The following is a 226657-nucleotide window of genomic DNA, read 5'->3' on the forward strand; positions in this document are numbered from 1 at the left end:
GCCGGCCGGAGGGGTCTGCGGGAAGCGGGACTTCACGTAGCGGTGAGACATGGCGGCCCAGAGCGCAGCAGTGGGGCCGATGCCCACCGAGCCGGTCGAGAAGTCGACCGTGTCGGGGTCCTTGCGGCGGCTCGGGTAGGACTGGAGGCCACCCTTGGCCCGCAGGGTGGTGAGGTACTTCGGGTCCAGGTCGCCCAGCAGGTGGTTGATCGCGTGCAGCGCCGGCGAGGCGTGCGGCTTCACCGAGACCCGGTCGTGACGGTCCAGCTCGGCGAACCAGAGCGAGACCATGATGTCGATCATCGAGGCGCTGGAGGCCTGGTGACCGCCGACCTTGACCCCGGAGGTGTTCTCCCGTCCGCGGTTGGCCTCGTTGATCATCGCCGACGAGAGCCACAGCACGCGCTGGGAGATCTCCCGGAGGACGGCAAGGTCGGCCGGCGTGGCGCCGGCCGTCACACCGGAGGCGGGCAGGTCAGGCGTCTCAACAGGGGGGTGGGCGTCCACGGACATGGGGGTCTCCGTCTCTCGGGCTGCAGCAGGGACAGGATCGAACGTTCCCCGACGGAACACAACTAAGTGGCGCGAAACACCGCCAGAAGGGCGCATTCCGCCCCCTTTCACGGCCGTTGGCGCACGGAACTCTCGCCCGGGTACTAGTTTCATGTCCATGCCAGTCGCCGAGCTCGATGCCACGGACCGCCAGATCCTCGACCTGCTCATCGAGGACGGACGGCGCAGCGTCCGTGAGATCGCCGACCTCGTGGGCCTCTCCCCCAGCCCGGTCCGCCGGCGCATCGAGCGGCTAGAGAACCAGGGCGTGATCGTGGGCTACACCGCGGTCGTCGACGAGAGCCGCCTGGGCAACACCTTCGAGGCCTTCGCCGAACTGCGCTTCGCCGGCAACACCGAGGTCTCCGAGATCACCGCGTCGGCCAAGGACATCCCCGAGGTGATCGCCATCTACACGGTGGCCGGCGACCCGGACGCCATCGTGCACTTCAAGGTCTCCAACCTGCGCCACCTGCACTCGCTCATCGACCTGATCCGCCGCGACGGTCACGTGATCGGCACCAAGACCCTGATGGTGCTCGACTCGTGGCAACGTGGGACTCCCTCGCCCTGACCGTCCCACGGTCTGACCGCCGGTCCGTCGGCGGTCCCCACTCCAACGGAGGCCGCCATGCCCGTACGCAGCGCCGGACTCCTGGTCCACCGCACCGGCGAGCAAGGACTCGAGGTGCTCCTCGTGCATCCCGGCGGCCCGTTCTGGGCGCGCAAGGATGCCGGGGTGTGGTCGATCCCGAAGGGCGAGTACCTCGAGGACGAGGAACCGCTCGCCGCGGCCCGTCGCGAGTTCGCCGAGGAGGTCGGCCAGCCTGCCCCCGCGGGTGACGTCGTCGACCTCGGTGCCCTCCGGCAGCCGAGCGGCAAGGTCGTGCAGGCGTACGCGGTCGAGGGCGACGTCGACCTGACCGACTTCCGCAGCAACACCTTCGAGCTCGAGTGGCCGCGGGGATCGGGCCGCGTCCAGCACTTCCCCGAGGTCGACCGTGCCGCCTGGGTCGGGGTGGAGCGCGCCCGTGAGCTGCTGCTCCGCGGGCAGGTCCCCTTCCTCGACGCCTTGGTGGAACGGATGCGCCCGGACCCGACCTGACGCCTGCGCGTGGCCAGAACCCATCGGGGTACCGGTCGGGGATGGTCGAGGACAGGCGTGAAGAGACGGCTGCGGAGCGGGCGGACCGCAACTGGACGGACCTCCTGCAGGAGGTCCGCGTCCTGCAGACCGGGGTGCAGCTGCTGAGCGGCTTCCTGCTCACCCTGCCGTTCATGCCGCGGTTCGACCGCCTCGACGACGTCCAGGTCGCTCTCTACCTCACCCTCGTCGTGCTGGCGGCGGCCACGACCCTCGTCCTCCTGGGCGCCGTGGCCCTGCACCGGCGCTTCTTCCAGGAACAGCGCAAGGAGTCCCTGGTCCAGGTCGGCCACCGGCTGGCGCAGGTGGCGCTCGCGCTGGGGGCGGCGCTCGCGCTCGGGGCGACCGTCTTCGTCCTCGACGTGGTGCTCACCCGCGCCGTCGCCGCCTGGGTGGGGGCGAGCATGGTCGCGATCGGGGTGGGCGCGTGGGCGCTCCTCACACACGCGGTCCTCACCGCGCCCGACTGATCCCTGTGCCGCAGACCGGTCGTCGGCTCACTCCTCGCCGTCGAGCAGCCGCAGCACGGCCAGCTCGAGGCGTCGGGAGCGCTCCTGGCCCTCCAGCTGCGCCCTGGCCACGGCGCGCTTCACGGTGCGTCCCTCGTCGTAGGCGTCGACCACGCGCGGGTCGACGTAGGAGGTCCGCGCCTGGGTGGGCGTGTTGCCCAGGAGGCTCGAGGCCTCCTCCCACGTGCGGGTCAGGGCCGCGCTCCGCTCCTTCTTGGTCGTCGCAGGCCCCTCGTCCCCCAGGACGGCGGCGGCGATGACGGTCGCGTGCCACGTCCTGAAGTCCTTGGCCGTGGCGTCGACGCCCGTGGTGCGGCGGATGTAGTCGTTGACGACCTCGGAGGTGAGCGGTGCCCACGTCGGCCCTGCACGGGAGACGAGGAGGCAGAGCCCTTCGTCGCGCCGTCGCCGCATCGTGCCGAGCGCCGCGACCAGGTCAGCGTCCGCGAGCTCGACGTGGTGCTCCACGCCGGACTTGCCGATGAAGTCGAAGTGCAGCACGCCCCGCTTCTGCCTGACGTGGCTGCGCTCGAGCGTGGTGAGCCCGAAGCTGCCGTACGTGTCGGCGTAGACGTCGTTGCCGACCCGGAAGCAGCCGAGGTCCAGGAGGCGGAAGGCGACGGCGCAGGCCCGGTCGGCCGGCATGCCGGAGAGCGCCAGGTCACGGGCGACCCGTCCGCGCGCACGGCCCAGGGCAGCGCCCAGCTCCTGGCAGCGCTCGAACTTCTCTGCGTCCTTCTTCTCCCGCCAGGCCGGGTGGTAGAGGTACTGGAGGCGTCCGGCGTCGTCGGTGCCGACGGCCTGGAGGTGGCCGCGGGGGTCGGGGCAGATCCACACGTCGGTCCACGCCGGCGGGATCGCCAGGTCACGGACACGCTGACGCTCCTCCTCCGGCAGCGGACGGCCGTCCTGGTCCAGCAGGGCGAAGCCCTTGCCGGCCCGACGTCGGGTCCACCCGGGGCTCTCCCGCGAGACGTGCCTCAGTCGCATCCGCCCACTCCTGTCGCTCGGCACGGGGGGCCCGGCGTCGTCGCCCGACCTCACCCGCTTGCTGCACACCGTTCCCACTGGCCGCCCCGCCGACACACCAGCCCTGCACGCAGCAGGCTGTGTCGCCGACGTGCCGGCCGGCGCGCGCACCATGCCGCGGGAGGGCTGGGTACCCTCACCACATGGCGTTGATCGTGACCGACACGCTCCGTCTCGGAGCGGTGGTCTGCCTCGTGCCCGCGGTCGCCCTCGACGGCGCCATCGGCGGAGCGCTGATGTTCCTCGTGCTCGGGGGCTGCATGGTCCCGCGGCTGCTGGGCACCTCGCTCACGGTCGACGCCCTGCACTGCACAGTCCTGCTCGTCGCCGCATGGGCGGCCCTCCTGGACTGGTACGTCGCCGTCCCGTGGCTCGACCTCGTCGTGCACGCGATGGCCACCGGTCTCCTCGCGGTCATGGTGTGGCACCTCCTCCACGACCTCGGGGTGCTGAGCCACGGCACCGGCGCCGTGGCGGTCCGGGTCGAGGCGCTGGCCGGCATCACCTCCATGGGCGCCCTGCTGGCCCTGCTCTGGGAGATCGGTGAGTGGCTCGGCCACACCTACCTCGACCCCGCGATCCAGGTCGGCTACGACGACACCGTCACCGACCTGCTCGCCGGGGTCGTGGGGGCCTTCCTGGCGGGCGTGGCGGCCCGACGCCACGTGGCTGTCGAGGCGCCCGCGTCGGTCGAGGCGGGCAGGTGAACCCCCGCCTGCCCACGCCCGACTCGCAGCGGGTCTCGGTGGTCATCCCGGTGCTGGACGACGCCGTCGAGCTGCGTGAGTGCCTGGCCCTGCTGGCCCGCCAGGAGACCCCTCCCCTCGAGGTGGTCGTGGTCGACAACGGCTGCTCCGACAACTCCGTCGAGGTGGCCCTGGCGGCCGGTGCCCGGGTCGTACGCGAGGAACGGCGCGGGATTCCACGCGCAGCCGCCGCCGGCTACGACGCCGCGCGCGGCGGGATCGTCGCCCGCCTCGACGCCGACTCCCGCCCCGCACCCGACTGGACGACCCGCCTCTCGAGAGCCATGGCCGACGAGACCGTCGACGCGGTCACCGGCCCGGGACGCTTCCACGACGTCGCCTGGCCCGTGCGCGCGCTCGCCGGACTGGTCTACCTCGGCGCCTACTACGCGCTCACCACGCTGGCGACGGCCAACACGCCTCTGTGGGGCTCCTCGATGGCGATCCGCCGCTCCTCGTGGCAACGGGTTCGCGACCAGGTCCACCTCGACGCCGACGTCCACGACGACATGGACCTCTCGTTCGCCCTCGGTCCACGCGCGACGATCCGGTACGTCCACGGCCTCGGGGTGGGGGTCTCCGGACGTTCCTTGGTGGGGCTCCCCCAGCTGCGCCGCCGGATGGACCGCGCCTTCACGACCCTGCGCCTCAACTGGGCCATCTCCCCGCCGTGGGAGCGCTGGCAGCGCAGGCTCAGCCCAGGGCGTGCAGGATCAACACCTGGGTGACGAAGAACCCGGTGACGAAGTTGAGCACCAGGAAGCGACGCCACCCGCGGTTCGCCCGCTCGCAGTCGGAGTCGCTGATCCCCAGGTAGGGGACGAGGTTGGCGGCGTACGGCAGCACCAGCACGGCCGTCAGCCAGCCCGGCCAGGGCACGGCGAGCAGGACGACACCGCCGAGCAGGTAGAGGACCAGCGCGACCCACGTGGTGGCACGGGCCCCCAGGACGGTGCCGATCGAGCCGATGCCGGCCTCGCGGTCGGCGCGGACGTCCTGCACGGCTCCGAACGCGTGCGACGCCATGCCCCACAGGAAGAACCCGCCCAGGGCTGCCCAGACGCCCAGGGGCCAGGAGGAGAAGTCCCCGAACGTGCCGCCCCGCTCGCCGGCGAGCACGAGGCCGTAGAGGGCGGGTGAGACGAAGTGGGTGCTGGAGGTGACCGAGTCGAGGAAGGGCCGCTCCTTGAAGCGCAGCACCGGGGCCGAGTAGGCGACGACCGCGACCAGGCTGAGTGCCAGCACGCTCGCTCCGGCCCACGAGCCGAGGGCCAGCAGGGCCAGCACGAAGGGCGTGCTGGAGCCGAGCGCGGCCAGGATGGTCGCGCGGTGCAGCCCACGGTCCAGGACGACGCCCTCGGCGCCGCCCTTGCGTGGGTTGCGCAGGTCGGACTCGTAGTCGAAGACGTCGTTGAGGCCGTACATCAACAGGTTGTAGGGCACCAGGAAGAAGAGGCAGCCGACCCAGAAGGCGACGTCGAGGCGGCCCCCAGCGACCAGGTAGGCGGCTCCGAACGGGAAGGCCGTGTTGACCCACGACAGCGGGCGCGAGGAACCGAGGACTGTGCCGATCCGCGAGCGCGTGCTCACCGCGGCTTCCGCTCGTCGCCGGCGAGCAGCAGGACCACCGCGGGCACCACCAGCACGGCCGCGACCGGCCACGCGAAGTCCTCCACCGGCGCCAGTCCGACGAACCAGCCGACGAGCCGGTCCTCGTCGAACCGGAAGAGGTCGGCGGCGATCATGACCGAGTCGAAGACCGCCGTGAGCACGACGAGCGAGGCCAGGGTGAGCCCGGTGGCCAGCCACCACCGACGACCGGGACGCCGCCACACCACCGCGACCAGCATCAACGGCACGCAGAGGGCGACGAAGACCGCCGCCAGACCGAGATAGGTCATCGGGACGCCTCCCGGTCGGTGTCCCGATGCGTCAGCACCCGGGTGAAGAGGCCGTGGAGGACCCCGGTGATGTAGCAGAGGAAGGTGATGAAGAAGAGCTCCTCCAGCGGGAGGTGCGGAGCCACGTCGACGCCGGACATCGCCGGCGAGGCGCCCTTGCTGTAGACGGCGATCTCGATGGCCACCAGGTCCCACGCCAGGAAGAGCACGAAGCCCACCACCACGGCGATGATCGCCACGCGCGGGCGGTCGAAGAGGAAGAGGCGCCACCGCCGGTCCACGAGACCCATGCACACCATCGACACCACGATGCTGGCCAGGTAGAGCCAACTCAACTCGCTGCCTCCTTCAGGATCGGCGCGGCCACCCGGCCGGTGGACGTGTCTCCCCGCAGCCGCTTGAGCACGAGCTCGGCGCTGATCAGGCACATCGGCAGGCCGATGCCGGGGATGGTGCTGGAGCCGGCGTAGAGCAGCCCGTCGACCTTGGTCGAGGCGTTGCCGGCGCGGAAGAAGGCGCTCTGCTTCAGCACGTGGCCCGGCCCGAGGGCACCCCCCGACCAGGCGTTGAGGTCGGCCGCGAAGTCGGCCGGTCCCACGGTGCGGCGCACCACGATCCGGTCGACGAGGTCGGGCATGCCGGCCCACTCGGCCATCTGGGCGATCGCCGCATCGGCGACCTGCTCGACCCGGGGGTCACCGGCGCCGTCGACGCCGCCATGCCCGAGGGTGACGTCCGCCGGCACCGGCACCAGCACGAAGAGGTTCTCGTGGCCCTCGGGAGCCACCGACGGATCGGTGGCCGACGGTCGGCAGACGTAGGCCGACGCCGGCTCCGGGACGCGTCGGGCGGTGAAGACGTCGTCGAAGTTCGCGGCCCAGTCACGGGTGAAGAACAACGTGTGGTGCGCCAGCTCCGGCAGCTCGCCGCGCACCCCGAGCAGCGCCAGGACCGCCCCCGGACCGGGGTCGCGCCGCGACCACCAGCTCTCGGGATAGGTCTGCAGCGGCGGAGGCAGCAGCTGCGTCTCCAGGTGGTGCAGGTCGCAGGCGCCGACCACGACGTCAGCCTCGACGACGTGCTCGTCGCCCGACGCGTCGCGGTGCCTCACGCCGCGTACGGTCGCCCGGGCGCCGCGGCGCGCCGGCGGGTCGGTGAGCACGGCCGTGACCTCGGCGTCGGTGTGCAGCACGGCACCCGCCTCGCGGGCCAGGTCGGCGACCGCGTCCACCAGGGTCGAGAAGCCGCCCTGGGGGTAGAGCACCCCATCGGCCAGGTCCATCCGGCTCATCAGGTGGTAGAGCGCCGGCACCCGGTCGGGCGAGGAGCCGAGGAAGACCGCCGGGTAACCCAGGACCTGACGGATCCGGGGATCGGTGAAGCGGGCCGCGACGAACGACTCCAGCGACCGCAGGAGGAGTGGGGCCAGACGCCTGCCCTTCAGCAGTACCTGGCGGCTGACGAGAGAGCTGAACTCCTCGAAGCTGGTGTAGAGGAAGTGGTCGACCGCCATGGCGTACGCCTCGTCGGCAGAGGCGAGGTAGTCCTCCAGGGCGCGGCCGGCCCCGGGCTCGAGTGCCTCGAAGCGGGCGACGTTCTCCGCCCGCGAGGCGCTCACCTCGAACGGCTCGGAGCGTCCCTCGAAGAGCACGCGGTAGCCGGGGTCCAGCAGACGCAGGTCGAGCTGCTCGGCAGCGCTGGTGCCCATCAGGGCGAAGAAGTGGTCGAAGACGTCGGGCATCAGGTACCACGACGGGCCGGTGTCGAAGCGGAATCCGTCGACGCTCCAGGACCCGGCCCGACCGCCCAGCTCCGAGCCGCGTTCGAGGAGCTGGACGCTCCAGCCGTCCTGGGCCAGGAGGGCGGCGGTCGCGAGTCCGGCGATGCCGCCACCGACCACGCAGACCGTGCCGCGGGCCGTCACGCGCCGCCCCTGGCCACGGCCCGAGCGATGATCTGGGCCTTGCGTGAGGCAGGCACCCGCACCCGTTGCTCACGGATCACCGACGGAGGGGTGCGTCGTAGACGCTGCGCCAACTCGGCGAAGAGGGCGTGGGCGGCGGCCACGGCCCTCCGACTGCTGACGGGCAGCTCTTGCACCGCCCTGGCGGCCACGGCCAGGTCGGCCTCGATGTCGTCGAGGAGCCGGTCGCGGTCGCGCGCGTCGAAGTGGGCGACGTCGAAGTCGGGGAAGTAGGAGCGCCCGAGGTCGTGATGGTCCTCGGCCAGGTCACGCAGGAAGTTGACCTTCTGGAAGGCAGCGCCCAGACGACGCGCACCGTGGCACAGCTGCTCGTAGCGCGCGGGCGGGTCGGGCTCGTCGACGACGAAGGCCCTCAGGCACATCAGGCCGACGACCTCGGCGGACCCGTAGACGTACTCGTCGAAGCTGGCCGCGTCGTGCTCGGCCCGCTCCAGGTCCATCCGCATCGAGGCGAAGAAGGGGTCCACGAGGTCCACGCCGATGCCGCAGTGACGGGCGGTCCGGGCGAACGCGTGGACGACGAGGTTGGCGCTGTGGCCGGTCCGCAGGGCGGCGTGGACGTCGTCGTGCATCACGGTCAGCAGCGCTGACTGGTGGGCGGCGTCACCGCCGGGCCGCGGGGCGTCGACGAGCTCGTCCGCCACCCTCACCATCGCGTAGACGTTGCGTACGTGGGGGCGGACGTCACCAGCCAGCAGGCGCGACGCCAGGCCGAACGACGTGGAGTAGCGCCGGATCACGAGGTCGGCGACGGCGTCCGCGACGGCGTCGTACATCTCGTAGGGGGCTGGCTCCTGCTTCATGCGACCTCCTGCGTCATGCGCGCTCCGCCGCTCGGGCGTGACCGGCCAACGTCTCCCACCCGCCGTTGGCCTCCATGGCCACTGCCTGCTCACGCATCCACGGGCTCAGCGCCCACGGCGAGACCCGGAGCGCCGAGAGGACGTCGTCGAGCGGCACCCACGCGTGCTCCATCACCTCGTCCGGGTGGGGGTCGACCTCACCCACCACCCGGGCTGCGACGACCGGACAGACCTCGTTCTCCACGACACCGCTGGCGTCCACCGCCCGGTAGGCGAAGTCGGGGACCAGCGGCACCACGTCGCTGATCGCGACCCGCAGCTCGCGCTGCGCGTGCCGGGCCAGCGCGTCGTCGAACGCCTCCCCGGGGCGCGGGTGGCCGCAGAAGGAGTTGGTCCACACGCCCGGCCACGAGCGCTTCGTCAGGGCACGGCGGGTCAGCAGCAGACGACCCGCCTCGTCGAGCAGCCAGCACGAGAACGCCAGGTGCAGAGGCGTGTCGGTGCCGTGGACGTCCTCACGTGGCGCCGTCCCGCACGGCTGCCCGGCGTCGTCCAGCAGGACGACCAGGTCGTCCGTCCCCTCGGAGGACGACTCAGGACCGGGTGGGAAGGGCTCGGAGGTCTTGCCTGGCACGGTTGTCTCCCGTACTCGGTGGAGTGGACGTCACAGGAGTGTGCCACGCCCCACCACGGACGCGCGACGACCGTCCGTGCGGCTGGTCTCGAGCCTCGGCCCGACGCACACTGGAGCCAGCACACGCGACAGCACGAGGAGGGAACCCATGTCCGAGCAGACGCCCGACCCCACGGTGACCAATCCCCTGGTGGACCCCACGCTCCCCGATCCGGAGGCTCCGGACCCCGAGGCACCGGCGCACCTCGATCCGGACGTGGAGACGCAGGCCCACACCGGCGACCTCGACCCGGAGGCCGTGGTCGACGAGACCGAGCAGCCCGACGTGGTCAGTGACGACCCGGAAGCGCCCGATCCCAACGCGGGCTGAGACCTCTCCCCTCTCCGACTACCAGCCGCCGCCGATCTGGCTGACCAGGTCGGCGGCGGTGGCGCGGTCATGGCCCGCTGCCAGCGCCAGCACCAACGCCAGGCGCGCCTTGGCGCCGTCGAGCCGGCCCACGCCGACGAGGCCCCGTGAGAGCAGGTCGATCTCGGCCCCCGGGTAGCCGTAGGTGCGGGAGAGGACCTCTCCGGCTCCGGTGCGCGAGGCCAGCAGCACCGGCGTGCGCTCGGCGAGGCGTGCCAGGACGGGCACCAGGGCCCGCGGCACGTGGCCGCCCCCGACGCCCTCCACGACGACGCCGTCGAACGACGCCGCCTCGACCGCCTCGAGGAGGTGGGCGTCCTCGCCCAGGCCCACGCGTACGAGCGCCACGCGCGGGAGCGTCGTTCCCGCGTTGAGCGACTTCACCGCGTCGAGCTCCCGCCAGGGCGCGGAGCGGACCGGTCGCGTCACGATGCCCACCCGGCCCTCACTCACCCAGCCCAACGGGCCCGCTCCCGGCGAGGTGAAGGCAGCGGGGTTGCTGGCGTGCGTCTTGCGCACGAGCCGGGCGGCGTGGATCTCGGCGTTGAGGCAGACCACGACCCCGAGGTCACGAGCCGCGTCGGAGGCCGCCACCTGCACCGCCGCGAGCAGGTTCGCCGGTCCGTCGGCGCCGGGGCTGTCGGGGGTACGCAGCGCGCCCGTGAAGACGACCGGCTCGGGGCGGTCCCACAGCAGGTCGACGACGAAGGCCGCCTCCTCGAGGGTGTCGGTGCCCTGGGTGACGACGACGCCCTGCGCGCCGGCCTCCACGGCAGCCTGCAACCGACCCACGAGGCCGACCAGGTCCCGGACCGTCACCTCGCACGACGGCACCTGGAGCACCTGGGTCGCGCGCACCTCGGCGACTCCTGCCAGCTGGGGCACGGAGGCCAGCAGGTCGTCGGCGCCGACGGCGGGGAGGGCTCCCTCCTCCTCATAGGCGGGCACGGAGGCGATGGTGCCGCCGAGGGCGAAGAGGTCGATCCTCGGGAGCGCCGTCACGGCGTCGCCCACGGTCGGTCGGTGCTGGTTCATCTGTTCCTCACTGTCGGGCTGCCCCTCGCAGCCCCTCACCCTCCCCCGGTGCCCCCACCACGTCAATCCGGCGGGCGCGGGGACGTGAACCTGCGTTCACATGTCCCTCGCCAACCGTCTCGCCTGCGCCTACGGTGACTCCATGAGACGGGACCACTGGAAGCGGCGCAACGACATGCTCGACCCGCACCGCGACTTCGTCGAGATCTACCGCAACGTCGTCATGCACGAGTTTCCCTGGGACATGGAGCAGGCGCTCAGCTTCGCGCTCTTCCGGACCTACGCGGTGCCCGGCATCGGCCGACTGCTCGCGGCGACGGGGGCCTTCACCGAGCAGACCCAGAAGCGTTACGACGACACCGTCCTGCTCCTCGAGCCGCCGACCCGGCTGGGATTCGACCACCCCGAGGCGCGGGCGGCGATCCGTCGGGTCAACCAGATGCACCGCTCCTACGACATCCCCCAGCACGAGCTCCGCTACGTGCTCAGCACCTTCGTGGTCGTCCCGAAGCGGTGGCTCGACCGCTACGGCAAGCGTCCACTGTCGCCCCACGAGGTGATCGCGTCGGTGGAGTACTACAGCGAGCTCGCCCGGCACATGGGCATCAGCGACGCGCCGGCCACGTACGCCGCCTTCGAGGAGCTGCTCGACGACTACGAGGCCGAGCACTTCGCCTACGACCCCGGCGGTCGCGCCGTGGCCGACTCGACCCTGGCCCTGATGGCCACCTTCCAGCCGAAGCCGGTGCAGCGCCTGATGGACACCTTCGGACGTTGCTTCATGGAGCCCGACCTGCTCGCGGCGTTCCGGTACGACGCCCCGCCCGGCCCCGTGGTCACCGCCGCTCGCGCCGGACTGCGCCTGCGCGGGCGAGCACTGCGCGCCTTCCCCGCCCGACGGCACCCGGTCACCGCCCAGGACAAGGCCCACATCCGCAGCTGTCCCGACGGTGCACCGGTCACCGAGCTCGGGACCTTCCCGGTGCCCGGCGAGGCGGGGTGCCCGGTGCGCCACGCCCCGGGCACGGGTCGAACCGGACCAGGCGTCACCGCGGCCGGATAGTGTCCTGAGCACGATCCCCGCAGGCGAGGTGCGTGACGATGGACAAGATCAGTGAGGCATGGGTCAAGCGGACCCTGGCCGACCGGCGGGCCGAGCACGCAGATGAGGTGGGGCGCTTCAACCTTGCGCTCTTCGGCAAGACCGGGGTCGGCAAGAGCACGCTGGTCAACGCCGTCTTCGGCAGCCAGGTGGCGGAGACCGGCGTGGGTCGGCCGGTCACCAAGGGGCACCACCTCTACCTGTACGCGGGTGACACCCTCGGCCTCTACGACACCCAGGGGCTCGAGCTGGGTCGCGACGACGAGACGCTCTTCAGGGAGGTCCGCGAGCTCGTCTCCTCGCTGCGACGCAAGCCGGTGCGGGAACAGATCCACGTCGCCTGGTACTGCGTCCGTGCCCGCGACGGACGCTTCGAGGACTCCGAGGCCCGCTTCGTCCAGCTCCTCAACGAGCTCGGCCTCCCCGTGGTCCTGGTCCTCACCCAGGTGCCGAGCCGCGACGGGCGTCCTGCGGCACGGGCCGAGGAGCTGGCGGAGCACATCCACCGTCTCGGCCTGAGGCTGGTCGGCGACCGGGTCTTCTTCACCATGGCCGAGGACGATGACTTCGACGGGCCGGCGCACGGCCTCCAGGAGGTGTTGGACGCGACCTTTCGCGTCACTCCCGATGCAGCCCGGGAGGCCCTCGCGAGTGCTCAGACGATCGACTTCGCGCTCAAGCGGAAGCAGGCCCGGACCTACGTGGCTGCCGCGACGAGCTCGGCGGCCGTGACGGCCGCGAGCCCGATCCCCTTCTCCGACGCGGCACTGCTGGTGCCGTTGCAGCTGGGCATGCTCGCCAAGATCGCCCACCTCTACGGCGTCTCGGTGGAGCGGTCGACCGCCCTGGCGCTCGCCTCCACAGCGGCGGCCACGACCGCCGGTCGCAGCGCCGCGGGCAACCTGCTCAAGTTCATCCCCGGCGCCAACGTCGCCGGGGGCGTCCTCAACGCCTCCGTCGCCTCGACGTTGACCCTGGCCATGGGCGAGGCCTGGATCCAGGTCTGCGACCTGATCGCGCGTGGCGCCGTACGTCCCGAGCTGCTGCGGGACACCACAGCGCTGCGGGAGCTGTTCATGACGGCCTTCAAGGAACAGGCGACCAAGGCCGTACGCCGCAGCGCGTGACACCACGACGCGCCGCAACCGGACGCATACCCAGTTTGATAGAGGGCATGTGCTATAGCGCACAGCGTCCCCAATATTGTGTAGGGCGGGTCGGCGATGCACTCTGGAAGCCAAGGCAGGAACACCTCTGCTGAAGTCCTCGTCGCAACTGGCGGGGCCACCCGGACCGCGCCGAAGCTCGACACGTCGCCGGGGTGACTCGAAACGCAAGGATCGAGTGGTGTCGAGCACGGCTGACCCAGCTGCACTGCCGCCCTTCGGGGGCGGCTCGGGGTGAAGGCGAGAGATCGCCCGGGCACGGCAAGCCCGAATCCGACAGGTCATCAGCCGTAGGCGCGTGCCGGAGACCCCACCCATGCGACAGAACATGTCGTTCTTCAGTGGTGCGCTCATCAGCACCCTCATCGCGGCGTCCTTCGCCGCTTCCCCCGCTCACGCGGCCTCGTCGGCACCCGCCGCGACCGCGACTCCCTCGATGACCTCGTCGACCACCACCACTGCGCCGACCACTGCGCCCACGACTGCGCCCACCACCCAGGCGCCGGCGAGCTCCACCACCAGCTCCACGAGCTCGGTCACGAACGTGGCCCACGTCATCAGCACCAAGAAGGCTGGAGCCAAGGCCAAGAAGAAGAAGGCCAGGAAGCGTGGTCTGCCGACGCGGCGTCGCGCCCTCCTCAAGGCGCGCAGCCGCACCGGGGCGCCCTACGTCTACGGCGGCAACGGTCCCCGGGCCTTCGACTGCTCGGGCCTGACCCGCTGGGCCTACGCGAAGGTGGGCAAGTACCTCCCCCGCACGTCCAGCGCGCAGGCCGGTGCCGTGAAGCGGATCCGGTCGCCCAAGCGCGGCGACCTGGTCTTCTTCCACAACCGCGGCCGCGTCTACCACGTGGGCCTGTACGCCGGCAAGAACCGCGTCTTCCACGCTTCGCGCCCCGGCAAGCCGGTCGGCCAGGAGCGCATCTGGACCTCGAGCGTCTTCTTCGGTCGCGCCTGAGCAGCCGGAGCAGCTCGCACCTCGGATCGAACCTGGAAGGGCACCCGCCACCCGGCGGGTGCCCTTCGTCGTCATCCGCTGAGCACGTGGCCCCATCGCCGAGCGTCAGGGTGCTCCTAGACTCACTGCCCGTGAATCCCGTGCTCAACATCTCCGCCTACCTGTTCACCCCGATCGACGACCGGGAGGCACTGCGTACGACGCTCCTGGGGCGGGCGGACGCTGCGGGCCTGAAGGGGACGATCCTGCTGGCGCCCGAGGGCATCAACCTGTTCCTCGCGGGAGACGCGACCGACCTGCGCGGCTTCCTGGACACGCTGCGTGAGGACGTACGCTTCGCCGCCCTCGAGGCGAAGGAGTCGTGGTCGCCCGCCCAGCCCTTCCGCAAGATGCTGGTGAAGCTGAAGAACGAGATCATCCGGATGGACCACCCCACCATCCGCCCGGCGACCGGCCGGGCGCCGGCCGTCGCACCCCGCACCCTGAAGCGGTGGCTCGACCAGGGCCACGACGACGACGGCCGCGAGGTCGTCCTGCTCGACACGCGCAACGCGTTCGAGGTCTCCTACGGCACCTTCGCTGGGGCGCTGGACTGGCGGATCGAGAAGTTCACCGAGTTCCCCAGCGCCGTGCGCGAGCACCGCGACGCCCTCGAAGGTCGCACCGTGGTCTCGTTCTGCACCGGCGGCATCCGCTGCGAGAAGGCGGCGATCTTCATGCAGGAGGAAGGACTCGACCGGGTGCTCCAGCTCGAGGGCGGCATCCTCCAGTACTTCGAGGACGTCGGCGGCGACCACTTCAACGGCGACTGCTTCGTCTTCGACGACCGGGAGGCGCTCACGCCGGGCCTCGAGGTCTGGGAGCAGGAGACACGCCGGGAGCCGCGTCGCTCCGCCCAGCCCGCCCCCGCCTGAGGCTGGGGCCTGATCCTGGCCGAGAGGCTGGGGCCCGCGGCTGGCCCGTGGCAGGCTGGATCCATGGGACGCGACGACCCGCGCTACATCCTCAGCGACGTCGAACGCGCGCAGAGCGAGCGACTGCGCCGGCGACGGCGCTGGTACTTCGCGTTGATGGGCACGTGCCTGCTGCTCATCGTGCTGGCGTGGAACCTCGTACGCCTGTGGTCCACCCAGGCCGCGGTCGGGATGTCCGTGGTCGCCGCACTCCTGCCACCGGTGGCCGTCATCATCGCCAACTGGGGCGAGGACCACTGACGGCCCGCACCCCTCAACCGTGCACCCCTCACTGGCGCGCGGAGGAGCTGGCTTCCGAGATGTGGTCGAGCACCTCGTCGGCCAGGGTCGCGGCCAACGACGCCGGCAGGTGGTGACCCATCCCCGGCATCTCGACGTGGCGGGCACCGGGGACGGCAGCGGCCGTGGCGCGACCCCCGCTCGGGTGCACGATGAGGTCGCGGTCGCCGTGGATCACCAAGGTCGGTGCGGTGATCCCGGCAAGCTCCCGGGTGCGGTTGCCGCTCGTCAGGATCGCCTGGATCTGACGGGCGACCCCTGCCGGTGAGGGTCCCGAGAGGCGGCGCCACGACAGTCGGGCGTGGGCCTCCTCCTCCTCGAGGTCGATCGGGTGGGCGCGTCCCGAGAGGTGGGCGGTGACAGCCAGGTGGCGGCTGACCCACTCATCCTCGGTGCGGGCGGCCGGCCGCAGCATCCCGCGCTTGGTCGACCACGCGGTCCCACCGACTCTGCGGGCACCCGTCGTGGAGTAGAGCGAGGTGAGGCTGCGCACCCGCGCCGGCTCTCGCGCGGCGACGATCTGGGCGATCATCCCGCCCATCGACCGACCGACCAGGTGGGCCGACTCGATCCCCAGATGGTCGAGCAGCGCCACGGTGTCGTCGGCCATGTCGTGCAGCGAGTAGGCCCCGGGCAACGGCTTGGCGGTGGCGAGCCGCCACAGCGACGGCGCCGGGGCGCTCACCCGGCTCGACCGACCGATGTCGCGGTTGTCGAACCGGACGACCCGGTGCCCGCGGTCCAGGAAGGGGGTCACCAACGAAGGCGTCCAGGCCGTCATGTCCTCCGACATCCCCGCCACCAGCACGACCGGCACGTCGTTGCCGTCACCGTCATCAGGGTCACCGTCATCAGCGCCGCCGTCGACACGGTGGCAGATCGTCATGCCCGTGGGCAGCTCGACCAGCCGCTCGGCGTCGTCGTCCCAGACGGCGTCCTGCCACGTCGGTGCCTTCATCCGACGACCTCCCCGGTCAGTGGCGTGGTCGTGGGCGGGAGGCCTCCCGTGGGAGCGAAGAACCGGAGGTGCTCGTCGACCACCGGGCCCTTGCTCAGCAACCGACGGTCGGCGTAGAAGTCCATCGGCACCGTCCACGGGGGCACGTCCCCCTGGCGCGGCAACGACGCCGCCGCCCGCCGCACGTAGCCGGCGTCGAAGTCCAGCGCCGAGCGCGCGTTGACGTCGACGTCCGGCTCCACGACGACGGCCTGCTGCCCGATGCGGTCCATGTGGTCCAAGAGCCTGGTGAACCAGTCACAGACCAGGCCGAGGCGCAGGGTCCACGACTGGTTGGTGTAGCCCATCGCGAAGACGAAGTTGGGCACGCCGGTCAGCATGGAGCTGCGGTACGTCATCCGTTCCGGCAGGTCCACTGCCTCCCCGTCGACGGACAGGTCGGCACCGCCCATCAGCTGGATCTCCAGCCCGGTCGCGGTGACGATCACGTCGGCGGGCAGCTCCGTGCCCGAGGCGAGCCGCACCCCGTCGGCGGTGAGGCGATCGATGCGGTCGGTCACCACCTCCGCGCGGCCGGAGCGCAGCGCCGCGAAGAAGAGGCCGTCGGGGTCGGCGCAGATGCGCTGGTCCCACGGGTCGTACGGCGGCTTGAAGTGGGTGTCGACGGGATAGCCGGCGGGCAGCGAGGCCATGTTGGCCCGACGGATCGCGCTGCGCAACAGGCCAGGTCGGATCCGGCTGAGGTTCCAGATCCACTGGCCGCGGGCGATGTTCTTGGCACGCACCAGCGCGTGGGCGCGCTCGGGGCCGAGCACCCTGCGCAGGGCCATCGCGATCCGGTCGCGTCGCGGCAACGGCATGACGTACGTCGGGGTGCGCTGGAGCATCGTGACGTGCGCGGCGCCCTGCTCCTGCGACGTCAGCGCCGGAACCAGGGTGACCGCCGTCGCTCCGCTGCCGATGACCACCACCCGGCGGCCCTGGACGTCGAGGTCGTCCGGGCCAGAACTGCGGGTGCACGACCGTGCCGGCGAAGTCGTCCGCACCCGCCAGGTCCGGCACGTGGCCACGGTCGTAGCGGTAGTAGCCGGCGGCGCTGAAGATCCAGCGGGCGCTCCACGTGACGGGCTGCCCGTCGACCTCCACGCGCACCGTCCAGCGCGCCGTGGTCGAGTCGAAGTCGGCGGCACGGACGTGGTGGCCGAAGCGGACGTGCGGCGCGAGGTCGTACTCCTGGACCACGTCGTGGAGGTAGTCGAGGATCCTGGGACCGTCAGCGATCACGTCGTCGTCGGTCCACGGCTTGAACGCGTAGCCGAAGGTGTGCAGGTCGGAGTCGGAGCGGATGCCGGGATAGCGGAAGAGGTCCCACGTCCCACCGATCCGATCGCGTGCCTCCAGGACGGCGAAGGAGGTCCCCGGCCGGTCGACGAGGAGGTGGCGGGCAGCACCGATCCCGGAGAGTCCCGCCCCGATCACCAGCACGTCGACCTCGCGGTCTCCGGCGGGCAGGGGTGTGGTCGGTGACGGCGTGTGGTGCTGATCCATGCTGCTCCTTCGGACGGCTCGCACGCACCTGGCGTGCCCTGCCCCCACTCTGGCAAGGACGCCGTCACACCACCAGTCCCGGTGGCGCCCCGATCACCTGGCCGGGACGGTCACACCCTCGACCTGCCTGGTCCGCGCCGGGTCGGTGATCGGCGTGATCCACGACTGGTGGGTCTGCGCGTTCTTGGTGATCGCCAGCAGGTCGTCCATGTGGGGCTCGAGGCCAGTGACCTTGTCCAGCGGCACACCGACGATCAGCTGGAAGCCCAGCCCCTTCCAGGCCTGCACGGCACGACCGGCGAACTCCGAGTCCGCCTTCACGAAGCCCTCGTCGAGGAAGACCGGCGCGAAGCGCGGCCGGGAGCGCATCTCGTCGCCGAGCCGGAACCGCAGCGCCGATCCCACGATGAAGGCGACGAGCTCCTGGCTCTCGCCACCACTCTTCTCCCCCAGCGTGCGGTAGGTCGCCAGCAGCTCACCGGTGGCGTGGTCGTAGCGCTCGGCGCTGATCTCCACGTGACGACGTACGTCGAGCAGCCGGTCGCGGTCCGAGGTGCCCTCGGAAGTGTCGCTGGGTCGGCGCAGCTGCTTCATGAAGCGGCTGAGGTCGGTGAAGCGCTTCTCGAGGTCTGCCTCGTCGAGCTCAGCGGTCCCACCACCGGCGAGCGTCCGCAGGTCCTTCATGAACGCCTGGACGTGGGCAGGAGCGAGTCGCCGCAAACGGATGCGCAGACGGTCGCCCTCGCCACCGAACTCCAGGCGCCGGAGGATGGCGTTGATCGGCTCGAGCCGATCCTCGATCTCCTCGATCGAGCTCGCCATCGCACCGACCAGCGGCACCAGGTCCTGCCCGCTCCACTCGGTCAGGCGACGGCGCCACTCCGAGCGACGGCCCGCGAGGCCGGTGCCCTTGATGTCACCGAGGATCCGCGCGTAGTCGGCGTAGGAGTCGGCGGTCGCACCGAGGTTGGGCGAGTCCCACTGGAGCTTGTACATGCGGAAGATCGCGGCCAGCTCCTCCTCCGCGCGGCGGCCCTCCGCCTCGGCCTCCCCCACCGCGGCGCGGAGCCGCTCGGAGAGCCGCTGGGAGTTCTCGGCGAACCGGTCGAGGTCGTCGGGGTCCGCCGGTGCGACGGCGGCCGCGAACTCCGCGGTGAGCGCGGCGTCCTGGGCGTCGTCGAGCACGGCCCGGCCACTGCGCTCGAGCGCTTCGAGGCGGTCCTTGACCATGTCCTCGGAGTCGACGAACTCGGCGTGGGCGTGCCCCAGCTCCTTCTGCCGGCGCTCGAGGTCGTAGCGGTCCTTGCGGGTCGCCTCCAGCTGGCTCTCGAGCTGTTCGATCTGCCCCTGGAGCGCCTGGAGCTGGTCGTCGGAGGTGAGGATCTCCTCGCGACGACGCTCGAGCTCGGCGATGCGACGCTCGCTGCCGGCGACGTCGAGGTCGTCGTAGCGGGCGGCGGCGATGGCCTCGTACGCGGTGCGGCGCAGCTCCAGCACGCTGGTACGGCGGTCGAGCTCGGCCACCTCCTCGTCGATGGCGACCAGCTGCGCCTCGAGGGCCTCGAGCTCGCCGTCGATGTCGGCGAGCGCGTCGTCGTTGGAGAAGCCGATGACGTTGCGCAGGTCGCCCAGGCCGTGGGCGCCGCGGCGTCCCTGACGGGTCTGCCCGGCCAGCGTCACCCGCAGCCCGTCGCCGGACAGGCCGTCAGGGCCCTCGACGCAGAGGGCGTTGCGCGACGGGTCGGAGACGTGCTCCTGGACCCAGCCGGAGAAGGGCGACTCCTTGAAGACCAGCTTGCCGGCGACCCGCTCGGGGTCCTGCGGACCGAGGTCGCCCAGATCGGTCTCGGCGCCCTCGAAGTGGATCCGGCCGCGCAGCTGCAGGCCGTCGATCGCGGAGGAGAACTCCTCGAGCCGGTCCAGCGGCACCAGCATGGTGCGGGCGGAGGATCCGAGCACGGTCTCGACCGCGAGCCGCCAACGCGACTCCTCGGGGGCGACGTCGATCAGCTCGGCGACGAACGGGAGCTCCTCCACCGGCAGACCACTGGCGCTGGCCACCTCGGCGCGCAGCTCGTGCATCCGGACCGGCATGCGTCCGGCCCGGCTCTCCATGGAGCCGCGCTCACGACGCAGCTCGCTCTGACGCACGTTGATCGGGTACCGCCGGTCACGGGCCGCGTCACGGGCGGTCTTGAGCTCGGCGTGGACGGACTCCCACCCCTCCAGCCAGGCACGGGCCCGGGACTGGAGCTCGGCGAAGTCGCTGGCGGAGTCGAGTGCCGGAGCGACCTCGATGCCCTCGACCGTGAGGTCGGCGCCAGCCTCCTGGGCCTCGGTGACCTGCACCAGGGGCAGGAGCCGCGACTGGAGGGTGGCGCGCCGGCCGAGCCGGTCCTGACGCACCACTGCTTCCTGCTCGACGGCCAGCGCCAGCGACTGGAGCGTCGAGCCTCCGGCCTGGCGGTGGGCCTCCTTGGCCGCCTCGAGGTCAGCGACCAACGAGGCCTCTCCCGAGGTCGCCGCGGCATAGGCGTCGGCGGTGGTCCTGCGCGCGTCGCGGTTCTCCGCGACCGCCTTCTCCAGCAGGCGCAGGTGGGTGCGCAGCAGCCAGGTGCGCAGCGGGGTGTCCCCACCCAGGGTCACCCCGAAGGCATCGAGCTCGGTGAGGCGGCGCGCGGCGTTGACCTTGCGCTCGTGCAGCGCGGTGATCGGCTCGAGCAGCGCGAGCTTGGCCTCCTCGGTCCGCATCGCCGAGTAGGAGGCGTCGAGGTCGTCGAAGTGGGCGATGGCGCGGTCCGCGGCGGCGTAGGTCGAGGGTCGCTCGAGGACCATCTCCTTGTAGAGCTCGTCGACGCTGCGCACCTGGTTGCCGGCCTGGATGCGGGCCAGCAGTCGCAGCGCCTTCGCGCCGTCGCTGTTGGCGCCGATGCCCAGGCGGGCGTGCAGCACCGCGGCGAACTCCGCGTAGGTCCGGTGCACCCGCACCCCCGGGAAGAGCTTCTTCAACGTGTTGGCGTGGAAGCGGTCGGGAACCGCAGCCTCCAGCGCCTCCAGGCCGAGCGCCTCCTCATGGGTCACCAGCTGCATCTGCACGTCGCTCGAGCGGGTGGCCCGACGCGGCACGTAGTAGGTGCGCAGCGCCGTGAAGCGCCCGCCCTGGTCGTTGACGAAGGTCATCGCCACCGCACCCCAGGTGTCGGTGCCACGGCCCCGCAGCAGCTTCTCGACAGGCCGACCGGTCCTGGGGTCGTCGACGACGTCGACGGCTCCCCGCAGGTAGGAGAGGAGGTTGCGCTGGCCGACGCTGCGAGCACGACCCGACACCGCATCGTTGGAGGCGCCGTTAAACTTCGTGTCCGACGGCATCATCAGCGCCGTGTAGGCGTCGAGCACGGTGCTCTTGCCGACGCCGGAGGCGCCGGAGATCATCGTCGTGTCACCACGCAACGGGATGCTGGTCAGGCCGCTGAAGCCACCCCAGTTGACCAGCTGCAGCAGTGCCGCACGCCACTGCATCGTGTCGTCGCTCGGGGTGGTGACGACCGAGGCGTCGAAGAGCCCGTCGGCGCCGACGGCCACGTCGCTGCTCATGCCCACTCCTCGTCGTCATGCCTGTTCTCGTCGCGCCGGTTCTCGTCATGCTCGGGGGCGCCCTCGCCGAAGAGGTCCTCCACCCGCGCTGGCCGTTCCTCGACGGAGTTCGCCCGGCGCAGCGCCTCGAGCAGCTCCGTCAGCAGCTCGAGCGGGAGCAACGGCTCCACGGCCTCACTGATCTCGTAGCGGTCGTCGCCGGCGGCACCGATCAGCAGCCCCGACTTCACGATGCTCAGCACCGCGTTGCGCGCGCGCTTCTCGTCGCCGGACTCATCGGTGGCGTGCAACGGCCGGAAGGAGGCCACGTGCTCGACGATGTCTTCGCGGTCGATGAAGACACGCGACTCCCCGCTCGCGTAGCCCGCCCGCAGCCGGTCGCGCAGGTGCACCAGCACCAACGTCTCCTCGCGCGACCACGGCACGTCGTGCAGCAGCGTCGGGAAGCGTCCGCCGGTCTCCGAGGAGGCCTGACGCTTCCACGCCACCTCCCGCTCCCGGTCGACCTGCAGGTCGAGGAAGAGGTCGTTGAGGCGCGAGCGCAGCAGCCGCTCGTCCTCCACGAGCACCTCCCACTCACGCGGGTGGGTGCGGGCACTGATGAAGCGGGCCTTGAGCAGGGTGACCAGCGTGCGGCGGCGGGTGAACTCCAACGTGCCCTCGTCGCCCTCGAAGAGGGAGACCGACGCCGTGTCGTGGGAGTCGTCGGTGCCAGTGCCCAGGTCGTCGCCCAGGTCGTCGGCCAGGTCACCGCCCAGGTCCTGCTCGAGGTCCTGTTCGAGGTCGCTCATGCGTGGCTCTCGCTCTCGTCGAGGTCGGGGTCGGGCAGGGGCAGTCGCGGCACCGTGAAGATCCGCCCCGTCCCGTCGTTGCGCAGGGCCGCATAGGTCTCGGTCTCGTCGGTGACGGTCCATCCGCGGTCCGCCGCCAGGTGCAGCAGCCCGAAGATCTCCACCGGCCGACGCAGCGAGGGTTCCAGGCTCTCGAAGAAGTCGCCCAGCGAGGCGGCGGGGGCGAGACCGGACAACGCCTCGTCGAGCCGACGTCGCAGGGTCCCCAGCTGCGGACCGCCCTGGGCCATCAGCGAGGAGAGCAGCACGGTCGGCGCATCGGGCACGGGGTCGCGTTCGATGCGCTCCGGCAGGACGTCGTCTGCCGGGTCGTAGAACTTCTCGCGCAGGTGGTCGATGGTGGCGCGCTGCGGCAGCATCGGCACGTCGTGGGTCGCGCGCGGCCCGGTCGTCGCCATCCAGGTGGCCATCTCGGCCTCCACCTGGCGCAGGGTCTGCTCGAGCTCACGGTCGCGCGCCGCGTCGTGGGAGACGATGTACTCCTTGAGCGTCGCGGTGACCCGCGAGCGCTGGGTGAGGACGCGGTCGAGCCCGTCGCGCACCAGCTTCACGGTGCCCCGGAGCTCGGCGCGGTCGACCTCACCGAGGATGCGGTCGGACAGAGGGTGTTCCAGCAGCGCTCCGAGGTCCTCGCGCAGCTGGGCGACGAGGGCATCGTCACGCAGGAGGGCGAAGGCCCCCTCGAAGGCCCGGCCCTCGTTCGTGGCGGTCATCAGGGCGTCGGCCCGTTCCAGGTAGGCGTCGATCACCTCGCCGGCAGGGCGGTCCTCGGCGCGGAAGGCGGCCAGGATCTCCGTCCTGATCTGGGCGAACCGCTCCTCGACGCGCGCGAAGTCGCTGGGCAGGGCGGAGACGAGGGAGAGCAGCTCGGTGAAGCCCTCGCTCATCCAGTCCTCGGTGGCCGAGACCATCTCGGCGCCGTCGACGAGACGGTCGCGCTCGGCCTGGAGGCGTGCGATCTCCTGGTTGAGGATGGTCACGCGCGTGGTGCGGTCGGGGTTGGCCTCGGAGTTGAAGCGCCGCACGGTGCCGAGGATGGTGGCGATCCTGTGCTCACTGAGGGTGGCGCGGTCACGGGTGAGGTTCTTGACGAGCTCGAGGGCCTGCTGCGCGTGCGAGGTGAGCGTGTAGACCTCGTTGCCCCGCTCGTCGAGCGAGCGGACCAGCCACTGTCCTCGCATCCACTTCTGGCACAGGTCGCGACCACTGCCGGTGGGCACCTCCGACTCTCCGGAGAGCGCGAGGGCGGCGAGGTGCTCCTCGACCTGGGTGTGGAGCCGAGCGGTGGGGATCGGGCGGTTGTCCCGGCCGAAGGCGGAGCGGAACAGGGTGATGACGACGGGAGCCTGACGCTGGTGGAGCAGCGTCAGCGTGGGTTGGTCGAAGGCGCCGTTGACCCTCGCCAGCTCCCCGGCGATCTCACTCATCTGCTTCCGTTGCCTCCTGACACGTGGCCACCTCGACCGACGCGCCGTGGGAAAGCATCCCAGAGGCGGGCGTCCAGCGCCGAAAAAGCGGGTGACCTCAGGCATTCTGCCTTCTGGGGCCCCGCCGCGGGCGTCCGGTGCACAGGCGGGTGGGGTGGCTCACCCTGTGCGCCGCGAGGCCCGTCGACGCCCGCGTCCTCGGCTACGATCGCCGCGTGCCTGACACGGTGCTCCTCCTGGGCCCCTCCCATCGACTCGAGACGCCGGGCTCCGGCCTGCGTGTGCAGACGTCTGGACGCCCGTGCTGACCCCTCCGGAGCGCCCCCGCCGCCTGCTGCTGGCCGTCGACGCCCCCTCGCTGCTGCATCGCAACCACCACGCCCGCGCCCACACCCGTCTGATGGACCGTTCGCACCGGCCGGCCTGGGCCCTGCACGGCATGCTGCGCCAGATCATCGAGGCGATCGACCGGTTCGCACCTGACGCGGTGATCTTCGGGCTCGACGACCGTGAGTCGTCGGTCCGGGCGTCGTTCTACCCCGACTACAAGGCAGGTCGCGCCGAGAAGGACGCCGAGCTCGTCGACCAGCTGGGACGCGCGGGCGCCCTCCTGGACGCCCTCGGCCTGGCGACCCTCACTCCCCCGGGCCTGGAGGCCGACGACGTCAACGCCTCGGCTGCCACGTGGGCCGTGCGCCACGACTGGGACTGCGTGATCGTGACCTCCGACCGTGACTCCTTCGCCCACATCAGCGACCACACCCGGGTGCTGAGGCTGATCAACGGCGGCATCCTCAACTCACCGTTGCTCACGCCCCAACGTCTGAAGCTGATGTACGGCGTGGCTGCCGAGCACTACCTCGAGTACGCCGCGTTGCGCGGCGACGCCTCGGACAACCTCCCCGGCGTGCCCGGGATCGGGGAGAAGACCGCTCCGATCCTGCTCGAGCTCATGGGGTCGATGGACGCGGTGTGGAGCGACGTCGAGCACTGCGACGGGCGTACGCTCCTCGCCGTCCTCGACGACTGGGCAGCCGAGACGGGCAACCGTCGGATCGGCCCGTCACTGGTGCGCCGCCTGAGCGCGCCGGGCGCCAGGGAGCGCTTCGAGTTCAACATGGCCGTGATGTCGGGCCAGGACGACCTCGACCTCGGCCTCACGCCCGACGTACCGGGCACGCCCGGCCTGCTGCCGTTGGACATCGCCCGCGTGGAGCACGTGGTCGGCCACCTCAACGTGCCGTCCACCACCGACCTCGCGGTGCGCGTGCTCACCGGACGGCCCGCCTCCACCCAGACCGTCTGACGGCTGGGCACTCAGCTCCAGTCGACGCTGAGGTACTGCGTCTCGGTGAAGGCCTCGAGCCCGTCGTGGCCACCCTCACGACCCAGGCCGCTGGTGCGGGTGCCGCCGAAGGGGGCTGCCGGGTCGGAGACGATGCCGCGGTTGATGCCGACCATCCCGATCTCGAACCGCTCGGCCATCCGCATCGCCTCCTGGAGGTCACCGGAGCAGATGTAGGACGCAAGCCCCATCTCGGAAGCGTTCGCCTGCGCGACCGCCTCGTCGACGTCGTCGAAGACCACCACGGGCGCCACCGGACCGAAGAGCTCGTGCTGGAGGATCTCGGCGTCGGTCGCGACCCCGGTGAGCAGGACCGGTGCCACGAAGTGCCCGGCGCCCTCGGGGACCTTGGCCCGTGCCGTGACCTCGGCGCCCGACGCCACGGCCGCCTCGACGCTCTCCCACAACCTCGCTGCTGCTGCGGCAGAGATCATCGGGCCGATCTCGGCGCCGCCGAGCCCCGTGCCCACCTCGAGCGCTTCGACGCGCGCACCGAAGCGCTCCACGAACTCGTCGTGGACGCTGCGGTGCACGTGGAACCGGTTGGCCGCCGTGCAGGCCTGGCCGCCGTTGCGGAACTTCGCGACCATGGCGGCCTCGACGGCCAGGTCGATGTCGGCGCTCGCGGTCACGACGAAGGGTGCGTTGCCCCCCAGCTCCATCGAGCAGTTGAGCACCCGCGCCGCGGCCTGCTCCAGCAGGAGCGACCCCACTCGGGTGGAACCCGGTGAAGGAGAGCTTGCGCACCGCAGGGTGCTCCAGCAGGGCCCCGACGCTGTCACCGGCCTGGTCGCTGGCGACGACGTTGACCACGCCGGTGGGCACGCCCGCCTCGAGCAGGAGCCCGGCCAGCGCCAACGCGGTGAGCGGCGTCTCGGAGGCTGGCTTGACCACGACCGTGCACCCGGCCGCCAGGGCGGGGGCGACCTTGCGGGTGATCATCGCGGCAGGGAAGTTCCACGGCGTGACGAGCACCGCCACCCCGACGGGGCGGCGCTGCACGAAGGAGCGCGCACCTCCAGCCGGCGCCACGGCGAGCAACCCCTCGTTGCGCACGGCCTCCTCGCCGTACCAACGGAAGAACTCCGCGGCGTACTTGACCTCGGCGCGCGCGTCGGCGAGCGACTTGCCGTTCTCCAGCACCATGAGGGTCGCGAAGTCGTCGGTCCGCTCGACCATGAGGTCGTACGCCCGGCGCAGGGCCTCCGCCCGCTCGCGCGGCGCCCGCGCAGCCCAGGCGGGCAGCGCCTCGGCGGCGGCGTCGGCGGCGTCGCGGGCATCCGCGACGGTCGCCCGGGAGACTGCCACCAAGGTCTCGGTGGTCGCAGGATCCTCGACCGCGAAGGTCTCCCGGCCCGAGCTCAGCCAACGCCCACCGATGAGGGAACCGGGGGCAGGCACGAGCTCGCTGATGATCTGGTCGGCAACCTGACGCGGCGATCCGTTCACGGTGAACCTCTTCTCTCGAGAGTGACCAACAACCCACTGGGGCGTGTTCTTCAACACTAGGCTCTGACCATGACGGCTCAAGCCCTGCCCATCACCGACGAACGCACGCGCTTCATCGCAGGGGTCCGCTCCCTCACCGATCCGGTCAAGGGCTCCACACGGCGTCGGGTCGCGACGGAGGCCATGTCCCTCTTCGCCCGCAAGGGCTACGGCGGCACCTCCATGCGCGAGATCGGCGCGGCCGTGGGCATGCAGGCCGCGAGCATCTACGGGCACTTCCCGCTCGGCAAGAAGCAGATTCTCATCGACGGCCTGCTCGACATCCTCGACGACTTCCTGGTCGTCGTCATCGAGCCCGTCGTCCCGGGCCGCTCACCGCACGACGAGTTCGTCGACCTGGTGACCCGACACGTGGGCTGGCGACTCGACAAGGGCGACATGTCGCTCGCCTGGGACGCCGCCTACTTCGGCCTCGGCATGTTGGAGGTCCTGGAGGACCGGCACATGACGGCCCTGGTGGAGGTGGTCGACCAGTACCGGACCTACATCACCTCGCTGGTCAGCCGTCTCGGCGACCCCGCCGAGGCCTCCGGCACCGCCCGGGCCGTGCTGGCACTGTGCGACACCTGCGACCGCTTGCGGACCCACCCCGAGGAGCCGCGCGACGAGGTCGTCGCGCGGGTCGTCACCCTGGCGCTGCGCTGCTGCGGCAGCTGACCCGCTCCACACGTCTGCCGACAGGTGCGTGGCCCGCACTGCCGGCAGACGTGCAGGGCAGTCACATCCGCCAGCAGGACGACGCCGCAGGCAGACCTGCGAAGCGCGCCTCCAGGAAGGCGTAGATCTCGGTCGCGTGGTTGAGCATGCCGCCCACGTGCAGCGGTGAGAGGTTGCTGCTCAGCCGGACCGTCGCGCCTCGGCTGCACCAGTCCTGCGTGAGCTGGGTGGCCACCCGGTGCGGCACGACGTCGTCGAGGCGGCTGTGGGTGACCAGCACCGGCGCGTTGGGCTTGATCCGACCGATGCGCTGGTCAGCGATCATCTGCTCGAAGGGCGCCCGGGTGATGAGCTCGTCCAGCCCGGCTCCGTCGGCCGTGTAGTCCGACGACCTGGTGAAGGCCGACCCGAGCAGGTCGAAGACGCAGTCGTCCGCGATCTTGGCGTACATCTCCTTGCCCTTGGCGTTGAGGTAGGGGTCCATGTCGATGCCGTAGCTCGACGTGAGGCCGGCGATGGCGAACCAGGTGAAGAGCGAGTAGAGGCTGCCGTCGATGGCGTCGGGCAGGGCCCGCAGGTCGGCCGGGACCGCGCTCGCCACGCTCCCCTTGACCTTCATGGTGGGGGCGTACGACCCGGCGAGCTCCGCGGCGGACGCGGCGCCCGCGCCACCCTGGGAGTAGCCGGCGAAGGCCACGGGGCTGTTCGCGGTCAGGCCGGTGCCGGGCATGCGTTGCGCCGTACGCACGATGTCGATCACCGCGCGCCCCTGGGAGACCCGGTCCATGTAGGTGTGCATCCCGGCGGTGCCGAGTCCCTCGTAGTCGGTCATCGCGACCGCGTAGCCGCGGGCGAGGAGACCGGCCATGAAGATCGACTCGTACTCGAACAGCTCACTGAAGACGCGCGAGGGGGCGCACGAGTCCCCGATGCCCTGCGTGCCGACGGCGTAGCCGATGACCGGCCTGGTGCCGGAGCCGACCCACTTCGCCTTGGGCACGAAGATCGAGCCGGAGACCGCGATCGGCTTTCCGGTCCGGTTGGTCGAGCGGTAGAGCACGCGGGTGGCGTCGAAGGCAACGGTGTGGGCGCCGGCAGGGTCGAGAAGCAGGTCGAGCTTCTCGCTGCGGATGAGGTCGCCGTTGGCGGCGGGCAGCGTGGCGGGGGCCTCGTAGAAGGCGGGCCGAGGTGGCTCTGCGTGAGCGCTGGGCGTGGCGGCCAGAGGCAGCACCGCCAGCACGGACGTGACCACGAGGACCGCCGCCGAACGGGCGTGACGAATGGGCTTCACCAGGGTTCTCCCTCCCGAGGTGAGAGCCTCCGAGCGGACTCTCACAGTGTTGCTGTCACCATGACAGTGATCCACGTCACACGCAAGAGGCTGCTCGGGCGCTCGCCCGGTCGGCCTTCGGCGGAACTCCACCACGATCCGGGGCGTTCTCCTCACGCATGACAGACTGGACGGCCACGGCAGGCCGTCCGCTGGACGATTGCCGTCTCACTCCCCCACCCCGATCCAGGAGAAGTTACATGTCCGTGAGCCCGCTCGTGTGGGGCCTGACCATCGTCGCCATCTTGGGACTTCTGGCGTTCGACTTCTTCTTCCACGTGCGCAAGGCGCACGTACCGACGCTGAAGGAGGCGGCCGTCTGGTCGGCCATCTACGTCGGCTTCGCCGTGCTGTTCGGCCTCGGTGTGCTGCTCTTCGGCGGCGGCCAGATGGGCTCGGAGTACTTCGCCGGCTACATCACCGAGAAGGCGCTCAGCGTCGACAACCTCTTCGTCTTCCTGATCATCATGGCGAGCTTCAAGGTGCCGCGTGAGGACCAGCAGAAGGTGCTGCTCTTCGGCATCGTCTTCGCGCTGATCGCGCGTACGGGCTTCATCCTCCTCGGCGCGGCGCTGATCAACCAGTTCGCCTGGGTCTTCTACATCTTCGGCCTGATCCTCCTGCTGACCGCGGGCAACCTGCTGAAGGGCGAGGACGAGGACGAGGAGGTCGACAACTTCGTCATCCGCCTGGCCAAGCGATTCCTGCACACCTCGGACCACTACGACGGCGACAAGCTCTTCACCATCGAGAACGGCAAGAAGGTCATGACGCCGATGCTCCTGGTCATGGTGGCCATCGGCGGCACGGACATCCTCTTCGCCCTGGACTCGATCCCTGCGATCTTCGGCCTCACCCAGAACACGTTCATCGTCTTCACCGCCACCGCGTTCTCCCTGATGGGCCTGCGCCAGCTCTTCTTCCTCATCGACGGACTGCTCGACCGCCTGATCTACCTCTCCTACGGCCTCTCCGCGATCCTCGCCTTCATCGGCGTGAAGCTGATCCTGCACGCGCTGCACGAGAACAACCTGCCCTTCATCAACGAGGGCGAGCACGTCAACGTCGTCGAGGTCAGCATCGGCCTCTCCCTGTCGGTCATCCTGGGCGTCCTGCTCATCACCGTCCTGGCGTCCCTGCTCAGCCCCGCCGGCAAGGCGCACGCCATCATCGCGAACGCCCGCCGCCACGCGCAGGCCTATCTCGACGCCGACTACACCAAGGACCCCAACGAGCGCGAGCGCCTGTACGCGGAGCTCATGGAGGCACGCGAGCAGCTCACCACCCTGCCGGAGAAGTACCGGGAGAAGGCACGCGAGGAGACCCCCCTGGTCGACCTCCTGCATCAGGTCAAGGAGAGCCACGACGCCGCCAGCCAGCGCGGCGAGGTCTCTCCGCCCACGAACCACACGTTCTGAGCCCTCCCGCTCCACGCCTCACGAGCGCCGGTCCCGTCACGGGGTCGGCGCTCGTTGCGTCCGGGTGTCGCGTCCGCGCTGCTGCGGCGCGGCCGAGTGCGTCAGGGCTCAGCCCCAGAAGATCCGGTCCACGACCGCGTGCGCGCGCCGCGTCGTCCTCAAGTAGTCGTTGACCATCCGGTCGGTGTCGTCCATGTCGTAGCCCATGAGGAAGGCCAGCGAAGCGCGCTCCTTCGCGTCCTGCGGGATGTGGTCGGTCGCATTGCCGCGTACGAGCGTGGCGGCGTTGCGCATGCGGCTGACCAGCCTCCAGGCGGTGCGCAGTGACTTCGCGTCCTCCGCCTCCACCAGGCTGGCCTCCACGCCGGCCTCGAGGGAGGGCAGGGTCGCGGGTTGGCGCAGCGCGGGCACTCGGCCCGCCCACTGCATCTGGATCAGCTGCACGGTCCACTCGATGTCGGCGAGACCGCCACGGCCCAGCTTGAAGTGCGTGTGGGGGTCCGCCCCCCGCGGGAGCCGTTCGTTGTCGACGCGCGCCTTGATCCGGCGCACCTCCAGGACGTCGTCCTCGTCAGCCCCCCTGGGCGGGTAGCGCAGCGGATCGACCAAGGCGGTGAAGCGCTTGCGCAGGTCGGGGTCTCCGATCACGGCGTCGGCGCGCAGCAGTGCCTGCGCCTCCCAGGTCGCCGACCACTTCGCGTAGTACGCGGCGTACGAGTCGAGGCTGCGCGTCAGGGCCCCTTGGCGCCCCTCCGGACGCAGGTCGGCGTCGATCTCGAGGGCCGGGTCGGTGCCGGGAGCGGCGAGGAGCGTACGGATGTCGTTGGCGACCGCGGCGGCGAACTGCGACGCCTCGTTCGGGTCGGCCCCGGGGACGACCTCGTGCACGAAGATCACGTCGGCGTCGCTGGCGTAGGAGAGCTCGTCGCCGCCGTAGCGGCCCATCGCCACGATCGCCATTCTGGCCGGGGGCTCGTCGAGGCCTCGGCGCGCGGTCTGGTCACGCAGCACGGCCTGCAGGGTCGCCTCCAGCGTGGCGTCGGTGAGGGCCGTGAGTGCGCGGCCAGCCTCCTCCACGTCGGTCTCGCCGAAGATCTCGCCGACGGCGATGCGCAGGAGCTCACGTCGGCGGATGCCGCGAACCGCACGCACGGCGTCGACCGCTTGGGGGTGACGCAGCGCCGTTGCCACCGCCTCGGCGGTGAGCGCCTCCTTGGTGAGCGGCGTGAGGTCGTCGCCGAGGATCTTGACCCCCTGCGGTTCCCGCTCGAGGAGCGCGCTGACGAAGCGTGAGGTGGAGAGCACCGTGGCCAACCGGTGGGCCACCTGCCCCTCGTCGCGCAGCTGGCGCAGGTACCAGTGGGAGTCACCGAGCGACTCGCTGAGCCGGCGGAAACCGAAGAGCCCCGCATCAGGATTGGGGGTCTCAGCGAACCACTCCAGCATCACCGGCAGCAGGGTGCGTTGGATGTTCGCGCTGCGTGACACCCCCGCGGTCAGGGCCTCGAGGTGTCGCAGCGCCGCGCGCGGATCGCCGTACCCCAGTGCCTTCAGGCGGTCCTCGGCCTGCGCGAGGGTCAGGCGGGCGTCAGGGCCGGGGATCCGGGCGACGGCCTCGAGCAGCGGGCGGTAGAAGAGCTTCTCGTGGAGCCGGCGGACCAGTCGGCGACGGCGCTGCCACTCCTCCTCCAACGTGGGTCCGGAGTCCCGGAAGAACCCCATGGCGCGGCCGAGCCGACGCAGTGACTCCTCGTCCTCCGGCACCACGTGGATGCGCCGCAGCTGGAAGAGCTGAAGGCGGTGCTCCAAGGTGCGGAGGAAGGTGTAGGCCTCGTGGAGCGCCTCGCCGTCAGCGCGACCGACGTAGCCGCCACGGGTCAACTCGAAGAGGCCGCTGAGCGTCGTCGGTGCCCGGACCGTCGGGTCGGCGCGCCCGTGCACCAGCTGGAGGAGCTGGACGGCGAACTCCACGTCGCGCAGACCTCCCACGCCCAGCTTGAGCTGACGCTTGGCCTCCTTGCTGGGGATGTGCTCCAGGACCCGTCGGCGCATCGCCCGCGCGGCCTGGACGAACCCGTCCCGCTCGGCGACCGTCCAGACCAGCGGGGCCACCATGTCGCAGAAGCGCTGGCCGAGCTCGACGTCGCCCGCGACCGGCCGCGCCTTGAGCAGAGCCTGGAACTCCCAGCTCTTGGCCCAGCGCTCGTAGTAGCTGTGGTGACTGGCGAGGGTGCGCACCAACGGCCCTTGGTTGCCCTCGGGACGAAGACCGGCGTCGACCGGCCAGATCGTGCCCTCACGCGTGTGGTCGGAGCAGACGCGCATCATCTGCGACGCGACCTGGGTGGCCACCCGGGTGGCGTGGTGCTCCTCGATCCCGTCGACCGGTTCGTGCACGAAGATGACGTCGACGTCGGAGACGTAGTTGAGCTCGTGGGCGCCGCACTTGCCCATGGCGATCACGCTGAGGCGTACGTCGTCGGCCTCCGCCCCCACCCAGGCACGGGCCACTGCCAGGGCCGCCTCGAGAGTGCCCGTGGCGAGGTCCGACAGCTCGGCAGCCGTGTCGTCCATCTGCTGCCCGTGCGCCAGGTCGCGCGCGGCCACGCGCAGCAGCAGTCGGCGGTACTCCACCCGCAGGGCGTCCACGGCCTCCGGGTGGGACAACGTGGCCACCGGCCACTGTGCTGTCGGGTCAGCCCCGACGCTGCGCAGCAGCTCGTCACGCAGGAACCATGCCGACGAGCGGGTGCACGCGAGGGTCGGGTCCTGGAGCTCACGCCAGTGGTGGGGATGACGGACCAGGTGCTCCCCCAGCGCCTGGCTGGCTCCCAACACGTGCACGAGCCGCGTGGTCGTGGCGGTGTCCGCCACGAGCGTGTCCACCAGCGCGGTGGAGTCGTCGAGCGCGGCCAGCAGGTCGAGCAGCGTACGCAGCGCCAGATCCGGGTCGGCCACCTTGGCCAGCGCCTCGAGCACCGCCTCACCCACCGGCCCGAGCTCGGCGAGGCCGGACCTGGCAGCGGCCAGGTTCTCGAACCCGGCCCTGACGAGCATCGTGGTGCTGGAAGGGGCAGCCATCAGTCGCGTTCCGTCACCCCACGTGGTGCGAGTACCCGTGGTCGTACGCAGGGTCCTGCGCGTCGAGGGTCCGGCGCTCGGGGCGGCGGATCAGGTGGCGGATGGCGGCGGTCAGCACGACGAAGAAGCTCAGGAAGGGCAACAGGCGGTCCCAGCCGGTCTCGCCACCCGGCCGCACGCCCACGAGGCCCACCTGTGCCGCATCCCAGGCGTAGACGGCCACCATGGCGGCGAGGGCGAAGAGCACGACGAGCGCGACGCGTTCCTTGCCGCTGGGGGGCCGCGGCACCATGGCGGGACTCGTCGGCCAGGGCACGGCGCAGATGGCGACGAGCAGCACACCGACGGAGATGGAGAGCCACGACATCTCCAACAGGTCCTGGGTGTCGACGGGGTGCAGCTTGGCGAAGAGCCACCCCGAGGCGAGCATCCCGAGCCCGGCGAAGGCGGTGCGTGCCCGCGTCGACGAGGTGGAGACGGGCAGCCACATCAGTGCGCTGATCGTGGAGATGAGCAGGATTGCCGCGACGATGATGGCCAGCGGAAGCGTGTACTCGTAGAACACGACGCCCTCAGCGGGGTCGCGCACGCCCGGGTCCAGGGCGACGAGCACCCACACGATGCCGCTCAGGAAGGACAGCCACAGCATCGGCTCCAGCACGACGCGGATCGGGCCGCTGACCCGCGTGGCATCGACACGGACGTTCTTGCCGATCTTCTTGGAGCGCTTCACCGAGACCGGTCGCTTGCGCTCGTCGAGGACTGGCCCGCGCGTCACCGGCGCCTCGTCGTCCGCGCGCCGGCGGGTCGCCCGACGTGCGCCGTCACGGCCCTGTGAGTTGTCCCTTCGCCCGGCCACGTCAGATCACCGGAAGCATCTGGTCGCGCTCGAACGCCGAGACCTCGCCGCGGTAGGCGTCCCACTCGGCGCGCTTGTTGCGCAGGAAGAAGTCGAAGACGTGCTCCCCGAGCGTCTCGGCCAGGAGCTCCGAGCTCTCGGCGATGTTGATCGCCTCGAAGAGCGTGCGCGGCAAGGACTGGATGCCCAGGCTGCGTCGCTCGCGCTCGGTGAGGGACCAGACGTCGTCCTCGGCCTCGCGCGGGAGCTCGTAGCCCTCCTCGATCCCCTTCATGCCGGCGGCGAGCGTCACGGCGAAGGCGAGGTAGGGGTTGCAGGCGGCGTCGAGCGAGCGCAGCTCGATGCGGGTCGACTGCCCCTTGCCGGGCTTGTACATCGGTACGCGGATCATCGCGGAGCGGTTGTTGTGGCCCCACGAGATGTACGTCGGTGCCTCGCCGCCGCCGATCAGGCGCTTGTAGGAGTTGACCCACTGGTTGGTCACGGCCGTGATCTCCGCGGCGTGCGTCAGGATGCCCGCGATGAAGTGGCGCCCCGTCGTCGAGAGCTGGTACTGCGACCCGGCCTCGAAGAACGCGTTGCGGTCGCCCTCGAAGAGCGAGAGGTGGGTGTGCATGCCCGACCCGGGGTGCTGCGTGAAGGGCTTGGGCATGAAGGAGGCCCAGACCCCCTGGCCCAGCGCCACCTCACGGATGACGGTGCGGAAGGTCATGATGTTGTCGGCCGTGGTCAGCGCGTCGGCGTAGCGCAGGTCGATCTCCTGCTGGCCCGGACCGGCCTCGTGGTGGCTGAACTCCACCGAGATGCCCATGGACTCGAGCATCGTGATCGCCTCACGGCGGAAGTCGGCACCCGACGACTGGGCGGTGTGGTCGAAGTAGCCGGAGCTGTCGACCGGGCGCGGCTCGACCCCGGCCTCGGGCGAGTCCTTGAAGAGGTAGAACTCGATCTCCGGGTGGGTGTAGAAGCTGAATCCCTTGTCGGCCGCCTTCGCGAGCGTGCGCTTGAGCACGTGGCGCGGGTCGGCGTACGACGGGCTGCCGTCCGGCATCATGATGTCGCAGAACATGCGGGCGGTCGACGGGCCCTCACCACGCCACGGCAGGATCTGGAACGTCGACGGGTCGGGCTTGGCGAGCATGTCCGACTCCTGCACGCGGGCGAAGCCCTCGATCGCGGAACCGTCGAAGCCGATGCCCTCGCCGAAGGCGCTCTCCAGCTCGGCCGGTGCGATCGCCACCGACTTGAGGAACCCGAGCACGTCGGTGAACCACAGCCGTACGAACCGGACGTCGCGCTCCTCAAGAGCGCGGAGAACGAAGTCTTCCTGCTTGCCCATGGAGGCAACTATGACGTACGCCGTGCACCATGGCGTGCAGTTCCCCCCAAACGCGCCTCACGCGTCGGGAATTCGTTCCATCTCCGCCAGCCACGCCGCGGGGCTCGCGTCCGACGGCATCCGCCAGTCGCCGCGCGGCGACATCGTCCCTCCCGCGCTCACCTTGGGTCCGTTGGGCAGCGCGCTGCGCTTGAACTGGGAGGCGAAGAAGCGACGGATGAAGACCTCGAGCCAGACCCGCACCTGCGTGAGGTCGTACGCGGGTCGCTCGTCGACCGGGAAGCCGGGCGGCCACTCCCCCTGCGACGCGTCGCGCCAGGCGTGCCATGCCAGGAAGGCGACCTTGCTGGGCCGCTGGCCGCGCCGCACCATGTGGAACAGCGTGAAGTCCTGCAGGTTGTAGGGGCCGACCGTGTCCTGGGTGGCCTGGGGCTTGACGCCCTCGACGTCGGGGATCAGCTCGGGAGTGATCTCCTGGGCCAGCACCGCACGGAGCACCTCGTTGGTCTCCTCCTCGAACTCCCCGTGGTCGGCGACCCAGCGGATCAGGTGCTGCACGAGGGTCTTGGGCACCCCGGCGTTGACGTTGTAGTGCGACATCTGGTCGCCCACCCCGTAGGTGCACCAGCCCAGTGCCAGCTCGGAGAGGTCGCCGGTGCCGACGACGAGGCCGCCGTTGTGGTTGGCCAGTCGGAAGAGGTAGTCGTAGCGCAGGCCCGCCTGGACGTTCTCGAAGGTGACGTCGTAGACCTCCTCACCCTCGGCGAACGGATGACGCATGTCGGCCAGCATCTGACGTGCGGCCGGACGGATGTCGATCTCCTCGAACGTGAGCCCGAGGCTCGTCGCCAGCCGGGTGGCCAGCGACTTGGAGGTGTCACCGGTCGCGAACCCCGGCAACGTGTAGGCGAGCACGTCGCTGCGCGGGCGCCCCAGCCGGTCCATCGCCTTGGCCGCGACGATCAGGGCGTGGGTGGAGTCGAGACCACCGCTCACGCCGATCACCGCCTTGGGCGTGCCGATCGACTGGATGCGCTTCTCCAGGCCGTTGACCTGGATGTTGTAGGCCTCGTAGCAGTCGAGGGCGAGCCGGTCGGGGTCGTTCGGCACGAACGGGAAGCGGTCGACCTTGCGTCGCAGCCCCAGGTCGCCGGAGGGGGCGTCGAGGGCGAACTCGATCGTGCGGAAGTCGTCGGGCCCGGTCCCGGTGCCGCGACGGTTGTCGTCGAAGGTGTTGAGCCGGAACCGCTCGTGGTTGATGCGGTCGACGTCGACGTCGGCGATCGTGCGCACCGCCTCCTGGGGAAAGCGCATGCCCTCGGCGAGCAGCTCGCCCACCTCGTAGATCATCGTCTGGCCGTCCCACGACAGGTCCGTGGTCGACTCGCCCTGACCGGCGGCGGCGTAGACGTACGCCGCGCAGCACCGCGCGCTGGCGCCGGCGACCAGGCGGCGCCGCTCCTCCGCGCGGGCGATCGTGATCGGGCTGCCGGAGAGGTTGGCCAGCACCGTGGCCCCCGCCAGCGCCGCCTCGGCGCTCGGCGGGATCGGCACCCACATGTCCTCGCAGATCTCCACGTGCAGGCGCAGCGCCGGAAGGTCGGTGGCGGTGAAGATCAGGTCCGGGCCGAACGGCACCTCGACCCCGTTGACCGTGATCCAGGCACCGCGCTGGTCGTCGCCGGGGGCGAAGTGGCGGCGCTCGTAGAACTCGCCGTACGTCGGCACGTGCGACTTCGGCGCGACGCCGAGGATCTCGCCGCGGTGGATCACCACGGCGCAGTTGTAGAGCCGACCCCGGTGACGCAGCGGGGCACCGACCACCACCAGCGGCAGCAGGTCGGCAGTCGCTCCGGTCAGCCGCTCGAGCTGGGCCTCGACGGCGTCCAGCAGGGTCTGCTGCAGGAAGAGGTCGTCGATGGCGTAGCCGCTCAACGCGAGCTCCGGGAAGATGGCCAGTCCCACGGCCTCGTCGTGGCAGGCCCGCACCTGCTCGATGATCGTGGTGGCGTTGGCCTCGGGGTCCGCCACGCTCACCGGGACGGTGCAGGCGGCGGTCCGGACGAAGCCGTGGGCATAGGCCGAGTAGAAGTCCACGGCGCGAGTCTAGGGCGCAGAGCGCCCGACGTGACCACCACCACAACCCCTCCGACGCGTGGCGGGGATACCGTGAACCCCGTCCGTGGACTCCACCAGGGAGCTGCGAGATGCCTCAGGAGAGACCCATGTCCGAAGAGACCGCCCCCTACGGTTCCGGCGCCGCCGCGTCGGCCACCGCACCCGTCCGCAAGGTGCGTACGCACCACCTGCGCGAGATGAAGGAGCGGGGCGAGCCGATCACGATGCTCACCTCGTACGACATGTACACCGCGCAGATCTTCGACGAGGCCGGCATTGACCTGCTGCTCGTGGGTGACAGCGCCTCCAACAACGTCTTCGGCAACGAGACCTCGCTGCCGGTGACCGTCGACGAGCTGCTCCCGCTGACCCGCGCCGTCGCACGCTCGACGAAGCGCGCGATGGTCGTGGGCGACCTGCCGTTCGGGTCGTACCAGGCCTCACCCGAACAGGGCTACCTGACTGCCGTGCGCTTCATGAAGGAGGGCGGCGCCCACTGCGTGAAGCTGGAGGGTGGCGCCGAGATGGCCCCGGTCATCCGCAAGTGCGTCGAGGGCGGCATCCCGGTGATCGCCCACATCGGCTTCACCCCGCAGTCCGAGCACGCGCTGGGCGGCTACCGCGTGCAGGGGCGAGGCGACGCTGCCGAGCGTGTCCTGGCCGATGCCCGGGCCGTGCAGGAGGCGGGCGCCTTCGCGGTCGTCATGGAGATGGTCCAGGCCGACGTCGCCGCTCAGGTCACCGCCGATCTGGCCATCCCCACGATCGGCATCGGCGGCGGCAACGGCTGCGACGGACAGGTGCTGGTGTGGACCGACGCGTTCGGCATCCGCACGGGCAAGATGCCGCGCTTCGTCAAGCAGTACGCCGACGTGCGCTCGGTCCTGCTCGACGGCGCGAAGGCCTACCGCGACGACGTGAAGGCCCGGACGTTCCCCGGCCCCGAGCACTCGTTCTGAGCCGGCGCCCGACCACTGGCCCGTGAGCACGGGCCAGGGGCGTCAGCCGCGCTCCTGGTCCTCGCTGCCGCGAGGGTCGTCGTCCTCACGGTCGTTCCACAGCGGGTCGTTGTCCCACGCCTCGTTGCGCTCCTCGACGCGGTCGAGCGCGCGTGAGGCGTCGGTCTGACTGGCGTAGGGACCGAGCCGGTCTGCGTTCTTGCAGCCCTCCCGAGGCTCCACCGTCTTGTGCTTGAGGCAGTACCAGTACTCCGGCTCCGTGTCGCTCATGCTCGCGAAACTACACTCCAACTCGTGAGTCCCGTAGTAGCTGCCGCCATCTCGCCGCGCCGTCGCGTCCCCACCTCCATCGAGCGCCCGGAGTACGTCGACAAGCCGGCACCCCAGCGCTTCGACGGACCGGAGGTCAAGGACGCCGAGACCATCGAGAAGATGCGGATCGCCGGACGCCTCGCGGCCCAGGCGCGTGAGCTGGTAGGGAGCCACGTCGCACCCGGCGTCACCACCGACGAGCTCGACCGGATCGGCCACGAGTTCCTCTGCGACCACGGCGCCTACCCCTCGACGCTGGGCTACCGCGGCTTCCCGAAGTCGCTGTGCAGCAGCGTCAACGAGGTCATCTGCCACGGCATCCCCGACTCCCGGGTGGTCGAGGACGGCGACATCGTCAACATCGACATCACCGCCTACCTCAACGGCGTGCACGGCGACACCAACGCCACCTTCCTCGCCGGCGACGTCGACGAGGAGTCGCGCCTGCTCGTGGAGCGGACCAAGGAGGCGTTGGACCGCGCGATCAAGGCGGTCAAGCCCGGACGACGGACCAACGTGATCGGACGCGTCATCGAGTCCTACGCCAAGCGCTTCGGCTACGGCGTCGTCCGCGACTTCACCGGCCACGGCATCGGCACGGCGTTCCACTCCGGCCTGGTGATCCCGCACTACGACCAGGACCACTACAACGACGTGATCGAGGTCGGCATGACCTTCACGATCGAGCCGATGCTCAACCTCGGCACGCACGAGTGGACGATGTGGCCGGACAACTGGACGGTCGTGACCCGCGACCTCAAGCGCAGCGCCCAGTTCGAGCACACCCTGCTGGTGACCGCTGACGGCGCCGAGGTGCTGACGAACCCCTGACGGGCTCCAACCCTGACTCGCATTCCTCACCGCCGTCGATGGAACCGTAGGTCGCCGTTGGCCATCCGGCTGGTGTCGTAGCCGGGGTCGTGGGCTCGGTGGTGATGGTGGGAGCAAAGAAGCGCAGCGTTGTCGAGATCGGTGGCGCCGCCCTCCGACCAGGGGACGAGGTGGTGGGCTTCGGACCAGGTGCCGGGGATGTCGCATCCCTCGGCCCGGCAGGTGGTGTCGCGCAGCAGGAGTGCGCGGCGTTGAGCTTTGGTGAAGAGTCGTGAGGCGCGGCCCAGGTCGAGCACTTCGGAGTCGGTGCCCAGGACGGCGGGGATGATCTTGGCGTTGCAGGCGAGGCGTCGGGCCTGGGTGGCGGTGAGGGTGTCGAACCCGTCGCCGGGGACTCCGTTGTCCAGGGTCGCGGTGCCGATGCCGTCGCGCAGCGCGTCCAGGGTGATCGTGACGGTCACGTTGGTGGCGTCGCCGCCGTGGATGGGCAGTCGCTTCGGGTCGAGGGCCTCGAGGAGCTGGCCGAAGGCTTCGGCGAGCCGCCGTGGGTGGTTGACGGCGGCGCGAAAGCGTCGCGCGCCCGCGCCGCCCGCGCCGCCCGCGCCGCCCGTGGCGTCGCCGTCGCCCGTGGACGCGCGTACGGCCCCGTCGGCCAACCGTGGGTTGGTGAAGGCGTGCAGGTAGGTCGCGAGGCGGGCTGCGACCGCATCCGGAATCACTCCGGAGATCCGGGTGAGTCCGTCGCCGGCCGCGCGCAGGCGCAGGCGTTGACGTTGGGCGGCGTACCGCTCGGCCTGCTCGAGGCGGCGGCGTTCGGCCTCCTCGAAGCGGTCGGGGTCGACCAGCTCGAGGATGCGGCGCCCCAGCACGGCCAGGTCCTTGGGGTCATGGTCCTCGGCCAGCCTCACCAGCTCGGCCTCCGCGCGGGCGAGGACGTCCTGGTCGACGTCGTCGGGCAGTTCCGCCATCGCGTGCGCGATCACCCGGGTCTGGGCCAGGTTGGTCCGTGCCTCGCGCAGTGCTGCGGCCAGGACCGGCAGGTCGCGGTCGAGCGCCTCGGCCAGCCGCAGGTCGGCGGCGGCGTCGCCGCGGCGTACGTGGCCGTGGTGGGCCAGCCAGGTCGCGATCGAGCGGAACCCTTCACCTTCGGCGACGTCACCGGCCGCAGCCATGACCCGCAGCCGCAGCTCGGCCACGCGCGACTCCGCGTCCGCCAGGGCGAGGAGTGCATCCGCCTTCTCGTTGGTGCGCATGAAGGTCGGGTTCACGTCGGCCACCGACTTCAGCGACGAGCTGATCGACGCCGCAACGGCGTTCACCGGATGCACGACCCCACCTCCTCTCACGACCACGACTCGGCACGCCACGTCTGTGGCGTCTGCTGGTCGTTGCTCCTGGAGGCCCGGGCCTGCCGGACGATCACGTCACCCTCGCAACTGGCCCCACCGTCTCCGGATGCCACCGCTGAGGCGGTGACCCGGTGCCCTGAGTGAGAACCTGCGACCACTCTATTCGAACACGCGTTCGACAGCCATCGCCCGAACTGGGGATCCGAGTGCGAGGTCCCACGACCGCTGGACGGGAAACGCTCGCCCCTCAGAACAGCACGGTGAAGAGCATCAGCTGCGTGACCAGGAATCCGGTCACGAAGTTGAGCCACAGGAAGCGTCGCCATCCCGCGTTGGCCCTCTCGCACTCCTCGTCGGTGAGCCCCAGGTAGGGAGCGACGTTGACGACGTACGGCAGCACGAGTGCGGCGGCCACCTTCCCCGGACCGGGCATCATCAGGAGCGCGGTGCCGGCGGCGAGGTAGCAGCAGAGCGCGAACCAGACCGTTGCCCTGGCCCCCAGCACCGTGCCCACGGACGCGATCCCACCCTCGCGGTCGGCGCGCACGTCCTGCACGGCGCCGAAGGCGTGCGACCCCATCCCCCACAGGAAGAACCCGACGAGGGTCGCGACCACGGCCCCGTCCCACGCGACCTCGGCTCCGCGACCGGCCGCCAGCGCCAGGCCGAACACGGCCGGGCTGACGAAGTGAGTGCTCGACGTGACCGAGTCGAGGAACGGACGCTCCTTGAAACGCAACCGCGGCGCCGAGTAGGCCACCACCGCGAAGAGGCTCACGGCCAGGACGAGCGCGGAGCTCACCGACCCCATCACGAGCAGTGCGGCCACGAAGGGCAGCGGTGTCAGCACGGCGGCCCAGAGGGTCGTACGGTGCACCGCGCGGTCGAGCACGACGCCCTCCACGCCTCCCTTGCGCGGGTTGCGCACGTCGGACTCGTGGTCGAAGACGTCGTTCACGCCGTACATGAGCAGGTTGTAGGGCACGAGGAAGAAGATCGCGCCCACCCAGAACGCGGCGTCCAGCCCACCGCCGACGAGCAGGTACGCCGCACCGAACGGGAAGGCGGTGTTGACCCACGAGAGGGGTCGCGACGACGCAACGACCGTACGCAGCCGGCTCAGCCCGCGAGGTTCCACCGGCGCCCCGAGCGAGAGGTCGACCACAGCGCTCATCGGGTTGCCCCTGCGGCGCCTGCGGTGTCGGACAGCGGCGTGGACAGCGGCGTGGACAGGGGCGCATCCACCATGCCGCCGACGCGATCACCGCGCAATCGCTTCAGCACCAGTTCGGCGCTGATCAGGCACATCGGGAGGCCGATCCCCGGCAGGGTGCTGGCGCCGGCGTAGAACAGGCCGTCGACCTTCTTCGAGACGTTGGCAGCCCGGAAGAAGGCGCTCTGCGAGAGGCGGTGGCCGGGGCCGAGCATGCTGCCCGACCAGGCATTCAGGTCCTGGGCGAAGTCACCCGGTCCGACCGTGCGGCGGACGACGATGCGCTCGGCCAGGTCGGGGATGCCGGCCCAGGCGGCGAGCTGCGCAATGGCTGCGTCGGCGACCTTCTCGACGCCCGCGTCGCCCTGGCCGTCGAGGCCGCCGCGGCCGAGCTCCACGTCGGCGGGCACCGGCACGAGCACGAACAGGTTCTCCGAGCCGTCAGGAGCCACCGAGGGGTCCGTCGCGCTGGGACGGCAGACGTAGGACGAGGCCGGGTCGGGAACGTACTTACCCTGGCCCCAGCGGTCGCCGAGCACGCCGTCGAAGTTCGTCTCCCAGTCCTCGGTGAAGAACATGGTGTGGTGGGCCAGCTCGGGCAGCTCGCCGGTGACGCCCAGGTAGACCAGCACCGCGCCGGGCCCGGGGTCGCGGCGTCGCCACCACGCCTCGGGGTAGGTCTGCAGGTCGGCGGGCAGGAGCTGCGTCTCGAGGTGGTGCAGGTCGGCGGCGCCCACGACGACGTCGGCGGCGATGCGCTGCTCGGTGCCGTCGGCGGCGCGGTAGGCGACGCCGCACACCTGGGCCCTGCGGCGGGACCAGGGCCGGGACCAGGGCTTCGGGCCGGTCAGCGGCGCGGTGTCGAGGGAGGTGACGGTCGCGCCGGTGCGGATGGTGACGCCGGCGGCGGTCGCGAGGGCGACGAGGGTGTCGACGAAGGCCGAGAAGCCGCCCTGCGGGTAGAGGACACCGTCGTCGAGGTCCATGCTGCTCATCAGGTGGTAGAGCGCAGGCACCCGGTCCGGCGAGCCACCCAGGAAGACGGCCGGGTAGCCGAGCACCTGCTGGAGGCGGCGATCGGTGAAGCGCGAGTCGACGTGCGACTTGAGGCTGCGCAGCAGCAGGGGCAGGAGCTGGGGCGCGCGGCGCAGGACGTCGGCATTCACCACGTCACCCAGGCGCTCGAAGCTGGTGTAGAGGAAGTGGCGCAGCGCCAGCTCGTAGGTCTCCCCTGCCCGGTCGAGGTAGCCGTCGAGACGGGCGCCGGCACCGGGCTCGTACGACTCGAAGACGGCCTTGTTGTCCTCGCGGGCCACCCGCGTCTCGAGCGGTCGCTCCTCGCCCTCGAAGTAGACCCGGTAGCCCGGGTCGAGGACCTCGAGGTCGAGCTGCTCGGCGGCGGAGGTGCCGAGCAGGCGGTAGAAGTGGTCGAAGACCTCGGGCATGAGGTACCACGACGGACCGGTGTCGAAGCGGAAACCGTCGTGGGCCCACGAGCCTGCCCGGCCCCCGAGCTCGTCGCGCTGCTCCAGCAGCTCGACCTCCCAGCCGTCGGCGGCCAGCAGCGCCGAGGTCGCCAGTCCGGCCACTCCCCCGCCGACCACGACGACTCGCCCGCGGGAGTCTCCCGGCCCGCTCATGCCGCACCCCGGGCCAGCACGAGGGCGACGAGCTGGGCCTTGCGCGGCGAGGGCACCCGCACCCGTCGGGTCCGGATCGAGGCCGGCGGCGTACGACGCAGGCGTGCGGCGAGCTCACCGAAGAGCGCGTGCGCTGCCCGCACTGCGCGACGGCTGCTGGCGGGCAGGTGCACGATGGCGCCTGCGGCGACGGCCAGGTCGGCGTCGATGTCGTCGAGCAGCCGGTCACGGGTGGCGGCGTCGAAGTGGTCGACGTCGAGGCCCGGGAAGTAGCTGCGGCCGAGGTGGTCGTGGTCGGCGGCCAGGTCGCGCAGGAAGTTGATCTTCTGGAAGGCCGCTCCCAGGCGCATGGCCCCGTGGCGCAGACGCTGGTACTGCGCCTGGGCGTCCGGCACCTCGAGCAGGAACGCGCGCAGGCACATCAGCCCGATCACCTCTGCGGAGCCGTGCACGTAGGCGGCGAAGCTGGCCTCGTCGTGCTCGACCCACTCGAGGTCCATCCGCATGGAGGCGAAGAAGGGGTCGATGAGCTCGGTGTCGATGCCGCAGGTGCGCGCCGTGCGGGCGAAGGCGTGGACCACGAGGTTGGCGCTGTGTCCAGTGGCCAGGGCCCGGCCCACCTCGGTGTGCAGCTCCGTGAGCAGCGCATCGCGACCGGCCACGTCGCCGTCGGGGCGGGGCGCGTCGACGATCTCGTCGGCGACTCGGACGAGGGCGTAGACGTTGCGCACGTGCGTACGCACCGGTGGCGCCAGCAGGCGCGAGGCCAGGCCGAACGAGGTCGAGTAGCGGCGGATCACCAGGTCGGCCGCGGCTTCGGCGACCTCGTCGTAGAGCTCGTGCGGCGGTGGCGCGGGGCGGCCGCGGCGCACCGCCATCTTCTCCGCGAGGCTCATGCAACACCCACCGTGGCTGCCTCCAGGGGCTCATCGGCGGGGGCCGGGGGCACGGTGGCTCCCGCGATGTCCCAGGTGGAGGTCAACGTGTCGACGATCGGGGCGGTCAGGTCGAGGGCCTCGGCGTGCCAACGGGCGATCCTCACGTGGCGGCCCATGAGCGTCTCCACGTGGTCGAAGGAGCCCGCCTCCATCAGCGCCCGGCGGATCTCGTCGGCCTCCTCGCGGGTGAGGTCGGGGTTGCCCAGGTGGGGCTCGACGCGCCACCAGTGCGAGGACGCGGCGGCGTGGACGACGAGGGGGGTGCGCTTGCCCTCGCGCAGGTCGCCGTCGGGGTCCTTGCCCACGATCGCGGGGTCACCGAAGGTGCCGAGGAGGTCGTCGCGCAGCTGGAAGGCGATGCCGAGCGAACGCCCCACGTCGGACACCTTCTCGAGGACGTCCTCGGGTGCGCCGGCGAGGATCGCGGCGGCCTTCATCGGCAGGACGAAGGAGTACGCAGCGGTCTTGAGCTCGGCGACAGCGATGGCGTCGTCCATCGTCGGGGCGGCGCCTCCGATGGCGAGCCGCACGTCGGAGAGCTCACCGACCGCGGAGTCGTGGAGCGTGGAGTCGAGCAGGTCGAGGAGGGCCGTGGTGACCTCCTGCGGGGCACCGCAGGTGGCGATGCCACGCACCGCGGCAGCCAGGGCGAGGTCACCGGTGAGGATGGCCCCGGCGCGGGCGTACACGGCGGAGTCTGACGTGGTCGAACCGCGGAACCAGCCGGGGATGCTGGTGTGACCGCGACGCTCGTCGTCGTTGTCGATGACGTCGTCGTGGATCACGAAGGCCGTGTGCAGGAGCTCGATGGCGGCAGCGACGCGCTCGCGCACAGTCCTGTCGACGGCCGGGGCGTCGGCCCAGCGGCCGCTCAGCTGGTCGTAGGTCGCGGCGAAGAGCCACGGGCGGAAACGCTTGCCTCCCTCGGTGCCCATGCGCAGGGCGATGCCCAGCATGGAGCGGTCGAGCGGGAGGCCGCCCAACCCGGGCGTCGGGGTCACCAGCGTGTCGATCTGTGCCTGCAGCGTCATGACGCAACTCCTCGGTCGTCGGTGGCGTGGTCCCGGATGAGGTCCCAGGCTCGGTGGTCAAGCTGTGCGGCCTGCTCCCGCAGCCACGGACTGAGGGCCCACGGTGCGGCGGCGAGAGCGGCTCGCAGTTCGTCGATTTCCACCCACCGGTGCTCCGCGACCTCGGAGGGATCGGGAGCCAGTGCTGCGGTGGTCCGTGCGAGGTGCACGGGGCAGAACTCGTTCTCCACCGTGCCGTTGGCGTCGACGGCGCGGTAGGAGAAGTCGGGAAGCAAAGGGGTCACGGCTTCGACCTCGACCCCGAGCTCGTGGAGACCACCGCGCGTGACGGCGCTCCCCATCGTCTCCCCCGGGCGCGGGTGGCCGCAGAACGAGTTGGTCCACACGCCGGGCCACGACCGCTTGGTCAGCGCGCGGCGAGTGAGGAGGAAACGGCCGTCCGGGCCCAGGAGCCAACAGGAGTAGGCGAGGTGCAGGGGCGTGTCGCGGCCGTGGACGCCCTCGCGGGGCGCGGTCCCGATCGGGCGGCGGGCCCCGTCGAGGAGGACCACGAGGTCAGCCCGGCCCTCCGCCGACGAGGCCAGCCGAGACGCCGTGTCGACGCTCCGCACGTGGTCAGCAGCACGTGGGCTCATCAGCATCTCGACTCCTCAGTTGGCGTTCATTCGCGGCCGTTGCCGCCTCACACTGAGGATGCTAGATTGTGTGTCGAAGGTCTGTCAAAGGTTTGACCAAGGTTTGAACAAGGTTTCTCCGGGACATCTGTCCCGAATCACTCTCGTCCCCACGGAGAGGCTCCCGCCCCGTTGTTCACGATCAAGCACGCCGCCCGCGCGGTCGGAGTGTCCGAGGCGACGCTCCGCGCTTGGGAGCGTCGTTACGGCATCGGCTCGCCCCTGCGCAGCCAAGCCGGTTACCGGCTCTACGACGACGCCGCGGTCCGGGCCCTCGAGACCATGAAGCACCTCGTCGACGAGGGCTGGCCGGTCAAGTCCGCCGCCGAGGAGACCCTGCGACGCCTCGCCCGCGACGAGGCGGACGACGCGGCTCCGCAGCACTTCTCCCCCGAGGAGTACGGCGACCTCGATGCGCTCGTCCCGCTGGCCAGGTCCTACGACGCCCCCGGCCTTGACGACCTGCTCGACGAGCGCTTCGCGAGCGCCTCGTTCGAGAGCGTCGTGGACGACTGGCTCCTGCCGGCACTCGGCCGACTGGGCGCCGCCTGGGAGGCGGGCGAGGTGAGCGTCGCCGGGGAGCACCTGGTCTCCCACGGCGTGACCCGGCGACTGTCGGTGGCCTACGAGGCAGCCGGCGACGCCCCGTTCGGCGCACAGGTCGCCATCGGCCTCCCGCCCGGGGCGCGCCACGACCTCGGCCTGCTCTGCTTCGCGACCGCCGCCCGTCGTGTCGGGCTCGCTCCGCGCTACCTGGGCAACGACGTGCCGACGGAGGACTGGATGCGGGCCATCTCCCCCGCCGGCGTGCGTGCCGTGGTGCTCTCCGCGCCGCTGCGCGAGGACCTGGAGGCTCTTCAAGCCGTGGTCGATGCCGTACGCCTGACCCGTCCCGACGTGCTGGTCGCCGTCGGCGGGGCGCACCAGGGCGACGCCCCGGCGTACTGCCTGCGCCTGGGGCACCGGATCGGCGACGCAGCGCAGGAGCTGGCCGTACGCCTGACCTGATGCCGCCGTTCGCGGGCAGCGGCCCGGCGGGCATAGACTCCCCCACGCGAACGGGCCGGCCGGGCGATCGCGTCATCCGAGGGAGACCGAGGATGCCGAGGAAAGTCCGGGCTCCACAGGGCAGGGTGGTGGGTAACACCCACCCGGGGTGACCCGCGGGACAGTGCCACAGAGAACAGACCGCCGCTCCTCGGAGCGGTAAGGGTGAAACGGTGGTGCAAGAGACCACCAGTGATCCAGGCGACTGGAGCAGCTAGGTAAACCCCACCCGGAGCAAGGTCAAGAAGCCACTCGCTCGCGAGTGGTGCGTGTACGTCCGAGGGCTGCCCGCCCGAGTACACGGGTAGACCGCAGGAGGCGTCAGGCAACTGGCGTCGTAGATGGATGGTCGCCCCCACGCAAGTGGGACAGAACCCGGCTTACAGGCCGGCCCGTTCGCTTCACCCCCTCTGACCTGTGGAAACGCTTTTCAGAGGGGCTTACTGTGCCCATACTGTGCCCACGATTTTCACTTTCGCCCGCCGCTGAGGGTTATGAACGATCGTCGGTAGGACGTCCTGCGCCGTCGTAGACGTCGAGGGAGCGCATCTCGGACACTGAAGCAGCCGATCATGAGACCATCACGGAGTGATCAGACTCGCCCCGGTGCGCAACGCTGCGGAGAGGGCGATCCGTGACGCCGGGCTGACCGGCTTCCTCTTGCTCGCGAGCGGCTTCGTGATTTTCCTCGTCGGGGCGATGTCGACCGACACCTGGCCTCTCATCGCTGGGGGCTTCGTGACCCTCCTCGGCGTACTAACCCTATTGCCCGTTCTCATCGCACAAGGGATTCGCCTGGAGCAGGCTCGCCGCGACACGGAGCGACAAGGAAGCACTCACGACGCCTAGCGCCCTCTGTCCCAGTAATGCGTGAAGGAGCGCAGGACCTGAACCCGGGTCGCGTCGTCCAGGACGCCAGCGAAGGGGGTGTTCTGACGCAGCTCACACGCTTCCGGCGTGGGCGAGAGGAGAGTGTCGAGCACGGCAGCCAATTCCTCGTCGAGGGTCCGCTCCCAAGTCCAAGTCTTCCCTGCTCAGAGGGCACTTCGGTGTTTCTACGCCCCGATCACGCCGCCGTGTCGTGAACGACCCGGGTTAAGTTTTGCCGAGGGTCGTTGACGCTATTCGATCGAGGGTCGTAGTTTGACAGTTGTTTGTTCAGTTCCGAGATAGCCGTCTGAAGTTGAGGATATCTTCCATGCATCCGATGGTCCGTCGAGCAGCCTTGCCTGGTGCCATGACCCTGGGTTTTGTTATGGGAGTGTTCGGGGGCGCACATGCGGTCACCGTATCTTCGGGATTTACTACATACTCATAGGGTGGAAACACCTACACTAATATTGCAGCCCTGAGGAACGACTCAGGGGCAGACTGGAACGGAAGCACCTTCCTGTGGAAGGACACGGGTGGCAATGCTGGGGCCGGCCGTCTCGGTGCCCGCGTACGCATATATTGGGACTCGGGCACACTTTGCCCAGATCTCCGTCTGGCGCTACAACGGGAGCGCCATGAGTGATTTCTCGAATAAGATGGTTACCAATTGCGGAGGTTACATATATTCGCACGGTCGAACGGCAGTGTGGGTGAACGATCAATATAAACTCACGGGAACAAAGCGTACCGTCAATCTTTCGAATTGAGGCCGAAATGAGGCTATCTTCAACGGGCTCAAGAGTTGCCGCCGCGACCTTTCTAGTTGCTGCCTGCGCCGCATCCGGTTACGTGCTGGGGAGGTCAGTTGCCCCTGACGCGGCATTGGCCGATTCCCGTAGCGCAGCCGAGTGCGTGCGCGTCGACCCGAAGCCTGAAACACCTTGGGCGACCAAGGATTTCCCTGTGAACGAGTGGGGCATGACGTACGGGTCCGACAGCGAAGCAAGCTCGCCAAGCGAGATGCCTGATCTCATTGCCGTGGTGTCCGATGACGGGCTAGGGGGCTTCCTTTTGAAGGCCGACCTTCTCGCGTTCGAACCTTCGAAATTCTCCTCCCCCGGAACAGGCTCTCGCGTGGCAGGATTCAGTCTTGTCGGACGGCCCGCCTGAGTTGACCGTCTACGACAAATCCGGTCGCAGGCAGATAGGGACGTTCACCCTAGCCTTGGGCGAAACGAGCGAGGGTGGCGCCAAGCCCTAGCCCCGGTGATTCATGAGGGTCGTGCCGCGTCGATCTCGGCATCCTCGGCTCCGCCGAGTTCGTGAGAACTGACCTCGGACATGCCGCAGGGCCGGCTGGCACTGCCGGACTGCGGTTCTCCGCGTCGTGTCTGTCGTGGGCGGACGGGCCGGATCAGGCGGGTTGTGGGACCGCGGCGATGTTGGCGAAGACCTCCACGACCGCGGCCGCCCAGGGCCACCTGACTCGTGCCACTTCTTGCTGATTCAGTGATCGGGCTGGTGTTTGTGCTGGTCAGCAGGTTGCGGGGGCGTGATTGACACACCCCGCTGGGCGGTAGCGTCGCTTTCGTGCGGAAGGTTCCGGGGCGGTCGGGGTCGACGAAGATGCAGATCGCCGAGCGTCCTGATGGCCGTGATCTCGTCCTCGAGCACCTACGCGGATCAGCACTCGGGGTCCGCAACCTGACCAACTACATCGCCAGATCATTGCTCGAGACCGGCGGATTCAGACCCCGGCTCCTACACCCTCGAATGGGATGAGCCGGTTTACTGTGCCCAAATTGTGCCCGCGATTTTCACTCGGCACAGCCGACGACCAACAACGAAATCACGTTCCCGCAGGTCAGACGGCATATGCCACTGGCGGCCATCGATGACTTTCACGCGAGGGGTCTCCCCGGCTTACAGGCCGGCCCGTTCGCTTCACCCCGCTGGGGCGGTCGCCACCTCCGACTGCCCCATCCGGTCGAGGAGCTCGCGGGCGAGCGCATCGTGCATGCCGGTGACCGTCAGGATCTGACGCGTCGCGTCCGTGCCCAATGACCCTTGACCGCGACACCATTCACCGTAGGGTCAGTGCGTCACTCGCCGTCGCAGGAAGGCCAGAATGCCGCGTCCCGACCTCACCGTCCTGGCCGTCCCCGCCTTCGTCGGGGCGATGGGCGCCGAGCTGTGGTGGCAGCGCACCCACCCGGCCGAGCCCGGCACCGTTCGAGCGGGGGACTACGAGCTCAACGACACCATCGCCAGCCTGACCATGGGGGTCGGCAGCCTCATCGCGCCCTTCGTCACGGGACCGATCCTGCGCCGCCTCTCCCCCGGCACGAGCAGGGCCGGCACTGCGCTGCTGGCCATCGGCGCCGCTGCAGGTCTGGCCACGACGGTGAGCGACGTGCTGCGCCGCCGTCGCGAGCACGGCGGCACTCTTCCCGAGGCCGGAACCCTCCCCGCGGACGAGCCCACCCCGGTGCTCGTCCGCTCGCGCGCGGAGGCCCTGGGTCTCCTGAGCTCCGGCTCAGCAGTCGCCGCAGTGGCCTCCACAGCCGTGGCAGCGGCGTCCTTGTGGGCCACGCAGACCTCAGCGACGCGCCTGGCGCAGCGGTCGGCGTTCCCCATGAAGAGCGGAGCTGCCACCTTCCTGTTCGCGATCGCCGGCTGGGACTTCATCTACTACTGGAACCACCGGCTGTCCCACGAGTCGCGTTGGCTGTGGGCCGTACACGTGGTCCACCACAGCAGTGAGCGCTACAACCTCTCGACCGCCCTGCGACAGCCGGTGGCCGAGGGGTGGTCCATGACGATCCCCTACGGGCTGCTCGCCCTCGCCGGCGTCCCTCCGAAGTACATCGAGGACGCACGGGCGATCAACCTGATCTACCAGTTCTGGATCCACACCGAGGTCGTGCGCTCCATCGGCTGGTTGGAGAAGGTCCTCAACACCCCGAGCCATCACCGTGCCCACCACGGCAGCCAGCGCCAGTACCTCGACATCAACCACGGCTCGATCCTCATCATCTGGGACAAGCTGTTCGGGACGTTCGAGCCTGAGGACGAGCGGGTGCGGTACGGCCTGACCCGCAACCTCGACTCCTTCAACCCAGTCACCATCGCCACCCACGAGTGGCGCGACATCGCGACGGACGTCGCGGCAGCACCGACGTGGCGCGATCGTTTCTCCTTCCTGCTGCGCGGACCGGGGTGGGCCCACGAGCGCCGGGCGCAGCTCGCTCCAACTGCCCGGACGGCACACGCCGCGGGCGTTGCCTAGACCCTCACCACGGTCACCGGTTCGGCGCTCCGGCAGTGCTGTCCCCGATCCCACCGGGCGCGCCCGGCTCGTGCACTAGGGTCGGCTCACCACGCGATCTTGGGGAGAGCCATGCACCACACCTCCGTCCGTCCTCACCGTGCTCGCGGGGGCGTCGTCGTCACAGTGGTTCTTGCGTTCTTCGCCTCCCTGCTGTCCGGAGGTCAGGCCACGGCTGCGCAGTCTCGCTCCGACGGCTTCACCGGCTATGCGTTCGACGCCCGGTGCGCTCCCACGCAGTCGCAGATGGACACCTGGCTGACCTCGTCGCCCTTCTGGGGCGTCGGCATCTACATCGGCGGCTCGATGATGTCCTGCCGCCCGACCGCGACCGACCCGGGGCAACCGCACCTCGACGCGGCGTGGGTCTCTCGCCAGCGCGCCAAGGGATGGCGCCTGCTCCCGATCTGGGTCGGGCCCCAGGCTTCCTGCGCCACGCGCTACGGCGACCGCATCGATCCGAACCCCGCAGGTTCGTACGCCGCGGCCGATGCGCGGGGACGTACCGAAGCAGCAGCCGCCGTGAGCCGCGCGCGTGAGCTGGGCCTTCCCACGAAGAGCACCCTCTGGTACGACCTCGAGGGCGGCTTCGACGTGACCGATGATGACTGCCGACGCTCGGCGCTGAGGTTCCTGAGCGGGTGGACACAGGCCGTGCGTCAGCTCGGCTTCCGCTCCGGCGTCTACTCCAGCGTCTCCGCCGGCATCCACGCCCTCGACAACGCCGACCACCTCTCCCCCGGCTCCTACGCGATGCCTGACCAGGTCTGGTACGCCTGGTACAACGGCCGCGCCGACGTGCACATCGACTCACGGTGGGTGCGCGCCAAGAGCTGGAAGGACCAGCGCGTCCACCAGTACCAGGCAGACACCAAGGCGTCCTACGGCGGCGTCGCCCTCATGATCGACCGCAACTTCATGCAGCTCGACGGCGGCTCGCAGCCTCCCCGCGTACGACTGTGCGGCGGCACCCGCCTCGACTTCCCCTCGTACCCCCGGTTCAAGAAGGGTGACCGCGGCAAGAAGGTCAAGGCCCTGCAGTGCCTGCTGAAGAAGAACGCCCGCTACCGCGGACGGCTCGACGCCAAGTTCGACGGCGACGTGGTGCGATCCGTGCGGTCCTTCCAGCGCAGGCACGGCCTCCGCGTCACCGGCCGGCCCGACGCCTCCACCTGGACCGCCCTCTTCGCCCAGGGATCGGCGCCGCTGCTGAAGGTCGGCTCGACCGGAGCGCCCGCGCTTCGTCTCCAGCGGTCGCTGCGGGCCGCCGGACACAAGGGCGTGAAGCCGACCGGCGTCATCACGGACCAAACCGCCAAGGCGGTGGCCCGCCACCAGAAGAAGCTGGGACTGGCCCCGAGCGGCGTGGTCACGGCCGACGTCTGGAAGGCGCTGAAGCGCGGCCGACGTGGAAGGTGACCACGATGGCTCTCACTGACCCTGGCGACGATCAGGCGGCCGACGAATTCAAGGGCCTGATCAGCGCTCGCGAGTCCTACTACTCCTCGATGGGCGATCGCTCGGTCGACCTCCCCGAGCCGCGCTCCAGCCGGGTGTACGCCCTGTACTCGCGCGAGATCGTGCACGTCCCCCTCGGGGCGACCGCGGGATCCCTGGTCATGCTGAGTGCACTCGACACCATCGGCGCCTGGGGAGTGCTGCCCGCCGCCGCCGCGGGATTGGCGATCCTGTTCACCGGGCAGCGGGCCAAGCTCGACCTGCGCGCTCCCGGAGCCCCGGCCTCCCTCCGTGCCGACGTCGCCCAGGCCCATGACGACTTTCGCGACGCCCTCTCCGCGCTCGGCTCCCCGCACACCCGGGTCGACGTCATCATGGCGGTGCGCTCGTTCGAGCCCCGTATGGACGAGGCCATGCGCACGCTGTTCGACCCCCACGCCGCGCCCGAGGCGGCGTCCGCAGCCACCGAGACGGTCCTGGCCGTCGGTTCACGGGCATGGGCACTGGCGAAGGTCGAGGAGCGTCGCACCCAGGTCGTCGAAGAGGCTGTCGCCTCCGGCATCGAGCCCCTCTCCGACGCCACTCTCGAGTCGTTGCCGCTCGACTTCACCGAGATCGACTCCGTCGGGGCCGACGTCTCCCGCGAGACCCTCGCCGTCGCCGCGGCCATGGACGTCGAGACCGGGCAGGTCTCCCTTCCTCAGGTCAAGTCGGACGACGGTGCGCTGCTCCCGCCCTCGCGCCCAGGGCACGCCCTCGACGAGGCGGGCGGGACCTCCGGAGCGTGACGGCGTACGCCACGCTCACTCCCGCGGCTCGTTGTCCCGGTCGCCCGCAGATCTGTCGATCGACGTGTGCCCGGGGGCTTGACGCACGTGGGACTTCACCGTCGCGGCGAGCACCGAACCAGCGGCACCGATGAAGACGAGGTCGAACACCATCTGCACCGCGACGAGGGCGCGTCCAGCCTGTCCGACGGCATGCACGTCGCCCAACCCGACCGTGGCGAGGACCTGGAGGGTGAAGTAGAGCGAGTCGGTGCGGGTCTCCAGGCCCGCCATCTGCCCGGGCCGCGCGGTCTCCAGGGCCAGGTAGCTCCAGGCGAAGACCGCCACCACCAGGAGCATGAGCGTCACCAGGGCTGGAACCCGGGCGCCATCGCCCCTGAGCTGGCGTCGTATCTGTCCGACGATCGCCCATGTCAGCACCCCGATTCCGGCGACAGTGCCCAACAGGGCCACTCCCACGCTGTCCTCGGTCCACCTCAGCGGCGCGGTGTAGTAGGCCAGCAGCACCCCCAGCGCGCCCGCGACCACCCTGACCCACGGCATGAAGGCATCGTCACCTCCCCGGCCCCCTCTGTCGAGTCCCCTGTGCCGAGTCCCCTTCCTCCGGCGACGCGTCGGCCACCGCCGCTCAACGACGCGGGCGAGCTGCGTTCGTACGCCGCGTGGGCGTCGCACTGCGCGGATCCTCCGGCCAGGAGTGCTTGGGGTAGCGCCCACGGAGGTCAGCTCGTACGCCCGGATAACCGTTGTCCCAGAAGGACTCCAGGTCCGCGGTGACGGCCGCCGGTCGCCGCGCGGGCGAGAGCAGGTGCAGCAGGAGCGGCACGCGGCCGTCCGCGAGCGTCGGCGCCGCCGTCCAGCCGAAGACCTCCTGCAACCGCACGGCCAGCACCGGCTGCTCGGCCGAGTAGTCGATCCGCACGCTCGAGCCGCTCGGCACCTCCACCCGCTCGGGTGCCAGCTCGTCGAGCCGGCCAGCCTGCGGCCACGGCAACAGCGCCCGCAACGCGGCGACGAGGTCGATGCGGCGCAGGTCCGCCGCCGAGCGGACCCGCGCCAGCTGCGGCCCCAGCCACTCGTGGAGGTTCTGCGTCAGTGCTTCGTCGCTCACGTCCGGCCACGGGTCACCGAGCGCACGGTGCAGGAAGTCGAGGCGTGCGCGCAGCGCCGTCGCTGCCTCCGACCAGTTCAGCAGACCGATCCCCTCGCTGCTCAGCGCCCGGGAGATCGCCTCGGTCACGGCCTGAGCGGGTGGATCACTGAGGGGGACGGAGCCGAGCTCGATCGCGCCCAGCAGCGTACGCCGGCGCGCCTGCACCCTGCCCCCGCTCCAGATGACCTCGTCGACCTCCCGCCACTGCGACCCTGCGGCCTCCAGCGCGAGGTCCTCGGTGAGTGGGGCCGCCGCCCTGATCCGGGCGTCACGTTGCCCCGGTCGTCGATCCGCGTCGCCCACGGCGAGCCACTCGACGCGGACCAGCCCTGGGTCGCGGGCGTCGAGGGCAGCGCCCGTCCCCGACGTCATCAGGTAGCTCGAGCTCCCGGGGCGCTTGCGAGCGATCCTGTCCGGGTGCGCCAGGGCCACCACCAACCCGACCGCCACGTCATCGGTGAGGCGGTGGCCAGCGTCGGCCACCGCTCCCCGGCCACCCGCGGCCTGCTTCGACGCGATGTCCTCCAGCCGCTTGACCTGACTGCGCCACGATCCCGAGTGCTGGCCGCCGCGCAGCGACCGCAACGCCGCCACCAGGTCGGCGCCGGGAGCGCGTACGTCCTCGCTCAGCATCGCGACCACCTCCGCCGCACGTCTGGCCCCGACGAGAGGCACCCCGTCGATGAGGGCCCGCGCCAGCCTCGGATCGGTCGGCACGCCAGCGATCACCCGGCCGCGCGCGGTGGCCCTGCCGTCCTCGGTCATCGCCCCCAGCTCGACGAGCACCTCCCGGGCGGAGGCCAGCGCGTGCGCCGGCGGCTGGTCGAGCAGCGCCAGGTCGGCCACGTCGTCACTCCCCCAGCACGCCACCTCCAGCGCGAAGGCGGTCAGGTCGGCGGTGGCGATCTCGGGCTCCGGGTGGGCGGCCAGGTGGGCGTGCTCGGCCTGCGACCAGCACCGCAGCACCGCGCCCGGCCCCAGACGTCCGGCGCGGCCCGCGCGTTGCTCGGCCGCCGCTCGGCTCACCGCGACGGTGACCAGCGACGCCAGACCGCGACGGTGGTCGGTCCGCGGCTCGCGGGAAAATCCGGCGTCCACCACGATGCGAACGCCCGGCACCGTCAGAGACGACTCCGCCACCGCGGTGGAGACGATGACTCGGCGACGCGGGCCCTCGGTGAGCGCGCGGTCCTGCTCGGCGCCGGAGAGACGTCCGTGCAGCGGGTGCACGTCCGCAGCCACGCCGGCCAGACGGCGTACGGTCGCGTCGACCTCCGCGACACCCGGCACGAAGACCAGCACGTCGCCCTCGTGCTCGGCGAGCCCGCGGCGTACGGTCGCGGCGACGTGGTCGTGGAAGGCAGGGGTGATCCCCCGGTCGTCGGTGCGGCGCAACCCCGCGGGCAGCGGGCACCAGACCGTCTGGACCGGGTGCAAAGCCCCGGGAACGTGGATGACCGGCGCCCCCTCGCCGTCCCCGGCGAGCAGCGTGGCCGTCCGCTCCGCCTCGATGGTGGCCGACATCGCCACCAGCGCCAGGTCGTCGCGCAGGTTGGCGCGGATGTCGATCAGCAGCGCCAGGGTCAGGTCGGCGTCGAGGTGGCGCTCGTGCACCTCGTCGAGCACGACGGCGCCCACACCGGCCAGCTCGGGGTCGTGCTGGATCCGCCGCAGCAGCAGGCCGGTCGTGACGACCTCGACGCGCGTACGCGGGCTGGTGCGCCGGTCGCCACGTACCGAGTAGCCGACGGTCTCCCCCACCGGTTCTCCCAGCAGGTGCGCCAGCCGTCGGGCGGCGGCGCGCGCCGCGATCCGGCTGGGCTGGGTGACGACGACCCGGCCCTCGACGACGCCGGCGACCGCGGGCGGCACCAGGGTCGTCTTGCCCGTACCGGGCGGCGCGTGGACCACCGCGACCCCGTGGCTGCGGAGCGCCTCGTCGAGGGCCGCGAGCCCCGCGGCGACCGGGAGGTCGGGCGGTGCGGCGAGCAGGCGGTGCAGCGGGTCGGACACCCCTGAAGTGTGCCTGACGCGGCCGGACCCAAGAGCCCTAGAGGTCAGTCCGGTGCTCCGGCGCGCCACCGGCCGTCTGAGAGTTCCCCGAAACCGGCCCGTTCGCGGCCCTTCCGCCTCGAGACCGGACGACGAGAACGACTGTCGCCGCAAGACCAGCGAGCACCAAGACTGGGACGGCGAGCATAATCAGGGTTATCACGAGTTCGGTGGGGCCCATCCCAATCACCATGCCGGTCATCTCTCCGAACCTCGTGGCGGCTCCTGCGCCGGGGCCGACGCCGAGTGTGAGTCACGCTCAGGTCGATCTTCTCAGACACAAGGCGCGCGCGGCACGAAACAACTCTCGAAGACTGAAGACTGAAGGCTGAGGGACGTTCCTGACGCCTCGCTGGCCGCTGCCATGTCGACCTCGACACCCCGACCGCGAGTTTCGTCGTCCCTCCCATCGGGCACATCCGGGTAGGACCAACGACCCTCAGCGAAGGAAATACATGTGCCGCGTGCTCGCCTACATCGGGTCGGAAATCCCGCTGGAGAATCTCCTGACCAAGCCGGAGAACAGCCTGATCAACCAGACGCTCGATCCTGAGCGTCACCCCCAGCTCCAGCTGGCCGGGTGGGGTTTCGGGGCGTGGAGCGAGCATCTGCTGGCGCCGGAGAAGCCCTTCCTCTACCACCGCCCCATGGCTGCCTTCTACGACGACAACGTCGAGGGGATCGTGCCGAGTCTCCAGGTGAGCACGATGCTCGCCCACGTGCGAGCAGCGGACTACAACGCGAAGGTGGTGCTCTCCGACGAGAACTGCCATCCCTTCTCCTACATGGGGACGCCGTGGATCGTCGCGCAGAACGGTGACGTTCCCAACTGGCAGATCCTTCAGCGTGAACTGCTGCAGCACTGCAAGGACGAGTACCTGGAGCAGATGGCCGGCAACACCGACACCGAGTTCCTGTACGTGCTCCTGCTGTCCCTGCTCGAGAGCGACAGCGACGAGGACGTGAAGCGCGCCTTCGAGGAGATGCTGCGGCTCATCGTGAAGGCGATGGAGGACCTCGATCTCCCGGCACTGGTCAAGCTGAAGATGGCCCTCGTCTCCCCGAACCGGATCGTCGGCATCAACGTCGGGACGGGGCACGACGGCCAGACCCAACCGGCCGGTGACTGGCGAGAGCTGCGCAAGTCCGCTCCGGGCACCGACGACTACGCCCTCGCCATGCTTCTGGAGCCGATGTACCTGCTCATGGGTCGCGACTTCCACACCGACAAGGCGGCGTACGAGTTCGAGGAGTGCAGCGAGGAGAAGGCGACGTCCGTCATCTTCGCCTCCGAGCCCTTGACCGACAACATCGACGAGTGGTCGACGTTGGAGTTCGGGGAGATCGTCTTTCTCGAGAAGGACGGCGAGACCATCACCAAGACCGTCGACACGCTGAAGGTGTGAGGCACATGAGCGACCACGAACACCCCTTCCTCTCGATGGTCGGAGGCTCGTCTCCCGAGGCGGCCGAGGGGCGGGCAACACTGTCGATGGACGTCGACGAGCGGCATCTCAACGCCGCCGGCACCGTCCACGGTGGCCTGCTCGCCACCTTGGTGGACACGACCATGGGCGCAGCCATCTTCAGCGCGGTGGAGGACGAGCTGCCCGCCACGAGCCAGCTCACGGTGACCTACCTCCGACCCGGCACGCCCGGTCCTCTCACGGTCACCGCCTCGGTGAGCAAGCGGGGAGACAGGCTGGCGATCTGCGAGGCGGAGGTCGAGCAGGAGGGGAAGTCGCTCGTGCACGCGCTGGCCACCTTCGCCCTGAAGGAGACCTGACCGGTCGCGCCTGAACACCTCACGGCCCATGGAATCTCTCGCCAGCCTGTGATTGCGTAGGTCAGAGGGGAGGCGGACCTCGTTGGCCGTCTCGACGGGAGGAGAGCAATGACGCACTACCTGTTGTCCGTCCACGGTCCGGCCGAGACGGGCGAGTTCGGCAGCTACGGCTCGCAGGAGGAGATGGAGGCGGCGCTCGCCACGACGGCCGTCTTCAACGAAAGGCTGCGCGCTGACGGCCACTGGGTCTACGCGGGCGGCCTCGAGTCCGCGGCGACCGCCACCGTCGTCGACGGCCGAGGCGAGACGCCGGTGATGTCCGATGGCCCCTACCTCGACAGCGGGGAGGTCATCGGCGGCTTCTGGGTGATCGACGTGCCTGACCTCGACGTGGCGCTCCGCCTGGCGGCCGAGGGCTCCAGGGCGTGCCGCGGCACGGTCGAGGTCCGCCAGTTCAGCGGCCCCAGCTGAAGCCACTGAGCGGAGGATCCCAGCCACTCGATGACTGGGATCCTCCGCTCGGGCGCGCCGCCACGTGTCAGTGGTTGACGCGCAGACCCAGCTGCTCGGCGGTCTCGCTCAGCGCCTCGGCGGCGCACTGCGGGTGCTCCGCCAGGCTGATGCCGTAGGTGCCGATGACCTTCTCCAGCGCCGGCGCCCACTCGTCCATGCGCTCGGGGAAGCAACGGTTGAGGACCTGGAGCATGATCGGCGCGGCGGTCGAGGCACCCGGGGAAGCGCCCAGGAGACCCGCGATCGAGCCGTCGGCCGCGGTCACGACCTCGGTGCCGAACTGGAGCACGCCGCCCCGACCGGGCACCTTCTTGATCACCTGGACACGCTGCCCGGCGGTGACCTTCTCCCAGTCCTCCGCGCGCGCCCCGGGGAAGTACTCCCGCAGCGCCCCGAGCTGGCGGTTCTTGGAGGCCAGGAGCTCCGAGATCAGGTACTTCACCAGGGGGAGGTTGCGGACGCCGACCTGCAGCATCGGGACGAGGTTGTGCAGCCGTACCGACTTGACCAGGTCGAAGAGCGAGCCGTTCTTGAGGAAGCGAGGGCTGAAGCCGGCGTACGGGCCGAACATGACGGCCGGCTTGCCGTTCACCATGCGGGTGTCGAGGTGCGGGACCGACATCGGGGGCGCACCGACGGCTGCCTTGCCGTAGACCTTCGCCTGGTGGCGCTCGACGACCTCGGGGGCGGTCGTACGCCAGAACTCGCCGGAGACGGGGAAGCCACCGAACCCGCGGGCCTCCTCGATGCCCGAGCGCTGCAGCAGCGTGAGCGCCTGGCCGCCCGCGCCCACGAAGACGAACGGGGCGGTGGCTGCGAACTTGCCCTGCTCGCCCTTGCCACGGACGAGCCAGCCCTCACCGTCACGCTTGATCGTGCGGACCTCAGCGCCGAGGTGGAGCGACACCGCCCCGGTGTCGACCAGACGGTTGATCATGTGGCGGGTGAGCGCACCGAAGTCGACATCGGTGCCGTCCAGCGAGCGAGTCGCGGCGACCGGCTGCTCCGGGTCACGGCCGGCCACGAGGAGGGGAGCCCACTCGCCGATCACGGCGGGGTCCTCGGTGTACTCCATGCCTGCAAAGAGCGGGTGACCGTGGAGAGCGTCGTAGCGCGCCTTGAGGTAGGCGACGTTGTCGGCGCCCCACACGAACGAGATGTGGGGAGTGGGGTGGATGAACGACTCCGGGTCCGGCAGGTGGCCGTTGGCGACGAGGAACGACCAGAGCTGACGGCTGACGAGGAACTGCTCGTTGACGTCGATGGCCTTCGACACGTCGACCGAGCCGTCGGGACGCTGCGGCGAGTAGTTCAGCTCGCAGAGGGCTGCATGTCCGGTGCCGGCGTTGTTCCAAGGGCCCGAGGACTCCTGGGCGAGCTCGTCCAGCCTCTCCACGAGGCCCATGCGCCAGGTCGGCTCGACCTGGTGCAGGAGCGTGGCAAGCGTGGCGGACATGATGCCGCCTCCCACCAAGATGACGTCGTAGTGGTCGACATTCCCCGGGGTCTTCACAAACTCTCCTGGACGGTGTATGCAGGCGCGAACGACTAACCGTGTCACCGGGTTGAAAAGGGCCGAGCGCCACCCCCCTCCCAGAACCCCGAAATTGCGTGCTGCATCACACTCGGGCCAGCCTTCAGGCGGCCGCGGATGCAGGCAAGCAGCCGTGGCCCGGGCCCATTCCTCAAGACTCCGAGGTCCCACCGACAGCCCCCGATACCTTAATTTGGGTATGTTGTGTGATACTGCCCACGCTGGACCGGACCTCGGTCCGGACCTGTCCCGCGCGAGCGGGGCACCAACGCGAGTTGATCCCGCATCTGGAGACAATTGAGCAAGCCGCGCACGACCTCCGCCCGTAGGACTCTGAATGCCTCGACAGGGCTGGGGGTTGCAGCCGCAGGACTCCTGGTCGTCGGGGCCGCCGTTGCCGCCATGACCCCCGCGTACGCCGCCGACGCCCCGATCGACCTCGGCACGGCCACGACCTTCTCCGCCCTCGCAGGCAGCACCGTGACCAACACGGGGCCGTCGAAGCTGAGCGACGACCTCGGACTGTCGCCGGGCTCGTCCATCACCGGGTTTCCCCCCGGCGCCTTCGGCGGCACACAACACATCTCTGACGGCGTCGCGAACACGGCCAAGGACGACCTGACGACCGCCTACAACGACGCCGCCGGCCGCCCCACCACGGCCGCAGTCACCGCCGATCTCGTCGGGCGGACGCTGACGTCGGGCGTCTACACGGGACCCACCCTGCACCTGACCGGTGCCTTGACGCTCGACGCGCAGGGCGACCCGAACGCGGTCTTCATCTTTCAGTCCGCCTCCACCCTGGTCACCGCTTCAGGGAGCAGGGTCGAGCTCATCAACGGCGCATCGGCCTGCAACGTCTTCTGGCAGGTCTCCAGCTCCGCCACCCTCGGCACGAGCAGTGACTTCACGGGGACGATCATGGCCCTCACGTCGATCACGCTGAACAACGACGCCGACGTCGATGGGCGCGTCCTTGCCCGCAATGGCGCTGTCACTCTGGACAACAACACGATCACCACGCCCAGCTGCGCAGGCGTGGTGACCCCGACGCCCACGCCGACCCCGTCGCCGACCTCGACGCCCACGCCGACCTCGACGCCCACGCCGACCTCGACGCCCACGCCGACCTCGACGCCGACCCCGACCTCGACCCCGACCCCGACCTCGACCCCGACCTCGACGCCGACCCCGACCTCGTCGCCGACCAGCGCTCCCTCGGGCACCCCGACCAGCGCTCCCTCGAGCACCCCGACCAGCGCTCCCTCGAGCACCCCGACCAGCGCTCCCTCGAGCACCCCGACCAGCGCTCCCTCGAGCACGCCGACCGCGCCCACCGACACGCCGACCGCGCCCACCGGCACGCCGACCGCGCCCACCGGCACGCCCTCCGTCCCCACCGACACGCCCTCCGTCCCCACCGGCACCCCCACGATCCCGGTTGGCCATCCGCACACGGGCCTCGGCGGCACACAACAGGGCGGCGGGGCATCGCGCATGCTGTTCATCCTCGCCGGACTCGCTGCTGCCGGTGCCGTCGCCGTTCCCACGCTGCGCAAGCGCACGACACGCAGACACTGACCGCATCTGATGCCCGGACCAGCAGGCAGTCACACCGGCGCGGCGCGCACGCCGCTGCGCCGGTGGGTCCTTCCCACCTGTCTCTTCGTGGTCACTCTCGCCCTGGCCACCGCGGGGATCCTCATCACGCAGGGCGACTCGACAGCAACGCCCGGCAAGGGCCCGGGCCAGGCCACCGTGGCTCCCACTTCCTCACCGACGCAGGCCGCCGACGAGGTGGACCTCAGCCGCAGCCCGGTCTCCATCAGCATCGCCGCCATCGACGTGGCCTCCGACCTGGTCCGTCTCGGACTGCAGTCGGACCGCACCGTCCAAGTACCCGAGGACGCTGACAAGGCCGGGTGGTACGAGCTCGGCGCAGCCCCCGGCCAGGTCGGGTCGGCCGTCATCCTCGGTCACGTGGACTCCAGCGATGGCCCAGCGGTCTTCCACCGACTCGGAGAACTCGCACCAGGCGCCCGCATCAGGGTGCGCATGGGAACCGGCGACGACGAAGTCTTCGCAGTGTCCCGCGTCGAGACGGTACGCAATGCCGATTTCCCGGCGGCCGAGGTCTACGCGTCCCATGGCCGCCCCACGTTGACTCTGGTCACGTGCGGCGGCGAGTACGACAGGGCCCGCGGCGGCTACCAGTCCAACGTCATCGTCTACAGCGAGCGCGTGGAGGCGCACCGCTGACCACCACCGCCTGCGCCCCGGCGAGCGCAGGCCCGTGGCCAGCGTTCCCGCGATCCAATGGTCAGGCGACCAAGTCGTCGATCTGGTTGATGGCCGTGGTCGAGCCTTCGACCACCCCCATGTCGAGGACCTTCTGCAGCGCTTCGGCGGAGGCGTAGGTGCCGACGTACGTGGCCCGCGTCCCACCGTCGTGCTCGACGAAGGAGAAGACGTTGGCGCTCTCGGGCAGGTCGGGGTTCTTGGTGAACTTCTCGTCGAGGGCGAATCCGTCGATGAGGGTGAAGCTGTGGGGCTCATCGACCTCCTGGACCTCCCAGTAGCCGTAGTACCGATCTCCCTCGGGGCCGGTCATGTAGTAGTTCATCCGGCCTCCGGGGGTCAGGTCATGGTCGACGAAGGTCGCCGGATAGGTCGGCGGACCCCAGACCCGCTCGAGCTGGCGGGGGTCGGCGTACACCTCCCAGATGCGCTTCGGCGGGGCGGCGAACTCGGCGACGATGGTGATGGTCCTTGCTCCGAGGTCGTGCGAGACGTCGGTGACGGGCATGGCGATCAGTCCTCCTGCGTGGGGCGCCGGGGCGGCGCCGACGAGTGGTCGAGCTCCGGCTCGGCGATGAGTTCGTCGATCCGGGAGATGCGGCCCCGCCAGAGGGACTCCAGCTCGGTGAGCATCTCGCCCACCGACCGCACCGCTGCCACGTCGCCGCTGGCCAGGGCCTCGCGCCCCTGCCGACGCTTGGTCAGCAGGCCGGCCCTCTCCAGTACGGCGACGTGCTTCTGCACCGCGGCGAAACTCATGTCGTAGGACGCCGCGAGCGCCGAGACGGAGTGCTCCCCCGCCAGCACCCGGCGCAGGATGTCGCGCCGCGTGCGGTCGGAGAGCGCGTGGAACCACGCGTCGGCGCGATCCTCTTCCGTCTCGTTCACGCCTCCAACCTACAACCGATCAGTTGTATGTCGTCAAGGGCCTGGGTGGTCGGGTCGGCCCGCGAAGCTCTCAGCAGCGCCGCAGACGCATCGCACGATTTGGGGAAATCGCTGTCGGCATCAGCGCCTGACCCGCCTGAAACGCCGTCCTGGGCCAGGGCAAGAACGCTCTTGATGTGTGGCGCGTCACTGGGCGGGTAGGGGATTGGTTCCCGCCACCGCAGGAGGAAATATGAGCAGCACCAACTTCGGCAGCACCAGTTCCACCACGGACGAGGCCAAGGCCCAGGCCAGCAACCTTGCCGGGACCAGCCGCGAGGAGGCGGCCAACGTCGCAGCCGAGGCCAAGGCCCAGGCACGCAACGTCCTCGACGACGCCCGGACCATGATCGACGGGCAGACCCGCTCGCAGCGCGACCGCCTGGTCGAGACTGCGCGGAGCGTCAGCGAGGACCTCGAGCAGATGGCCGAGTCCGGACCCGACGGCGTGGCCGGTGACGTCGCCCGTCAGGTCGCCGGCACGATCCGTTCGCTCGGCGAGCACCTCGACGGCCGCGAGCCCAGCGACCTCCTGGAGGACGTACGCGACTTCGCCCGCCGTCGGCCCGGCGTCTTCCTGCTCGGGGCGCTGGGAGCCGGCGTCGCCTTCGGGCGCCTGGCCCGCGGCGCCAAGGACGCGAAGAGCTCGTCGAGCGCCCAACCGGCCGGCTCCGCCCGGCCCACCTCGCTCACCGCACCGAGCGGCGCCACCCCGGCGTACGACGCCAGCCCGGCGCAGGGGTACGCGTCCAGCACCCCGGCCACACCCACCACGGGAGCCCCGACCCCCGGTCTGCGGACCTCGGGCGTGGGAGGTGGCACCGGCACGAGCACCGTCCTGCCTGACGAGGGTGGGACCACGCCTCATGGCGACCCGTTCGCGTCGGGTGAGCCCTCCGACACCCCGATCGGTGACGACACGGAGAGGAGACTCCCGTGAGCGACCTCGGTCCTGGGCTCAACGACCCGGGCGAGACCCGTTCGCTGGGTGCGATCGTCGGTGACATCTCTGCCGACCTGAGTGCCCTCGTCCGGCAGGAGATGGAGCTGGCCCGCACCGAGCTGAAGCAGGAGGCGCGACGCGTCGGCAAGGGAGCAGGGATGCTCGGCGGTGCAGGCATCGCCGGTCTCCTCACGCTCTTGTTCCTCTCCCTGGCGCTGGTCTACCTGCTCGACAACTGGATGCCCACGGAGCTCTCGGCGTTGATCGTCGGTCTCCTGTGGGCCGTCGTCGCGGCCGTGCTCGCCATGAGAGGTCGCAAGGAGATCCAGGAAGCAGACCCGCAGCTGCCCCAGACGCAGCAGAGCTTGAAGGAGGACGTCCAATGGGCGAAGGAACAGAAGAACTGAGGACCCCCGGCTCCACGACGCCGGAACTGAGCGACGAGGACCGTCGGGCAGCCGAGATCAACCGAGACATCGAGCGCACCCGCGCCAACCTCGGCCAGAACCTCGACGAGCTGGGCGACAAGATCAGCCCGAGCCAGGTCATGACGCGGCAGAAACAGGCCGCCAGGAACAGGTTGGTCGGGATGAAGGAGAGGGTCATGGGTTCGGCTTCCCAGGCGGGCAGCTCCGTCAGTGACTCCGCGTCGGGTGCGGCGCAGGGCGTCAGCGACACCGCCACCGGTGCCGTGCAGAGCGTCCAGGCGAAGGCCGAGGGCAACCCGCTCGCCGCTGGCGTGATCGCCTTCGGCGCCGGCATGCTCCTCTCGTCGCTCCTGCCGTCGACCCGTGTCGAGCAGAGGGTGGCCCAACAGGGTCTCGACGCGGCCAAGGAGCACGGCCAGCCGGTGGTGGACGAGGCGAAGTCGCTCGCGTCCGACATGGGTGCCCAGCTGAAGGAGACCGCAGCGACGGGAGCCGAGGAGGTGAGGACCTCGGCGCAGGAGTCCGCCCAGCACCTCAAGGACGAGGGGCGCGACTCCGCCCAGAAGGTCAAGGACCAGCAATCGAGCTGACGACGTCGGCCGCGCACGACGGCCCGCCTCCCGTACCTCGGGAGGTGGGCCGTTCGCCGCGCCCCACCCGAATCCCCCAGAACCCTCGTGACGTCGTCGCCGCCGAGTGGCACACTGCTGAGGTATGGCTCTGGCACGCACACGCTCCGTCGTCCTGGACTGCCCTGATCCTCGGGCACTCGCCGACTTCTACACCTCGCTGCTCGGAGGCGAGGTCATCTACGCCGAGGACGACTGGGTCACCGCCCAGATCGGCGGCTGGCGTATGGGATTCCAGCTGGCGGAAGACTTCGAGGCCCCCACCTGGCCCACCGGCGTACGCCCGCAACAGCTCCACCTCGACCTGACGGTGGACGACGTGGACGCGGTCGAGCCGGAGGTGCTCGCACTGGGGGCCACCAAGCACGCCGTCCAGCCGGGTGAGGATGCGGGCGACCCGTTCCGGGTCTACCTCGACCCCGTCGGCCACCCCTTCTGCCTCTGCTGGGACTGACAGGGAGGGCGCCGAGGCATCAGTCCTCGATCAGCGCCGTGCCCTCACGCCGCTTCGCCTCGAGGCCGTCGCGCATGACCCGGAGCACCTCGGGAGGGTGGCCGACCCAGTTGTTGATCTCGCCGATCACGCGCAGGGGCGACCGGGTCCTGAAGGATTGCGTCGGGTTGCCCGGAAACTTCTTGTCGGTGACGTTGGGGTCGTCCTCGAACTCGCCCGTGGGCTCGACCAGGTAGATGCGCCCCCGGCCCTCCCCCACGGCGAGCTCGGCCCCCCACGTCGCGGCGTCCAGGGTGGCGGTGAAGTAGACGTAGTTCATCGCCCGGCCCGCCTCGAAGTTCGACTCGCGGCCCGGTACCACCAAGTCACCGGTCGCCAGGTCGGCCTTCGTGCCGTGCAGGTAGACGCCCTCGGCGTAGGTCTCGAACGCCACCGGCTCCCGTGCTTCCCCCATGCCACCGAGCGTAGCGAGACGTCGGCGCGACGGCACTCCCCTCAGATCACGTGTCCGCCGTTGACCGTGATGCGCTGCCCCGTGAGGAAGCTGCCACCCTCCGAGAGCAGGTGCGCCACCGTCGCGGCAACGTCATCGGGGGTTCCCATGCGTCGCAGCGGCACCTCGGCTGCGTACGCGGTGGGGTCGACGCCGGCGTGCCGCTCGACGGGGATCCAGCCGGGCTGGACGAGATTGACCGTGATCCCATCGGGACCGAGCTCCTTCGCCCAGACCTTGGTCAACCCGATCTGGGCGCTCTTGGCGGCCACGTAGGCCGACATGTGCGGGGTCGCCCGGTCGGCGAGGTCGGAGCCGATCAGGACGATCCGACCGCCGCCTGCGGTCCGCATGCTCGGCAGGGCTGCCCGAACGAGCAGGGTGGGACTCTTGACGAAGAACTCGAGCTGGTCGAGATGGTCCCGCCAGGTCAGGTCGTCCAGGCTGATCTCGGGATGGGGTCCGGTGGCGTTGGCGACCACGGCCGTGACCGGACCCAGCGCATGTTCGACGTCAGCGACGAGGGCAGCGACACCCTCCTCACTGACGACGTCCGCCGCGAAGGACCCGGCGACGCCGCCCGCCTCCCGGATGCGACGCACGACGGATTCCGCGCCGTCACGTCCCCGGAGGTAGTTGACTGCGACCGGCCACCCGTCGGCAGCCAGCCGTTGGGCGATCGCGGCGCCGAGGCCGCGCGACGCACCGGTGACGACAGCGACGCCCGGGAGACCCATGCGGTCACCCTACGCACGTGGGTCGCCCGGGCGCGGGACGTCGTCAGAGCGTGATGACGGCCTCGTCGTGATCGAGGCGCGGAAGCCGGTCGAACCAGGCGTTCTCCGCCGGGTGGCCGATGTTGACCACGACGATGGACTTGAGGTGCGGCGGCAGCAGGTCGGCGTCGACGCCGACGGAGTCGAACCCGGTCATGGGGCCGGCGGCCAGTCCGGCAGCTCGTACGCCCACGATGAAGTAGCCGATCTGCAGGGTCGCGTTGAACCGCGCCGCCTGCTCGCGCGCTGCGTCGTCGGCGAAGAGGTCCTTGGCGCCCGGGAAGTGCGGGAAGGTGCGCGGCAGGGTCTCGTGGAAGTCGGTGTCGGCGGCGAGGATCGCCACCATCGGAGCCGACTCGGTCTTGTCGCGGTTGCTGCCGCTCATGTGCTTGAGCAGCTTCTGGCGCGCGTCGTCGCTGCGCACCAGCACCACGCGCAAGGGCTGGGTGTTCATCGCCGTGGGGGCGAACTTCACCAGGTCGTAGATGGCAGCGACCTGCTCCTCGGTCACCGGCTCGTCGGTGAAGGCGTTCGCCGAGCGAGCCTCACGGAAGAGCAGGTCCTGGGCATCGGGCTGGAGAGCGAGCAGATCAGTCATGACACTTTCAACGAACATACTCATGGCGCTGTTCCAGCCGACCCCGTGACCTCAGTCATGCCCGCCCACCACCGCGCTGAAGGTGGCCGCGAATGCCACCCCCACCGCCGGCGGTGGGACCCTTGCTTCCGTGATCACCGTCCGCCACCACGTCATCCCCGACGCCGAGCTGACGTGGCGCTTCTCGCGCTCGTCGGGCCCGGGCGGCCAGCACGTGAACACGACGGACACGAAGGTGCAGCTCTTCTTCGACCTCGCCGGCTCCGACGCCTTCCCCGACGACGTCAAGCAACGACTCCTCACCCGGCTGGGACCCGAGCTGGTCGTCGTCGCCCAGGAGCACCGGTCCCAGTACCTCAACCGTCGGGCCGCCGAGGAACGGTTGGCGCAGCGGCTGGAGGAAGCCTTGAAGCCACCTCCCCCGCGCCGGGTCCCGACCAAGCCGTCGAAGGGCGCCAAGCAACGGCGACTCAACCACAAGAAGCAGCGCGGGGCGACCAAACGGCTCCGCGGACGCCCACCGCTCGACTGAGCCCTGGTCGGCGACAGGTCACTGCCCGGTCGCCGCCTTCGCCCGCCGAGCCAGCTTGCCCGGCCACCAGATCCGGTCCCCCACGTCGAGGTTGATGGCGGTCACCAGCACCGAGCGGACGATCATCGTGTCCAGGATGACGCCAAGCGCCACGGCCACCCCGAGCTCGACCAGGAAGACGACGGGGATCGTGGACAGCACCAGGAAGGTCGCCGCCAGGACCAGTCCGGCGGAGGTGATCACCCCGCCCGTCGAGGCGAGGGCAACCAGCGACCCGGTGCGAGTCCCGTGCACCAGGGCCTCCTCGCGCACGCGCGTCATCAGGAAGATGTTGTAGTCGATCCCGAGCGCGACGAGGAAGACGAAGGCGAAGAGCGGGAACCCCGGATCAGACCCGGCGAATCCGAAGACGTACTCGAAGAGGATCACCGAGATGCCCATGGCGGCGCCGAACGACAGCACCACGGTGGCGACCAGGATGAGGGGCGACACCAAGGCTCGCAGCAGCACCATCAGGATGACCAGGACCATCGCCAGGATGCTCGGGATGATCACCCGGTTGTCCCGCGAGGACGCCTCCTGCGTGTCCAGGAAGAAGGCAGAGCCACCTCCGACGAGGGCGTCTGCGCCGTCGACGGCATGGGTCGCCTCACGCACCTCGCGCACCGCCGCGAACGACTCGGGGGCCGCCACGTCACTGTCGATGACCGCCTCCACCAGTGCCAGGTCACCGATCACGACCGGCTTCCCGGGCCGCTCGATCCCGTCGGCCTCGGCCATGGCCGCGCGTACGTCGTCTGCCCGGGCGGCGTTGGCCACGACTGCCACGGTGTTGGACTGGTCAGCCATTCCGTGGGCCAGGAGCTCCTTCTGGCCCGTCACCGACTGGAACTCACGGGTGTACTGGTCCTCGGTCGAGAGGCCGGCAGTGTCCAGCCGCAGGGTCCCGAGGCAGGCGATGGCCAGCAGGACCGCGGTGACCACCCACGTGGCCCGCGGACGCACCGCGATCCGCCGTCCCACCTTGGCCCAGAACCCGGAGCTGGTGGGTTCGTCGGACCCGAAGGTCGGACGCTTCGGCCAGAAGATCCAGCGACCACAGATGGTCAGCAAGGCCGGCAGCAGCGTGATCTGGACCAGGAACGTCACCCCGATCCCGATGGCGGCGACGGGCCCGAGACCCGCCGTGGAGTTCAGCTCCGCCAGCAGCAGGCACAGCATGCCGAGGATGACGGTCGCGGCGCTGGCCAGGATGGCGGGGGCCGCGCGTTGCAGCGCGAAGGACATCGCTTCGTGCCGGTCGGTGTGCCGACGCAGCTCCTCGCGGTAGCGCGCCACGAGCAACAGCGCGTAGTCGGTTCCGGCGCCGATCACCAAGATGGTGAGGATGGCGTACGACTGCCCGTTGACCGTGAGGTCGGCGTACCTGGCCAGGAAGTAGATGAGCGCCTGCGAGCCGAAGAGCGCCACCCCCGCGCAGATGATGGGCAGGATCCACAGCACCGGACTGCGGTAGGTCAGCAGCAGGATCACGATCACCACGCCCAGGGTCGCGAGGAGCAGCGTCGAATCGATGCCGCCGAAGGCCTCGGCAGAGTCGGCCGCCTGTCCGCCCGACCCGGCGATGTAGACCTCTCCCCCGTCGAGCGTGGCGATCTCCCGCAGGTCGTCGGCTGCGTCGGGCATGGCGTTCCAGCCCTCGGCCCCGAAGTTGAACGTGACGACGGTCTGCATCGCCTCGCCGTCCTCGGACGGGATCGGACCGACGACCTCCCCTTCGACCCCCTCCAGGTCGGCGAAGGCGGACGCGTCCTCCGTCGCCGCCGCGATGTCTGCCCGAGTCAGCCCCGAGGACTTGGAGTACACGACGACCGTCGGGATGGCGTTCACGTCCTGGAACTGGGTCAGCTTCTCCAACGCCCGGGTCGACTCGGCACTGTCGGGGAGCCACGACGACGCCTCGTTGTTCTGCTCGTCGACCAGCTTGGCGGCGAACATGGAGGAGCCGACTGTGAGCGCCAACCACAGGCCGAGCACGATCCACTTGCTGACGGGGCTGGTCAGGCGACCGGCAATCTGCCGATGCATCAGACCAGTGCAGCACCACGGGAGTGCCGAGCGCATCAGGGTTTTCGCCCACCAGCGGGGCGTTTACCCAACGCGACGGAGGGCCCTGACGCCTATCCGGCCAGCGTGCCGCCGAAGACCTGCCAGGCAAGGAGTGACTTGGCGACCAGGCTCAGGACGATGTAGATCGTCTCGCCGAACAGGTAGTCGCCCCACCTCCCCCGGGCTCGGTACTGCAGCCACTGGTTGAGGGCGAAGATGTTGAAGAAGACGAAGAGCGAGACGACGATCGCGTAGACGAACCCGGGTGGGGTCGCGTCGGACGGCGACTGCGGCGCGACCACGTAGACCAGGACCGCGATCCACGGGACCGCCCCTGCGATGCACCCGAACCCGAACGGCAACCATCCGCCCCCGCCGACCTGCTCGTACTTCTCCTGCACCCAGCCGAAGAAGATCATCGAGGCATTCACGCCCGCGATGGCCAGGAGGGCCGTCACGTCCGAGATCCCGACCAGCTGGGCGATCACCACCATCATCAGCGATGACGACAGGGAGTACTCGACCCAGCGAGCCCGGTTGATCCCGCGCGCCAGGTCGGCCACGTAGCGGCGCCACCACACCGACGAGACCACCAGGTGGGCGACGGCGGAGAGGGCGAGGAACGCCGCCACCGCCGGGCCGGTCGGGAGGTCGAACAGGACGGTGGGCGCCTGCGGCGCAGTGCCCGGTGGACCGGCCAGGTAGCTCGCCGTGACGGGGAGGGCGAAGTCGGTGGCCAGGACCACCACCGCCACGGCCTGCGCCACGTGGAGGGCAGCCGCCCCCAGGTTGAAGGCACGCAGCCGACGCTGACGCGCCTCAGGAACTGCCACGGTGGGACGGCTCATGCCTCACCGTAGCGGCCCGGCGGGCGTAGCGGCACCCCCTCTTCAGACCAGCGCAAGGACCTGCTCAGGGCCCTGTACGCCGCCCGCGACGAACGCCCGGCGACCGGCACGACCTAGGCTCGGTCGCAGCCTTCCCGATCACCCGATGAACCGAGGACCCATGCCCGCCAGCCGCTCCGCCCGCGAACGCAAGGCCCAGGTCTCCGCCGGCCCCTTGGCCGACGTGAAGATCGAGGTCGGGCCCGACGACCAGTTCGTCTACAAGATCCACTGCACCGAGTGCACGAGTCCGCGACCGGGCACCGGAGAGCGGCAGTGGGGCACCCACCGCCGCGGCGAGGACAACGGCTACATGGCGGCCATGGACCGGTGGATCTTCCACCTCGCCGACCGCCATCCTGACGCCGACGCACCGTGCCTCGCCTACCTGCCCCAGGCCCAGCAGCGGTTGCAAGAGCGGCGTACGCCCCCCTCCGCCTGAGGAGTCTCCCGACGCTCGAGGCATGACTCGGCCCCAAGTGGGGAACGAGACCGGCGTTACCCCTCGCCGCGTCCAGACGGGTCGCGGCGGCGAACACTCGGGAGACATCATGGCCAAGAAGATCGGATTCCTCCTCGGAATGGGCACCGGATACGTCCTGGGCGCTCGCGCTGGACGTGAGCGCTACGAGCAGATCGCCAGCAAGGCCCGCGGCCTGTGGCGCGACCCCCGGGTCCAGGCCAAGGCGGAGCAGGCGCAGAGCCTCGCCAAGGAGAAGGCGGGGCAGGCCGGCAGCACCGCGAAGGAGAAGGCGGGCGTGGCTGGTCAGGCGGTCAAGGAGAAGGCGGGGCAGGCCACACACTCCGCCAAGGACAAGATGAGCCGCAGCGACTCCTCGTCCGACTCCGCCACGACGAGCAGCACCACGGCCGGCAGCACGAGCGGCACCGGCGCCCCCGCGAGCACCACCATCCCGCCGCGGCCGCCCTCTCCGCCCACCAGCACCGGCAGCCCGACGACCAACGACCCGGCCACGCCCTCGGGCAAGCTGCCGCCCCACACGGGTGGCCCCGGTGGGACCCTGTCATGAGCCACCAGGACCCGTCCGTCAGCCACGTGACCGGGAGTCCAGCGGCCACCGGGCACGACCCCACGACCGGCGAGCTCGTCTCGCAGCTGTCGAACGAGGTCTCCCGGCTCGTCCGTGACGAGTTCCGGCTCGCCCAGGTCGAGGTCACGGGCAAGGCCAAGAAGGCCGGCGTGGGCCTGGGCATGTTCGGCGCCGCGGGCATCATCGCGCTCTACGGGGTCGGGGTGCTTCTCGCAGCCATCGTCCTCGCGCTGGCGCTCGTGATGGACACCTGGCTCGCGGCGCTGATCGTCGCAGTCGTGCTCCTCGTCGTGGCGGCCATCAACGCCTTGATGGGCAAGAAGCGCGTCGATGCGGCCTCTCCCCCGGTCCCGACCCGAGCCATGGCCGGAGTCAAGGAGGACGTTGACACGGTGCGCCACCCCGGGGACCACCACTGAGCCGCCCGGCCTCCCACGAAACAGCTCACTTCTAGGAGTCCCTGATGAGTGAATCCACCCCTCCCACTCCCGACGGCGGCCGCCACCGCCAGACTGACCCCACCGACGACGATCCGCAGGTCGCCGCCCTCCAGGCCGACATCGACCAGGCACGCGAGGAGCTGGCAGAGACCGTCGACCAGCTCCACGCCAAGCTGGACGTGAAGGCGCGGGCTTCGGCGAGCGCCCAGGACACGGCCGCGAAGGCCAAGGAGAAGGTCCTCGACGACCAGGGCAAACCGCGTCCGGAAGCCCTCGGCGCGGTCGTCGCCGGCGTCCTCGTGGTCATCGTGGTGGTCATGCTCAAACGACGCTCGCGGCGGCGTACGTCGTCGAGGTGGAACTGATGTTCGGACTCGGCAAGTCGGGCGACAAGGACACCGCCGGGAAGTCGCACCAGAGTCTCGCCACCGCGAGCGACCGGGCGCACGACCGTCCCGACGACCCCGGGCCCGACAGCAAGGACAGCGCGCTCGACCACGCGCCCAGCCACGAGCACGACGCGGCCGACAAGCCCGACTCCCCCACCGACCTCACCAAGCCGTCGTGGCTCTACACCGTCAGGTCGACGGTGCGTGAGTTCTCGGAGGACGAGTGCACCGACCTCGCTGCCGCGTTGACCTACTACTCGATCCTGGCGCTCTTCCCAGCCGCGATCGCGTTGCTCTCCCTGGTGGGTGTGGTGGGCCAGGGAGAGAAGACCGTCGAGACCCTCCTCACCATGCTGCGTGACCTCGGGGCGGGTGGCGCGGCGGACACCCTCGAACCCACGCTGGTCCAGCTCAGTCAGAGCACGGGCGCCGGTTGGGGACTCCTCATCGGTCTGGCCGCCGCCCTCTGGTCGGCCTCCGGCTACGTCAACGCCTTCAGCCGGGGCATGAACCGCATCTACGAGATCGACGAGGGGCGTCCGATCTGGAAGCTCCGACCGATGATGCTGCTGATCACCGCCGTCACGATCCTGCTGACGGCCCTCGTGGCACTCGGCCTGATCGTCACCGGTCCCGCAGCCGAGGTGGTCGGCGACACGATCGGTCTGGGTTCCACCGCCGTCACCGTCTGGAACATCGCCAAGTGGCCGGTCCTGCTGCTGGTGGTCATCCTGATCGTGGCCCTGCTCTACTACTCCACCCCCAACGTGAAGCAGCCGAAGTTCCGCTGGCTCAGCGTGGGCGCCACCGTCGCCATCGTGGTGTGGGTGCTGGCGTCGGCGGGCTTCGGCCTCTACGTCGCCAACTTCTCCAACTACAACCGCACCTACGGCTCGCTGGCCGGCGTCATCGTCTTCCTCCTGTGGCTGTGGATCACCAACCTCGCCCTGCTCTTCGGGGCCGAGCTGGACGCAGAGCTCGAACGAGCCCGAGAGCTCCAGGCCGGCATGCCGGCCGAGGAGACGATCCAGCTGCCGCCGCGCGACACCACGAAGAGCGAGAAGGCGGCGAAGAAGCGTCAGAAGGACGTGGCCCGTGCCCGGGCGCTACGTCGCTCCCGCGGGGAGCGGCAGGAGAGCCGCGCCCCTTCGGCCTGAGGTTCGACGGGCTGGTGCGCGAGGGGGTCGGCCATGCGCCCGGCCCCCTCGTCGTACGCCCGGGCGACCGGAGTCAGCCGACCTCGAAGCGGACCGTGCGAGTCGCGGGATCGGCCTCCGTCAGCACCACCGTGATCTCCTCGCCCAACGGCAGGGGCCGTGTGCCTTCGGCCCTGGCCTCGATGGCGGGCTCCAGGATCGTGATGTCTCCGCGTTCGGGCCGCTTCTCGTCCACCTCCATCACCGCAGCGGCGAAGCGCTCACCGACACGGTCGTGCAGCAGTACCGCCTCGGTCAGGTTGAGGACCTCGCGCGCGTACCTGCCCGCCAGGGTTCCGGACTCGCGCATCACCGCCGGCACCGAGTCCAGCTTGTCGAGCACCCACCCGGGCACCGGCTCGCCCGCGCTCAGCGCCACGCAGATCTCGCCGGCGTAGCGGTCGACCAGGCGGCGCAGCGGAGCGGTGACGTGGGCGTAGTCGGCCGCGACAGCTGCGTGCCCGGTGTGGTCGGGCAGCTCACCGTCGAAGCCGACGTAGCCGCTGCCCCTGAAGAGCCGCGTGCAGGCAAGCACCATGGCTGCGTGACGGGAGTCGGCGGGGTCGAGGGAGCGTACGAACTCCGGGTAGGACGTCTCTGGCGCCCAGGCGATCCCCAGCGCGTGTGCCGTGGCACGGAGCCGGTCGACGTCGCGCTCCTCGGCCGGCGGCAGCGTCCGGAGCAGCCCGACGCGCGCCCCGACCATCAGGGAGGCGGCGGCCATGCCGGTGAGCAGCGAGATCTGCGCGTTCCACTCCTCCACCGGGATCAGGCTCCGGAACTCCAGCTGCCACCTGTCCTCAGTGATGACGATCTCCTGCTCCGGCAGGGGCAGGCTGACCCCGCCTCGCGCGGCCTCCAGCGCGATCCGCAAGGGGCCGACCTCGGCGAGCAGGCGGAGCGTGGACTCTCCCACCGAACCCTTCTCCGCATCGCTGGCGGCACCGCCGACGACGGCCTGCGCCTCCTCGTACGACAGCTGCGCCCGCGAACGCACCATCGCCCGCTCGACGGTGGCGGCGGTGCGCTCCCCCGCGGAGTCCAGAGCGATGGTCCACAGGATCGCCGGGCGGACCTGGTCCGGCAGCAGCGAGCCGGCCTGCTCGGAGATCACCGGCGGATGCAGCGGGATCTTCGAGTCGGCCCCGTAGAGCGTCTGCCCCCTCTTGTTGGCCTCCACGTCGACCGGGTCGCCGGGAGTGACGAAGGCGCCGACGTCGGCGATCGCGTAGTGGACGACGAAACCGTCGCCGTCGCGTTCGACGTGCAGCGCCTGGTCCAGGTCACGGGCACCGGGCGGGTCGATGGTGACGAACTCGATGTCCGTCCGGTCGAGCCCGGGCAGGCGCGGTGCCGCCGCTGCCGCCTCGGCGGCGGCCACCACCTCGGCAGGAAACTCCTCGCTCACCGCGAGCTCGTCCCGGATGGCTGCGATCCCGTCGCGCAGGGCCTGCTCCCCGGGGAAGGCCACCCCCGGTCGGGAGCCGGCGGGTGGCGGACCGACGGGGTGGACGCGGAGGAAGCGCGGACTGGCCATGGGGGCACCCTAACCATCGCCACCCACCCTGCATCATGCTGCCGCCAGCACCACCGGGTTCTCGCAGGCCGTGGCCCACGCCGCGATCCGAGCGCGGATCTCGCGCCCCAGGAGCCACTGCCCGATGGGTTCGGCGACACCCCGCAACCAGGCAGGTCGCACGGTGTAGGTGTACTTCCACACCGCCCGGGTGCCGGCGACCCCGCCGCGCGTCTCCGGCACGAAGCGCCAGCCTCCCCCGAAGGAGGCGAAGAACCACGGGCCGCTCACCATCGTCATGCCGACCGAGGTCGGCGGACGGTAGGAGACGTACTCCGAGACCATGCGGGGGCCGACGCGGGCACGGGTCCACGTGCGTACGCCCTTGGCGGGGGCGTCGGCGTCGATCAGGCGCTGCTCGCGGATGAAGGGGTCCCACCGCAGCCTGACCTCGCCCGTCGTCTGCGACACGGCGAAGGCCTTCTCCGGCTCCACCGGCACCCACGTCTGCGCCATCACCTGGGGCATCTCGACCTCCTGCTCGACCGGGCTGCTCGACCCGATTGTCCGACCGTAGCGACCACGGGCGCGGCTCGGCGGGACCGTCCGCCCGCGCGCCCGGGCAGAGCCGGCACTGGTCAAGGACGTCCGTCAGCACCACACTGAGGAGCTCGATGACGAGGGAGGGAACGGTCATGGGACTGGTCACGGACGTACGGGTGCGCCAACCTGCCAAGCACGACCTGGTGGACAGGAGGTTCGTGGTGTCCGGTGTGGGCAGCGGCTTCGAGGGCACCATCGGCATGCGACTCCTCGGGCCGGGCAACTCGGTGATCGGCACCGGCCATGCGCAGTCCGAGGGCGGTGGCCACGGGATCGGCGAGTTCACCGGCACCGTCACCGTCGACCGACCGCCCCGTCCCGGGACGCGGTGCACCCTCGAGGTCTTCGGCGACAACCCCGGGTTGCCGGACGAGGGACCCAGCCCCGGTTTCCACACGCGTCGGGTCGAGGTGATCGTCTTCCCGGACCTGGCCGGCTGGCTGCTCTACCGGGTCGAGCCGGGTGACACGCTCACCGGGATCGTGCGGCGCCTGAGGGACCACGGCCGGGTCACGGTCGCCCAGGTGGTCGCAGCCAACCCGATCATCACCGACCCCGACACGATCGAGGTGGGCTGGCGCCTGCGGATCCCGCTCAAGCGCTGACGACGTCCGTCACACGCACGGACGTCGGTCTCACGGCACGACGACGGCGCGCCCGACGATCCGTCCGGCGTGCATGTCCTCGTACGCCTTCTCGCCGTCGGTGATCGGATAGGTGGTCGTCCTGATCGAGATCTGGTCACGCTTCGCCATCTCGACGAGCTCGAGCAGCTCCTTGCGGCGTCCCCACAGCGACGTGGAGACGCTCATGTTGTAGGGCGCCGAGGTGAGGCCGATCTTCGCCCCGCCCAGTCCCGCGCCCACCACCACGACCGCTGAGGCGACCCCGCCGCAGGAGACCGCGAGCTCACCGGTGGCATCGGCCCCCACGAAGTCCAGCACCACGTCGGCACCGCGGCCCCGCGTCATCTCCTTGATGGTGGCGGCTGCGGCGGGCTCGGAGGTGAGGGCCTCGTGCGCCCCGTTCTCCTTGGCGAAGTCGAGCTTCTCCTGGCCCAGGTCGAGGGCGACGACCCGCGTCGGGGTCAGCTGGCGCAGCAGCTGGATCGCCACGTGTCCCAGCCCGCCAGCCCCGATCACCACGGTCGTCGTGCCTCCGACGAGCCGCGGCAGCACGCTCTTGATCGCCTGGTAGGGCGTCAACGCGGCGTCGGTGAGGGAAGCCGCGCGCACGGGGTCCAGGTCTCCGATCGGCACCAGGTGCCGGACGCTGTCGACGACCATGAACTCCGCCATCGCGCCGTCGACGCCCAGGCCCGGGGAGAGCATGCCCGTGAGGCAGAGGTTCTCGGTGCCGTCGGCGCACATGGCGCAGACGCCGCACCCCCAGCAGCCGTACACGATCACGGCGTCACCGACCGCGACGCCGCTGGCCCCCGACCCCAGCTCGGCCACGATCCCGGCCGGTTCGTGGCCCAGGGTCATCGGCATGGGGTAGGGGTACCCCTCCTCCGGCATCGCCATGACGAACTCGTCGGAGTGGCACAGACCCGAGGCGGTGACGCGCAGGAGCACCTCGCCAGGGCCCGGAGAAGGTCTCTCGACGTCCACGACCTTGGGACGGGTGCCGAACGCGGTGTACTGGATGGCCTTCATAGCCGACTCCTCCGACGTGCCCCCGGCGGGTCCGCCTCTGACTTTCACGGAAGCACGAGCGACAGCTGCTGGACAACCCCTGGGCGTCTGCAGAAGTGGGGTCCGCGCACCCCGTTCCTGGCACTAGGCTTGCGCCCATGCCCGACAGTCGCTCTCCGGAGTCACACCTGCTGAGCCTCCTCGTGCACGTGCGGGACAACCAGCAGCCCGATCCCGAGGGACGGCGCCACGAGATCGTCCAGCAGGCAATGGTCCTCTTCACCCAGCTCGGTTACGGCGGCACGTCGATGCGGGCGATCGCCTCAGCGGTCGGCGTCCAGGCCGGGAGCATGTATGCCCACTTCCCGCAGGGCAAGCACCAGATCCTCTTCGAGGGTCTGCGCGACATCCTCCAGGAGTTCCTCGCGCACCTCTCAGCAACCCTCACCCCGGAGATGAGCTACCGCGAGCAGTTCGAGACTCTCGTACGCCGCCACGTGTCGTGGCAGCTCGACAACGGTTCACGGGGCCTCGCGTGGCAGGCCGCCTTCGGAGGACTCGGCGCGGCCGAGGCGCTGACAAAGGAGGAGCAGGACAACTTCCGCACCGTGCGACTGACCTACTACGGCTACGTCGAGTCACTGGTGTCCGCCCTGGGCAACCCGGACGACGCCTTCGCCCTCTCCCGCGCCGTGCTCACGCTGTGCGACAACGCCAACCGCGTACGTCCCCACCCCGGCGCCACGGTCGACGAGGTGGCCGACCAGGTCGTCGACGTGGTGAACCGCATCGTCCGCCTCGAGGGCGCCGAGGTCAGCGCGGCCTCCTGACGCCGCGCAGCCGGCTCAGGCCCTCAGGCGACGATGCGCCGGGTCTGCGTGCCGCGGGCCACGAACGTGCCGTCGGGGCGACGGAGCTCCCCGGTCTCGGCGCAGAACTCACCGTCCGACCACTCGGTACGCATCTCGCCCCAGTACCACTCCCCGGTCTCGGCGCGCGACGACGGGTTGAGCTGCAGGGCGAAGTCGATCGTCGGCACGAACGACGGCGGCACCTGGGTGAAGAAGAGACCGGGCGGCAGCAGGTCGAGCAGCACTCCCTCGATCCCGCCCACCCCCAGGTCGTCACCGTGTCCGGGCCGCACGCGCAGCCACGCACGCGTGGTGATGACCCCGTCCACGAGACCTTGGTCGATGACCTTCACCTGCAGCTTGGGGTCATAGTCGAGGGCACCCCAGGGAGCGACGAGGTCGTCCAGGTCGTCCGGTGACGCGGCGGGCGGCAGCGTACGCCCGGGGAGCACCGAGGCCTGGCCGGCCGCCACCAGCTTGGCCATGGCGGATGCCTTCGCGCGGCCGTCCTGCTCGAGGACCGCACGGACCGTCGCCGTGCTGCGCCCGGCGTGGAGCACCTCGACCGTCTCGTCGGCCTCACCGGGCACCACGCTGCCGGAGAACTCCACCCACAGGGAGGCGAGCTCGAGCCGATCGACCTCCGCGGGCATGCGTACGCAGTCGGCGAGCAGCGCGATGACCTTGCCGCCGAAGATGCCCCCCTTGCCCTTCCAGCTGGCGTCCGCCCTCATCGGGGGCACCGGGCGATCACGCGTCCTGCGAGCTGCGAGGCGTCGAGGGCCCACCCCGTCATCGCCAGGTCGACACCCTCGCCTGACGTACACGGACCCCCGGCATCGGGGCGGAGCTCCCACTCGGCCTCCGGGGTGCTCAGCAGCACCCCGCCGGGAGCGTCCGTGACCGAGACGGTCGTGAGCGGGAGCGCGCAGGCGCCCAGCTCGTCGGGGGCGAGGAAGGTCGCCGGACCGGAGAACCACGCCAGCGCCGTGCACCCGTCCTCGGTGCTCATGCCCGACCGTACGAACTCGGCCGGCACGTGCGTGAGGTCTCCGCGCCGCACCACGCGGTCGTGCACGCGGAGCACCCCGTCGAGCACGAGGAACGTCTCCGCGGCGTGGTAGCCACCCGGCTCGTCCCGGGTGAACCCCGCAGGGAACCGCGCAAGGATCACGAACTCCTCCGGGGCGGAGGCGAGGGGGACGACGTCGATCCCGCCGTTGGCCCCGTCCATGGGGACGCGGCGCCAGGGCAGGTCGTCGCGCGTGAGGTCGAGGGTGGTGGGTCTGGCCACGGAGGTAGCTCCTGGAGAGGGCGAGAGGAAGGGCTGAGAGGAAGGGCTGAGGGGAAGGTGGGGCTCGAGCGACATGAGGGCTCGAGGGAAGAGTGTCGCTCAGTCGACGTACGCGTCGCGCAGCGCCACGAGGTGCTGGGCCATGAGGTCCCCGGCGGCGTCGGCGTCGCGGTCGCGGATCGCGTTCAGGAGGAGCCCGTGGTCGTGGTCCACCCGCGACCAGAAACCGTCGGGCACCGAGGGCCTCAGGAACTGCGACTGCAGGACCCGGAAGAGCGGCTCGTTCATCATGCCGAGCAGCACGTTGCCGCCTGCCTCGACGACGACCTGGTGGAAATGGCGGTGCTCGGCGAACCGGTCGTGCCGACCGCGCATGACCTTCTCGCGGTTGATCGCCTCCTCCAGCTCGGCCAGGTGCTCGTCGTTGCGCCGCATCGCCGCCAACCGGGCCGCCGGGACCTCGAGCACGTCACGCGCCTCGAGCATCTGGAGCACGGTGACGTCGGGACCGTCGGTGAGCAGCCCCAGGCTGGTCTCGAGGAAGTCGCTCACGCCGCTCACGTCGACCCGCGACACGAAGGTGCCGCCCGAGGGTCCGCGTTCGGTGTGCACCAGCTGCTGGGAGGCCAGGACACGCAGCGCCTCGCGCACCGTGGGGCGGCTGACCCCGAAACGCTGGGCCAGCTCGTGCTCGACGGGAAGGCGGTCCCCGACACGGAGAGCACCGCTGGTCACCAGCTCACGCAGCTGGTCGGCGACCTGCTGGTAGGCCGGGCGGACCCGGCTGATGGCCAGACCGCGCGTCGACGACGGGGACATGGCCGCTCAGTGCGCGCTCGGCCGCGACGCGACGTAGTCGTCCTGGATGACGCGCTTGAGGACCTTGCCCCCGGCGTTGCGTGGCAGGGCGTCCATGGTGTGCCACTCGCGCGGAAGCTTGTACTTCGCCACGGCGCCGAGCACGTGCTGCTCGAGGGCGGCGGCGTCCACCTGGGCGCCCGCCTTCGGCACCACGAACGCAGCGATCCGCTCGCCGTAGGTCTCGTCGGGGACGCCGACGACGGCCACCTCGTCCACCGAGTCGTGGCGGCCGATGACCTCCTCGATCTCGCGCGGGAAGATGTTGACGCCTCCGGCGATGATCATGTCCTTCTTGCGGTCGACGATGGAGATGAACCCCTCCTCGTCGGCCACGGCCACGTCACCCACGGTGATGAAACCGTCAGCATCGGTCGCCTCGGCGGTCGCCTCCGGGTTGTTGAGGTATCCCTTCATGAGCATCGGCGAGCGCGCCCACAGCTCGCCCGGCTCACCGGGGCCGACGGGGTTGCGGTCGTCGTCGAGCAGCTTGACCTCGTTCATGAACCACGGGTGGCCCACGCTGCCGGCCTTGCGCATCGAGTCCTCGGGGCGCAGGTCGGTGACCAGCGAGCACTCGGTGGAGCCGTAGAGCTCGTGGATGCCGACGCCCGGGAAGGCCTGGTGCACCCACTCCTTGAGCTCGACCGGCAGGGCAGCCGCGTTGAAGTAGAGCGTCTCCAGCGCCGACAGGTCGTAGGCGCTGGCCGGTTCCTCCACGATCCGTCGGATCTGCTGGGCGTGCGTCGGCACGAGGAAGACGGTGGAGGTGCGTGACGACTGGAGCAGGGCGAGGAACTCCTGCGGGTCCCACTTGCTCTGCACCGTCACCTGTCCGCCCAGCTGGGGGCCGGCGAAGCCGAACGAGAAGCCGGCACCGTGGTAGAGCGGTGCGACGGCCATCGTCTGGCGCCCTGGACCGAGCCCGTACTCGATCGCGGCCCCGTACGCCGTGAGCAGACGCCCCTTGTGGGTGAGCACGACGCCCTTGGGGCGCCCGGTGGTCCCGGAGGTGTAGGTGATGCAGAAGGTGTCGTCGTCGCCGACCTGCGCCTTCGGGTCCACGGCCCGCTGGGCGGCGAGGAAGTCCTCGTAGTCACGGCCGGCGTCGCCGCCACCGAAGGAGATGACGCCGTCGAGGGTGTCGATGAGAGTCGAGGCGTTGTCAGCCAGACGCGGGTCGAGGATCAGCACACGGGCGCCGGAGTGGGCGACGATGTAGTCGTTGTCGGCGCTGTTGTTGCGCGAGTTGAGCGGCACGACGGGCACGCCGGCCTTGGCCATCGCCGTCATGATCTCGAAGTACTCGAGGCGGTTGCCGGAGAGCACGGCGACCGGCTTGTCCGCGCCGCAGCCGAGGGCCAGGACACCCTGGGCCAGGCGGTTCGAGCGGTCATCCATCGCGGCGAAGGTGAGGCTGCGGTCCCCCTCCACGGCAGCGACGCGGTGCGGGGACGAACGGGCGAACTCACGGATCCCGTTGGCCATGTTGAGCTTGAGCGACACTGGTCAGGCACCTTCCACGTACTGGTTCATCAACATCACGACGTCGGCGTACGCCACGGCCTCGGCCGCGGCCCCCGCCCCGGTGAGCACCGTCCAGGCGAACTCCTGGACGAACGTGCCCTTGCTGGTGACTCGCCACGGGCCGGGGACCACACGCACCCGCAGGTCGTCGCCGGCCCTCACCATCCGGGCGAACCGGACCGACTTCAGCTCGAGCATCGCCACCGCGTCGTCGAGGATCCCGCACTGCTCGACGAGTCCGCCGGCGAGCAGCAGCACGCCCTGACCCGGCAGGGGCGTCTCCTCGCCGTGGGTGGCGACGTCGAAGAGCGGGTGGGTGTAGCCGCCTCGGGCCACGAGGTCGGAGACCAGGTCAGGGGTGAGGGTGACCGGGTGGGTCACCACCGCACCAGCGGCCAGGTCGCCCCGGTCAGAGGAGGGCGCTGACATCAGCACTCCCCCACTCGGGCCGACGCTTCTCCACGAAGGCGGCATATCCCTCGTCGGCGCCCTCGGTCGCCAGGAAGCGCTCGAACATCTCGCGCTCGAAGGCCAGCCCTTGCGACAACGTACGGTCCTGGGCGCCTCCGATGGCCAGCTTGGTGACGGCGATGCCGGGACGCGAGAGTCCACGCACCCGGTCGACGATCCGTTCGGCGGCCGCCATCAGATCCGCACGAGGCACGGCCTCGAGCGCGAGGCCCCAGCGGACCATCGTCTCGGCGTCGAGCCACATCGACGTGAGCATCAGCGCCTTGGCCCTCTGGTCGCCCAGCTTGCGTGCGGCGCGCTGGCTGGCGCCCGCACCCGGCGGGACCCCGAACTCGAGGTGGATGTCACCGACCCTGGTGTCGTCGGCGACCACCACCAGGTCGCAGGCCAGGATGATCTCGAAGCCACCGGCTCGCGCCAGTCCGTTGACGGCGGCGACCACGGGGACAGGAAGCAGCTCGAAGCGGCGCAGCACGGCGTGGAACCGGTCCAGGTAGGGCAGGAAGACGACGTGGGGGTCCCCGAAGCAGTCGCCCAGGAACGTGATGTCGATGCCCACGCTGAAGGCACGGTCCCCGGTGCCGGTGATGACGACGGCCCGCAGGTCGTCGCTGGCCTCGGCCTCGTCGAGGGCGGCCTCCAAGCCCGACATCGACTCCGGCGTCATGCTGTTCATCGTCGCGGGGCCGTGGATCGTGAGGTACATGACCTGGTCGCGGATCTCGCGCAGCACCTCGGTCATCGGACCACCTCGCAGGCACCCACGTCGCTGGCACCCACATCGCTGGCACCCACGTCGCTGGCACTGACCTCCCGGACGAAGGCGGCCAGGTGGGCGGCGTAGTCCTGCGGCGCGCGCAGGTGCGGCTGGCCGTGGAGGCCGGGGAGCACGACCAGACGTGCGTCCTTGGCCAGCGCCAGGGCCTTCTCGTCCTTGTCGGCGAGCAGGTCGAACTCCGCGTCGAGCAGGAGCACGGGCACGTCGAGCGAGGCCAACGGCTCGGCCGGGTCATGGCGGAACGCCGCGCGGTAGCCCCAGTGGTAGCGCGGCAGGACGCGCAGCGCCTCCAGCACGGCCAGGTGGAGCATCTCCTCGTCGAGCCCGGGCCAGATCCGGCGGTAGCGCGCCAGCGCCCACTCGAACTGGCTGCCGTCCAGGTCCTTGACGACGTCGGGAGCCCAGCTGGACAGGTGCTCGGCCCGCTCCTCGTCGTCGTAGAGCGCCACCCCGCTGAGGACGACGCCCCGGCAGCCGGCGGTGAAGACCCTGGCCGCCTCGATCGCCAGGGAGGCCCCGGTGTGCAGGCCGCAGAAGACCACGTCGGTGGCGCCGAGGGCCTCGGTCGCGGCCGCCAGCACGGCGGCGTACTCCGGGATCTCGGTGGCGGGACCGGGCGGCGGCGCGGAGGCGCCGTAACCGGGCGTGTCGAAGGCCAGGACCCGGACCTCGTCACCGAGGTGGTTCATCACCTTCTCCCACACCACGGACGACAACGGTGACTCGTGGAAGAGCACCACCCAAGGGCCGCTGGCCCCCGAGGTGCGGTAGTGGACCTGCCCCCACGGCCCGTCGACGTATCCGGCCTGCATCACTGCTCCTGTCGTTCCTTCATGGTCGCCTGCCCTGCGGCGGGACTGGTCTTCACCATCACCTCGACGTCGTCCAACGCCTCCAGCGCAGGCGCGACGGTCCCTGCCGGGACGTGCACGAGACCCGACGGTTCGAGCATCGCGCCGTCGACTGCCAACCTGCCCTTGAGGGTGACGAGGAAGAGGTCGAGGTCGCGGACGGGCGGCGTCGAGCGCCACCCCTGCGGCAGGCGTACGAGGGTGGTCTCGGTGCCCGCGTCGGCGTTGCTGCTGAGCACCTGCGAACGCAGGCCGGGGTCCTCGCCGGCAGACAGTCGGGTGCCGGTGTCGTCATGGCTCCGCCACGGCATGAACCGCGACTCGACCCGCCGGACGTAGCCGCGGGGTCCCACGGGGTCGGCGTCGCCTGCGTGCTCGCCCGCCTCCTCGTCGGGGCGTACGACGCGACTCACGTGGTGCGAGCCCTCGCACGGTTCGGCGCCCTCCATCATCAGCAGCGCCTCGAACCCGGCGGGGCTCACGGCGGAGTGCACCCACCCCGGCGGACGCCAGAAGTAGTCTCCCTGCTCGAAGTGCCCCTCGGCGGTGAGGTCGACGGCGCCACCCAGCACGAGGCACTCCTCGACGGAGTCGTGGAACGCCTCCGACAGGTCCTCGTAGCCGGGCTCGCAGCGGATGTGGTCGATGCGACGCCCGGTCGTCTCGTCCTTCCACAGGCAGCGCGCGTGGTACCTCGACAGCAGGTCCAGGGCCGACTCGACGTCCTGACCGATGTTGTCGCGGAAGGCGGGGTCCATGGTCTCGAAGACGTCGGCGCCGTTGACCCACGCCATGGCCGCACCGTCGACGACCGTGACCTCGGCGCTCACGTCGACGCCTCGGAGCTGGTCTGGCGCACCGTCGCGTCCCCGGCGAAGGCCTTGTAGGCGTGCCGGTCGCGGGGATCGGCCGACAGCCGGGCGGAGAGCAGCGTCCGCGTGTAGGCGTGCGTCGGTGCGTCGAAGAGCTGTCGCGTCGGGGCAGTCTCCACCACCTCGCCCAGGTACATGACCGCGATGCGGTCGCTGATCCACTCGACCGTGTGCATGTCGTGGGAGACGAAGAGGTAGGCCATCCGCGACTCCTGCTGGAGCTCGGCGAGCAGGGCCAGCACCTGGGCCCGGATGGAGAGGTCCAGCGAGCTCGTCGGTTCGTCGAGCACCAGGAACTTCGGGCGGCTGATCACCGCACGGGCGATGCCCACGCGCTGCTGCTGGCCGCCGGAGAGCTCGCCGGGCAGACGGTTGGCCGACGCCTCCGGCAGCCCCACGCGCTCCATCGTCTGCACGACCTGGCGCCTGATCTCGGTGGTGCCGAGGTCAGGCCGGTGGATCTGCAGGGGCTCGGCGATGATCGATCCGATCGCCAGACGAGGGTTCAGCGACTCGAACGGTTCCTGGAAGACCACCTGCATGTCGGCCCGCTTGGCCCGCATGCGCCTGGCGTCGAGCGACCCGAGGTCGTCACCGTCGACGACGATCGAGCCGGAGTCGACGTCGATCAGGCGTAGCGCGGCCTTGCCGAGCGTCGACTTGCCCGACCCGGACTCACCGATGATCGCGACCGTCTCGCCCTCGTCCACCGAGAGGCTGACGCCCTTCAGTGCCTGGACGGGATCGGCGCCGCGCTGACGGGCTGCGAACGTCTTGACGACGTCGGAGATCTCAACGAGCGACATTCAACTTCTCCCCCGGCTTGGGAACGGATCCGATGAGCTTCTGGGTGTAGGGGTGCGTCGGCGTGACCATGACGTCGTGGACCGAGCCCTCCTCGACGACCTCGCCGCCGTACATGACGACGACCCGCTGGCAGTACTGGGCGATGACGCCCAGGTCGTGGGTCACCAGGAGCATCGACCGGCCCTCGTCGCGGACGAGTCCGGAGATGAGGTCCAGGATCTGCGCCTGCACCGTGGCGTCGAGGCCGGTGGTCGGTTCGTCGGCGAAGAGCAGGGGCGGCGAGAGCGTGGTGGCCAGCGCGATGACGACACGCTGGGCCATGCCGCCGGAGAGCTGGTGGGCGTAACCGTCGAGCACCCGCTCGGGGCGGACGATGCCCACCCCGTCGAGCATGGCGAGGGCGATGTCGCGTGACTGCCGTTTCGAGACCCCCGTGCCGTGGGCCTTCTGGAGCTCGTAGAACTGGCGTTCGATGGTGTAGATCGGATTGAGCGAGCCGAACGGGTTCTGGACGACGAACCCGACGGCCCGACCGCGTACGCCGCGCATCTGCTTGACGCTGTGGCCGGAGATGTCTCCGTGCCCGGCGAGCTCGATCCGGTCGGCGGTGACGGTGCTGTTGGGGCCCAGCAGCTTCAGGACGCCCTTGATGGTGGTCGACTTGCCACATCCGGACTCCCCCACCACACCGAGGATCTCCCCCTTGCGCACGGAGAGGTCGACGCCCTTGACGGGGTTGACGACACCGTCAGGGGTGCGGATGGAGACGGCCAGGTTGCGCACGTCGAGGACCGTCTCGGGAACGTCCTCGGCGGCACTGGCGAGCGGGGCGACGGAGAGGTCACTCATCGGTAGGTCCTCGCGGTTCGGTCGCCGATCGCGTCGGCGAGCTGGTTGAAGGCCAGGACGCAGAGCAGCACCGCGATGCCGGCGAAGCCTGCGATCCACCACTCCCCGGACGACATGTTGCCGGCGCCGTCGCGGATCATCCCGCCCCAGGACGGGGTCGGCGCCGAGACGCCGACGCCGAGGAAGGAGAGGGAGGCGATGACCACGATCGCGTTGGCGATCGTCAGCGACGTCTGCACCAGGACGATGCCCCACACGTTGGGCAGCAGGTGGCGGAACGTGATGCGGCCCGGAGTGGCGCCCATCGCGATGGCCGCCTCGATGAAGCGGCTCTCCCGCAGCGAGAGGATCTCGCTGCGCATCAACCGGATGTAGCGCGGCACGTTGATGAGGGCGATCGCCACCACCACCATGTACAGCCGGTTGCCCGACAGCGACACCAGCGCCAGCGCCAGGATCAGCAGCGGGAATGCCTGGAAGGCGTCCAGCCCGCGCACCAGCCAGTCGCTGGCCCGCCCCTTGCCCGAGGCGACCAGGCCGAGCGGCAGGCCGACGACCAGGGAGAGGAGGGTCCCGGCCAGCGCGAGCGAGAGGTCGATCCGGGCGGCGGAGATGACGCGGGAGAAGACGTCGCCTCCCGCGCCGTCGGTGCCGAACCAGTGCTCGGCGCCCGGTGCCTTCAGCGCGTTGGAGCCGTTGGTCGCGGTGGGGTCGTAGGGCAGCGGGGCGAAGAGGCTGGCCAGCAGGAGCAGCACGATGAAGGCCACGCCCACGGTCGCGCCGGGGTGCTGCTTGACCAACAGGCGCAGCTGGTGCCCCCTCGGGGCCGCGAAGACGTCAGGCATGCTTGATCCTCGGGTCCAGGAGCCCGACGACGATGTCGAGCAGGGTGTACGTGATCAGGGTCAGGGCACCGGCCACCAGGACCATGCCCTGCACCACGGGGAGGTCGAGGCGCAGGATGCCGTTGAGTGCCCAGGTGCCGATGCCGTCCCAGGCGAAGACCTTCTCGACGATCGCCTCGCCACCGAGCAGGGCGGCGAAGATCACTCCGGCGTAGGTGACGATCGTGGTCCGCGACTCGACGAAGGCGTAGCGCAGCACGGTCCGTTCGCGCAGCCCCATCGCGCGGGCGAAGTGCACCTGCTGGGAGTTGAGCGCCCGGCCGACGGTGGTGCGCGCGGTCTTGGCGAAGTAGGCCGCGTACACGAGCGCCAGAGTCAGGACCGGAAGCACCAGGTGCTGCAACGACGAGACGAACAGAGCGGTGTCCCCGGCGACGAGGGCGTCGATCGGGATCGCCCCGGTCACCTTCGGCGGCGGGCTCTCGGAGAAGGCCAGCTGCCCTGCCGGCGCCGGCGCGATGCCGGCGACGAAGAAGAGCAGGTAGATCAGGATCAGGCCCAGGAAGAAGTCCGGGACCGCCTGGAAGATGCCGGTGAAGAGGCGGCCGACGCTGTCGGGCCACCGACCGCGGAAGTAGGCGCCCAACGACCCGACCACGACGCCGAGGACGGCCGCCAGCAGCACGGCCAGCAGCACCAGGGAGAGCGTCGCGGGCAGCTTCGAGGCGATCTCGTCGACGATCGGCTGCTTGGAGTAGTACGAGGTGCCGAGGTCCCCCTTGACCAGACCTGCCACGTAGTCGACGTAGCGCTCCCCGAGGGGGCGATCGAGGCCGAGCTCGGCCTCGATCGCCTCCACCTGGGAGTCGCTGGCCAACGGGCCGGCGATCAGGCGGGCCGGGTCTCCCGGGGTGACGCTGACGAGGAGGAACGACAGCGTCATGACCCCGAAGAGCGCGGCCACGAGGAACCCGAGGCGTCCGAGGACGAGGCGCCACGGCGTGCTCACCCGGCGGGGAGTGCGCACGGTTGCGCCCTTGACCGGAGCCAGGGTCATCGGGTCAGCCTCGCTTCAGCTCGTCGTACTTCATGCCACCCGTGGGGAGCGACACGTAGCCCTTGAGGTCGGAGCTGATGCCGACGAGGTCGGGCATCTCCACCAACGAGATGATCGGCTCGTTCTCGACGACGATGTCCATCGCCTCGGCGATCGCCGCGTCGCGCTCGTCGCCGGACTCGGTCACCAGGACCTTGCTGATGATGCTGTCGAACTCGTCGTCGGCGAAGCCGACCTTGTTGAGCGCCGATCCGCTGTGCAGGTAGAGGAACAGCGAGAACCCGAGGTCGGGCTGCGAGGGGCGCTCGCTGTAGAGGTACGCCTGCATCGTCCGGTCCGAGACAGCAGCCTCGAAGTCGGCCGGCGAGGGCACGCCCTTCACGTTGGCGGTGATGCCGACGGCCTTGAGGTCCGACTGGACCAGGCGGGCCAGGTTCTCGGCGTAGGGGCCAGGACGTGCCGTGCTGAACGAGAGGTCGATCTTCAGGCCGTTGTCCACGCCGGCCTCGGCCAGGAGCTTCTTGGCGAGGGCCGGGTCGTAGGCACCGGTCTCCGGCTGACCGGCCATCAGGCCGGACGCCTGCGGGCTGTTGGCCGGCTTCGCGTAGCCCTGGTAGATCGACTCGACGATGGCCTCGCGGTTGATCGCGTGGCTGATGGCCTTGCGCACCCGGGGGTCGGCCAGGGCCTTGTCGCCCAGGTTGAAGGACAGGTTGTGGCGGTTGGAGTCGGGCTGGATCGAGACCTCGGCGTTGGCGCTCTCGTCGATCTTCTTGAGCTGGTCGATCGGCGGCTCGGCGATCGCGTCGACGTCACCCGACATCAGCAGCTGGGCGCGGGCCGAGGCATCCGGCACGGCCTTGGCGATGACCTCGGTGATCTCCGGCTTCTCGCCCCAGTAGTTCTCGTTGTACTCGAGGCGGATCTCCTTGCCCGGGTCCATCGACTTCACCTTGTAGGCGCCGAAGGAGGCGGAGTTCTTGGCCAGCCAGTCGGCTGCCCACGGGTCCTCCTTGGTGACGTGCTTCTTCGTCTCGTCGGAGTCGAGGATGCCGTCGATCGGGTAGGCGAGCACCGAGAGCGCGATGGCGGAGGGCGCGGTCAGGTTGACCCGCACGGTGTGCGAGTCAATCTTGGTGACCGGCTCATCCGGGTCCACGTTGGCCGACTTGAGCAACACGCCGGCCTGCAGCGAGGCAGGGTTGGAGTACATGCGCTCGAACGACCAGAGCACGTCATCGGCGTCGAGCTCATTGCCGTACTCCGACTTCACGCCCTTGCGGAGCGCGAAGGTGTACCGCTTGCCGTCCTCGCTGACCTCCCAGGACTCGGCCAGGCCGGGCTTGACCGCGTCGACGCCCAGGACGGTGTCGTCGGACGCCTTCGAGGTGTCGTACTCGACGAGGGTCTCCATGAAGCCGTCGACGGCGTGCACCCAGCTGAGGCCGGTGTAGACGTTGGGGTCCAGCTGGGTCGGGGTGGAGCTCCAGGCCAGGCTCAGCACCCCGTCAGAACCACCGTCGGAGGAACCTCCACCGCCGCCGCAGGCGACGAGCGCCGAGGTGGCCAGGGCCAGGGTGGCGGCGCTCGCGACGCGGCGAATGACACGTGAACTCATGTCGACTCCATCTCTCGATCCAGCGCTCCGGGAGGGGCCGGGCGCTTATGTCTGACATAAACGCTATGTGACGCGGTGCACACTGACAACGATTTCTGAACAAATGTTTGGAAGAACTTTGGCCTAACGAGATTCTGCCCGCTTGTCGCGCCCAAACTGGGCTTATGTGGTCTAGCCTTGCGCCAGAACGAACGTTAGGTTGAGACGAAATCTGACAGTGACTGCGACGTCACCCACCATCACGAGAGGCGCTCCATGCTGACCACGCAGCCGTCCCGCGAGCCCGCCGAACGCAGCGCCCTGCGCACCGTGGTGCGCGGGATCCTCGACCGTCACCTGCCAGGTCCCGAGGCGCTCGAGACGGATCGCCGGGGCACGTTCTCCCGGGTCACCTGGGAGGCGCTCGGACAGGCCGGCCTCCTGGGCATCGGCGCCGACGAGGCGCTGGGCGGCAGTGGAGGCACCGTCGGTGACGCCGTCGCCGTCACCGAGGAGGTGGCCCGACGGCTCCCCAGCCTCGCCGTGGACCACGTCCTGACCGGCATGGCCATGCGGATGCTGACCTCCCCGGACTGCGGCGCGACGTCGAGCCTCCTCCCCCGGGTGGCCACCGGCGAGGCGATCGCGAGCTACGGCCTCTCCGAACCCGGCGCCGGCACCGACCTCCTGGCCCTGCGCACCCGTGCCGAGCTGCGCGACGGCCAGTGGCACCTCCACGGCCAGAAGACGTGGATCTCGTTGGCCCACGAGGCCGAGGTCGTCTTCGTGCTGGCACGCACCGATCCCGCCACCGACGGCCGCCGCGCCCGCGGACTCAGCCTGATCGCCGTGCCGACCGACCAGCCGGGGGTCCAGGTCACTCGCGTGCACCTGGCCGGGATGCGGGCCGCAGGGACGTGCGAGGTCTTCCTCGACGACGCGGTGGCGCCGGCCGAGAACCTCGTCGGAGAGCGCGGCAAGGGCCTGCGCATCCTCTCCCAGGCGCTCGACGTCGAGCGCGTGATGGCCGCGGCGATCAGCCTCGGCATCGGCCGGGCAGCCCTCGACCTGGCCCTCTCGTACGCGCACGAGCGCGAGGCGTTCGGCGCCCCGATCGGTGCACTCCAGGCCGTGCAGCACCCGCTCGCGGACAGCATGGCCGAGTTCCACGCGGCCCGTGCGCTCGTCGACCTCAGCGTCCGGAGGATCGAGGAGGGCGAGGACGCCATCGCCCACGCCGGGATGGCCAAGCTGGTCGCCAGCGAGACCACTGCACGCATCGTCGACCGCTCGATGCGGGCGATGGGCGCCATGGGGCTGGCGGAGGAGTCGGCGATGCAGATGTACTTCCGCGACGCCCGGCTGCAGCTCTTCAGCCCGATCAGCAACGAGATGATTCGCAACCTCGTGGCCGAGGACGCCGGCCTGCCGAGGAGCTACTGAGATGTTCGACGGGATCCACGAGGTCGTCCTGCCTGTCGCCCATGCCGAGGGCGCGCTGGGGCTCTACCGGGACCGGATGGGCTTCCGGGTCGAGGAGGACCTCGGTCACGACGCCGACTCGACCCGAGCCCTGGCCCTGCAACGCCTGTGGGGCCTCCCCGGAGCCGTGGTTCGCGAGGTCAGGCTGCACAAGCCCGGTGCCACCGGAGGTGCGGTGCGGGTCGTGGAGGTGCCCGGACTCCCCCACCCCTCCCAGCCGGGACGACCGGACCGGATCGGCCCCTACGCCCTCGACTTCTACCTCCGAGACGCGGCGGGCGTGGAGGCGCGCCTGGCTGCCGGTGGGCACGACTTCACCTCCGAAGCGGTCCACTACGACCTGCCCGGGACCACCCTTCCGGTCCGCGAGCGGATGCTCCGGGCACCGGCCTCCGGACTGCTGCACGCCTGCGTCCAGTACCGGCCCCGTGGCACCCGGTGCGTGCTCGACCACGTCGAGGTCGAGGAGACGAGCGAGGTCGTCGCCGTCGTGTTCCTCACCGACCGGTTCGAGGAGGCCGGCGCCTTCGCCCGCGACGTGCTGGGCGGTCAGGAGTACTTCGCCGGCCGCTTCGACGGCCCTGCGGTCGAGACCATGCTGGGGCTCGAGCCCGGCGAGGGCTTCGCCGCCACGCTCTACCGCGGGCCCTCCTCGGCGAACGCCCGACTGGAGTTCGGGGAGGTGCTGCCCGGCGGCCCTGCCCCCGATCCCGTGCCCCGGGTCGTCGCCCGCATCGAGGTCGACGACCTGGACCGGGTCGTCGGCGCGTTGGCAGACGGGCGGCACGGGACGGTCACCGGCGACCTGGAGGTGGAGGGCCGGCGCCACGTCGGCCTGGCCTCGTGCTACGGGGCGGTCCTCGACCTGACGGCCAGGACCTGAGGTGGGCTCGCCCAGGAGTCGGGCCCTTCTGCTGAGCAGCGGGCTCACGGGCGGGATGGTGATGCTCGCGAGCTTCACCCCGACGCCGCTGTTCCCGGAGTACCAGGAGAAGTGGGGCATCGGAGAGCTCGGTGTCAGCACGATCTTCGCCGCCTACCCCGTGGGAGTGCTCTCCTGCCTCGTCCTGCTGGGCGGACTGTCCGACGTGATCGGCAGACGCCGTTCCATCCTGATCGGCGGCGCCGTCGTCCTGGCCGCCCTGCTCGTGCTCGCCACGGCCCCCTCCCCCGCCGTGATGGTGGCCGGGCGCGTCCTGCAGGGGGTCGGGGTGGCCCTCGCCTCCACCGCAGCGGCCTCGGCCCTCATGGACCTGCACCCCGGCGGGTCCGCCTCGGGCTCGCAGTTCAACACCGCCTCGATCAGCATCGGCGTCGCCGCCGGCCCCCTGCTCTCCGGCGTGCTGGCCGACACTCTCCCGGCCCCGTTGGTGACGCCCTACCTCGTCGTCGCCGGCCTCGTGCTCGTCCCCGTTGCCCTGGCGGCGGCCGGTCCTGCGGTGGCGCCGCGTCCCGGCGTACGCCTGGTGAAGCGCATCTCCGTGCCTCGCGAGCTGCGACGCCCCTTCCTGGCGTGTGCGGCGGCCGTGGCCGTCACCAACGTGTGCACCGGACTCATGGGCGCCTTCGGCCCGGAGGTGGCCCGCTCCGTGGGGTGGGACGGCGCGGCCCTCAACGGGATCTTCGTCTCCGTGGTGCTCAGCGCCATCGCCGTCGCCCAGATCGCCGGCGGACGCCTCTCCCCGCGCCGGGCCATGCTCGGCGGTGGCGTGGTGGCCGTCGCCGGGTGGGGGGTGCTCGGCACCGGGAGCGCCCTCGCCAGTGCGCCGGTCGCCGTCGTCGGCTCCGTCGTCCTCGGCCTCGGGGCGGGCGCGGCCCTGCTGGGATCGGCCGCCTCGCTGGCCACCTGGTGCCCGCCCGCCCGACGAGCCGAGCTGTACGCGGCCTGGCTCCTGGTCCCGTTCACCGCGCTGGGCGCCTCGGCGTTCTCGGCCGGCCCGTTGCTGGCCTCGACCTCACTGCTGGTCGTGGTGGCGTGCGCTGCCGCCTTCTCAGCCCTGGCGACGGTGGTCGTCGCCGTGCTGGGGCGGCCGGCGACTAGCCGAGCAGCTCGATCGTCGCCGCGACCTCGGCCCGGTAGAGGGCGGCAGCCCTCGCGCGCTCGTCGCCGCTGAAGAGCCGACGTGCGATCGCCCGGACCCGTCCGTCGGCCGCCAGCAGCTGGGCGCAGAGGTCCCGGGCCTCGTGCTCGAGCGTGTCGGCCGCCACCAGGCGGGCACCACCCAGGCAGGCCACTTCCCGGGCCTCGACCCAGGCGCCGGTCAGGGCCATCCGGCGCGCGGCCGCCGACCCCACCAGGCGCTCGAGGACCGAGGCCCCCAGGGGCATGCCGAGCTCCAGCTCGGGGAGACGCAGACGGGCGTGCGGGCTCAGCAGCACCAGGTCGGCCGCCCCGGCCAGCAGGGCGCCGCCGCCGACGGCCGGCCCCTGCACGGCAGCCACGACCGTGGCACGGCACTCGAGCAGCGCCAGCACCGCGTCAGTGCCCACCGTCAGGAGCTCGGTGAGCTCTCCCTGCACCTGGGCGGCCACGTACTCCCGGAGGTTCTGCCCGGCACTGAAGGAGTCCCCTGCCGCGGTGAGGAGCAGGACCTGCTCCTCCGTGGCCTCCGAAGCCACCCGGGTGATGCCCTCGTACCGCGCTGCACCCAGCGCGTTGGCCTCGTTGCCGTCGAGACGCAGATGCACCAGCCCTCCGTCCACGGTGACGGAGTAGCCCTGGAACGACGACGTCATCAGTAGGACCGGGGAAGGCCCAGGGCCTTGTGGGAGATGTGGTTGAGCATCATCTCGGTGCTCACGGGCGCCACGCGGAACAACCGGACGAGGCCGGAGAGCGTGCTGAGGCCGTACTCCCGCGACATGCCGTTGCCGCCGTGCGTCTGGATGGCTGCGTCGAGGGCCATCTGGGCCACCTCGGAGGCCTCGACCTTGGCCATGGCCGCCGCGACCCCGCCCGTCTCACCGCGATCGGTGGCGCGCGCGGACTCCAGCGTCAGCAGGCGCGCCCCGGCCAGACGGGTCTCGGCGCGGGCCAAGGGGTGGGCGATGGCCTGGTGGGTGGCGATCGGGGCACCCCACACGTTCCGCTCCCGGGCGTAGGCCACCGCCTTGTCGATGGCGTAGCGGCTGATCCCGTTGAGGAGGGCGGCACTCAGGATCCGCTCGGGGTTGAGACCGGTGAAGAGCACACCCAGCCCCTTGTCACCGCTGACCAACGCCTCGGCGGGGACCCTGACGCGGTCGAGGAACAGCGAGAACTGCGACTCCGGCGAGATGATCTCGACGTCGATCTCCGTGCGCGACAGACCAGGCGCGTCGGTGGGGACGAGGAAGGCCTTCGGGCCGGCGGGGAGGTCGTCGGGCCCGCCCTCGGCCTGGGCGACGAGGACCATGGCGTCGGCGTTGTCGACGTGGGACACGTAGTACTTCTGGCCGGTGATGACCCACTCCCCGTCCTCGAAGACGGCGCGGGTCGAGATGTTGTGGGTGTTGGACCCGGCGTCCGGCTCGGTGATGGCGAAGGCCATCACCTTGCTGCCGTCCGCGAGACCCGGCAGCCACTCCGCCTTCTGGGCCGGGCTGCCGTGGTCCTTGAGCATCGTGGCGCAGACGGCCGGCGACAGCGCGATCAGCATGAGCGGCAGACCGTTGGCCGCGATCTCCTCCGCCACCACCGCCAGAGCCTCGAGCCCCTGCCCACCGCCGCCGTACTCCTCGGGAATGGCCACGCCGAGAGCGCCCAGCGCGCCGAGCTCGTCCCAGAAGGCGCGGGCGTTGCTGCCGTCGCCACTGCTGGCGACGAAGTAGTCGTGACCGAACTTCAGACAGGTGGCGCGCACGGCCTCTCGCAGAGCGGCGAGCTCCTCGGCTCCGGCAGTCTGGGTCACGGCAGTCCTTTCGTCGAGCGCTCCGAGGAGGAGCGGGTCACCCTGCGCGGGTGCGGTGGAGCCCATGGCTCCGCACGTCAGACGCACGTCCCTCGCGCGTGGGCACATTCTGGCATAACGATCGTTAGGTGTCATTGACTTGGCGATCATCTTCCCACCCGACCTTCGCGGTATTTGCGCGGCCCTCCAGCAAAAACGATCATTAGGGCAAATCACGCCCGCGTGGCAGGGCGCAGCCTCGGCCCCAGTGGCACACGGCGGCGTCCTGACCGGTGGCTGCACCGCGCCCGGGACCCGAAACCTAGAGTGTGGGCGTGCTGATCCTCCTTCCACCCAGCGAGGGCAAGACGGCCCCCACGCGGGGAAAGCCCCTCGACCTCGCCACCCTCTCCCACCCCACGCTCACCGAGACCCGGTCGCGGGTGCTCAAGCACCTGGTGACGCTGTGCGAAGGCGACGAGCGAGTCGCTGCGCAGATCCTCGGCCTGGGCGCTAAGCAGCTCGACCTGGTCGGGCGCAACGCGATGCTGACGACGGCCCCGACGGCACGGGCCGACGCCGTCTACACCGGCGTGCTCTACGACGCGCTCGACTTCGCGACCCTCACCCCCGCCGCCAAGCGTCGCGCGAGCACCCGCGTGGGCATCGCCTCTGCGCTCTTCGGCCTGCTCTCGCCGGGCGACCGGATTCCCGCCTACCGCCTGTCGGGCGACGCGACCCTGCCCGGGATCGGGTCGCTCGCCCCGGTGTGGCGACCCGTCCTGGGCGAGGCCGTGGCAGCCCGGCTCAGCGGGGGCCTTCTGGTCGACCTCCGCTCGGGCATGTACGCCAACCTGTGGCGCCCGGATCCGGCGGCCGCAGCCAAGGTCGCGGGCGTACGCGTGCTCCACGAGGTCGACGGCCGGCGCAAGGTCGTCAGCCACTTCAACAAGTCGACCAAGGGCCGCATCGTGCGGGCGCTGCTGGAGGCGGGGGCCACGCCGCGTACGCCCGCAGCCCTGGCCGACGACCTGCGCGACCTCGGGTGGCACGTCGAGGCGAAGGAGCCCGGTCCCCAGGGCACGGAGCTCGACGTCGTCGTCACCGACCTCTGACCCAGGCCTGACCTCACTGCATGACGGAGCCCCGGCCACCAGACGGTGACCGGGGCTCCGGCGTTCAGGTCCAGGACCCGGGCGTCAGGTCACAGACCCGACTCCGACGTACGGATCATGATGCGGCTGCACTCCTCGCAGCGCACGACCTCGTCGGGCGCAGCGGCCTTCACCCGCGCCAGCTCGGCGTGGTCCAGCGAGAGCCTGCACCCGCCGCACTCGCGCGCGCGAATCTCGGCGGCGGCCAGGCCACCCTTCGACTCGCGCAGCCGCTCGTAGAGGGTGATCAGCTCGGGGGCGATGCCCTCCGCCGCGGCCTCGCGGGAACCACCGACCTGCTCCAGCTCGGCGTCGATCTCGCGCCAGGCCTGGTCGCGCTCGGCCTCGAGGTCGGCGACGCGCCGGTCAAGACCTGCCAGCTCCTCCTCCGCGCGGGTGAGGACGGCCTGGGCCTCCTCCATGCGCTCCATGATCTCGAGCTCGGCGTCCTCCAGCGTGGAGACCCGGCGCTCCAGCGACTCGAGCTCGTGGCCCATGCGCTGGAGGTCCTTGGGGTTGGTGACCAGACCGGCATCCATCCGCTCGCGGTCGCGGGTGCGACGCACCTTCACCTGCTCGACGTCGGCGTCAGCCTTCTTCTGCTCGACGGCGAGGTCGTCGACGACGATCCGCGCGTCGCGCACGCGGTCGAGCACGACCGATCGTTCGGCGCCGAGCGTGGCGAGCTCCTTCAGCTGCGGGAGGCTCGCCCGACGGTGGCGCAGCTGCGCCACCTTCGAGTCGATCGCCTGCAGGTCGAGCAGCTTCAGCTGGTCGGTGGGATCGGCTTTCAGTGGAGGCTCCTTCAAACGGCGGCGATCACGGGTCAGCCCGTGACCAGCATTGTCCACGGATCGGTGGGCGTCGTGCTCACGCGGGTCTCCACCGTAGCGCCCCACGCCTCGCTGAGTCTCTTCTCCACCACGGGCAGCCAGGTCCACTCCGCAGCCCAGTGGGCGACGTCGACCAGGGCCGGGCCGCGCTTCTCGAGGAACTCCGAGGCGGGGTGGTGGCGCAGGTCGGAGGTCACGTACACGTCAGCATCGCTGCGGGCGATGGCGTCCAGGAGGAAGTCGCCGGCACCGCCAACCAGCGCGACCCGCCTGACCGTACGTTCCGGGTCACCCGCCACCCGGATCCCGCCGGCGGTGGCGGGCAGGGCGGCCGCGACCCGTCGGGCGAAGCCCGCCAGGGTGGTCTCCTCCACGGCGCCGATGCGTCCGGTCCCGGTGCCGGCGAGACCGGGGTCGGCGGTCTCCACGACGTCGTACGCCGGCTCCTCGTAGGGATGGGCTGCCAGGAGCGCCCGAACCACGGCGCTACGCCGCCCACGAGGCAGGACGACCTCGAGACGAACCTCCTCGACGACCTCGGGGGCCCCGATCTCGCCGATGTGGGGGTCCGCCCCCGGCAGCGGCCGAAAGCGGCCCTCCCCCTGCGAGCTGAAGGAGCACGAGTCGTAGTCACCGATGCTGCCTGCCCCTGCCTCGGCCAGGGCCGCGCGCACGGTGGCCGCCGCGGCGACCGGGACGTAGGTCGTGAGCTTGTCCAGAGGTGCTGACGGAGCCGGCACCAGGGGCTGCTGGTCCTGCAGACCCAGCGCGGTAGCCATCGCCTCGGAGACTCCTCCCACCGCCTGGTCCGCATTCGTGTGCGCGGCCAGCAGGGCGCAGCCAGCGGCCGTGAGGGTGTGCAGCGTCCGACCCTTGGGGGTGGTCGCGGCCACGCCGTGGACCGGCTTGAGGAAGAGCGGGTGGTGCACGACCAGCAGGTCGGCGCCCCACTCGGCGGCCTCAGCGGCCACCGTCTCGGTGGGATCCACCGCGAACATCACCTTGCGCACCTGCGCGGCAGGGTCGCCGGAGACCAGGCCGACGGCGTCCCACGACTCCGCAGTGGCAGGCGGGTACCAGGTGTGCAGGAGGTCGACGACGTCACCGAGGGTGGGCATGGCGCGAGCCTAACGAGGCCGCAGTCGCAGGACACAGGCACTGGCGCACCACCGGGTGTCAGCGCCCGGGTGATGAGAGCCTTCTCATCGTCGTCTCACCGCGCTCCCACGATGCGGCAAGATGCTGTGTGCCATGAGTTCGTTCGCCAAGATCGCCGTCGGGTTGGCGTTCGCCCTACCCCTGACCGCCTACGTCGTCGCCACCCTGGCCGGGGCCGACCCTGCTCCGGCCGAGCACGCCCCGATCATCCTCGAGAAGTCCCCCGGGCCGGCGGGCCAGACCCCCAGCCCGAGGCCAAGCTCTTCCTCGGGACCCCGCGACGACGACCCCGAGGTCGTCGCTCCCCGCCCGGTCGAGTCCGACGACGACGACTGGGACGACGACCCGGACGACCAGGACGATCGGGACGACCGGGACGAGCGTGGGCGCGGCGGTGAGAGGGACGATGACCAGAACGACGACTGACCCCCCGAGCGGCTCCGACCGGGGCGGGCCTGACTGGACTGCTCGGCTTCCCGTCGTCCCCCCCTCCCTGCCCCACCGGACGGGCGTCTCCGTCCGCACGCGGCTCACGCTCACCGTCGCCCTCCTCACCACCTTCGCGATGCTCACCGCCGGCGTCGTCATCTACGCACTCGAAGGCGAGCGACGCGACGCAGCCCTGGTCGACGAGGCCAACCAGCAGGTCACCGAGCTGCGCCAGCTCGCACGCACCGGCGTCGACCCATCGACGGGCGCACCCTTCGCAGGGGCTGTGCCGCTGCTGCGCACCTTCATGCAGCGCAGCGTTCCGGGCCCCCACGAGATGCTCGTCGGCTGGGTCGACGGCGCGGCAGTCCTGCGGAGTCCTTCTTCCCCCCACCCGGGGCTCACGCGTCTGGACACCTTCACCCGCACCGTCGACGACCTCGCCGCAGGGGGCGGCTCGCGGCGCATCGACACGAGCTACGGTGAGGTGCTGGTGACGGTGCAGCCGGTGGTCGGCGGGCAGGAACGCGCGGCGCTGGTGATCGCGTCCTTCCTCAGCGACGAGCGGGCGAGCCTGAACACGCTGCTCGGCACCTACACCGTGGTCTCCCTGCTCTCGATCCTCCTCATCACCGGGCTGGCGGCCTGGCAGAGCGGGCGCCTCCTCTCCCCCCTGCGTGAGCTCTCCGACGCCGCGCGCGAGATCACCGTCTCCGACCTCTCCCGACGGGTGCCCGAGACCGGCAACGACGACGTCACCCAGCTCACCCGGACCGTCAACGAGATGCTCGAGCGGCTCGACACCGCCTTCGTCGGGCAACGCCAGCTGCTCGACGACGCCGGGCACGAGCTGCGTACGCCGCTCACCGTGCTCCGCGGACACCTCGAGCTCCTCGACGCGAGCGACCCCGAGGAGGTCGCAGCCACCCGGGACCTCCTGCTCGACGAGGTGGACCGGATGGGGCGGCTGGTCGACGACCTGCTCATCCTCGCGAAGTCGCGCCGGCCCGACTTCCTCACCACGGCACCCGTCGACCTCGACGACCTGACCAGGACGGTCCTCGCCAAGGCGCGGGCGATGGCCCCACGCCACTGGCAGCTCGACGAGGTGGCACCGGTGCAGGTCGTGGTCGACGAGGACCGGATCACCCAGGCCCTGCTCCAGCTCGTGGACAACGCCGTGAAGCACACCGACCCCGACGACACCATCGCCCTGGGGTGCGGCGTGGAGGCGGGCACGGCACGGGTCTGGGTACGCGACACCGGCGACGGCATCCCACCCGAGGCGGCCGAGACGGCGCTCGAGCGGTTCGGGCGGGTCGGCGTCCGACCCGGCGACGAGGGCTTCGGTCTCGGCCTGTCGATCGTCGCTGCCATCGCCGAAGCCCACGGTGGCAAGGTGGTCATCACGGAGACCGAGGGCGGCGGCGCCACCCTCGTCGTGGAGCTCCCACGGGAGGAGAGTGCGTGGCCAGCATCCTGATCATCGAGGACGAGGAACGGATCGCCTCGTTCATCGCCAAGGGGCTCACCGCGGAGGGCCACCTCACGACCGTGCGGACCGATGGCCCCAGCGGCCTGGATGAGGCGCTCTCGGGGCTCCATGACCTCGTCATCCTCGACATCGGCCTTCCCGGCATGGACGGCCTCCAGGTGCTGGACCAGCTCCGTTCCCAGGGGTCCTCGGTGCCGGTGATCGTGCTCACCGCCCGCGACTCCGTCAACGACACGGTGGCGGCCCTGGAGGGCGGGGCCGACGACTACATGGCCAAGCCCTTCCGCTTCGCCGAGCTGCGCGCCCGGGTGCGCGTACGCCTGCGCCAGAGTCAGTCCGGCGGGGCGCCGGCCAGCGACCGCGGATCCCTGCACGCGGGAGGTGTGGACCTCGACCTGCGCACCCGGCGGGCGACCATCGGCGGGCGTCAGGTGGACCTGTCAGCGCGAGAGTTCGCCCTCGCGGAGATCTTCATGCTCAACGCCGGCCAGGTCCTGTCCCGCGAACAGCTGCTCGACCACGTCTGGGGACTCGACTTCGATCCGGGCTCCAACGTCGTCGACGTCTACGTGGGCTACCTGCGCAAGAAGTTCGGCGCCTCCGCGATCAGCACCGTGCGCGGCATGGGCTACCGCTTCAACCCCTGATTTCACCCCCTTGCGCTTCACCCCCTGGGTCAGCGGACCTTGTAGGTGAGACGCGCGGCCGGCTGACGCTCCAGGACGGGCTGGAGGGCGTGCGAGAGATCCGCCGGCGTGGGCCGCCTCCCCGGATCGGGGTCGAGCGCCGAGGCGACGACCTCACGCACCTCGGCAGGCACGCGTCGGTCGAGTGCTGGAGCGCGACCGTCGACCTGGGGGAAGGACTCCCCCGTGCCGAACGGTTTCTCCCCGCTGATCGCCTCGAAGAGGGTGGCTCCCAGCCCCCAGACGTCGCTGGCCGGCCCAGGAGCGCCCCGTCCCTCGGGGTCGCACTGCTCCGGGGCCATGTAGGCATCCGTCCCGATCGGCGTACGCAGGGCGGCGGCATCGGCGACCGGGCGCGCGACCGAGAGGTCGATCAGTCGGGCTGGGGCGCCCATGATGACGTTGCTGGGCTTGATGTCGAGGTGGACGTAGCCGATGTGGCGCAGGTAGTGCAGCACCGAGGCCAGGTCGAGGGCCAGCGGCAGGTACTGCTGCTCCTGCAGCGGCCCGTAGCGCCTCACCAGGGTCGAGAGGCGCGGCCCGTCGGCCTGCTCGAGGACGAGGTGGGGCCGGGGGCCGACGGAGTCGTGGCGCAGACCCCGCACGACCACCGGGTGGTTGATCGCCGCCAGGGCAGCCGCCTCACGCTCCAACGCCAGGTGGGCCAGCTCGTCGCCCACCTTCGAGGGCCGCAGCACCTTCACGACGACGGGGAGGTAGGTGATCTCGTCGAAGGCCAACCACGCCTCGTACGAGGAGCCGCCCCCGAGCCGACGCATCACGGTCAGCTCGGGGGTCAGAGACTCACCCGGGACCAAGCCCCAGGCGTCCTCGCTCGGGATCACGTCAGGCCGCGCGATCAGCGTCGTCGCGGGTCACGTCGTGACGCGGGTGGTCGTGGCGGGTGCCGTCGTGGCGGGTGCCGTCGTGGCGGGTGCCGTCGTGGCGGGTGCCGTCACGGGTGACGTCGTGACGCGAGTGGTCGTGCCTGGTCGGTCCGTCCTTCGTCACGTCGTCGCGCGTGCGGTCGTTGGTGTCGTCGTCGTCATCGTCGTCGTCCACCTGGACGACCTCCGCTGTGTCGTCGTCACGCTTCGCCCCGTCCTGGTCGGAGGCGAAGGCCTGCGTCGCCACAGCGCCGGTGGCGACCAGGCCAGCGGCGGCGAGAGCGGCGAGGGGAAGAAGCTTCTTCTTGAAGGTCATGGGGGGTGCTCCTCGTTATGGCCTAAGCCGTGGGGTCTTGACGAGAACCACTGTGAAAGACCGGAGTGAGGGCAAGGTGAAGCCGACATGAGAGGGCTCTCATGTCGGCCGGACCGGTGCGTCGGGACGGTTTCGAACCGCCGACCGCTCGGGTGTAAACCGAGTGCTCTACCGCTGAGCTACCGACGCGCGTGAAGACGGCCCACAGCGTACGGGACGCGCTGGCCCGCCGCACACTGACGACCCTGCCAGGGCAGTGAGACCGCCTTCTCCGGAAATACGTCGAGCCGCCGGCGTCTCGGGTCACCAGCGGCTCAACATGAAGAACTTTAGAGGGTGGGTCCAAGCCTTGTCTCGCCCTCGGCACAACTTCGCAAAAGTGTCTCTTTATTCGAGACAGATTGGCCCATCAACTCTCCTCGGCGGCGGCGCGCAGCTGGCGCAGGTGCTCTCCGAGGTCGCGTCCCTCGGGCATCGCGTTGTGCACGCTCCACCGAATGAGGCCCTGCTTGTCGATGACGTACGACGAACGCCGCGGCATGCCCTTCTCCGCGTTGAACACGTCGTACGCCTGCGCGACCTCCCCGTGTGGCCAGAAGTCCGAGAGGAGGGGGAAGTTGAGCCCGTCGGAGTCAGCGAAGGCGCGCAGCGAGTAGACGGGGTCGCACGAGATCGCCAGCACCTCGGTGTCGAACGTCATGAACTCGTCGAGCCGCTCACGCACGCCCGCCATCTCCCCGGTGCAGACGCCCGAGAAGGCGAACGGGTAGAAGAGCAGTGCCACCGCCTTGCGGTCGCGGAAGCCCGACAGGGTCACGTCCTGGCCGAACTGGTCACGCAGGGTGAAGTCGGGGGCCGGCCCCCCACAGATGAGTCCGCTCATAAGGGCATCATCCTCGCACCGGCCCGGGCGCGACCGCACTCAGGGGCGCGTGGCCAGCACCCGCTTGAGGATCTTGCCCGTGGCGTTGCGCGGGAGCTCATCAAGGAAGACGATCTCGCGCGGCACCTTGTAGCGCGCCAAGTTGGCCCGGACCCAGTCCTTGAGGACCTCCTCGTCGGCGGCTGCCGGGTCGGACACCACCACGAAGGCGCGCAGCCTCTTGCCGAACTCGGGGTCCTCGATGCCCACCGCGGCGGCCTCGACCACCGCGTCATGGAGCACCAGGCAGTCCTCGACCTCGCGGGGGAAGACGTTCTCGCCACCGCTGACGATCATCTCGTCGTCACGTCCCTCCACGAAGAGGCGACCGTTCTCGTCGAAGTGACCCACGTCCCCGGTCGACATCAGTCCGTCGATCATCTCCTTGGACCCACCACCGGTGTAGCCCTCGAAGAGCATCGCGTTGCCGACGAAGATCCGGCCCGTCGCACCCTGCGGCACCTCCTGGCCGTTGGCGTCGAAGATCTTGACGACCGTGGCGTGGGGCGGCTTGCCGGCCGAGAACGGCGCGGCGCGCAGGTCCTCCGGCATCGCGATCGAGGCGTACGCGACCTCGGTGGAGCCGTAGATGTTGTAGAGGTTGTCGCCGAACTCGTCCATCCATTCGATCGCCATCTCGCCCTGGAGGGCCGAGCCGGAGGCGGCCGTCATCTTGAGGCTGCTCAGCGGCTTGTACTTCTCGCGCACCTCCGGCGGGAGCGTGAGGATCCGCTGGAGCATCACCGGGATGACGATGAACGAGTCGCACTGCTCGTCGCGGATGACCCGCAGTGACTCCTCGGGGTCGAAGCGACGCCGCAGGACCATGGTCGAGCCGAGCAGCATGGCCATGAACATGTGGGCGAAGCCCCAGGTGTGGAAGAGCGGCGCCGCGATGTGCGTGCGCCAGCCGTGCTTCATCGGCAGGCGCGAGAGCAGCGCCACGGCGTTGGCGATGCCTGCCTCCTTGCGGGGCGCTCCCTTGGGCGTACCCGTCGTACCGGAGGTGAGGATCACGATGCGGGAGTGGTGCGCCACCGGCGTGTGGTCCGTCGACGGGTTGCCCTCGATCAGTGACTCGACGGTGTCCCCGCCCCGGGGCGAGTCCTGCCACGCGACCAGACGATGCTTCACGTCCGCACCGGCGAGGAGGTCGGTGAACTCCTCGTCGTGCACGACGAGGACGGGTTTCTCGCGAGCGATCACCTCGACCAGCTGCGGGCCGGCGAAGGCCGTGTTCAGGTAGAGCAGGTCGGCGCCGAGCTTCGCCGCGGCGATGGTGGCCTCCACGAAGCCGCGGTGGTTGCGGCACATGATCGCGACCTGGTCGCGCTCCCTGATGCCGAGCGCGGCGAAGCCGTGGGCCAGCGCGTTGGAGCGCTGGTGGAGCTCGGCGAACGTCAGGGGGCCGACCTCGTCGACGATGCCCACGCGGTCGGGGTCGGAGACAGCGAGCTGGGAGAAACCGCCGGCCGGGCCGGTCCCCCATGCCTTGACGGTCGTCACGATCTTGACGAGGTGCGAGATCGGCATGCGGCGGATCACTCCCGCCTCACGCAGCACGGACAGGCTCTTGACGGTGCTCATCTGGGTCCTCACGGTGGGTACGACGAGTACCCCCGGGCCCCCTGCTCAGGACCGGGTGGAGAGACGTCGTCGTGTCAGGCGGGCGTCTTGGGCGTGACCAGTCGCGTCGCCTGCCAGTCCTTGCTGACGGCTGCGGTCGTGGTCTGGGAGAGGCCCGCGATCGGCGCAGCCTCCGCGATGTCGGCGGCATCGACACTGTTGGGTCGACCCACCTTCGGGGTGAGCAACCAGATCACACCGCCGCCGACGAGGTCGGACTTGGCGTCGACGAGGCCGTCGACGAGATCTCCGTCCTCGTCGCGCCACCACAGCACGACGGCTTCGACCACGTTGCCGTAGTCACCGTCGACCAGGTCGGCGTCGAGAAGGTCCTCGATGGCGATCCGTAGGTCGTCGTCGGTGTCGTTGTCCCAGCCGAGTTCCTGGACGACTTGACCGGGCGTGAAGCCCATCTTCTCGGCCGGTCCAGGGGTCTGGGTGGACTCGCCGCCCACGGTCGCGCTCAACGGACCCTCCTCAGGGTGTGTGTGGTTCAACTCTCAGTTCACCGCAGGTGTGCGGTGGGGAGTAGTCCAGCGGAGTTGTTCCTCAGACGCAACCCCTCGCGCCCGAGCCCCGTACCGGAGAGTAGATTTTTTATCCTTTGCGAGCGTGCGAGCATGAGGGTGTGACTGAGCAGACACAACCCGAACGTCCTCCGATTACATCGGTCATCCACGAGGGCCTCCCGACCCAGCTCCCGGACATCGATCCCGAGGAGACACTGGAGTGGCTCGGCAGCTTCGACGCCATGGTCGAGGGCCGAGGACGGGACCGTGCGCGCTACGTGATGCTCCGCCTTCTCGAGAGGGCACGTGAGAGCAACGTGGGCGTCCCGGCCCTGCGCTCCACCGACTACATCAACACGATTCCCCCCGAGCGAGAGCCCTGGTTCCCGGGCGACGAGGACATCGAGCGGCGCATCCGCGCCTTCATCCGGTGGAACGCCGCGGTGATGGTCTCCAGCGCCAACCGCAAGGGCCTCGAGGTCGGCGGGCACATCGCCACGTACCAGTCCTCGGCCAGCCTGTACGAGGTGGGCTTCAACCACTTCTTCCGTGGCAAGGATCACCCGGGCGGCGGCGACCAGGTCTACTTCCAGGGTCACGCCTCCCCCGGCATCTACGCCCGCGCCTTCCTCGAGGGTCGCCTCGACGAGGAGAAGCTCTACCGCTTCCGCCAGGAGGTGCAGCACGGCAAGGGTGCCGGCCTGTCCTCCTACCCGCACCCGCGCCTCATGTCGGACTTCTGGGAGTTCCCGACGGTCTCGATGGGCCTGACCGGCATCAACTCGATCTACCAGGCGCGCTTCAACCGCTACCTGCAGAACCGCGGCATCAAGGACACCAGCCAGCAGCGCGTCTGGGCCTTCCTCGGAGACGGCGAGATGGCCGAGCCCGAGTCGCTCGGTGCCATCCGGGTGGCTGCGCGTGAGGAGCTCGACAACCTGACCTGGGTCGTCAACTGCAACCTCCAGCAGCTCGACGGCCCGGTCACCGGCAACGGCAAGATCATGCAGGAGCTGGAGGCCAACTTCCGTGGCGCCGGCTGGAACGTGATCAAGGTCGTCTGGGGACGCGAGTGGGACGACCTCCTCGCCCGCGACGTCAACGGCGTGCTCGTCAACAAGATGAACACCACCGCCGACGGCGACTTCCAGACCTACTCGGTCGAGGACGGCGCCTACACCCGCGAGCACTTCTTCGGCGCCGACGAGCGGCTGCGCCAGATGGTCGAGCACATGACCGACCGCCAGATCGAGCTGCTGCCGCGCGGTGGCCACGACTACCGCAAGGTGTACGCCGCGTTCGACGCCGCCACCAAGCACGTCGGCCAGCCGACCGTGATCCTCGCCAAGACGATCAAGGGCTGGACGATCGACGCCCTGGAGGGCCGCAACGCCACCCACCAGATGAAGAAGCTGACGCCGGAGGACTTCAAGAAGTACCGGGACCGCCTGCGCCTGCCGATCTCGGACCGCGACCTCGACCGGGCGTACGAGGAGACCGGTACGGCACCGTTCTTCCACCCGGGCGCCGACTCCCCCGAGATCAAGTACATGATGGACCGCCGCCGCCAGCTGGGCGGCTCGCTCCCCCGCCGCGTCGTACGCTCCAGCCCCCTGCAGCTGCCGTCGGAGGCCGTCTACAAGGACATCCGCCAGGGCAGTGGCAAGAACAAGGTCGCCAGCACGATGGCCGTGGTGCGCCTGCTCAAGGAGTGGATGCGCGACCCCGAGATCGGCAAGCGCATCGTGCCGATCGCACCCGACGAGTACCGCACGTTCGGCATGGACGCCATGTTCCCGAGCGCGAAGGTCTACAACCCGGGCGGACAGCAGTACGAGTCCGTGGACCGCAAGCTCCTGCTGTCCTACAAGGAGTCGGCCCAGGGCCAGCTGCTCCACGAGGGCATCTCCGAGGCGGGGGCCGTGGCCTCCGCGACCGCTGCGGGATCGGCCTACTCGACCCACGGCGAGCCGATGATCCCGTTCTACATCTTCTACTCGATGTTCGGGTTCCAGCGCACCGGCGACTCGATCTGGGCGATGGCCGACCAGCTCTCGCGTGGCTTCCTGATCGGCGCGACGGCCGGCCGCACCACCCTGACGGGCGAGGGTCTCCAGCACGCCGACGGGCACTCCCCGCTGCTCGCGGCGACCAACCCGGCCGTGGTGCACTACGACCCGTCCTTCGCCTACGAGATCGCGCACATCATGCGCAGCGGCCTGGAGCGCATGTACGGCACGGGCGGCCCCGACGGCAACGGCGAGAACGTGATCTTCTACGTGACCGTCTACAACGAGCCGGTGCAGCAGCCGGCCGAGCCCGAGGGCGTCGACGTCGAGGGCATCCTGCGTGGCATCCACCGCGTGGCCGCCACCGATGCCGAGGGACCGAAGGTCCGCCTGCTCGCCTCCGGCGTGGGCTTCCCGTGGATCGAGCGCGCTGCCGAGCTGCTGCGCGAGGAGTGGGGCGTGGCCGCCGACACCTGGTCGGTCACCTCGTGGAACGAGCTCGCCCGCGACGCCGTCGCGTCGGAGGACTGGAACCTGCTCAACCCCGACCAGCCCAAGCGCACCGCCTACGTCACCGACAAGCTGGCCGGGGACTCCTCCCCTGTCGTGGCGGTCTCCGACTTCATGGCTGCCGTGCCGATGCAGATCGCGCGCTGGGTCCCGGCCGACTACCGCGTGCTCGGCACGGACGGCTTCGGCTTCGCCGACACCCGTCCCGCGGCCCGGCGCTACTTCCGCGTCGACGCGGAGTCGGTGGTCGTGCAGGCTCTGCAGGCCCTCGCCGACGCCGGGGAGATCGACGTCGCGAAGGTGGTCGAGGCGCGCACGAAGTACCGCATCGACGACCCGACCGCCGTCGCGGGAGTTCAGCAGGAGGGCGGCGACGCCTGACGGCTCAGGCTCCGGTCGGGTGAAGCGCCCGCACCGGAGCCAGACCCTCGACGCCCGCTCCGCCGCCCACGGCGGGGCGGGCGTTCTGCTTGACCACGGGCCGCGCAGAGATCGCCGGCGCCCCGGAGACGAGCATCTGGCGCCACTGCGCCTTCGTGTGGCGGTTGGGTGCACTCGTACGCATGAACTCGCGCACGATCTGGACGAACCGCTCCGGGTGGTCGCGGTGCGGGAAGTGGCCAGAGTCGGCGATGACCTCGACGGTGGCCCACGGCGCCAGCTCGGCGGCCCGCTCGGCGTGACGCACGGGGATCACGTGGTCCTGCGACCCCCACACCACGCACATCGGCAGACCGCTGGTCAGGTAGGCGCGGTCGGCCATCGTCACCAACTGGCCACGGAAGTCGACGACCGCCCGCACCACGTGGCGGGTGGCCGCGCGGGCGCGCGGGTCGGCCAGGCCCTCGTACACGCGGGCGACCTCGGCGAGGTCCCGCGTGTGCGGCAGCCCGGTCGCCGAGAGCACGCGCAGCGCCGCAGCGTTGACGTGGCGTACGACCGGCACGGTGAGCGCCCCCATGACGTGGTGGAAGCCGGGGGCGGTGATCGCGCGGATTGCTGGCGTCACCTCGCGCCCCAGCCCTCCCGAGGAGACGAGCACGATCCGCTCCGTCCTCCCGGGGAACTGGTAGGCGAACTGCATGGCAACGCCCCCGCCGAAGCTGTGCCCCACCACGGTGACTCGTTCGATCTGCAGGACGCTGAGCAGGTCGCGCATGCCGTTGGCGTAGCCGCCGAGGCTGTAGTCCGCACGCGGCTTGTCCGAGGCTCCGTGGCCGAGCAGGTCCGGGACGACGACGGTGTGGTCGCGCGCCAGGTCGTCGACCACCTGGTCCCACGTGTGGTGGTCGCAGCCGATGCCGTGGAGCAGCAGGAGCGCGGGCCCGTGCCCGGCTCTCAGGTAGGCGCGGCGGTGGCCGTTGATCGTCACGTACTGGATCTCGTGCGAGTTGCCCATGGGTGTCTCCCGGTGTGCGGGCCACTCCGCGACCACCTGTCGGTGAACCGTGGATGAACACGCAAAAGTGTGTCACCTCACAGGCGGACCCAGCAGAAGTTCCTCAGGATTGGCCTGATCTGCCCCACCGACGCCGGGGAGCGAGCGTCGCACCCACTAACCTCGACCCCGTGGACACCGACCCCCGAGAGACCGCCACGAACGAGCTCGCCCGGGTTGCCCACGCCCTGGCCCGCGCCAGTGGCGCCATGAGCACCGCGGCCACCGCTCGGATGGACCGCGACATGCCGTGGTTCAGCGACCTGAGCGCGTCTGACCGCTCCTGGGTCGGTCTCATCGTCCACGCCGGCATCCAGAACTTCGTCGACTGGCTGCGCTCCAGCGCCGCCAGTCGCGACAGCGGCGGCCCCGACGGGCACTCCCTGGCGACCGCCGTCTTCGGCGCGGCACCGCGCGAGCTGGCGGGCGTGATCACGCTGCGCCAGACGGTCGACCTGATCCGCCTCAGCATCGACGTGGTGGAGAGCCACATCGACGAGAGCGTGCCCACCGAGGACGCCCCGCTCGTCCACCGAGCCGTGCTGCGCTACGGCCGCGAGGTCGCCTTCGCCACGGCCGAGGTCTACGCCCGGGCGGCTGAGTCGCGCGGCGCCTGGGACGCCCGCCTCGAGGCGCTGGTCGTCGACGCGGTGCTGCGCGCGGAGCCGGACGACTCCCTGCTGTCACGCGCCAACGCCCTGGGGTGGAACTCCCTCGACGGGGTGGCCGTCGTGATGGGGGCCTCCCCCGACCGGCGCACCGACAGCGACGCCTTCGACGGCGTACGTCGTGCCGCGGCCGCGGCGGGAGCCGACGCGCTCTGCGCCGTGCAGGGAGACCGGCTCGTGGTGGTGCTCGGCGGGGTCAGCGACGCCCTGGTGGGGGCGTCGAGCGTCGTGGACTTCTTCGGCGACGGCCCCGTCGTCGTGGGACCGGTGACCTCGGGCCTGGGATCGGCGCACGTCTCGGCCAGGGCTGCCCTCTCGGCCCACCGCGCCAGCACGGGGTGGCCCCAGGCGCCGCGGCCCGTCCGCAGCCTCGACCTGCTCGCCGAACGCACCCTCGCCGGCGACGGTCACGCCCGCCGCCACCTCGTCGAGTCGGTCTACCTCCCCCTCGCCTCGCCCAAGCGCTCGCTGGTGGAGACCCTGACGGCGTGGTTCGACGCCGGAGGCTCGACGGAGGCGGCTGCACGCAACCTCTTCGTGCACCCCAACACCGTGCGCTACCGCCTGCGCCAGGTCGCCGACATGACAGGGCTGAGCCCGACCGTGGCGCGCGACGCGTTCACGCTGCAGATCGCCCTGGTGCTGGGTCGGCAGTCTGGACGACTCCCCGAAGCCCCTCTTTTGTAGGAACCACACAAACAATCGCCCCGGTTTTTCGTCCCGGCCCACGGCGAACGCGCGCCTCGCCACAGGCAGAGTGGTCCTCGTGCTCGTGATCGTCGCCCCAGGCCAAGGTGCCCAGACCCCCGGATTCCTCACCCCGTGGTTGGAGGACCCCACTTTCCGTACCCGCTTCGAGTGGCTCTCCTGCGTGGCCGGGATCGACCTCGTCACCCACGGGACCGTCTCCGACGCCGAGACCATCCGGGACACCCAGATCGCCCAGCCGCTGCTGGTCGCCACCGGACTCGTCGCCGCCCTCGAGCTCTTCCCGCACCCGGCGGACGCCTTCAGCAAGGTCGGCGCCGTCGTCGGTCACAGCGTGGGTGAGTTGACGGTCGCTGCCGGTGCCCGGGTGATCACCGCGGAGCAGGCCATGGTCCTGGTCCGCGAGCGTGGACTGGCCATGGCTAGCGCCTCGGCCCTCACCCCCACGGGCATGACCGCGGTGCTGGGGGGCGACCGCGACGAGGTGCTCTCCTGCCTGGAGCGCCACGGCCTCACCGCCGCCAACGACAACGGCCCCGGACAGGTCGTCGCCGCCGGCACCCTCGAGCAGCTCGCGGCGTTCGCCGCTGACCCGCCCTCGGGTGCCCGCCTCAGGCCCCTGAGCGTCGCCGGCGCCTTCCACACCGCCCACATGGAGCCGGCCGTCACCCACGTCGCCGCCCTGGCCCGGTCGGTCTCGACGCACGACCCGCGTACGCGCCTGGTCTCCAACCGCGACGGACAGGTCGTCCACGACGGAGACGAGGTCGTCTCGCGGATCGTGGGCCAGATCGCCAGCCCCGTGCGGTGGGACCTCTGCATGGAGACCCTCGCCGACCTCGGCGTCACGGGTGTGCTGGAGATGCCGCCGGCCGGCACGCTCACCTCGATCATCAAGCGCAACCTCAAGGGCGTGGAGACCTTCGCCCTGAAGACCCCGGACCAGCTCGACGCCGCGCGCGACTTCTGCGACCGTCACGGCGAGGCCTCCCCCATCGAGACCTCCCCCACCTGGCGCATGGTCGTCGCACCGTCGAAGGGCACCTTCCACCGTGCCCCCGACGACGGCCACGTCGACCGGTTCGACGCAGGCTCCGTGATCGGCGACGTCGCCAGCACCCGTGACCGCAGCGCGGTGCGCGCCGTGCACGGTGGCCGCGTCGTGGAGTGGCTCGTCGAGGACGGCGACCTGGTCTCCCCCGGTCAGCCGCTGCTCAGGCTCCACCCGGAGGGCGTGGCATGACGCTGGTCTCCCCGCTGGCCACCACGACCGGCGCCGCGGCCAGCCGCATTCTGGGCCTGGGCTCCTACCGGCCCAGCCGCGTGGTGCCCAACGCCGACATCGTCGGGGCGATCGACTCGAGCGACGAGTGGATCCAGCAGCGCTCGGGCATCCGCCAACGCCGCTGGGCCGCTGACCACGAGACCGTGCAGATGATGGCCGTCGAGGCGTCCCGCCAGGCGCTGCGACGCTCCGGCCTGAGCGCCACGGACATCGACTGCGTCATCGTCGCCACGGTCTCGCACCTGCTCCAGACCCCGGCCGTGGCCACTGCCGTCGCCCACGAGCTCGGCACCGACCACGCCGCGGCGTTCGACGTCTCCGCCGCCTGTGCCGGCTTCTGCCACGGCGTAGCACTGGCAAGCGACCTGGTCCGGGCCGGCAGCGCCACCCACGTGCTGGTCGTCGGGGTCGAGAGACTCAGCGACCTCACCGACCTGGACGACCGCGGCACGGCCTTCATCTTCGCGGACGGCGCCGGCGCCGCCGTCGTGGGCCCGAGCGACACCCCGGGCATCGGCCCGGTCGTGTGGGGCTCCGACGGCGAGCAGTTCGACCTGATCCGCCAGCGCGAGGACTGGCGCGACGTCGTCGGCAGCGACACGGCTCCCGGCAGCGGCGTGATGCCCTACCTCACGATGCAGGGCAACCCCGTCTTCCGCTGGGCCTCGTTCGCCATGGCGAAGACTGCCCACCAGGCCCTCGAGAAGGCCGGCATCACGGCCGACCAGCTCGACGTCTTCGTCCCGCACCAGGCCAACATGCGCATCATCGACGCGATGGCGCGCTCCATGAAGCTTCCTCCGCGCGTGCGCATCGCCCGTGACATCGCCGAGCAGGGCAACACCTCCGCCGCGTCCGTCCCCCTCGCACTCGACCGGATGATGGCCGACGGCGAGGCCCGGTCGGGTGACGTCGCCCTGCTGATCGCCTTCGGCGCCGGACTGGCGTACGCCGCCCAGGTCGTCGTCGTTCCCTGAGGGCAGCGCGACTCCGCCGCGCCCCTCCCACCGTTGTTCTCCCCTGTTGTCCCATCACCCAAGTAGAGAAGGAAGCCACGACATGGCCACCACCGAAGAGATCCGCTCCGACCTCGCCGAGATCGTCAACGAGGTCGCCGGCGTCGACACCGCCGACGTCCAGCTCGACAAGTCCTTCGTCGACGACCTCGACGTCGACTCCCTCTCCATGGTCGAGGTCGTCGTGGCCGCCGAGGAGAAGTTCGGCGTCTCGATCCCGGACGACCAGGTCAAGAACCTCAAGACCGTCGGCGACGCCGTCGCCTTCATCGAGCAGGCCTCTGCCTGACCTCAGGCCTCACCCACCCGCTCGCAACGCCCCAGGAGTCCCCATGTCAGCCTCCCGTGTCGTCGTCACCGGACTCGGAGTCACCTCTCCGGTCGGCGGCGACGTTCCCACCACCTGGTCCGCCCTCCTCGCCGGCACCTCAGGTGTCTCCCAGCTCACCGAGGAGTGGGCCGAACCACTCGGCGCACGCATCGCCGCCCGCGTGGCGGTCGAGCCCGGTGAGGTGCTGGACCGCGTGAAGGCTCGACGCATGGACCGCTCCGGCCAGCTGGCCGTGGTCGCCGCCACCGAGGCATGGGCCGACGCCGGACTCGCCGAGTCCGGCGTCGCCCCCGAGCGACTGGCCGTGGCCGTCGCCTCGGGCATCGGTGGCGTCACCACGCTGCTGGGCAACTACGACTCGCTGCTCGAGAAGGGGCCCCGGCGGGTCTCCCCCCTGGCGATCCCGATGCTGATGCCCAACGGCCCCGCTGCGGCCATCGGCCTGATGCTCGGGGCGAGGGCGGGCGTCCACACCCCGGTCTCCGCCTGTGCGTCGGGCAACGAGGCGATCGCCCTGGGCATCGACCTGATCCGTCTGGGTCGCGCCGACGTCGTCGTCTGCGGCGGCACGGAGGCCGCGGTCCACGCCCTCCCCATGGCTGCCTTCGGGCAGATGATGGCGCTCAGCAAGCGCAACGACGACCCCGCCGCCGCCTCGCGGCCATGGGACAAGGGTCGCGACGGCTTCGTCCTCGGCGAAGGCGCAGCCGTGCTCGTCCTCGAGTCCGAGGAGCACGCCAGGGCCCGCGGCGCAAAGGTGTACGCCCAGGCCGCCGGCGCCGGGATCACCTCCGACTCCCACGACATCGCCCAGCCTGACCCGGCCGGTGCCGGCGCCACCCGGGCGATGGGCATCGCCCTGCGCGAGGCAGACCTCGCAGCAGGAGACGTCGTCCACGTCAACGCCCACGCCACGTCGACCCCGCAGGGTGACGTCGCCGAAGCCCTGGCGATCCGCACCGCCCTCGGCGAGTCGACCGAGGCCGTGGTCACCTCGACCAAGTCGATGACCGGCCACCTGCTCGGCGCCGCCGGCGCCCTGGAGTCGGTCGCCACGATCCTCGCGTTGCACCACCGCACGGTGCCGGCCACGATCAACCTCGACGATCCCGAGGACGTCGGCCTCGACCTCGCGCACAGCCAGCGCTCGCTCCCCGAGGGTGACCTCGCGGCGCTCAACAACTCGTTCGGCTTCGGCGGCCACAACGTCGCCCTGGCCTTCAGGACCGTCTGATGACCACCACGACCGGTGCACGCACCGTGACCAAGGCGCCCCGCGAGGACGACCTCCGCAACCCTGTCCACCGGCTCACGGCTCTGTTCGACGAGGGCACTGTCGAGTTCCTGAGCCCGTTCGACGACTCCGGCATGATGTCCGCGGTCGGCACCGTCCACGGCGCGCGCGCCGTCGCCTTCTGCTCCGACCCGACGGTGATGGGCGGGGCCATGGGCAACGATGGCTGCCGTGTGGTCGTGGAGGCGTACGACCGTGCGCTCGCCGACGGCGTGCCGATCATCGGCCTGTGGCACTCCGGAGGCGCCAGACTGGCCGAGGGGGTGCTGTCGTTGCACGCGGTCGGACTGATCTTCCACGCGATGACCCGCGCCTCCGGCAAGATCCCCCAGATCTCCGTCGTCCTCGGCCCGGCGGCCGGCGGCGCGGCCTACGGCCCCGCACTGACCGACGTGGTCATTCTCGGCCCTGAGGGACGCATCTTCGTGACCGGACCCGACGTGGTCCGCTCGGTCACCGGCGAGGACGTCGACATGCTGCGCCTGGGAGGTCCCGAACCCCACGGCCGTCGCTCCGGCGTCGTGCACGTCCTGACCGACACCGAGCGGGAGGCGCTCGACTCCGCCCGGGACGTCGCCTCGCTGCTCGGCGACCAGGGGACGCTTGCCACCGACGCCGTCGACGACGTCGACCTGGCCGCCTACCTGCCGGAGAACAAGAAGCGCGCCTACGACGTGCACCCGCTGGTCGAAGGGGTGCTCGACGAGGGCAGCGCACGCGAGCTCCACGCCCGCTGGGCGCCCAACGTCGTCACCGTACTCGGTCGCCTGGGCGGCCGTACGGTGGGCGTCATCGCCAACAACCCCCTGCGACTGGGCGGCTGCCTGGACTCGCTCTCGGCGGAGAAGGCCTCACGCTTCGTGCGTCTGTGCGACGCCCTGGGCATCCCCCTGGTCGTGCTCGTCGACGTGCCGGGCTACCTCCCGGGCGTCGGACAGGAGTGGGACGGGGTCGTACGCCGTGGCGCCAAGCTCCTCCACGCCTTCGCCGAGTCGGTGGTCCCCCGGGTCACGGTGGTGACCCGCAAGACCTACGGAGGCGCCTACATCGCCATGAACGCCCGGTCGCTCGGCGCCACCAAGGTGTTCGCCTGGCCCGGAGCCGAGGTGGCGGTCATGGGACCGGTCGCCGCGGTCCGCATCATCCACCGGCGCAAGCTGGCCGAGGTCCCGGTCGACCTCCGTCCGCAGGTGGAGGCGGAGCTGGCCGCTGAGCACGAGCGCATCGCGGGCGGCGTCGACAAGGCGGTGGAGATCGGGGTCGTGGACGAGGTCGTCTCCCCCGCCCACACGCGCCGCGCCATCGCCGTCGCCATCGCCGAGGCCCATGCCCTGCACGGACCGGTCCGGGGACAGCACGGGAACATCCCCCTCTGACCCTGTCGACACAAATGACGAAGGCGGCCCTCCCGTAGGAGGGCCGCCTTCGTCGTCGTGTGCGGTCGGTGGCTGCTCAGACCACCGAGGGGAGTCTCAGACGACCTGGTGGAGCCAGCGGACGGGGGCGCCCTCACCGGCGTACCGGAAGGACTCCAGCTCGTCGTCCCACGGCTTGCCGAGCAGCTTGTCCACCTCGAGCTCGAGGGTGGTCTCGCCGTTCCCGGCCTTCACCATCACGGAGCGCAGACGGTCCTCGGGGATCATGATGTCGCCGTGCAGCCCGGTGACGGCGTGGAAGACGCCGAGCTCGGGCGTGAACGAGTAGCGGGAGCCCTCGGTCGACGCCGTGGGCTCCTCCGTGATCTCGAACCGCAGGTGGTTCCATCCGCGCAGCGCAGAAACGATCGCAGCAGCGGTCCCGGCCGATCCGGTCCAGGAGAGCTCGGCACGGTAGGTGCCGGGCTGTGCCGGCTGAGGGGTCCAGTCGAGACTCACGGCAGCGCCGAGCACGCCCCCCACAGCCCACTCGATGTGAGGGCTGAGCGCGGAAGGCGTTGAGTGCACGAACAGAATCCCCCGAGTGGCAGGTCCATTCGGGCGGGGTGCAGTACGTGAAGTCACCGTGTTCCTCCTTCATCTCCGGCGCGAGCTACGCCTTCCCCAGCGATCTCATGACCAGAAACGAATCGTGCACAGTGACACCTATGTAATTAGTCGCCCTATTCTGACCCACCGAGAAGAAGAAAACCAGCGCACACGCCCGGACACGCCGGATGTGTGCGCTGGTTGCACGATTCTTCTGGGCAGAACCCTCAGTCGCGACGCTTCTCGAGCACGTCGGCGCGGGCGCCGGCGTCGGTGATCTCGTCGCTGTCGATCGCCATGGTGCGGTGGAACCACATCAGGGCTTCCTCCTCGCGCCCAGCGCCCTCCAGGATGTCGGCGTACGCATAGCGCAGTCGTACGACCCAGGCGTCCCGCGTCTTGTGCATGAGCGGGGCGAGCTCGAGCGTACGCAGCGCAGCGTCGACCTGGCCCATGTCGCGACGGGCACCCGCCTCGACGATGGTCATCTCAGCCTTGGCCTCGGGCGAGAAGTTGGCGACCGACGGGCTCTTGGCCAGCTTGATCGCCTGCTCCGGCTGTCCGAGGGCGCGGTGGCAGTCCGCCATGATCGGCAGGTAGTCCGTGGCACCGTTCATCCGCTTGGCAGCACGCAGCTCAGCGAGCGCCTCGGCGTAGTGACCCGCGGCGTAGGCGGCCTCACCGGTCGCCTCGCGGACGACAGCGAGGCGCGAAGCACGAGCACGGGCCGCGAGCGTGTGCTGGTAGGCCACCTCGGGGTCGCTGTCGATGAGCATGCCGGCGGCGGCCAGGTGACGGGCGACGCGAGCAGCGAGCTTCTCCGGAAGACCCTTCAGCTGAGCCGTGATCGAACGATCGAGCTCCTTGCCGGTGATCTCCTCGGGCAACGGCGGGCCGTCGTAACGCTCCTGGTCGCGGGTGCGCTCCTCCTGGGTCCGCGCAGGACCCTGGCGGTCACGCGAATAGGGACGCTCACCACGAGCACCGCCACGCTCGCCCGACTTGGCGCCGTACGGCTTGCGGTCACGGCTGTCGCCGGACTTCGCACCGTACGGCTTGCGGTCGCCATCGCTGGACTTCGCGCCATAGGGCTTGCGGTCACGGCTGACACCGGACTTGGCACCGTACGGCTTGCGGTCACGGCTGTCACCGGACTTGGCACCGTAGGGCTTGCGGTCGCCATCGCTGGACTTCGCGCCATAGGGCTTGCGGTCACGGCTGTCACCAGACTTGGCACCGTAGGGCTTGCGGTCGCCATCGCTGGACTTCGCGCCATAGGGCTTGCGGTCACGGCTGACACCGGACTTGGCACCGTACGGCTTGCGGTCGCCATCACCAGACGTGGCACCGTACGGCTTGCGGTCACCATCGCCGGACTTCGCACCGTACGGCTTACGGTCACGGCTGTCACCATCTCGCGAACCGGCACTGCGCGGTCCGCCTTCGGAACGGGCGCTACCAGAACCACTTGCGGAGCGGGAACCCCCGACTCCTCCGCGACCGCTGCTCCTGGGTCCGTCTCCGCCTCGTGCGGGACGCTGACCACGACGCTCGTCGGCCATGGGATTCACCTCTTCAATCTCGTCGATCCACCCCGAGCGCGGTCGCGCAGGGGCAGAAAATGCAGCAGAGGCCACCCTAAGGGGTGGCCTCTGCAAAGTGTATGTCCGGCGGCGTCCTACTCTCCCACGACCTCTCGGTCGCAGTACCATCGGCGCTGAAAGGCTTAACTTCCGGGTTCGGGATGGGACCGGGTGTTTCCCTTTCGCTATGGCCGCCGTAACTCTTTCCAGTCCTGTCCAGGGACCCAGCTCGCGCCGGGTGGGGCGCGTGTGCGTGGGTGTGAGTGGGACCGAGTCCATTGTGTTGTTGTGTGGCCCTGCCTCCTGATGAAAAAGGAGACGGGTGTGTTGTCTGGGAACTGGTTAGTGGACGCGTGCGGTCTTCGCAACATGTGTTGCGTTGAGTGGTTTTGTACGGTGTTGGGACAAGCCCTCGGCCTATTAGTACCGGTCGGCTAGGCATTACTGCTGTACACCTCCGGCCTATCAACCCAGTGTTCTGCTGGGGGCCTTAACCACTCAAGGTGGTGGGAAACCTCATCTTGAAACATGCTTCCCGCTTAGATGCATTCAGCGGTTATCACTTCCGAACGTAGCCAACCAGCCGTGCCCCTGGCGGGACAACTGGCACACCAGAGGTTCGTCCACCCCGGTCCTCTCGTACTAGGGGCAGCCTTTCTCAAGTTTCCAACGCGCGCGGCGGATAGGGACCGAACTGTCTCACGACGTTCTAAACCCAGCTCGCGTGCCGCTTTAATGGGCGAACAGCCCAACCCTTGGGACCTACTCCAGCCCCAGGATGCGACGAGCCGACATCGAGGTGCCAAACCATCCCGTCGATATGGACTCTTGGGGAAGATCAGCCTGTTATCCCCGGGGTACCTTTTATCCGTTGAGCGACGCCGCTTCCACATGCCGACGCCGGATCACTAGTTCCGACTTTCGTCCCTGCTCGACATGTCTGTCTCACAGTCAAGCTCCCTTGTGCACTTACACTCGCCACCTGATTGCCAACCAGGCTGAGGGAACCTTTGAGCGCCTCCGTTACATTTTAGGAGGCAACCGCCCCAGTTAAACTACCCATCAGGCACTGTCCCTGATCCGGATTACGGACCTAGGTTAGACATCTAGTACGACCAGAGTGGTATTTCAACGTTGACTCCACAAACACTGGCGTGAATGCTTCACAGTCTCCCACCTATCCTACACAAGCCGAACCAAACACCAATACCAAACTATAGTAAAGGTCCCGGGGTCTTTCCGTCCTGCCGCGCGTAACGAGCATCTTTACTCGTAGTGCAATTTCGCCGAGTCCATGGTTGAGACAGCGCCCAAGTCGTTACTCCATTCGTGCAGGTCGGAACTTACCCGACAAGGAATTTCGCTACCTTAGGATGGTTATAGTTACCACCGCCGTTTACTGGGGCTTAAGTTCTCAGCTTCGACTTGCGTCTAACCGGTCCCCTTAACCTTCCAGCACCGGGCAGGAGTCAGTCCGTATACATCGTCTTACAACTTCGCACGGACCTGTGTTTTTAGTAAACAGTCGCTTGGGCCTGGTCTCTGCGGCCATCACCGCTGCCACTCGAAAAGAGTTTGACGGATCCGGCCCCCCTTCTCCCGAAGTTACGGGGGCATTTTGCCGAGTTCCTTAACCATGGTTCACTCGATCGCCTTAGTATTCTCTACCTGATCACCTGAGTCGGTTTGGGGTACGGGCGGCTCATAGCTCGCTAGAGGTTTTTCTCGACAGCATAGGATCATCCACTTCACCACTAATGGCTCCCCATCAGGTCTCAGACATACAGACGGCGGATTTGCCTACCGTCAGTCCTACACCCTTAGCCGTGGTCTACCATCGCCACGGTTGGACTACCTTCCTGCGTCACCCCATCGCTTGACTACTACTGGATCGGTTCCCGCGCTCCACACACACGTCCTCACCCCGAAGGGATCAGATCACGGCGCTTCGGACGGTTAGCATCACCAGCCTCGTCATGGGCGCTACTTCGCCGGTACGGGAATATCAACCCGTTGTCCATCGACTACGCCTGTCGGCCTCGCCTTAGGTCCCGACTTACCCAGGGCAGATTAGCTTGACCCTGGAACCCTTGATCATTCGGCGGAAATGTTTCTCGCATTTCATTCGCTACTCATGCCTGCATTCTCACTCGTGTGGCCTCCACGGCTAGATCACTCTGCCGCTTCACTGCCCACACGACGCTCCCCTACCCATCCACACACCTGGACCACGAAGGCCTAGCTTAATATGTGAATGCCATAGCTTCGGCGGATGACTTGAGCCCCGCTACATTGTCGGCGCGGAATCACTTGACCAGTGAGCTATTACGCACTCTTTCAAGGGTGGCTGCTTCCAAGCCAACCTCCTGGTTGTCAATGCGACTCCACATCCTTTTCCACTTAGTCACCGCTTAGGGGCCTTAGCTGATGGTCTGGGCTGTTTCCCTCTCGACTACGGAGCTTATCCCCCGCAGTCTCACTGCCACGCTCTCACTTACCGGCATTCGGAGTTTGGCTAACGTCAGTAACCTTGTAGGGCCCATCGGCTATCCAGTGCTCTACCTCCGGCAAGAAACACGTGACGCTGCACCTAAATGCATTTCGGGGAGAACCAGCTATCACGAAGTTTGATTGGCCTTTCACCCCTATCCACAGGTCATCCCCTCAGTTTTCAACCTAAGTGGGTTCGGTCCTCCACGCGGTCTTACCCGCGCTTCAACCTGCCCATGGATAGATCACTTCGCTTCGGGTCTAGAGCGTGCAACTGAATCGCCCTATTCGGACTCGCTTTCGCTACGGCTTCCCCACACGGGTTAACCTCGCTACACACCGCTAACTCGCAGGCTCATTCTTCAAAAGGCACGCCGTCACAAGAACAAGTTCTCGCTCCGACGGATTGTAGGCACACGGTTTCAGGTACTATTTCACTCCCCGCCAGGGGTACTTTTCACCTTTCCCTCACGGTACTTGTCCGCTATCGGTCACCAAGGAGTATTTAGGCTTAACGGGTGGTCCCGCCAGATTCACACGGAATTTCAGGGGTTCCGTGTTACTTGGGGTGACGCTCCAGAGACACACACTTACACGTACGGGGCTATCACCCTCTACGGCCAGGCTTTCCAACCTGCTTCGGCTTCGCGTGTGTTTTCTTACTCTGTACCACGCCGGCAGACGTGATCGAGCGGCCCCACAACCCCATGACTGCAACCCCTGCCGGGTATCAACAGCCATGGTTTGGCCTCTCCGATTTCGCTCGCCACTACTCTCGGAATCACTGTTGTTTTCTCTTCCTGTGGGTACTGAGATGTTTCACTTCCCCACGTTCCCTCCACTCACCCTATGTGTTCAGGTGAGGGTAACTGGACATGACTCCAGCTGGGTTTCCCCATTCGGACACCCCCGGATCACAGCTCGGTTGCCAACTCCCCGGGGCTTATCGCAGGCTCCTACGTCCTTCATCGGCTCTTGGTGCCAAGGCATCCACCGTGTGCCCTTAGTAGCTTGTCTCAACAACGTCAGAACAACTCAACGCGTCAACACATACATTTACTGCTACAAAGACCAACCACCACACCACAATCAGGTGCGATGGCTCATTTGCTTATTGCACATCCATGCTCCACCACCAGCCACACCCAACCCCTCCAACGAGGAACCAGGCGAACCAATCGTGAGCATGGGATGCTCGCGTCCACTATCCAGATCTCAAACAACAACCCCACCAACCCCATCCACCAGGCAACAACCCGGCATCAGGCGAAGGAGGCCAGAAGAACCAACCACCACACCCTCAGGTGCGATCGTTCGATCCTTCAGGACCCAACAGCGTGTCACGACCCTCCCCCTACCCACCAACTGCTCACTTTCCACACACACCCCCCGAAGGAGACATGCCGTACTGAGAACAACTGGTCGACCAGGTTCAAGCCATTCATCGACGATTCCACTAGTGAGACACCACCATGCGCACCCATACATTCGATGGGCGTCGGGGTGTGTGCTCCTTAGAAAGGAGGTGATCCAGCCGCACCTTCCGGTACGGCTACCTTGTTACGACTTCGTCCCAATCGCCAGCCCCACCTTCGACGGCTCCCTCCACAAGGGTTGGGCCACCGGCTTCGGGTGTTGCCGACTTTCGTGACGTGACGGGCGGTGTGTACAAGGCCCGGGAACGTATTCACCGCAGCGTTGCTGATCTGCGATTACTAGCGACTCCGACTTCATGGGGTCGAGTTGCAGACCCCAATCCGAACTGAGACCGGCTTTTTGGGATTCGCTCCCCCTCACGGGATCGCAGCCCTTTGTACCGGCCATTGTAGCATGCGTGAAGCCCTGGACATAAGGGGCATGATGACTTGACGTCATCCCCACCTTCCTCCGAGTTGACCCCGGCAGTCTCCTATGAGTCCCCACCATTACGTGCTGGCAACATAGGACGAGGGTTGCGCTCGTTGCGGGACTTAACCCAACATCTCACGACACGAGCTGACGACAGCCATGCACCACCTGTACACCGACTAAAAGGGGCTCTATCTCTAGAGCTTTCCGGCGTATGTCAAACCCAGGTAAGGTTCTTCGCGTTGCATCGAATTAATCCGCATGCTCCGCCGCTTGTGCGGGCCCCCGTCAATTCCTTTGAGTTTTAGCCTTGCGGCCGTACTCCCCAGGCGGGGCGCTTAATGCGTTAGCTGCGGCACGGAACCCATGGAATAGGCCCCACACCTAGCGCCCAACGTTTACGGTGTGGACTACCAGGGTATCTAATCCTGTTCGCTCCCCACACTTTCGCTCCTCAGCGTCAGGTAATGCCCAGAGAACCGCCTTCGCCACCGGTGTTCCTCCTGATATCTGCGCATTTCACCGCTACACCAGGAATTCCGTTCTCCCCTGCATACCTCTAGTCTGCCCGTATCGGAAGCAAGCTCAGAGTTAAGCCCTGAGTTTTCACTCCCGACGCGACAAACCGCCTACGAGCCCTTTACGCCCAATAATTCCGGACAACGCTCGCACCCTACGTATTACCGCGGCTGCTGGCACGTAGTTGGCCGGTGCTTCTTCTGTAGGTACCGTCACTTGCGCTTCGTCCCTACTGAAAGAGGTTTACAACCCGAAGGCAGTCATCCCTCACGCGGCGTTGCTGGATCAGGCTTTCGCCCATTGTCCAATATTCCCCACTGCTGCCTCCCGTAGGAGTCTGGGCCGTGTCTCAGTCCCAGTGTGGCCGGTCACCCTCTCAGGCCGGCTACCCGTCGAAGCCTTGGTGAGCCATTACCTCACCAACAAGCTGATAGGCCGCGAGCACATCCTCCACCGCCGGAACTTTCCACCCCCAACCATGCGGAAGGGAGTCATATCCGGTATTAGCCACCGTTTCCGGTAGTTATCCCGAAGTGAAGGGCAGATTACTCACGTGTTACTCACCCGTTCGCCGCTCGTGTACCCCGAAGGGCCTTACCGCTCGACTTGCATGTGTTAAGCACGCCGCCAGCGTTCGTCCTGAGCCAGGATCAAACTCTCCATTGAAAAACAAACCCCACCAGACAAAGCCTGGCGAGAAAAAGAGAGCCACATCCATGACAGAACAAACCCCGACAATTTACGTTGTCAGAATTCATTGTCAAAGAAACCATCAACACACTCCCGAAGAAGTAGTGCCGACGGGGCATTCAAACTAATTCGTCGACTATGACACACTGTTGAGTTCTCAAGGATCAAACGCTTGTCCGTGCTTTCCCTCTCGGGGCCGCTGCGGCGCTTGTCGAAACTTTAGCGAGTAGTTTCTGCGAATTCAAATCCGCGTCTCTCTCGCTTTCTCCCTGGGGTCGCTCACGTTGGTCGATCCCGATCTTCGATCTAGGATCTCGCTGTGTGGGCGAGGGAGTCGGTTGCCTCCGACCTGGCTTCCGCCCTTCTGGGCTTCGTCCCGGTCACCTTCCCGGCAACAAGATGAAACATTAGGTCACGTCTCGCCGGGCACGCAACTCGGGGCGGGGTGACGGCGAGCACATTCACTGTTTCCGCTGGTCAGAGCCCGTTTCTGGACACACAAAGGGCCGCCGACCACGCTCTGGAGCGCGGGCGGCGGCCCTCGACGTACGTCAGTGGCGGTCGTTCAGGAGGCCTGGACGCCTGCCAACTTCTTCTTGCCACGGCGTAGGACCAGCCATCCGCCGGCCACCAGGTCGTCGCGCGTGGGGACGAACTCAGGGTCCTCGACGCGGACGTTGTTGAGGTAGGCGCCGCCCTCGGCCACGGCACGCCGTGCCTCGCCCTTGCTCTTGGTCAGCCCCGTCTGCACGAACAGGTCCACCACCGAGGGGATGGCGTCCGCGGACACCTGCACCGAACCGGCCTCCGCCAGGGCGGCGCCCAGGGTGCTGGGCGGAAGGCTGCCGAGCTCTCCCCCACCGAACAGGGCCTCCGCAGCGCGCTTCGCCGCCTCGGTCTCGCGCTGCCCGTGGACCAGCGTCGTGACGGCGTCGGCGAGTGCCTTCTGTCCCGCGCGCAGGAACGGCTTCTCCGCCGTCTGCGCCGCGAGCTCCTCGATCTCCTCGCGGGGGATGAAGGTGAAGATCTTCAGCAGCTCGACGACCTTCTCGTCCTCGACGTTGAGCCAGAACTGGTGGAAGGCGTACGGCGACATCATCTCGGGGTCGAGCCACAACGCCCCGCCCTCGGTCTTGCCGTACTTGGTGCCGTCCGTCTTGGTGATGAGCGGCGTCGTGAAGGCGTGCGCCTTGCCCCCCGCCGCGCGACGAATCAGCTCGACCCCGCTGCTGAGGTTGCCCCACTGGTCGGAGCCGCCGAACTGGAGCGTCACGCCGTGGTCGCGGTAGAGGTTGAGGAAGTCCATGGACTGGAGCAGGACGTAGCTGAACTCGGTGTAGCTGATCCCCTCCTCCAGGCGGGACCTCACCACGTCGCGGGCCAGCATCCGGTTGACCGGGAAGTGCTTGCCCACGTCGCGCAGGAAGTCGATGACCGAGAGCGATGCCGTCCAGTCGTAGTTGTTGACCATCGTCGCCGCGTTGTCTCCCTCGAAGGAGAGGAACGGCTCGATCTGACGACGGACGCGCTCGACCCAGTCCTTGACGGTGTCGAGGGAGTTGAGCGTGCGCTCACCGGAGTCGCGGGGGTCACCGATCATGCCGGTGGCGCCACCGACCAGGGCGAACGGCGTGTGACCGGCCTCCTGCAGGCGCTTGGCGGTCACGATCTGCACCAGGTTGCCCATGTGCAGGCTGGGCGCGGTCGGGTCGAAGCCGACATAGAACCGGACGCTCCCCTCGTCCAGCGCCGTACGCAGCGCGTCGAGGTCGGTCGAGTTGGCCACCAGGCCACGCCACTCGAGGTCGTCCAGGATGTTCGGGGTCGACACGATCGTTCCTTCCGGTGAGCCGACGCGGGTCTGGTTCGCGGTGCGCCGGGCACTCCTAGCCTGCCAGATCGGCCGGTGCTGGTGCCCGTTGCCTAGGCTGCTCGGGTGAGTGCGGGCAGGTACACCTTCGAGCACGGGATCGGTCGCGGAGCGAGCGGTGCCGTGTGGTCCGGCCACGACACGGTGCTCGGGCGCAAGGTCGCGCTCAAGCGCGTCGGCCTCCACGTCGGGGGCACCGGCCCCGACCTCCGACAGGCGGCCCGCGAGGCCCGGCTCGCCGCCTCCCTCAACCATCCGCACGTCGTGGGGGTCTTCGACCTCGTCGTCATCGGGGACGAGCACTGGCTGGTGATGGAGCACGTCGACGGTCAGACGCTCGCCCAGCTCGTACGCGACCAGGGCCCCCTGGAACCCCGGGAGGCGGCACGACTGATGGCCCAGGTGGCCGAGGCGCTCGGCGCCGCCCACCGTGCCGGCATCGTGCACCGCGACGTGAAGCCCTCCAACGTCATGGTCACCCGTGACGGCACCGCCAAGCTCACCGACTTCGGGATCGCCCGCACGGCGGACGACGCGTCACTGACCCAGACCGGCCTGGTGACCGGCTCCCCCGCCTACCTGTCCCCCGAGGTGGCCACCGGGTCGTCGGCCACCCCCGCCAGTGACGTGTGGGCCCTCGGGGCCACGCTCTACCACCTGCTCGCGGGACGCCCGCCCTACGACGTGGGCGACAACGTGCTCAGCACGATGTACCGCATCGTCCACGAGGTGCCGCCGCGACTGCCCGAGACCGGCCGGCTCAACGTCGTGCTCGAGCGCACGATGGCCCAGGACCCCGCCCAGCGGTGGACGGCCCGCCAGGTGCAGGAGGCCCTGACGCACATCGCCCGGAGCGAGCCGACCCCGACGCCGACGCATCTGGTCGCACCGCGACCGGGGCACACCACCGACACCCTGACGACTGCCTCGGTGTCGCTCGACCGCCCCGCCCGGGCGTACACGCCACGCAGGTCGCCGGGGCCCACCCCGCGTCGACGGCACCCGTGGCTCGTCCGAGGCCTCGTGGCGGCAGGAGTCGCGCTCTGCACGGTGGCCGCCTTCTACGTGGGTCTCGACGGTGCCCGTGACTCCACGACGCCGGACGACGTCAGGGCCGGTGACACCAGCGCCACGGGTACCGCGGCCAACCCCTCCGCCCCCACGGAAGCCGACCTGGAGTCGTTCGTCACCGACTACCTGGCCACCGTCACCGACGACCAGCGTGCGACCTGGGAGCGCCTCACCCCCGCGTTCCAGGAGCGGAGCAAGGGCTTCGCCTCGTACGCGGGGTTCTGGCAGACCGTCGAGTCGGCGACGCCGAGCAACGTACGCGCTGACGTGGACGCGATGACGGTCTCCTACGACGTGGTCTACCGGATGCGCGACGGAGAGCGCGTCTCCGACCAGGTCACCCTGGTCCTCGAGCGTGACGGGGACGAGCTGCTCATCGCCGACGAGTCCTGAGGCGGCTGCGTCCACCGCTGCCTAGACCGGCGCGATCGTCACCGGCCGGGTGTCGCGGGAGACGTCGGCTCCACTGATGACCTCGATCGCCCGGGTGAGGAGGTCGGCGCGCTCGGCCATCTCCTTGGTGCCGGGACGCTTGGGGGCCACGAGCGTGTGCAGGTGGACCTCCTGGGCGAGGCGTCCCTGGGCGTCGAGCAGCACCTCCATGGTGTGGGCCCGGGTGGAGGCGAGGCCCAGCGTCTCCTGGGCGCGGATGACGGCGACGACGCCGATCAACAGCCCGCGCAGCTCCTCGACCCGCATCTGGGTCAACGCGCCGGCGACGGCGAGGCGGAACTCGACCTCCGCCTCGCGCTCACCGGCGGCAGCGACTGCACCACTGGCCACCAGGGCGGTGCCGGCACCGGAGGCCAGGACGAGCGTCAGCATCCCGCCGACCATGCCGCCCGGGCCGAAGGCGGCCAGCGAGGCCGTGATGGCGGCGGCTCCCGCCAGGGCCGTGGGCAGGACGGCCCACAGACCGACGCCGGTCAGGGCGAGCAGCACCGCTCCTCCTCCGACCAGGTAGCCCCACCAGCGCCGACGGTCCGGAGTCAGGGCGTCCTGCGCGTGGTCGACGGCGGCCGCGACGACCGTGGCGAACTCGAGGTCACTGATGCTGCCCTCGCGACGGCGTACGCGGTTGAGCAGTGCGGTCAGGGCCTCGAGGCGGTGCGCCGGGTCAACGGCGATGTCGAACGGCGGCAGGGGGTTGGAGGCGTACCGCGAGACCACGAGGGGCAGGAGCTCGTCGTCGGACCAGACGTCACGCACCAGGTCGGAGGCGCGGTCGACGAAGTCGGTGATGGACGGGGGTGAGCCCAGCTCGGCCCGGGCCTCGTCGTCGGCCTGCTCCACCTCCTCGAGCACCCGCGTCGCGGCGATCCGGCGGGCCGTGTCGAACCGCCTGCGCCAGCTGAACTTCTTGGCTTGGCAGGTGCGTGAGAGCTGCTCGGCGTAGGCGAAACCAAGGAGCTGGAGGTCCCACCCCTCCCCCAACGGGCGGGCCGGAGGGTGCTCGGCGTCGGCGTCACGCACGCCGTAGAGGTGGTGCCCCAGCAGGGCGCCGACTGCCGGGTGCGAGGCGTAGCCACGCACGCTGTGCGTACGGATGTCGACCGAGACGTCGACGGCCATCGGGAAACGGGCTGCCACCCCGCGGCCGTAAGTCACGGCGTCACGCGGGTCGAACACGTTGATCCACGCGTCGACGCGGTCGTAGGGGAAGTCGGTGGCCAGGGAGCGCAACCGCTTCCACATGTCGGAGGCGAGCGGGCTGCCGAGAGTGACGAGGGCGCGTACGCGGGTGTGCGCCGGCAGGCGCGTGAGCAGGTCGGCGGCGATCACGCTGCCGAGGCTGTGGGCGACGACCACGATCTCGTCGGCGTCCGGGATCTGCTCGACCACCTCACGCAGGACGCTGGCCCGCACGCTGCGGTGGTGGGCGTAGATCTTGGCCTCGGTGAGGTCGCCGACGCGGGTGACCACGGAGGTCAGCGTGGCGTTGACGCCGTTGGGAGAGTGCCCGAAGTGCACGCCCCGGGCGCGGACCGACCACTGACGCAGGAACTGCGTGTTCTCCTCCTGCGTCACGGCGAACCTGCGCGCCGCCTCGTCCGTCTCGTCGGAGGCCTCCCACGTCTCCTTGACCTCGTCGGCCTTGGCTGCGCGACTGCCCGTGGGGGTCAGGAGCAGCGGCTGGTAGGTGACCGGGACGACGGTGTCGTACGTCGGGTCGATGGGCGAGTGCCCGGCCTGCACGAGTCCCACGTTGAGCGGATCGAGCCAGTCCTCGAGGGGTGTGACTCCACCGACCCCGTGGATGTAGACGATCGTGTTGCTCAACCCAGGTCTCCTCTCGCAGGCCGAGTAGGGCGGGTGGGGCTCGAACCCACGACCCAAGGATTATGAGTCCTCTGCTCTGACCGACTGAGCTACCGCCCCGCACGAGGCAGGGCCCCGAGCGGTGACGAGCCTAGTGGTTGGCAGGCGTTGACCTGCGCGGGTGTCCCCCGGATGATCGGCAGATGGAGCCCACTCCTCTTCTCCCGGTGACCGAGGACTGGCAGCGTGCCCTCTGCGTCGTCGCACACCCCGACGACATGGAGTTCGGTGGGGCAGCGGCCGTCGCGCGGTGGACCCGGCAGGGCAAGGAGGTCACCTACGTCATGGTGACCAGCGGTGAGGCCGGGATCGACTCGACGCCGCCTGAGCAGAGCCGTCCGCTGCGCGAGGCCGAACAGATCGTCTCTGCCCAGATCGTCGGCGTGCCCACGGTCGAGTTCCTGGGCCTGCCCGACGGGACCGTCGAGTACGGCGTCGAGCTGCGTCGCGTGATCGCCGAACAGGTGCGGCGCCACCGCCCCGAGGTCGTGATCACCCTCAACCACCGGGACTCCTTCGGCCCCGGCATGCTCAACCAGCCCGACCACGTCGCCGTGGGCCGCGCCGTCATCGACGCCGCCCGCGACGCCGGCAACCGGTGGATCTTCCACGAGCAGGTCGCCGCGGGACTCGGGCCGTGGGACGGCGTACGGCAGGTGTGGATCCTCGCCTCCCCCGAACCCACCCACGCCGTCGACACCACGGAGACCTTCGAGGTCGGTGTCGACTCCCTGCTCGCACACGCCGCGTACCTCGTCGGCCTCGGGTGGGACGAGGAGCGCGCCCGCACGATGCTCGAGACGTCGTCGCGCAGCGGCGGGGAGCGCCTCGGCACCCGCTACGCCGCCTCGGTCGAGGTGGTCGTCCTGCGGGAGCCCGACCAGGCCTGATCCCAGCAGGTCGTCCTGCGCCTCAACCGCCGCCTGATCGTCCCGGAAAAGCAAGAACCCCCTCCGCCCGTGGGCGGAGGGGGTTCTTGCTTCTGCTCCCCCGGTTGGACTCGAACCAACAACCCTCCGATTAACAGTCGAATGCTCTGCCAGTTGAGCTACAGGGGATCAGCTGCCCTCACGAGCAGCGAGAGGAACATTAGCAACACCTCGGCGCCGACACCAAAGCGGGGCCCCGGCGACTCGGACCCGTCAGGCCAGTCCGACCTCGTCCTTGGCCTGCGCCAGCGCAGCCGCCGCCGCCTCGCGCACACGAGGGTCGGTGGGGTCCACCGTGGCGTCGTACTCGTAGACCCACAGCGGGTCCGTGCCGCCGTGGGGACTGCGGCGTGCGATCACCCGCATCCCGCCTCCCGGCACGGCCACGTGCCGCTGCAGGACGATGCTCGCCGTCACGCGCTCGCGGACCAGCTCGAGCAGCAGGCGGGACTCCCCCAGCACGAACGCGGACTCCGGCCGCTCGGCTCCCCACTCCCCGACCTCACTCACCCGGAAGGTCGACGTCTCCGCGTCCCACTCGGCGGCCTCGACCAGCTCCCAAGGCACCCGGGTCGGGTCGGCACCGTCCGCCGGGACCACGTGGAGGGCGTCGCGGGTGCCGGCGATCACCGATCCGTCCTCGGCCACGGCGTGGGCGAGGATCCGCTCCCGCGGCAGCAGCGTCGGTACGTGGACCGCGTGGTCCCGCCTCCCCCACCTCATGCGCCCACCGCCTTGTCGGCGAGGCCGCGACGACGCTGCTCCAGGCTCCACAGCTCAGCCGACATCTGGTTGTACTCCTCCGAGGCGGGGTCGGTGCGTTGCAGGCGCGACTTCAGCGCGGCCGTGCTCCGCAGCAGCGTGAGCTCACGCAGGCGGTAGGCGTGGGCGAACATGTAGCTCTCGCCCGGCTCCCCCGAGGAACGCACGGGCTCGACCGCGAGCTCGGCGAAGGCGGCGGAGACCCACGGGTTCTGCAGGCCGGCTCGCACTCCGGTCGCCCAGCCGGGGTCCGTGGCGCCGGCCGTGGGGCCGCCGTGTGCGACCACTGCTTCCCACACCGCGCGGTAGGCGGGGTGCGTGAAGTCCTCGGACGTGACCTGCTCCATGCTGCGCTGGACGAGCTGCGGGTGCTGGAGGACGAGCTTGAGCGTCTCACGCTCGATCGAGAAGCGCGGGTCGCGCAGGGCTGGCATCGGAGCTCGCTCCGGGGCGGCCGGAGCGGCCGGAGCGGCCGGGGCCTCCCCGGGACGCTGGGGCGCCTCGCTGCCACGCGTACGCCGCTCGCGACCCCCCGCAGGCTTCTCGTTGCCCCACTTCTCGGCGCGGCGCACCTGGGCGCGCACCTCGTCGACGTCCATGCCGACCATGGCGGCGACCTCACGCGCGAAGGCATCGACCTTGGAACGGTCGCGCACGCTCGCCACGAGACGGGCGGCCTCGCGCATGGCGTCGACCCGGCCGTCGGCGCGGTCGAGGTCGTAGCGCGACACCACGTTGCCCAGGACGAAGCGGTAGAGGGGCGTGCGCTCGGCGACCAGGGCACGGACCGCCTCGTCGCCCTTGGCCAGGCGCAGGTCGCACGGGTCCATGCCAGAGGGTTCGACCGCGACGTAGGTCTGCGAGACGAAGTTCTGGTCGCCGTTGAAGGCACGCAGGGCCGCCTTCTGGCCGGCGGCGTCACCGTCGAAGGTGAAGATCACCTCGCCGCGGAGCCCGTCGCGGTCGTCCATGAAGCGGCGCAGCACGCGGGCGTGGTCGTCGCCGAACGCGGTGCCACAGGTGGCGACCGCGGTGGTGACGCCCGCCATGTGGCAGGCCATCACGTCGGTGTAGCCCTCCACGATGACGGCCTGGGAGCTCCGCGAGATCTCCTTGCGGGCGAGGTCGAGGCCGTAGAGCATCTGGGACTTCTTGTAGATCGGCGTCTCGGAGGTGTTGAGGTACTTCGCCTCGATGCGGTCGTCCTCGAAGATCCGGCGCGCACCGAAGCCGACGGTGTCGCCGTTGGACTCACGGATCGGCCACAGCAGTCGCCCGCGGAACCGGTCGTAGGCCGAGCGACCGACGGCGACGAGGCCGCTGGCGACCATCTCCTCCTGGCTGAACCCCTTCTGGCGCAGGAGCTGGGTCAGCGCCTCGCCGTCGCGGGGGGCGAAGCCGACGCCGAACATCTCGGCCGCCGCCTGGTCGAACCCGCGGTCGGAGAGGAACTGGCGTCCGGCCAGCGCGTCGCTCGAGGAGAGGTGGTCGGCGTAGAACTCCTGGGCGACCCGGTGGGCCTCCAGCAACCGACCACGCGCCGGACCGCGGGGTCGCTGCACCCCGTCGTCGCCGTCCTCGCGCCGCAGCTGCACGCCATACTTGTCCGCGAGGTGCTCCACCGCCTCGGAGAAGGCGAGCCCGTCGATCTTCATCAGGAAGGTGATCACGTCACCGCCCTCCTGGCACCCGAAGCAGTGGAAGAAGCCTCTGGAGGGGGTCACGTGGAAGGACGGCGACTTCTCGTCGTGGAAGGGGCACAGCCCCTTCATCGAGCCGCCACCGGCGTTGCGCAACGAGACGTAGGACGACACCACGTCGTCGATCCGGGCTCGTTCGCGCACCGTTGCGATGTCCTCGTCCCGAATGCGGCCTGCCACGTCGCGGAGTCTACGGCCACGGAGAATGCCCCATGAGCCTTGCGCAAGGATCCACCGCGCAACGCGTGGCGTACGTCGCGCGACGCACGGTGTTCACGTTCCTGGACAGGCGCGCGCTCGACCTCGCGGCGTCGCTCACCTACTACTCCGTGCTCGCGCTCTTTCCGGCCATCGTGGCACTCAGCGCGCTCCTGGGAGTGGTGGGCCACTCCGAGGACTCGGTCGACCTGGTGCTCGAGGTCCTCCGACCGGTCGTCTCCGGCGAGACCCTGAGGACCGTCGAGGGCCCGGTCCGCGGCCTGGCGGAGTCGCCCCTGGCCGGCCCGGCGTTGGCGGTCGGTCTGGCGGGGGCCCTGTGGTCGGCCTCGGCCTACGTCAACGCCTTCTCCCGCGCCATGAACACGATCCACGACGTCGAGGAGGGACGGCCCTTCTGGGAACTCCGCCCGGTCATGCTGCTGGTCACGGTGGTGTCGTTGGTGCTGGTCGCGATCGCGACGGTGCTGCTCCTGGTCTCCGGCCGGCTGGCGCGCTCGCTGGGTGACGTGGTCGGTCTGGGCGACACCGCCGTGCGCGTGTGGACGATCGTCCAGTGGCCGGGCGTCGCGGCGGCCGCCATGGTGCTGATCGGGATGCTCTACCGCGTCACCCCCAACGTGCAGCGCCCCAGGCTCCGTTGGATCTCGTCGGGGGCTCTCGTGGCCCTCGGCACCTGGCTGCTGGCCTCCTTCGGACTCTCCGTCTACGTCTCCAACTTCGCCAGCTACGACCGCACGTACGGCTCGTTGGCCGGTGTGGTGATCGGCCTTCTCTTCCTGTGGGTCAGCAACGTGGCACTGCTGGTGGGGGCGCTCCTGGACGTGGAGGTGCAGCGCGTGAAGCAGCTCGACCGCGGGTTGCCGGCCGAGGAGCGGCTGCAGCTCCCCCTGCGCGACACCCGAAAGATCGAACGCACCCGCGAGCGGTACGCCGCGCTCGTCGACGAGGCCCGTTCCTGGCGCGAGCAGGCAGCCTCCCACCCGCGCGACGAGGCAGGGTCGGACCCCACCTGACGTCCGCACGACCCCGCGGAGCCGGACCGCGAGGGGAACGGGCATGGAAACGGGTGCCTCGTGGTTGGGATGGGCGTGAGCGCTCCGCAGGAACCCAGGCAGCAACCTCTCCAGCAACCTCCGCGGCAAGCCCCGCAGCAGCCCTGGGACACCGTCGTGGTCGGCGCCGGACAGGCCGGACTGTCCGCGGCGCACCACCTGCTCAAGCGGGGCGTGACCACTCTGGTGCTCGATGCCAACGACGCACCCGGCGGTGCGTGGCAGCACCGGTGGGACTCGCTGCGGATGGACGGTGTGCACGGGGTCGCCGACCTCCCCGGAGCGAGCGCCCCACCGAGGGGGCCACGGCGCGCCAACGAGGTGCTGCCAGCCTGGTTCGCCGCGTACGAGGTCGAGCAGGGCATCGAGGTCGTCCGCCCGGCCAGGGTGGACCGTGTCGTGAGCGAGGGCGACCTGCTGAGGGTGCACGCGCAGGAGCGGTCCTGGCTGGCGCGCACGTTGGTCAACGCCACCGGCACGTGGGACCGGCCCTTCGTCCCCGGGTACCCCGGTCGGGAGACCTTCCGCGGGGAGCAGCTGCACACCTCCGGCTACCGCGGGGCGGAAGGCTTCCGCGGGCGTCGCGTCGTCGTGGTCGGCGCCGGCGCGAGCGCCGTCCAGCTGCTCGGCGAGATCGCACCCGTCACCGACACCTTCTGGGTGACCCGGCGCGAGCCCGTGTGGGCCAAGGAGTCGGAGGAGTTCGACGGCCTGGCGGTGGTCCGCCTGGTCGAGGAGCGCGTGCTGGCCGGGCTTCCGCCCGCCAGCGTCGTGAGCGTCACCGGGCTCCGCCTCCGCCCTCAGGAGCAGGCCGCCGCAGCGCTGGGTGCCTACACCCGCCACCCGATGTTCACCCGGATCGAGCCCGAGGGCGTACGCATGCCCGACGGCTCGCTCGAGCGCGCCGACGTCATCCTGTGGGCGACCGGCTTCCGGCCCGACGTGGGCCACCTCGCGCCCCTGGGACTGCGCTCACCGCGCGGGGGCATCACCCTGCTTCCCGGACCGAACGGTCCGCAGAGCGCCACCACGGCGGCGGCCGACCCCCGGGTGCAGCTGGTCGGCTACGGCCCGAGCGCCAGCACCATCGGCGGCAACCGCGGCGGACTGGCTGCTGCCATCGCCGTGGTCAAGCACCTCCGGGAGCGCGAGATCCCCACGGGCGCAGCCTGAGTCAGTCGCGCGCCAGCGCTGCGTGCCACGCGACGGCGCTGGCGTCGGTGAGCGAGGCGACCTGGTCGATGGCCACGCGGCGACGGGCGGCGTCGTCGGACGCCTCGTGCCAGTCCTGGGCGAAGACGGGGTCGAGAGCGTCCGTCCCACGCATCCACACTCCTTCGACGAGGTCGGAGAGCAGCTCTCGCTGACGCGACATCAGTGACACCCGCTCGTCGGTGCTCATCACGTAGTGAGCGGCGATGCCCTTGAGCACGGCGATCTCGAGGCGGGTCTGCTCGGGCACCACCACCTGCCCGGCGTAGCGCACGAACGGTCCGGGACCGGCCGCAAAGGTCGCTTCCTGCACGCTCCCGCAGAACCGGCCGATCAGGTCGCTGGTGAGGTTCTTCAGGGCGGCCAGCCCTCGCCTCGAACGGTCGTAGGGCTGGCGCAGCCAGCTGTCCACCGCGACCAGGCCGTCGAAGGCCTCGTCCAGGCGGTCGTCGGCGACCCCGGGCAGGTACCACTCCCGCACGGTCTGCCACACGCCGGCGCGGTCGAGTCCGGTCAGGTCGATCTTGCCGGCCACGATGCCGTCCTCGACGTCGTGGACGGAGTAGGCGACGTCGTCGGCGAGGTCCATGACCTGGGCCTCGAGGCACTGGTCGGTGCCAGCGCCGGGCTCGCGCATCCACTCGAAGACGGGCAGGTCGTCGTCGTACACGCCGAACTTCACGACCGTGCGGGGCGTCCCGTCGCCGTGGGCGCCCGACGGCGCTCCGGCACCGGCGCGGGTCCACGGGTACTTCGTGCAGGCGTCCAACGTCGCCCGCGTCAGGTTCAGGCCGACACTGGCGCCGTCGGCGTCGAAGGTCTTCGCCTCCAGGCGCGTCAGCAGGCGCAGGGTCTGGGCGTTGCCCTCGAAGCCCCCGCAGGCCTGGCTGAGCTCGTCGAGGACGCGCTCCCCGTTGTGCCCGAACGGCGGGTGACCCAGGTCGTGGGCCAGCGCGGCGGTCTCGACGATGTCGGGGTGGCAGCCCAGGGCCCGGGCGAGGTCACGCGCGACCTGGGCGACCTCCAGGCTGTGGGTGAGGCGGTTGCGGATGAAGTCGTCGGTCTGCGGACCCATCACCTGGGTCTTGGCGGCCAGCCGGCGCGTGGAGGCGGCGTGGACGACGCGGGCGCGGTCGCGCTCGAACGCCCGCCGCACGGGCGCGTCGACACGCTTCGGGGGTTCAGGGACGAGGCGTTCGTGGGCGGCTTCGTCGTACAGGTGATCCATCGCGCCCGACGCTACCCGGCAGCGCCGACACGTCGCCCGGGACGGTCAACATGACCGGCTCAGTAGACCGTGACGTGCACGTGGTCGTAGTGGTTGGCCGTGACCGAACCGCGGTCCGACATGCCACGCCAGCCCTCGCCGCCGCGCTCGACCGACCAGATCTTCTGCGCGTAGATGAGGTACTCGATGCCCAGCGCAGCGTGGTTGGCACGCAGCATCTCGGCGATCTCCCAGCCGGTCTCACCGCTGATCATGATGTCGACCGCGCGGCCCTGGCCGTGCTCACCGTCGTTGCGGAAGGTGCCGTACGTCGTGACCTGCGGGAAGGCGGCGCAGACGGCGCGGTGCACCTTGACGATGCTGGGGTCGACGCCTGAGGGCACCGAGGTGCCGTTGGTGCACGCACCGCCCACAGCCTTGACGACGGGCTTCTCGTCGTCGAGGTAGCCGGTGGTCACCCAGCGCGCGCTGCCCTGGAGCACGATCTCCTCGCGCCCGTCGGCCTTGCGGCCGGTGACGAGCACCTTCTTGCCGGAGTCGATCAGGCCCACCTTCTCGGCGTCGTCGCCGGAGGCGCTCCAGAGGTTGAGGGTCGCGGTGGTCCACAGCTTGGTCGTGGCGCCGTTGATGGCGCGCTGGGTCTTGCGGCGCTCCTTGGCAGCGGCGGCGCGAGCAGCTTCGGCCGCCTCGGCCGCCTCGGCAGCTGTCGCCGCCTTGGCCACGGCCTTGCCGACGGCGATGGAACGACGCGACTGCGTACGGGAGACGGGGGCCTCACGCTTGGTGAGGGCGGCCTCGACGCGCGGGGCCTCGGCGCGGAGGTCGGCGTCTGACGAGACGGGCTCACCTTCGACGACACCGAGGGTCACTGCGGAGAGGGTCGCCATGACGGCGATGGGGGCGGCCACGATGGCTGCACGGGGGATGGCTCGGGGGATGAAACGGGTGAAGACGCGGGCATTGGTTTCCCGCTTGTGGCGATGCTTGGCCACAGCGCTGATCCTTTGCTGTTGCTGACAGGGTGCCCGGTTCGGGGGACTGCATCCGAGCACGTGATCAGGGAGTCAAGCACAAAACGCAGCCGTCGACACGATCCTCGGGGGATATCTCGTACGTGCGTCCCATCACCCCAATTCTGGGGATGCCGCATGCGCGGGCTAGCCGCCGGTTGCCTCGTTGGCGTCCTCTTGCATGTGGATGCCGCGCCCGTCCTGGTCGTCGAGCCAGCCCTCGGGAAGGACGACCCGCTTGCGCGGAGCACCCTGGCGGCCGCGCGGCGCCCCGAGCTCGGAGACGGGATACGCCTCGTCGGGATCCAGCTCGTCCAGCAGCGCGCCCAAGGTCTCCAGGGAGTCGACCAGCGCGAGGGAGTGGCGGAGGCTGCCACCGGCACGGAACCCCTTGAGGTACCAGGAGACGTGCTTGCGGAACTCCTTGCAGCCGCGCTCCTCCCCCATGTGCTCGCAGAGGAGCTCGGCGTGGCGCAGCATCATCGTGCGCACCTCGCCCAGCGTCGGCAGGACGGTGGTGGTGGGAGTGCCGGAGAACGCCGCGGCGAGGTCGCGGAACAGCCAGGGCCGCCCGAGGCAGCCGCGTCCGACGACGACGCCGGCGGCGCCGGTCTGCTCGACCATGCGGACGGCGTCGTTCGCCTCCCAGATGTCTCCGTTGCCCAGCACCGGGATGTCGACGTGGGCCACGAGCTCGGCGATGGCGTCCCAGTCGGCCGTGCCGGAGTAGGCCTGCTCGACGGTGCGACCGTGCAGGGCGATGGCGGTGACGCCGCTCTCCTGGGCGATCCGACCGGCGTCGAGGTAGGTCAGGTGGTCGTCGTCGAGCCCCTTGCGGGTCTTGATCGTCAGCGGTACGTCGTACTTCGACGTCGCGGCGACCGCAGCCTCGAGGACCTCACCCAGCAGGCCACGCTTCCACGGCAGCGCACCGCCCCCGCCCTTGCGGGTGACCTTGGGGACGGGGCAGCCGAAGTTGAGGTCGACGTGGGCCACGCCGTACTCGTTGCAGAGGATCTCCGCGGCCTGGCCGACGTACTTCGGGTCGGTGCCGTAGAGCTGGACCGAACGGATGGTCTCCAGCTCGTCGAAGACCAGCATCTTCTTCGTGGTCTCGTCGCCCTCGACCAGGCCACGCGAGGTGATCATCTCGCAGACGTAGAGCCCTGCCCCCTGCTCGGCGCAGAGGCGTCGGTAGGCAGCGTTGGTGATGCCGGCCATCGGCGCCAGCACCACCGGCGTCTCGACCCGGACGTTGCCGAGGACGAGCTCGGTGGGCAGGGACGCAGTGCTGGTCGCGGACACCCGACCATTCTCCGCGGGGCCCCGGCCCGCCCCCAAATCACCAGCGGGCACGTTCACCCGTGGGGGCGGACCAGCGCCTCACCACCGCCACATGAACCGCTCGAAGCTGGTGGTGATCCCACCACCGGTGTCGGAGGCCCGGGCACACCTGCCGCTGGTGGCGCACCGCACCAGGCGCGACCTGCCGCCAGCGGAGAACTGGAAGACGAACCTGGTGTCGGTCTCGAACCGCACTGTCTGGTCAGCAGCACTGGGCCCCCAGCCCTCTCCCGGCGGGAAGACCCGACCGTAGGAGAACTGCTGCAGCACCACCCCGTCGGACATCCGGCGCACCTGGAGCACCGCGCGCTTCCTCACCAGACGCGGGCCCGTCCCGATCACGAGCTGGCCGTCAGGGGACACGGCGAGGGCGGTGAAGTCGGCAGTCCAGGCCGGCGTGCCCGGCGAGGAGATGGAGGTCGGCCCGTGGGCTCGGGACGCTCGCGCTGCCTCGACGAAGACGACGTCCTGACGCAGGAACCCCGCGTTCATCCCGGTCCCGAGGCGACGGTCGCCGCCACCGGGGACCCAGTCGGCGGCGAAGGGCTCCCACGGCGGCTCCTCGTCATCGCGGTGCAGGAGCACGTGGCCGTCGGCCGCGTCGAACGGCTGCCAGTTGAGGCCCGTGAAGTTCGAGTCAACCTTCTTCCCGTCGCTCATGCGGTGCACGAAGACGTTGCCGCCGCCACGGTCGAAGTAGGTGAGGACGATCTGGGCCCCGCCACGGGACAGCAGTGCACCACCGCGGCTGGCCAGCCCAGGCACCCGCGTGGGGGCCTGCCCACTACGGATGCGGTGGACCCGCAGGCGCGCGTTCCGCCAGCTCGCCACGACCCACGCCGATCCTGAACGACCGAGCAGGACCTGACGGCCCCTCTCGTGGGGCACGCGCACCCGGACCCGCTTGCCGCCCGAGTGGATCCACCCGTCCTGGAGGTAGGGGATCGCCGCGTCGGGCCCACGTCTGAGCTTCGCCGGATTGACCGTCCTCACCGGTGGGGGCGCTGCCGCCCCGTCCTGTCCCGTGCCTCGAGCGGCTGCGGAGCCGGGCACGAGACCCACCCCCAGCGACAGCGAGACGACTGCGGCCCCGAGGACCCGTCCACTGATTCCACCGAATGCGTTCATGCCTCCACGGTGCCACTCACGCACCCGGTGGGGAATCAGCAGAACTACTGATCAGCAGCCGAGCAGCTTCTGGGCGAAGTAGGCCGAGATGCCGTCGAGGCTGATGCGCTCCTGGCTCATGGAGTCGCGCTCGCGCACGGTGACCGCGTTGTCCTCGAGGGTGTCGAAGTCGACGGTGACGCAGAACGGCGTACCGATCTCGTCCTGACGGCGGTAGCGACGGCCGATGGCCCCGGCGTCGTCGAACTCGACGTTCCAGTTGCGACGCAGCTCGGCCGCCAGCGCCTTCGCCTTCGGCGAGAGGTCGGCGTTGCGGCTGAGCGGCAGGACCGCGACCTTGATGGGTGCCAGGCGCGGGTCGAGCTTGAGCACGACGCGCTTGTCGACACCGCCCTTGGTGTTGGGGGCCTCGTCCTCGGTGTAGGCGTCGACGAGGAAGGCCATCAGGCTGCGCGAGAGGCCCGCTGCCGGCTCGATGACGTAGGGCACGTAGCGCTCGTTGTTGGCCTGGTCGAAGTAGGAGAGGTCCTGGCCCGAGTGCTTCGCGTGGGTGGAGAGGTCGTAGTCGGTGCGGTTGGCGATGCCCTCGAGCTCGCCCCACTCGGAGCCGGTGAAGCGGAAGCGGTACTCGATGTCGGTCGTGCCCTTGGAGTAGTGCGACAGCTTCTCCTGCGGGTGGTCGAAGAGACGCAGGTTGTCGCGCTCGACGCCGAGGTCGACGTACCAGTTGAGGCGCTCCTCGATCCAGTAACGGTGCCACTCGTCGTCCTCACCGGGCTTGACGAAGAACTCCATCTCCATCTGCTCGAACTCGCGGGTGCGGAAGATGAAGTTGCCCGGCGTGATCTCGTTGCGGAAGGACTTGCCGATCTGGGCGATGCCGAACGGCGGCTTCTTGCGCGAGGAGGTCACCACGTTGGCGAAGTTGAGGAAGATGCCCTGCGCGGTCTCCGGGCGCAGGTAGTGCAGGCCGGACTCGTCCTCGGTGACGCCGAGGTGGGTCTTGAGCATGCCGGAGAACTGCTTCGGCTCGGTCCACTGACCGCGGGTGCCGCAGTTGGCGCAGGCGATCTCGGTGAGCGGGACGTCGTCGGGGTTGACGATCCCCTTCTTCTCGGCGAACGCCTCCTGGAGGTGGTCGGCGCGGTAGCGCTTGTGGCACGAGAGGCACTCGACGAGCGGGTCGTTGAAGGTGGCGACGTGGCCCGAGGCGACCCAGGTCTCCTTCGGCAGGATGATCGAGGAGTCGAGGCCGACGACGTCGTCGCGGCCCTGCACCATGGACTTCCACCACTGACGCTTGATGTTGTCCTTGAGCTCGACGCCCAACGGGCCGTAGTCCCACGCGGAGCGGGTCCCGCCGTAGATCTCACCGCACGGGAAGACGAAGCCCCGGCGCTTCGCCAGGGAGACCACGGTGTCGACAAGGGATGCGGGCGGCTTGGCCACGGGGTTCACTCCTGCTGTTGCACACGGCCGGCTGGCTGCCGACCTCGAAGAGATCAGCCTAACGACCGCGCCTGCTGGTCGTTCAGCACGGCACCCGGAACCACGGGCTCGTAGGCGCTGGGCTCGTCCACGGCCATGCTGAGCACGGGGACGGCGGTGAGCTTGACGTCGTACGCCGACAGCGCGCGGCGGTAGGAACCCACGTCACGCCACTGCGTGTGCACCATCCACAGCTCGGGGTCGTCGAGGTTGCGACCCACTCCCCCCTGCTCGAAGCCGCGCTGGGCGGCCAGCGTCTCGTAGGCAGCCTGGAGCTGCGCACGGAACTCCTCGGCCCGGTCGAGGGGGACACGGAAACGGTTGACGACGATCACGGGGTGAGCCTAGTGCTCACACCGCGTTTGAAAACGGTTCTCACCCTGTGTGAGAATCGTTCTCATGAGCTTCTCCCGCCGCGCAGTGTCCACCCTCGCCGCCCTCTCCGCCACCGCTCTCGTGGCCACGGGGTGTGGCGCGATGAGCGGGGACAACTCGGACGACGGAGAGCTCCGCGTGGCCGCCGGCTACTACCCCTTGGCCTGGGTGGCCGAACGCGTCGCCGGTGACGCCGCCGAGGTCACCTCCCTCTCCCGCCCCGGGCAGGACGCGCACGACGCCGAGCTCACCATGAACGCCCGCGCTGCGATCAGCGACGCCGACCTGGTCCTGGTCAACGGCGGATTCCAGCCCGGCGTCGACCAGGCCGCCGAGCAGTCACCCGGCGAGGTGCTGGACGCTGCCGAGGTGCTGGACCTGCGCCCGACGGTGGACCACGACGACCACGACCACGGCGCGTCGGACGACGACCACGACGAGCACGGAGACGACGAGCACGACGGGCACGACCACGGCGACGTCGACCCGCACTTCTGGCTCGACCCGCTGCTGATGGCCGACCTCGCCGACCGCGTCGCCGAGAGCCTCGGCACGATCGCCCCGGACGAGGCGGACGACTTCGCCGCCAACGCCGCCGAGCTGCGCGACGAGCTCGAGGAGCTCGACGCCGACTACACCGAGGGCCTCAGCACGTGTGCCCGCAGCACCGTGGTGGTGAGCCACGACGCCTTCGGCTACCTCTCCCGCTACGGGCTGGAGTTCGAGCCGATCGCCGGCCTCTCCCCCGGCGCCGAGCCGACCCCGGCCGACCTGGCCCGGCTGCGGAAGCTGATCCGCGACGAGGGCGTGACGACCGTCTTCAACGAGACGCTCGCGCCGGTCGAGCTGGCCGACTCGCTGGCCCGCAGCGCCGGCGTCTCCACCGCCGTCCTCGATCCCATCGAGGGCCTGCCCAAGAGCGCGGGCGACGCCGACTACTTCTCCCTGATGCGGGACAACCTCGCCGCACTGCGGAAGGCCAACGGATGCTGAGCCGCAGGCAGAGCGCCCCCGACGCGACGCCAGTGGTGCTGCGCAACGGCTCGGTGACGATCGAGGGTCGTCCCGTCCTGCGCGGCATCGACCTCACGGTCACCTCGGGCGAGTTCATCGCGCTCATGGGCGCGAACGGCTCGGGAAAGTCCACCCTGGTGCGCGCCCTGACCGGGCTCCGGCCCCTGGCCAGCGGAGAGCTCGAGCTCTTCGCCACCCCCATCGACCACTTCCACGACTGGCGCCGGGTGGGCTACGTGCCCCAGCGCAGCACCGCCACCTCGGGCGTCCCCGCCTCCGTCTGGGAGGTGGTCGCGTCGGGACGACTGACGCGACGCGGCGTCCTGCGTCCGTTGACCCGTGCCGACCGACGGGTCATCGACGAGGCGATCTCCCTGGTCGGGCTCGAGGCGAAGGCCCGTGCCGGCGTCTCGACCCTGTCGGGCGGCCAGCACCAGCGCGCCCTCATCGCGCGCGCCCTGGCGGGTGAGCCGGACCTCCTCTTCCTCGACGAGCCGACCGCCGGGGTCGACCTGCCCAACCAGCTGGCGCTGGCCGACACCCTCCGCACCCTCAAGGAGCGCGGGTCGACGGTCGTGCTGGTGGCCCACGAGCTCGGTCCGATGGAGTCCTTGGTCGACCGGGCCGTCGTGCTCCGGGACGGCAGGGTCGTGCACGACGGACCCCGCCTGACCGACGCCCAGGTCCACGACCCGGACCTCGGCCACGCCCACCACCACCCGTCGCCCCCCGCACGCGACCACGTTCCCCACGTGCTGGCACCCTTCGACGACACGAGCCAGCGGCAGGAGGACGAGCACTGATGCCTGACTTCTGGTCACTCCTGGGCTACGACTTCATGCAGCTCGCGCTGCTCGCCGCGCTCTTCACCGGTCTCGCCGTGCCCGCCGTCGGCACCTACCTCGTGCAGCGTCGGATGGCCCTGATGGGCGACGGACTCGGGCACGTCGCCGTGACCGGGGTCGCGATCGGCCTCGTCACCGGTACCGCCCCCACCTGGACGGCCGTCATCGCGGCCGTCATCGGGGCGGTGGCCATCGAGCTGATCCGTGAGCGTGGCAGGTCGGGCGGCGACGTCGCCCTGGCCCTGCTCTTCTACGGCGGCCTGGCCGGCGGCATCTTCGTCGCCGGACTCGGCGGCGACGGCGCGTCACGGCTCCAGCAGTTCCTCTTCGGCTCGATCATGACGATCACCCGTGGCGACGTGTACGTGACCATGGTGCTGGCCCTGGTGCTGGTGGTGCTCTGCCTCGGCCTCTCCCCGCAGCTCTTCGCGGTGGCCCACGACCCGGACTTCGCGAAGGTGGCCGGACTCAACGTCCGCGCCTACAACCTGCTGGTCGCCGTGCTGGCCGCGGTGTCGGTGACGGTGGCGATGCGCAGCGTCGGGCTGCTGCTCGTCTCCGCCCTGATGGTGATCCCGGTGGCGACCGCCCAGCAGGTGACGAGCTCCTTCCGCCGCACCCTGGTGATGTCGATGGCCGTGGGCACGGTCGCGGCCGTCGGTGGACTGCTGCTCGCCGCGGCCGCCTCCTACCGCGCCGACGTGGCGCCGGGCGCCTCGATCGTGCTGGTCAGCCTGGCGATCTTCCTCGTCGCCTGGCCGTTCGGAGCGTGGGTGCGTCGCCGTCAACGGCGGCTCACCCCGTTCACGGATCCGGCGCCGGAGGAGCACCTGCTCAGCGGGGAGCACCCCCACGAGCACGGCGACGGCTGCGGACACGAGGCAGTGGATCACGGGGACCACGTCGACTACCTCCACGACGGCCACCGACACGCACCGCACGGAGCGCACTATGACGAGCACTGACTCCTCCCTCACGAGCAACGGAGCCACGAGCACCGGAGCCACCGGCCCCGAGCCCGGTCCCGGCACGCTGCGGCCGACGCGGCAGCGTACGGCGGTGACGGAGGCGCTGACCCGGGTCGACGACTTCCGCTCGGCGCAGGAGATCCACGAGATGCTCAGCGACGCCGGCGAGAAGGTCGGCCTGGCCACCGTCTACCGCACGTTGGCGGCGCTCTCGGAGGCCGGTGTGGTCGACGTGCTGCGCACCGAGGACGGCGAGTCGCTCTACCGTCGCTGCGTCGCCGAGCACCACCACCATCACCTGGTCTGCCGCACCTGCGGCGCGACGGTGGAGATCGAGGGGCCTGCGGTCGAGGCGTGGGCCGCGGCCGTCGCGCGCGAGCACGGCTACGCCGACATCAGCCACGAGCTGGAGCTCTTCGGCACCTGCCGTGCCTGCGCCACCGGCTGAGCCGGCCGGGCCGGGGCAGCGAGGGCCTCAGACCTGGTTGGGCACCGCGCCGCCGTAGCGGCGGTCACGACGGGCGTACTCGTCGATCGCCGCCCACAGGTGGCGCCGGTCGACGTCGGGCCACAGCACGTCGGAGAAGATGAACTCCGAGTAGGCCGACTGCCAGGTCATGAAGTTGCTCAGCCGCTGCTCCCCCGACGTACGCCAGACCATGTCGGCGTCGGAGAGCTCGGGGACGTAGAGGTGCGAAGCGATCGTCTTCTCGGTGATCCGCTTCGGGTCGAGCTCTCCCTCGGCCACCTTGCGTGCGATCGCCTGCACGGCGTCGACGATCTCGGCGCGGCCGCCGTAGTTGACGCACATCGTCAAGGTGCAGACGGTGTTGTCCTTCGTCATCTCCTCCGCGATCCGGAGCTCCTTGATGACCGAGCGCCACAGCTTCGGGGCGCGGCCCGCCCAGCGGACCCGCACGCCCAGCTCGTGCATCTCGTCGCGGCGGCGCCGGATGACGTCGCGGTTGAAGCCCATCAGGAAGCGCACCTCCTCGGGCGAGCGGGACCAGTTCTCCGTCGAGAACGCGTAGGCCGAGATCGCCTTGACCCCGATCTCGATCGCGCCTTCGACCACGTCGAAGAGGGAGGACTCCCCCTGCTCGTGACCGCGCGTACGCGGCAGTCCACGCTCCTTGGCCCAGCGGCCGTTGCCGTCCATCACGACGGCGACGTGGTGCGGCACCAGCTCCGCCGGGATCGGCGGCGGGGTGGCGCCGGACGGATGGGGGGTGGGCCTGCGGACTGGGCGGTTCACATCGCGCAGCCTAGTTCTTGGGCCAGCCCCCCGGGCCCACATGTCAGGCCCCACACGTCAGACCCCACACGTCGGGCCTAGCGCTCGACGTACTCCAGCGAACGCAGTCCTCGCTCGAGGTGCCACGCGAGGTAGGCGGCGACCAGCCCGCTCGCCTCCCGACGGGTGCGCTGGTCGGAGGCGTGCACGACCGGCCAGTCGCCGGTCAGCAGCGCGCCCAGCAGGAGCAAGGTGTTCGGGGCCGGGGTCGCGGATCCCGGCATGCGGCACACGACGCAGAGGACGCCGCCCGCCGACGGGTGGAAGAACCGGTGCGGCCCCTCCGTGCCACAGCGCACGCAGTGGTCGAACGAGGGTGCGTAGCCGGCCACCGACAGCGAGCGCAGCAGGTAGGAGTCCAGCACCTGCCCCGGCGGATGGGCACCGGAGACCATGGCGCGCAGACCCCCGACGAGAAGGAGGAACTGCTGCACGGCGGGCTCGTGCTCCTCGACGACCAGCTTCTCGGCCGTCTCCAGCATCACCGTCGCCGCCGTGTAGCGGTCGTAGTCCAACGCCATTGCCGCGTGGAAGGGCTCCAGCGTCTCCGCCTGGGTGATGGTGTCGAGGGAACGCCCCTCGGCCAGCTGGAGGTCGACGTGCGTGAAGGGCTCGAGCCGCGCGCCCCAGCGCGAGGTCGTGCGGCGTACCCCCTTGGCGACCGCGCGCACCAAGCCGTGGTGGCGGGTCAGCAGGGTGATGATGCGGTCCGCCTCACCCAGCTTGTGAGTGCGCAGCACGACCGCCTCGTCGCGGTAGAGAGGCACCTGACCATTGTGCCTCGTCCCCAGTTCTCGGCACGGGAGGCGGGCCGGCATCCACCACAATGGGGACCTTCGCCCGCTCTCACCCTCGGCCCCGGCCAGGACCCCGACCCGTCGGCATGCCGCTCAGCGACGAGGTCAGGCCCGGTTGACCGCGCTCACGACGGCCTTGAGGGACGCGGTGACGATGTTGGCGTCGAGCCCGACGCCCCACAGCACCTTGTCGCCGACGGCGCACTCGACGTACGCGGCTGCGATGGCGTCGCCTCCCGCCGAGAGGGCGTGCTCGGCGTAGTCCAGGACACGGACGTCGCCACGGCCTGCGTACGCCGGGTTGCCCGCCGCCTGCTCGCTGGCCACCAGGTCGGCGAGTGCGTTGGTGAAGGCGTTGATGGGGCCGTTGCCCTCGCCCGTGAGGGTGCGGGCCTCACCGTCGACGTAGACGTTGACGGTCAGCTGGTCCTTCTCGCCGGCAGCCGACGAGGTGTGCACGGAGTTGAGGCGCAGTGGCTCGGTGCGCTCCAGGTACTCGGCGCTGAAGACGTCCCAGATCTTCTCCGGGGTGATCTCGCCGCCCTCGGCGTCGGTGCGCTGCTGGATCACGCGGCTGAACTCGATCTGCGCGCGTCGCGGCAGGTCGAGGTTGTGCTCGGCCTTCAGCACGTAGGCGACACCGCCCTTGCCCGACTGGCTGTTGACCCGGATGACGGCCTCGTAGCTGCGGCCCACGTCCTTGGGGTCGATCGGCAGGTAGGGGGCCTCCCACTCGATGTCGCGCACCGAGATGCCCTGCTCGTCGGCCCGGCGCTCCAGGTCCTCGAGACCCTTCTTGATCGCGTCCTGGTGCGAGCCGGAGAAGGCCGTGTAGACCAGGTCGCCGGCGTACGGGTGGCGCGGGTGGACCGGCAGGTTGGTGCAGTACTCGACCGTGCGGCGGACCTCGTCGATGTCGGAGAAGTCGATCTGCGGGTCGATCCCCTGGCTGAAGAGGTTCATGCCCAGCGTGACCAGGTCGACGTTGCCGGTGCGCTCACCGTGGCCGAAGAGGCAGCCCTCGACGCGGTCGCCGCCGGCCATCAGGCCCAGCTCGGTGGCCGCCACCGCGGTGCCGCGGTCGTTGTGCGGGTGCAGGCTGATGGCCGAGTGCTCACGGCGGGTCAGGCCACGGCTGAAGTACTCGATCTGGTCGGCGTAGGTGTTGGGCGTCGACATCTCGACGGTCGCCGGCAGGTTGAGGATGATCTCGCGACCGGCCTCGGGCTGCCACACGTCGCTGACGGCCTCGCAGACGCTCAGCGCGAAGTCGGTGTCGGACTGGGTGAAGATCTCGGGGCTGTACTGGTAGCCGAAGTCGCCGCTGCCGACGATCGGGGCCAGGTACTTCTCCGCGTACTTCATCACCAGCTCGGTGCCACGCACCGCGATGTCGACGCACTCGTCGGGGGTGACGCCGAAGACCACGCGCTGGAAGAGCGGCGCGGTGGCGTTGTACATGTGGATCGTCGCGCGCGGCGCCCCGGCCAGGGACTCGGCGGTGCGCTCGATCAGGTCCTCACGGGCCTGGGTCAGCACCGAGATCTGGACGTCGTCGGGGATCCGGTCGCCCTCGATCAGCTCGCGGACGAAGTCGAAGTCGGTCTGGCTCGCGCTCGGGAAGCCGACCTCGATCTCCTTGTAGCCCATCTTGACCAGCAGCTCGAACATCTCCAGCTTGCGGGCCGGCGTCATCGGGTCGATCAGCGCCTGGTTGCCGTCGCGCAGGTCCGTGGAGAGCCAGCGGGGGGCACGGGTGATCTTCTGCGAGGGCCAGGTGCGGTCGGGCACCGTGACAGGCTCGAACGCCCGGTAGCGGCCGAACGGCATCGGACTCGGCTTCTGCTGGTTGGCGGTGTTGCTCAGGTGGGTCATGGTCTTCCTCGTCTGTGGTCGAGCGGGCGACCGGCGCGCAGCATGCACTCCGCAACGAGGGGGCCGGCTGTGTTCAGGCCTCGTTGCGGCAGCGAAGAAGGAGATCGAATCGCATCATGACCCGGCCATGCTAGCCCCGCGACCGCGAGGTTGGCGATCCGGGTCACGTGAGTCGTCTCGTAGGCTCGCCCCCATGGAGTCCAGCCCGCCCCGACTGCTGGTGGTGCACCACTCGCCCACCCCTGGGGCCCGTGCCCTCACCGGTGCTGTGCTCGCCGGCACCCGCGATCCCGAGCTCGCCGAGCTGGGCGACCTCGAGGTGGTCGTGCGCGAGGCGCTCGAGGCCCGGGCCGACGACGTACGCAGTGCCGATGGCCTGCTGCTCGGCACCCCGGCCAACTTCGGCTACATGAGTGGGGCGCTCAAGCACTTCTTCGACTCCACGTTCCTGCACCTCGGCGGGGCGCTCTCCGACGACGGCCGGGGAGCCGAGGCCCACGGGTCCGGCTCCACGCTGCCCTACGCCCTGTGGGTGCACGGGCGCTACGACACGGTGGGCGCGACGCGCTCGGTGGAGTCGATCGTCCAGGCGCTGCCCTGGCGCCGGGTCCTGCCTCCCCTGGAGCTCCTCGGTGAGGTCGACGACGCCGCGCTGGGCGCCGCCCACGAGCTGGGAGCCACCGTGGCCGCCCTGACGCTGGAGTCGCGATGAGTGCCGCCGTGAGCACCCAGACCCGGACGGGCCGACTCGTCGCCGCCGCCATCGTCCTGATGCTGGTGCTGACGGGGTGCAGCGGCGACGACGGCGACTCCCCGGAGCCGTCCCGGTCCGCCTCCGGCGCCAGCGAGCAGGCCGAGCCACCGAAGCCGCCGCGCCGGCCACGGGTCGGCGACTGCTACCGCCTCACCTTCGACGAGGCGCTCGCCCCCACCGCTCCGACGAAGCGGGTGAAGTGTGGCCTCAAGCCCACGGCGATCACCTACTTCGTGGGCAAGATCGAGCGCAACCGCGCCGGCAAGCCCCGCCCGGTCGACTCCGCCCGCGTCCAGCGCCAGGTCGCCCGGGTCTGCCCGCAGCGACTGGCCACGTACGTCGGGTCCTCGCCGGACGAGCTGCGCCGCAGCCTGCTGCGGGCCGTCTGGTTCACCCCCTCCCTGGAGGAGGAGGCCGCCGGGGCCGACTGGTTCCGCTGCGACGTCGTGGCGTCCGGTCCCCGGCGGTCGTTGCTGGTGCTGCCCCGCACGATGAAGGACGTGCTGGCTGATCCGGACCGACGCGAACGGTTCGCCCTCTGCGCGAGCGGCAAGCCGGGGACCAAGTCGTTCTCCCGGGCGCCGTGCTCCGCGCCCCACGCCTGGCGCGCCGTCGCCACCGTCGACATCCCTGGTGACGACTACCCCGGCAAGGACGCCATTGCCGCCGCCATGGACGACCCGTGCAGCGACGCGGCCACCGAGGCCGCCGACAACCCGCTGGACGTGCAGTGGTCGCAGGAGGGACCGACCCGGGCCCAGTGGCGCGCCGGGCAGCGCTACGGGATCTGCTGGGTCCCCTGACGTCTCCCCCGGACCCGACGTGCGCAAGGCCGGAGCGGCGGACGTCGTGGTGCGGCCCCCGGATCGGGGCGTCAGGAGAAGTGGAGCCCTCGCTCCTCCAACGCCACTTCCAGCAGGCGGATGGCCCGCGGGCCGACGCCGTGCCACGCAGCGACCTCTGCCCGGGTCAGCTCGGCGACCTGGGCCAGCGTGTGGACCCCCTGCGCCGCGAGCGCCCGCGTCGCCGGTGCACCGATGCGGGGCAGGTCCGACGCCACGGGATCCTCCTCAGAAGCCCAGCTTGCGCAGCTGACGCGGGTCGCGCTGCCAGTCCTTGGCGATCTTGATGTGCAGGTCGAGGTAGACCGGGGTGCCGAGCAGGGCCTCGATCTGCTGGCGGGCGGCCTTGCCGACCTCGCGCAGCCGGGCCCCCTTGTGGCCGATCATGATGCCCTTCTGGGAGTCACGCTCGACGTAGAGGCTGGCGTAGATGTCGAGCAGGGGCTTGGACTCGTCACGCCCCTCGCGCAGTCCCATCTCCTCGACCACCACGGCGATCGAGTGCGGCAGCTCGTCGCGTACGCCCTCGAGCGCGGCCTCGCGGATCAGCTCGGCGACCAGGATCTCCTCCGGGGCGTCGGTGAGGTCACCGTCGGGGTAGAGCTGCGGGCCCTCGGGCAGGTGCGAGACCAGCAGGTCGGCCAGCAGGTCGATCTGGTCGCCGGAGACGGAGGAGACCGGGATGACCTCGGCCCACTCGGTGTTGGTCCTGCGCCCCAGCTCGGTGATCGCGAGCAGGTGCTCGGCGATCTGCTCGGGCGTGGCGAGGTCGGTCTTCGTGGCGATGGCGATCTTGGTGGTGCGCTTGACCTTGGCCAGCTCGTTGACGATGAAGGTGTCCCCGGGACCGATCTTCTCGTTGGCCGGGAAGCAGACGGCCACGACGTCGACCTCGGCCCACGTCGTCATCACGAGGTCGTTGAGCCGTTCGCCCAGGAGCGTGCGGGGACGGTGCAGCCCTGGGGTGTCGACCAGGATCAGCTGTGCGTCGGGGCGGTGCACGATGCCGCGCACCACGGTCCGCGTGGTCTGGGGCTTGTTGGAGGTGATGACCACCTTCGAGCCGACGAGCGCGTTGGTCAGTGTCGACTTGCCTGCGTTGGGTCGCCCGACGAAGGAGACGAATCCACTGCGGTGCCCCTCCGGTGCGCCTGCCGTGGTCATGCTCGGTCCGTCGTTCATTCCTGCTCCCTCGCAGCGTGGTGATCAGCCCAGGTCTGGGCGTCGTTCGTGCCCGCAGCCTTGCCGGCGCGGTGGATCGGCGCCGGGTCGACGGCGCGCGGTTGTCTTCCGGCCGTGCTGCGCCAGTAGCCCATCACGTCGTAGGCGTGGCTGGGGAGCTGTCGCACCCGCATCAGGTGCTTGCGGATGGCCCTCATCTGGGCGGACTCCCCCGCCATCCAGAAGTAGCCCTCACCCTCGGGCCAGTCGATCTGCTCGACCACGGAGGCCAGCTCGGAGGTCTCGTGCTCCGGGACCGGCAGCCAGGTGACGTCGGCGCCGGGTGGCAGGTAGCCGCTCATGTCGTCGGGCACCTCGGCCCAGATCCGGGTCGGCAGGTCGACGGTCTCGCGGATCCGTGCCATGGCCGGAAGCGCCGTGAGGTCGCCCACGAGCAACACCCACTGTGCCCCCTCCGGAAGGTCGAAGGAGCCCTTGGCCTCGGTCACGGTGACCACGTCGCCCACGCACTCGCCGCGCGCCCACTCGGTCACCAGACCCGTCTCGTGCACCACGACGTCGAGCACCATCTCGACGCCGTCCCACGACCGGACGGTGTAGTAGCGCGCCTGGAACTGCCCCGGGACGACCAGGCCGACCCATTCGTCGGGGATGTCGGTGCTGCGGAAGGCAGCGAGCCCCTCGCCGCCCAGGACGAGCCGGACCAGGTGGTCGCTGAGCTGCTCACGCCGCAGGACGGTGGCGGAGTACTGCTCGGCACGGGTGCTCACCCGGCAAGGCTAGTACGCAGTCGCCGGGAGGCAGTGATCACCACTCGGACCGCAGCGGCCAACCGTTCTCCCCACGCTCGTCCGTGCGGGTCGCCAGCACCTGGTGGAGCTCGATGCCGTTGCGCTCGAACCCCACCCGCGAACCGGCCATGTAGAGGCCCCAGACACGGGCCGTCCCGAGCCCGGCCTCCTCGACGCAGGCGTCCCAGTTCTCCACCAGGTTGCGGCACCAGTCACGCAGGGTCAACGCGTAGTGATGGCGCAGGTTCTCCACGTGCACGACCTCCAGACCCACGTCCTGGGCCGCCGTCACGATGCGGCCGACACCGGTCAGCTCCCCGTCGGGGAAGACGTACCGGTCGATGAACGCCCCGGTCTCCTGACGCCGGTTGTGCGGGCGGGTGATGCAGTGGTTGAGGAGCCGCCCGCCCGGGCGCAGGGCGTCGAGGAGGAACCCGAAGTAGGCCGGGTAGCGACTGACGCCGATGTGCTCGGTCAGGCCGATCGAGCTGACGGCGTCGAAGGCCTTCTCGCCGACGTTGCGGTAGTCCTGGTGACGGATCTCCACCAGGTCCGAGAGGCCGGCACGCTCCACGGCCTCACGCCCCCAGGACGCCTGTTCCCCGGAGAGGGTCACCGCGAGCACGCGCACCCCGTACTCCCTGGCCGCGTGGATCGCCATCCCGCCCCAGCCGCAGCCCACGTCGAGCAGCCGCTGGCCGGGCTGGAGGGCGAGCTTGCGGGCGACGAGGTCGAACTTGGCCGCCTGGGCCTCCTCCAGCGTCGCCTCGGCGTGCGGGTAGTAGGCGCAGGTGTAGGCCATCGAGGGACCGAGCACCTTCTCGTAGAACGCGTTGGAGACGTCGTAGTGATGCTCGATGACCTCGGCGTCACGTGCCTTGGAGTGGCGCACGCCCTCCATCGTGCGGCGCCAGCGCGACAGGTGCTCCTGGGGCGGAGGCGACGGCGGCACCAGGGAGCCCGTGCCCAACGTCTTCAGCACCTGCACCAGCTCGGCGGGCCCCGGGGTGCGGAACCTGGTGTGGTCCATCAGCCGGACCAGCAGGTCGTAGGGGTCCCCCGGGGGGACGCCCAGCATCTCCAGGTCACCCCGGACGTAGGCACGTGCCAGACCCAGGTCGCCCGGGGCCGTGAGCAGGTAGGAGAGCCCTCGGGCATTGCGCAGCTCCAGACCGGGCCCGTCCGGCGGGCCTGCGGTGCTGCCGTCGTACGCGCGGAACCTCACCGGCATCCCGTCCCGCAGGAGGGACTCCACCACTTGCGCGATGGGGGTGGTCGCGGTCGCCTGTCCCGTGGTCTGCGTCATCGTCGTTGCACCGCCTTGTCGTAGAGGCTGCTCAATCTGTGGTCAGGATCGTGCGCTGCCTTCACGCGCGCCAAGGACTCACCGCCGTAGAGGCGGTCGAACTCCTCACGCTCGTAGAACGCGTCGGAGTAGAGCGACTTGTGGCCCCCGAGCTCGGTCACTCGGCGTTCGATGGCTCGGTTGAGAGGAGCCTCCTCGGCGCCGGGCCCGACCGGGACGGTGCCCCAGAAGCCGACGTTGACGTAGGTCTGTCCCGGGTGCAGCGGGTAGGTCGGCCACGTGCGCTCTCCCCTGAGCCGGAGCGGGCAGAGCCAGACCGGACGCATCCCCACCTCCGCGTCGAACCAGGTCAGGAAGTCCTCGAGGGCCTCCAACGGCACCTCCACGTCCTGGATCACCCGTTCGCGCTGCGGACGCCCGCGCCACCGGTCGACGCGGTCCACCAGACCTCGCCGCCGCTCGAAGGAGACCACGCGTTGGTAGACCTCCGAGTGACGCAGGTGCGCGGGCCACAACCGGCGGACGACCGGGTGCTCCAGGCCCAGCGCCCTCGCGCACCAGAACCAGTCGGTGTCCCACCGCCAGAGGTAGTCGTGGGCGGTGAGCAGGTCGTGGTCGAGGGTGCGCACCGACCGGTGGTAGATCCGCTGGCCGGTGTAGTCCGAGACCGCGCCCGCTGGCGCGTCGAAGGTGGCCAGCGTCAGCACCAGCTCGCCGGGGGCGAAGGCGACCCCGTCCATGCCGTCGACGCGTACGCCCTCCCAGGCGCCGGTGGCGACGACCTCGTCGACGGCCTCGGCCAGCGCCTGCACCTCGCTGAAGCGCACGTGGCGCAGGGCGACGTACTGCCCGATCGGCGCCAGCTCGATGCTGAGCCGCGTGGCGTAGCCCAACGACCCGTACGAGTTCGGGAACGCGTCGAAGAGCTCGTCACCGGGTCGGCACGTCACCAGGTCACCGCGCCCGGTCAGCACGTCCATCTCCACGACGGACTCGTGCGGCAGGCCGTGACGAAAGCTGGTCGACTCGATGCCCAGACCTGTGACTGCCCCACCGAGGGTGATGGTGCGCAGCTGCGGCACCACGAGCGGCATCAGCCCGTGGGGCAGCGTCGCCTCGACCAGGTGCTGGTAGGTGCACATGCCCTGCACCTCGGCGCGCCGCGCCACGGGGTCGACCGAGAGCACCCCGTCGAGGTCGTCGACCTCCAGACCAGCGGTCGCCCGGTCACGGGCACGGAAGAGGTTGGAGGTCCGCTTCGCGAGGCGCACCGGCGCGCCCGGAGGTATGGCCGCGTACGACGCACGCAGTCGCGCGACGGCGGTCTCGTGGCGTCGCTCCGACGACGGCGCCACGTCCTGACTCATGCCGACCACCGTAGCCAGTTCGCCGCCGGGGCGCCACGGTCAGAAGTCAGAGGGTCTCAGGGGTCCCCGACGCCATGACGGTGCCTCGTGGGTCACCGAGGTGGACCACCACGTCGCCGCCGGAGAACTCCCGCACCACGGCGGCAGCGTCCTCCGTCCACGGAGTCTCCGCCAGTCGGACGACCGCCTCCAGGCCCCGCGACCCCGACGAGATCGCCATGGCCACGCACACCTCCACCGCGCCGAGCCGCAACGACGGCAGGTCGACGGAGGCAGCGGCGTACGTCCTCCCGTCGCTGTCGCGCACGGCGGCGCCCTCGGCGGCACCCACCCGCACCCGGGTGGCTCGGGCCAGGGTGACGAGCTTCGCGTCCTCGGCAGAGAGCTGCTGGTCGGTCATTCGTGATCCTCCTCGACGTCAGGTGACGTCTCGTCTTCGTCACCGGTCGACTCGACCGGTCTCACCAGTACCGTGCTGACCCTGTTGCGCCGTCCGGTCGCGCCCTCGGCCTCGAACCGCAGTCCGTGCACCTCCGTCACCGCGCCGGGCAGGGGCACCCGTCCGAGGTGCTTGGCCAGGAGGCCACCGACCGTGTCGACGTCGTCGTCGATCACCGAGATCCCGAAGAGGTCGACCAGGTCGTCGACCGGGTAGCGCACGGACACCCGGGTCCCGCCCTCCACGACCTCGGCCTCGTGCCGGGCGACGTCGTACTCGTCGGTGATCTCACCGACGATCTCCTCGAGCACGTCCTCGATCGTGACCAGGCCCGTGGTGCCGCCGTACTCGTCGACCACGACGGCCAGGTGCTCGCGCCGGGCCTGCATCTCGGCCAAGAGCCTGTCGACGGCCAACGTGTCGGGGACGAAGTGCGCGTCGCGCATCACCTCGTCGACGCGCATCGTGGTCTCGATCTCGGGGTCGTCGAAGTCCCGGCGTACGACGTCCTTGAAGTAGGCGACCCCGACCACGTCGTCCAGGTTCTCGCCGATCACGGGGATGCGGGAGTAGCCCGAGCGCAGGAAGAGGCTGGTCGCCTGGCGCAGGTTCTTGTGGCGCTCGATCCAGACCATGTCGGGTCGCGGCACCATGACTTCACGGCAGATCGTGTCGCCGAGCTCGAAGACGGAGTGGATCATCTTGCGCTCGCCTTCCTCGATCACGTGCGAGGCCTCGGCCATGTCGACCAGCTCGCGCAGCTCGGTCTCGGAGGCGAAGGGTCCACGACGGAAGCCACGCCCCGGGGTGATCGCGTTGCCGAGCAGGATCAGCGCCTGCGGCAGCGGGCCGAGGATGCGGGTCACCGCGACCACGGGAGCAGCGACGGCCAGCGCGACGGCGGCGTCGTGCTGGCGCCCCAACGTGCGCGGCGCGACGCCGATCAGCACGAAGGAGACGACGACCATCACGCCCGCGCTCGTGAGCGCGGTCGGCCACCACGCCCCGTCGAAGAGGTCGTGGAACCACAGGGACACCCCGACCACGGCGCAGACCTCGCTGGCGATGCGCAGGAGCAGGATCGTGCTGAGGTAGCGAGCCGGCTCGTCGAGGATCGTGCCCAGCGCCCTCGCACCGGCCCGTCGCTCGGCCGCCAGCTCGGCCGCCCTCGCCCGGGAGAACTGGGTGAGGGCACTGTCAGCCGCCGCGAGGACTCCGGCCAGCACCACCAGGACGATCACCGTGACCAGCAGCGAGGGCCCGCTCATCTAGTGCTCCCGGGACCTGTGGCGCGTCACTCTGACGGCTGGGTGCGCCACTGCGCGAGCAGCTGGTCCTGGAGACCGAACATCTCCTTGTGCTCCTCCGGCTCGGCGTGGTCGTAGCCCAGGAGGTGGAGGATGCCGTGCACCGTCAGCAGCTCGAGCTCGGCGAGGGTGCCGTGGCCGGCCGTCTCACCCTGGCGCTGCGCGACCGCGGGGCAGAGGACGAGGTCACCGAGGACGCCTTCCTCGGGCTCCTCGTTGACCAGGCCGGGACGGAGCTCGTCCATCGGGAAGGCCAGCACGTCGGTGGGGCCCTCCTTCTCCATCCACTGCTCGTTGAGCTCGGCGATGGTCTCCTCGTCGACCGCCTTGATGCACAGCTCCGCCTGCGGGTGCACGCGCATGGCGTCCATCACGAAGCGGCTCAGCGCCGTGAGGTGCTGCACGTCCAGGTCGAACCCGGACTCGTCGAGGACCTCGATGCTCACGGACGGCGCTCCTTCGTGGTGGGGGTGGCGGGGGTGTCGCGACGGCCCTTGTCGACCTCGCTGCGGGCGTCGAACTCGTCGTACGCGGCGACGATCCTGCCCACCAGGCGGTGGCGCACGACGTCACCGCTGGTGAGGCGGTTGAAGACGACGTCCTCGACGCCGGTGAGGATCTGCTCGACGACCTTCAGGCCCGACTTCACGCCACCGGGGAGGTCGACCTGGGTGACGTCGCCGGTGACGACGATCTTGGAGCCGAAACCGAGCCTGGTGAGGAACATCTTCATCTGCTCCGGCGAGGTGTTCTGCGCCTCGTCGAGGATGATGAACGCGTCGTTGAGCGTGCGCCCGCGCATGTAGGCCAGGGGGGCCACCTCGATCGTCCCGGCGGCCAGCAGCTTCGGGATCGTCTCGGGGTCGATCATGTCGTGCAGGGCGTCGTACAGCGGACGCAGGTAGGGGTCGATCTTCTCGCTGAGCGTGCCGGGGAGGAAGCCGAGGCGCTCGCCCGCCTCCACCGCAGGTCGGGTCAGGATGATGCGGCTGACCTGCTTGTTCTGCAGTGCCTGGACGGCCTTGGCCATCGCCAGGTAGGTCTTGCCGGTGCCGGCGGGACCGATGCCGAAGGTGATGGTGTGCTGGTCGATCGAGTCGACGTAGCGCTTCTGGTTGAGCGTCTTCGGGCGGATCGTGCGGCCACGGTTCGACAGGATGTTGTGGCTCAGCACCTCCGACGGGCTCTCCGCCGCCTCCGTGCGGAGCATGCCGATGATCCGCTCCACGGTCTCGCGGGTGATGCCCTGACCGGTGCGGATGATCGTGACGACCTCGTCGAGCAGCTTCTCGGCCAGCGTCACCTCGCTGGCCTCGCCGTGCAGGGTGATCCGGTTGCCGCGGACGTGGATCTCGGACTCGAACGCGTCCTCGATCAGCGAGAGGAACTCGTCGCCGGGACCGAGCACGCTGACCATGTTGACGCTGGGCGGTACGACCACCGTGTGCTTGGTGAGGAGGGGGGACTCAGACATGGGTGCTTTCGGCGTCGGCGGCTGGACCTGCTCCATGCTACGGGAGCGGCCGCGTGGCGCCCACCGAGAATCAGACTCAGCCCGGGGGCCAGGTGAAGGGACGTCCGCCCAGGACGTGCAGGTGGGTGTGGAAGACGGTCTGCCCCGCGCCCGTCCCGGTGTTGAAGACCAACCGGTAGTCCTCCCCCACGCCGTCGTCGCGGGCCACCGCGGCGGCCGCGTCGACCAGGTCGGCCATCGTCGCCGGCTCGCCCGCCGAGAGCTCGGCGGCGTTGGCGTAGTGGCTCCGCGGCACCACCAGGACATGGGTCGGCGCCTGTGGAGTGAGGTCTCGGAAGGCCACGACGGTCGGCGACTCGTGGACCACGGTGGCGGGGATCTCACCGGCCACGATCTTGCAGAAGATGCAGTCAGCCTGAGGAGTGCTCATGGCACCACCCTAGGACCCGCAATGATGCGTGGATCACACCGACCGCCTCGCGTGAAGAACCACGAGACACGGCGCCGGTTGTCTACGGTGGGGCCATGAGCACCCTGTCCACCCAGCGCCACCGCCGGCGCGCGATCGCCGCTGCCCTGGCCGTCGCGACCCTGACCCTCGCCGGTTGCGGCACCGAGCAGTCCACCACCCCGGACGCGACCACCGAGTCCACGCCGGACGCCACCCCGACCCCCACGGACGACACCGAGACCCCGGCGCCCATCACGGTCGCGGTCCCCCTGTACTACGCCGGGGACGCCAGCGGCAAGGTGCGCCTGTTCCGCGAGTTCCAGCAGGTGGAGGGCCAGGCCCTGACCGAGGCTGCTCGCCTCGTCGACGGCGGCGAGCCGCTCGACCCCGACTACCGGACCCTGTGGCCCGGTGGCGCGGTCGAGAGCGCCGAGATGAAGGACGGCGTCATCACGGTGACGCTCAAGGACGATGCCTTCACCGAACGCCCCGACGGCATGCCGGAGGCCGAGGCCAAGCTGGCGCTCCAGCAGATGGTGCTGACCCTCCAGGGCGTCGAGCAGAGCACCACCCCCGTGCGGTTCGTCCGCACGACCGGGTCAGAGGACGAGTCGACCCCGCCCACCCTCTTCGGCATCGACGTGAGCAAGCCCGTCAATCGGGCGGACTGGCAGTCGACGATGGCGATGGTCAACGTCACCGTCCCGGCCCAGGACTCCACCGTCACCGGCGAGGAGCTCGTGGCGGAGGGTCTGGCGAGCTCGTTCGAGGCCAACGTGCCGTGGGAGATCCGCCAGGGCGACAAGGTCGTTCTCACCGGCTACGCGACGGCCGACGGCTGGATGGACCGCCTTCACCCGTGGCACGTCGAGATCAACATCTCGCAGCTCGAGCCCGGCGAGTACACGTTCGTCGCCACGACGTCCGACCCCTCCGACGGCGAGGGCCCCGGCCCGACCAAGGACTCCAAGACCTTCGTCGTGAAGTGAGGACGACCGAGTCGTGACTCCGGCTCAGCACTGACGCACGAGGCCCCGCCGACCGGTTGGTCGGCGGGGCCTCGTCATGTCCTTCGCGACGTGTCGCGTCAGGCGGGGTCCTCAGCCTGCCAGCGGGCGGTGCGGGAGAGCAGGGCGCCCACGGCCACCACGCCGGCGGTGGAGGTACGCAGCACCTCACGCCCCAGGCGTACGGGGACGGCCCCGGCGGCAGTGAACGCCTCGAGCTCCTCCGGCGAGACGCCGCCCTCGGGGCCGACCACCAGGAGGATCTCCCCCGCCACCGGCACCTCGAGGGACGACAACGGCGCGCTCGCCTCCTCGTGGAGCACCAGGGCCACCTCCGCGGCCTCGATGCGCGCCACGACGTCGGCCGTGGTCGCCAGCGGAGTCACCTCCGGGTGCCACACGCGTCGGGCCTGCTTGGCGGCCTCACGCGCGGTGGACGCCCACTTCGCGTGCGACTTCGCCGCCCGCTCGCCCCGCCAGACCGCGACCGAGCGGGAGGCGGCCCAGGGGACGACGACGTCGACCCCCACCTCGGTGAGGACCTCCACGGCGAGCTCGCCGCGGTCCCCCTTGGGCAGGGCCTGGACCACGCTGACGGTGGGGGGCGGGACGCGGGGAGTCGGTGACCTCGTCGACGACCAGGTCGAAGGCGCGCTTGGCCGTGGCGCTGACGGCACCGCTCACGGCGCGGCCGCGACCGTCGGTCAGCACCACGCGCTCGCCCACGCCAAGTCGGCGTACCGCGACGGCGTGGTGCCCCTCGTCACCGGTGACCTGGACCGTCGCCCCGGGGGTGGCGGCCGACAGGTCGTCGACGACGTGCACGGGAAGCGTCATGGCGCCGCCTCGACTCAGTGGTTGCCGAAGGCGTCACGCAGGCGCCCGAAGACGGACTTGTGGCTCGAGCGCATCGTGCCCTCGGGAGCCTCCTCGCCGCGCAGCACAGCCAGCTCGCGCAGCAGCTCCTCCTGACGCGCGTCCAGCTTCGAGGGCGTCTCCACCACCACCGTGGCGATGAGGTCGCCGCGCCCGCCGCGCAGCCCGGGCACTCCCTTGCCGCGGATGACCTGCTCGGTCCCCGACTGGGTGCCGGCCCGGACCTCCAGCTCGTAGGTCGTCTCACGCTCGTCCTTCGCCTCGTCCTCAGGGACGACGACGTCGGCCTCGAGGAGCGGCAGGGTCAGGGTGGTGCCGAGGGCGGCCGCGGTCATGGGCACCGAGACCGTGCAGTGCAGGTCGTTGCCGTGGCGTACGAAGGTGGGGTGCTGCGCGACCCGGATCTCGACGTAGAGGTCACCGGCGGGACCGCCGCCCGGACCGACCTCACCCTGCTCGGTGAGCTGCACCCGGGTGCCGTCGTCGACGCCCGCGGGGATCTTGACGTTGAGGGTACGGCGCGAACGGACGCGGCCCTCGCCGGAACACTCCCGGCAGGGGTCCGGGATGATCGACCCGTAGCCGCGGCAGGCCGCGCACGGGCGAAGCGTGCGGATCTCCCCCAGGAACGAACGCTGGACCTGGGCGACCTCACCGGCGCCGTGGCAGGTGCCGCAGGTGACCGGCTCGGTGCCCTCGGCGGTGCCGGCGCCGTGGCACAGGCTGCAGGTCACCGCGGTGTCGACCTTGATCTCCTTGGTGACGCCGAAGGCCGCCTCGGCCAGCTCGACCTCGAGGGCGATGAGGGCGTCCTGGCCGCGACGCATGCGCGGACGCGGACCACGGCCACCACCGCCGCCACCGGGCGCGGCGCCGCCGAAGAAGGCGTCCATGATGTCGGTGAAGGAGAATCCGGCCCCCTGGCCAAACCCTCCGGCCTGGGAGAACGGGTCACCGCCGCGGTCGTAGTGCGCCCGCTTCTGGGGGTCGGAGAGCACCTCGTACGCGGTGGTCACCTGCTTGAACTGCTCCTGCGCCTCGGGGTCAGGGTTGACGTCCGGGTGCAGCTGGCGGGCGAGCTTGCGATACGCCTTCTTGATCTGGTCCGCGTCCGCGTCACGCGAGACACCGAGAAGTTCGTACAGGTCCTGGCTCAACGTCGTTCCTCGTGCTGGTGGTGGGGTGGTGTGGGTCGGGACGGGCGTCAGGCCTCGTCGAGGATGCGCGACACGTAGCGGGCCACGGCCCGCACGCTCGCCATGGTGCTCGGGTAGTCCATGCGGGTGGGGCCGAGGACCCCCAGGCTCGCCAACGCGTCGTTGCCGGGACCGTAGCCCGACGAGACGACGCTGGTCTTCGCGAACTGGCTGAAGGGCCCCTCGGTGCCGATCCTGACGGTCAGCTCGCCGTCGGCGCTGGCCTCGCCGAGCAGCTTGAGCAGCACGACGTGCTCCTCCATGGCTTCCAGGAGCGGGCGGACCGACGTCTCGAACTGGTCGCCGTGGCGGGCCAGGTGGGAGGTGCCGGAGACGGCCACGCGCTCACCACGCCGGTGGTCCGACATCGCCTCGACGAGCGCGTCGGTGACCGCACGGGCGAGGGGACCGTCGGGCTCGGACACCTGGGACGGCAGGTCGCCCAGGGCGGTGGAGGCGTCAGCGATGCGCTGACCCGCGGCGAGCCGGTTGACGCGGGTGCGCAGCTCGGCCAGGCGCTCGTCGTCGAGCAGGCGTTCGGCGGTCTCCACGATCCGCTGCTCCACGCGGCCGTTGGAGAGGATCAGCACGACCAGCAGGCGGGTCGTCGACAGCGCGACGAACTCCACGTGACGCACCGTGCTGCGCGAGAGCGTCGGGTACTGCACCACGGCCACCTGGTGGGTGAGCTGCGACAGCGTACGCACGGCGCGCTGGACGACGTCGTCGAGGTCAACGGCGCCGTCGAGGAAGGTGGCGATGGCTCGCTTCTCGGCCGTCGACATGGGCTTGAGGGTGGCGAGGCGGTCGACGAAGAGCCGGTAGCCCTTGTCGGTCGGCACGCGCCCGGCGCTGGTGTGGGGCTGGTGGATGAAGCCTTCGTCCTCGAGGGCCGCCATGTCGTTGCGCACCGTGGCGGGCGAGACGCCGAGCCCGTGGCGCTCGACCAGGGCCTTGGAGCCGACGGGCTCCTCCGTGGCGACGTAGTCCTCGACGATGGCTCGCAGGACGGCGAGCTTGCGTTCCTGGGACATGCCGGCTGCTCCTGTTCCTCATCGACGGTGGATCGGGCGGGCCGACACCAACATCTGCCGCCCTGTCTGGCACTCACGCCCGACGAGTGCCAAGCCTACCCGCCGGACCCCATCCACACCGACTGCGCGGGGCTAGGCTCGCGCCATGAACTCCCCCTTCGTCGAGGTCGCCGACCGGGTCTGGGTCTCGCGGCGCGAGTGGCTCGACACCAACGTCACCGTCATCGGGGGCGACGACGGCCTGCTGCTGGTCGACTCCCACGGCTCGACGCGCGCCGGGGAGGCCCTCGTCGCCGACGTCCGCGCCCTGGGCGCGGGCGAGGTCGTGGGCCTCGTCAACACCCACTGGCACTTCGACCACACGTTCGGCAACGGTGCCGTGCGCGCGACCTACGGCGACGTACCGGTGCACGCGCACGAGGCCGCGCTGGAGGAGTTCGCGGCCCACGCCGAAGGAGCACGACAGACCCGCTCGGTGCTGGGGCACCCCGAGAGCGAGGGGCACCACGAGGAGGTCGGGGCGACGGCGCTGTGCCCGCCCGACACCACCTTCGCCTCCGTCAGGGTCCTCGACCTGGGCGGACGCCTCGTCGAGCTGATCCACCCCGGACGGGGCCACACCGCAGGAGACGTGGTCGTCAACGTCGCCGACGCCGACGTGCTCGTGGCGGGCGACCTCGTCGAGCAGTCCGGGGCCCCCTGCTACGGCATCGACGCGTGGCCCCTGGAGTGGCCGCTCACGCTCGACACCGTGCTCGGGCTGCTGCGTCCCTCGACCCTCGTGGTCCCGGGGCACGGCGCCGTCGTGGACCGTGAGTTCGTGCAGGACCAGCGCGCCGCGGTGGGCATCGTGGCCGAGACCGTGCGCGACCTCGCGAGCCGCGGCGTACGCGAGTCCGACGCCCTCGCCTCCGCGCAGTGGCCCTACCTCCCCGAAGGGCTCGTCCACGCAGTCGCGCGGGGCTACGAGCACCTCCCCCGCAGCCAGAAGCGGTTGCCGCTGATCTGACGGATCGACGGCACGCCGTCGGCGATCCGTCGGGTCGTCGGCGCCCGCGCCTAGCGTTGGAGGCGTGTCCTCCCCCACTGACCGTTACGGCTCCGACGTCCTCTCCGGCGACTGGCGCGCCCCCGTCCGCGGCCGCGCGACCGAGACCCCCGTGGAGATGGGGATGGTCGTCGAGGAGGTGACCACCGAGTGGTGCGGCGAGGTCGTCGGCATCGACCGTGACCTGCGCACCGTCACCCTCGAGGACCGGCGCTACAAGCGCCGCACCTTCCCGATGGGGCCCGGCTACCTCGTCGAGGGCAAGCCGGTGATCCTGCTGCCCCCCGTGCAGGTGGCAGCACCCAAGAAGTCCACCCGCACCGCGTCGGGCTCGGTGGCGGTGCACGACGCGAAGGCGCGGGTGGCCCGCCAGAGCCGGATCTTCGTCGAGGGCCGGCACGACGCCGAGCTGGTCGAGAAGGTCTGGGGTGACGACCTGCGCATCGAGGGCGTGGTGGTCGAGTTCCTGGGTGGTGTCGACGACCTCGCCGACCACCTCAAGGACTTCCGGCCCGCACCGGGCCGCCGTGTGGGCGTCCTGGTCGACCACCTCGTGCCGGGCTCCAAGGAGAGCCGGATCGCCCAGTCGATCATGCGCTCCGAGGTGGGAAAGCACGTCCTCATCGTGGGCCACCCCTTCATCGACGTCTGGCAGGCAGTGAAGCCCGAGCGTCTCGGGTTCGAGAAGTGGCCGACCGTGCCGCGCTCCATCGACTGGAAGAAGGGCACCTGCCAGCAGCTGGGGTGGCCGCACCGCGACCAGGCCGACATCGCCCGCGCCTGGAAGCACATCCTCGGCGGCGTACGCGGCTTCCAGGACCTCGACCCCGCCCTCCTCGGTAGGGTTGAGGAGCTGATCGACTTCGTCACCGCCGAGTGACGGGCCGCGAACCCCGAGGAGAGTCATGACCCACCCCGAGCAGCCGTACGAAGGCTCCGAGCAGGCCCCGCCCTCGGGCGGGCAGGAGCCGTACGGCCAGCCCACCGGCGGCGCGCCCCAGCAGCCGCCGTACGGCCAGGGTCAGTACGGCCAGCCCCCGTACGGCCAGGTTCCGTACGGCCAGGGTCCGTACGGCCAGCCGCAGGGGCCGCAGTACTACGGAGCCCCGGTCGAGTCGCTGGATCCCGCCCAGGAGCGCCTCTTCGCGGGCGGCGCCCACTGGGGTGCACTCCTGGCCGGCGTCTTCACCTCCGGAGGACTGGCGTGGGCGGCTCCGCTGGCGATCCTGATGCTCAAGGGCAAGTCGTCGCCCTTCGTCCGGAGCCAGGCCCTGGAGTCCCTGAACTTCCAGATCTCCACGCTCATCTACGCGGCGGTCGTCCTGGTCATGGGGATCGCGACGCTGGGCGTCGGGCTGCTGCTCTTCTTGCCGCTCGCGGTGTGGTGGCTGGTCCTCGTCATCACGGCAGCCGTGAAGGCCAACAACGGCGAGGACTACCGCTACCCGTTGATCTTTCGTTTCGTGAAGTGATCGTCCCCTGACCGCTCCCTGATCGGGCACGGGCCGGTCAGGCAGGTCAGGTCAGCAGGTCACGGACCACGCCGTCGGCGAGCAGCCGACCGCGGTCGGTCAGGACCACGCGCCCGTCGGTCTCGACCAGCAGGCCCTGCGCCACCTGGCCGGGAACGGCCGCCCGGCCTGCGGCGTCCAGGATGTCGAGCGGCAGCCCCTCCCGCAGGCGGAGCTCGAGGAGCACGCGCTCGGTGTGGGCCTCGTCCGCCGTCAGGATCTCGCGACCCTGGGCGGGGCTCACCCCCGCGGCGAGCCGACGGCCGTACGCCGCCGGATGCTTCACGTTCCACCACCGCACACCACCGACGTGGGAGTGGGCGCCCGGCCCCACTCCCCACCAGTCAGCGCCGCGCCAGTAGAGCAGGTTGTGCTGGCAGCGGCTCTCGGGACGACGCGCCCAGTTGGAGACCTCGTACCACTCGAGCCCGGCTGCGCGCAGCGTGCGGTCGGCGACGACGTACTTGTCGGCCAGGTCGTCCTCGTCCGGCATCGGGAGCTCGCCGCGACGGACCCGGCGGGCCAGCGCCGTGCCCTCCTCGACGATCAACGAGTAGGCGGAGACGTGGTCGGGTTGGCAGGCCAGAGCAGCGTCGAGCGACGTCTGCCAGTCGGCCAGGCTCTCGCCGGGCGTGCCGTAGATCAGGTCGAGGCTCACCTCCTCGAATCCGGCTGCGCGAGCCCACTCCACCGCCCGCGGCACCCTCAGCGGGTCATGGGTGCGGTCGAGGGTCGCCAGCACGTGCGGCACCGCCGACTGCATGCCGAAGGAGAGCCGGGTGAAGCCGCCCTCGCGCAGCACCGCCAGGCTCTCGGGCGTCACCGAGTCGGGGTTGGCCTCGGTCGTCACCTCGGCCCCCTCGACGAGGCCGAACTCGTCGGCGACGGCGCGCAGCATCCGCACGAGGTCCTCGGGCGGCAGCATGGTGGGCGTCCCGCCCCCGAAGAAGACGGTCGAGACCTCGCGGGTGTCGGAGGCGAGCACGCGACGCGCCAGACGCACCTCGGTGACGGCCGCATCGGCGTACGACGCGATCGAGGCGCCGGTCACGTCACCGAGCTCGGGGGCGGTGTAGGTGTTGAAGTCGCAGTAGCCGCAGCGGACACGGCAGAAGGGCACGTGGAGGTAGAACCCGAGGGCACGGTCTCCGGCTCCCTCCAGCGCGGTCGCCGGCAGCGAACCGTCCTCGGGGGCAGGTTCTCCGACGGGCAGAGCAGAAGGCACGGGACCATCCCACCACAGCTCCGGTGGCCGGGAGAAAACCGCTGGGGCACGGCGAAGGGCGCCGACGCGGGTGGCGTCGACGCCCTTCGGGTGACCTGGTGGGACGGAGTCCGGTCAGGGGTACATCGAGTCGATCAGGTCCTGGTAGTTGGTCTGGACGACGTTGCGCTTGACCTTCATCGAGGGGGTCAGCTCGCCGGACTCGATGGTCAGGTCGTGGTCGAGCAGACGCCACTGCTTGATGGTCTCCCAGCGGTTGAGCTGGTTGTTGGTCTCCTCCACGTAGCCCTCGACCATCGCCTGGATCTGCGGGCTGTTGACGATCTCGGTGTAGGACTTGCCGGAGAGCCCGTTCTCCTCCGCCCAGGGCGCGATGGCGTCGGGGTCGAGGGTGACGAGCGCGACGCAGTACTGACGGCCCTCGCCGAAGACCATGAACTGGCTGGCGTAGGGGCAGACGGCCTTGAACTTCGCCTCGATGGCCGGGGGCGCGACGTACTTGCCGCCGGAGGTCTTGAAGAGTTCCTTGATGCGACCCGTGATCGTGAGCATGCCGTCCTGGTCCAGTGACCCCTTGTCACCGGTGTGGAACCAGCCGTCGTCGCCGAGCGCCTTGCTCGTCTCCTCCGGCATGTTGTGGTAGCCCTCCATGACGCCGGGGCCCTTGATCATGACCTCGTCGCCGTCGCCGAGCTTGACCTGGGTGCCGGGGAACGGCAGGCCCACGGTCCCGAACTTGTTGTGGTCGGGGTGGTTGACGAAGGCACCCGCCGAGGTCTCGGTGAGACCGTAGCCCTCGAGGATCTTGATGCCGGCGACGCTGAAGAACTGGGCGATGTCGCTGTTGAGCGCCGCGGCGCCGGAGATGAAGAACCGCACGCGGCCACCGAAACGAGCGCGGATCTTGGAGTAGACCAGCTTGTCGAAGAGGTTGTGCTGGAAGTTGAGCCCGGCGGGAATCTTCTCGCCGGCGGCCTTGCGACGCTCGTACTCCCGGCCGACCTCGAAGGCCTTGTTGAAGATCTTCTCCTTGAGCCCGCCCTCGGCCTCCTGCATCGTGACGATGCGGCCGTACGCCTTCTCGAAGATGCGCGGCGCAGCACCCATGAACGTGGGCTGGACGACGGCGAGGTTGTCGACGATCTTGTCGACCCGACCGTCGATGGCGGTGGCGAAGCCGCAGGCCATCTGGGTCGACATGAGCACCTTGCCGAAGACGTGGGCCATCGGCAGCCAGAGGAACTGGAGGTCGTCCTCGCCCAGGATGCCCATCGAGGCGATGGCCGAGCCCTCGTAGACCCAGGAGGAGTGGCGCAGTCGGACGCCCTTGGGGCGGCCGGTGGTGCCGGAGGTGTAGACGAGCGTGGCGAGCTGGTCGGGACGGATCTCCGCCGCCTTCTGCTCCAGCAGGCCCGGGTTGGCGGCCAGGTGCGCCTCACCGAGGGCAGCCAGCTCGTCGAGGCCGATCACCCACTCGCCGTCGGTGGTGCCGTCGAAGGTCACGACCTTGGCGACGTAGGGCAGCTCGGCCTTGCGGTTGCGCAGCTTGGCGATCTGCTCGTCGTCCTCCGCGAAGACGATGCGGCACTCGGAGTCCGCAAGGATGTAGGCGGTGTCCTCCTCGTTGGTGGTCGGGTAGACCGTCGTCGTCGCGCCGGCGGCGCACCCGATCGCGAGGTCGGCCAGGAGCCACTCGTAGCGCGTGCCCGACGTGATGCCCACGCGCATCTCCGGCTGCAGGCCGAGGGCCAGGAGACCGCCGGACAACTTGCTGACGAGCTCGCCGGCCTGCGCCCAGGTCACGGATTCCCAGGTCTCGGCCTTCGTCGGGTAGCGGAACGCCTCCCGGTCGGCAGACTTGGCGACCCGGTCCCAGAACTGCACCGCCGTGTTCGGCAGCATCGTGTCCAAGAAGCTGGTGTCATACGTGATGGGCATGCGTCTCCCCTGCGTCGTTCTGCGTGTCGGGCGCCCTCCGACGCCCTGGCTGACCTTGCTGGGACGTAACCTAGATCACTCTCCAACTCATCGGTAGCCCTTCCACCCCTTGGGCGCAAAAACAACCGGATCGCCCCGGAAGGCGCCGAGCGAGCCGAAATACGCAAGACCCCCCGGTCCTCCGAGGGGTCTCGACGCTGGTCGCGGCAGGTGCGAACGACTACTTCTTGGTCTCTCCCCCGCCGCTGGTCGCGAGCGCGGCGACGAAGGCCTCCTGGGGCACCTCGACCCGACCGACCATCTTCATGCGCTTCTTGCCTTCCTTCTGCTTCTCGAGCAGCTTGCGCTTGCGGCTGATGTCACCGCCGTAGCACTTGGCGAGCACGTCCTTGCGGATGGCGCGGATGTTCTCGCGAGCGATCACGCGGGCACCGATGGCGGCCTGGATCGGCACCTCGAACTGCTGCCTGGGGATGAGCTCCTTGAGCTTGGAGGCCATCATCACGCCGTAGTTGTACGCCGCGTCGCGGTGCACGATCGCACTGAACGCGTCGACCGGCTCGCCCTGCAGCAGGATGTCGACCTTGACCAGGTCGGCGGCCTGGTCTCCCTGACGCTCGTAGTCGAGCGAGGCGTAGCCCTTGGTGCGCGACTTCAGCTGGTCGAAGAAGTCGAAGACGATCTCACCCATCGGCAGGACGTACCGCATCTCCACTCGGTCCTCGGAGAGGTAGTCCATGCCCTGGAGCGTGCCGCGCTTGGTCTGGCACAGCTCCATGATCGTGCCGATGTAGTCGGAGGGGCTGAGGATGGTGGCCTTGACGACCGGCTCGCGCACCTCGTTGATCTTGCCCTCGGGGAACTCACTCGGGTTGGTGACCTCGAACTGGCTGCCGTCCTCCATCACCACCTCGTAGACCACGTTGGGAGCGGTGGAGATGAGGTCGAGGTTGAACTCCCGCTCGAGACGGTCGCGGGTGATCTCCATGTGGAGCAGGCCGAGGAAGCCACACCGGAAGCCGAAGCCCAGGGCGCCGGAGGTCTCCGGCTCGTACGTCAGGGCCGCGTCGTTGAGCTGCAGCTTCTCCAACGCCTCACGCAGGTCGCCGAACTGGTCGCCGTCCAAGGGGTAGAGACCGGAGTAGACCATCGGGTTGGGGTGCTTGTAGCCACCCAGCGACTCGACGGCGCCGTGGTGCTGGGTGGTGATGGTGTCACCGACTCGCGACTGCCGGACGTCCTTCACCCCGGTGATCAGGTAACCGACCTCACCGACGCCGATCTTGTCCGCCTTGACCTGCTCGGGGCTGATCACCCCCAGCTCGAGGAGCTCGTGGGTCGCGTTCGTGGACATCATCTTGATCCGGTCACGGTGGGTGAGCTCGCCGTCGACGACGCGGACGTAGGTGATCACGCCGCGGTAGGTGTCGTAGACGGAGTCGAAGATGAGGGCGCGAGCCGGCGCCTCGGTGTCGCCGACCGGGGCGGGGATCTGCTTGACGATCTCGTTGAGCAGCGCCTCGACGCCGACCCCGCTCTTGGCGCTGACGCGCAGCACGTCGTCGGGGTCGCAGCCGACCAGGCCGGCGAGCTCGGCGGCGTACTTCTCGGGGTTGGCGTTGGGCAGGTCGATCTTGTTCAGGACCGGGATGATGTGCAGGTCTGCACCCATCGCCAGGTAGAGGTTGGCCAGCGTCTGCGCCTCGATGCCCTGGGCGGCGTCGACCAGCAGGATCGCGGCCTCGCAGGCCTCCAGCGACCGGGAGACCTCGTAGGTGAAGTCGACGTGGCCGGGCGTGTCGATCATGTTGAGGACGTACGTCCCGGCGCCCGCCTCGATGTCGTGCTCCGCGGCAGCTTCCTCGGTGATCGTCCACGGCATCCGCACGGCCTGCGACTTGATGGTGATGCCGCGCTCGCGCTCGATGTCCATGCGGTCGAGGTACTGCGCACGGGCAGCGCGCTCGTCGACGACGCCGGTCAGCTGCAGCATCCGGTCGGCCAGCGTCGACTTGCCGTGGTCGATGTGGGCGATGATGCAGAAGTTGCGGATGATCGACGACGGGGTCGAGCCGGGCTTCGGCGCGGGGTTCGGGGTCATCTGCTGCTTTCTCACGGGCGAGGACGAGTTCTCGTCATTCTCCCACGACGCACCACGGGAGCCGAACCGCCGACGCGCACCGCCCCTGAGCCACCCCGTGGCCACGACGGGCGACGCGCCGACCCCTGCCGGAGCGGGCGTCCTCACCCCCGCCGTCCGGCAGGATGGGCCGGTGACCCTCCCCCCGTACCCGGTCCCACCCCTGGACACCGCCCGCCGCCTGGAATGGGCCCACCTGCCGCCGTGGTTGCGGGACGAGATCGAGGCCAGGTGCGGAGCACCGGTGCTGGGCGCCGAGTCGATCGAGGCCGGCTTCACCCCCGGCATGGCGACGGTGCTCACCTGCGCCGACGGATCGCGACACTTCGTGAAGGCGGCCTCGCACCGGGCCCAGCGGACCTTCGCCGCGTCGTACGTCGTAGAGGTGCGCCACCTGCGCACCCTGCCCCCGAGCGCACCGGCTCCCGCACTGCTGTGGGTCCTCGAGGATCCGGACTGGATCGCCTTCTCCACCACGCACGTCGACGCGACACCGGTCGAACGGCCGTGGCGACGGGTCGACCTCGAAGCCTGTCTGGACGCCCTGGCGACGATCGCGGAGACGTTCACCCCGGCACCGCGCACGATGGACCTGCCCACCTTCGTCAGCGAGACGGCCGCCTGGCCGCAGGCCTGGCAGGGTCTCACCCCGCCCACGCACCCCGAGCGCCGCGACGAGGCGGTCGAGCTCGCCCGTCGCGGCGCCGAGCTGCTGACCGGCGAGACGCTGGTGCACGGCGACGTACGCGCCGACAACGTCCTCCTCCTGGACGACGGACGAGCGTGGTTGTGCGACTGGAACTGGCCCGCGACCGGACCTGCCTGGATCGACTCGATGATGCTGTTGGCCTCCGCCCACGGCGACGGTGTCGACGTCGAGGAGGTGATGGCGAGCCGTCCGTTGCTGCGCGAGGCGCCCTCCGAGGCCGTCGATTCGCTCCTGGCCCTGATGGCGGGTTATTTTCTCCGGGCAGGGTGTGGCTCGGTTCCACCGAACTCACCGCACGTGCGTGACCACCAGTACTGGACGGGAACGGTCTGCTGGCTCTGGCTGGCAGAACGCCGCAGGTGGTGACAACCGGCGTTGTCCATGATCGGCCCTTGGTCGAGCGAGGGCAAACCCCGCTGGCAACGCCCGTCCGCCCACCACGTCAGGTCCTTCCCGGGCCCGACCGCAGGGCAGGCAGGCACCCCTTCCAGAACGAGGAGTTCTCATGGCGAACATCAAGTCGCAGATCAAGCGCAACAAGCAGAACGAGAAGGCGCGCGAGCGCAACAAGGCCGTGAAGTCGGGCCTGAAGACCGCTGTCCGCAAGTTCCGCGAGGCCGTCGCTGCGGGCGACAAGGAGGCGGCCATCGCCGCTGGCCGTGAGGCCAACCGCAAGCTCGACAAGGCCGCCTCGAAGGGTGTCATCCACCCGAACCAGGCCGCGAACCGCAAGTCGTCGATCGCCAAGCAGTCCGCCGCTCTCTGAGCCGGACCCGCTGACGTCGAGAGGCGCCGCACCCCCTCGGGGTGCGGCGCCTCTTGCATGTCCGGCTCTCCACCGTCAGGCCAGGCGCGGGTCCCACGGGCCAGCCGAGCGGGAGCGCAGCGGCATCGTCGACGGGACCGGCCCCCGGGTCTCCGGGTCATAGTTCAGCGCCGTGCCACCCCAGTCGATCCAGGTGTCCACGGTGTGCAGGTTCTCCAGCGCCCCGTCGCACCGAATGATCCAGATGGTCTCCTCGAGGGTCTCGAAGTGACCGTGCTTGATGTGCGAGGGGCGGAACGTGTACGTCCCGACCGACGCCTCCCCGTGCAGCGCCTTCGTGCGCCCGGCCAGCGTGTAGTACTCCTCGTACACCGGGTGGTGCAGCATCCGGGGCTCCTCCCACCCGGTGGGCGCCTTGATGAGACGGGTGTAGAAGTCGGTCTCGGGGTCGTGGTGCAGCATCTTGATGTAGAGCGGCGAGAGGGGTCCTGCCGTCCGGTCGAGCGTCGAGGTCCACTCCATGGCGTTCGGGTCGGTGAGGGTGACCTCGCCGCGGGCATCCGGGTGACGCTCACCGCCAAGGACGAAACGGCTGGTGCCATACTCCCGCCAGTGCAGCGCCTTGGAGCCGGCCCGGAACCCGAGCTCCTCCATCGGCACACCCTTCGGGACGTGGACGTACTCCCAGGGCGCCATGACCCGACCGCCGTAGGTCATCTCCCCCTCGACCAGGAAGAACTCCGTGTCGGCCTCGGGCACGCCCGCGGGGCGCGACCAGTCGGTGACGAACTCGAGCACCAGTGACGACGACCCGTCCTCCTCGTCGACGGAGAGTCGACGCTCGACCGCCTCCCCCACACCGCCGGGCAGCTCCGCGGGGTGCCAGACGTAGTCGGCCTCGTGGATCATCTCGACGTGGGGACGCATGGGAGGACTCCTTCACACTCATTACCGATACAGTGTGTATCGGTAATGCGAGCGTAGTCGACACGACCGCAGTGACGCAAACTTATCGCTACAAGTTGTACCGATTAGTGTGAGCGACAGCTCCCTGGCCCCGATCAGGGACGGGTACGCCGCGGCGTCAGCGCGCCGAGAGACGCAGCTGGGCGAGCGTGAGCACCAACCGCTCCAACGTGTAGTTCGCGTCGTGGGCGGCACCCTTGATGTCTGCGTCGGCCCTGGCCACGGCCCCCAGAGCCTGGGAGATGCCTTGCTCGTCCCAGCCCCGCGCCTGGGACCTGATGCTCTTGACCTTCCACGGCGGAACGCCGAGGTCTCGGGCCAGGTCACCGTCGCGACCACCGCGGTTGGTGCTCCCCAAGAACTTCGCCACGCTGCGCACGGATCCAGCGACGGCCGAGGTGACGAGCACGCCGGGCGTCCCGCCGTCGAGGGCCCAACGCAGCTCCTCCAGCGCCTGGGCCGTGTGTCCGGACATGACGGCGTCGGCCACGGCGAACGACTTCGCCTCGGCCCTGCCCCCGAAGTAGCGCTTCACCACCTCGAGGGTGATCTGCTCGCCCGGGAAGTCGCTGGTCAGCTGGTGCGCAGCGGCGGAGAGGGCCCGGAGGTCCTGCCCCACGGCGACGACGAGGAACTCCACGGCGTCGGGGGCGATCCGGGCGCCCCAGTGGGCGAACTCGCCCTTCGCGAAGTCCTGGAAGCCGGAGGCGTACTTCACCTCGGCCGCCTTCACCTCCGTGACGGACGGCAGCTTGCGCAGCTTGGTCAGCAAGCCGCTCCCCTTGGGTCCACCGCCGTGCATCAGCACCAGGGCGACGTCCTCCACCGGGGCCGCCGCGTAGTCCAGGACACGCTCGTGCAGCTCCTCCGGGAGGTCCTCGAGGCTGCGTACGACGGCGCACCGGGTCGAGGAGAAGAGCGAGGGCGCCGACATCTCCTCGAGCGAGGAGGCGGTCAGCTCCGAGGCCAGCGCCTCGGAGAACTCACCCTCGGCGTCGTGGGCGCGGACGGTCTGGCGGACCGACGAGACCGTACGTTCGTTGAGGAACTCCTCCTTGCCGGTCACGAGCGTGATCCGACCGAGGACCTGCGATGCGCTGGGAGCCTTGACCATGGTGCTGCAAGCCTGCCACACAGCTCCGACGAGACGCGTCGTCACGCCTCACGCAGGAGGCGTCCCGACCGTGCCCAACCCGACCGTGCCCAGCACGCCGTCGCGCACCACGACCACGGCGTCCCCGTCCTCGTCGGTGCGCAGCACCGTCATTCCCGCGCCGGCCAGCAGGTCCAGCAGGGAGGGCGCCGGATGGCCGTGGGAGTTGTCCCTCCCTGCCGAGACGAGCGCGACGCTCGCACCGGTGGAGGTGAGCCACTCGACCGACTGGTGGCGGCTGCCGTGGTGCGGCACCTTCAGCACGTCGACCTGCAACGCCCCGAGTGATCGGTGCAGGCCTCGTTGCGCGGGCGGCTCCACGTCGCCGGTGAGCAGGACGTCGACCCCGCCCACCGTGGCCAGCAGCACGACGCTGGCGTCGTTGGGACCCTCGGAGCGTGTCGTCGGCTCGGGCCACACCCGTGTCACCGTCACCGCACCCACCTGACGCGAAACGCCGTAGGCGCTGACGACCGGCGTCACGCCCCGCGCAGCCAGCGTCGCCGTCACGGCGGCGGCCGCCTCCACCGGTTCGGCCATCGTGGAGACCTCCACCTCGTGCACCGTACGCCGCTCCAGCACCCCCTCGAGACCGTCCACGTGGTCGGCATGGAAGTGCGTCAGGACGAGGAGAGGCACCTCGGTGATCTTCAGACGGTCCAGGCACCGGTCGACCAGCCGGGCGTCAGGGCCGGCGTCGACGACCACTCCCTGTCCCTGCCCGGCGTTGAGCACCAGCGCGTCGCCCTGCCCCACGTCGCAGGCAGCCACGACCCAGCCGGGTGGCGGCCAGCCGGGAGTGGGAACGGGGACGAGGACAGACACCAGTCCCAGCGCGGCCAGCACGACGGTCCACCGCGCCCGCGCCAGGAGGTGGTGGGCCGACCACGCGGCCACCGCGCAGAGCGCGGTCAGGGCCAGCAGCGCCCACGGGCTCGTGCCCCACCCGATCGCTGGCACCGGGAGGCCGGCGCCCCACCGCGCGACCAGCACGATCCAGCCGACCGACCACGCGGCCGGCCACGCAATGAGCTGGCCGAGCACCGGCACCAGGGTCGCGAGCAGGCCACCGACCAGCCCCAGCACGGTCGCGGGCGCGACGGCCGGCGCCACCAGCAGGTTCGCGACGACGGCCACGAGGCTGACCTCACCCGACAGCCCGGCCACCACGGGCGTGCAGGCGAGCTGCGCCGCTGCGGGGATGGCGACCGCCTCGGCAGCCCACCGAGGCATCCAGCGGGCCAAGGCGTCGCGCCAGACCGGGGCGAGCAGCAGGATCCCGGCCGTTGCCAGGACGGAGAGCGCAAAACCCGCCGTGACCGCCATGCGCGGCTCCCACGCGAGCAGCACCAGGACGGCGACCGCAAGCGTACGCACGCCTCTCCCGCGCCCGTCGTGCGCCAGCGCCACCAACGCGACCGCCCCCATCGTCGCGGCCCGCACCACGCTGGGCTCGCTGCGGGCGACCAGCACGAAGGCCACGATGGTCAGCGCTCCGAGAAGCAGGCGTCCGCGGCCACGGACGCCGCACCAGCGTCCGAGCAGCACCACGAACCCGAGGACCAGGGTGAGGTTGGTGCCGCTGACCGCCAGCAGGTGGGTGAGACCGGTGGTGCGGAAGTCATCGGCCAGGCCAGGGTCCAGCTCGGAGTCGTCGCCCACCACCAACGACGGCACCAGGGCACGCTGGTCGGCCGGTCGCGGCTCCACGGCCTCCCTGACCCCGGCACGCACCACCTCTGCCGCCCGCCACCAGACGTCCGGCTCCCCCAGCACCGTGGGGTCCTCGCGTGGACGTACGAGGGCGGCCGCGTCCCCGTCGGCCGGGGCGAAGGAGCCACGGAAGCGCACCTGCGACCCGAGGCGTACGTCGTCCCACTCCCCCTCACCGAGCACCACCAGGGTGCTGCGGACCTGCCACTCGCCGCGGGCCGCAGCGATCCGTTGCGCCCGGACACGGACCACGACAGTCCTCCCCCACGCGGACGCCACGGGTCGTGGGTCGCTCACGACGGTGCCCACCACCGTGGCGGGCCCGGACCGGGCAGCGACCTCGGCCACCACCCCGACTGCCTCACCTTCCGCGCGCAGCGACGCCGCGGCCGCCATGGCCACCAGGACGACGAGCGTCGCTGTCGCGGTGACCGCTCGCGACGTGAGGGTGCCTGCACCAGCCGAGGCCACGGGTGCGCGCGTGCGCAGGACCAAGGCCGTGAGGAGGGCCAACGCGACGCCGACCAGCAGGGCCCCCACCAGCAACAGGCTCCCGCCGAGGGGCCGCACCGTCCCCCACACCGCGGCACCCCAGGCCACGGTCGCCAGCCACGGCAGCCTCAGGTCGGCGGAGGTCGTGGCTGTCACCGACGGCTCAGACCGTGACGAGGGAGGAGAGGCGTTCCAGGGTCACCTCACCGATCCCGCGCACCTCGAGCAGGTCCTCCACCGACGAGAAGCCCCCGTGCGTGGTGCGCCAGTCCACGATCGCGGCGGCCGTCACCGGGCCCACCCCGGGGAGGGCCTCCAGCTCGCCCTGGGTCGCCTGGTTGAGGTTGACCAGGCCGGTGCCTGCGGGCGCTCCCGGCGGAGGCGCGGCAGCTCCGGACGCGGGAGCCGGAGCACCGACGACGATCTGCTCGCCGTCGACGAGGACGCGGGCCAGGTTGAGGGACTGGAGGTCGACTCCCCGCTTCGCTCCCCCGGCCGCCTCGAGGGCGTCGACGACGCGCGAGCCCTGCGGAAGGACGACGATGCCCGGACGCCGCACCTTGCCGGCCACGTCGACCACCACCTCGGTGGAGGGCCCGGCTCCCGCCGTCCCGCTGGCCGTACGCGGCACTGCCCCGGCAGAGGCACCGTCCGTGGCACCGGGCGCGGCCCCCTGGGTCACGGAGGTCTGGGACCCGGCGCTCTGCGCCGGTGAGTCCACGGGGGCGACGACCGGGGTGACGACCACCGACTCCTTCGCCCGGACCAACCACCACGAGGTCCCGGCGAGTGCGACGGCCGCGAAGACACCCACCCACACCAGGTGGGCCAGACGCAGGCCGAGCCGGTCCACCCCGGATGCTCCCGCCCCGGCTGCGTGGCGCAGGGCGGAGACGGACGGACGGCGAGCCGCGTGGCGCCCCGGCTCCCGTACGCCGTCGACTCCCCCGCCGTCCGTCGGCTCCGGCGGCGTCCCGCTCACGGGCCCGTCCGGGGACACGTGCTCCACGGCCGCAGGCACGGCCACACCCCGGACCTGCGTGTGCTCCTCCCAGGACCACTCCTCCGGCTCCTCCTCCCACGACGGAGCGGTGGCGGTCCCTGCGCGGGTGAGCTCCTCCTTGGCCTGCTCCCACTGACCGCTCAACGCTGCCAACCGGCGGGCGACAGCCTGCTCGTGCTCGGGTGAGGGGCGTCGATTGCGCATGCCCTAGACGGTAGGGAAGTTCGCGATGCCACGCGCCGCGTCGCTCGGCCGCCTGTGGACAACCCGCCGTACCACCGGTGCGGGTCAGAGGCGCGGCATCACAGGCGCGGTGCGAGCACCCCGGCCAGCATCCCTGGGCCCACGTGGGCCCCCAGCACGCCGCCCAGCTCCGTGCACTGCACGGGACGACCCTGGAGGTTGTCGGCCAAGCGCTCGGTGAGTCTCGCGGTCAGGTCCTGCGCCCGCTGGGGATTGGCGAGGTGGGCGATGCAGATGTCCACGGGACTCTCCCCTGCCGCCTGCACCAGCAGGTCCTCCAGGCGGGCCAGCGCGCGGTTGGCCGTGCGCACCTTCTCCAGCGACGCGACCTTGCCGTCGCGGATCTCCAGCAACGGCTTGACCGCGAGGGCCCCGCCCAGCAGGGCGGCGGCGGGGCCGATCCGGCCTCCCCGGCGCAGGTACTCCAGCGTGTCCACGTAGAAGAGGGAGCGCGACGCGGCCGCCCTGGCCCGAGCAGCCTCAGCGGCCACCTCGGCGTCTCCGCCGTCGTCGATCACGTCCTGGGCGGCCAGGGCGGCGAAGCCGGTCGCGGCACCGACCTGTCGGCTGTCGATCACCGTCACCGGGACCGGCGCCTGTCGCGCCGCCAGCTGGCAGGACTCGAAGGTCCCGCTCATGTCACCGGAGAGGTGGACCGAGAGGATCTCCTCCGCGCCGGAGGCCGCCAGGGACCGGTAGACCTCCAGGATCGCGGAGGGGTTGGGCCGCGACGTGGAGACCGGGGTGAACTCCTTCAGCGCGACGGCGACCGCCTCGGGCGAGGCACCCTCGCTGCCCTCGTCGTACACGTGGGCCCCGATGACCACCTGGAGCGGGATCACCGTGATGCCGCGGGTCTCGGCGACGCCGGGCGCGAGGCAGGCGGTGGAGTCGGTGACAACCACGGTACGAGCGGTCATGGCGTGCACCTTAGTGCGTTCCTCCGGAGGTCAGTGACGTGTCCACGCCGTCGAGGGGGCACGCGACGTGCCCCCTCGACGATGCACCCGCGGGGTGGTCAGACGACGATGTTGACGAGCTTGGGCGCGCGCACGATGACCTTGCGCACGGTCTGGCCCTCCAGCGCGCGCTGGACGCCCGGGTCGGCCAGCGCCGCGGCCTCCAGGTCGGCCTCGGAGATGTCCGGAGCCACCTCGAGACGACCCTTGACCTTGCCCTTGACCTGCACGACGCAGGTGACCGAGTCCTCGACCAGCAGGGCCTCGTCGACCTCCGGCCAGGCGACCTGGGCGACGGAGGGCTGGTGGCCCAGGCGCTCCCACATCTCCTCGGCGGTGTAGGGCGCGACCATGGAGAGCAGCATCGCGACCGTCTCGGTGGCCTCGCGCACGGCCGGGTCGGCGCCGCCGCAGCCGGAGTCGATGGCCTTGCGGACCGCGTTGACCAGCTCCATCGTGCGGGCGACCATCACGTTGAAGCGGTGCGTCTCGACCAGGTGGGCCGCGTCGTGCAGCACCTTGGCGGTCACCTTGCGCAGGGCCAGGTCACCGGTGGTGACGTCGACGCCCGGCTCGGAGGTGACGTCACCGCTCAGGCGCCAGGCGCGCTGCAGGAAGCGCAGCGAGCCGGCCGGCGAGACGTCGGCCCAGTCGATGTTGTCCTCGGGCGGGGAGGCGAAGACCAGGGTCAGGCGCACCGCGTCGACACCGAACTCGGCGAGCTGGTCACCCAGGTTGACGCCGTTGCCCAGCGACTTGCTCATCTTGCGGCCCTGGTTGAGGACCTTGCCCTGGCTCAGGTAGGCCGAGAACGGCTCGTCCCAGCCGACCAGACCCATGTCGCGCAGCGCCTTGGTGAAGAAGCGGGAGTACAGCAGGTGGAGCACGGCGTGCTCGTCGCCGCCGACGTACAGGTCGACGGGGCCCCACGCGTTGGCCAGGTCGGTGTCGAAGGCCTGGGTGTCGTCGTGCGGGGAGACGTAGCGGAAGAAGTACCAGGACGAGTCCACGAAGGTGTCCATGGTGTCGGTGTCGCGCTCCGCCGGGCCGCCACAGGTCGGGCAGGTGGTGGCCACCCAGTCGGACGCCCCGCCCAGGGGCGAGGTGCCCTTGGGCTTCAGGTCGGCACCCTTGAGCTCGGGCAGCAGCACCGGCAGCTGCTCGACCGGCACGGCGACCTCGCCGTCGACCGGGCAGTGGACGATCGGGATGGGGGCGCCCCAGTAGCGCTGGCGGCTCAGCAGCCAGTCACGCAGGCGGAAGTTGACGGTGCCGGTGCCCCGGCCGTCGGCCTCGAGGATCTCGATCGCCCGGTGGATGCCAGCCGTCTTGTCGTCCAGGCCGTCGAGCGGGCCGGAGTTCACGTACGTCCCGTTGCCCGTCGTCGCGACGAAGGTCTCCTCGGGGTTCTCCTCCCCCGTGTCGACGACCCGGCGCACGCCCAGCCCCATGGCCTTCGCGAAGTCGAGGTCGCGCTGGTCGTGGGCGGGCACCGCCATGATCGCGCCGGTGCCGTAGTCGGCCAGCACGTAGTCGGAGGCGTAGACGGGGATCTGCTCACCGGTGACCGGGTTGGTGGCCGTGACGCCGAGGTCGACGCCGGTCTTCGGCCGGTCGGTGGCCAGGCGGTCGATGTCGGAGGCCTTGCGCACCTCGACGAGGTAGTCCTCCAGCGCCTGCTCCTGCGACGCCGAGACCAGGCGCCGAGCCAGGTCGGCGTCGGCGGCCACCACCATGAAGGTGGCGCCCCACAGGGTGTCGGGACGGGTCGTGAAGACGGTGACCGGCTCGACCTCACCGGAGTCGAGGGCGATGTCGAAGGTGACGTGGGCGCCCTCGGAGCGGCCGATCCAGTTGCGCTGGGCGTTGACGACCTTGCTCGGCCACGTGGGGGCCAGGTCGTCGAGCGAGTCGAGCAGCTCCTGGGCGTACGCGGTGGTGCGGAAGTACCACTGCGTCAGCTCACGCTTGGTGACCTCGGCCCCGCAGCGCTCACAGGCACCGTCGACGACCTGCTCGTTGGCCAGCACGGTCTGGTCGACCGGGCACCAGTTGACCGGCGACTTCTTGCGGTAGGCCAGACCCTTGGCGTGGAACTGCGTGAAGAGCCACTGCGTCCACTTGTAGTACTCGGGGTCGGAGGTGTTGAAGCGGCGCGTCCAGTCGAAGCTCACGCCGTAGCGGCGGAACGACTCGAACTGCGTCTCGATGTTGGCGTACGTGTAGTCGGCCGGGTGCGCGTCGTTCTTGATCGCGGCGTTCTCGGCGGGCAGGCCGAAGGAGTCCCATCCCATCGGGTTGAGCACCTCGAAGCCCTTGAGCCACCAGTAGCGCGCGATGACGTCGTGCAGCGCCATGACCTCGGCGTGACCCATGTGCAGGTCGCCCGAGGGGTAGGGGAACATCGTCAGCGCGTACTTCTTCGGCTTCTCGGTGTCGTCGTGCGCGACGAAGAGGTCGAGGGAGTCCCACACGCCACGCCACTTCGCCTCGAAGGCGGCCGCGTCGTACGTCGGTTCGGCTGCGTTGGTGTCCTGCTCGCTCATCGTCTCTCCTCGTGGGGTGCTGCGTCGCTCGTCGGCACAAAAAAACCCTCCGTGCAGGAGGGTGGCCACGCCGATCTGTCGATCAGCGCGGCAGGCCGAGAACAAGCGTCGTACGCATGTGGCCATCCTAGCGCCGTCGTCTGCCCGTGGCACGACTGGTGCGCCTGACGGCTACGTACGAGGCGCCCTCACCCGGCGTCGGCCGGGACGTCGCTCGACCCGACGAAGCCGCGCCACCGGGCGGCGACCGCCCGGGGCTGCTCCTGGTGCGGGAACGACCCGCAGCCGGGCACGACCTCGACCTGCACGCGGGGCAGCAGCCGCTGCGCCACCTCCTCGTAGACCCGGTAACCGGCGTACTCGCCGTTCAGGTAGAGGGTGGGGCTGCGCACCTCGGCCAGCAGGTGCTCCACCCCGGTCAGTCCGACGCCCCGCTCGCTGGGGCGCACCCAGCGACCGGCCCAGGCCCGAGACGCGTCCTGCTCGGCCAGCACGGCGGGGTCACCGGTGACGGCCCGGGTGTTCTGGCCCGGCCGCGGCACCCAGCCCCGGCCGAACCCGCCACGCACGGCGCGATCCACCTCGAGGGTGCGCGCCGCGGTGAAGCGCTGCGTCAGCGAGGTGCCGACCAGCGCCAGGGAGGCGACGCGCTCCGGCTCCGCAGCGGCCAGCAGGGTGCCCACCACACCACCGAGCGAGCAGCCCATGACGTGCGCCCGGTCGATGTCCAACGTGCCCAGGAGGCTGGCCAGGCCCTGCGCGGTCCCCGCGGGCCACAGCGCCCACGGCGTCGGCGGGCAGCGGGTCGAGCCGCCGTGCCCGGGGAGGTCGACGACCACGACACGGCGTTCGCGGGCCAGTTCCTCGGCGACCCCGCGCCAGTCGGCCACCCAGCCCCCGAGCTTGTGCAGGAGGACCAGGGGAAGGGCGTCCTCGGCGCCGCTGAGGTCGACCACGTGCCACGGCTCTGCACCTCTGCCCCCGGGGGTGACGACCGTGCCGCACACGCCCGGCCAGTACGGCACGGCGCCGTCCGCGTACCCGCCACCCGAAGCGTCAGGAGCCGCGGCGCGAGCCGCCAACCAGGCGGCGGTACGACGTCGTACGTCTGCGGCAAGGACGTCGCTCCCCAAGCGCGTCTGGTGGGCCACCACCACGCCGGACGCGTCGGGGTCCGTGGCCAGGTGGAAATCGGTCAGGACGGCGTCGTCGACCGCCAAGTCGGTGCCGATCAGACAGGCGGCGACCAGACGATCGGCCAGGCCGTCGTGGTCGAAGAACTCCGCCAGCAGCGCGCGTACGTGACGCGCACCCTGGCCGTGCCCGACGAGCACCAGCGGCCGGACCGGACGGCTCTCGACGACGAGGTGCTCGTCCACCAAGCGCTCGTCCACCAGCGCCTCATCCACCAGGAACTGGGCGAACGCTGCCGAGACGTCGCGGTACGCGAGGTGGTAGGCCTCCTCGCCACCGCCGTCACACTCCTGGAAGGCACGGGTGCTCGCCTGCCGGTAGCGCGGCGACCAGACCCTGCCGCCGAAGGGCGCCACCTGGGCGCGCACCACCGCGTCCACCTCGGCAGCGGACGACGGGTCGGACGGGTCGACGGGAACACTCGTCGGATGGACGTGGAAGACGACGGGGTCGTGCGGCGACCCCGCGCCCTCACCCCGCACGACCCAGGCGGTGTCGTGCTCGTGGTCGGGAGCGGCGATCTGCTCGAAGGCCTGCTCCACCCCGTCGGCGGCCCGCTCCGGACGGCTCACGTGCTCAGTGCGGCTGCTGGGCGAGTCCGGCGAGGTAGTCACGGACCCACGCAAGCTGCCGCACCTCACCGATCTTGGCCTGGATGTCGCGGAGGTTCGACTCGTGCGGCTCGGAGTGCCGGTCGCCCACCGCCTCACGGACGACCACCGGGACGAAGCCCGACTGCAATGCGTCGAGCGCGGTGGCCCGGACACAGCCGCTGGTCGACCATCCGGCGATGAGCAACGTGTCGATCCGCTTCGCCGCCAGGGAGGCGGCGAACGAGGTGCCCGCGAAGGCGCTCGGGTAGTGCTTGGTCACGACCGTCTCGCCGGGGCCCGGCTCGAGGCCCTCGGCCCAGTCGCCGAGCGGATTGCCCGCGACGAACGCCAACAGCGCCGGCACCTTGCGGAAGAACAGGCCGCCGAGGTTGCCCTCGGGGTCGTCGTACAGCACACGGGTCAGGTAGACCGGGATGCCGGCCGCCCGGGCCGCCTCGCGCAGCTCGACCATCGCGGCCTGCGACGACTCGACGCCCGCGTACAGCGACGAGGCCGGGTCGACGTAGGCACGCGCCGGGTCGATCAGGACCAGCGCCGGCCGCACGCCGGGCACGAGGGAACCCCCGAACCCGGCGTGGGCGTAGTCGTCGGCGAGGGTCTCGCCGCGCAACGGTGCCGACGAGGTCACGCAGGAGCTCCCGCGGTACGGACGTCGGCGTCGTCGTACTGGACGAACGCCTTCGACCCGAGGACCGGGCCGACGTGGTTCTTCACCACCGCGACGTGCGCGGGGTGCGTGCGGTACGCCTCCCACGACGCCTGCTCGTCGAAGCGCATGTGGAAACGCACGTGCGCGTTGCCCTCGGTCAGACCGGCGTCACGCACGGCCTGGGCCGACAGCAGGCCGTCGACCTGGCCGTGCAGCCCGACCAGGCCGTCGACGATGCCGGCCACCTGCTCGTCGGTGGCTTCCGGGGCCAGGGTCAGGTGACCCACGTGGTTGAACGCCATCTCAGTGCTCCTCGAGGAGGCGGCCGTAGCCGCTGACCTTGTCGGCGATGCCGTTGACGCGGAACGCGTGCCAGGCAGTGGCGATGTTGATCGCGATGACCGGCTTGCCCAGCTCCTTCTCGAGCTCGGCGGCGGTGGCCGCGCACTCGAGGTTGGTGCCGCACTGGATCAGCGCGTCGACGTCGTCTCCGTCGACCGAGAGGAACGCCTCGCGCAGCTTCTCCGGCGACTCGGTGGCGATCGAGGTCGCCGACTGCGAGCAGAGACCGGTGATCCCCGCGACCTCGAAGCCCAGCTCGGTGAAGTAGGCGACGACCTGCTCGTCACCCACCGGCTGGTACGGCGTGACGATGCCGATCCGCTTGGCGCCGAACGCCTTCAGCGCCTCGCCCGCGGCGGTCGCGCCCGTGGTGACGTCGCGGCCGGTCAGGTTTCGCACCCGCTGCTCGAACTCGGCGTTGCCGGCCACACCACCCCAGAAGGTCTCGGCCGACATGCCCATGACGATGTAGTCAGGGTCGCAGGTCATGACGATCTCGAGCGCGGACGGCATCGAGGCGTTCAGGCCCTCACGGAAGGCGCCGAAGGCGTCCGCGGAGTCGAGTGCCGGAGCCTCGATCATGATCCGGCCGGTGTGCCACGAGCAGTCCTGCGGACGCAGGTCGTGCAGCTCGCGCTCCACCGAGGTGTTGGTCGACGGGAGGACCAGGGCAAACTTCTTGCCCTTCTTCTCCTGGGGGGTGATCACGGCACCGGTACCGACGGGCATGGCGTGCTCCTCACTGGAATTCACTGGGGCGGTCCGACGCTCGGGTGCCGGACCACGATCTGGGTGCTGCTGGTTCTGGGCTGCTGGTGGTGCTGGTGGTGCTGGTCGTGCTGGTCGTGCTGGTGGTGCTGGTGTCCGGGCGGGCACTTCGCGGGGTCGTGCCCACCCGGACGTCTGTGGGACCTCAGGCCTCGCCGGCCGCCAGACGCGAAGCTCGCTCGAGCTGCTCGTCCTGTCGGAGCAGGGTGGTGAACTGCTTCCAGTCCTCCTGGCCCTTGCCCGAGGCGCCGGTGGTCAGCAGACGCTGGTAGGTGGCTGCGATGCCCTCGGCCGCGGCGAGGACTGCCGACACGGGGTGGATCAGGAATCCGACACCGGCCTCGTGGGCCAGCTCCAGCGGCGGCAGCGCCGAGGAATCGCCCGCCTCGGAGAGGTTCACCATGAGGGGACGACCGCCCACGACCGTTCGGACCGCGTCGCGCAGCGCCGTGAGCTCCTCCAGCGAGTAGACGCCCTCGGCGAAGACCAGGTCCGCACCTGCCTCGGCGTACGCGGCAGCGCGGGCCAACGCACCCTCGAAGCCTTCGACACCCTTGGCGTCGGTGCGGGCGATGATGACCGCCGAGGTGCGCTCGGCGACGGCGATCTTGACCTTCGCCACCATCTCCTCGGTCTCCACCAGTGCCTTGCCAGCCAGGTGACCGCAGCGCTTGGGAGCCAGCTGGTCCTCGAACTGGATGCCAGCGGCACCGACCTGCTCCAGTCGGCGCACCGCTTCGGCCGCCTGCAGCACGCCGCCGTAGCCGGTGTCGCCGTCGACGATGACCGGGAGGTCGGTCGCCGCGGTGATGCGGCGGACGGCCTCAGCCATCTCGGCCAGGCCGATGTAGCCCAGGTCCGGCTGGCCCATCACGGAGGCAGACACGGCCGATCCCGGCACGTAGACGGCCTTGAAGCCGGCCTGCTCGACGAGCTTGGCGGAGACGGCGTCGTAGGCGCCGGCGGCGTAGACCGGCCCCTGGCCCAGCAGCTTCGAGAACTTCTGTCCGCCGGAGACGGCGGGAGCCTTCACGGCGTGCAGCTCGCGCTTGAGACGTCCCAGGGTGAGGCGCAGCGAGGTGAACATGGCCGAGTTGCGCTGGTGCTCGCGCTTCTCGAACAGGTCTCGGTCCATCGCCGAGAGCTGGTCGGCCTGCTCGGCGCGGGCGGCGTCGTCGTCCTGGCGCATGTTGTCGTAGTTCTTCTGCGCACGGGCCTGGACGTGGTTGATCGCGGCGTCACGACGCAGCTCGGAGTACAGGGTGGCTGCGTGCGTGGCGTCGACGCCCTCGGTGAGCACCGCGTTGATGCACTCGACCGCGGCCCAGGCGTCGTGGATGCCGGAGTTCATGCCCATGCCGCCGAGCGGGTTGTTGCAGTGCGCGGCGTCACCGGCCAGGAGCACCTGACCCGAGGCGTACGTGGAGGCCGACCGCATGTTCACCGCGTAGACGTTGCGGTGCACGATCTCGTACGGGGTGTCCTTCGGGTTGAGGCGCTGCATCCGCGCCTCCATGTTCTCCGCGGACATGACCTCCTCGTCGGTCTCCGCGTCGGTGACCGGGAAGAGGGCACGCCAGTGGTTCGGCGTACGGAGCAGGACGCCCCACTCGGTGGGGTCGTAGATGTAGGAGACGTAGGCGAGGTCCTCGCCGAGGTCCTCACGGAACTCGTGCGTGGTGGAGATGACCAGGAAGCGGTCGTCGTACGTGGTGCCCTCGAAGGCGATGCCGAGCGACTTGCGGGTCGGGGACGCGGCTCCGTCGCAGGCGATCATCCACTGGGCCAGGATCGGCTCGTCGCGGTGGCCACCCTCGAGGTGGATCCGCACGTGCCGGTCTCCGCGCTCGACGCGCGCCACGGGAGAGTTGAAGCGCAACGTCACGTTCGGCATGTCCTGCAGCTTGCCCAGGATGATCTCGGTGAGGTTGTTCTGCTCGCTCTGGAGACGGTAGGGGTACGCGGTCTCCCCCTCCAGCAGGGTCATGTCCATCTGGGAGAGCACCGCGCCCGAACGCTCACGGTACTGGTAGATCGGCGCCTTGAGACCGACCGCGTGCAGCTCCTCCACGACGCCCAGCTGCTCGAGCAGCTCGAGCGAGGACGGGTGGAACGTCGAGGCACGCGCCTCCGCCGAGAGCCCGCCGAGCGCCTCGAAGACGATGACGTCGTGACCCAACTGGGCCAGGCGCAGGGCGGCCACCATGCCGACCGGGCCCATGCCGGAGATGGCGACGGTGTGCATCTTCTCGAACGGCGGGTTGTCCCGCAGGGCGAGCAGGGCGGGGATGTCGGTCTCAGTCATCACTGTCCTCCGGAGGCAGCCTGCAGGAGCGGGCCGTACAGGTTCGGCTGACGGGAGCCCACCGGGTCGAGGTGGAAGCCCATCATCTTGTTGTGGGACTCGCGCAGGTCGAGGCGGCAGAAGAGCTGCTCCTCGAACCCGTAGCGGGTCCACTGGGCCGAGGGGTAGCGCATGAGCGCGACCGGCTGGCCCGGGACGAACGGGTCGGAGCGCACGATCTGGCTGCCGATCTCGGCGGGCGAGTCGAGGCGGTTGACCGAGACCAGGTGGACCCGGTTCTCCTCGGTACGCTCGACCGCCGCGCAGTCGGCCGCCTCGCGGCGGTCCCAGTTGGCGGGGTGGGCGATCAGCTCGGCGCCGCGCAGGGTGAGCAGGCGGGCGACCTCGGGCAGCCAGACCTCGGAGCCGATCATGATGCCGATGCGGCCGATCTCGACGTCGGCGACACCGATCTCGTCACCGGCGACTGCCCAGGCGTCGCGGGCGTCCAGGTGGGTCTTGCGGTACGTGTGGCGCACCTCGCCCGTCGCGTCGACCAGGTAGGCGGTGGAGTGGAAGCCGGCCGCCGACTCCTCGACCAGGTTCACGACCGTCCAGAAGGAGTGCTCGGCGCAGGCCGCCCTGATCGTCTCCAGGACGCCGACGGAGTAGTCAGCAGCCTTCTTCGGGTCGGCGGCGACCTCACCGGGCTTGAAGCAGAAGAGCTCGGGCAGGACACCGAACGTCGCACCCTGCTTGGCGCCGTAGGCGATCTGCGCGACCGCACGGGAGACCGTGTAGTCCTGGTTGTGGAACCAGGAGACCTGCAGGGTGACCACGTCGAGCGGCTTGGAGGGCACGTCGTCGGTGACCGGGCCCAGCATCGCGGCGACCGGCAGGTCGGCGTGCGGGGTCATCAGGTCGCCGTACAGGTCGGTGCGGCGCCACTTCATGACGTCGGCGAAGCCGGGGACGTCCTTGTCGTCGGCCACGGCGACCTCGATGTCGGCCCAGACCATGCCCTCGGACTCCTCGCCCGCACCGACGAGGACCTCGCCACGCGGGTGCACGATCTGCGAGCCACCCATCCACGGCCAGGCGTCAGCCGGCCCACCGACGGTGTTGGAGGAGATGTGCCAGACGTGGTTCTCCAGCGTGCGTAGCGGGACGTGCACGCGGACCTCGTCCGGGCCACGCGAGTTCAGCGAGTTGCAGAAGATCTGGGCGCCCAGGGTGCCGAGCACGCGCGGCACGTCGGGAACGATGCCGTCGGCGCACATCAGCAGACCGATCTTGCCGAGCGCCGTGTCGACGACCTCGAGCGGCTTCTCACCGGCGGTGAAGAGCGTGTACTCGTAGTCCCAGAAGACGGTCTTGTGGTGGACGTGGATGATCTCGCCGTCGGGGCCGATCAGGACGGAGGCGATGCGGACGATCGGCTTGACGTCCTCGGAGACGTCGACGCCGACCACGGCGTGGACGCCGTGCTCCTTGCAGGCCTCGCGGACGCGGGTGATGAAGGGGCCGTCGATGCGCTCGCACTTCTCCCAGGCCTCGTCACGGTCGGCGAAGTCACGCAGGCGGTTGGAGTTCTCCGGGAACACGACGAGCTGGACGCCGTTCTCGGCGGCGATCCGCAGGTAGTCGGCGACGAGCTCGGCGTTGGCGGCCACGTCGGTGCCCGAGAAGAACTGAGCAGTGCCCACACGCACGCTGGTGGCGGTGCGGTTCTCCCGCGAGTCGAGAATCCTTGTTTCCATAATGTGGGAATGCTCCTTCTATGCTGTGAAAATAGGGTAGACATGACGCAGTTGACATGCAACTGGTTCGGGCAATGTGGTCACTCACGACCACGCGCAGTGGCCCACGAACGTGACCGACGAGGAGAGTCCTGATGGGTTCGAACGACGCCGCACCGCGGGTGCACGGCGCGAGCAGCAGCCGCAAGCTGCTGCACATGCTGTTGTGCTTCACCGAGCAGCGCCCGACGTGGACGGTGGCGGAGCTCGCCGCAGAGCTCCAGCTCTCGGTCACCTCCGCCTACCGCTACCTCGCCCTGCTCCGCGAGGTGGGCCTGCTCGATTCGGCCGGCGACAAGGCCTACCGCGTCACCGACCTCTCCCACGGTCTGGCCCGCGCCTGCGACGCGGCCCAGGTGCCGTTGGCCGACGTGGCGCTCCCGGTGATGACCCGGATGCGCGAACAGATCGACGAGACGGTGCTGGTGGCCAGGCGCGGAGGCAACTCGGCCTACTGCGTCGACCGGGTCGAGTCCCGCCGTCCTGTACGGCTGCAGTTCGACCCCGGTCAGGCGATGGACCTGCACGCCGGCTCGCTCTCTCGCATCCTGCTGGCGGCCATGCCGGCCACGGAGCGCCGTCGGTACGTGGAGTCGGTGCTCGCCTCGCTGCCGGCGGAGCGGGCGGCCAGCCTTGCTCCCGGCGCGCTCGACGCCACGCACGCACGCGGCTGGACCGAGAGCTTCGAGGAGGTCGACGAGGGCATCTGGGGATGCGCCGCGGCCATCCACCTGGGCGACCAGGTCGTCGGCGCCCTCGGCACCGCGGCCCCCGTCTACCGCACCGACGAGGCGCGTCGGGCCGAGATCATCGACCTGGTGCGCCGCGGGGCCGAGGAGATCAGCGCCGGGCTCGGTTGAGCCCTGTCGCTGACGCCCCGGCCCCGTCACGGCTCAGACCAGCTCAGGGTTCTTCGGCTTCAACGAGGACGACGGGTTGAACGCGTCCCGCAGGGCGTCGCCGATCATGTTGAAGGCCAGCACGATCAGCAGCAGCGCGCACCCCGGGAAGAGCACCGCCCACCAGGAGAGGCGCAGCGCGACCTGTCCGTCCGACAGCATGCTGCCCAGCGAGAAGTCGGGTGCCTGCACGCCGAGCCCCAGGAGGCTCAGGCCCGACTCCGCCAGGATCAGCACACCCGCACTGGTCGACCAGAGGACCACCACCGGGGCCAGGACGCTGGGTGCCACGTGCTTGACCATGATCCGACCGGTGCCTGCACCGAGCGTGCGGGCGGCAGTGACGAAGTCCGAGCGCTTCACCTGCGCCACCGAGTTGGCGATGGTGCGGGCGTACGTGGTCCAGCCCCACACCGAGAGGATCACCAGGATCGGCACCAGTCCCGGGCCGAGCACGGCCGTCAGGGCGATGCCCACCGCCACGAACGGCACCGCGAACTGCACGTCGGCCAGGCGCATCAGCACCTTGCCGAGGTGCTCCTCGTACCAACCGGCCAGGATGCCCAGGGTGAGGCCGAGGGCCGCCGAGACCGTCGCGGCCACGATGCCGACGAAGAGCGAGAGCCGCAGGCCGTACAGCACCCGGCTGAGCACGTCGCGACCCAGGGAGTCGGTGCCGAGCAGGTAGCCCCCCTCTCCCCCGAGCCACGAGGGCGCGGTGTCGGTCGACGACAGCGTCTGCGCGGTCGGGTCGTGCGGGGCGATCCACGGCGCGAGCAGCGCGGCCAGCACCAGCAGCCCGAGCAGCACGAAGCCGAACCGGCCGCTGGGGTTGCCCCAGGCCTTGGTGACGATCTCGCGCATGCGCCCCGGCGTCTTGACCGGCTTCACCGCGACGTGGGCACCGGTGAGCGCCGGGGTGGCGCCCCACGGGTCGGGCTCGGTGGTGGCCGAGGGCATCTTCCCGGTGCCGTGCTCAACGGCCGGCGAGGCGTTGTCAGGGGTGCTCATCAGGACACCTTCGTTCGGAGGCGGGGGTCGAGGACGCGCACGAGGGTGTCCATCGCGATGTTGACCACGGTGATCAGCACAGCGATCACGATCACGCTGGCCTGCACCGCGGGGAAGTCGCGCTGGCCGACCGAGCGGACCAGGAACTGTCCGAGCCCGGGGTAGTTGAGGATCGACTCGAGGATCAGCAGGGAGCCGATCATGAACGAGAACAGGATGCCGAGGTAGGCGATCAGCGGCGGCAGCGCCAGCGGCACCGCGTGCTTGAACAGGACGGTGCGGGCCGGCAGTCCCTTGGACTTCGCCATCGTCACCGGCCCCTGGCTGAGGGAGTCGATGAGCTGGCCACGGGTGAGCCGCGACAGGGTCGCGAAACCCTGGATCGTCAGTACCGCGATCGGGATGACCAGTGCGGCGCCCCCTTCGCCACCGGTGGCGGGCAGCACGTTGAACTGCAGGGCCAGGACCAGCACCAGCAGCAGCGCGATGAGGAAGTACGGGATGCCGTCGAGCAGGAAGGCAGCAGCCATCAACAGGCGTCCGCGCGGGTCGGCCTGGTGCAGCGCGGCGTAGGTGCCGATGACGCCGGCGAGCACCGCGGCAAGGACCAGGCCCGGGACCACGAGTGCGAGGCTCGGGCCGAGACGACCCAGCACGTCGGCGCCCACGTCCTGGCCGGAGACGAAGGAGTTGCCGAAGTTGAACGTGAACGTGTCCAGCAGCGTGTGCCAGAACTGCAGCAGCAGCGGCTCGTCCAGGCCGAGGCGGACGCGGTTCGCCTCGACGACCTCGTCGCTGGCCTCCGGCGGGGAGAGCAGCACGGCCGGGTCACCGGTGGCGCGGGTCAGGAAGAACATGAGCGTCGTGACGCCGACGACCACGGTCAGCAGCAGCACGAGCTTCCAGAACAGGAACCTCAGGGCGTTCTTCATCGAGTCACCCCGCGTCCGGAGCGGAGGCGTCGTCGACGCAGGCCGCGAGGCGGGCGACGAGGAGCTTGCGGTCGGCGTCCAGCGCCGCCGCGACCTCCGGGTCGAAGGCGCGACGCTCGATCCGCTCCTCGTCGAGCAGGCCCTGCTCGGCGAGCAGGCCCTCCACGAGGACGAGACGGTCACGGGTCACCGAGAGCTCCGAGGCGACCTCCAGGAGCATCCGGTAGACGGTCTCCAGGTCGAGCTCGCCGTCCAGGTAGCGGGGTCGGTCGAGAGCGTGTCCGGGCATGGGAGACCTCCTAGTTGGCCGCGGGGGCCGGGACGAGGGGCAGCGGAGCCGGCACGACGTGCTGGGTGTGGCTCGCGGCCGCGATGGTGAGCTCACCCGGGAAGTGGCAGGCGAACGCGTGCGGCTGGCCGGAGACGGGGTTGGTGGTCTCCTTGAGCTCGGGGCGGTCGGTCGCGCACTGCGGGCGGGCGATCGGGCAGCGCTGGTGGAACGCGCAACCCGTGGGCGGGTTGGCCGGCGACGGCAGCTCGCCCTCGGGCACGATGCGGTGCTCGGGCTCGAGCTCCATCGACGCCAGGGAGGCCGTGTACGGGTGCTGGGGGCGGGTGAAGAGGTCTTCGCTGGTGCCCAGCTCCACGATCCGGCCCAGGTACATGACCGCGATCCGGTGACTGATCCGGCGCACCAGTGCCAGGTCGTGGGTGATGAACAGGTACGCCAGGCCACGCTCGGCCTGGATGTCCTCGAGCAGGTTGACGATCTGCGCCTGCACCGAGACGTCCAGCGACGCGGTCGGCTCGTCGGCCACGATCAGGGACGGGTCCAGCATCAGGGCGCGGGCAATGCCCACGCGCTGGCGCTGACCGCCGGAGAGCTCGTGCGGGTAGCGCTGCGCGTACGCCGCCCCGAGGCCGATCCGGTCGAGGATCTCGTCGACCGCCTTGCGCCGGTCGGCGGGCGTCCCGACCTGGTGGATGTCGAGCGGCTCGCGAAGGATCTCGCCGAGGCGCATGTAGCCGTTCAGTGACGTGCTCGGGTTCTGGAATACCATCGCGGAGCGGCGGCGCAGCAGGCGACGCAGGCGTCCGCCGCGCGCACGGGAGACGTCGTCACCCTCGAAGACGATCGAGCCCGACGTCGGCGTGTACAGGCGCAGGGCGGTGCGTCCGACCGTGGTCTTGCCACTGCCCGACTCCCCCACCAGACCGACGGTCTCGCCGCGGGCGATCTTCAGCGAGACCCCGTTGACGGCATGGATGCGAGTGCCCTTGGCGGCGAAGGTCTGCACGACGTCGGTGAGCTCGAGCACGACGTCGCTCGGGTCGACCGGCGTCTTGCCCGTACGCACGACCGCGTTCTCGGTGGTGGCCATCACGCCTCCTGGTTCTCGGCCTGCACGCGCAGGCACGCGGTGCGGTGGCGGGTGGGCTCGTCCACGAGCAGCAGCTCGGGCCGTTCGGTCCGGCAGGCGTTGGTGGTGAACTCGCACCGGTCGGCGAACGCGCAGCCCGGGGGCAGCGCGTCGAGGGCCGGCGGGCGACCCTCGATGGTGCGCATGCGCTCACCGTTGTTGTGCTTCGGTGCGGTCTGCAGCAGCGCCCACGTGTACGGGTGGCGCGGCGCCGCCATCACCTCGGCGGTCGGACCCTCCTCGACCACGCGTCCGGCGTACATCACGACCAGGCGGTCGGCCAGACCGGCGATCACGTCGAGGTCGTGGGTGGCGATGACGATCGTCAGGCCCATCTCCCGGTTGAGCTCCAGCAGGAGCTCCAGGATCTGCGCCTGGGTGGAGACGTCCAACGCCGTGGTCGGCTCGTCGCAGAGCAGCAGCGTCGGCCTGGCCACCAGCGCCATGGCGATCAGCACACGCTGCAGCTGGCCGCCCGACATCTCGTGGGGGTAGGACTTGAGCCGGCTCTCGGGGTCGGGGATGCGCACCCGGGCCATGGTCTCGACGGCCAGCGCGCGTGCGTCCTTCTTCGACAGCGACGGGTCGGCGGCGCGAGCCGACTCGACCAGCTGGGCGCCAACGGTGTGCATCGGGTGCAACGAGCTCCAGGGGTCCTGCAGGATGATCCGCGCCTCGCTGGCCCGGAACTGGCGCAGCTCCTCCCTGCTCATCGTCGCGACGTCCCGGTCCCCGACCGAGATCCGACCGCCCACGCGGGCACCCCACGGGAGCAGGCGCATCAGTGACAGCGCAGCCGTCGACTTGCCCGAGCCGGACTCGCCGGCGAGCGCGACGATCGAGCCTGCGGGCACCTTGAACGAGACGCCGTGCAGGATCTGCAGGTCGCCGCCGGCACGCGGCAGCGAGACGGTGACGTCCTCGAGGTGGACGGCCGGGGGGACGTCCGCGGGCACCACCGGCTGGTGGGGTCCGCCGAGGGCGGTGGCGGTCATCAGTCCTCCTGCAGCGGCTTGCGGGCGGTGGTGCCCATGGGGTGGCCGCCGGGCAGCAGCTCGTAACGCTCGACGTCGACGAAGCCGGCCTCGCGGGCGATCTCGGCGATGTCGGTGGTGGCGGCGAGACGCCACCAGGGCTCGTTGCCGTGCTCGGCGTCCCAGTCGTCGTTCCAGGCGTCGTACCCGGAGCGGGTGGCGTACGCGCCGACGTCACCGAAGTGCACGTGGCCGCCCGGGCGCAGCAGGCGGTACGCCTCGGCGAAGACCGACTTGATCGCGTGCGGGGGCATCTCGTGCAGCAGGATGTAGGACGTGACCAGGTCGGCCGACTCGTCGGGGAGCCCGGTGCGCTCGGCCGCGGCACGGCGGAAGGAGATGTCGAGTCCGGCGTCCTCCGCCCGGCGCTGGGCGTAGTTCAGCTCCGACTGCGACAGGTCGAGTGCGGTGATCCGCGCCTCGGGGTAGGCCTCGGCCAGCTTCAGGGTGTACTGACCGGTGCCGCAGCCGAGGTCGACGATGTCGGCGTACGTGTCGGCCGGGGCCCGGTCGGCGAAGGCGCGACGCAGCGCGAAGATGTCACCGCCGCCGCCGTAGATCTTGGTGAGCAGGTACTGGTACACCATCTCGTGGTGCACGAACCCCATGTGGTCGTGCCCGTCCCAGCCGCCCTCGGTGGCGTGGAACTCGTAGGTCCAGTAGCGCGGGACGTCACCGTCGGTGAGGTCCTCGACCGGTGCCGACGGCGTGGCCATCGGCTCCAGCAGCTCGCGCCGGCGGTCGAAGGCCTCCACGCCGCGGGGCGTGGAGATCTCGCGCGACCAGCGCAGGGAGGCCGCCTGGAAGCGGTGGGCCGCGGCGGCCTCGACCACCGGGTCCACCGCTTCCCGCACGGCCACGATGTCAGCGGTGTCGATCCCCGTCTCCGGGGCGAGGACACCGCTCTCCTCGATCCGGCGGCGAACCTTCGGGCGCAGGGCGCCCGTCATGCCGGTACGCAGTGCCACGACGAACTCGAGCTCGGCGCGGCCGCGCTGGTCGATGCGCTGGCCCGGGGTACGGGGGTCGGCCTGGGCGTCGGTGACCACGGTCATGGGTTGCCTCCGGATCGAGGAGTGGGGGTGGGGGGAAAGGAGGTGACGCGTCAGTTCTTGACGGCGTCGTCGAGCAGCAGCATCAGGCCGGTGGAGAAGTCCAGGCCCTCGACGTCGGAGACGGTCGCGTTGACGCTCGGGCGGCCGTACGTCCAGAGCACGAAGTCCTTCTCGGCCACGTACTCGCTGGCCTCGTGGATCTTCTGGGTACGCGCCTCGGGGTCGAGCTCGGTGCGCTGGGCGGTGTAGAGCTTGTCCCAGGTGGCGTCCTTGACCATGGGCTTGGTGCCACGGGCCAGCTGCTGCAGGGAGCGGTCGATGTCGTTGAAGCCGATGTCGGAGACGCCCTTGTAGAAGATGTCCGAGTCGCTGCCCTCGCGCAGCTGCTGCAGCCAGACCGAGATCTCCAGCGACTGCACGGTCGGCTTGAAGCCCACCTCGGTGAGCTGGGCGGCGACGGCCTCGAGCAGCGGCTTGTAGAGCGAGGTGCCTGCGATGGTGATCTTGGCACCCTCGGCCCCGGCGGCCTTGAGCAGCTGGCGCGCCTTGGCCTGGTCGAACGCGGGACGGCTGATGTCGTCGGCGTAGCCGTTGACGCCCTCGATCGCGAGCTGGCCGTCCTCCTTGAGGCCCTTGCCGTACGTCAGGGCCTCGATCAGCGAGTCGATGTCGATGGCGTGGTTGGCCGCCTCGCGCACCCGCTCGTCGGCGAAGACGCCCTTGGTGGAGTTGAAGGTGAGCATGTTCTGGTTGCCCGAGTAGCCGCTGGCGACGGTGAACCCGTCGTTGCCCTCGAGCGTCTTCAGAGCGGTGGGCACCATCTCGTGGCCGACCTCGACCTGGCCGGACTCGAGCGCGGAGGCCAGCGAGTTGGCGTCGGAGAAGTAGCGCAGCTCGATGTTCTCGGTCTTCGCGACGTCGCCCCAGAACTTGTCGTACGCCTTCATCTCGACGTGGGTGTTCACGTCGAAGTCACCGACGGTGTACGGACCGGTGCCGACCGGCTTGGCGGAGAAGCCCTCCGAGCCCAGCTCGGTGTAGAGCTTCTGGGGCACGATCGAGATGTGCGAGATGCTGTTGAGCAGCAGCGGGTCGGCGCCCTTGGTGGTGATCTGGACGGTCTTCTCGTCCAGCTTCTCGACCTCGGCGATGTTCATGATGACCGTGGCGGCCAGATACATGTTCTTCATCGGCTCGGTGAACGAGAAGACCACGTCGTCGGCGGTCAGCGGGGTGCCGTCGTGGAAGGTGACGCCCTCGCGGAGGGTGAACGTCCAGGTGACGTCGTCGGTGCGCTCCCACTCGGTGGCCAGGCGGGCCTCGGGCTCGCCGCCGGGGACGACGCGCACCAGCGGGTCGAAGACGTTGTGCTGCACGGTCTTGTACTGCATCTGGAACGGGTCGATCTGGCCGAGCGAGATCGTGGTGCCGACGACGAGGGTGTCCTTGTCGCCGGAGCCCTCGGAGTCCGAGCCGCAGGCGGTCAGCAGCGAGGCGCCGAGGGTGAGACCCAGGGCGGCGGCCGCGAGCGAGAACCGGCGCGAACGGCGGGGGGTGGTGTGCGTCATGTCAGTGTTCCTCAGGGGGGATGGGGACTGGGGGTCAGCGCTCGACCGTGCCGAGCTCGCGCCCGAGTCGCTGGTCGTTCGGGAGCACGGCACCGAAGATGCGCGCCGTGAATGCACTGCGCTCGGCGGCGATCCGCTGGGCGGTCTCGTCGTCGGGCTGGTAGCCCTCCACCGAGGCCGGCGTGACCACGCCGGCCTCGGCGAGGAGGGCCTCCAGGACCATGTTCCGGTCCTTGAGGATCCACAGCTCGGACGTCACCTCGGTGAGCATCCGGGCCAGGTCGTCGAGTCGGTCGGACCCGAGGTATGCGGGGCGGTTGGGAACGTCGCCACCAGACATTGGTGCCTCCTTCGTGCGGCGGGGCCGCGGGCAGGTCGGGAAGATCAGAGAGAGGGCTTGGTCGCGCGGGTCACCCAGGGGTAGACACCGCCGCCCACGCCGTAGGACTCGACGTCGACGAAGCCGGCGTTCTTCAGCTCGGCGACCCAGTCGTGGGCCATGACCTCGCGCCAGTACGGCTCGCCGCGGTTCTCGGTCTCCCAGTCGAGGACGACCGAGCGGAACGCGTCCTGGTGCTCGTACGGCGCGATCTCGCTGATCAGCAGGTGGCCGCCCGGCTCGAGGAGGCGGTACGCCTCGGCGATGACCTTGCGGTTCTCGCTCACCGGAATCTCGTGCATCAGCGTGTAGCAGGCGACGAGGTCGGCGGTGCCCGACTCGAGCCCGGTGTCCTCGGCGGGCGCCTGGACGAAGTCGATGTCCGCGTCTCGGGTCGAAGCGAGCGCGTGGCCGTGGCGCAGCGCGGAGGCCGAGAGCTCGACGGCGGTGATCCGCGACTGCGGCAGTCGACGGCGGAGCGCGAAGGTGAAGCGCCCGCTGGAGGCCCCGAGCTCGACGACATGGCGGTAGTCGGTGCGACGGGTCTCGCCGGCCACCTGGGAGCGCTGGTCGTTGAGGTTCTCCCCCGCGCGCACCGCGCCCACGCCACCGGGTGTGAGGACGTAGGCAAAGACGAGCTCCGAGATCGCCGGACCCATCAGGTCGTGGCCGTCCCAACCGCCGGGGGCGAGGTGGAACCCTTCCTCCCAGTACGCGGGCGGGACGAGCTCGTCGTCGAGGGTGAGGGTGCCGGAGGGCTCAGCGACCTCGAGCCACTGCTCGACGCCGTCGCGGATCTCCTCGATCGCGGGCAGCGCCCGGACGTAGATCTCCTCGGCGACCCAGCGGGTGAGGAAACGGTCGAACTCCCAGGGAGCGTTGCCGTCCAGCACCGAGTAGACCGAGTCACGGCGTTCGTCGAGCCCGAGCGGAGGGTTCGGGACGGCGGTGCGGTAGGTGGCACCAGCGGTGGCCTGCAGCGTACGACCGGCGAAGTGCTGGACCGAGCCCAGGAACTCCAGGCCCGCGCGGCGGCGCTGACGAAGTGCGATGTCCATCGCGTCTCCTATCACTATCTGAGAACCACCCTCCACTTGATGGGAGTTGGTGGGTGAAACCTAAGCCCCAATTGCGGATAGGTCAACGGTTTGATAGTTGAATTAACACGTCCGAAATCATGGGACGCCGTGATGTGCCACCCGCGACCCCGTGTGGGATCAGGCGTCTGGGTGCGCGCTGGCCACGTGGTCGGCTGCCAGATAGGCCAGGCCGAGGGCGGGCAGCAGGCCGTTGCCGGCCAAGTAGCCGCTCGCTCCGTGACCGGAGATGCCCTGTGCGGCGCCACCGGAGGCGTACAGGCCCTCGATCGCCGTGCCGTCACCGCGCAGCACCCGGGCATCCGCGTCCACGACCAGGCCACCCTGGCTGTGGAAGAGCGCCGGGACGATCTTCACGGCCGCGTACGGCCCCGCCAGCGGGTGGTCGAAGTCGGTACGCCCGAAGTCGTCCACGCGCTCCCCTGTCGCCGCGGCAGCGGTCGCCGCCAGCTCCGCGGCCAGGGCGTCAACAGGGAGCTTCGTGACGGCAGCGAGCTGCTCGACGTCATCCGCCCACAGCACCGCACCCGCCTCGACGCAGTGCACGTAGTCGGTGAAGGCGAGGCAACGGGTGTGGATCTCGCGGTCCACGATGATCCATCCCTCGGCGCCGGGCTCGCGCGCGAGCAAGGGCGCGAACTCGGAGTAGCCGGCGGTCTCGTCACCGAACCGACGCCCCTCGGCGTTGACGACCACGCCGCCGTGCATGACGGTGGCCCAGCCGACCAGTGTGCTGGCGTGCTTGGAGAGCGCGGCGTGACCCTGGTAGGCGTCGAGGTGGGCGACGTCTGCACCGAGGGCGGTGCCGATGCGCAGCGCGTCACCGCGCGAGGTCTCGCTGCCGTGGTACTGCGCGTCGGCGATCTCCGGCAGGTATTGGGCGACGAGCTCAGGGTTGCCGGCGTAGCCGTTGGTGGCCAGCAGCACGGCCCGGGTCTCGATCTCCTCACTGCTGCCGTCCGGCGTGGTGACGACGACCGCCCGGACGGCGCCGTCGTCGTCGAGGAGCACGTCGGTGAGCCGGGCCGGGACGAAGAGGTCGATGCGCTCCTCGGCCTCGACGGCGCGCACGAGCTGGTCGAGCAGGACGGAGCCGTGGCGACCCTCGAGGGTGTGGCACCGGTGGGCGGAGTGGCCCGGGTACTGGAAGTCCGTGACCAGCGACAGGGGGAAGCCCAGGTCGTCGGCCATCCATTCAAGCATGGGGGCGCTGGCCCGGGCGAGCGCGGCGGCGAGCGCCAGGTCGCCCTGCCCCTTGGTCTTGCGCGCCACGTCATCGACGAATCGCTCGACGGAGTCGTCAACACCGGCAGCAGACTGCCAGCGCGACCCGACGCCGGGGATCATCGCCGTGGAGATCGAGGTGTTGTTGCCGCGGCGGTAGTGCTCGCTGGCTTCGACGACGAGCACCTGGAGGCCGTTGCGAGCTGCGCGCAGCGCGGCGAGCAGACCGCCACCGGCACCTGCAACGACGAGGTCGGGTCCTGCTTCAGACATGGGATGTCTCCTCACGGTGAGAATTCGGGCACCCCCCATGGGTGATCACGCTCGCCCGGGGATGCGCCGCGCCACCAGCTGCGCCACACCCTCGGAACGTCGTCACCGGTCACTGCGACTGCGTCACACTAACGCTCGTTAGGCCACCGGGCGGACACGGGTCTCCGCGGTGGACACTGCCCCGGACGACGAGGCACCCGTGAAACGACGAAGGGCCCGAGCGACTGCTCGGGCCCTTCGTTCCGGTGGAGGTGAGGGGACTCGAACCCCTGACCCCCTGCATGCCATGCAGGTGCGCTACCAGCTGCGCCACACCCCCGGAAGGTCGTCCCCGCTCTTGGGCGGCGACTGCAGAACCATATCCGATCATCCGCGCGCCCGCCGAATCAGGGTCCGGACCTCGGCGGCTCCGGTCCCCCTCACCGGTCGAGGAAGGCCATGTGCGCGGCGCCGTAGCGGTCGCCCTGCACGCCGATGGTCCGGGTGAGCCGGTGGAGGTCATCCAACTCGTCTGGCGTGAGGCCGACTCCCGTGGCACCGGCGTTCTCGCGGATGCGCTCCACGCGGCGGGTGCCGGGGATCGGCGCGATCCACGGCTGCTGGAGGAGCAACCACGCCAGCGCGACCTGTCCGGGCGTCACGCCCCTGGACGAGGCGAGGGCCTCGACGTGCTGCACGAGCGCGGCATTGGCCTGGAGGTTCTCCGGAGCGAAGCGCGGGATGCTGGCGCGGATGTCGTCCTTGGTGAACGTGGCGGTCGGGGTCACGGTGCCGGTGAACACGCCCTTGCCCAGGGGGCTGAACGGCACGAGCCCGATGCCGAGCTCCGCCAGGGTGCGCAGGACATCGCCCTCGGGGTCGCGCGTCCACAGGGAGTACTCGCTCTGCAACGCCGTCACGGGCTGTACGCCGTGCGCCGTGCGAATGGTCCCCGCAGACGCCTCGGAGAGTCCGAAGTGCTTGAGCTTGCCCTCGGCGATGAGGTCGCTCACCGTTCCGGCGACGTCCTCGATCGGCACCTCCGGGTCGACACGGTGCTGGTAGAAGAGGTCGATCACGTCCGTACGCAGTCGCCTCGACGCCCCCTCAGCGACGCGGCGGATCTGCTCGGGTCGGCTGTCCAGGCCCACGCTCGCGCCCTTCTCGATGCGCCACCCGAACTTGGTCGCGATGACCACCTGGTCGCGGACCGGCTCCAGTGCCTCCCCGACGAGCTCCTCGTTGACGTAGGGGCCGTACGCCTCTGCGGTGTCGAAGAAGGTGACCCCCTCGTCGACGGCAGCGCGGATGACCGTGACCATCTCCTCGCGCGTGCCGGGGTTCGGGCCGTAGCTCTGCGACATGCCCATGCATCCCAGACCGACGGCCGAGACGTCGAGCCCTTGTCCGAGTGTCCTGGTGTGCATGGTCGACCTCCTGCGTGGTTCCGGTCGCCTCGAGCTCGGCGCAGGCTCTCCACGCTACGGCGACGACCGTGGCCCCAGGAAGCCCCCCGATGACGTCTCCCCCGATGACGTCTCGGCGCCAGAGGCTTCCCCAGCGAGCTGGATAGGAGTTCCATGGAAGACGGCGGTGATCGATCCCCGCGAGTTGAGGAGATGACGATGACGGACAACCCCGACAGAAGTGGGTGGAACGGCGCCAGGGACACCTTCGGCGACTTCGCCCCCGGACTCGTCCACTACACCGACCGGGTGCTCTTTGACGAGGTCTGGGAGCGTGAAGGGCTGTCCAAGCGAGACCGCAGCCTCGTCACCGTCTCCGCCCTCACCGCGCTGGGCAAGATGGACCAGCTGTCCTTCCACCTCCTCTTCGCCCGGCAGCACGGCGTCACCGACGAGGAGTTGAAGGAAGCCCTCCTGCACCTGGCGTTCTACTCCGGCTGGCCGAACGCCATGGGCGCGACCACTCTGCTGAAGAGCATCGTCGAGAGCGAGGAGCGGCCATGACCGAGCACGGGTTCGACCAGATCTTCCCGCTCGGCGCGACGAACGACGCCTACGCGCAGTACTTCACCGGGCAGAGCTACAACGCTCCGCTGACCGATGGGAGCGTTCCCGTCGCCAACATCACCTTCGAGCCCGGCTGCCGCAATCACTGGCACATCCACCACGGCCGCGCCGGGGGGCGGTGACCAGGTACTCCTCTGCACGGCGGGCAGTGGCTGGTACCAGGCCGCAGGCCAGGACCCCGTCAGCATGGAGCCCGGAACCGCGATCCGCGTCCCGGCCGGCACCAAGCACTGGCACGGCGCCAAGGCGGACTCGTGGTTCTCCCACCTCGGGTTCATCACTCCGGGCGAGGACATGCGCAACGAGTGGCTCGAGCTGGTCGACGACGAGCACTACCTCGCACTGCCCACGAGCGGAGAGAACGCATGAGCATCCTGAACGAGACGTACGTACACCCTCGCCAACGACGTGACGATCCCGAAGCTCGGGCTCGGCACCTGGTTCATCAGCGACGACCAGGCGCTGACACCGTACGCGCGGCGATCGAGCTCGGCTACCGCAACATCGACACCGCGCAGGCGTACGGCAACGAGCACGGCGTCGGGGAAGGCGTCCGCAGCAGCGGCGTACGGCGTGACGAGCTGTTCGTCTCCACCAAGCTCGCCGCGGAGATCAAGGATCACGACCGGGCCGTGGCCGCGATCGAGGAGTCGTTGGCGACGCTCGGGCTCGACCACGTCGACCTCATGCTCATCCACGCACCCAGCGCGACCTCGACGCCACGGACTACGGCAAGCACTCCGTCTTCCCCGTCTACAGCGGCAAGTGACGTCACCCCGTGAACGCACGAGCCCCCGAGATGCTCGTCGCATCTCGGGGGCTCGTGGAGGTGAACCATCGGTGGAGGTGAGGGGACTCGAACCCCTGACCCCCTGCATGCCATGCAGGTGCGCTACCAGCTGCGCCACACCCCCGGGGTCATCGCCGTTCACGACGGCGACGCAGTGAAGATTAGTACACGGCCGCGGCTGGGAGAAACCCGGGTCAGGCGTGCCGGTTGTAGCCGACCAACCGCCGACCACGCGATGTCTGGTCGACCTCGTCGAGACCGGCGGCCTCGACGAGGACCCAGTGGCAGTTGCCCAAGGCCTGGAGGCTGAGCACGGCCTCGGGGGCCCAGCCCAGCCACGCCACCAGGGCGACCTTGAGGGCGGCGCCGTGAGCCACGACGACCCCCAGCTCCCCCGGTGCCAGGTCGGCCAGGGCGTCCTCCAGGGCCGGAACGAAGCGCGCCTCCACCTGCTCGCGCGACTCAGCTCCGGGGGCAGCCTCGTAGCGGCCCGCCCGGAAGGCGGCGAACTCGTCGGCGTTGACGCTCGCGTACTCACCGTGCGTGAGCCCTGCCCGCTCCCCCAGGTCGAACTCGCGCAACCGGGGATCGGTCTTCACGTCCACGCCCGCCGCATCAGCGACCTTCTCGGCCGTGGTCCGCGCGCGGGCGAGGTCGGAGGAGCGTACGAACGCAGGGTGCATCGCGGCGATCACCGGCGCGACGGCCTCAGCCTGCTCGATCCCGGTGTCGTCCAGCGGCACGTCCGTCTGCCCCTGGATGCGTCGCTCCAGGTTCCACGCGGTCTGCCCGTGCCGCAGCAGGAGCAGGCGGCGAGGCTCAGCGCCTTCCGGCACGGAGCGTCACGCCTCGTCGGAGCCCGCGAGCTCGGCCACCGGAGTCTCGTCGGCGGCGCGGTCGGCCACCTCGACAGCGGGGGCGATGTCCTCGGGCAGGGAGATCTCGGGGCAGTCGCGCCACAGACGCTCGAGCGCGTAGAACTGGCGCTCCTCGGTGTGCTGCACGTGGATCACCACGTCGGCGTAGTCGAGCAGGACCCAGCGGCCGGTCCGGTGGCCCTCGCGGCGAAGCGGCTTCTCGCCGACCTGCTCGCGGAGCTGGTCCTCGATCTCGTCCACGATGGCGCGCACCTGGCGGTCGTTGGACGCCGAGGCGAGGAGGAACGCGTCGGTGATGGCGAGGGTGTCACTGACGTCGTAGGCGACGATCTTCTCGGCCCGCTTGTCGGCGGCTGCGCGCGCTGCGATCTGGACGAGTTCGAGAGCGTGCTCGGTGGCGGTCACAGGAGTTCCTTCTGCTCCGCGGCGCCCGCCGGGGAGTCGATGTAGAGGTGGTGCTTGGCGATGTACTGCACGACGCCGTCGGGCACGAGGTACCAGACCGGCTCGCCGCGCGAGGTGCGCAGGCGGCAGTCGGTCGACGAGATCGCCAACGCCGGGATCTCCACCATGGTCACACGATCGGCCGCGATCCCCGACAACGTCGAAAGGTCCATCTCGTAGCCGGGACGGGTGCACCCCACGAACTGGGCGAGCTCGAAGAGCTCGGAGACGTCGCGCCAGGTGAAGATGTCGGCCAGGGCGTCTGCACCGGTGATGAAGTACAGCTCCGCGTCAGGCATCTGCGCCTTGAGGTCGCGCAGGGTGTCGATGGTGTACGTCGGGCCCTCGCGCTCGATGTCGACGCGCGACACCCGGAAGCGAGGGTTGGACGCCGTGGCGATCACGGTCATGAGGTAGCGGTCCTCCGCCTGCGACACCTGACGGTCGGCCTTGTGCCACGGGTCCCCGGTCGGGACGAAGACCACCTCGTCGAGGTCGAACCACGCCTGGACCTCGGAGGCTGCGACGAGGTGACCGTGATGGATGGGGTCGAACGTCCCACCCATCACCCCGACCCGACGGGGAGCGTTCAACTCAGCTGTGCTCGCGGCCGCCGCCGAAGGCGACGAGGACGCCCAGCGTGGCGAGGAAGATCAGCAGGACGACGGCGCCCACCGCCCAGGGGTTCACGCCGGCCCAGACGTGCGACTCTTCAGCGGCAAGGACAATTTCGTTCAGCGACATGGCCGTGATCCTACCGGTAGGCACTGAGGTCAGCGGACGTGCCCATCACCCGTGACGACGTACTTGCTCGAGGTCATCTCGACCAGTCCCATGGGGCCGCGTGCGTGCAGCTTCTGGGTGCTGATGCCGATCTCGGCGCCGAAGCCGAACTCGCCTCCGTCGGTGAACCGGGTCGAGGCGTTGACCATCACCGCGGCCGAGTCCACCGCGGCCGTGAAGCGACGGCTGGCGTGGAGGTCCTCCGTGACGATCGCGTCGGTGTGCCCGCTCGACCAGCGCCGGATGTGGTCGATCGCCTCGTCGAGCGAGTCGACGACCCTGGCGGCGATGTCGAGGGCCAGGTACTCGGTCTCGTAGTCGGCCTCGGTGGCGGGCACGACGCCGTCGAAGTCAGCGAAGGAGTCGTCCCCGTGGATGGTCACGCCCGCCTCCTGCAGCGCCTCCACGACGCGGGGCACGAAGACGCCCGCGATGTCGGAGTGGACGAGCAGGGACTCGGCGGAGTTGCAGACGCTGGTGCGGTGAGTCTTGGAGTTGAGGACGATGGCGAGTGCCTTGTCGAGGTCGGCACCGGAGTCCACGTAGACGTGGCAGTTGCCCACGCCGGTCTCGATGACGGGCACGGTCGACTCCTCGACCACGGACCGGATGAGTCCGGCGCCGCCTCGCGGGATCAGGACGTCGACCAGGCCACGGGCCCGCATCAGCTCCTTGACGCTGTCGTGGGAGTCACCGGGGACGAGCTGGACGACGTCGGCCGGCAGGCCGGCGCTGACCACGGCCGTACGCAGCGCCTCGACGATCGCCGCGTTGGAGCTGCGGGCGCTCGAGGAGCCACGCAGCAGCACGGCGTTGCCGGACTTGAGGCAGATGCCGGCCGCGTCGGCGGTGACGTTGGGACGCGCCTCGTAGATCATGCCGACCACGCCGAACGGCACCCGCACCTGGCGCAGCTCGAGCCCGTTGGCCAACGTCGATCCCTGGATGACCACGCCCACGGGATCGGGCAGTCGTGCGACGTCGCGCAGGCCCTCGGCCATGGCCTCGAGCCGGGACCCGTCGAGGCGCAGGCGGTCGATGATGTTGGAGGGCGTGCCCCCGGCCTCCGCGCGGGCGACGTCGTCGGCGTTCGCGGCGAGGATCGCCGGAGCCTGGGCGAGCAGCTCGGAGGCCATCGCCTCCAGGGCGGCGTCCTTGGTCGCGCGGGTCGCGACGGCGAGTTCGAAGCTGGCCTCGCGGGCCCGCAGTGCAACGGAGGTGACGTCAGACGTGCTCATGGGGCAAGCCTAGGTCGCCATGGCCTCGGGAGTGGATGGGCGCTCCTCCCCCGGACAGCACAGGACCCCGCCACCCTCGAGGGGCGGCGGGGTCCGGTACGACGAATCGATCAGCCCTTGCGGGCGATGATCTGCTCCGTGGCGGCCGGGAGGACCGAGTGCAGGTCACCCACGACGCCGAAGTCGACGAGCTCGAAGAGGGGAGCCTCTTCGTCCTTGTTGACCGCGATGATCGTCTTCGAGGTCTGCATGCCGGCACGGTGCTGGATGGCACCGGAGATGCCCGCCGCCACGTAGAGCTGCGGCGAGACGGTCTTGCCGGTCTGGCCGACCTGGAAGGTGTGCGGCTTCCAGCCGGAGTCGACGGCGGCACGCGAGGCGCCGACGGCAGCACCCATCGAGTCGGCGAAGTTCTCCACCGGCTCGAAGTTGCCCCCGGTGCCACGACCACCGGAGACCACGATGGCGGCCTCGGTGAGCTCGGGACGACCGGTGGACTGACGCGGCTGCGAGGCCACGATCTGGGCGGTCTTGGCGGCGTCGGAGATGACGGCGTCGAACTGCTCGACGACACCGGCACCGGCAGCCTCGACCGGAGCGGCCGAGTTGGGCTTGACCGTGATGATCGGCGTGCCCTGGGTGACCTTGGCGGTCACCGTGAAGTTGCCGGCGAAGACCGACTGGGTGGTGACGGGGCCTTCCTGGACGTCGATCGCGTCGGTGATGAGACCCGAGGAGGTCTTGATCGCCAGGCGGGCAGCGACCTCCTTGCCCTCGGCGCTCGAGGGGATCAGGACGGCCGCGGGGCTCGTCCTGGCGACCAGCTGCTCCAGGGCCTCGGCCTTGGGGGCCACGAGGTAGCCCTTGATCTGGGCGTCGTCGACGACGTAGACCTTCTCCGCGCCGTAGGCCTTCACGGCCTCCGCCACGGCGTCGCCCTGGGCAGCCGGACCGATGAAGACGGCCGACGGTTCACCGAGGCGTGCGGCGATCGCGAGCAGCTCGTACGTGGGCTTCTTGACCGCGCCGTCGACGTGGTCGACGACAACGAGAACTTCAGACATGCTCAACGCTCCTCAGATGAACTTCTTCGAGGCGAGGAACTCGACCAGCGCCGTGGCGCCCGAGCCGTCCTCGTCCTTGACGATCTCGCCGGCGGTACGCGGCGGGCGGGCGGCGGTCTCCTCGACGGCCGTCCAGGCAGCCGCGAGGCCGACCTGACCGGCGTCGACGCCCAGGTCGCTCAGCGACAAGGTCTCGAGCGGCTTCTTCTTGGCCGCCATGATGCCCTTGAAGGACGGGTAGCGAGCCTCGCCGGACTGGTCGGTCACCGACAGGACCAGCGGCATGGTGCCGCCGATGACCTCGGTGGCCGAGTCGCCGTCGCGCTTGATGCGGACCTGGTTGCCCTGGGTCTCCACGACGGAGGCCTGGGTGACCTGCGGCAGGCCGAGACGCTCGGAGAGCATCGCCGGGACGACGCTCATCGCGGCGTCGGTGGAGGCCATGCCGGTGACGACGAGGTCGACCGGGCCGATCTTCTCGATGGCCTTGGCGAGGACGAGCGAGGTGGCGATGGCGTCGGAACCGGCGATCGCGTCGTCGACCACGTGGACGCCCTTGTCGGCGCCCATCTGCAGCGCCTTGCGAACGGCGTCCACGCCCTTCTCCGGGCCCACGCACAGCGCGGTGACGGTGATCTCCTCACCGTCGCGCTTCTCCTTGATCTGGAGGGCCTGCTCGACCGCGTACTCGTCGAGCTCTGACAGCAGACCGTCGACACCCACTCGGTCGACGGTGTTGTCCGACTCGAACTGCCGATCAGCAGTTGCGTCGGGGACGTACTTCACGCAGACAACAATGTTCATGGCGGTGTGCCCGAAGGCTCCTCCTGTGCACTCGGATGTGTTCGCGAGGTTACAAGGGAGAGACCCCACCGCGGAACACAGGTCCACGGTGGGGTCTCTCACATCGTCCCGGGCCCTCTCAGGCCGGTTCGCGCGGGGCGTTGGTCAGCACTTGATGATCTTGCAGATCACCTTCTTGAGAAGACCGAGAAGCACGCCGACGACGGTGCCGATCGGGTCGGCGCCAGGAGACGGCGACGAGGTCGGCGTCGGGGTGGGCGTGGGGGTCGGCGTCGGGGTCGGCGTCGGCGTCACGGTCGGGGTCGGGTCGTCGGTCGGCGTCGGGGTCGGGGTCGGCTCCTCGGTGGGCGCCGGGGCGACGACGTTGACCGTGGCCACGACGGTGGCGGGGGCCTTGGCGGTGCAGGTGACGGCCAGGGCGCTGGTGCTGCCGTCGCCCTTCGTCATGACCAGGTCGGCGGTGAACCCGTCGATGGTGACGTTCTGGCTGCCCAGCGTGTCAGCCACGACCGAACCCTTGCCGCTGACCGGCAGGCTCAGGGAGCCGGTCGTGCCCGGGATCGGGGTGCTCGGCAGGGTGGCACCGGCAGCGAAGCTCTTGCTCCCCAGCTTGGCGTTGACCGTCGCCGGCCCGGCGAGCGAACGACCGCCGAGGAACGTGTACGCAGCTGCGCGGACGTTGTCGGGAATGGTCACCGTCCCCTCGAAGGTGGCCTCCGCGGTCTCGCCCTGCACGACCTCGGCCGGCGCGTTGACCTCAGCCTCCAGGAGGAATTCCTGGTTGGTGACGATCGAGGCGGAACAGTTGAACTTGAGCGTCGTCGGTGCGGCGTTGGCCGACGACGACAGGCCGATCAGGCCGACCGTGCTCATCGCCGCGGCGGCGATGAGCGCCACGGGCTTGGTGAATGAACGCATGCGGGTTTCCCTCCCTAGGAACTGTGCGCTACGCCTCCGTAGGTTACCCCCGCGTAACGCACCTGTGACGCTAGCCACACACCCCCCGTGAGGGCCCCGGGGTTCTCACATGACGGACTCACCAAAATGAGGCAAGCCCCGTCGCGACCAACCGGGTCGCGACGGGGCTTGCGTGTCAGGAGTCAGCGAGTCACTTCTTGACGGTGAACTTCGCGGTTGCCTTCGACTTCTTCGTGGTCTTGGTGCCCTGGTACTGGGCCACGACCGTGTACTTGCCCTTGGCCTTCACCTTGAAGACGCCCTTGGCCACGCCCTTCTTGTTCAGGGTGACGGTCTTCTTGCCGACGACCTTCTTGCCCTTCTTGAGGGTGAGCTTGACCTTGCCCTTGACGGCCTTCTTCTTGTCGTTGACGACCTTGACGTTGACCGTGGCCTTCTTGGTCTTCTTGGCGTACTTGGCCTTGGCGGTGGTCTTGGTGGCCACGACGGTCGCCTTGGTGACCTCGACGGTACCCACGACGGTCTCGGGGGCCTTCGCCTCGCAGGTCACCTGGATCGGCGTGGTGACGCCCTCGGCGTTCGTGATGACGAGCGGGGCGGTGAAGCCGTCGATCGTCACGTTCTGCGAACCGACGTTCTTGGCGACCCAGGAACCGGAACCGCTCGCAGGGAGGGCCATCGGGCCGGACTCAGCCGGAATGGCGGCCTTGGGAACGGTCGCACCCATCGAGATGGGCGTGGCGCCGAACTTGCCGGTGATGTTCGCGGTGCCCTCGATGAAGCGGGCGCCCAGGATGGCGTACGCGGTCGCACGCGTCGTGTCAGGGGCGCTCACGGTGCCGGTGAAGGAGGCCTTGACCGTCTTGCCCGCCTCGACCTTCGCGGGGAGCGTGATGTCGGCCGTGAGCCCGAACTCCTGGCCCGTCAGGATCGAGGCCGAGCAGTTGAACTTGAGGTCCGCGGGAGCCGCGGAGGCCGACGTCGAGGTGACGGCAGCGAGGCCGGCCGTGGCGACGGCCACGGTGGCGCCGGCCACAACGGCACGGCGGAAGATGTTGGTACGCATGGGGCTGTTTCCTCCAAGGAACGTGGAGCACTGGTGTTACCAGCGCGTAACTTCAAAGTGAGCGTAGTCACAGCGAGCCCAGAAGGGAAGCAACTCGCCCAAACTCCCCCATCGTGGGGAGTGCTTGCCCTCGCCGCCCCACCCGGAGCGGAGCCGGTCAGCGTCGACGCGGGCTCAGGAGCGCCTGGAGCACCCAGCCGAGCAGGAGCAGCGCCGCCGCCGCACTCCCCCACCGGAGCAAGGTGTCGCGTACGTCCGGCTCTCCGACCACGCCGGCGTCGGGGCGCGCGAACCACCCGAAGGTCACCTCGTCGGCCGCCTGCAACCACCACCCCCACGGTGAGGCCGGGTCAGCCTTCAGCGCGACGAGCAGGCAGGCGCCCGCGAGGAACAACGCGAGGAGCGCGCACGACCACCACACGACGTACGCGGTCGTCGTGCGGAGGCGTCCGAGCGTGGCCACATCGGAGGCTGGGCGGGAGGTCCGGCGGCTCAGTGGCCGACGAACTCGGCCTTGCCCGGGCCCTGCTCGACGAAGGAGTCCATGCCGATCTGGCGGTCGGCCGTCGCGAAGAGCGCGGCGAACTGCTGGCGCTCGATCTCCAGGCCGGTCTCGAGGTCGGTCTCGATGCCGCGGTCGATCGACTCCTTGGCGGCGCGCAGCGCCAGGGTCGCCCCCTTGGTGAACTGCGAGGCCCACGCGACGGCCTGGCTGTAGACCTCGTCGGCAGGGACGACGCGGTCCACCAGGCCGATGGCCAGCGCCTCGTCGGCCTTCACGAAGCGGCCGGTGAAGATCAGGTCCTTGGCCTTCGCCGGACCGACCAGTCGGGTCAGTCGCTGGGTGCCGCCGGCGCCGGGGATGATGCCCAGCAGGATCTCGGGCTGGCCCAGGACCGCGTTCTCGGCCGCGAAGCGCACGTCGGCGCAGAGCGCCAGCTCGCAGCCGCCGCCCAGGGCGTAGCCGTTGACCGCAGCCACCACCGGCTTGGGGATGCGCGTGAGGGCGGAGAGCGAGGACTGGAGGCCGGCGGAGCGCTTGACCATGTCGGCGTGCGACATCTGGGCCATCTCCTTGACGTCGGCACCGGCAGCGAAGACGCGCTCGCCACCCCAGATGACCACGGCCTTGACGTCGTCGCGATCGGTCGCCTCGAGGGCGGCGGCGCGGATCTCCTCCTGGACCTGCTGGTCGAGGGCGTTCATCTTCGGCCGGTCCAGCCGGATGGTCCCGACACCCTCGTTGACCTGAAGACTGACGAACTCACCCATGACTTCTCCTGCAGCTCTGGTCGGCCGCCGCTCGGCAGTGAACGGCTGTGGGGCCGGAGCCTATCCATGCGGCGAGCGCCCTCCGGCCGGGGCTCCACCACCCCAGGGGGGTGTGACGACCGGCGAGGAGGGGTAGTGGGGGGCATGGCCATCTCACGTCGCATCGCCCGTCCCCTGCTCAGCAGTGCCTTCATCGCCACCAGCGTGCAGGTGCTGAAGGACCCCGGTCCTGCCGCCGACAACCTGCGCGCCTGGAGCGACCGGGTCGTTCCCGCCGCCCGGGCGCAGGGCATCCCGCTCCCCCAGGACCCCGCCGTGCTCGCCCGCGCCGCCGCCGCCGTCCAGCTCGCCGCAGCCGGCGCCCTCGCCCTCGGCAAGGCACCCCGGCTCTCGGCCGTCCTCCTCACCGCTGCCCTGGCGCCGAACGCACTGGCTTCCAGCCCGTTGAACCCCACCTTGGACTCGGCCAGCCGCGAGCGCAACGTGGTCGAGACGGCGAAGAACGCCAGCCTCCTCGGCGGACTGCTGCTCGCCACCGTCGACACCGAGGGTCGCCCCGGGATCGCCTGGCGCGCGCGTCGCGCCGCCCGCGATGCCAAGCGACAGGCGCGCCACCTGACCAAGGAGGCCAAGCTCGAGACGCGCCTGGCGGGCAAGTCGCTGACCTGAGGCATCACAGGGCTGACCACCAGCGCGTGGCTATCGTGAGCGCGTGACCCTTCCGCCGAGCCTCTCCACCACCCGTCCCGGCGTGGCGCGCGTCTGGTGGCCGGCCGACCTGGTCGAGTCCGGTTTCCGCGAGGCGACGGCCTTCGTGGCCGCCCTGGTCGCGCGCGGACTCCACGACCACGGGCGGGTGGAGGCGTGGATCGACCCCGCGGACGAGACCGCGCAGCGCATCGCCACCTGGGCCGGGCTCCAGCGTGAGGGCATCCTGCGTGGCGGCTACGTCGAGGACGGCCAGTACCACGACCGCATCATGTATGCCCGCCTCGCCACCGACCCCCCGATCAGTGAGCCCGGCGGCTTCCGCGCGCTGCTCAACTCGTTCCTGCCGCGCAAGCGGGCGATCAGCCAGTTGTTGATGCGCGACTCGCAGGACCGCGTCCTGATGTGCGAGCTCACCTACAAGCCGGACTGGGACCTGCCCGGCGGGGTGATCGAGGTGGGGGAGTCCCCCGCCGCCGGCGTCACCCGCGAGATCGACGAGGAGTGCGGCATCCACGTGCCGGCCGGCCCCCTGCTGGTGACGGACTGGCTCCCCGCCTGGAGCGGCTGGGACGACGCGCTGTGCCTGGTCTTCGACGGCGGCGTCCACGATGACGACCTGCCCCGTCACCTCACGCTGGAGGCGCGGGAGATCCGTGCAGTGCGGTTCTGCACCCTCGACGAGATCCGTGCCCACTGCGCCGAGTTCACGACTCGTCGCGTCGAGGCGGCACTGGCTGGAGTGCGGGCCGGAGCCACCTACACCGAGTCCGGGCGCCCTTCGTCACCCACCGAATCTGAGTGAGCCAACGCCCTCCGAGGGCCGTCGGCACCCGCTTCGGCGATCTCAGATCCCCACCCAGCACTTCCGGTCGGGAAGTGTCTGAGGTTTCATTGGCCCATGACGTGGGTGACTGACTTCGCGGCCGGCAACAAGGACCAGAAGGACCTCCTGGGCGGAAAGGGGGCCAATCTGGCGGAGATGACGAACCTGGGGCTCCCTGTCCCACCGGGGTTCACGATCTCCACCGAGGCGTGCCGTGCCTACCTTGCCGAGGGTGGCGACCCGGCGGGTCTTCAGGACGAGATCGCCGAGCGACTCACTGCCCTCGAGACCACGATGGGTCGCCGTCTCGGCGACGACCCCGACCCGCTCCTGGTGAGCGTACGTTCGGGCGCCAAGTTCTCGATGCCCGGCATGATGGAGACCGTCCTCAACGTCGGCCTCAACGACGCCTCGGTCCTTGGCCTCGCAGCACGAAGCAGCGACGAGCGCTTCGCGTACGACTCCTACCGCCGGCTCGTGCAGATGTTCGGCGGCACCGTGATGGGGGTGGAGTCGGAGCACTTCTCCGACGCCCTCGACGCGCTCAAGGCCGAGCGGGGCACCGAGGCAGACCTCGACCTCGACGCGGACGACCTGCGCAACCTGGTGGAGACCTTCAAGGCGATCATCCGCGAGCACACCGGCCAGGAGTTCCCGCAGGACCCGCGCCAGCAGCTCGACCAGGCCATCCACGCCGTCTTCAACTCCTGGAACACCGACCGCGCCGTGCTCTACCGCCGCCAGGAGCGCATCCCGGAGGACCTCGGCACCGCGGTCAACGTCCAGGCGATGGTCTTCGGCAACGGCGGCATGACCTCGGGCTCCGGCGTCGCGTTCACCCGCGATCCCGCCTCGGGCGACCAGGGTGTCTACGGCGACTACCTGCAGAACGCCCAGGGTGAGGACGTCGTCGCGGGCATCCGCAACACCGTCTCCCTGGCGGAGTTCGAGAAGATCGACAAGAAGTCCCACGACGAGCTGCTCGAGATCATGGCCGTCCTGGAGAAGCACTACCGCGACATGTGCGACATCGAGTTCACCGTCGAGGAGGGCAAGCTCTGGATGCTCCAGACCCGGGTCGGCAAGCGCACCCCGGAGGCCGCCTTCCGGATCGCCGTCCACATGGTCGACGAGGGCCTCATCGACATGGACGAGGCCGTACGCCGTGTCACCGGCGCCCAGCTCGCCTCGCTGATGTTCCCCCGCTTCGACACCACCGCTGAGCGGACCCTGCTGGCGAAGGGCATGAACGCCTCCCCCGGGGCCGCCGTGGGTCGTGCCGTCTTCGACTGGCGCACCGCGGTCGAGTGGGCCGAGCGGGGCGAGGACGTCATCCTCGTACGCAAGGAGACCTCGCCGGAGGACCTGCACGGGATGGTCGTCGCCCAGGGAATCCTGACGAGCCGGGGCGGCAAGACCTCCCACGCCGCCGTCGTGGCACGCGGCATGGGCCGCACCTGCGTGTGTGGCGCCGAGGCGTTGGACGTCGACACCAAGGCCGGTCAGTTCACCGTCCGGGGCGGCATCACCGTCCGCGAGGGCGACGTCATCTCCATCGACGGGTCGACCGGCGAGGTCTTCGCCGGCGCAGTTCCCGTCACCCCGTCGGCCGTGGTGCGCCACTTCGAGGGCGAGGAGGTCGCCGGTGACCCGCTCGTCGAGGCCGTCGCGCGCATCGTCGCCCACGCCGACCAGACCCGACGGATGCAGGTGCGGACCAACGCCGACACCGGTGAGGACGCCCTGCGCGCCCGGCGCTTCGGAGCCCAGGGCATCGGGCTGTGCCGCACCGAGCACATGTTCCTGGGCGACCGGCGCCAGCTCGTCGAGGACCTCATCGTCGCCGAGGACGCGGCCGGCCAGGGCGAGGCCCTCGCGGCACTGCTCCCCCGCCAGCGCGGCGACTTCGAGGAGATCCTCACCGCGATGGACGGACTCCCGGTCACCATCCGTCTGATCGACCCGCCGTTGCACGAGTTCCTGCCCGACATCACCGAGCTCTCGGTGAGCCTGGCGCTCGCGGACACCAAGGGCCACCGCAAGAAGCACGAGCGCAAGCTGCTCGACGCCGTCCAGCGACTGCACGAGCAGAACCCGATGCTGGGCCTGCGTGGCGTGCGTCTGGGCATCGTCATCCCCGGCCTGTTCGAGATGCAGGCTCGGGCGATCCTCGAGGCTGCTGCGGCCTGCGTCCGCAAGGGCGGCGACCCGCACCCCGAGATCATGGTCCCGCTCGTCGGGTCGGTGCGCGAGCTCGACCTGATCAAGGGCAGGATCGAGGAGGTCGCGGCCGAGGTCCAGTCCGAGCTCGGCCAGCAGATCGACTTCAAGATCGGCACCATGATCGAGCTGCCGCGCGCGGCCCTGACCGCCGACGAGATCGCCCGCTCGGCCGAGTTCTTCTCCTTCGGCACCAACGACCTGACCCAGATGACGTGGGGCTTCTCCCGCGACGACGTCGAGGCCTCCTTCTTCTCGACCTACATCGAGCAGGGCGTCTTCGGCATCTCCCCCTTCGAGACCCTTGACGTCGAGGGTGTGGGCCAGCTGGTCCGCACTGCGGTGGAGCGGGGCCGTGGCGCCAACCCCGACATCCACCTGGGAGTGTGCGGCGAGCACGGCGGAGACCCGCACTCGATCCACTTCTTCGACGAGGTGGGCCTGGACTACGTGTCCTGCTCGCCCTTCCGGGTGCCGATCGCCCGGCTCGAGGCCGCGCGGGCCAGCCTCTCCGAGGACTGAGCCCGCCGGCACTGACTGACCGCCCACGCACACGGGGCGCCGACCCACACCGGGTCGGCGCCCCGTGGCGCGTAGGGGGCGCCGCTCAGAACAGGGCGGAGGCCAGGTTCTGACGACCCCGCAGGACGCGGGGGTCGTCGTTGCCGACGGCGCCGAAGAGCGTCACGAGGTGGTCGCGCGCCTTCGTACGCTCGTCCCCGCTGGTGCGGCGCACGACCTCGACGAGTCGGGCGAAGGCGTCCTCGACGTGTCCGCCGAGCATGTCCAGGTCGGCCACCATGATCTGCGCGTCGAGGTCGTCCGGTGCGTCGGCGGCAGCCCGGCGGGCCGCCTGGAGGTCCACGCCCTGGGTCCGCTGCAGGAGCTTCGCCATCGCCAGGCCGGCGGCCGCCTCGGCGTCGGCCGGGTTGGCGTCCACCAGCTTCTGGTACTCCGCGACCGCGCGGTCGATGTCACCCTCCTCGAGCGCGTCCTGGGCGGCGGCGTAGCGGGGGTCTGCTGCCGGGACACCCTCCTCGTCGACCACGACCGTGCTGCGCGGCTGGTGTCGGCCCGTGATGCCCTGGGTGGTGAGCTGCTGGGCCACCTGGGTGAGCGCCGGGCGCAGCTGGTCGATCGGGGCGACGTCCTGGAAGAGCGGCATCGGCCTGCCGTCCACGACCGCGACCACGAAGGGGATGCTCGGGATCTGCATGGCCTGGGCGATCTGGGGGACGGCCTCGACGTCGACGAGCCCGACGAGGAAGCGCCCCTCGAACTCGTCGGAGAGCGTCTGCATGTCAGCGGCCAGCTGCGCACTCTCGGGCATCCGCGACGGGGAGAAGAAGACCAGGAGGACCGGGGCCGTCATGGACGCCTCCAGGACGGCCTGGAAGTTCTGCTCGTCGGCCGACACGGAGTACGCCGTGCCGCCCCCCGCGGTGCTCGCGGACTGGCCGGCGGGCTGGCCACCGGACTGGGCGACGGGCGGGCCTGCGGGAGTGCTGGAAGAAGCCGGACGCTTCAGTGCAGAGAGGTCGTAGGCACCGGGACGGGAGAACGGCTGCTGGCTCATGCGGACATTGTCGCGGATGCTGACCACCGCGTGTCCAGAGGTCTCCCCACGACGCTGTCGACGGATGGTCCAGACACTTACCGTCAGGGGTGCCGGATAGTGGTCACGAACTTCCCCCGGCCGGTTCGCAAGTGGTACAAACCATGGGTCCGCTTACTGCCGCAAGCGGACCCATCTCGACCGGTGCGACAGCCTGAGCAACTGTCGTCCGTGAGTTCCGTGGGGGAGACATCTGTGATCGACGTCGGTTTTGACTTCACCGGCCGCCACGTCCTCGTGACGGGCGGCACGCGGGGCCTCGGCCTCGCCGTGGCCCAGGCATTCACCGAGGCCGGCGCACGAGTGTCCGTCACCGGCACGAAGATCCTCCCGTCCCTCTACGACGCCGACCTCTCCCGGTTCGACTACCACCAGCTCCAGCTGGCGAGCAACGACGCGATCGAGTCCTTCGCCGAGCGCATCGGCGCGGTCGACGTCCTGGTCAACGCCGCCGGGGCCCGACTGGCCTCCACCATGGACGAGCACGAGCGTGAGTTCCTGTGCCACTCGGCGCGCCTGGGCTTCGTGGGGCCCCAGCGCCTCACCCAGCAGCTGCGTCAGCGCATCTGCTCCTCCACGGCGCCGGGCGGAGGCGCTGTCGTGCACACCCGCTCCACGCTCTCCTGGCTCGAGCTGACCCAGACCACCACCGACGCCGAGAACGAGCTGCGCGCCCAGACCGCCCAGGCCGGTCGCGCCTGGTCCCGCTACGGCGCCCGCGTCAACACGGTGCTCACCCCGTCCCGGGTGACCGTGCCCAGCCAGCAACGCCTCGCCACGCCTCCGGTGAACGACCACGCCGGTGCCGTGCTCACGCGCCCTCGGGCCGTGCCCGAGGTCAACGTCGGCGAGGTGGCGACCATCACCATGTTCCTTGCCAGCACCGGCGCTGCTGCCCTCAGCGGGCAGACGATCCACGCCACCGTGCGTCGCTGACGGCCGCTGCGCTCAGTTGGGTCGGGGTCCCGCTCTCCTCAGTTGGGACGGGGTCCTCGGAGACCGGCCCGTTGGACGACGCGCTGGATCGCCTGGTCGCGGTCGTTGGGCCGGCTGACGAACTTGATGTCGCGCAGGCCCTGCTCCTGGGCAGCGGACTCGAAGCAGAAGTGGCCGTAGCCGAAGATCCGCCCCACGAAGGGCTTGGTCACCGTGATGTCGAGGATGCGCGACAGCGGCATGGTGGCGGCCTGTCGGTCGAACACGCCCTTCACCCGGAAGACGCGCATGTTCGTGATGACGAACCTGTCCATGTGCTCCCGCAGGGCCAACCAGCCGGCGTGCCCCCACAGGGCCAGCCACACGAGCATCGGTACCCAGCCGATGTCGGCCCGGACGAAGGGCACCGTCAGCAGCACGAGCCCACCGAGCGCGAGCTCCAGCGCGGCGCGGGTGTACGCAGCCCAGTGGTGACGCACCTCGTCGACCACCACCTCGCCCTCCTCACGCAGGAGGTACTGACCGATGTCAGGGTCGAGAAAGCCGGAGACCAGACCCATCACTCACCCCGTCACCACGGCGTGCCTCACAGGAGGGCGGTGAAGAAGTCGAGCAGCGCCTGGAAGAGCTGGATCAGCAGCTGCCACACGTTCGAGAAGAGGGACTCGCCCGAGTCAGCCAGGCTCGTGGGGTCGGAGAACATCCAGTAGAGGAGGAATCCGACCAGGAGGACGAGAAGCACCTTCTTGGCGTTCATGGTCGAAGCTCCGTCCGAGATCAGGTCACAGGTCCCGACATTGGTACCAGTCACGCACCGACAAACCGCGCAGGCACACCATGCGCGGCGCGACTTCCCCAACTTTCGCTGGCCAGCCCGAACCCGCTCAGTGGTCGAGCAGCTGACCTGCCGCCGCATGGGGGTCGAGCCGTCCCGCCACGACGCGGCTGGCCAGGTCGGTCAGCACCCCGCGCTCCCCCACGCTCCCCCAACGGCGGCGCATGGTCTCCAGGGCGATCGCCTCGATCTCCCGCTGCGCCCGTGCAGTGCGGCGGCGCGCCAGCTCACCGGACTCCTCCAGCCACGTACGGTGCTCGGCCAGCTTGACCACGACCTCGGGCACGCCCTCGCCCGACCGCGCGACGGCCTTGAGGACCGGGCGTCGCCACGAGCCCTCCGGTCGCTCCGTGTGCGAGAGCATCGTGCGCAGCTCGCGGCGTACGGTGTCGGCGCCGTCACGGTCGGCCTTGTTGACCACGTAGAGATCACCGATCTCCAGGATCCCGGCCTTCGCTGCCTGGATCCCGTCCCCCATCCCCGGCGCGAGCAGCACCACGGTCGTGTCGGCCAGGCCAGCGATCTCGACCTCACTCTGGCCCACGCCCACGGTCTCCACCAGGACGGTGTCGAACCCGACGGCGTCGAGCACCCGCACCGCCTGGGGCGCGGCCCACGACAGGCCGCCGAGGTGGCCGCGCGAGGCCATCGAGCGGATGTAGACGTCCGGGTCACCGGCGTGGTCGCCCATGCGTACGCGGTCACCCAGGAGCGCGCCGCCGGAGAAGGGCGACGAGGGGTCGACGGCGAGGACGGCGACGCGCTGCCCCTGGCGGCGCAGCTCGCCGACGAGCGCGTTGGTCGAGGTCGACTTGCCCACTCCCGGAGATCCCGTCAGTCCGACGACGTGGGCGCGCCCCCAGTACGGGGCGAGCGCCGTCATCACCTCGTGCAGCAGCGGCGAGGCGTCCTCGACCAGCGTGAGCAACCGCGCAATCGCGGCGGGCTGCCCCTCGCGGGCCCGGGAGACGAGATCGGGGACCGACACCTCGCGGCGTCGGCCCCCGGTCCGTGCGTCCATCGGTGCGATCAGGCCTTCGGGACCCGGATGATCAGGGCGTCGCCCTGGCCACCGCCACCACACAGGGCAGCGGCGCCGATGCCACCGCCGCGGCGCTGGAGCTCGAGGGCGAGGTGCAGCACGATCCGCGCACCCGACATGCCCACGGGGTGTCCCAGGGCGATGGCGCCACCGTTGACGTTGACCTTCTCCTCGTCGACACCCAGCTCACGGGCCGAGGAGATGCCGACGGCGGCGAAGGCCTCGTTGATCTCGAAGAGGTCGATGTCCTGGGCGGTGATGCCCTCCTTCTCCACGGCCTTGGCGATCGCCGCGGCAGGCTGCAGCTGCAGCGTGGAGTCGGGGCCGGCCACCTGGCCCGAGGCGCCGATCTCGGCGATCCAGGTCAGGCCCAGCTCCTCGGCCTTGGCCTTGCTCATCACCACGACGGCGGCGGCGCCGTCGGAGATCTGCGAGGCGGTGCCGGCGGTGATGGTGCCCTCCTTGCTGAAGGCGGGGCGGAGCTTGGCCAACGAGTCGGCGGTGGTGTCGCCACGTACGCCCTCGTCGTGGGCGACCTCGATGTCGCCCTTGCGGCTGCGCACGGTGACGGGGACGATCTCGTCGTCGAAGACGCCGTTCTTCTGCGCCTCGGCGGCCAGGCGGTGGCTCCGGGCGGCGAACTCGTCCTGCTCCTGGCGGGTGAGGTTCTGGGCCGCGGCGTTGCACTCCTCCGTGAGGAGACCCATCGCCTGGTTGGTGAACTGGTCGAAGAGGGCGTCGTAGGCCATCGAGTCGACCAGCGCGGTGTCGCCGTACTTGAAGCCCTCGCGGGACTTGGGCAGCAGGTGCGGGGCCTGGGTCATCGACTCCATGCCACCGGCGACGACGATCTCGTGCTCACCGGCGCGGATCAGCTGGTCGGCCAGCGCGATGGCGTTGATGCCCGAGAGGCAGACCTTGTTGATGGTCAGGGCGGGCACAGCCATCGGGACACCACCCTTGACCGCGGCCTGGCGGGCGGTGATCTGGCCGGCGCCAGCCTGGATCACGTGGCCCATGATCACGTACTCGACCTGCTCGCCCGAGACGCCGGCCTTCTCCAGGGCCCCCGCGATGGCGACGCCACCCAGGTCTGCTGCGGACTGGTCCTTGAGACCTCCGAGCAGACGGCCGATCGGGGTGCGCGCGCCGGCGACGATGACAGAAGTGGTGCCTGACATGAGTGGGGCCCTCCTTGGATCCGAACAGATGAGGTGAGCCTAGACCCCGCCTCCCCGAGGCCGGGCGATGTCCCGGATGTGGACCCGCCGACGGCCCTCGTGGGCGTCGGGTGACCATGGTGGGCATGACTGTGCAGATCCCCTCCCACCTGTTCACCGCGATCGACCACGTGGGCATCGCCGTTCCCGACCTCGACGAGGCCATCGCCTTCTACCGCGACGTCTTCGGCATGGAGGTCGCCCACTCCGAGACGAATGAGGAGCAGGGCGTGCGCGAGGCCATGGTGGCCGTCGCGGACTCCGGCTCCTTCATCCAGCTCCTGGCGCCGCTCAACGCCGAGTCCACGATCGCCAAGTTCCTCGACCGCTCGGGCCCGGGCCTGCAGCAGCTCGCCTACCGCGTGACCGACGTGGAGGCCGTGAGCGAGATCCTGCGCAGCCGCGGCGTACGCCTGCTGTACGACGCCCCCAAGCGCGGCACGGCCAACTCCCGGATCAACTTCGTGCACCCGAAGGATGCCGGCGGCGTCCTGGTGGAGCTCGTCGAGCCGGCTGCCGACGCCGACCACTGACGCACGCACGTCGCAGTTCGCACGGCTCCCACGGAGCAGGAACCGTGCCTGCCCCGGCGGGGCCGTGTGAACTGTCGCACACCTCTTCCCGTGGAGGTTACTGACACGTAACCTTCACCGGAACGCCCTTGATCCTCCTAGGAGAGCCCCGTGCAGAACATCCTCGACGCCATCGAGTCCGGCAACGCCACGTCCGAGGACTTCGCGAACCTCGAGATCCCCGACCACTACCGCGCCGCGTTCGTCCGCAAGGAGGACGCCGGCATGTTCGAGGGCATCGACAGTCGCGACAAGGATCCCCGCAAGTCGCTGCACGTCGACGACGTCCCCCTCCCCGAGCTGGGCCCGGGCGAGGCGCTGGTGGCCGTGATGGCCTCGGCCATCAACTACAACACCGTGTGGACCTCGATCTTCGAGCCCGTCTCCACCTTCGGCTTCCTCGAGCGTCTGGGCCGCACCGGTGACCTCGGCAAGCGCCACGACCTGCCCTACCACGTCGTCGGCTCCGACCTGTCCGGCGTCGTGCTGGCCACTGGCCCCGGCGTGCAGAAGTGGCACGCCGGCGACCGCGTCGTGGCCCACTGCCTCTCCGTCGAGCTCGAGGGCCCCGACGGCCACAACGACACGATGCTCGACACCGAGCAGCGCATCTGGGGCTTCGAGACCAACTTCGGTGGCCTCGCCCACGTCGCCCTGGTCAAGGCCAACCAGCTCATGCCCAAACCGGAGCACCTCACCTGGGAGGAGGCCGCCTCCCCCGGCCTGGTCAACGCCACCGCCTACCGCCAGCTCGTCTCCGCCAACGGCGGCAACATGAAGCAGGGCGACAACGTCCTCGTCTGGGGTGCCTCCGGTGGCCTGGGCGGGTTCGCCACCCAGTACGCGATCAACGGTGGCGCGACCCCGGTCTGCGTCGTCTCCAACGAGGAGAAGGCCAAGATCGCCCGCTCCATGGGAGCCGAGCTGATCATCAACCGTTCCGAGGAGAACTACCAGTTCTGGAACGAGGAGGGCACCAAGCAGAACCCGAAGGAGTGGAAGCGCTTCGGCGCCAAGATCCGCGAGCTGACCGGCGGCGAGGACATCGACATCGTCTTCGAGCACCCCGGTCGTGAGACCTTCGGCGCCTCCGTCTTCGTCACCCGCAAGGGCGGCGTCATCACCACCTGCGCCTCGACCTCGGGCTACATGCACGAGTACGACAACCGCTACCTGTGGATGAACCTCAAGCGCATCATCTCGAGCCACTTCGCCAACTACCGCGAGTCGTGGGAGGCCAACCGCCTCATCGCCAAGGGCGCCATCCACCCGACCCTGTCGAAGGTCTACTCCCTCGACGAGGTGGGCCAGGCTTCCCTCGACGTCCACAAGAACGCCCACCAGGGCAAGGTCGGCGTCCTGTGCCTCTCTCCGGAGCCGGGCCTGGGCGTGCTCAACCACGAGATGCGTGACAAGCACATCAACGAGATCAACCGCTTCCGCGGGGTCTGATCTCGCAGTCTGACACTGCCCCGAGGGGTCCGGCGCCCCGCGCCGAGCGTCTCGAGCAGCCTCACACCCCGGGTCGCCGAACTTCGTCACATGAAGTTCGGCGACCCGGGGTGTGTTCGCTTCTCCCATGAGTAACACTGGTCCTCGGGGGGTTGAGAAACCACACCAACGCATTTGAAAGGGCGTTCCACACATGAACCGCGACGAAGGCCTGTCCATCTTCGACTCGGAGCCGCAGGAGGCAGCCGACGAACAGAAGACGCAGCGCGTCGCCGTTCACCCGAAGCCCCACGAGGCCGAGAAGACCCAGGTGCAGCCGGCGGTGGCCGCACCCGTGCGCGTCACCCCCGCACGCGCCCCCTCACCCGGCGCCCCTCGCCCGAGCACCCTTGCACAGCCAGCTCTCCCGCTGGTGCGCCGCGGCGGCTACGACAAGGACGCCGTCGACCAGCACCTCGCCAAGGTCGCCGCTGCCCAGAGTGACCTGATGACGCAGCTCCAGCAGGCCAAGGCCCAGGCGGCCGCGATGGAGAGCGAGCTGGAGCAGACCAAGGCGATGCTCGGCGAGGCCGAGAAGCCGACGTACGCAGGCCTCGGTGGCCGTGCCGCCTCCATGCTCCGCCTGGCCGAGGACGAGGCCGCCGACGTGCGCGCTGCCGCCGAGCGTGACGCCGCGGACATCCGCGAGCAGGCTCACCGCGACGGTCGTGCCATCCTCGCCGAGGCCTCCCGCGAGGCCGAGGACATGCGTACGGTCCAGCTCAAGGAGCTCGAGGACAGCCGCGCCCGCGTGATGGCCGACGCCGAGCACGAGCGGGCCCTGGCCATCGCGGAGGCCGAGGACCTGCGCGCCGCCGCCAAGCGCGAGGCCGACCAGCTTCGCCTCGCCGCGCAGCAGGAGACGCAGGACCTGAGGACGACCGCGATCCGTGAGGCCGAGCAGGCTCGCGCCGCCGCCGACCGCGAGGTGCAGGAGGCGCGCCGCACCCTGGCCGTCGAGAAGGAGCGTCTGGCCAAGGAGGCGGCGGACCACCACTCCTCCGCCACCGCCGAGACGGCCCGACTGGTCAAGGAGGCCGAGGAGCGCGCCGCCAAGGCCGAGGAGCGCGCCCGCGCCGCGACGACGCAGGCCACCACTCAGCGCCAGCAGGCCCAGACCGAGGCCGAGGCCGTGATCTCGCGGGCCCGTCGCGAGGCGCAGCAGATCGTCACGACGGCCAAGACCCAGGCCGAGGCCATCGCCGCCTCGGGCCACGCGGAGTCGGAGCGCGAGCTCGCCGCGCTGCGGGCAGAAGTCGACCGCATGGCCAAGCGTCGCGAGGCGATCACCGCCCAGCTCGGCGCCCTGCGCGACGTGGTCGCCGGGTTCGCCGACGACGACAGCTGACTGACGGGCGGGGACGTCGCCGAAGGAGGCTGTCCCCGCCCTTCAGCCCCCTTGGCTGTCACACCCGCCATCGGGCTCTCGCCCCGACGGCATCGTCAGCTGACGAAGCGCTCCAGCACCTCGACGAAGACGTCGGGCCGCTCGGAGTGCACCCAGTGCCCGGCATTCTTGATGGTCACCCGCCGCACCCGCGGGAAGAGCGCCTCCATGGCCGGGGCGTACTCCTCCTTGACGTAGTGGGAGTCGGCGCCGGCGATCCAGAGCACAGGGCCTTCGTACGGCTCCACGCCCTCGGTCCACTCGTCCGGCCACCCGCCGATGTCGGCGAGGTGCTTGCGCAGGGCATCGAGGTTGGCGACCCACGCCCACCGTCCGTCGGCGTCGCGACGCAGGTTCTGCAGCAGGAAGCCACGGACGCCACGCGAGGGCACGGCCTCCTGCAACGCCGCATCAGCCTGGTCCCGGCGCTCGAGCTGGCCGAGGTCAATCGCCTTCATTGCGTCGATGTAGCCGGAGAACTCGCCCAGGTGGCGGTAGGTCACCGGCGAGATGTCGACGACGACGAGCCGCTCGACCACCTCCGGGTGACGCAGCGCCGTCAGCATCGCCACCTTGCCACCCATCGAGTGGCCCACCAGCGCGACGGGCCCCAAGGGCCTGAGCTGGTCAGCCAGCCGGTCGGCGTCCTCGACGAGGTCGACCTGCTCGGTCCACGGCGACTGGCCGTGGTTGGGGAGGTCGACCAGGAGCACTCGGTGGTCCTGGGCGAACTGCTTGCCGATCTGGGTCCAGTTGCGTCCCTGGCCGAAGAGCCCGTGGCAGAAGACGAGCGGACTGCCCTTCTCCCCCAGCTGCACGGTGTGCAGGGGGGCGGCGACTGCCGTCACTCGCCGAACCCGCCGAAGCCGTCGAATCCGTCGAACATGCCGCCCATGCCGCCGTCGTCGGCTGCGTCGCCGATCCCCTCGCCGCCTCCGTCGCCGAAGCCGTCGAACCCTCCGAAGCCACCGGAGAAGAGCGCGCCCATGAACATCCACTGCATCGGGGCGAACGCCCCGTAGTAGCCCGCGGCGTACGGCTCGTAGGCGCGGCCACCCTGCCAGTAGGGCACGCGCTGGGGGCCGACCATGACCTGGCGGACGTCGGGCTCGGCACCGGCGCGTACCCGCTCCGCGTCCAGGGCGCACGCGGGGACGTCGCGGCTGGCGCCACCCGGGGGCGCCCAGGTCACCTCGGCCACCGAGAGCCCGTGGCGGGGGTCGAAGAAGCACGGCGGGCGGCGGGTCGGCAACGGCTCACCGTCCACCCGGGCACGGACGCAGGCCATGGCGTAGCGACCGTCCTCCAGGATCTCGGTGACGTGCCGCACCTCGTCGGGGCTGCTCAGGCGACCTGCGGCGACCTTCGCGGCTTCGTACGCGTCGAGCGCCCTCTGGTAGTCGGCGGTGGCGCCAGCGTCGAGCGAGTGCGCCGCGACATCGGCGTCCAGCCCCTGGAGCTCCACGCCCAGAGCCGTCACGTCCTCCTCGACGAGCGTACGGACGGGAGCCAGCTCGGCCTCGGCGCGGGCGGCGGCCCGCTCGCTCGAACGGGAGGCGAAGTAGGTGGCCCCGCCGACAGCGGCAGCGACGATGACCAGCAGCACCAGCAGAGCTTCCATGGATCCAGCCTAGTCAAGGTCGACAATCAACTAACCAGCGCGCATGGAGGAGGCCGCAGTCTCCCCCGAGAACCACGGCCCCCACACGCACCGCGCTGGCCGGCCCGTCCCCCGATCGGGCCGCCTGCGCGAGCATGGTCACCACCCTCCTGCACGGGAGTACCTCCGCACATCGGTAGTCCTACCCATTTCGGCAGGCGCGTTTCGTGGTCGTCCCCGTCGCGGGACGATAGATTGCTGGAGTGTTCTCTCGGTGCACGGGCCGCGAGCGGGCCCTCGACGGGCTGGTCGACGTTCTGTCGACCGCTCGTTGGGTGACGGTCACCGGGCCGCACGGCTGCGGGAAGACGCTACTGGTGCGTCACGCCACGCGCGACCTGGACGCGCTCTGGGTCGACGCGGTCGGGCTGGGC

The 226657-nt window shown here is 70.1% G+C and carries 215 protein-coding genes, 5 tRNA genes, 3 rRNA genes, 1 other RNA gene and 3 pseudogenes (2 of these 227 cut by a window edge); 82 read left to right on the plus strand and 145 right to left on the minus strand.

What is annotated here, in order from left to right; all coding sequences use genetic code 11:
- Positions 1–513, minus strand: partial view of a transketolase-like TK C-terminal-containing protein gene (locus FCL41_RS10185; protein ID WP_137065926.1) — the 5' portion only. The gene continues 1866 nt to the left of window position 1, outside the view; 513 of the gene's 2379 nt are visible here — the first part of the coding sequence; its start codon is at positions 511–513; the stop codon falls past the left edge of the window.
- A gap of 157 nt (positions 514–670) precedes the next feature.
- Between FCL41_RS10185 and FCL41_RS10190 the strand changes: the two genes are divergently transcribed.
- From FCL41_RS10190 to FCL41_RS10200, 3 genes are read left to right on the plus strand one after another with little or no spacing between them, the layout of a single operon-like run.
- Positions 671–1126, plus strand: coding sequence for an Lrp/AsnC family transcriptional regulator (locus tag FCL41_RS10190; protein WP_212723127.1), 456 nt, complete (start codon positions 671–673; stop codon positions 1124–1126).
- A 57-nt stretch (positions 1127–1183) separates the two neighbouring features.
- Positions 1184–1657, plus strand: a complete 474-nt coding sequence (locus FCL41_RS10195; RefSeq protein WP_137065928.1) for an NUDIX hydrolase — start codon at positions 1184–1186, stop codon at positions 1655–1657.
- A 41-nt stretch (positions 1658–1698) separates the two neighbouring features.
- Positions 1699–2166 carry a DUF6328 family protein gene (locus FCL41_RS10200; protein WP_137065929.1) on the plus strand — a complete coding sequence of 156 codons (468 nt, stop codon included), beginning with the start codon at positions 1699–1701 and terminating at the stop codon, positions 2164–2166.
- A 27-nt stretch (positions 2167–2193) separates the two neighbouring features.
- Here the strand turns inward: FCL41_RS10200 and FCL41_RS10205 are convergent, their stop codons facing one another.
- Positions 2194–3195, minus strand: coding sequence for a DNA topoisomerase IB (locus FCL41_RS10205; RefSeq protein WP_137065930.1), 1002 nt, complete (start codon positions 3193–3195; stop codon positions 2194–2196).
- A 182-nt stretch (positions 3196–3377) separates the two neighbouring features.
- Between FCL41_RS10205 and FCL41_RS10210 the strand changes: the two genes are divergently transcribed.
- The gene (locus FCL41_RS10210) at positions 3378–3941 is read left to right on the plus strand and encodes a hypothetical protein (RefSeq protein ID WP_212723128.1); all 564 of its coding nucleotides are present in this window, start codon (positions 3378–3380) and stop codon (positions 3939–3941) included.
- Positions 3938–4708 (plus strand): glycosyltransferase family 2 protein, encoded by a 771-nt coding sequence (locus FCL41_RS10215; protein ID WP_212723129.1) that lies wholly within the window; start codon positions 3938–3940, stop codon positions 4706–4708. Before FCL41_RS10210 ends, FCL41_RS10215 begins: the two co-directional genes overlap by 4 nt.
- Here the strand turns inward: FCL41_RS10215 and FCL41_RS10220 are convergent.
- From FCL41_RS10220 to idi (FCL41_RS10240), 6 genes are read right to left on the minus strand one after another with little or no spacing between them, the layout of a single operon-like run.
- A complete protein-coding gene (locus FCL41_RS10220; RefSeq protein WP_137065931.1) occupies positions 4674–5570 on the minus strand; it encodes a prenyltransferase in 897 nt (298 codons plus the stop codon). The genes FCL41_RS10215 and FCL41_RS10220 overlap by 35 nt on opposite strands.
- Positions 5567–5881 (minus strand): lycopene cyclase domain-containing protein, encoded by a 315-nt coding sequence (locus FCL41_RS10225; protein WP_137065932.1) that lies wholly within the window; start codon positions 5879–5881, stop codon positions 5567–5569. The genes FCL41_RS10220 and FCL41_RS10225 overlap by 4 nt, the downstream gene beginning before the upstream one ends.
- On the minus strand, positions 5878–6216 hold the full coding sequence (locus tag FCL41_RS10230) for a lycopene cyclase domain-containing protein (protein ID WP_137065933.1): 339 nt from the start codon (positions 6214–6216) through the stop codon (positions 5878–5880). Before FCL41_RS10230 ends, FCL41_RS10225 begins: the two co-directional genes overlap by 4 nt.
- Entirely contained in the window at positions 6213–7805 is a 1593-nt protein-coding gene (gene crtI / locus FCL41_RS17060) for a phytoene desaturase family protein (protein WP_170970255.1), read from the minus strand. The genes FCL41_RS10230 and crtI (FCL41_RS17060) overlap by 4 nt, the downstream gene beginning before the upstream one ends.
- Positions 7802–8668, minus strand: a complete 867-nt coding sequence (locus FCL41_RS17065) for a phytoene/squalene synthase family protein (RefSeq protein WP_170970256.1) — start codon at positions 8666–8668, stop codon at positions 7802–7804. Before FCL41_RS17065 ends, crtI (FCL41_RS17060) begins: the two co-directional genes overlap by 4 nt.
- A 13-nt stretch (positions 8669–8681) precedes the next feature.
- Positions 8682–9302 carry an isopentenyl-diphosphate Delta-isomerase gene (idi, locus tag FCL41_RS10240; protein ID WP_137065934.1) on the minus strand — a complete coding sequence of 207 codons (621 nt, stop codon included), beginning with the start codon at positions 9300–9302 and terminating at the stop codon, positions 8682–8684.
- A 148-nt stretch (positions 9303–9450) separates the two neighbouring features.
- Here idi (FCL41_RS10240) and FCL41_RS10245 point away from each other — a divergent pair, with 148 nt between their 5' ends.
- A complete protein-coding gene (locus FCL41_RS10245; protein ID WP_137065935.1) occupies positions 9451–9672 on the plus strand; it encodes a hypothetical protein in 222 nt (73 codons plus the stop codon).
- Between the two features lie 18 nt (positions 9673–9690).
- Here FCL41_RS10245 and FCL41_RS10250 read toward each other — a convergent pair whose 3' ends face one another.
- Entirely contained in the window at positions 9691–10746 is a 1056-nt protein-coding gene (locus tag FCL41_RS10250; RefSeq protein WP_137065936.1) for an asparaginase, read from the minus strand.
- Between the two features lie 142 nt (positions 10747–10888).
- Here FCL41_RS10250 and FCL41_RS10255 point away from each other — a divergent pair, with 142 nt between their 5' ends.
- On the plus strand, positions 10889–11809 hold the full coding sequence (locus FCL41_RS10255; protein WP_137065937.1) for an oxygenase MpaB family protein: 921 nt from the start codon (positions 10889–10891) through the stop codon (positions 11807–11809).
- A 38-nt stretch (positions 11810–11847) separates the two neighbouring features.
- On the plus strand, positions 11848–12975 hold the full coding sequence (locus tag FCL41_RS10260; protein WP_137065938.1) for a GTPase family protein: 1128 nt from the start codon (positions 11848–11850) through the stop codon (positions 12973–12975).
- Between the two features lie 432 nt (positions 12976–13407).
- Here FCL41_RS10260 and FCL41_RS17460 read toward each other — a convergent pair whose 3' ends face one another.
- The gene (locus FCL41_RS17460) at positions 13408–13572 is read right to left on the minus strand and encodes a hypothetical protein (protein ID WP_239021605.1); all 165 of its coding nucleotides are present in this window, start codon (positions 13570–13572) and stop codon (positions 13408–13410) included.
- On the opposite strand from FCL41_RS17460, the gene FCL41_RS17465 reads away from it, so the two are divergent.
- From FCL41_RS17465 to FCL41_RS10275, 3 genes are all read left to right on the plus strand, one after another.
- Positions 13559–13972: a C40 family peptidase gene (locus FCL41_RS17465; RefSeq protein WP_239021606.1), complete on the plus strand. Its 414-nt coding sequence runs from the start codon at positions 13559–13561 to the stop codon at positions 13970–13972. The genes FCL41_RS17460 and FCL41_RS17465 overlap by 14 nt on opposite strands.
- A 131-nt stretch (positions 13973–14103) precedes the next feature.
- On the plus strand, positions 14104–14886 hold the full coding sequence (locus tag FCL41_RS10270) for a sulfurtransferase (protein WP_137065939.1): 783 nt from the start codon (positions 14104–14106) through the stop codon (positions 14884–14886).
- 63 nt (positions 14887–14949) lie between these two features.
- Positions 14950–15186 carry a DUF3099 domain-containing protein gene (locus FCL41_RS10275; protein WP_137065940.1) on the plus strand — a complete coding sequence of 79 codons (237 nt, stop codon included), beginning with the start codon at positions 14950–14952 and terminating at the stop codon, positions 15184–15186.
- 28 nt (positions 15187–15214) lie between these two features.
- Here the strand turns inward: FCL41_RS10275 and FCL41_RS10280 are convergent, their stop codons facing one another.
- The 6 genes and pseudogenes from FCL41_RS10280 to FCL41_RS10300 form a co-directional block, all read right to left on the minus strand.
- Positions 15215–16183 carry an alpha/beta fold hydrolase gene (locus FCL41_RS10280; RefSeq protein ID WP_137065941.1) on the minus strand — a complete coding sequence of 323 codons (969 nt, stop codon included), beginning with the start codon at positions 16181–16183 and terminating at the stop codon, positions 15215–15217.
- On the minus strand, positions 16180–17229 hold the full coding sequence (locus tag FCL41_RS17470) for a flavin-containing monooxygenase (protein WP_239021607.1): 1050 nt from the start codon (positions 17227–17229) through the stop codon (positions 16180–16182). The genes FCL41_RS10280 and FCL41_RS17470 overlap by 4 nt, the downstream gene beginning before the upstream one ends.
- Positions 17230–17560: 331 nt before the next feature.
- Positions 17561–17731 (minus strand): annotated as a pseudogene (locus FCL41_RS17810) (NAD(P)-binding protein); the annotation flags it as partial.
- A gap of 93 nt (positions 17732–17824) precedes the next feature.
- Positions 17825–21325, minus strand: coding sequence for an ATP-binding protein (locus FCL41_RS10290; RefSeq protein WP_137065942.1), 3501 nt, complete (start codon positions 21323–21325; stop codon positions 17825–17827).
- On the minus strand, positions 21322–22116 hold the full coding sequence (locus tag FCL41_RS10295) for a DUF4194 domain-containing protein (protein WP_137065943.1): 795 nt from the start codon (positions 22114–22116) through the stop codon (positions 21322–21324). Before FCL41_RS10295 ends, FCL41_RS10290 begins: the two co-directional genes overlap by 4 nt.
- Positions 22113–23603, minus strand: a complete 1491-nt coding sequence (locus FCL41_RS10300) for a DUF3375 domain-containing protein (RefSeq protein WP_137065944.1) — start codon at positions 23601–23603, stop codon at positions 22113–22115. The genes FCL41_RS10295 and FCL41_RS10300 overlap by 4 nt, the downstream gene beginning before the upstream one ends.
- Positions 23604–23904: 301 nt before the next feature.
- Here FCL41_RS10300 and FCL41_RS10305 point away from each other — a divergent pair, with 301 nt between their 5' ends.
- Complete coding sequence (locus tag FCL41_RS10305; RefSeq protein WP_239021609.1) at positions 23905–24909, plus strand: 5'-3' exonuclease; 1005 nt, start codon at positions 23905–23907, stop codon at positions 24907–24909.
- Positions 24910–24920: 11 nt separating this feature from the next.
- On the opposite strand, the pseudogene FCL41_RS17815 reads toward FCL41_RS10305, so the two are convergent.
- Positions 24921–26349: pseudogene (locus tag FCL41_RS17815) on the minus strand (NAD-dependent succinate-semialdehyde dehydrogenase).
- A gap of 117 nt (positions 26350–26466) precedes the next feature.
- Here FCL41_RS17815 and FCL41_RS10315 point away from each other — a divergent pair.
- The gene (locus FCL41_RS10315; RefSeq protein WP_137065945.1) at positions 26467–27114 is read left to right on the plus strand and encodes a TetR/AcrR family transcriptional regulator; all 648 of its coding nucleotides are present in this window, start codon (positions 26467–26469) and stop codon (positions 27112–27114) included.
- A gap of 61 nt (positions 27115–27175) precedes the next feature.
- Here FCL41_RS10315 and FCL41_RS10320 read toward each other — a convergent pair whose 3' ends face one another.
- Entirely contained in the window at positions 27176–28405 is a 1230-nt protein-coding gene (locus tag FCL41_RS10320; RefSeq protein ID WP_212723131.1) for a lipase family protein, read from the minus strand.
- A 239-nt stretch (positions 28406–28644) separates the two neighbouring features.
- Between FCL41_RS10320 and FCL41_RS10325 the strand changes: the two genes are divergently transcribed.
- Positions 28645–29862 (plus strand): TerC family protein, encoded by a 1218-nt coding sequence (locus tag FCL41_RS10325; RefSeq protein WP_137065946.1) that lies wholly within the window; start codon positions 28645–28647, stop codon positions 29860–29862.
- Between the two features lie 108 nt (positions 29863–29970).
- Here the strand turns inward: FCL41_RS10325 and FCL41_RS10330 are convergent, their stop codons facing one another.
- From FCL41_RS10330 to FCL41_RS10345, 4 genes are all read right to left on the minus strand, one after another.
- Entirely contained in the window at positions 29971–32943 is a 2973-nt protein-coding gene (locus FCL41_RS10330; RefSeq protein ID WP_137065947.1) for a bifunctional [glutamine synthetase] adenylyltransferase/[glutamine synthetase]-adenylyl-L-tyrosine phosphorylase, read from the minus strand.
- Positions 32944–32956: 13 nt separating this feature from the next.
- Positions 32957–33721 (minus strand): hypothetical protein, encoded by a 765-nt coding sequence (locus FCL41_RS10335; protein ID WP_137065948.1) that lies wholly within the window; start codon positions 33719–33721, stop codon positions 32957–32959.
- Positions 33722–33803: 82 nt separating this feature from the next.
- Entirely contained in the window at positions 33804–35141 is a 1338-nt protein-coding gene (locus FCL41_RS10340) for a glutamine synthetase family protein (RefSeq protein WP_137065949.1), read from the minus strand.
- Between the two features lie 57 nt (positions 35142–35198).
- Positions 35199–37238 (minus strand): NAD(+) synthase, encoded by a 2040-nt coding sequence (locus FCL41_RS10345; protein WP_137065950.1) that lies wholly within the window; start codon positions 37236–37238, stop codon positions 35199–35201.
- A gap of 128 nt (positions 37239–37366) precedes the next feature.
- Here FCL41_RS10345 and panB point away from each other — a divergent pair, with 128 nt between their 5' ends.
- Positions 37367–38218 carry a 3-methyl-2-oxobutanoate hydroxymethyltransferase gene (gene panB, locus FCL41_RS10350; RefSeq protein WP_420846553.1) on the plus strand — a complete coding sequence of 284 codons (852 nt, stop codon included), beginning with the start codon at positions 37367–37369 and terminating at the stop codon, positions 38216–38218.
- 42 nt (positions 38219–38260) lie between these two features.
- Here panB and FCL41_RS10355 read toward each other — a convergent pair whose 3' ends face one another.
- A complete protein-coding gene (locus FCL41_RS10355; RefSeq protein ID WP_137065952.1) occupies positions 38261–38488 on the minus strand; it encodes a hypothetical protein in 228 nt (75 codons plus the stop codon).
- Between the two features lie 24 nt (positions 38489–38512).
- Here FCL41_RS10355 and map point away from each other — a divergent pair, with 24 nt between their 5' ends.
- On the plus strand, positions 38513–39361 hold the full coding sequence (gene map / locus FCL41_RS10360; protein ID WP_137065953.1) for a type I methionyl aminopeptidase: 849 nt from the start codon (positions 38513–38515) through the stop codon (positions 39359–39361).
- A gap of 26 nt (positions 39362–39387) precedes the next feature.
- Here map and FCL41_RS10365 read toward each other — a convergent pair whose 3' ends face one another.
- The 6 genes from FCL41_RS10365 to idi (FCL41_RS10385) all read right to left on the minus strand — a co-directional run bounded on the left by FCL41_RS10365 (position 39388) and on the right by idi (FCL41_RS10385) (position 46167).
- A complete protein-coding gene (locus tag FCL41_RS10365; RefSeq protein WP_239021610.1) occupies positions 39388–40689 on the minus strand; it encodes an HNH endonuclease signature motif containing protein in 1302 nt (433 codons plus the stop codon).
- 268 nt (positions 40690–40957) lie between these two features.
- On the minus strand, positions 40958–41884 hold the full coding sequence (locus FCL41_RS10370; RefSeq protein ID WP_137065954.1) for a prenyltransferase: 927 nt from the start codon (positions 41882–41884) through the stop codon (positions 40958–40960).
- Positions 41881–43563, minus strand: a complete 1683-nt coding sequence (gene crtI / locus FCL41_RS10375; protein ID WP_170970257.1) for a phytoene desaturase family protein — start codon at positions 43561–43563, stop codon at positions 41881–41883. The genes FCL41_RS10370 and crtI (FCL41_RS10375) overlap by 4 nt, the downstream gene beginning before the upstream one ends.
- The gene (locus FCL41_RS17070) at positions 43560–44459 is read right to left on the minus strand and encodes a phytoene/squalene synthase family protein (RefSeq protein WP_212723132.1); all 900 of its coding nucleotides are present in this window, start codon (positions 44457–44459) and stop codon (positions 43560–43562) included. The genes crtI (FCL41_RS10375) and FCL41_RS17070 overlap by 4 nt, the downstream gene beginning before the upstream one ends.
- Positions 44456–45532, minus strand: a complete 1077-nt coding sequence (locus FCL41_RS10380) for a polyprenyl synthetase family protein (protein WP_137065955.1) — start codon at positions 45530–45532, stop codon at positions 44456–44458. The genes FCL41_RS17070 and FCL41_RS10380 overlap by 4 nt, the downstream gene beginning before the upstream one ends.
- Positions 45529–46167 carry an isopentenyl-diphosphate Delta-isomerase gene (gene idi, locus FCL41_RS10385; RefSeq protein ID WP_137065956.1) on the minus strand — a complete coding sequence of 213 codons (639 nt, stop codon included), beginning with the start codon at positions 46165–46167 and terminating at the stop codon, positions 45529–45531. Before idi (FCL41_RS10385) ends, FCL41_RS10380 begins: the two co-directional genes overlap by 4 nt.
- A 171-nt stretch (positions 46168–46338) precedes the next feature.
- Between idi (FCL41_RS10385) and FCL41_RS10390 the strand changes: the two genes are divergently transcribed.
- From FCL41_RS10390 to FCL41_RS10420, 6 genes are all read left to right on the plus strand, one after another.
- The gene (locus FCL41_RS10390; RefSeq protein ID WP_137065957.1) at positions 46339–47214 is read left to right on the plus strand and encodes a MerR family transcriptional regulator; all 876 of its coding nucleotides are present in this window, start codon (positions 46339–46341) and stop codon (positions 47212–47214) included.
- Positions 47215–47265: 51 nt separating this feature from the next.
- An RNA gene (rnpB, locus tag FCL41_RS10395) (RNase P RNA component class A) lies at positions 47266–47652 on the plus strand.
- A gap of 207 nt (positions 47653–47859) precedes the next feature.
- Positions 47860–48102, plus strand: coding sequence for a hypothetical protein (locus FCL41_RS10400; RefSeq protein WP_137065958.1), 243 nt, complete (start codon positions 47860–47862; stop codon positions 48100–48102).
- Positions 48103–50254: 2152 nt separating this feature from the next.
- Positions 50255–51415 carry a sterol desaturase family protein gene (locus tag FCL41_RS10410; protein ID WP_137065960.1) on the plus strand — a complete coding sequence of 387 codons (1161 nt, stop codon included), beginning with the start codon at positions 50255–50257 and terminating at the stop codon, positions 51413–51415.
- Positions 51416–51580: 165 nt separating this feature from the next.
- Positions 51581–52873 carry a glycoside hydrolase domain-containing protein gene (locus FCL41_RS10415; RefSeq protein WP_170970258.1) on the plus strand — a complete coding sequence of 431 codons (1293 nt, stop codon included), beginning with the start codon at positions 51581–51583 and terminating at the stop codon, positions 52871–52873.
- 5 nt (positions 52874–52878) lie between these two features.
- On the plus strand, positions 52879–53700 hold the full coding sequence (locus FCL41_RS10420; RefSeq protein ID WP_137065962.1) for a hypothetical protein: 822 nt from the start codon (positions 52879–52881) through the stop codon (positions 53698–53700).
- Positions 53701–53715: 15 nt separating this feature from the next.
- On the opposite strand, the gene FCL41_RS10425 is transcribed toward FCL41_RS10420, so the two are convergent.
- Both FCL41_RS10425 and hrpB read right to left on the minus strand, forming a co-directional pair.
- Positions 53716–54243: a potassium channel family protein gene (locus FCL41_RS10425; RefSeq protein WP_137065963.1), complete on the minus strand. Its 528-nt coding sequence runs from the start codon at positions 54241–54243 to the stop codon at positions 53716–53718.
- An 85-nt stretch (positions 54244–54328) separates the two neighbouring features.
- On the minus strand, positions 54329–56866 hold the full coding sequence (gene hrpB, locus FCL41_RS10430) for an ATP-dependent helicase HrpB (RefSeq protein ID WP_239021611.1): 2538 nt from the start codon (positions 56864–56866) through the stop codon (positions 54329–54331).
- Positions 56867–57360: 494 nt separating this feature from the next.
- Here hrpB and FCL41_RS10435 point away from each other — a divergent pair, with 494 nt between their 5' ends.
- The 3 genes from FCL41_RS10435 to FCL41_RS10445 all read left to right on the plus strand — a co-directional run bounded on the left by FCL41_RS10435 (position 57361) and on the right by FCL41_RS10445 (position 59162).
- Positions 57361–58311 (plus strand): class II glutamine amidotransferase, encoded by a 951-nt coding sequence (locus FCL41_RS10435; RefSeq protein WP_137065964.1) that lies wholly within the window; start codon positions 57361–57363, stop codon positions 58309–58311.
- Between the two features lie 5 nt (positions 58312–58316).
- Positions 58317–58691, plus strand: coding sequence for a PaaI family thioesterase (locus FCL41_RS10440; RefSeq protein ID WP_137065965.1), 375 nt, complete (start codon positions 58317–58319; stop codon positions 58689–58691).
- Positions 58692–58799: 108 nt separating this feature from the next.
- The gene (locus FCL41_RS10445) at positions 58800–59162 is read left to right on the plus strand and encodes a YciI family protein (protein ID WP_137065966.1); all 363 of its coding nucleotides are present in this window, start codon (positions 58800–58802) and stop codon (positions 59160–59162) included.
- Between the two features lie 67 nt (positions 59163–59229).
- Here FCL41_RS10445 and FCL41_RS10450 read toward each other — a convergent pair whose 3' ends face one another.
- On the minus strand, positions 59230–60909 hold the full coding sequence (locus FCL41_RS10450; protein ID WP_338088623.1) for a malate:quinone oxidoreductase: 1680 nt from the start codon (positions 60907–60909) through the stop codon (positions 59230–59232).
- Positions 60910–61140: 231 nt separating this feature from the next.
- Between FCL41_RS10450 and FCL41_RS10455 the strand changes: the two genes are divergently transcribed.
- Complete coding sequence (locus tag FCL41_RS10455; protein WP_137065968.1) at positions 61141–62319, plus strand: ice-binding family protein; 1179 nt, start codon at positions 61141–61143, stop codon at positions 62317–62319.
- Positions 62320–62328: 9 nt separating this feature from the next.
- Entirely contained in the window at positions 62329–62997 is a 669-nt protein-coding gene (locus tag FCL41_RS10460; RefSeq protein ID WP_137065969.1) for a class F sortase, read from the plus strand.
- Between the two features lie 61 nt (positions 62998–63058).
- Here FCL41_RS10460 and FCL41_RS10465 read toward each other — a convergent pair whose 3' ends face one another.
- Positions 63059–63544: an SRPBCC family protein gene (locus FCL41_RS10465; RefSeq protein WP_137065970.1), complete on the minus strand. Its 486-nt coding sequence runs from the start codon at positions 63542–63544 to the stop codon at positions 63059–63061.
- A gap of 5 nt (positions 63545–63549) precedes the next feature.
- The gene (locus FCL41_RS10470; RefSeq protein ID WP_137065971.1) at positions 63550–63924 is read right to left on the minus strand and encodes an ArsR/SmtB family transcription factor; all 375 of its coding nucleotides are present in this window, start codon (positions 63922–63924) and stop codon (positions 63550–63552) included.
- 232 nt (positions 63925–64156) lie between these two features.
- Between FCL41_RS10470 and FCL41_RS10475 the strand changes: the two genes are divergently transcribed.
- From FCL41_RS10475 to FCL41_RS10490, 4 genes are all read left to right on the plus strand, one after another.
- Complete coding sequence (locus FCL41_RS10475; protein WP_137065972.1) at positions 64157–64903, plus strand: hypothetical protein; 747 nt, start codon at positions 64157–64159, stop codon at positions 64901–64903.
- On the plus strand, positions 64900–65313 hold the full coding sequence (locus FCL41_RS10480; RefSeq protein ID WP_137065973.1) for a phage holin family protein: 414 nt from the start codon (positions 64900–64902) through the stop codon (positions 65311–65313). Before FCL41_RS10475 ends, FCL41_RS10480 begins: the two co-directional genes overlap by 4 nt.
- Positions 65289–65924: a DUF3618 domain-containing protein gene (locus FCL41_RS10485; RefSeq protein WP_137065974.1), complete on the plus strand. Its 636-nt coding sequence runs from the start codon at positions 65289–65291 to the stop codon at positions 65922–65924. Before FCL41_RS10480 ends, FCL41_RS10485 begins: the two co-directional genes overlap by 25 nt.
- Positions 65925–66048: 124 nt before the next feature.
- Complete coding sequence (locus FCL41_RS10490; RefSeq protein ID WP_137065975.1) at positions 66049–66417, plus strand: VOC family protein; 369 nt, start codon at positions 66049–66051, stop codon at positions 66415–66417.
- A gap of 19 nt (positions 66418–66436) precedes the next feature.
- On the opposite strand, the gene arr is transcribed toward FCL41_RS10490, so the two are convergent.
- From arr to FCL41_RS10505, 3 genes are read right to left on the minus strand one after another with little or no spacing between them, the layout of a single operon-like run.
- A complete protein-coding gene (gene arr / locus FCL41_RS10495; protein ID WP_137065976.1) occupies positions 66437–66871 on the minus strand; it encodes an NAD(+)--rifampin ADP-ribosyltransferase in 435 nt (144 codons plus the stop codon).
- Positions 66872–66912: 41 nt separating this feature from the next.
- Entirely contained in the window at positions 66913–67647 is a 735-nt protein-coding gene (locus FCL41_RS10500; RefSeq protein ID WP_137065977.1) for an SDR family oxidoreductase, read from the minus strand.
- 43 nt (positions 67648–67690) lie between these two features.
- Positions 67691–68284 (minus strand): malonic semialdehyde reductase, encoded by a 594-nt coding sequence (locus FCL41_RS10505; RefSeq protein ID WP_212723133.1) that lies wholly within the window; start codon positions 68282–68284, stop codon positions 67691–67693.
- 130 nt (positions 68285–68414) lie between these two features.
- Between FCL41_RS10505 and arfB the strand changes: the two genes are divergently transcribed.
- On the plus strand, positions 68415–68816 hold the full coding sequence (arfB, locus tag FCL41_RS10510; RefSeq protein ID WP_137065979.1) for an alternative ribosome rescue aminoacyl-tRNA hydrolase ArfB: 402 nt from the start codon (positions 68415–68417) through the stop codon (positions 68814–68816).
- A gap of 18 nt (positions 68817–68834) precedes the next feature.
- Here arfB and FCL41_RS10515 read toward each other — a convergent pair whose 3' ends face one another.
- Positions 68835–70904 carry an MMPL family transporter gene (locus FCL41_RS10515; RefSeq protein ID WP_137065980.1) on the minus strand — a complete coding sequence of 690 codons (2070 nt, stop codon included), beginning with the start codon at positions 70902–70904 and terminating at the stop codon, positions 68835–68837.
- Between the two features lie 92 nt (positions 70905–70996).
- Complete coding sequence (gene heR, locus FCL41_RS10520; RefSeq protein ID WP_137065981.1) at positions 70997–71773, minus strand: heliorhodopsin HeR; 777 nt, start codon at positions 71771–71773, stop codon at positions 70997–70999.
- A gap of 160 nt (positions 71774–71933) precedes the next feature.
- Between heR and FCL41_RS10525 the strand changes: the two genes are divergently transcribed.
- From FCL41_RS10525 to FCL41_RS10545, 5 genes are all read left to right on the plus strand, one after another.
- The gene (locus FCL41_RS10525) at positions 71934–72254 is read left to right on the plus strand and encodes a hypothetical protein (RefSeq protein ID WP_137065982.1); all 321 of its coding nucleotides are present in this window, start codon (positions 71934–71936) and stop codon (positions 72252–72254) included.
- Positions 72255–72363: 109 nt separating this feature from the next.
- Positions 72364–72843 (plus strand): hypothetical protein, encoded by a 480-nt coding sequence (locus tag FCL41_RS17075; protein ID WP_175422347.1) that lies wholly within the window; start codon positions 72364–72366, stop codon positions 72841–72843.
- Positions 72840–73283: a phage holin family protein gene (locus tag FCL41_RS10535; RefSeq protein WP_137065983.1), complete on the plus strand. Its 444-nt coding sequence runs from the start codon at positions 72840–72842 to the stop codon at positions 73281–73283. Before FCL41_RS17075 ends, FCL41_RS10535 begins: the two co-directional genes overlap by 4 nt.
- Positions 73284–73327: 44 nt before the next feature.
- Positions 73328–73669, plus strand: coding sequence for a DUF3618 domain-containing protein (locus tag FCL41_RS10540; protein WP_137065984.1), 342 nt, complete (start codon positions 73328–73330; stop codon positions 73667–73669).
- Complete coding sequence (locus FCL41_RS10545; protein ID WP_137065985.1) at positions 73669–74850, plus strand: YihY/virulence factor BrkB family protein; 1182 nt, start codon at positions 73669–73671, stop codon at positions 74848–74850. The genes FCL41_RS10540 and FCL41_RS10545 overlap by 1 nt, the downstream gene beginning before the upstream one ends.
- Before the next feature lie 73 nt (positions 74851–74923).
- Here FCL41_RS10545 and FCL41_RS10550 read toward each other — a convergent pair whose 3' ends face one another.
- Positions 74924–76426, minus strand: a complete 1503-nt coding sequence (locus FCL41_RS10550) for an RNB domain-containing ribonuclease (protein ID WP_137065986.1) — start codon at positions 76424–76426, stop codon at positions 74924–74926.
- A gap of 33 nt (positions 76427–76459) precedes the next feature.
- On the minus strand, positions 76460–76933 hold the full coding sequence (locus tag FCL41_RS10555; protein ID WP_137065987.1) for an SRPBCC family protein: 474 nt from the start codon (positions 76931–76933) through the stop codon (positions 76460–76462).
- Between the two features lie 146 nt (positions 76934–77079).
- Between FCL41_RS10555 and FCL41_RS10560 the strand changes: the two genes are divergently transcribed.
- Positions 77080–77613 carry a Gmad2 immunoglobulin-like domain-containing protein gene (locus tag FCL41_RS10560; protein WP_137065988.1) on the plus strand — a complete coding sequence of 178 codons (534 nt, stop codon included), beginning with the start codon at positions 77080–77082 and terminating at the stop codon, positions 77611–77613.
- A gap of 30 nt (positions 77614–77643) precedes the next feature.
- Here the strand turns inward: FCL41_RS10560 and FCL41_RS10565 are convergent, their stop codons facing one another.
- Positions 77644–78666 (minus strand): NAD(P)-dependent alcohol dehydrogenase, encoded by a 1023-nt coding sequence (locus FCL41_RS10565; RefSeq protein ID WP_137065989.1) that lies wholly within the window; start codon positions 78664–78666, stop codon positions 77644–77646.
- Positions 78667–78803: 137 nt separating this feature from the next.
- On the opposite strand from FCL41_RS10565, the gene FCL41_RS10570 reads away from it, so the two are divergent.
- Positions 78804–79475, plus strand: a complete 672-nt coding sequence (locus FCL41_RS10570) for a TetR/AcrR family transcriptional regulator (protein WP_137065990.1) — start codon at positions 78804–78806, stop codon at positions 79473–79475.
- A gap of 23 nt (positions 79476–79498) precedes the next feature.
- On the opposite strand, the gene FCL41_RS10575 is transcribed toward FCL41_RS10570, so the two are convergent.
- The 13 genes from FCL41_RS10575 to FCL41_RS10635 form a co-directional block, all read right to left on the minus strand.
- Complete coding sequence (locus FCL41_RS10575; protein WP_137065991.1) at positions 79499–80230, minus strand: thioesterase family protein; 732 nt, start codon at positions 80228–80230, stop codon at positions 79499–79501.
- Positions 80227–80790 (minus strand): cupin domain-containing protein, encoded by a 564-nt coding sequence (locus tag FCL41_RS10580; RefSeq protein WP_137065992.1) that lies wholly within the window; start codon positions 80788–80790, stop codon positions 80227–80229. The genes FCL41_RS10575 and FCL41_RS10580 overlap by 4 nt, the downstream gene beginning before the upstream one ends.
- A 99-nt stretch (positions 80791–80889) precedes the next feature.
- Positions 80890–81609 carry a FadR/GntR family transcriptional regulator gene (locus FCL41_RS10585; protein WP_137065993.1) on the minus strand — a complete coding sequence of 240 codons (720 nt, stop codon included), beginning with the start codon at positions 81607–81609 and terminating at the stop codon, positions 80890–80892.
- Between the two features lie 6 nt (positions 81610–81615).
- Positions 81616–83154: a class I adenylate-forming enzyme family protein gene (locus tag FCL41_RS10590; RefSeq protein ID WP_239021612.1), complete on the minus strand. Its 1539-nt coding sequence runs from the start codon at positions 83152–83154 to the stop codon at positions 81616–81618.
- 3 nt (positions 83155–83157) lie between these two features.
- On the minus strand, positions 83158–83604 hold the full coding sequence (locus FCL41_RS10595; protein ID WP_137065994.1) for a hypothetical protein: 447 nt from the start codon (positions 83602–83604) through the stop codon (positions 83158–83160).
- Positions 83585–84388 (minus strand): enoyl-CoA hydratase/isomerase family protein, encoded by an 804-nt coding sequence (locus tag FCL41_RS10600; protein WP_137065995.1) that lies wholly within the window; start codon positions 84386–84388, stop codon positions 83585–83587. Before FCL41_RS10600 ends, FCL41_RS10595 begins: the two co-directional genes overlap by 20 nt.
- A complete protein-coding gene (locus tag FCL41_RS10605; protein ID WP_137065996.1) occupies positions 84385–85236 on the minus strand; it encodes an alpha/beta fold hydrolase in 852 nt (283 codons plus the stop codon). The genes FCL41_RS10600 and FCL41_RS10605 overlap by 4 nt, the downstream gene beginning before the upstream one ends.
- A complete protein-coding gene (locus tag FCL41_RS10610; protein ID WP_137065997.1) occupies positions 85236–86105 on the minus strand; it encodes a cupin domain-containing protein in 870 nt (289 codons plus the stop codon). The genes FCL41_RS10605 and FCL41_RS10610 overlap by 1 nt, the downstream gene beginning before the upstream one ends.
- Complete coding sequence (locus tag FCL41_RS10615; RefSeq protein WP_137065998.1) at positions 86102–86953, minus strand: ATP-binding cassette domain-containing protein; 852 nt, start codon at positions 86951–86953, stop codon at positions 86102–86104. Before FCL41_RS10615 ends, FCL41_RS10610 begins: the two co-directional genes overlap by 4 nt.
- Entirely contained in the window at positions 86940–87803 is an 864-nt protein-coding gene (locus tag FCL41_RS10620) for an ABC transporter ATP-binding protein (RefSeq protein ID WP_137065999.1), read from the minus strand. The genes FCL41_RS10615 and FCL41_RS10620 overlap by 14 nt, the downstream gene beginning before the upstream one ends.
- On the minus strand, positions 87800–88648 hold the full coding sequence (locus tag FCL41_RS10625; protein WP_137066000.1) for an ABC transporter permease: 849 nt from the start codon (positions 88646–88648) through the stop codon (positions 87800–87802). The genes FCL41_RS10620 and FCL41_RS10625 overlap by 4 nt, the downstream gene beginning before the upstream one ends.
- Positions 88641–89705 carry an ABC transporter permease gene (locus FCL41_RS10630; RefSeq protein WP_137066001.1) on the minus strand — a complete coding sequence of 355 codons (1065 nt, stop codon included), beginning with the start codon at positions 89703–89705 and terminating at the stop codon, positions 88641–88643. The genes FCL41_RS10625 and FCL41_RS10630 overlap by 8 nt, the downstream gene beginning before the upstream one ends.
- A gap of 4 nt (positions 89706–89709) precedes the next feature.
- The gene (locus tag FCL41_RS10635; RefSeq protein ID WP_137066002.1) at positions 89710–91323 is read right to left on the minus strand and encodes an ABC transporter substrate-binding protein; all 1614 of its coding nucleotides are present in this window, start codon (positions 91321–91323) and stop codon (positions 89710–89712) included.
- A 255-nt stretch (positions 91324–91578) separates the two neighbouring features.
- On the opposite strand from FCL41_RS10635, the gene FCL41_RS10640 reads away from it, so the two are divergent.
- From FCL41_RS10640 to FCL41_RS10650, 3 genes are read left to right on the plus strand one after another with little or no spacing between them, the layout of a single operon-like run.
- Positions 91579–92745 (plus strand): acyl-CoA dehydrogenase family protein, encoded by a 1167-nt coding sequence (locus tag FCL41_RS10640; RefSeq protein ID WP_137066003.1) that lies wholly within the window; start codon positions 91579–91581, stop codon positions 92743–92745.
- Between the two features lies 1 nt (position 92746).
- Positions 92747–93667, plus strand: a complete 921-nt coding sequence (locus FCL41_RS10645) for a hypothetical protein (protein WP_137066004.1) — start codon at positions 92747–92749, stop codon at positions 93665–93667.
- Position 93668: 1 nt separating this feature from the next.
- Positions 93669–94898: an MFS transporter gene (locus FCL41_RS10650; RefSeq protein ID WP_137066005.1), complete on the plus strand. Its 1230-nt coding sequence runs from the start codon at positions 93669–93671 to the stop codon at positions 94896–94898.
- Here FCL41_RS10650 and FCL41_RS10655 read toward each other — a convergent pair.
- Together FCL41_RS10655 and FCL41_RS10660 are read right to left on the minus strand one after the other, a co-directional pair.
- Complete coding sequence (locus FCL41_RS10655; RefSeq protein WP_137066006.1) at positions 94822–95520, minus strand: enoyl-CoA hydratase/isomerase family protein; 699 nt, start codon at positions 95518–95520, stop codon at positions 94822–94824. The genes FCL41_RS10650 and FCL41_RS10655 overlap by 77 nt on opposite strands.
- Positions 95520–96674 carry an acyl-CoA dehydrogenase family protein gene (locus tag FCL41_RS10660; RefSeq protein ID WP_239021613.1) on the minus strand — a complete coding sequence of 385 codons (1155 nt, stop codon included), beginning with the start codon at positions 96672–96674 and terminating at the stop codon, positions 95520–95522. The genes FCL41_RS10655 and FCL41_RS10660 overlap by 1 nt, the downstream gene beginning before the upstream one ends.
- Positions 96675–96988: 314 nt before the next feature.
- On the opposite strand from FCL41_RS10660, the gene yaaA reads away from it, so the two are divergent.
- Positions 96989–97768 carry a peroxide stress protein YaaA gene (gene yaaA, locus FCL41_RS10665; protein ID WP_137066008.1) on the plus strand — a complete coding sequence of 260 codons (780 nt, stop codon included), beginning with the start codon at positions 96989–96991 and terminating at the stop codon, positions 97766–97768.
- Between the two features lie 89 nt (positions 97769–97857).
- On the opposite strand, the gene FCL41_RS10670 is transcribed toward yaaA, so the two are convergent.
- Together FCL41_RS10670 and FCL41_RS10675 are read right to left on the minus strand one after the other, a co-directional pair.
- Positions 97858–98616 (minus strand): zinc ribbon domain-containing protein, encoded by a 759-nt coding sequence (locus tag FCL41_RS10670; RefSeq protein ID WP_239021614.1) that lies wholly within the window; start codon positions 98614–98616, stop codon positions 97858–97860.
- 17 nt (positions 98617–98633) lie between these two features.
- The gene (locus tag FCL41_RS10675) at positions 98634–99758 is read right to left on the minus strand and encodes a Nif3-like dinuclear metal center hexameric protein (protein ID WP_137066009.1); all 1125 of its coding nucleotides are present in this window, start codon (positions 99756–99758) and stop codon (positions 98634–98636) included.
- A 133-nt stretch (positions 99759–99891) separates the two neighbouring features.
- Here FCL41_RS10675 and FCL41_RS10680 point away from each other — a divergent pair, with 133 nt between their 5' ends.
- From FCL41_RS10680 to FCL41_RS10690, 3 genes are read left to right on the plus strand one after another with little or no spacing between them, the layout of a single operon-like run.
- A complete protein-coding gene (locus tag FCL41_RS10680) occupies positions 99892–100224 on the plus strand; it encodes a hypothetical protein (protein WP_137066010.1) in 333 nt (110 codons plus the stop codon).
- On the plus strand, positions 100205–101710 hold the full coding sequence (locus FCL41_RS10685) for a sensor histidine kinase (RefSeq protein WP_137066011.1): 1506 nt from the start codon (positions 100205–100207) through the stop codon (positions 101708–101710). The genes FCL41_RS10680 and FCL41_RS10685 overlap by 20 nt, the downstream gene beginning before the upstream one ends.
- Positions 101695–102369, plus strand: coding sequence for a response regulator transcription factor (locus tag FCL41_RS10690; protein WP_137066012.1), 675 nt, complete (start codon positions 101695–101697; stop codon positions 102367–102369). Before FCL41_RS10685 ends, FCL41_RS10690 begins: the two co-directional genes overlap by 16 nt.
- Positions 102370–102398: 29 nt before the next feature.
- On the opposite strand, the gene FCL41_RS10695 is transcribed toward FCL41_RS10690, so the two are convergent.
- The 6 genes from FCL41_RS10695 to FCL41_RS10720 form a co-directional block, all read right to left on the minus strand.
- A complete protein-coding gene (locus FCL41_RS10695) occupies positions 102399–103253 on the minus strand; it encodes a serine/threonine-protein kinase (protein WP_239021615.1) in 855 nt (284 codons plus the stop codon).
- A 1-nt stretch (position 103254) separates the two neighbouring features.
- On the minus strand, positions 103255–103611 hold the full coding sequence (locus tag FCL41_RS17080; RefSeq protein WP_170970259.1) for a hypothetical protein: 357 nt from the start codon (positions 103609–103611) through the stop codon (positions 103255–103257).
- Positions 103612–103728: 117 nt separating this feature from the next.
- Positions 103729–103800, minus strand: a tRNA-Val gene (locus FCL41_RS10705).
- A gap of 220 nt (positions 103801–104020) precedes the next feature.
- Entirely contained in the window at positions 104021–104494 is a 474-nt protein-coding gene (locus tag FCL41_RS10710; protein ID WP_137066013.1) for a peroxiredoxin, read from the minus strand.
- A gap of 39 nt (positions 104495–104533) precedes the next feature.
- Positions 104534–106120 (minus strand): AMP-binding protein, encoded by a 1587-nt coding sequence (locus FCL41_RS10715; protein ID WP_137066014.1) that lies wholly within the window; start codon positions 106118–106120, stop codon positions 104534–104536.
- Positions 106121–106194: 74 nt separating this feature from the next.
- The gene (locus FCL41_RS10720; protein ID WP_244923616.1) at positions 106195–106626 is read right to left on the minus strand and encodes a DUF3052 domain-containing protein; all 432 of its coding nucleotides are present in this window, start codon (positions 106624–106626) and stop codon (positions 106195–106197) included.
- 161 nt (positions 106627–106787) lie between these two features.
- Between FCL41_RS10720 and aceE the strand changes: the two genes are divergently transcribed.
- The gene (gene aceE, locus FCL41_RS10725) at positions 106788–109568 is read left to right on the plus strand and encodes a pyruvate dehydrogenase (acetyl-transferring), homodimeric type (RefSeq protein ID WP_137066015.1); all 2781 of its coding nucleotides are present in this window, start codon (positions 106788–106790) and stop codon (positions 109566–109568) included.
- A 4-nt stretch (positions 109569–109572) separates the two neighbouring features.
- Here the strand turns inward: aceE and FCL41_RS10730 are convergent, their stop codons facing one another.
- Complete coding sequence (locus FCL41_RS10730) at positions 109573–110586, minus strand: alpha/beta fold hydrolase (protein ID WP_137066016.1); 1014 nt, start codon at positions 110584–110586, stop codon at positions 109573–109575.
- A gap of 170 nt (positions 110587–110756) precedes the next feature.
- On the opposite strand from FCL41_RS10730, the gene FCL41_RS10735 reads away from it, so the two are divergent.
- The 6 genes from FCL41_RS10735 (at position 110757) to FCL41_RS10760 (ending at position 117303) form a co-directional block, all read left to right on the plus strand.
- Positions 110757–111980, plus strand: coding sequence for a PucR family transcriptional regulator (locus FCL41_RS10735; protein ID WP_239021616.1), 1224 nt, complete (start codon positions 110757–110759; stop codon positions 111978–111980).
- A gap of 79 nt (positions 111981–112059) precedes the next feature.
- Positions 112060–113244 (plus strand): acyltransferase domain-containing protein, encoded by a 1185-nt coding sequence (locus FCL41_RS10740; RefSeq protein WP_137066017.1) that lies wholly within the window; start codon positions 112060–112062, stop codon positions 113242–113244.
- Positions 113241–114263: a beta-ketoacyl-ACP synthase III gene (locus tag FCL41_RS10745; RefSeq protein WP_137066018.1), complete on the plus strand. Its 1023-nt coding sequence runs from the start codon at positions 113241–113243 to the stop codon at positions 114261–114263. Before FCL41_RS10740 ends, FCL41_RS10745 begins: the two co-directional genes overlap by 4 nt.
- 82 nt (positions 114264–114345) lie before the next feature.
- Complete coding sequence (locus FCL41_RS10750; RefSeq protein WP_135832665.1) at positions 114346–114591, plus strand: acyl carrier protein; 246 nt, start codon at positions 114346–114348, stop codon at positions 114589–114591.
- Positions 114592–114634: 43 nt separating this feature from the next.
- A complete protein-coding gene (locus FCL41_RS10755; RefSeq protein ID WP_137066019.1) occupies positions 114635–115867 on the plus strand; it encodes a beta-ketoacyl-[acyl-carrier-protein] synthase family protein in 1233 nt (410 codons plus the stop codon).
- On the plus strand, positions 115867–117303 hold the full coding sequence (locus tag FCL41_RS10760; protein WP_137066020.1) for an acyl-CoA carboxylase subunit beta: 1437 nt from the start codon (positions 115867–115869) through the stop codon (positions 117301–117303). Before FCL41_RS10755 ends, FCL41_RS10760 begins: the two co-directional genes overlap by 1 nt.
- Before the next feature lie 96 nt (positions 117304–117399).
- Here FCL41_RS10760 and FCL41_RS10765 read toward each other — a convergent pair whose 3' ends face one another.
- The 6 genes from FCL41_RS10765 to tyrS form a co-directional block, all read right to left on the minus strand.
- Entirely contained in the window at positions 117400–117927 is a 528-nt protein-coding gene (locus FCL41_RS10765; RefSeq protein WP_137066021.1) for a DUF3145 domain-containing protein, read from the minus strand.
- A 191-nt stretch (positions 117928–118118) separates the two neighbouring features.
- A complete protein-coding gene (locus FCL41_RS17480) occupies positions 118119–119453 on the minus strand; it encodes a tetratricopeptide repeat protein (protein WP_239021617.1) in 1335 nt (444 codons plus the stop codon).
- Between the two features lie 103 nt (positions 119454–119556).
- A 5S ribosomal RNA gene (gene rrf / locus FCL41_RS10775) occupies positions 119557–119673 on the minus strand.
- A gap of 201 nt (positions 119674–119874) precedes the next feature.
- Positions 119875–122981: ribosomal RNA gene (locus FCL41_RS10780) — 23S ribosomal RNA — on the minus strand.
- Between the two features lie 501 nt (positions 122982–123482).
- Positions 123483–124997, minus strand: a 16S ribosomal RNA gene (locus FCL41_RS10785).
- The 16S, 23S and 5S rRNA genes sit together here, the layout of an rRNA operon.
- 589 nt (positions 124998–125586) lie before the next feature.
- Positions 125587–126852, minus strand: a complete 1266-nt coding sequence (tyrS, locus tag FCL41_RS10790) for a tyrosine--tRNA ligase (protein ID WP_137066918.1) — start codon at positions 126850–126852, stop codon at positions 125587–125589.
- A 105-nt stretch (positions 126853–126957) separates the two neighbouring features.
- Between tyrS and FCL41_RS10795 the strand changes: the two genes are divergently transcribed.
- A complete protein-coding gene (locus tag FCL41_RS10795; protein WP_137066919.1) occupies positions 126958–128355 on the plus strand; it encodes a serine/threonine-protein kinase in 1398 nt (465 codons plus the stop codon).
- 21 nt (positions 128356–128376) lie between these two features.
- Here FCL41_RS10795 and FCL41_RS17085 read toward each other — a convergent pair whose 3' ends face one another.
- On the minus strand, positions 128377–130242 hold the full coding sequence (locus tag FCL41_RS17085) for an esterase/lipase family protein (protein ID WP_170970323.1): 1866 nt from the start codon (positions 130240–130242) through the stop codon (positions 128377–128379).
- Positions 130243–130267: 25 nt separating this feature from the next.
- Positions 130268–130341 (minus strand) — tRNA-Ile (locus FCL41_RS10805).
- Between the two features lie 83 nt (positions 130342–130424).
- On the opposite strand from FCL41_RS10805, the gene FCL41_RS10810 reads away from it, so the two are divergent.
- Positions 130425–131171 carry a PIG-L deacetylase family protein gene (locus FCL41_RS10810; RefSeq protein WP_137066920.1) on the plus strand — a complete coding sequence of 249 codons (747 nt, stop codon included), beginning with the start codon at positions 130425–130427 and terminating at the stop codon, positions 131169–131171.
- Positions 131172–131266: 95 nt separating this feature from the next.
- On the opposite strand, the gene FCL41_RS10815 is transcribed toward FCL41_RS10810, so the two are convergent.
- From FCL41_RS10815 to dnaG, 3 genes are all read right to left on the minus strand, one after another.
- Positions 131267–131339, minus strand: a tRNA-Asn gene (locus FCL41_RS10815).
- An 84-nt stretch (positions 131340–131423) separates the two neighbouring features.
- On the minus strand, positions 131424–131933 hold the full coding sequence (locus FCL41_RS10820) for a hypothetical protein (protein WP_137066921.1): 510 nt from the start codon (positions 131931–131933) through the stop codon (positions 131424–131426).
- Positions 131930–133852: a DNA primase gene (dnaG, locus tag FCL41_RS10825; RefSeq protein ID WP_137066922.1), complete on the minus strand. Its 1923-nt coding sequence runs from the start codon at positions 133850–133852 to the stop codon at positions 131930–131932. The genes FCL41_RS10820 and dnaG overlap by 4 nt, the downstream gene beginning before the upstream one ends.
- 32 nt (positions 133853–133884) lie before the next feature.
- On the opposite strand from dnaG, the gene FCL41_RS10830 reads away from it, so the two are divergent.
- Together FCL41_RS10830 and FCL41_RS10835 are read left to right on the plus strand one after the other, a co-directional pair.
- Positions 133885–134904 (plus strand): YihY/virulence factor BrkB family protein, encoded by a 1020-nt coding sequence (locus FCL41_RS10830; RefSeq protein ID WP_137066923.1) that lies wholly within the window; start codon positions 133885–133887, stop codon positions 134902–134904.
- A 75-nt stretch (positions 134905–134979) separates the two neighbouring features.
- Positions 134980–136116 (plus strand): FAD-dependent oxidoreductase, encoded by a 1137-nt coding sequence (locus FCL41_RS10835; RefSeq protein WP_338088625.1) that lies wholly within the window; start codon positions 134980–134982, stop codon positions 136114–136116.
- Position 136117: 1 nt separating this feature from the next.
- Here the strand turns inward: FCL41_RS10835 and FCL41_RS10840 are convergent, their stop codons facing one another.
- From FCL41_RS10840 to FCL41_RS10865, 6 genes are all read right to left on the minus strand, one after another.
- Positions 136118–137383 (minus strand): deoxyguanosinetriphosphate triphosphohydrolase, encoded by a 1266-nt coding sequence (locus FCL41_RS10840; protein WP_137066924.1) that lies wholly within the window; start codon positions 137381–137383, stop codon positions 136118–136120.
- A gap of 59 nt (positions 137384–137442) precedes the next feature.
- Positions 137443–138375: a VldE C-terminal domain-containing protein gene (locus tag FCL41_RS10845; protein WP_137066925.1), complete on the minus strand. Its 933-nt coding sequence runs from the start codon at positions 138373–138375 to the stop codon at positions 137443–137445.
- A gap of 165 nt (positions 138376–138540) precedes the next feature.
- On the minus strand, positions 138541–139698 hold the full coding sequence (dusB, locus tag FCL41_RS10850; protein ID WP_137066926.1) for a tRNA dihydrouridine synthase DusB: 1158 nt from the start codon (positions 139696–139698) through the stop codon (positions 138541–138543).
- Positions 139699–139776: 78 nt separating this feature from the next.
- Positions 139777–140865 (minus strand): hypothetical protein, encoded by a 1089-nt coding sequence (locus FCL41_RS10855; RefSeq protein WP_137066927.1) that lies wholly within the window; start codon positions 140863–140865, stop codon positions 139777–139779.
- 51 nt (positions 140866–140916) lie between these two features.
- On the minus strand, positions 140917–142314 hold the full coding sequence (locus FCL41_RS10860; protein WP_137066928.1) for a glycine--tRNA ligase: 1398 nt from the start codon (positions 142312–142314) through the stop codon (positions 140917–140919).
- A gap of 53 nt (positions 142315–142367) precedes the next feature.
- Entirely contained in the window at positions 142368–142688 is a 321-nt protein-coding gene (locus FCL41_RS10865) for an antibiotic biosynthesis monooxygenase family protein (protein ID WP_137066929.1), read from the minus strand.
- A 64-nt stretch (positions 142689–142752) separates the two neighbouring features.
- On the opposite strand from FCL41_RS10865, the gene FCL41_RS10870 reads away from it, so the two are divergent.
- Genes FCL41_RS10870 through FCL41_RS10885 form a run of 4 tightly spaced genes read left to right on the plus strand, consistent with a single transcriptional unit; the run spans position 142753 to position 146003 of the window.
- A complete protein-coding gene (locus FCL41_RS10870) occupies positions 142753–143721 on the plus strand; it encodes a metal ABC transporter substrate-binding protein (RefSeq protein ID WP_137066930.1) in 969 nt (322 codons plus the stop codon).
- Positions 143715–144545 carry a metal ABC transporter ATP-binding protein gene (locus FCL41_RS10875; protein ID WP_137066931.1) on the plus strand — a complete coding sequence of 277 codons (831 nt, stop codon included), beginning with the start codon at positions 143715–143717 and terminating at the stop codon, positions 144543–144545. The genes FCL41_RS10870 and FCL41_RS10875 overlap by 7 nt, the downstream gene beginning before the upstream one ends.
- Complete coding sequence (locus FCL41_RS10880; protein ID WP_137066932.1) at positions 144545–145552, plus strand: metal ABC transporter permease; 1008 nt, start codon at positions 144545–144547, stop codon at positions 145550–145552. Before FCL41_RS10875 ends, FCL41_RS10880 begins: the two co-directional genes overlap by 1 nt.
- Positions 145539–146003, plus strand: coding sequence for a Fur family transcriptional regulator (locus FCL41_RS10885; RefSeq protein WP_137066933.1), 465 nt, complete (start codon positions 145539–145541; stop codon positions 146001–146003). Before FCL41_RS10880 ends, FCL41_RS10885 begins: the two co-directional genes overlap by 14 nt.
- 27 nt (positions 146004–146030) lie before the next feature.
- Here the strand turns inward: FCL41_RS10885 and FCL41_RS10890 are convergent, their stop codons facing one another.
- The 3 genes from FCL41_RS10890 to leuA form a co-directional block, all read right to left on the minus strand.
- Positions 146031–146852, minus strand: coding sequence for an isoprenyl transferase (locus FCL41_RS10890; RefSeq protein WP_137066934.1), 822 nt, complete (start codon positions 146850–146852; stop codon positions 146031–146033).
- 35 nt (positions 146853–146887) lie between these two features.
- On the minus strand, positions 146888–147616 hold the full coding sequence (gene recO, locus FCL41_RS10895; RefSeq protein ID WP_137066935.1) for a DNA repair protein RecO: 729 nt from the start codon (positions 147614–147616) through the stop codon (positions 146888–146890).
- Positions 147617–147751: 135 nt separating this feature from the next.
- The gene (gene leuA / locus FCL41_RS10900; protein ID WP_137066936.1) at positions 147752–149521 is read right to left on the minus strand and encodes a 2-isopropylmalate synthase; all 1770 of its coding nucleotides are present in this window, start codon (positions 149519–149521) and stop codon (positions 147752–147754) included.
- A gap of 193 nt (positions 149522–149714) precedes the next feature.
- On the opposite strand from leuA, the gene FCL41_RS10905 reads away from it, so the two are divergent.
- Positions 149715–150233 carry a flavodoxin family protein gene (locus FCL41_RS10905; protein WP_137066937.1) on the plus strand — a complete coding sequence of 173 codons (519 nt, stop codon included), beginning with the start codon at positions 149715–149717 and terminating at the stop codon, positions 150231–150233.
- Positions 150234–150241: 8 nt separating this feature from the next.
- On the plus strand, positions 150242–151078 hold the full coding sequence (locus FCL41_RS10910; RefSeq protein WP_170970324.1) for a septum formation family protein: 837 nt from the start codon (positions 150242–150244) through the stop codon (positions 151076–151078).
- Positions 151079–151149: 71 nt separating this feature from the next.
- On the opposite strand, the gene FCL41_RS10915 is transcribed toward FCL41_RS10910, so the two are convergent.
- From FCL41_RS10915 to FCL41_RS10960, 10 genes are all read right to left on the minus strand, one after another.
- Positions 151150–151335, minus strand: coding sequence for a helix-hairpin-helix domain-containing protein (locus FCL41_RS10915; protein WP_137066939.1), 186 nt, complete (start codon positions 151333–151335; stop codon positions 151150–151152).
- Positions 151336–151345: 10 nt separating this feature from the next.
- Positions 151346–152299, minus strand: a complete 954-nt coding sequence (gene era, locus FCL41_RS10920; protein ID WP_137066940.1) for a GTPase Era — start codon at positions 152297–152299, stop codon at positions 151346–151348.
- Positions 152296–153069, minus strand: a complete 774-nt coding sequence (locus FCL41_RS10925) for a siderophore-interacting protein (RefSeq protein WP_137066941.1) — start codon at positions 153067–153069, stop codon at positions 152296–152298. Before FCL41_RS10925 ends, era begins: the two co-directional genes overlap by 4 nt.
- A 37-nt stretch (positions 153070–153106) precedes the next feature.
- The gene (locus tag FCL41_RS10930) at positions 153107–154396 is read right to left on the minus strand and encodes a class I SAM-dependent methyltransferase (RefSeq protein ID WP_137066942.1); all 1290 of its coding nucleotides are present in this window, start codon (positions 154394–154396) and stop codon (positions 153107–153109) included.
- Positions 154393–155763: an FAD-binding oxidoreductase gene (locus tag FCL41_RS10935; RefSeq protein WP_137066943.1), complete on the minus strand. Its 1371-nt coding sequence runs from the start codon at positions 155761–155763 to the stop codon at positions 154393–154395. The genes FCL41_RS10930 and FCL41_RS10935 overlap by 4 nt, the downstream gene beginning before the upstream one ends.
- A gap of 46 nt (positions 155764–155809) precedes the next feature.
- A complete protein-coding gene (locus FCL41_RS10940; protein ID WP_137066944.1) occupies positions 155810–156163 on the minus strand; it encodes a cytidine/deoxycytidylate deaminase family protein in 354 nt (117 codons plus the stop codon).
- Positions 156160–157470, minus strand: a complete 1311-nt coding sequence (locus FCL41_RS10945) for a hemolysin family protein (RefSeq protein WP_137066945.1) — start codon at positions 157468–157470, stop codon at positions 156160–156162. The genes FCL41_RS10940 and FCL41_RS10945 overlap by 4 nt, the downstream gene beginning before the upstream one ends.
- A 26-nt stretch (positions 157471–157496) precedes the next feature.
- Positions 157497–157955 (minus strand): rRNA maturation RNase YbeY, encoded by a 459-nt coding sequence (ybeY, locus tag FCL41_RS10950; RefSeq protein WP_137066946.1) that lies wholly within the window; start codon positions 157953–157955, stop codon positions 157497–157499.
- Positions 157952–158983, minus strand: a complete 1032-nt coding sequence (locus FCL41_RS10955) for a PhoH family protein (RefSeq protein ID WP_137066947.1) — start codon at positions 158981–158983, stop codon at positions 157952–157954. Before FCL41_RS10955 ends, ybeY begins: the two co-directional genes overlap by 4 nt.
- A gap of 76 nt (positions 158984–159059) precedes the next feature.
- Complete coding sequence (locus tag FCL41_RS10960) at positions 159060–159413, minus strand: histidine triad nucleotide-binding protein (protein ID WP_137066948.1); 354 nt, start codon at positions 159411–159413, stop codon at positions 159060–159062.
- A 95-nt stretch (positions 159414–159508) separates the two neighbouring features.
- On the opposite strand from FCL41_RS10960, the gene FCL41_RS10965 reads away from it, so the two are divergent.
- Positions 159509–160423 carry a Gmad2 immunoglobulin-like domain-containing protein gene (locus tag FCL41_RS10965; protein ID WP_137066949.1) on the plus strand — a complete coding sequence of 305 codons (915 nt, stop codon included), beginning with the start codon at positions 159509–159511 and terminating at the stop codon, positions 160421–160423.
- Positions 160424–160521: 98 nt separating this feature from the next.
- Here the strand turns inward: FCL41_RS10965 and FCL41_RS10970 are convergent.
- From FCL41_RS10970 to hrcA, 3 genes and pseudogenes are all read right to left on the minus strand, one after another.
- Positions 160522–161278, minus strand: a pseudogene (locus FCL41_RS10970) (16S rRNA (uracil(1498)-N(3))-methyltransferase).
- A gap of 14 nt (positions 161279–161292) precedes the next feature.
- The gene (dnaJ, locus tag FCL41_RS10975) at positions 161293–162474 is read right to left on the minus strand and encodes a molecular chaperone DnaJ (protein WP_137066951.1); all 1182 of its coding nucleotides are present in this window, start codon (positions 162472–162474) and stop codon (positions 161293–161295) included.
- A 47-nt stretch (positions 162475–162521) separates the two neighbouring features.
- On the minus strand, positions 162522–163547 hold the full coding sequence (gene hrcA / locus FCL41_RS10980; protein WP_137066952.1) for a heat-inducible transcriptional repressor HrcA: 1026 nt from the start codon (positions 163545–163547) through the stop codon (positions 162522–162524).
- A gap of 145 nt (positions 163548–163692) precedes the next feature.
- Between hrcA and FCL41_RS10985 the strand changes: the two genes are divergently transcribed.
- The 3 genes from FCL41_RS10985 to FCL41_RS10995 all read left to right on the plus strand — a co-directional run bounded on the left by FCL41_RS10985 (position 163693) and on the right by FCL41_RS10995 (position 166067).
- Positions 163693–164556: an MBL fold metallo-hydrolase gene (locus FCL41_RS10985; RefSeq protein WP_137066953.1), complete on the plus strand. Its 864-nt coding sequence runs from the start codon at positions 163693–163695 to the stop codon at positions 164554–164556.
- Between the two features lie 64 nt (positions 164557–164620).
- Entirely contained in the window at positions 164621–165475 is an 855-nt protein-coding gene (locus FCL41_RS10990; protein ID WP_137066954.1) for a DUF3097 domain-containing protein, read from the plus strand.
- A gap of 25 nt (positions 165476–165500) precedes the next feature.
- Positions 165501–166067 carry a DUF4870 domain-containing protein gene (locus FCL41_RS10995; RefSeq protein ID WP_137066955.1) on the plus strand — a complete coding sequence of 189 codons (567 nt, stop codon included), beginning with the start codon at positions 165501–165503 and terminating at the stop codon, positions 166065–166067.
- Positions 166068–166113: 46 nt separating this feature from the next.
- Here the strand turns inward: FCL41_RS10995 and hemW are convergent, their stop codons facing one another.
- From hemW to lepA, 3 genes are all read right to left on the minus strand, one after another.
- Entirely contained in the window at positions 166114–167331 is a 1218-nt protein-coding gene (hemW, locus tag FCL41_RS11000) for a radical SAM family heme chaperone HemW (protein ID WP_137066956.1), read from the minus strand.
- A gap of 114 nt (positions 167332–167445) precedes the next feature.
- Positions 167446–169269 carry an AMP-dependent synthetase/ligase gene (locus FCL41_RS11005; protein ID WP_137066957.1) on the minus strand — a complete coding sequence of 608 codons (1824 nt, stop codon included), beginning with the start codon at positions 169267–169269 and terminating at the stop codon, positions 167446–167448.
- Positions 169270–169489: 220 nt separating this feature from the next.
- Positions 169490–171370 (minus strand): translation elongation factor 4, encoded by a 1881-nt coding sequence (lepA, locus tag FCL41_RS11010; RefSeq protein WP_137066958.1) that lies wholly within the window; start codon positions 171368–171370, stop codon positions 169490–169492.
- Positions 171371–171542: 172 nt separating this feature from the next.
- Between lepA and FCL41_RS11015 the strand changes: the two genes are divergently transcribed.
- Together FCL41_RS11015 and rpsT are read left to right on the plus strand one after the other, a co-directional pair.
- Entirely contained in the window at positions 171543–172484 is a 942-nt protein-coding gene (locus tag FCL41_RS11015; protein ID WP_239021619.1) for a phosphotransferase, read from the plus strand.
- Positions 172485–172623: 139 nt separating this feature from the next.
- Positions 172624–172884, plus strand: a complete 261-nt coding sequence (rpsT, locus tag FCL41_RS11020) for a 30S ribosomal protein S20 (protein ID WP_137066960.1) — start codon at positions 172624–172626, stop codon at positions 172882–172884.
- Between the two features lie 75 nt (positions 172885–172959).
- On the opposite strand, the gene FCL41_RS11025 is transcribed toward rpsT, so the two are convergent.
- From FCL41_RS11025 to FCL41_RS11080, 12 genes are all read right to left on the minus strand, one after another.
- Positions 172960–173811 carry a DUF4437 domain-containing protein gene (locus FCL41_RS11025; RefSeq protein ID WP_137066961.1) on the minus strand — a complete coding sequence of 284 codons (852 nt, stop codon included), beginning with the start codon at positions 173809–173811 and terminating at the stop codon, positions 172960–172962.
- A gap of 157 nt (positions 173812–173968) precedes the next feature.
- Positions 173969–174964, minus strand: coding sequence for a DNA polymerase III subunit delta (gene holA / locus FCL41_RS11030; RefSeq protein ID WP_137066962.1), 996 nt, complete (start codon positions 174962–174964; stop codon positions 173969–173971).
- Between the two features lie 48 nt (positions 174965–175012).
- Complete coding sequence (locus FCL41_RS11035; protein ID WP_137066963.1) at positions 175013–177364, minus strand: ComEC/Rec2 family competence protein; 2352 nt, start codon at positions 177362–177364, stop codon at positions 175013–175015.
- A 7-nt stretch (positions 177365–177371) separates the two neighbouring features.
- A complete protein-coding gene (locus tag FCL41_RS17485; protein WP_239021620.1) occupies positions 177372–178415 on the minus strand; it encodes a ComEA family DNA-binding protein in 1044 nt (347 codons plus the stop codon).
- 98 nt (positions 178416–178513) lie between these two features.
- Positions 178514–179374, minus strand: a complete 861-nt coding sequence (locus FCL41_RS11045) for a DegV family protein (RefSeq protein WP_137066964.1) — start codon at positions 179372–179374, stop codon at positions 178514–178516.
- A 98-nt stretch (positions 179375–179472) separates the two neighbouring features.
- Positions 179473–181959, minus strand: coding sequence for a leucine--tRNA ligase (gene leuS / locus FCL41_RS11050; protein WP_137066965.1), 2487 nt, complete (start codon positions 181957–181959; stop codon positions 179473–179475).
- A 188-nt stretch (positions 181960–182147) separates the two neighbouring features.
- Complete coding sequence (locus FCL41_RS11055; protein ID WP_170970325.1) at positions 182148–183725, minus strand: alpha/beta fold hydrolase; 1578 nt, start codon at positions 183723–183725, stop codon at positions 182148–182150.
- Positions 183726–183729: 4 nt separating this feature from the next.
- A complete protein-coding gene (locus FCL41_RS11060) occupies positions 183730–184395 on the minus strand; it encodes an isochorismatase family protein (protein WP_212723193.1) in 666 nt (221 codons plus the stop codon).
- Positions 184392–184718 (minus strand): Dabb family protein, encoded by a 327-nt coding sequence (locus FCL41_RS11065; RefSeq protein ID WP_137066967.1) that lies wholly within the window; start codon positions 184716–184718, stop codon positions 184392–184394. Before FCL41_RS11065 ends, FCL41_RS11060 begins: the two co-directional genes overlap by 4 nt.
- A 1-nt stretch (position 184719) precedes the next feature.
- A complete protein-coding gene (locus tag FCL41_RS11070) occupies positions 184720–185487 on the minus strand; it encodes a maleate cis-trans isomerase family protein (RefSeq protein ID WP_137066968.1) in 768 nt (255 codons plus the stop codon).
- Between the two features lie 184 nt (positions 185488–185671).
- Positions 185672–187831 (minus strand): FAD-dependent monooxygenase, encoded by a 2160-nt coding sequence (locus tag FCL41_RS11075; protein ID WP_137066969.1) that lies wholly within the window; start codon positions 187829–187831, stop codon positions 185672–185674.
- On the minus strand, positions 187831–189570 hold the full coding sequence (locus FCL41_RS11080) for a carbon-nitrogen hydrolase family protein (protein ID WP_137066970.1): 1740 nt from the start codon (positions 189568–189570) through the stop codon (positions 187831–187833). Before FCL41_RS11080 ends, FCL41_RS11075 begins: the two co-directional genes overlap by 1 nt.
- A 134-nt stretch (positions 189571–189704) precedes the next feature.
- Between FCL41_RS11080 and FCL41_RS11085 the strand changes: the two genes are divergently transcribed.
- Entirely contained in the window at positions 189705–190469 is a 765-nt protein-coding gene (locus FCL41_RS11085) for an IclR family transcriptional regulator (RefSeq protein WP_137066971.1), read from the plus strand.
- Positions 190470–190502: 33 nt separating this feature from the next.
- On the opposite strand, the gene FCL41_RS11090 is transcribed toward FCL41_RS11085, so the two are convergent.
- From FCL41_RS11090 to FCL41_RS11145, 12 genes are all read right to left on the minus strand, one after another.
- On the minus strand, positions 190503–191519 hold the full coding sequence (locus tag FCL41_RS11090; protein ID WP_137066972.1) for an ABC transporter permease: 1017 nt from the start codon (positions 191517–191519) through the stop codon (positions 190503–190505).
- Positions 191519–192451 (minus strand): ABC transporter permease, encoded by a 933-nt coding sequence (locus tag FCL41_RS11095; RefSeq protein ID WP_137066973.1) that lies wholly within the window; start codon positions 192449–192451, stop codon positions 191519–191521. Before FCL41_RS11095 ends, FCL41_RS11090 begins: the two co-directional genes overlap by 1 nt.
- A gap of 4 nt (positions 192452–192455) precedes the next feature.
- On the minus strand, positions 192456–192740 hold the full coding sequence (locus FCL41_RS11100; RefSeq protein WP_137066974.1) for a hypothetical protein: 285 nt from the start codon (positions 192738–192740) through the stop codon (positions 192456–192458).
- Between the two features lie 10 nt (positions 192741–192750).
- Positions 192751–193833, minus strand: a complete 1083-nt coding sequence (locus FCL41_RS11105) for an ABC transporter ATP-binding protein (protein ID WP_137066975.1) — start codon at positions 193831–193833, stop codon at positions 192751–192753.
- Complete coding sequence (locus FCL41_RS11110; RefSeq protein ID WP_137066976.1) at positions 193833–194867, minus strand: ABC transporter ATP-binding protein; 1035 nt, start codon at positions 194865–194867, stop codon at positions 193833–193835. Before FCL41_RS11110 ends, FCL41_RS11105 begins: the two co-directional genes overlap by 1 nt.
- The gene (locus FCL41_RS11115) at positions 194867–195961 is read right to left on the minus strand and encodes a class I SAM-dependent methyltransferase (RefSeq protein ID WP_137066977.1); all 1095 of its coding nucleotides are present in this window, start codon (positions 195959–195961) and stop codon (positions 194867–194869) included. Before FCL41_RS11115 ends, FCL41_RS11110 begins: the two co-directional genes overlap by 1 nt.
- A 50-nt stretch (positions 195962–196011) precedes the next feature.
- Complete coding sequence (locus FCL41_RS11120) at positions 196012–197529, minus strand: ABC transporter substrate-binding protein (RefSeq protein ID WP_137066978.1); 1518 nt, start codon at positions 197527–197529, stop codon at positions 196012–196014.
- 34 nt (positions 197530–197563) lie between these two features.
- Positions 197564–197869 carry a hypothetical protein gene (locus FCL41_RS11125; RefSeq protein WP_137066979.1) on the minus strand — a complete coding sequence of 102 codons (306 nt, stop codon included), beginning with the start codon at positions 197867–197869 and terminating at the stop codon, positions 197564–197566.
- 44 nt (positions 197870–197913) lie between these two features.
- Positions 197914–198966, minus strand: coding sequence for a class I SAM-dependent methyltransferase (locus FCL41_RS11130; RefSeq protein ID WP_137066980.1), 1053 nt, complete (start codon positions 198964–198966; stop codon positions 197914–197916).
- Positions 198967–199125: 159 nt separating this feature from the next.
- Positions 199126–200502 (minus strand): FAD-dependent oxidoreductase, encoded by a 1377-nt coding sequence (locus FCL41_RS11135; protein ID WP_137066981.1) that lies wholly within the window; start codon positions 200500–200502, stop codon positions 199126–199128.
- 246 nt (positions 200503–200748) lie between these two features.
- A tRNA-Ala gene (locus FCL41_RS11140) sits at positions 200749–200821 on the minus strand.
- A 100-nt stretch (positions 200822–200921) separates the two neighbouring features.
- Positions 200922–201908 (minus strand): aldo/keto reductase, encoded by a 987-nt coding sequence (locus tag FCL41_RS11145; RefSeq protein ID WP_137066982.1) that lies wholly within the window; start codon positions 201906–201908, stop codon positions 200922–200924.
- A 198-nt stretch (positions 201909–202106) separates the two neighbouring features.
- On the opposite strand from FCL41_RS11145, the gene FCL41_RS11150 reads away from it, so the two are divergent.
- The 4 genes from FCL41_RS11150 (at position 202107) to FCL41_RS11160 (ending at position 203296) form a co-directional block, all read left to right on the plus strand.
- A complete protein-coding gene (locus tag FCL41_RS11150) occupies positions 202107–202451 on the plus strand; it encodes a carboxymuconolactone decarboxylase family protein (protein ID WP_137066983.1) in 345 nt (114 codons plus the stop codon).
- Positions 202448–202636, plus strand: a complete 189-nt coding sequence (locus tag FCL41_RS17490; protein WP_239021621.1) for a cupin domain-containing protein — start codon at positions 202448–202450, stop codon at positions 202634–202636. The genes FCL41_RS11150 and FCL41_RS17490 overlap by 4 nt, the downstream gene beginning before the upstream one ends.
- A gap of 64 nt (positions 202637–202700) precedes the next feature.
- Complete coding sequence (locus FCL41_RS17495; protein WP_239021622.1) at positions 202701–202883, plus strand: cupin domain-containing protein; 183 nt, start codon at positions 202701–202703, stop codon at positions 202881–202883.
- Entirely contained in the window at positions 202880–203296 is a 417-nt protein-coding gene (locus tag FCL41_RS11160) for an aldo/keto reductase (RefSeq protein WP_239021623.1), read from the plus strand. The genes FCL41_RS17495 and FCL41_RS11160 overlap by 4 nt, the downstream gene beginning before the upstream one ends.
- 59 nt (positions 203297–203355) lie before the next feature.
- Here the strand turns inward: FCL41_RS11160 and FCL41_RS11165 are convergent.
- From FCL41_RS11165 to FCL41_RS11210, 12 genes are all read right to left on the minus strand, one after another.
- Positions 203356–203428: transfer RNA gene (locus tag FCL41_RS11165), tRNA-Ala, on the minus strand.
- Between the two features lie 70 nt (positions 203429–203498).
- The gene (locus FCL41_RS11170; protein WP_137066984.1) at positions 203499–204140 is read right to left on the minus strand and encodes a histidine phosphatase family protein; all 642 of its coding nucleotides are present in this window, start codon (positions 204138–204140) and stop codon (positions 203499–203501) included.
- A 6-nt stretch (positions 204141–204146) separates the two neighbouring features.
- Entirely contained in the window at positions 204147–204587 is a 441-nt protein-coding gene (gene rsfS / locus FCL41_RS11175) for a ribosome silencing factor (RefSeq protein ID WP_137066985.1), read from the minus strand.
- Positions 204584–205219, minus strand: a complete 636-nt coding sequence (nadD, locus tag FCL41_RS11180; protein WP_137066986.1) for a nicotinate-nucleotide adenylyltransferase — start codon at positions 205217–205219, stop codon at positions 204584–204586. Before nadD ends, rsfS begins: the two co-directional genes overlap by 4 nt.
- Position 205220: 1 nt before the next feature.
- Positions 205221–205370, minus strand: a complete 150-nt coding sequence (locus FCL41_RS17090) for a hypothetical protein (RefSeq protein WP_170970326.1) — start codon at positions 205368–205370, stop codon at positions 205221–205223.
- Positions 205371–205399: 29 nt separating this feature from the next.
- Complete coding sequence (locus FCL41_RS11185; protein WP_137066987.1) at positions 205400–206647, minus strand: glutamate-5-semialdehyde dehydrogenase; 1248 nt, start codon at positions 206645–206647, stop codon at positions 205400–205402.
- Between the two features lie 110 nt (positions 206648–206757).
- Positions 206758–207711, minus strand: coding sequence for an electron transfer flavoprotein subunit alpha/FixB family protein (locus tag FCL41_RS11190; protein ID WP_137066988.1), 954 nt, complete (start codon positions 207709–207711; stop codon positions 206758–206760).
- Positions 207712–207723: 12 nt separating this feature from the next.
- Positions 207724–208497, minus strand: a complete 774-nt coding sequence (locus FCL41_RS11195; RefSeq protein ID WP_239021624.1) for an electron transfer flavoprotein subunit beta/FixA family protein — start codon at positions 208495–208497, stop codon at positions 207724–207726.
- 162 nt (positions 208498–208659) lie between these two features.
- A complete protein-coding gene (locus FCL41_RS17095; RefSeq protein WP_175422348.1) occupies positions 208660–209433 on the minus strand; it encodes a DUF6801 domain-containing protein in 774 nt (257 codons plus the stop codon).
- 190 nt (positions 209434–209623) lie between these two features.
- On the minus strand, positions 209624–210499 hold the full coding sequence (locus tag FCL41_RS11200) for a DUF6801 domain-containing protein (protein ID WP_137066990.1): 876 nt from the start codon (positions 210497–210499) through the stop codon (positions 209624–209626).
- A gap of 157 nt (positions 210500–210656) precedes the next feature.
- Positions 210657–210962 carry a hypothetical protein gene (locus FCL41_RS11205; RefSeq protein WP_137066991.1) on the minus strand — a complete coding sequence of 102 codons (306 nt, stop codon included), beginning with the start codon at positions 210960–210962 and terminating at the stop codon, positions 210657–210659.
- A 29-nt stretch (positions 210963–210991) separates the two neighbouring features.
- Positions 210992–211771 carry an enoyl-CoA hydratase/isomerase family protein gene (locus FCL41_RS11210; RefSeq protein ID WP_137066992.1) on the minus strand — a complete coding sequence of 260 codons (780 nt, stop codon included), beginning with the start codon at positions 211769–211771 and terminating at the stop codon, positions 210992–210994.
- 144 nt (positions 211772–211915) lie between these two features.
- On the opposite strand from FCL41_RS11210, the gene FCL41_RS11215 reads away from it, so the two are divergent.
- The 3 genes from FCL41_RS11215 (at position 211916) to ppdK (ending at position 216047) form a co-directional block, all read left to right on the plus strand.
- Complete coding sequence (locus FCL41_RS11215; protein WP_170970327.1) at positions 211916–212440, plus strand: DoxX family membrane protein; 525 nt, start codon at positions 211916–211918, stop codon at positions 212438–212440.
- Positions 212441–212483: 43 nt separating this feature from the next.
- Complete coding sequence (locus FCL41_RS11220; RefSeq protein ID WP_137066994.1) at positions 212484–213284, plus strand: NUDIX hydrolase; 801 nt, start codon at positions 212484–212486, stop codon at positions 213282–213284.
- A gap of 96 nt (positions 213285–213380) precedes the next feature.
- Positions 213381–216047 carry a pyruvate, phosphate dikinase gene (gene ppdK / locus FCL41_RS11225; protein WP_137066995.1) on the plus strand — a complete coding sequence of 889 codons (2667 nt, stop codon included), beginning with the start codon at positions 213381–213383 and terminating at the stop codon, positions 216045–216047.
- Between the two features lie 85 nt (positions 216048–216132).
- On the opposite strand, the gene FCL41_RS11230 is transcribed toward ppdK, so the two are convergent.
- Entirely contained in the window at positions 216133–217101 is a 969-nt protein-coding gene (locus FCL41_RS11230) for a tetratricopeptide repeat protein (protein WP_137066996.1), read from the minus strand.
- Positions 217102–217320: 219 nt separating this feature from the next.
- Here FCL41_RS11230 and FCL41_RS11235 point away from each other — a divergent pair, with 219 nt between their 5' ends.
- Positions 217321–218076 (plus strand): SDR family NAD(P)-dependent oxidoreductase, encoded by a 756-nt coding sequence (locus tag FCL41_RS11235; RefSeq protein ID WP_175422349.1) that lies wholly within the window; start codon positions 217321–217323, stop codon positions 218074–218076.
- A gap of 38 nt (positions 218077–218114) precedes the next feature.
- Here the strand turns inward: FCL41_RS11235 and FCL41_RS11240 are convergent, their stop codons facing one another.
- From FCL41_RS11240 to FCL41_RS11250, 4 genes are all read right to left on the minus strand, one after another.
- Positions 218115–218636, minus strand: a complete 522-nt coding sequence (locus FCL41_RS11240) for a PH domain-containing protein (RefSeq protein ID WP_170970329.1) — start codon at positions 218634–218636, stop codon at positions 218115–218117.
- A 26-nt stretch (positions 218637–218662) separates the two neighbouring features.
- Positions 218663–218833 (minus strand): hypothetical protein, encoded by a 171-nt coding sequence (locus tag FCL41_RS17100; protein WP_170970330.1) that lies wholly within the window; start codon positions 218831–218833, stop codon positions 218663–218665.
- 127 nt (positions 218834–218960) lie between these two features.
- The gene (gene meaB / locus FCL41_RS11245; protein ID WP_137066998.1) at positions 218961–219932 is read right to left on the minus strand and encodes a methylmalonyl Co-A mutase-associated GTPase MeaB; all 972 of its coding nucleotides are present in this window, start codon (positions 219930–219932) and stop codon (positions 218961–218963) included.
- 8 nt (positions 219933–219940) lie between these two features.
- Entirely contained in the window at positions 219941–221134 is a 1194-nt protein-coding gene (locus FCL41_RS11250; RefSeq protein ID WP_137066999.1) for an acetyl-CoA C-acetyltransferase, read from the minus strand.
- A 116-nt stretch (positions 221135–221250) separates the two neighbouring features.
- Here FCL41_RS11250 and mce point away from each other — a divergent pair, with 116 nt between their 5' ends.
- The 3 genes from mce to FCL41_RS11265 all read left to right on the plus strand — a co-directional run bounded on the left by mce (position 221251) and on the right by FCL41_RS11265 (position 224584).
- Positions 221251–221706, plus strand: a complete 456-nt coding sequence (mce, locus tag FCL41_RS11255; protein WP_170970331.1) for a methylmalonyl-CoA epimerase — start codon at positions 221251–221253, stop codon at positions 221704–221706.
- A gap of 150 nt (positions 221707–221856) precedes the next feature.
- Positions 221857–223197, plus strand: a complete 1341-nt coding sequence (gene ccrA, locus FCL41_RS11260; protein ID WP_137067001.1) for a crotonyl-CoA carboxylase/reductase — start codon at positions 221857–221859, stop codon at positions 223195–223197.
- Positions 223198–223390: 193 nt separating this feature from the next.
- Entirely contained in the window at positions 223391–224584 is a 1194-nt protein-coding gene (locus tag FCL41_RS11265) for a coiled-coil domain-containing protein (protein WP_137067002.1), read from the plus strand.
- Between the two features lie 95 nt (positions 224585–224679).
- Here FCL41_RS11265 and FCL41_RS11270 read toward each other — a convergent pair whose 3' ends face one another.
- Both FCL41_RS11270 and FCL41_RS11275 read right to left on the minus strand, forming a co-directional pair.
- The gene (locus tag FCL41_RS11270; RefSeq protein WP_137067003.1) at positions 224680–225471 is read right to left on the minus strand and encodes an alpha/beta fold hydrolase; all 792 of its coding nucleotides are present in this window, start codon (positions 225469–225471) and stop codon (positions 224680–224682) included.
- Positions 225468–226244 (minus strand): hypothetical protein, encoded by a 777-nt coding sequence (locus tag FCL41_RS11275; RefSeq protein ID WP_137067004.1) that lies wholly within the window; start codon positions 226242–226244, stop codon positions 225468–225470. Before FCL41_RS11275 ends, FCL41_RS11270 begins: the two co-directional genes overlap by 4 nt.
- Positions 226245–226600: 356 nt before the next feature.
- On the opposite strand from FCL41_RS11275, the gene FCL41_RS11280 reads away from it, so the two are divergent.
- Positions 226601–226657, plus strand: partial view of a LuxR family transcriptional regulator gene (locus tag FCL41_RS11280; protein WP_138868061.1) — the 5' end (the start) only. It continues 2244 nt past the right edge of the window; 57 of the gene's 2301 nt are visible here — the first part of the coding sequence; its start codon is at positions 226601–226603; its stop codon lies beyond the right edge, outside the window.

This window comes from Nocardioides jishulii (assembly GCF_006007965.1).
Lineage (GTDB): Bacteria > Actinomycetota > Actinomycetes > Propionibacteriales > Nocardioidaceae > Nocardioides > Nocardioides jishulii.

Bases quoted from the DNA above. Each gene is read 5' to 3' on its own strand.
- FCL41_RS17100 (WP_170970330.1), bottom strand. From the start codon at position 218,833: ATGAACGCCAAGAAGGTGCTTCTCGTCCTCCTGGTCGGATTCCTCCTC.
- meaB (WP_137066998.1), bottom strand. From the start codon at position 219,932: ATGGACGCACGGACCGGGGGCCGACGCCGCGAGGTGTCGGTCCCCGAT.
- FCL41_RS11200 (WP_137066990.1), bottom strand. From the start codon at position 210,499: ATGCGTACCAACATCTTCCGCCGTGCCGTTGTGGCCGGCGCCACCGTG.
- FCL41_RS10485 (WP_137065974.1), top strand. From the start codon at position 65,289: ATGGGCGAAGGAACAGAAGAACTGAGGACCCCCGGCTCCACGACGCCG.
- leuA (WP_137066936.1), bottom strand. From the start codon at position 149,521: ATGACCCACCTGAGCAACACCGCCAACCAGCAGAAGCCGAGTCCGATG.
- FCL41_RS11240 (WP_170970329.1), bottom strand. From the start codon at position 218,636: ATGGGTCTGGTCTCCGGCTTTCTCGACCCTGACATCGGTCAGTACCTC.
- FCL41_RS10750 (WP_135832665.1), top strand. From the start codon at position 114,346: ATGGCCACCACCGAAGAGATCCGCTCCGACCTCGCCGAGATCGTCAAC.
- FCL41_RS10445 (WP_137065966.1), top strand. From the start codon at position 58,800: ATGACGCACTACCTGTTGTCCGTCCACGGTCCGGCCGAGACGGGCGAG.
- FCL41_RS10615 (WP_137065998.1), bottom strand. From the start codon at position 86,953: ATGTCGCTCGTTGAGATCTCCGACGTCGTCAAGACGTTCGCAGCCCGT.
- FCL41_RS10295 (WP_137065943.1), bottom strand. From the start codon at position 22,116: ATGAGCGACCTCGAACAGGACCTCGAGCAGGACCTGGGCGGTGACCTG.
- FCL41_RS10755 (WP_137066019.1), top strand. From the start codon at position 114,635: ATGTCAGCCTCCCGTGTCGTCGTCACCGGACTCGGAGTCACCTCTCCG.
- FCL41_RS10475 (WP_137065972.1), top strand. From the start codon at position 64,157: ATGAGCAGCACCAACTTCGGCAGCACCAGTTCCACCACGGACGAGGCC.
- FCL41_RS10560 (WP_137065988.1), top strand. From the start codon at position 77,080: ATGACGAGGGAGGGAACGGTCATGGGACTGGTCACGGACGTACGGGTG.
- FCL41_RS10525 (WP_137065982.1), top strand. From the start codon at position 71,934: ATGCCCGCCAGCCGCTCCGCCCGCGAACGCAAGGCCCAGGTCTCCGCC.
- FCL41_RS10605 (WP_137065996.1), bottom strand. From the start codon at position 85,236: ATGCAGGCCGGATACGTCGACGGGCCGTGGGGGCAGGTCCACTACCGC.
- FCL41_RS10440 (WP_137065965.1), top strand. From the start codon at position 58,317: ATGAGCGACCACGAACACCCCTTCCTCTCGATGGTCGGAGGCTCGTCT.
- FCL41_RS17065 (WP_170970256.1), bottom strand. From the start codon at position 8,668: ATGAAGCAGGAGCCAGCCCCCTACGAGATGTACGACGCCGTCGCGGAC.
- FCL41_RS10965 (WP_137066949.1), top strand. From the start codon at position 159,509: ATGAGCACCCTGTCCACCCAGCGCCACCGCCGGCGCGCGATCGCCGCT.
- FCL41_RS10930 (WP_137066942.1), bottom strand. From the start codon at position 154,396: ATGACGCAGACCACGGGACAGGCGACCGCGACCACCCCCATCGCGCAA.
- FCL41_RS10890 (WP_137066934.1), bottom strand. From the start codon at position 146,852: ATGTGGGCCCGGGGGGCTGGCCCAAGAACTAGGCTGCGCGATGTGAAC.
- FCL41_RS10570 (WP_137065990.1), top strand. From the start codon at position 78,804: ATGCCCGACAGTCGCTCTCCGGAGTCACACCTGCTGAGCCTCCTCGTG.
- FCL41_RS10880 (WP_137066932.1), top strand. From the start codon at position 144,545: ATGCCTGACTTCTGGTCACTCCTGGGCTACGACTTCATGCAGCTCGCG.
- FCL41_RS10500 (WP_137065977.1), bottom strand. From the start codon at position 67,647: ATGGGTCTCCCGGGCGTCGCTGTCGTCACCGGTGCGTCGCGCGGCCTC.
- FCL41_RS10460 (WP_137065969.1), top strand. From the start codon at position 62,329: ATGCCCGGACCAGCAGGCAGTCACACCGGCGCGGCGCGCACGCCGCTG.
- FCL41_RS10540 (WP_137065984.1), top strand. From the start codon at position 73,328: ATGAGTGAATCCACCCCTCCCACTCCCGACGGCGGCCGCCACCGCCAG.
- FCL41_RS11070 (WP_137066968.1), bottom strand. From the start codon at position 185,487: ATGCCCGTCGGTACCGGTGCCGTGATCACCCCCCAGGAGAAGAAGGGC.
- FCL41_RS11215 (WP_170970327.1), top strand. From the start codon at position 211,916: ATGGCCATCTCACGTCGCATCGCCCGTCCCCTGCTCAGCAGTGCCTTC.
- mce (WP_170970331.1), top strand. From the start codon at position 221,251: ATGGTGGGCATGACTGTGCAGATCCCCTCCCACCTGTTCACCGCGATC.
- FCL41_RS11065 (WP_137066967.1), bottom strand. From the start codon at position 184,718: ATGGCGTTCAACCACGTGGGTCACCTGACCCTGGCCCCGGAAGCCACC.
- FCL41_RS11100 (WP_137066974.1), bottom strand. From the start codon at position 192,740: ATGCCCGGACACGCTCTCGACCGACCCCGCTACCTGGACGGCGAGCTC.
- FCL41_RS10985 (WP_137066953.1), top strand. From the start codon at position 163,693: ATGAACTCCCCCTTCGTCGAGGTCGCCGACCGGGTCTGGGTCTCGCGG.
- FCL41_RS10575 (WP_137065991.1), bottom strand. From the start codon at position 80,230: ATGAGGGCGGACGCCAGCTGGAAGGGCAAGGGGGGCATCTTCGGCGGC.
- FCL41_RS10245 (WP_137065935.1), top strand. From the start codon at position 9,451: ATGTCCGAGCAGACGCCCGACCCCACGGTGACCAATCCCCTGGTGGAC.
- FCL41_RS10585 (WP_137065993.1), bottom strand. From the start codon at position 81,609: ATGTCCCCGTCGTCGACGCGCGGTCTGGCCATCAGCCGGGTCCGCCCG.
- FCL41_RS10425 (WP_137065963.1), bottom strand. From the start codon at position 54,243: ATGCCGTGGGTCAGGGTGGTCGCGGGCGCGCTGGGGGTGCTGCTGGCC.
- holA (WP_137066962.1), bottom strand. From the start codon at position 174,964: ATGGTCAAGGCTCCCAGCGCATCGCAGGTCCTCGGTCGGATCACGCTC.
- FCL41_RS10515 (WP_137065980.1), bottom strand. From the start codon at position 70,904: ATGCATCGGCAGATTGCCGGTCGCCTGACCAGCCCCGTCAGCAAGTGG.
- FCL41_RS11250 (WP_137066999.1), bottom strand. From the start codon at position 221,134: ATGTCAGGCACCACTTCTGTCATCGTCGCCGGCGCGCGCACCCCGATC.
- FCL41_RS10995 (WP_137066955.1), top strand. From the start codon at position 165,501: ATGACCCACCCCGAGCAGCCGTACGAAGGCTCCGAGCAGGCCCCGCCC.
- FCL41_RS10300 (WP_137065944.1), bottom strand. From the start codon at position 23,603: ATGAGTGAGATCGCCGGGGAGCTGGCGAGGGTCAACGGCGCCTTCGAC.
- FCL41_RS11150 (WP_137066983.1), top strand. From the start codon at position 202,107: ATGACGGACAACCCCGACAGAAGTGGGTGGAACGGCGCCAGGGACACC.
- FCL41_RS10730 (WP_137066016.1), bottom strand. From the start codon at position 110,586: ATGGGCAACTCGCACGAGATCCAGTACGTGACGATCAACGGCCACCGC.
- FCL41_RS10760 (WP_137066020.1), top strand. From the start codon at position 115,867: ATGACCACCACGACCGGTGCACGCACCGTGACCAAGGCGCCCCGCGAG.
- FCL41_RS11090 (WP_137066972.1), bottom strand. From the start codon at position 191,519: ATGAGCACCCCTGACAACGCCTCGCCGGCCGTTGAGCACGGCACCGGG.
- FCL41_RS10945 (WP_137066945.1), bottom strand. From the start codon at position 157,470: ATGAGCGGGCCCTCGCTGCTGGTCACGGTGATCGTCCTGGTGGTGCTG.
- FCL41_RS10745 (WP_137066018.1), top strand. From the start codon at position 113,241: ATGACGCTGGTCTCCCCGCTGGCCACCACGACCGGCGCCGCGGCCAGC.
- heR (WP_137065981.1), bottom strand. From the start codon at position 71,773: ATGAGCCGTCCCACCGTGGCAGTTCCTGAGGCGCGTCAGCGTCGGCTG.
- FCL41_RS10200 (WP_137065929.1), top strand. From the start codon at position 1,699: ATGGTCGAGGACAGGCGTGAAGAGACGGCTGCGGAGCGGGCGGACCGC.
- FCL41_RS10620 (WP_137065999.1), bottom strand. From the start codon at position 87,803: ATGAGTGACCTCTCCGTCGCCCCGCTCGCCAGTGCCGCCGAGGACGTT.
- FCL41_RS17080 (WP_170970259.1), bottom strand. From the start codon at position 103,611: ATGACCTTCAAGAAGAAGCTTCTTCCCCTCGCCGCTCTCGCCGCCGCT.
- FCL41_RS10600 (WP_137065995.1), bottom strand. From the start codon at position 84,388: ATGACCGAGGTGCTGCGCGAGATCCGCGACCAGGTCATGTACCTCACG.
- FCL41_RS10535 (WP_137065983.1), top strand. From the start codon at position 72,840: ATGAGCCACCAGGACCCGTCCGTCAGCCACGTGACCGGGAGTCCAGCG.
- FCL41_RS10655 (WP_137066006.1), bottom strand. From the start codon at position 95,520: ATGACGTCGTCGTTCCAGGGCTACTCCGTCACCGTGGACGGAGGGCTG.
- FCL41_RS10625 (WP_137066000.1), bottom strand. From the start codon at position 88,648: ATGCCTGACGTCTTCGCGGCCCCGAGGGGGCACCAGCTGCGCCTGTTG.
- FCL41_RS11025 (WP_137066961.1), bottom strand. From the start codon at position 173,811: ATGCGTCCCCACGTCGAGATGATCCACGAGGCCGACTACGTCTGGCAC.
- FCL41_RS10955 (WP_137066947.1), bottom strand. From the start codon at position 158,983: ATGTCTGAGTCCCCCCTCCTCACCAAGCACACGGTGGTCGTACCGCCC.
- FCL41_RS10225 (WP_137065932.1), bottom strand. From the start codon at position 5,881: ATGACCTATCTCGGTCTGGCGGCGGTCTTCGTCGCCCTCTGCGTGCCG.
- FCL41_RS10380 (WP_137065955.1), bottom strand. From the start codon at position 45,532: ATGACGCTGCAGGCACAGATCGACACGCTGGTGACCCCGACGCCCGGG.
- FCL41_RS10935 (WP_137066943.1), bottom strand. From the start codon at position 155,763: ATGAGTCAGGACGTGGCGCCGTCGTCGGAGCGACGCCACGAGACCGCC.
- FCL41_RS10250 (WP_137065936.1), bottom strand. From the start codon at position 10,746: ATGAACCAGCACCGACCGACCGTGGGCGACGCCGTGACGGCGCTCCCG.
- FCL41_RS10505 (WP_212723133.1), bottom strand. From the start codon at position 68,284: ATGACTGATCTGCTCGCTCTCCAGCCCGATGCCCAGGACCTGCTCTTC.
- FCL41_RS10855 (WP_137066927.1), bottom strand. From the start codon at position 140,865: ATGAACGCATTCGGTGGAATCAGTGGACGGGTCCTCGGGGCCGCAGTC.
- FCL41_RS11125 (WP_137066979.1), bottom strand. From the start codon at position 197,869: ATGTCTGGTGGCGACGTTCCCAACCGCCCCGCATACCTCGGGTCCGAC.
- FCL41_RS17460 (WP_239021605.1), bottom strand. From the start codon at position 13,572: ATGACGTGGGCCACGTTCGTGACCGAGCTCGTGGAGCTGGTGGTGGAG.
- FCL41_RS10210 (WP_212723128.1), top strand. From the start codon at position 3,378: ATGGCGTTGATCGTGACCGACACGCTCCGTCTCGGAGCGGTGGTCTGC.
- FCL41_RS10940 (WP_137066944.1), bottom strand. From the start codon at position 156,163: ATGACCGACCAGCAGCTCTCTGCCGAGGACGCGAAGCTCGTCACCCTG.
- FCL41_RS10330 (WP_137065947.1), bottom strand. From the start codon at position 32,943: ATGGCTGCCCCTTCCAGCACCACGATGCTCGTCAGGGCCGGGTTCGAG.
- FCL41_RS10710 (WP_137066013.1), bottom strand. From the start codon at position 104,494: ATGAGCGGACTCATCTGTGGGGGGCCGGCCCCCGACTTCACCCTGCGT.
- FCL41_RS10810 (WP_137066920.1), top strand. From the start codon at position 130,425: ATGGAGCCCACTCCTCTTCTCCCGGTGACCGAGGACTGGCAGCGTGCC.
- FCL41_RS10840 (WP_137066924.1), bottom strand. From the start codon at position 137,383: ATGGATCACCTGTACGACGAAGCCGCCCACGAACGCCTCGTCCCTGAA.
- FCL41_RS10455 (WP_137065968.1), top strand. From the start codon at position 61,141: ATGACCCCCGCGTACGCCGCCGACGCCCCGATCGACCTCGGCACGGCC.
- rpsT (WP_137066960.1), top strand. From the start codon at position 172,624: ATGGCGAACATCAAGTCGCAGATCAAGCGCAACAAGCAGAACGAGAAG.
- FCL41_RS10675 (WP_137066009.1), bottom strand. From the start codon at position 99,758: ATGCCCACCCTCGGTGACGTCGTCGACCTCCTGCACACCTGGTACCCG.
- ppdK (WP_137066995.1), top strand. From the start codon at position 213,381: ATGACGTGGGTGACTGACTTCGCGGCCGGCAACAAGGACCAGAAGGAC.
- FCL41_RS11185 (WP_137066987.1), bottom strand. From the start codon at position 206,647: ATGAGCACGTCTGACGTCACCTCCGTTGCACTGCGGGCCCGCGAGGCC.
- FCL41_RS10820 (WP_137066921.1), bottom strand. From the start codon at position 131,933: ATGAGGTGGGGGAGGCGGGACCACGCGGTCCACGTACCGACGCTGCTG.
- FCL41_RS11130 (WP_137066980.1), bottom strand. From the start codon at position 198,966: ATGGACATCGCACTTCGTCAGCGCCGCCGCGCGGGCCTGGAGTTCCTG.
- FCL41_RS11190 (WP_137066988.1), bottom strand. From the start codon at position 207,711: ATGTCTGAAGTTCTCGTTGTCGTCGACCACGTCGACGGCGCGGTCAAG.
- FCL41_RS10280 (WP_137065941.1), bottom strand. From the start codon at position 16,183: ATGAAGGCACCGACGTGGCAGGACGCCGTCTGGGACGACGACGCCGAG.
- hrcA (WP_137066952.1), bottom strand. From the start codon at position 163,547: ATGTCCCAGGAACGCAAGCTCGCCGTCCTGCGAGCCATCGTCGAGGAC.
- FCL41_RS10490 (WP_137065975.1), top strand. From the start codon at position 66,049: ATGGCTCTGGCACGCACACGCTCCGTCGTCCTGGACTGCCCTGATCCT.
- FCL41_RS11160 (WP_239021623.1), top strand. From the start codon at position 202,880: ATGAGCATCCTGAACGAGACGTACGTACACCCTCGCCAACGACGTGAC.
- FCL41_RS10190 (WP_212723127.1), top strand. From the start codon at position 671: ATGCCAGTCGCCGAGCTCGATGCCACGGACCGCCAGATCCTCGACCTG.
- FCL41_RS10260 (WP_137065938.1), top strand. From the start codon at position 11,848: ATGGACAAGATCAGTGAGGCATGGGTCAAGCGGACCCTGGCCGACCGG.
- FCL41_RS11230 (WP_137066996.1), bottom strand. From the start codon at position 217,101: ATGAGCCAGCAGCCGTTCTCCCGTCCCGGTGCCTACGACCTCTCTGCA.
- FCL41_RS10960 (WP_137066948.1), bottom strand. From the start codon at position 159,413: ATGAGCACTCCTCAGGCTGACTGCATCTTCTGCAAGATCGTGGCCGGT.
- FCL41_RS10875 (WP_137066931.1), top strand. From the start codon at position 143,715: ATGCTGAGCCGCAGGCAGAGCGCCCCCGACGCGACGCCAGTGGTGCTG.
- FCL41_RS11210 (WP_137066992.1), bottom strand. From the start codon at position 211,771: ATGGGTGAGTTCGTCAGTCTTCAGGTCAACGAGGGTGTCGGGACCATC.
- FCL41_RS10195 (WP_137065928.1), top strand. From the start codon at position 1,184: ATGCCCGTACGCAGCGCCGGACTCCTGGTCCACCGCACCGGCGAGCAA.
- FCL41_RS10420 (WP_137065962.1), top strand. From the start codon at position 52,879: ATGGCTCTCACTGACCCTGGCGACGATCAGGCGGCCGACGAATTCAAG.
- FCL41_RS11115 (WP_137066977.1), bottom strand. From the start codon at position 195,961: ATGACCGTGGTCACCGACGCCCAGGCCGACCCCCGTACCCCGGGCCAG.
- FCL41_RS10555 (WP_137065987.1), bottom strand. From the start codon at position 76,933: ATGCCCCAGGTGATGGCGCAGACGTGGGTGCCGGTGGAGCCGGAGAAG.
- FCL41_RS10685 (WP_137066011.1), top strand. From the start codon at position 100,205: ATGACCAGAACGACGACTGACCCCCCGAGCGGCTCCGACCGGGGCGGG.
- FCL41_RS11275 (WP_137067004.1), bottom strand. From the start codon at position 226,244: ATGGAAGCTCTGCTGGTGCTGCTGGTCATCGTCGCTGCCGCTGTCGGC.
- FCL41_RS11265 (WP_137067002.1), top strand. From the start codon at position 223,391: ATGAACCGCGACGAAGGCCTGTCCATCTTCGACTCGGAGCCGCAGGAG.
- FCL41_RS11135 (WP_137066981.1), bottom strand. From the start codon at position 200,502: ATGTCTGAAGCAGGACCCGACCTCGTCGTTGCAGGTGCCGGTGGCGGT.
- idi (WP_137065956.1), bottom strand. From the start codon at position 46,167: ATGAGCCCACGTGCTGCTGACCACGTGCGGAGCGTCGACACGGCGTCT.
- FCL41_RS10565 (WP_137065989.1), bottom strand. From the start codon at position 78,666: ATGAAGGCCATCCAGTACACCGCGTTCGGCACCCGTCCCAAGGTCGTG.
- FCL41_RS17090 (WP_170970326.1), bottom strand. From the start codon at position 205,370: ATGTCGCTGAACGAAATTGTCCTTGCCGCTGAAGAGTCGCACGTCTGG.
- lepA (WP_137066958.1), bottom strand. From the start codon at position 171,370: ATGACCCCGAACCCCGCGCCGAAGCCCGGCTCGACCCCGTCGTCGATC.
- FCL41_RS11110 (WP_137066976.1), bottom strand. From the start codon at position 194,867: ATGACCGCCACCGCCCTCGGCGGACCCCACCAGCCGGTGGTGCCCGCG.
- FCL41_RS11075 (WP_137066969.1), bottom strand. From the start codon at position 187,831: ATGACTGAGACCGACATCCCCGCCCTGCTCGCCCTGCGGGACAACCCG.
- FCL41_RS10435 (WP_137065964.1), top strand. From the start codon at position 57,361: ATGTGCCGCGTGCTCGCCTACATCGGGTCGGAAATCCCGCTGGAGAAT.
- FCL41_RS10370 (WP_137065954.1), bottom strand. From the start codon at position 41,884: ATGAGCGCTGTGGTCGACCTCTCGCTCGGGGCGCCGGTGGAACCTCGC.
- FCL41_RS10630 (WP_137066001.1), bottom strand. From the start codon at position 89,705: ATGACCCTGGCTCCGGTCAAGGGCGCAACCGTGCGCACTCCCCGCCGG.
- FCL41_RS10870 (WP_137066930.1), top strand. From the start codon at position 142,753: ATGAGCTTCTCCCGCCGCGCAGTGTCCACCCTCGCCGCCCTCTCCGCC.
- era (WP_137066940.1), bottom strand. From the start codon at position 152,299: ATGAACGACGGACCGAGCATGACCACGGCAGGCGCACCGGAGGGGCAC.
- FCL41_RS10290 (WP_137065942.1), bottom strand. From the start codon at position 21,325: ATGAGCAGCGACGTGGCCGTCGGCGCCGACGGGCTCTTCGACGCCTCG.
- FCL41_RS10410 (WP_137065960.1), top strand. From the start codon at position 50,255: ATGCCGCGTCCCGACCTCACCGTCCTGGCCGTCCCCGCCTTCGTCGGG.
- FCL41_RS11095 (WP_137066973.1), bottom strand. From the start codon at position 192,451: ATGAAGAACGCCCTGAGGTTCCTGTTCTGGAAGCTCGTGCTGCTGCTG.
- FCL41_RS17495 (WP_239021622.1), top strand. From the start codon at position 202,701: ATGGAGCCCGGAACCGCGATCCGCGTCCCGGCCGGCACCAAGCACTGG.
- FCL41_RS10325 (WP_137065946.1), top strand. From the start codon at position 28,645: ATGTCCGTGAGCCCGCTCGTGTGGGGCCTGACCATCGTCGCCATCTTG.
- leuS (WP_137066965.1), bottom strand. From the start codon at position 181,959: ATGAGCGAGCAGGACACCAACGCAGCCGAACCGACGTACGACGCGGCC.
- FCL41_RS11085 (WP_137066971.1), top strand. From the start codon at position 189,705: ATGGGTTCGAACGACGCCGCACCGCGGGTGCACGGCGCGAGCAGCAGC.
- FCL41_RS10255 (WP_137065937.1), top strand. From the start codon at position 10,889: ATGAGACGGGACCACTGGAAGCGGCGCAACGACATGCTCGACCCGCAC.
- FCL41_RS10205 (WP_137065930.1), bottom strand. From the start codon at position 3,195: ATGCGACTGAGGCACGTCTCGCGGGAGAGCCCCGGGTGGACCCGACGT.
- FCL41_RS17480 (WP_239021617.1), bottom strand. From the start codon at position 119,453: ATGGCCGACGAGCGTCGTGGTCAGCGTCCCGCACGAGGCGGAGACGGA.
- FCL41_RS10340 (WP_137065949.1), bottom strand. From the start codon at position 35,141: ATGGGCAAGCAGGAAGACTTCGTTCTCCGCGCTCTTGAGGAGCGCGAC.
- FCL41_RS11145 (WP_137066982.1), bottom strand. From the start codon at position 201,908: ATGCACACCAGGACACTCGGACAAGGGCTCGACGTCTCGGCCGTCGGT.
- FCL41_RS10640 (WP_137066003.1), top strand. From the start codon at position 91,579: ATGCTGACCACGCAGCCGTCCCGCGAGCCCGCCGAACGCAGCGCCCTG.
- FCL41_RS17095 (WP_175422348.1), bottom strand. From the start codon at position 209,433: ATGCGTTCATTCACCAAGCCCGTGGCGCTCATCGCCGCCGCGGCGATG.
- FCL41_RS17075 (WP_175422347.1), top strand. From the start codon at position 72,364: ATGGCCAAGAAGATCGGATTCCTCCTCGGAATGGGCACCGGATACGTC.
- FCL41_RS10355 (WP_137065952.1), bottom strand. From the start codon at position 38,488: ATGAGCGACACGGAGCCGGAGTACTGGTACTGCCTCAAGCACAAGACG.
- FCL41_RS10275 (WP_137065940.1), top strand. From the start codon at position 14,950: ATGGGACGCGACGACCCGCGCTACATCCTCAGCGACGTCGAACGCGCG.
- FCL41_RS17485 (WP_239021620.1), bottom strand. From the start codon at position 178,415: ATGCGCAATCGACGCCCCTCACCCGAGCACGAGCAGGCTGTCGCCCGC.
- FCL41_RS10905 (WP_137066937.1), top strand. From the start codon at position 149,715: ATGGAGTCCAGCCCGCCCCGACTGCTGGTGGTGCACCACTCGCCCACC.
- FCL41_RS10635 (WP_137066002.1), bottom strand. From the start codon at position 91,323: ATGAGTTCACGTGTCATTCGCCGCGTCGCGAGCGCCGCCACCCTGGCC.
- FCL41_RS17070 (WP_212723132.1), bottom strand. From the start codon at position 44,459: ATGAGCCTCGCGGAGAAGATGGCGGTGCGCCGCGGCCGCCCCGCGCCA.
- FCL41_RS10545 (WP_137065985.1), top strand. From the start codon at position 73,669: ATGTTCGGACTCGGCAAGTCGGGCGACAAGGACACCGCCGGGAAGTCG.
- FCL41_RS11120 (WP_137066978.1), bottom strand. From the start codon at position 197,529: ATGACGCACACCACCCCCCGCCGTTCGCGCCGGTTCTCGCTCGCGGCC.
- FCL41_RS10885 (WP_137066933.1), top strand. From the start codon at position 145,539: ATGACGAGCACTGACTCCTCCCTCACGAGCAACGGAGCCACGAGCACC.
- FCL41_RS11105 (WP_137066975.1), bottom strand. From the start codon at position 193,833: ATGGCCACCACCGAGAACGCGGTCGTGCGTACGGGCAAGACGCCGGTC.
- FCL41_RS11005 (WP_137066957.1), bottom strand. From the start codon at position 169,269: ATGCCCATCACGTATGACACCAGCTTCTTGGACACGATGCTGCCGAAC.
- FCL41_RS10595 (WP_137065994.1), bottom strand. From the start codon at position 83,604: ATGTCAGCGCCCTCCTCTGACCGGGGCGACCTGGCCGCTGGTGCGGTG.
- FCL41_RS10715 (WP_137066014.1), bottom strand. From the start codon at position 106,120: ATGAGCACCGTCAAGAGCCTGTCCGTGCTGCGTGAGGCGGGAGTGATC.
- FCL41_RS11045 (WP_137066964.1), bottom strand. From the start codon at position 179,374: ATGACCGCTCGTACCGTGGTTGTCACCGACTCCACCGCCTGCCTCGCG.
- arr (WP_137065976.1), bottom strand. From the start codon at position 66,871: ATGGGGGAAGCACGGGAGCCGGTGGCGTTCGAGACCTACGCCGAGGGC.
- FCL41_RS10680 (WP_137066010.1), top strand. From the start codon at position 99,892: ATGAGTTCGTTCGCCAAGATCGCCGTCGGGTTGGCGTTCGCCCTACCC.
- FCL41_RS17490 (WP_239021621.1), top strand. From the start codon at position 202,448: ATGACCGAGCACGGGTTCGACCAGATCTTCCCGCTCGGCGCGACGAAC.
- FCL41_RS10465 (WP_137065970.1), bottom strand. From the start codon at position 63,544: ATGCCCGTCACCGACGTCTCGCACGACCTCGGAGCAAGGACCATCACC.
- FCL41_RS10315 (WP_137065945.1), top strand. From the start codon at position 26,467: ATGACGGCTCAAGCCCTGCCCATCACCGACGAACGCACGCGCTTCATC.
- crtI (WP_170970257.1), bottom strand. From the start codon at position 43,563: ATGAGCGGGCCGGGAGACTCCCGCGGGCGAGTCGTCGTGGTCGGCGGG.
- FCL41_RS11080 (WP_137066970.1), bottom strand. From the start codon at position 189,570: ATGGAAACAAGGATTCTCGACTCGCGGGAGAACCGCACCGCCACCAGC.
- FCL41_RS10645 (WP_137066004.1), top strand. From the start codon at position 92,747: ATGTTCGACGGGATCCACGAGGTCGTCCTGCCTGTCGCCCATGCCGAG.
- panB (WP_420846553.1), top strand. From the start codon at position 37,367: ATGTCCGAAGAGACCGCCCCCTACGGTTCCGGCGCCGCCGCGTCGGCC.
- FCL41_RS10550 (WP_137065986.1), bottom strand. From the start codon at position 76,426: ATGGCCAGTCCGCGCTTCCTCCGCGTCCACCCCGTCGGTCCGCCACCC.
- FCL41_RS10830 (WP_137066923.1), top strand. From the start codon at position 133,885: ATGAGCCTTGCGCAAGGATCCACCGCGCAACGCGTGGCGTACGTCGCG.